This window comes from Modestobacter sp. VKM Ac-2983 (assembly GCF_026967885.1).
In the GTDB taxonomy this organism is placed as follows: Bacteria; Actinomycetota; Actinomycetes; order Mycobacteriales; family Geodermatophilaceae; genus Modestobacter.
Map to the genome: position 1 here is coordinate 893,824 of NZ_JAPVBK010000003.1, position 189,705 is coordinate 1,083,528.

Below are 189,705 nucleotides of genomic sequence, written 5' to 3' on the forward strand. Positions count from 1 at the left end.
GGGTAGAACGTGTCCCAGGCGCCGGGCAGGGTCGGCACCCGGTACTCGTGGTCGCCCCGCCGGACGCGGCCCCAGCGGGCCTCCGGCTCGGCGCCCCACTCCGGACCGCGGGTGGCCGGTGTCTCCCCGGCGATCAGCGCCTCCTCCTGGCCGTCCATCGGCCCGCCGACGACGTAGCTGCCGGCCGTGCCGGTGACCCGGAACCGGTTGCCCGGTGCGCCCTCGCTCCAGCTGCCGGCCAGGTGCGAACGCGCGCCGCCGGCGTGCGTGAGGGCGACGAAGACGTCGTCGTCCAGCCCGCTGTCGCGCACCCGCCACTCGGCGTAGACGGAGGACACCGGGCCGAGCAGCACCAGCGCCTGGTCGACCAGGTGGCTGCCGAAGTCCAGCAGCGTGCCACCCCCGGACGGCGCCGGGCCGGGCTCGGGGGTGAACCGCTCGAAGCGGGACTCGAACCGGGTGATCGCGCCCAGCGTCCCGGCCTCGGCCAGCGCCTGGACGGTGCGGAAGTCGGAGTCCCAGCGGCGGTTCTGGTACGGCGCCAGGGGCAGGCCGAGCCGGCGGGCCCGCTCGGCGGTGGCCCGTGCGGCCGGGGCGTCCAGCGCGAAGGGCTTGTCGCAGACGACGGCCAGGCCGAGGTCGAGCGCCTGGTCGGTGAGCGCGGTGTGGGTGTCGGCGGGGGTCGAGATCGCCACCGCCTCGACGCCGGCCGCGGCCAGCTCGGGCAGGGACCCGACGGCGGTCGCGCCCGGGTGCTCCTGGCGGAGCAGCTCGCGCCGCTCGGTCGAGGAGGTCGCCACTGCGACGAGGTCGCACTCCACCGCGGCGGCGAGCAGCGGGGCGTGGAAGTACCGGCCGCCGAAGCCGTACCCCACCAGTCCGAACCGAACGGGCTCCACCACGGTGCTCCCCACCTCGACGACGCGTGACCGGATCATCCCCTGTCCGCTGTCGCCGGCATCGAGGGGTCCGGCGCCGGGGACGGACCGGAACAGCGCCTCAGCGCAGCGCCCTCAGAGCAGGGGCGCCGGACGGCCGAACAGGTACCCCTGGCCCTGGCACACGCCCAGGGACCGGAGCGTGCGGACCTCGGCGGGGTCCTCGATCCCCTCAGCCACCAGTCGGGCACCCGTCGCGGCGGCGAAGCTGACCATCGCGGTGACCATCGCCTGCTTGGCCGGGTCGGCGTGCACGCCGCTGACGAGTGCGAGGTCCAGCTTGATCGCGTCGGGGTGCAGCCGCAGCACGTGCCGGAAGCTGGCGTACCCCGCACCGGCGTCGTCGACGGTCAGGCCGATGCCGGCGTCGCGGAGACGGGTCAGGGCTCGTCCCAGGGCGTCGTAGTCGTCCACCGGGCTGTGCTCGGTGATCTCGACCGCGACGTCCAGGTGCCGGTGGTCCAGCAGCAGGTCCGTGACCGACGGGCACAGCAGCGCCGGCGGGGAGAGGTTGATCCCGAGTGGGCGCCCTGCGGGGAGCCGTGGTGCCACGGCGAGCGCGGCGCGCGCGGCCAGCTCCTCCAGTTGGGTGCCGAGCCCTGCGGCCGCAGCCGCACTGAACAGCCGCTCCGGCCCGTCGGCGATGCCGGGGAACCGGGCCAGCGCCTCGTAGGCCACGACCTCCTCGGTGGCCAGGTCGACGATCGGCTGGACATGGGTGACGACCGCGCCCTCGCTCAGCACGTCGCGCACCCGGCCGGCGGGGTCGGCCGGCGGTGCGGGCAGCGGCTCGGCCAACCGGTCGGCGATGAGGTCGGCCAGGAGCTCCAGGGTGCGGGCGGCCGCGCCGTCCAGGTGCGCGCCGTCGTCCCGGCTCACGCAGCACAGCATCCCGACCGGGCGGCCGTCCGGCGCCCGGACCGGGGCGCCCACGTACGAGCCGATGCCGAGGTCGGCGGTGACGGCCAGGTCGCGGGTGCCGGGGTGCCGGCGGGCGCCGGTGACCACCGGGGGCAGTTGCCCGCTGAGCACCCGGACGCAGAAGGAGCCCTCCAGGGAGGGCTCCATCCCCGGACGCACGTGCATGGCGTCCAGTGCGCCGGTGGCGGCGCAGATCTGCTGGCTGCTCTCGGTGAACGTGGACATCCAGGCGACGTCCATGCCCAGCCGGGTGCGCGCCGCGTCCAGCACCCGGTGCAGCCAGGCGGGGGAGAGAGCCACGGACGGCGGGGGCAGCGACGTCGGGCTCCCGTTCACCCCGGCAGTGTGGCCCAGGACGTGCTCCGGTGGAACCATCTCGTCTCGATTCGCCGGCGGGTCGCCCGATCGGTCCGGCTCACGACAGTCGCGGGCCGAACCGGACGTCGACGCCGGGGGAGAAGAGCACGCTGTCCGGGGCGCCGCCGACCGCGGGCAGACCGGCGGCGGCGACCAGGTCGTCCTCCAGCTCCAGCAGCTCGGCGGCGTGCAGCGGCCACTCCGGGTGCTCGTTCGGCCAGTAGGCGAGCCGGCCCAGGGTGGTCTGGTGCAGGCCCCAGCGGCTGGTGAGGAACCGCGGCAGCGGGCCGGGGTCGGCCAGCCGGGCCCCCACCCGGACGGTGATGCGGCCGCCGGCGCCCCGGGGACCGGGCCAGCGGCGAGCCGCCTGGTAGGTGATCCGGTCGCCGTCGCGGGCGATGCGCATCCGGGACCAGAGGTAGGGCAGGTGCGCGATCCAGCGGGCGGCCAGGACCGGCAGCAGCCGGTCGGCCTCCAGCGACCGGAAGACCACGCCGCGCCGCCCCTCGTCGTCGACCGAGTAGAGCCGCACGTTGGTCTCGGCGAACGAGCCGAGGTACGGCAGCCCCGGTGCCCCCAGCAAGCCGATCCGGCGCATCCGGAAGGGGATGAGGCCGACGTACGTGACGCCGTCCAGCACGTCCGGTCGGGCGCCGGCCGGCAGCAGCGGGGCGACCAGGGCCGGGTCGACCGCCCAGTGCAGGAACGTGACGTCCCGCCAGCCCTGGGTGAAGACGGTCCGGCGCACCGGTCGCGGGGAGGTGGGGGTGACGTCCTCGACGGTGCTCACCCGGTCAGCCTGCCCCCACCTCGGCCGGCGTGCGCTCGGCCACCGCCTCGACGGGGGGCCGGCGGCGGTGGACGAGGAGGCGGACGCCCTCGCCGACTGCGGCCAGGACCAGGGCCAGGCCGAGGCCCAGCAGCAGGCCGCGCAGCGGGTCCCGCTCGAAGGCCAGCCCGCCGATGTACCCGATCCCGGCGGACCAGCCGGCCCAGGTGAGGGCGGCCAGCGCGGCGAAGGGGGTGAACCGGCGCAGTGGCCAGCCCACCGCCCCGGCGGTCAGTGTCACCGCCGTCCGCAGGCCCGGCACGTACCGGGCGGTGACCAGCAGGACGCCGCCGCGCGCGGCCAGCAACCGGGCCGCCCGGTCGAGCGCCGCCCGGCGCCGGCCGCCGGGCCGGGCCCAGGCCTGCAGCCGGGGGCCCGCCCGGTGCCCGATCAGGTAGGAGGCGTGGTCACCGGCGAAGGCCCCCACAGCGGCCACGGCGACGACCGCCACCAGGTCGGGCTGCCCGGTCGCGGCGAAGACGCCGGCGGTGATCACCACGCTCTCGCCGGGCACGACGGGCAGGAAGCCGTCGAGGGCGGCCAGCGAGAACAGGACCAGGTACACCCACGGGGAGGCCATCAGCTCCTGCACCCAGCCGAGCACGGCGTCGGTCACGGTCGGCTCCCCGGGAACGGCATGCCCCGAGCCTGCTCGGCCGGGGAGCGGGGCACATCCCCCTCAGGTCCCCCCCGGCATCCCCCGAGAGGATGACGGCACGACGACGGTCGACCGCCCGGTGATGACCTCGCTCACGCGGCGGAATGGCGGACGGCGATGGCGGCCTTGACCTGCACGTGATCGACCTCTGGTGGCTGACGCGGCGTCGCTTCATCGACCACGGGCGGATGACCACCTCGCGCTGAGCGCACCCGGTCCCGACCCGTCCGCCACCCCGCACCGCCCCAGAGAGGCACCCCTCCCGTGCTCGCACGTCTCCGCCGCGTCCCCTTCGCGGTCCAGGTCCTGCTCGGCCTCGTCGTCGGCATCGCCCTCGGCCTGGTGGCCCGCGCGATGGGCCCGGTCGACGGCTCCTTCGTCGACGGCGTCCTGGTCCCCGGCACCGACGCCAACTGGCTGACCAGCACCCTCACCACCATCGGCAACACCTTCGTGGGGCTGCTGCGGGCGATCGTCGTCCCGCTGATCGTCACCGCGATCATCGTCAGCATCGCCAACCTCAAGCAGGTGTCCAACGCCGCCCGGCTGGCCGGCCAGACGCTGCTGTGGTTCGCGATCACCTCGCTCATCGCCGTCTCCGTCGGCATCGGGCTCGGCCTGCTCACCCAGCCCGGCAACCGGAGCTCGGTCGACGCCGGACTCGCCCAGGCGCCGGCGACCACCGGTTCCTGGTGGGACTTCCTGACCGGGCTGGTCCCGGCGAACTTCCTCGGACTGGAGGGGAACGGCGACGGCGGGGTCAGCTTCAACGTCCTGCAGTTGATCGTCGTCTCGGTCGCGATCGGGGTCGCGGCGCTGAAGGTCGGCGCCGCCGCGGACCCGTTCCTGTCGGTCACCCGCTCGGTGCTGGCGATCGTGCAGAAGGTCCTCTGGTGGGTCATCCTGCTCGCGCCGCTGGGCACGGTCGGGCTGATCGGCAAGGCGGTGGCCAGCTACGGCTGGGATTCCCTCGGCTCGCTGGGGGTCTTCGTCGGCGCGGTGTACGCCGGCCTGGCGATCGTGCTGCTGGTCGTCTACCCGGTGCTGCTCAAGCTGCACGGGCTGTCGCCGGTGCGCTTCTACGCCGGTGCCTGGCCGGCGATCCAGCTGGCCTTCGTGTCCCGCAGCTCCATCGGCACCCTGCCGGTGACCCAGCGGGTCACCGAGACCGAGCTGGGGGTCCCGCGCAGCTACGCGTCCTTCGCGGTGCCGCTCGGTGCCACGACGAAGATGGACGGCTGCGCGGCGATCTACCCGGCGCTGGCCGCGATCTTCGTGGCGGAGTTCTTCGACGTGGACCTCTCGATCACCGACTACCTGCTGATCGCGCTGGTGTCCGTGGTGGGCTCCGCGGCGACCGCGGGCGTGACCGGTGCGGTCGTGATGCTGACGCTCACGCTGTCCACGCTGGGCCTGCCGCTGGCCGGCGTCGGCCTGCTGCTGGCGGTCGACCCGATCCTCGACATGGGCCGGACCGCCACCAACGTGACCGGCCAGGCGCTGGTGCCCACCATCGTCGCCAAGCGCGAGGGGTTGCTGGACCTGGAGCGGTTCCGGTCGACCCGGCCGGCGGAGCCGCTGGCCGCCGTCGCAGAGCGGGACGGCGTGGACGGCGACCTGCGCTCGCCGCAGCCGGTCTGAGCCAGGGTGCTCCCCGGGCCGCTCGGTCCGGGGAGCACGACGGTCCTCAGTCGGTCAGGTCCGCGCAGCCGGACTCGTGCGGCAGCAGTGGGCGGAAGGTGATCGACCAGCGGGCGCCGTCCGCACCGACCCAGGGGGTCAGGGCGTTGGCGTCCCGGGCCGCGGCGGCGACGGCCTGCGCCTCCTCGCCCGTCGCCGTCACGCAGCTCACGCCCGGGGCGATCGGCTCGCCCGGCAGGGCCGGCCCCGGCCAGGGCACCTCCGCGTGGGTCAGGTCGTCGTTGGGCTCGGTCCACGGCCGGGCCAGCGCCGCGACCGTCTCCGGGCTGTACTGCTCCGGCGTCTGACCCTCGCTGTAGAGCGTCTGCGAGAGGTCGGTCAGGTCGTCGAGCAGGTCCTGCAGCTGTGCCCGCCCCTCCTCCTGCTCCTCGGTGAGCCCACCGGCGCCCGGATCCCCGGGGAGCCCGCCGGTGCTCTCCCGGAGTGCGTAGACCTCTCGCTGCACGGTGCGCTCCGCGGTGTTCAGGGTGAACCGGGTGGAGGTGGCATCGGCCAGTGGCGGGGAGCCCAGGTCGGTCGTCTCGGCGATGCCGGCGTCCAGCGCCCGTTCGGCGAGCTCCTGCACGGTGGCCTGGTCGACCTGCTGCACCAGGACGTTGGGCCAGGCCGGCCCGGGGTACATCTCCGGCACCGGCCCCTGGGTGATCACCCGGCCGTCGGCGTAGACGCTCACGATCGGCAGCCGCGCGGCCAGCATCTCCGGCGTGGTGAAGCCGCCGACGTCGGCGACCTGGAGCACCAGCGCCTCCTCGCCCTCCGGCAACGAGACGGTCTCGGACTCCGTCGGCGTCTCGCTGGACGGGCCGGGTGGCGCGGCTCCGGTGCCGCCCCGTTGGGCGCAGGCGGTCAGCAGCAGGGTCGCCAGCGCGAGACCGACGGCGGGACGGAGGGCAGGTGAGTTCCGCACAGGGAGTACACGGCTCGGCGGCCCAGGGGGTTCCACGGTGTCCTGCGCGGTCCCGCCGGTGCGGAGGGCGGGTCGGACAGCCGGTAGCGTCGTCGTCCGTGCGCCTGGTCATTGCCCGCTGCTCCGTGGACTACATCGGGCGGCTCACCGCCCACCTCCCGCCCGCCACCCGGCTGCTGCTGGTCAAGGCCGACGGTTCGGTGTCCATCCACGCCGACGACCGGGCCTACAAGCCGCTGAACTGGATGAGCCCGCCGTGCTCGGTCAAGGAGGAGCTGACGGACTCTCCGGACGGCGGCACAGCGGGCACCTGGACGGTCACCAACAAGGCCGGCGAGCAGCTGATCATCACCATCGAGTCGGTCGAGCACGACTCCCGGCACGACCTCGGCGTCGACCCCGGCCTGCAGAAGGACGGCGTGGAGGCCGACCTGCAGCGACTGCTCGCGCTGCACGTGGAGACCTTCGGCGAGGGGTGGTCGCTGGTGCGCCGGGAGTACCCCACCGCGATCGGCCCGGTCGACCTGCTCTGCCGGGACGCCGGCGGCGCGACCGTGGCCGTGGAGATCAAGCGCCGCGGCGAGATCGACGGGGTCGAGCAGCTGACCCGCTACCTGGAGCTGCTCAACCGCGACTCGCGGCTGGCCCCGGTCAAGGGCGTGTTCGCCGCCCAGGAGATCAAGCCGCAGGCCCGGGTGCTCGCCGCCGACCGTGGCATCGAGTGCCTGACCGTCGACTACGCCGTCCTCAAGGGCACCGACGACCCATCCCAGCGCCTCTTCTAGAAGGAACCCGTCGCCCCCCACCACCCGCTCCGCGCGCGGCGGGCCCCCGCGACGGGGCCGAACTACCGGCCGGTAGCGCCCGGGTCGGAAAGTGGTGCGAAACTGCTCGGGATCACCGACGGTGAAGGGATGGCAGCGTGGCCAGAGAACTGACCGAGGTCGGCGTGGTGGGGCTCGGCACGATGGGTGCCGGCATCGCCGAGGTGCTCGCCCGGGCCGGGTTGTCGGTGACGGCGGTCGAGGTGACCGACGAGGCACTGGAGCGCGGCCGGGCGCACGTCGAGCAGTCGACCGGCAAGGCCGTCGCCCGCGGGAAGCTCGAGGCCGGCGACCGCGACGTCATCCTGTCCCGGATCCGGTTCACCACGGCGATGGAGGACCTCGCCGTCGCCGAGCTGGTCGTGGAGGCCATCCCGGAGCGGATGGAGCTCAAGGCCCAGCTGTTCTCCAAGCTGGACGCCATCTGCCCGCCGGACACCATCCTGGCGACCAACACCTCCAGCCTGTCGGTCACCGAGCTGTCGGTCACCACCGGCCGCCCCGGCAAGGTCATCGGGATGCACTTCTTCAACCCCGCACCGGTGATGAAGCTGGTCGAGATCGTGCGCACCGTGGTCACCGAGCCCTCGGTGGTCTCCGACGTCGAGGCGCTGGCCGCGCGGCTGGGCAAGACCGACGTGACGATCGGGGACAAGGCGGGGTTCATCGCCAACGCCCTGCTGTTCGGCTACCTCAACCACGCGGTCTCGATGTTCGAGAACCGCTACGCCAGCCGCGAGGACATCGACGCCGCGATGCGCCTGGGCTGCGGCCTGCCGATGGGCCCGCTCGCGCTGATGGACCTGATCGGGATCGACACCGCCTACGAGATCCTCGTGACGATGTACCAGCAGTCGCGCAACCGGCTGCACGCCCCCGCGCCGATCATCAAGCAGATGATGACGGCCGGGCTGCTGGGCCGGAAGAGCGGCCGCGGCTTCTACACCTACGCCGGCCGCGACTCCGCCGAGGTCGTCCCGGATGCCGCGACGCCGGCCACCGGCGGCGCCGCCGAGGGGGCCCGCCCGATCCGCAGCGTCGGCGTCGTGGGCTCCGGGACGATGGCCGTCGGCATCGTCGAGGTGGTGGCCAAGGGCGGCTACGACGTCACCTTCGTCGCCCGCACCCTGGACAAGGTCGAGGCCGTGCAGCACGCGCTGACCCGGTCGCTGGACAAGCAGGTCGCCCGCGGCCGGCTGGACGAGGCGGAGCGGGACGCCACCCTCGCCCGGGTCACCGGCTCCGCCCAGCTCGACGACCTCGCCGGGGCCGATCTGGTCATCGAGGCCGTGGTCGAGCACCTGGGCGTCAAGCAGGCGCTGTTCGCCGCGCTCGGGGAGATCGCCAAGCCCGGCGCGGTGCTGGCGACCACGACGTCCAGCCTGCCGGTCATCGAGTGCGCCAAGGCGAGCGAGCGCCCCGGTGACGTCGTCGGCCTGCACTTCTTCAACCCCGCACCGGTGATGAAGCTGGTCGAGGTCGTCTCGACGATCGCCACCGAGCCCGACGTCGCCGCCACCGCACACGCGCTGTGCGCGCAGATCGGCAAGCACGCGGTCTCCTGCACCGACCGGGCCGGGTTCGTCGTCAACGCACTGCTGTTCCCCTACCTGAACGACGCGGTCAAGATGCTGGAGGCGCACTACGCGACCGCCGACGACATCGACGCGGCGATGAAGGTCGGCTGCGGTTACCCGATGGGCCCCTTCGAGCTGCTGGACGTCGTCGGCCTGGACGTCGCCCTGGCGATCGAGCGCGAGCTGTACACCGAGTTCCGCGAGCCCGGTTTCGCCCCGGCACCGCTGCTCGAGCACCTGGTGACCGCCGGCTACCTCGGCCGCAAGGCCGGGCGCGGCTTCCGCGACCACGCGAACCGGTAGCTGGTGCCCCGCCGAGGTGGCTCGCGGCGTGGTCCGGGGCGCGCCCGGTCCGCGCAGCCGGGGCGTGGTCCGGTGGCGGCCCGGCAGCCGGTCGAGGAGGCCGCGGACGGCGACTGGGTGGTGCGGCCGCTCACCGGGGCGGGCAGCGACAAGAGCTACCGCTGCCCGGGCTGTGACCAGCTGATCCCGCCGCGGACCCCGCACGTGGTCAGCTGGCCGGCCTACGCCCGGGACTCCGACCTGGACCCGTGGGACACCGACTCCGCCGCCGACTGGCGGCGGCACTGGCACACCGCCTGCTGGCGGGCCCGCGACCGTCGCCGCTGAAGGACGCCACTGCCTCGCCGCCAGTCGCACGCTCGCAGCGGGGCCGTTCCGTCATCCTGCGGATGCGTGGACGACGACGTTGTCGGTGTAGCTGCGGCGTGAGCGGTCGAAGGTGCCGCCGCAGGTGATCAGCCGGAGCTCGGCGCCGGTGGTCGGCCCGTAGACCTCCTCGGTCGGGAAGTCGCCCTTGGGGTGGGCGGACACCCGGGTCACCGTGAACGTCACCGGCCGGCCGTCGCTGCCGGTGACGACCACCTGGTCTCCGGCGGTGAGCTCCTCCAGCCGGGAGAACACCCCGGGGCCGGTGTGGTCGTCGACGTGCCCGGCCAGCACCGCTGGCCCCACCGCACCGGGCACCGGGCCGGCGGTGAACCAGCCCGCCTGCTGGACGTCCGCCGGGGGCACGAGGGCGCCTGCGCCGTCCACTCCGATCGGCACCAGGTGGGCGTCGACGCCGATCGCGGCGATGCGCAGCCCGACCGGGGGCGCCACGGTCGGCTGCGCCGGCACCGCCGCAGCGGGGCCGAGGAGCGCCGGGGCGGGCGGAGACGCCACCGCGGTGCTGCGGACGGCGTCGGCGGGGCGGTCCACCAGCGCCATGCCACCGGCGAGGACGGCCACCGCGAGCAGCCCCGCCCGCAGCGCCGTCAGCCGGTGGCGGCCCGGTCGGGAGGGCCGACCGGGACCGGTCGAGGTCGTCATCGCCGGCGGGTCAGGACGTCGGGGACCCGGGACGGGGCCGGCGCAGAACGACGGCCAGCACCAGTGCGGTGAGGGACAGGGCGGCGAGAGCGGCGCGGTCGACCGGCGGGTCTTCGTCCGTGGCGGTACCGCCGGCACCGGCCTCCACCCCACCGACCGGCACGACGGCGGGGGCTGCGGCGTCCAGGGTGGTGGTCACGGTCAGCCCACCGTCCGCGCGGTCCAGCACCAGCACGGTGTGGACCGACCCGGCAGCGAGGTCGACCGGCAACTCGACCGGGGTGCCGCCGGAGTCGGTGACGAGGAGCGTCCCTGCGCCGCCGGGCACGTCGACGGGCTCGGTCGAGTCGGCGAACGCCAGGTCCGCGGCCAGCACGGTGCCTCCGCCCAGCGCGACGTCCAGCGGGGAGCCAGCCGCCGCGGCGTTGACCACCCGGACCCGGGCAGTCTCGGCCGGCGGGAGCGTGAGGTCGTCGGTGCGGACGGCGAGGCCCAGGTCGGCGAACCGCCCCACCGCGGCGACCGTGGTCGCTGCCCCGGGGGCCACGGTGACGCGGGTGGCGAGCACCGGGGGAGTGGTCGGGTCGGCGCCGGCCGCCCGCACGCTCACCGTGTAGCTGCCGGCGGGGACCCGCTGGTAGCGGGAGACGTCGCCGTAGCCGACCGCGGGCAGCAGGACCTGGGCGTCCGGGGCGGAGACCGAGTCGGTGGAGGCGTGGTCAACCGAGGCATGGTCGATGAACGCGTCGACCGACGGGGTGTCGGGGGAGAGGTGCATCATCCGCACCAGGCCGGTGTCCTCCGCCGGTGCGGCCGCCGCCGCGGGGGCCACCAGCAGACCGAGCGAGCACAGGACGGCGCTGAGCACGGCGATCAGCGTGGTCCGAGACGGCCCGGGCACGGAGTTCCTCTCCGGTGGTGGTCGATCACCCTCACCCGACCCGGTGCACCGGACGGGCCCGTCGAGGAGCAGGGCGGCGGTCAGCCCCGGTTCGCCGGGGGCGGACCGCCCTGTCCGGCCGGCACGGCCGGGGTCGGCTGGACCCGGGTCGCCGGACCGCGGGCAGGCACCGGCGGCGTCTGCCGCACGCCGGGCTGGGGCCGCTGCTGAGGTGCCTGCTCGGCCGCCGGCTGCTCAGCCGTCGTCCGGTCCTCGACCGGAGCCTGCTGGGCCGGCGTGTTCTGGGTCGGGTGCGCCGGCGCCGGGGTCCGGACCGGCTGCTGTGCGGCCGCGGGTGCCGACTGGGCCGGTACCGACTCGGTCCGGACCGCCTGGACCGGGACCGCCTGGGTCTGCGCGGCCGCCGGCTCCGGGGCGGGCTGCGTGGCCCCCGCCGCCGGGCGCTGCTCCGCACCCGGCTGCTCCCCAGCGGTCGCCTGCTCCTGCTCCGCGGACTCCACCGGGGTGGGCTGCTGCGGCCGGGCTGCCTCACGCTGCTCGGCCGGAGCCGCCGGGTGGGCGTCCTCGGCCGGCTGCGGCTGGTCGGACAGGTCCGGCAGCCGGCCGAGCAGGGTCCGGACGTCGGCCAGCCGACGGGTCAGGTCGTCCCGGATCTTCCCGATCGCGGCCGCGGCGGCCTCGGCCTCGGCGACCGTGCGGTGGGCCCGATCGTCGGCCTCGGCGACCCGCTGCTGGGCGGCGGCGATCGAGGCCTGCTCGCGCTCCTGCTCCAGCCGGGCGGCCTCGCTCCGGCGGGCGCGCTGGGCGATCTCGAAGTCCTGCTCGGCCTTGGCGCGGCGGGCCTGGGAGTCGTTGTCGAGCCGGGTCACCCGCTCCTGGGCCTTGGTGACCAGGTCGTCGGCGCGGGCCTGGGCGACCGCGGCGATCTGCTCGGCGTGCTGCCGCGCCTCGGCGACCAGGCGCTCGGCCTCCGCCCGGCTGGCGGCCGAGCGCTCCCCGAGCGCGCGCTCCTCACCGGCGATCCGCTCGCGGATCGCCTCCGCCTCGGCGGCCACGGCCGCCTGCAGCTGGGCGGCCTGCTCCTCGGCCGATCGCCGGATCTCCGCCGCCTCGTCCTGGGCGAGCTGCAGCATGTTGGAGATGCGCTCGCCCATGTTCTCGAACGTGGGGGCGCTCGCGCTGGCGGCCCGGCGCCGCAGCGACTCGACCTCGCCGTGCAGCGCCTGCAGCTGACGGGCGAGGTCGGCCGACCGGGACACGGCGGCGTCCCGGTCGGCCAGCGCCACGTGCAGGTCGGCGTCGAGACCGGCCAGCGTCTCGGCGACCTGGTCGCGGTCGTACCCCTTGCGGACCACGTCGAAGGTGGGGCCGCCGTCGCGGTAACCGAACTCGTCGTCGCGGGGGTCGCTCATGGCCTCATCCTCGCATTGATCGATGGCGTGGTCAGCGTGTCGAGGGCCGCACCCAGGGAACTCCCGGCAAGCCCCCCGCTAGACGTCGCGGAAGCGGTTGATCGCGGCGAGGTGCCGCTCCCGCTTGGCGTGGTCCTTGACGCCCAGCCCCTCCTCCGGGGCGAGGGTCAGCACACCGACCTTCCCCTGGTGCAGGTTGCGGTGGACGTCGTAGGCGGCCTGGCCCACGTCGTCCATGGCGTAGGTCTTGGACAGCGTCGGGTGGATCAGCCCGCGGTCGATCAGCCGGTTGGCCTCCCAGGCCTCGCGGTAGTTGGCGAAGTGCGAGCCGACGATCCGCTTGAGGTTCATCCAGAGGTAGCGGTTGTCGTACTGGTGCAGGAAGCCGCTGGTCGAGGCGCAGGTGACGATGGTGCCGCCCTTCTTGGCGACGTAGACGCTGGCCCCGAAGGTCTCCCGCCCGGGGTGCTCGAAGACGATGTCGGAGTCGTCCCCGCCGGTCAGCTCGCGGATCTTCGCGCCGAGCCGCTGCCACTCCTTCGGGTCCTGGGTCTCCTCGTCCTTCCAGAACCGGTAGCCCTCCGCGGAGCGGTCGATGACCAGCTCGGCGCCCATCCGGCGGACGATCTCGGCCTTCTCCGGGCTGCTCACCACGCACACCGGGATGGCCCCGCCGTTGAGCGCCATCTGGGTGGCGTAGGAGCCGAGGCCCCCGGAGGCGCCCCAGATGAGGACGACGTCGCCCTGCTTCATGTCCGCGCCGTTGTGGCTCACCAGCTGCCGGTAGGCGGTGGAGTTGACCAGCCCCGGGCAGGCCGCCTCCTCCCACGTGAGGTGCGCCGGCTTGGGCATGAGCTGGTTGCTCTTGACCAGGGACAGCTCGGCCAGCCCGCCGAAGTTGGTCTCGAAGCCCCAGATCCGCTGCTGCGGGTCCATCATCGTGTCGTCGTGACCGGCCGGGTCCTCGAGCTCGACGGACAGGCAGTGGGCGACGACCTCGTCGCCGGGCTTCCACCTGTTGACGCCGGGGCCGACCCGGACCACGACGCCGGAGAGGTCCGAGCCCACCACGTGGTAGGGCAGGTCGTGCTTCTTGGTCAGCTCGTTGAGCCGGCCGTACCGGGCGAGGAACCCGAAGGTTGAGACCGGCTCGAAGATCGACGTCCAGACGGTGTTGTAGTTCACCGAGGAGGCCATCACCGCGATCAGCGCCTCGCCCGGACCGATCTCCGGGGTCGGCACCTCCTCGACGTGCAGTGCCTTGCGGGGGTCCTTGTCCTTGGTGGGCAGGCCCTCGAACATGTCCTGCTCGTCCCGGCGGACCAGCACGGCGCGGTAGGACTCCGGTGTCGGGAGCCCTCCGATCGCGTCGAGCTGGTCGGCGAGGACGGCGTCCCTGATCTGGTCCATGCGTGCGCTCCCGGGTCGTCATTGGCTCGGAGGGTGCAGGTGTGGCGCGGAGGTTACTGACCAGTAGCTCCGGTTGACCAGGTCATGTGACCCAGGCAACTCATCCGTGGGCGGCGGGCTCGACCAGCTCGATGAGCACCCCGCCGGCGTCCTTCGGGTGCACGAAGTTGACCCGGCTGCCCGACGTGCCGCGCCGGGGCTCGTCGTAGAGCAGCCGCATGCCGCGCTCGCGCAGCGTCGCGCTCGCCGCCTCGACGTCGGCGACCCGGAATGCCAGCTGCTGCAGGCCCGGGCCGGAGCGGCCGATGAACTTCGCGATCGTCGACTCGGGGGTCAGCGGGGCGAGCAGCTGGACGCGGGTCTCGCCGTCGCCGACCGCGAGCATCGCCTCGCGCACGCCCTGCTCGGTGTTCGTCTCCTCGTGCACCGAGTGGATCCCGAAGGTCGCCGCGTAGAAGGCGATCGCCTCGTCCAGGTCGGGGACGGCGATGCCGACGTGGTCGATCGTGCTGAACAGGCCGGTGTGCGCGTCGTCGGGCACGGCGGAGGTCATGCGCGCATCCTGCCGCTGCCGATCGCCGACGGGGAGCCCGTTGTGACGGGCTTCACGTCCTGCCGGTGGCCTCCGTCACCGGCAGGGACCCGGCGGACGGCGCGAGTCCTATCCTGACGACAACCCGTGGTGTCCCGACGGTCTGCCCCGAGGGACCACGCGGTGTCCTGCCGAGACGGTCGCCAACGGCGGTGACCGGGAGTCACTGGAGCCTCGATGAGCCAGCCCGCATCCACCCGTTCCGTCATCGTCGGGGGTGCCCGCACCCCGATGGGCCGCCTGCTCGGCTCGCTGAAGGACTTCTCCGCCGCCGACCTGGGCGGCGTGGCGATCAAGGCGGCGCTCGAGCGCGCCGGCATCACCGGCGACCAGGTCGACTACGTGATCATGGGCCACGTCATCCAGGCCGGGGCCGGCCAGAACCCCGCCCGGCCCGCCGCCGTCGCCGGTGGCATCCCGATGTCGGTGCCCTCGTTCACGCTGAACAAGGTGTGCCTCTCCGGCCTCGACGCGATCGCCCTGGCCGACCAGCTGATCCGGGCCGGTGAGTTCGAGGTGGTGGTCGCCGGCGGCATGGAGTCGATGACCCAGGCCCCGCACCTGCTGCCCACCTCGCGCACCGGCACCAAGTACGGCGACGCCACGCTGGTCGACGCGATGGCGCACGACGGCCTGACCGACACCTTCGACCAGGTCGCCATGGGCGCGCTGACCGAGCAGGCCAACAGCCGGTACGGGCTGACCCGCGAGGAGCAGGACGCATTCGCCGCCGCCAGCCACCAGAAGGCCGCCGCCGCGCAGAAGAACGGCCTGTTCGACGACGAGATCACCCCGGTGCTCATCCCGCAGCGCAAGGGCGACCCGATCGAGTTCCGTGAGGACGAGGGCATCCGCCCGGACACCACCGCGGAGAGCCTGGGCCGGCTGAAGCCCGCGTTCTCGAAGGACGGCACGATCACCGCCGCCACCTCCTCGCAGATCTCCGACGGCGCCTGCGCGGTCGTGGTCATGTCCAGGGCCAAGGCCGAGGAGCTGGGGCTGACGGTGCTCGCCGAGATCGGTGCGCACGGCGTGGTCGCCGGGCCGGACGCGACGCTGCAGAGCCAGCCGGCGCGGGCGATCGCCAAGGCCTGCGCCCGGGAGGGGATCGACCCCGCCGACCTGGACCTGGTCGAGCTCAACGAGGCGTTCGCCGCCGTCGGCATCGTCTCCACCCGCGAGCTGGCGGTCGACGAGGAGAAGGTGAACCCCAACGGGGGCGCCATCGCGCTGGGCCACCCGGTCGGGATGAGCGGTGCACGGATCGTGCTGCACCTGGTGCTGGAGCTGGGCCGCCGCGGCGGCGGGGTCGGTGCCGCGGCGCTGTGCGGCGGCGGTGGCCAGGGCGACGCGCTCGTCCTGCACGTACCCGCCCGGGCGTGACCTCCCAGCCCGAGGGCACCGCCGTCCAGACGCCGCCCGCCGTGGTCCCGTCCGGGCGGCGGGGCCGCCGGGCGGCCGACGTCGGCACCCTGGTCTCCCGTGCCCGCGAGGGGGACGCCCGCTCGGTGGCGCGGCTGATCTCGCTCGTCGAGGACGCCAGCCCGCTGCTGCGCGAGGTCGCCGCCGCGCTGGCGCCGCACACCGGCCGGGCCCGGGTCCTGGGGCTCACCGGCCCGCCCGGGGTGGGGAAGTCGACGACGACGACCGCCCTCGTGCGGGCCTTCCGCGAGGCCGGCCAGCGGGTCGGCGTCCTGGCGGTCGACCCGTCGTCCCCGTTCTCCGGCGGCGCGCTGCTGGGCGACCGGGTGCGGATGCAGGACCACGCCGGGGACGGCGGCGTCTTCATCCGCTCGATGGCCTCCCGCGGCCACCTCGGCGGACTGGCCTGGGCGACCCCCCAGGCGCTGCGGGTGCTCGACGCGGCGGGCTGCGACGTCGTCCTGGTGGAGACCGTGGGGGTCGGGCAGTCGGAGCTGGAGGTCGCCTCGCTCGCGGACACGACGCTGGTGCTGCTGGCACCGGGGATGGGCGACGGGATCCAGGCGGCGAAGGCCGGGATCCTCGAGGTCGCCGACGTCTTCGTCGTCAACAAGGCCGACCGGGACGGCGCGGACACCACCGTGCGCGACCTGCGGGCGATGCTCTCCCTCGGTGGCCGGCACACCGAGTCCGGGGCCTGGCGCCCGCCGATCGTGAAGACGGTCGCCTCCCGCGACACCGACAACGGGGTCGCCGACGTCCTGGCCCGGCTCGAGGAGCACGGCGACTGGCTGGCCTCCTCGGGCGAGGGGCGCCGGCGCCGGGTCGAGCGCGCCGCCCGGGAGGTCGAGGCGATCGCGGTGGCCGGGCTGCGGGAGCGGATGGGCGACGTCTCGGGGTCGGCGGCGCTCGGTGCACTGGCCGAGCAGGTGGTGGCGGGGGAGACCGACCCCTACCGGGCGGCCGACGAGCTCATCGCGCACCTGTAGGAGGCGGCGGGCAGGATGGCGGCGTGAACGGGACCCCGGATGCCGTCGTCGTCGGAGCCGGACCCAACGGGCTGGCGGGTGCGCTGCGGCTGGCCGCGGCCGGGCTCTCGGTGCGGGTGGTCGAGCGCGGTGAGCGGGCCGGTGGGGGCCTGCGCACCGAGGAGGTGACGCTGCCCGGGTACCGGCACGACATCTGCGCCTCGGTGCACCCGATGGCCGCGACCGCGCCGTTCTTCCGCGAGTTCGACCTCGCCTCCCGGGGGGTCCGGCTGCTCCAGCCGGAGATCAACTTCGCCCACCCGCTGGACGGCGGCCGCGCTGCCCTCTCCCACCACTCGCTGGAGCAGACCGCGGCCGGGCTGGGCCGGGACGAGCGCGGCTACCGCCGGCTGTTCGGGCCGCTGCTGCGCCAGGCGGACGAGATCACCGACTTCTTCCTGACGTCGGCGTTCCGGCGGCTGCCGCCGGTCAAGGGCTTCGCCGGGATCGCCGGCTTCGGGCTGCAGGGGCTGCCCAGCGTCGGGTGGCTGGCCCGCCGGTACTTCGACGACGACGAGGCCCGGGCGCTGATCGCCGGCGCCGCCGCCCACGGGATGCTCGACCTCAGCCGCCCGCTCACCGCGGCGCTGGGCATGTTCCTGGGGATGATGAGCCACCACCACGGCTGGCCGCTGATCGAGGGTGGCTCGCAGCAGCTGGCCGACGCGATGGTCACCGCGCTGGAGCAGCAGGGCGGTGAGGTCGTCACCGGCCACGAGGTCACCGACCTGCGCGAGTTCGACGGTGTCCCGGCCGTGCTGCTGGACACCTCGCCGAGCGCGTTCGTCGCGATGGCCGGCAACCAGGTCACCGACGGCTACCGGCGCTGGGTGAAGCGGTACAAGCACGGGCCCGGGGTCTTCAAGGTTGACTGGGCGCTGTCCGAGCCGGTGCCGTGGGCCGATCCCGACGTCCGCCGGGCCGGCACCGTGCACGTCGCCGGGACGATGGAGGAGACGATCGCCGGGGAAGCTGCGCCGGCCGCGGGGCGGATCACCGACAAGCCCTACGTGCTCGCCGTCCAGCCCACGGTCGTCGACCCCTCCCGTACGCCCGACGGCGGGCACGTCTTCTGGGCCTACGTGCACGTGCCGCACGGCTCGACCGTCGACATGACCGAGGCGATCGAGGCGCAGGTCGAGCGGTTCGCCCCGGGCTTCCGGGACACGATCCTGGCCCGGCACACCATGCACGCCGGGGAGATGGAGCGCTGGAACCCCAACGACATCGGCGGGGACATCTCCAACGGCGAGGCGTCGCTGCGGCAGATGCTCGCCCGGCCGGTGCCGCGGTGGAACACCTACAAGACTCCGGTCCGCGGCACCTACCTGGCGTCCTCGGCGACCCCGCCCGGGCCCGCGGTGCACGGCCACTGCGGCGACAACGCCGCCCGGGTGGCGCTGCGCGAGGTCTTCGGCATCCGGGACGCCCCGACGCTCCGCCCCGCCCCGCGCCCCTGACCCCGGCGCTGCCCTCGCCGAGTGTCGAGTCGTCGACCTGTCGCCCCCGCGGGAGGGGTTGACGAGTCGACACTCAGCGGGCCAGTTCGGCCGCGATCCGGGTGATCAGCTGATCGGGTCGGTGCAGGTCGGCCGCGGTCACGAAGAGGACCCGCCAGCCGGCGGCGAGCAGTCGGTTGAGCCGGCGGCGGTCGGCGGCGAACTGGCCGGGCTCGGCGTGCCAGAGCCCGTCGTACTCCAGCGCCAGCCGCTGCTCGGGCCAGGCGAAGTCGACCCGGGCGACGAACACCCGCCCGTCGTGCACGGAGTGCTGGGCGACCGGCGTCGGCAGCCCGGCGCGGTGCAGCAGCAGCCGCAGCCGGGTCTCCTGGGGCGAGCCGGCCAGCCCGTCCGCCAGTCCGGCGGCGGCCCGGGCCCGCCGGCACCCTCGGCCGGTGGTCGCCGCGGCCATGGCCCGGACGTCGCCGAGGTCGAGCAGGCCGGCGGCGGCGAGCTGGTCGATGAGCACCACGGCCTCGTCGAGCGGGCTGTCGGCGCCGAGCGACACCGCCGTCCGCTCGGGTGTGGTGACCGGGACACCGCGCCGGGGGGTGACGTCCGCAGGGAGGAGCTCTGCGCGGCGGACCCGTACGCCGCTGACCACGCTGGTCCGCGTCGCGGGCGGCACGGTCAGCTCCACGTCGTCCTCCGGGCCGGCTGCGGCCAAGCCCCACAGGACGGCGGCGCTGGCCCCGGTGACGACCGAGCCAGGGAGCAGCACCGACGCGGCGGCCACGGCCCGCAGCTGGTGCGTGACGGTCAGGTCGGCACACGCGTAGACGTCGCGGAAGAGCCGGTGCCAGGCGCTGCTGTCCAGTTGCCGCCGGGTGAGCAGCCCCGCCCCGACGGCTGCGGTGCCGCGGAAGACGCGTCCACGTAGCGCCGGTGGACGGTGCGCGGGTACGACCACCGGGCGAGCCTGGCCGACACGGGGCGGTGACCGTGCCCGCCGTCCACAGGCCTGCCGCGGCCGAGCCGCCGAGTGTCGACTCGTCGACGTGTCCCTGCATCGACAGAGGTCGACAGCTCGACACTCGACGGCGGCGCCCGCGGAGGCGGGGGCCCGGCGGAGGCGAGGGGGCGTCGGCGGAGAACTAGCCTCCCGGTCATGGTGCGACCGCTGGGCCTGCCGTTCGACCCGATCGAGCGCGCCGCCGAGAGCTGGGCGCAGCACTTCGGCCCGGCCGCCTCGATGCGGGCGGCGACGAGCGTGTTCCGGGTGCAGCAGATCCTGCTGGCCCGCTTCGACGAGGCGCTCAAGCCGCACGGGCTCACCTTCGCCCGGTACGAGGTGCTGGTGCTGCTGACGTTCTCCCGCACCGGGCAGCTGCCGCTGAAGGTGATCGGCAGCCGGCTGATGGTGCACCCGACCAGCGTCACCAACGCGATCGAGCGGCTGGTGGCGGCCGGGTACGTCGAGCGGCGGCCCAACCCCGCCGACGGCCGCGGGGTGCTGGCCGCGATCACCGACGCCGGACGGGACGTCGTCCCGGCAGCGACCGAGGCGCTGACCAGCCAGGACTTCGGGCTGGCCGACCTGCCCGAGGCGGAGCTGGACGTGCTGTTCGACGTGCTCAAGAAGGTCCGGCTCGGCGCGGGGGACGTCGCCGTCGAATGAGCCGCGCAGGGGTGGCCACAAAGTAGTTGGACGTCCTAGCATCTGGGCATGACCCAACCCTCGGGCAACGAGGCCCGCAGCCGGTGGCAGCAGCGCTACGACGCGGCGCTGGCCGCCGGGCGGGTGCGGGACGCCGACTTCAGCACCCTTTCCGGGATGGAGGTGCAGCCCGCCTACGGGCCGGCCGACGAGTCCGCCGTCCCCGGGTTCGACCGGATCGGCTGGCCCGGTGAGTTCCCGTTCACCCGCGGGCTGCACGCCACCGGCTACCGCGGGCGGGCCTGGACGATCCGCCAGTTCGCCGGCTTCGGCAACGCCCGGCAGACCAACGAGCGGTTCCGGTCACTGCTGGCCGAGGGCGGGGGCGGGCTCTCGGTCGCCTTCGACATGCCGACCCTCATGGGCCGGGACTCCGACGACCCGCTGGCGCTGGGCGAGGTCGGGCACTGCGGGGTGGCGATCGACTCCGCGGCGGACATGGACGTGCTCTTCGAGGGCATCCCGCTGGACCGGACCACGACGTCGATGACGATCAGCGGCCCCGCCGTCCCGGTGTTCTGCATGTACCTGGTCGCGGCCGAGCGCCAGGGTGCCGACCTCGCGAAGCTCGACGGCACGCTGCAGACCGACATCTTCAAGGAGTACATCGCGCAGAAGGAGTGGCTGTTCGCCCCCGAGCCGCACCTGCGGCTGATCGGCGACCTGATGGAGTACTGCGCCGCGGAGATCCCGGCCTACAAGCCGATCTCGGTGTCCGGTTACCACATCCGGGAGGCCGGCTCGACCGCCGCGCAGGAGCTGGCCTACACGCTGGCCGACGGCTTCGCCTACGTCGAGCTGGGCCTCTCCCGCGGGCTGGACGTCGACGTCTTCGCCCCGGGGTTGTCGTTCTTCTTCGACGCGCACATCGACTTCTTCGAGGAGATCGCCAAGTTCCGGGCCGCCCGGCGGATCTGGGCCCGCTGGCTGCGCGACGTCTACGGTGCCCGCACCGACAAGGCCCAGCAGCTGCGCTTCCACACCCAGACCGCCGGCGTCTCGCTCACCGCCCAGCAGCCGGACAACAACATCGTGCGGACGGCGGTCGAGGCGCTGGCCGCGGTGCTCGGCGGCACGAACTCGCTGCACACCAACGCCCTGGACGAGGTGCTCGCGCTGCCCAGCGCCAAGGCCGCGCAGATCGCGCTGCGCACCCAGCAGGTGATCGCCGAGGAGACCGGGGTGCTCAACGTGGCCGATCCTCTCGGTGGCTCCTGGTACGTCGAGGCGCTCACCGACGAGCTGGAACGGCAGGCGGAGGAGGTGTTCACCCGGGTCCGGGAGATGGGCGGTGACGACACGATGACCGCCGGGATCCTGCGCGGCATCGAGGACGGCTGGTTCACCGGCGAGATCGCCGAGGCGGCGTTCGTCTACCAACGCGCGCTGGAGAAGGGCGAGAAGAAGGTCGTCGGCGTGAACACGCTGACCGGTGCCGGCAGCGCCGCCGACGACCTGGAGATCCTCCGGGTGAGCCACCAGGTGGAGACCGACCAGCGGGGCGAGCTGGCCGGCCGGCGGCAGAGCCGGGACGACGCCGCAGCGCGCGCCGCCGTCGCCCGGATGGTCGAGGTGGCCCGGACCGAGGAGAACATGGTCCCGGCGATGCTGGAGGCAGCCCGGGCGGAGGCGACGCTGGGCGAGATCTGCGACGCCCTGCGCGCCGAGTGGGGCACCTACACCGAGACCGCCCGGTTCTGAGCGGGAGGCGGGCAGCGGCGGGCCGGGCCGCTGCCCGGAGCCTGGCCCGCGGGGGCGACAATGAGGGCATGCAGCCGAACCGTCCCGCTCGACCCGACCCGCGCGCCGACCCGCGAGCCGCTGCCCAGCAGGCGCAGATGGCCGCCTCGCTGGCCGGTGCGGTCGACCTCGCCGCTGTCCAGGCGCGCAACGAGGCGGCAGCCCGCGCCGCGGCCGCCCCGCCGCCGAGCGCCGCCGCACCGGCCGGTGCCCCCGGCAGCGCCGTCGTCGACGTCACCGAGGCGACCTTCCAGAGCGAGGTCCTCGACCGCTCCTTCCAGGTGCCCGTCGTCCTGGACCTGTGGGCCGAGTGGTGCGGGCCGTGCAAGCAGCTGTCCCCGGTGCTCGAGCGGCTGGCCGCCGAGGGCGCCGGTTCCTGGGTGCTGGCCAAGGTCGACGTCGACGCCAACCCGGCGCTCGCCCAGGGCCTGCGGGTGCAGGGCATCCCGGCGGTCAAGGCCGTCTGGCAGGGCCAGCTGGTCGCCGAGTTCACCGGCGCCATCCCCGAGCAGGAGGCCCGGCAGTTCGTGACCGAGCTGGTGGCCGCCACCAGCGGCGGTGCGGTGCCCGGCGCCGCCGAGGACGAGGGCGAGGCGCAGGAGCCGGAGGACCCGCGGCTGGACGCGGCCGAAGCCGCCCTGGACCGGGGTGACCTGGCCGCCGCCGAGGCGGCCTACCAGTCGATCCTGGACACCGAGCCGGAGCACCCGGTGGCCGGGCTGGCGCTGCGTCAGGTCCAGCTTTTCCGCCGGGCCGAGGAGGCCGGGCCGAACGCACTGGCCGAGGCCGAGGCCGCGCCCGACGACATCGCCGCGCAGACCCGGGCGGCGGACTTCCTGCTCGGCACCGGTGACGTCGACGCCGCCTTCTCCTGGCTGCTCGACGTCGTCCGGCGGACGGCGGGCGAGGAGCGCGACGCGGCCCGGCAGCACCTGGTGGAGCTGTTCGGGATCGTGGGCGACGAGGACCCGCGCGTCGGCCCGGCCCGCCGCGCCCTCATGACCGCCCTCTTCTGAGCCCTCCTCCGGCCGGGCTCCTCGTCGAGGGGCCCGGCCGGAGCGCTTCACACGCCGATGTCGCAGGCGGCCAGGCCCTCGACGACCCCGCTGCGGAAGACGTCGACCAGCTGGAACCCGGTCAGTTCGACGCCGGGCAGCACCGCCGGGTCGGTGGCGTGCTCGAGCAGGAACGAGACGCTCTCGTCGGCGTCGCCGGGGGAGATGCTCAGCACGGTGCTCTCCTCACCGAGCACCGCCGCGGTGAACGCGCCGGACAGGCAGACGGCGGACCGCAGCGCGTCCTCGCCGTCCACGGACAGGCCCAGCTGGTCGCGGGCGGCGAGCGCGTAGGGGATCGCCACCGCGGTCAGCACGGCGTAGTCCCCGCCCTCGTCGGCGGCGTACAGCGGCAGGGTGAGGTCGACCTCGTCGTACCGCACGGTGGCGTCGGCGGGGCAGTAGAGCAGGTCGACCTCGTCGTCCTCGCCGGCGCAGTCGGGGGCCACCCCGGAGAACGGCTCGATGTCCGGCGGCGTGAAGTCCTCGCCCAGCTGGTCGAAGGCCCGCTGCCAGAACTCACCCAGCCCCTCGGGCAGGAAGGCGCCGACCGTCTGGTCGTAGGGAGCGTCCCCGCCCGTGGCGAACTCCAGGTCGCTCTGGAAGGCGCCCTGGGTGTACGGCCGGTCGGCGCCGAACGAGTCGCGGCACACCTCCGGCCCGTCGTCGAACCCCTGCTGGAAGGCCGACACCCGGTCGAAGTAGGACCCGTGCGCCTCGCCCTCGTCGAGGCCGGTGCCCACCGGGTCGCGCAGCAGCAGGTAGCCGCGCAGCACGTCGTCCAGCTCGGCCGGCCGGATGGAGTTGTGCGCGGCGTTGCCCGCGGCGACCCAGGCCGTCCAGGCGCCGGCGAAGCAGTCGGCCTGGGTCTCGATCGCGATCGACGCCGGCAGCGGGTAGCCCACCCGGCCCTGGACGGCGTGCCCGAACTCGTGGGCCATCACCAGCGCGGGGATGAACCGGCCGTACCCCTCGCTGCCGACGGTGCCGAAGGCCAGGGCGCCCAGGAACGCGCGGTCGTACTGGATCGCGTCACCGTTGGCGTACTCGGTCCCCGGCGGGCAGTAGAAGGCGTTGTCCAGGACGGAGTCCGGCGTCTCGCCGCAGCCGACCTGCCCGTTCGGGTACTGCGCGGGATCCAGATCGCCCGGGTCGACGGAGTAGTAGCCGCCGGTCAGCGGGGTGAAGGCCTGGCCGAACGTCGGGGTGAACTGCGCGGTCCAGTAGGTGGTGAGGTCGGCGAGCGCGTTCCGGGCGAGGCGGTCGACCTCGTCGTCGGTCGCGCCGATGATCGGGAACTCCTCGGGCGTCACATCGCCCAGCGGGCCGGCCTCAGGGCTGGCCCGCCCCTCGATCACGGTCACCGCGCAGCCGGAGAGCAGGGCCGACCCGAGGAGCACGCTCGCGACGGCACCGGCGAGGAGCCGGCGGGGCGAGGAGGACATGTGTTCCGATCCGGTCAGGCCGCCCGCGGCGGCAGCACCCCTCCATCCTGCCGGACCGTGCCGGGTCCGGCAGGCAGGGCAGCCCGGTGGCGACCGCCGTCGAGCCGCCGGGACGGCGACGGGGCGGGGACCCTCGCAGGTCCCCGCCCCGTCCCGTTCGGCTCGAGCCGATCAGCCCTGCCGATCAGCTCTGCCGATCAGCGCTCGATCGGCTCCAGCCCACTGCCCGGACCCTCGGCCGCGCCGGAGGCCTCGGCCGCGGCGATCTCCGCCTGGTCGGCCGGGGTGCCCTCGTCCGGGCGCTCCGGCTCCGGGCCCTCGTGCACGAACCACACGGTGCCCAGCGGCGGTGCGGTCAGCGTCGCCGACCACGGCTGCCCGTGCCAGGACTGCGCGACCGCGTCGATGCCGCCGAGGTTGCCGACCCCGGAACCGCCGTAGCCCTCGAAGTCGGTGTTGATCACCTCGCGCCAGCGCCCGCCGCGGGGCAGCCCGATCCGGTACTGCGCGTGCGGCTGGCCGGAGAAGTTCGCCACGCAGGCCAGCAGCTGCCCGCCCTTGCCCACGCGCAGGAAGGTGAGCGTGTTGCCACCGGCGTCGTTGGCGTCGATCCACTGGAAGCCGGCGGGGTCGACGTCCTGGCTCCAGAGCGCCTCGCTGTCCCGGTAGACCGTGTTGAGGTCGGTCACCAGCTCCAGCACGCCCCGGTGCGCCGGGTCGTCGAGGTGCCACCAGTCCAGCGACCGGCTCTCCGCCCACTCCGACAGCTGCCCGAACTCCGACCCCATGAACAGCAGCTGCTTGCCGGGGTGGGCCCACATGTAGCCCAGGTAGGCGCGCAGGTTGGCCAGCTGCTGCCAGCGGTCGCCGGGCATCTTCCCGAGCATGGAGCCCTTGCCGTACACGACCTCGTCGTGGCTGATCGGCAGCACGTAGTTCTCCGAGTACGCGTAGACCATGGAGAACGTCAGCTGGCCGTGGTGGTAGCTGCGGTACACCGGCTCGTTGGCCATGTAGCCCAGCGAGTCGTGCATCCAGCCCATGTTCCACTTGAAGCCGAAGCCCAGCCCGCCGAGGTACGTGGGCCGGGTGACGCCCGGCCACGCGGTCGACTCCTCGGCGATCGAGATGATGCCGGGCACCTCGCGGTAGAGGGTGGCGTTCATCTCCTGCAGGAAGGCCACGGCGTCGAGGTTCTCCCGGCCGCCGTACTGGTTGGGCGTCCACTCGCCGTCGTTGCGCGAGTAGTCCAGGTAGAGCATCGAGGCGACCGCGTCGACGCGGATGCCGTCGATGTGGAACTCCTGCGCCCAGAACAGCGCGTTGGCGACCAGGAAGTTGCGCACCTCGGGGCGACCGAAGTCGAACACGTAGGTGCCCCAGTCGGGCTGCTCGCCGCGCTTGGGGTCCGCGTGCTCGTACAGCGGCGTGCCGTCGAAGCGGGCCAGCGCCCACTCGTCCTTCGGGAAGTGCGCGGGCACCCAGTCGACGATCACGCCGATGCCGGCCTGGTGGGCGGCGTCGATGAGGTACCGCAGGTCATCGGGGGAGCCGAAGCGCGACGTGGGGGCGTAGTAGGAGGTCACCTGGTAACCCCACGAGCCGCCGAAGGGGTGCTCGGCCAGCGGCATGAACTCCAGGTGGGTGAACCCGGCGTCCTTCACGTAGGCGACCAGCTCGTCGGCCATCTCGCGGTAGGAGAGCCCCTGCCGCCAGGAGGCCGCGTGCACCTCGTAGACGCTCATCGGCTGCTCGTGCCACTTGGCCTCGGCGCGCTGGGCCAACCACTCGGCGTCGTTCCACTCGTGGGTGGAGGTCGTCACCACCGATGCGTTGGCCGGCGGCACCTCGGTGGCGAAGGCCATCGGGTCGCTCTTGACCTGCCACTGCCCGTCGGCGCCGAGGACGTGGAACCGGTACCGGGTCCCGACCTGGGCGCCGGGCACGAAGATCTCCCAGACACCGGAGGAGCCCAGCGACCGCATCGGGTAGGCCCGGGCCTGCCAGTAGTCGAAGTCGCCGGTGACCTTCACGCCCCGGGCGTTGGGCGCCCATACGGCGAAGGAGACGCCGTCCACGCGGCCGCCGGGGGTGTCGTAGCCGATCACGTGCGCACCGAGGACGGTCCACAGCTTCTCGTGCCGGCCCTCGCGGATGAGGTGCTGGTCCAGCTGGCCCAGCGTGGGCAGCCAGCGGTACGGGTCGTCGACGGTGAAGGTGTCGGTGCCGCCCTGCCCGTCGGGGTAGACGACCTCGATCCGGTAGTCGCCGGGCTGCTGGGGGAGCCGGGCCTCGTAGACGCCGCCGCGGAAGACCTGGCGGGCCTCGTGGCGGTTGCCGTCCTGGTCGATGACGGCGACGGCCTCGGCGTCCGGGCGCAGCGTGCGCACGGCCCAGCCCTCGGGCAGGCGGTGCGCGCCGAGCACGCCGTGCGGGTCGAAGGACCAGCCGTCGACGACCGCGGCCAGCTCCTCCTGGCTCACCTCACGAGCGGGCGGGGTGGCCTCGGCGGGCACCGAGGTGCTGACCGGGACCTCCCCCTGGGGGAGCGCCTCCACGAGGCCGGCGGCAGCCGGCTCGGGTGCCTCGTCCGGCGCCGGGGGCAGGTCGGCGACCTCGCTGGTGGCCAGGTCCGCGGTGGTGGTGGCCGCCTCGCCCGGCTCGGAGGCGGTCTGCGCCGGGGAGCTGCCCCCGGTGCCACCCTGCTCGCCACCCTCGGGGGCCTGCGGGGTGCTGGGCTCGGCCGGGTCGGGGCTCGGCGGCTCCGGCTGAGGAGCGGAGGGACCCGACGGGTCGCCCGGCTCGGCGATCGGCGCCGGTGCGATCACCGGCGCAGCGGTGACCTTCTTGGTCGCCTTCCGCGGTGCCCGCTTGGCAGGGGCCTCCCCGGCCTCGGCCGGCGCGGCCTTCTTCGCTGCCCGCTTGGCGGTCGTGCGAGCCGCGGGAGCGGTCTGCGCCCCGTCGTCGGTGATGCTCGTCTGGTCACCGGCGGGCGCCTCGGCGGCGACCGCGGTCGTCGCCGGCGCCTTACGGGCCGTCGTCTTCTTCGCCGGTGCGTCGGCGGCGGCCTTCTTCGCCGGCGCCTTCTTCGCAGCGGCCTTGCGGGTGGCCTTCTTGGCCGGGGCGGGCGCGTCGTCGGTCGCGCTCGCCTCGCGGACCTCCTCGGTCTTCTCCTCGACCCGGCGCATGAGCTCCGCCTTGTCGGCGGGCTCGCGGGTGGTGTCCGTGCCCTGCGGAGTGGCGTCGTCGGTGCTCATCGGTTGTCCTTCCAGGTCCGAGTCGGTGTCGTGCTGGTCGTCCGGCCGGGGGTCGTCATCGGCCGGCCGTCAGCCGGGACAGCGAGCTGAGCGGGATCATCAGCCAGTGCGGTCGGTTGCGCGCCTCGTACACACACTCGTACACCGCCTTGTCGGCCTCGAAGGCCCGCAGCAGCGCGGAGTCGCTGGAGAGGGTGAGGCCGCCGGCGGCGGAGTAGCCCTCGCAGAAGGCGCGCCGGTTGCGCTCGGCCCACTCGTGCGCCCGGTAGACCCGCTGCGGGTCGTCGGGCTGCTCGACCAGCATGTGCCGGGCGGCGTAGTCGAAGGAACGCAGCATCCCCGCGACGTCGCGCAGCGGGGTGTCCAGTTCCCGCCGCTCGGCCAGCGGGCGGGCCGGCTCACCCTCGAAGTCCAGCACGATCCAGCCCGTGGTGGTCCGCAGCACCTGGCCCAGGTGGAGATCGCCGTGCACCCGCTGGCGCACCACCTGCTCGGTCGTCCCGGCGACCGCGGCGTACAGGCTGCGCAGTGCGTCGGCGTGCTCGGCGAGGTCGGGGACGATGGCCAGGGCCGCCTCCAGCCGGGCGGACATCTGCCCGGCGACGGCGGCGTACCAGTCTCGGTCGGCCGGTTCGGTGGGGAGCACGCTGGCCAGGTCGGCGTGCACCGAGGCGGTTGCCTCGCCCAGCCGCTCGCTCTCCCCGGCGAAGTCGCCGCCGACCTCGTCGGCGTGCAGGTCGGCCTCGGCGTACAGGTCGCGGACGCTGGAGGTGGCCAGCCGCCACCCGTCGCTGGCGTTGGGCAGGAAGGTCTGGAGCATGGCGACGGTGGCCGGCTCCAGCCCGTTCGGGTCGTCGATCTCGATGTACCCGAGCAGCCCGGCGATGTGCTGGTTCTCCGCCTGCCGCAGCGCGTCGTGGATCTCCACGTCGGGGTTGAGCCCCGGCTCGAGCCGGCGGAACAGCTTGAGGATCGCGCTCTCGCCGTAGACCAGCGAGGTGTTGCTCTGCTCGGTGGAGATCACGTCCCCGGGCAGCCCCTCGGGGATGTAGGCGACGCCGGCCGGGTGGAAGCGCATGGGCCCGACGGTGGAGGCCGCGACCAGGTGGGTCAGCCACGGCACGGTCGCGTCCCGGTCCCGCATGGCGTCGTAGGCGTAGTTCTCGCCCTGGGAACCGGAGACCGCGCCGACGAAGGCGCCGGCGAGCTCCTCGGCCGGCGCGCTGCGCCAGGACAGCGGCACCAGGTAGGTGTCACTGGCCCCGTCGGTGTACTCGACCCGGACGCGGTGCACCGAGAGCGCCGGGTCGGACTGGTCCAGGAAGAAGCCCTCCTCGGTCACCCCCGCCCACTCGCGGCCCTTGCCGCCGAACCAGCGCTGACCGGGCATCCAGTCGGCCAGCATGTCGGTCAGAGCGCTCATCAGGACTCTCCGTGGGTCGGGTTCGTGGGGGCCTCGGCGCCGAGGCCGCCGCTGCCGGAGGAGCTGTCGGCGGGGCCGACCACCCCGGCCTCGAGCAGCGACTGCGCCACGCTGCTGCTGGCGGTGGTCTCCCAGTCCTCCTCCTCCTCCTCGACCGCCGGGGCGGCGGGCTTGGAGAGCTCGAACCAGTAGAAGCCGTGCCCGCCGAGCGTGAGCATGTAGGGCAGGACGCCGATCTGCGGGAACTGCACCCGCCCGGTCAGCTCGACCGGGGTGTAGCCCTCGAAACGGCGGAGGTCGAGCTCCACCGGCTGCGGGAACCGGGACAGGTTGTTGACGCAGAGCACCACGTCGTCCCCGAACTCGCGCACGAAGGACAGGACCGTCGGGTTCCGCGAGCCGATCTCGGTGTAGCCGCCGACGCCGAAGGTCGGGTGCTGCTTGCGCACCGCGATCATCGTGCGGATCCAGTTCAGCATCGAGTTCGAGTTGCGCAGCTGGGCCTCGACGTTGGTGACCTGGAAGCCGTACTCCGGGTCGGCCACCAGCGGCAGGTGCATCCGCTGCGGGTCGGCGGTGGAGAACCCGCCGTTGCGGTCCGGGGTCCACTGCATCGGGGTCCGGACGCCGTCCCGGTCACCGAGCCAGATGTTGTCGCCCATGCCGATCTCGTCGCCGTAGTACATGACCGGCGAGCCCGGCAGGGACAGCAGCAGGGCGGTGAAGAGCTCGAGGGTGTCGATGTCGTTGTCGAGCAGGGGCGCCAGCCGCCGACGGATGCCGATGTTGGCCTTCATCCGGGGGTCCTTGGCGTACTCCCCCCACATGTAGTCGCGCTCCTCGTCGGTGACCATCTCCAGGGTCAGCTCGTCGTGGTTGCGCAGGAAGACGCCCCACTGGCAGTTGTCCGGGATGTCCGGCGTCTGCGCCATGATCTCCGAGATCGGGAAGCGCTGCTCCCGGCGGACGGCCATGAACAGGCGTGGCATGACCGGGAAGTGGAAGGCCATCTGGCACTCGTCGCCGTTCTCGCCGAAGTACTCGACGACGTCGGCCGGCCACTGGTTCGCCTCGCACAGCAGCACCCGGTCGGGGTACTCGGCGTCGACGATCTTCCGCACCTTCTTGAGGAACTCGTGGGTGCGAGGGAGGTTCTCGCAGTTGGTCCCCTCCTCCTCGAACAGGTAGGGGACGGCGTCGAGCCGGAAGCCGTCGATGCCCAGGTCCAGCCAGAAGCGCAGGGCGTCGATGATCGCCTCCTGCACCTTCGGGTTCTCGAAGTTCAGGTCGGGCTGGTGGCTGAAGAACCGGTGCCAGAAGTACTGCTTGCGGACCGGGTCGAAGGTCCAGTTCGAGCTCTCGGTGTCCACGAAGATGATCCGGGCGTCGGCGTAGCCGGTGTCGTCGTCGGCCCAGACGTAGAAGTCGCCGTAGGGCCCGTCGGGGTCGCTGCGACTGGCCTGGAACCAGGGGTGCTGGTCCGAGGTGTGGTTCATGACGAAGTCGATGATCATCCGCATCCCCCTCGAGTGGGAGGCGCCGATCAGCTCCTTGAAGTCCTCGATGTCACCGAACTCGGGGAGCACCGCGGTGTAGTCGCTGACGTCGTAACCGCCGTCGCGCAGCGGAGAGGCGAAGAACGGGGGCAGCCAGAGGCAGTCGACGCCGAGCCACTGCAGGTAGTCGAGCTTGCCCAGCATGCCGCGCAGGTCGCCGATGCCGTCGGCGTTGCTGTCGGCGAAGCCGCGGACGAGCACCTCGTAGAACACGGCGCGCTTGAACCACTCGGGGTCGCTCCCCGGGGGCGGCAGCGCTGACTGGTTGGCCGACTGCTCGCCCGTTCCGGGGGTCGACTGTGCGGGGACGGGGAGGGTCATGAGGGGGAGTCCTAGAGGTTGAGCTGCGCTGGCGGGGTGCGGCCTGCCTGCAGGGGCCCGCCGCGAAGTGGCGAGCGGTGGGGGGCAGGCAGGCCCTTCTTCACTGCGGCGACGGTGCGGTGGACAGGCTGCGGTGGACGGTGAAGACGTGCGCGGGCTCCCGGTAGGGGTCCAGCTCGACGTAGTTGGCCTGGCCCCAGTCGTAGTGCGCCCCGGTGATGTCGTCGGTGACCGAGAAGCGGTCCGACCAGTCCAGGCCCAGCGCCGGCATGTCCAGCGCGGTCGTGCCGATCTGGGTGTAGGTGCTGTTGAGCGACACCACCACGAGCACGCAGTCGTCGGACCCTGGGTCGGTCTTGGAGAAGCACAGCACGTTCGGGTTGTCGATCGCGTGGAACCGCAGGGTGCGGAGCTGCTGGAGGGCCGGGTGTGCGCGCCGGATCTCGTTCAGCTGGCGCAGGTAGGGCGCCAGGGATCGTCCGGAGGAGTCCGCGGCGGCCCAGTCGCGCGGTCGCAGCTGGAACTTCTCGGTGTCCAGGTACTCCTCGCTGCCCGGACGCAGGCCGACGTGCTCGAACAGCTCGTACCCGGAGTAGACGCCCCAGGTCGGGCTCATCATCGAGGCCAGCACCGCGCGGATCTTGAACATCGGCGGGCCGCCCACCTGCAGGCTCTCGTGCAGGATGTCCGGGGTGTTCACGAAGAAGTTCGGCCGCATGTAGTGCGCGTTCTCGGCCAGCTCCCGGCCGTACTCCTCCAGCTCCCAGCGCTCGGTGCGCCAGGTGAAGTACGTGTAGCTCTGGGTGAAGCCGATCCGCGCCAGCTGGTGCATCATCGCCGGCCGGGTGAACGCCTCGGCGAGGAAGAGCACGTCCGGATCGGTCCGCTTGACCTCCCAGATCAGCCAGTGCCAGAAGTTCAGCGGCTTGGTGTGCGGGTTGTCCACCCGGAACACCCTGACCCCGGCGTCCATCCAGTGCCGCACGACCCGCAGCACCTCGGCGTAGATGCCCTCGGGGTCGTTGTCGAAGTTGATCGGGTAGATGTCCTGGTACTTCTTCGGCGGGTTCTCCGCGTAGGCGATCGTGCCGTCGGGCTTGGTGGTGAACCACTCGGGGTGCGACGTCACCCAGGGGTGGTCCGGCGCCGCCTGCAGCGCGAGGTCCAGGGCGACCTCCATGCCCAGCTCGCGGGTGCGGCCGACGAAGGCCTTGAAGTCGTCGAGGGTGCCCAGCTGCGGGTGGACGGCGTCGTGGCCGCCCTCGTCACTGCCGATGGCCCACGGTGAGCCGACGTCGTCGGGCTGCGCCACCAGGGTGTTGTTCTTGCCCTTGCGGTTGACCTTGCCGATCGGGTGGATCGGCGGCAGGTAGACCACGTCGAAGCCCATCTCGGCGATCGCCGGCAGCCGCTCGGCGGCCTGGGCGAACGTGCCGTGCGTCGGGCTGCCACCGACGACCGGGCCCTCCGAACGGGGGAAGAGCTCGTACCAGGAGCCGTAGAGGGCCCGGGAGCGGTCGACCCACAGCTCGTACCGCTGCGACCCGGTGACCAGCCGGCGCACCGGGTGGTCGTGCAGCACCTGCTGCAGGGCGGGGGAGAAGGCGGGGGCGATCCGGGCGGTCAGCTCCAGCGACTCGTCGCGCAGCGCGGCGGCGGCGCCGGTGAGCGCCTCGCGGTGCTCCTCGGGTGCGGTGCCGGCCACCTCCTCGAGCAGCCGGGCGCCGGACTCCAGGTCGTTGGCGAGCTCCTCGGGGCCCTGGCCGGCCTCGACCTTGACCTCGACGTCGTGGTGCCAGGTGCTCAGCGGGTCGTCCCAGGCCTCGACCTGGTACGTCCACAGCCCCTCGCGGTCGGGGACGACCGTGGCGGTCCAGCGGTCGGGTTCGGGGCCGAACTTCGTCATCCGGAGCAGCGACGCCGCCGACGGCTCCTCGCCCGGGGGCGTGAAGACGACGTCGGCGGCCACGGCGTCGTGGCCCTCGCGGAAGACGGTGGCAGTGATCGGCAGGTGTTCACCGACCACGGCGCGGGTCGAGAACGACCCGCAGGACACGACGGGGGCGACATCAGAGATGCCGAGGCGGAGGTCAGCGCGGCCAGTCATCGGGGCAACGCTATCCAGATCATCAGCTGCGCACACGTCGGCGGGGGACGGGCTCAACCGGGAGGGGGAGTGGAGGGTGGGGTCGGAGTGGTCCCGGGCGGGTCTGGGTCCGGCGCCGTCGCCCACTGTGCGTGAGCGTCGTCACGCTAGGGTCATGAGGGTGCGAGCCCTCCGCAGACTCACCGTCCGCGCCTCCCTCCCCGAGGCACTGATGCCGCTGTCCCAGCTGGTCACCAACCTGCGCTGGTCCTGGCACCCGGAGACCCGCGACCTCTTCGAGGCGCTGGACCCCGACCTCTGGGCCAGCTGTGGTGGCGACCCGGTCAGGGTCCTCGGGGAGGTCAGCGCCGAGCGGTTGGCCGCACTCGCCGACGACCCGGGCTTCCTGGAGCAGCTGACGACCGTCGCCGCCGACCTCCGCGAGTACCTCGACGCCCCGCACTGGTACCAGTCCCTGGGCGCCGAGGCGCCGGCGACGATCGCCTACTTCTCCGCCGAGTTCGGCATCACCGAGGTGCTGCCGCAGTACTCCGGCGGGCTGGGCATCCTGGCCGGGGACCACCTCAAGGCCGCCTCCGACCTCGGCGTCCCGCTGATCGGCGTCGGCCTGCTGTACCGGTCGGGCTACTTCTCCCAGGGCCTGTCCGCCGACGGCTGGCAGCTGGAGCACTACCCGGCGCTGGACCCGCACGGTCTGCCGCTGAAGCTCGTGCGCGACGCCGACCGCAACGCCGTGGTGATCGCCGTGCCGCTGCCCGAAGGGCGCACGCTGTACGCCCACGTCTACCGGGCCCAGGTCGGCCGGGTGTCGTTGCTGCTGCTCGACAGCGACATCGAGGAGAACAGCCCGGCCGAGCGCGGGGTCACCGACCGGCTCTACGGCGGCGGTGAGGACCACCGGCTCCGCCAGGAGATGCTGCTGGGCATCGGTGGGGTGCGTGCCCTGCGGGCCTTCTGCTCGCTGACCGGCACCCCGCCGCCGGAGGTCTTCCACGCCAACGAGGGACACGCCGGCTTCCAGGGCGTCGAGCGGATCCGCGAGCTCACCGAGTCCCACGGCCTGTCCTTCACCGAGGCGCTGCAGGCCGTCCGCGGGGGCACGGTCTTCACCACCCACACCCCGGTCCCCGCGGGCATCGACCGGTTCCCCAAGTCGCTGATCGAGCGCTACTTCGCCGGCTTCGGCGTCCCGGTCGACCAGCTGCTGACGCTGGGTCAGGAACCGGACCCAGGCACCTTCAACATGGCGCACATGGGGCTGCGGCTGGGCCAGCGGGCCAACGGGGTCAGCCAGCTGCACGGGCACGTCAGCCGGGACATGTTCGGTCCGCTGTGGCCGGGCTTCGACCCCGACGACGTCCCGATCGGGTCGATCACCAACGGGGTGCACGCCCCGACCTGGACCGCGCGCGAGCTGGTGGAGCTCGGCACCCAGACCACCAGCCAGGGCGATCCGCTCGAGGTGGACGGCGAGGTGCACTTCGACGGCGTCGACCGGATCCCCGCCGCGGAGCTGTGGCGCACCCGCCGGCTGCTGCGGGGCCGGCTGGTCGAGGAGGTGCGCCGGCGGGTGCGGGCCACGGCGCTGTCCCGCGGGGCGGCCGAGGCCGAGCTCGACTGGACCGAGACCGCGTTCGACCCCGACGTGCTGACCATCGGCTTCGCCCGGCGGGTGCCCTCCTACAAGCGGCTCACGCTGATGCTCCGCGACCCCGATCGGCTCAAGGCGCTCCTGCTGGACGAGGAGCGGCCGGTCCAGCTGGTCATCGCCGGCAAGAGCCACCCGGCCGACGACGGCGGCAAGCAGCTGATCCAGCAGATGGTGAAGTTCGCCGACGACCCGGAGATCCGGCACCGGATCGCCTTCCTGCCCAACTACGACATCGGCATGGCCCGCTACCTCTACTGGGGGTGCGACGTCTGGCTGAACAACCCGCTGCGGCCGCTGGAGGCCTGCGGTACCTCGGGGATGAAGTCGGCGCTCAACGGCGGGCTCAACCTCTCCATCCGCGACGGGTGGTGGGACGAGTGGTTCGACGGCCAGAACGGCTGGGCGATCCCGACCGCCGACGGCGTCGAGGACCCGGAGCGGCGGGACGACGTCGAGGCGCAGGCCATCTACGACCTCCTCCACCGGCAGGTGGTGCCGCGCTTCTACGAGGTCGACGGCGACGGCCTGCCCACCCGCTGGGTGGAGATGGTGCGGGACACGCTGCGGGAGACCGGACCGAAGGTGCTGGCCACCCGGATGGTGCGGGACTACGTGCAGCGGCTCTACGTGCCGGCCGCCGGCGCGGCCCGCTCGATGGCCGCCGGCGGGTACGAGGCGGCCCGTGCCGAGGCGGCCTGGCGGGCGAAGCTGCTGGAGCACTGGTCCGGTGTCCGGGTGGCCCACGTGGAGGCCACCGGGGTGGGCGAGACCCCGGAGATCGGTGGGGGCATCGACCTGCGGGCCGAGGTCGAGCTGCCCGGGCTCGCGCCGTCCGACGTCCTGGTCGAGGCGGCCTACGGCCGGGTCGACGACGCCGACGGACTGCACGAGGTGACCACGCTGGCGCTGCGGCACGAGAGCGCGGACGGCTCGCGGCACTGGTTCACCGGCACCGTGCCGCTGGAGCGCACCGGCGCCTTCGGGTACACCGTGCGGGTGCTCCCGCACTCGGCGCACCTGGTGGTGCCGGCGGAGCTCGGCGTCGTCGTCAACGCCTGAGCGCGCTGGTCATCTGCCCCCGGTCGGTGTCCATCCGGGTGGGACGGTCGGGGCCACTGGGGCGCGTCGGGCGCGATGGACCGAGCTGGCGGCGTGCCACGCGCCCGTGGGTCACGGGATCCCGGTCCGGTCATTAGGCTGGCCGTCATGCCCGACCGCTGTGAGGTCCTCCCCGGAGACTCTGTCGTAGCCCGCCGTGGCGGTGGCCTGCTGTGGGTCGACGCCCCCGGGTCGCCGGCGCTGGTGGCGGCCCTGCACGCCTGTCTGGGGGTCGCCGGCCCCGGGGTCGAACGCGTGCTCGGCGCGGTCGCCGCCCAGGTGTCCCGGCTCGCCGACGGGCCGGCGTCCTTCGCCCTCGTGCTCGCCGACACCTCCGGGGGCACCGGGGCCGGCGTCGCGCTCTGGTCGGGCAAGGGCCAGCCGGCCGTGGACGGCGTCCCGGTCTCCGGTTCCGCGGTCGACGGCTGCACGCTCGCCTCCGGGTTCGCGCTCGGGCAGACCCTCTACGTCGGCCCCGGCCAGCCCGCCGCGGCGATGCCCCCGGGGGTCGCGCTGGACCTCGTCGAGGGCACGGTGCCCGGTTCCGGCGCGCTGCTGCAGCTCGCGGCGGCCGCGTCGCCGTCCGTCGCCGTCCCGCCGGCCACCTCGCTGCCCACCGGGGAGTCCTTCACCGCGGCCTCCGACGCCGGCTTCGGCAGCTCCGGCCGGATCGCCAGTGCCCCGGTCGGCCAGGGCGGGGAGCAGACGGCCTTCTGGCGGCCCGAGCCGCCGGCCGCGCCGGTGCTGCGCTTCGACGACGGCCTGGTCGTCACCGTCGACGAGGACCTGGTGCTCGGTCGCCGTCCGGACGGCCACGACCTGGTGACCACCGGCAACGCCCGGCCGGTCCCGATCGCCGACACCCAGAACGTCCTCTCCTCGGCCCACGCCGCCATCCAGCGCGCCGGCCGGGAGGTCTCCCTGACCGACCTCGGTTCGCTCAACGGCACCCACGTCGCCGGACCTGAGGCCACCGAGTGGACGCAGCTGGAGCCCGGTGTGCCGCACCCGCTCGCCGACGGCGACCGGCTGCTGCTCGGCTGGACCGTCATCACCTTCGAGCAGGCCGCCGAGTGACCTGCGGCCCCCGCGGGGGCCGCAGGGAGGCCGGCTCGTCGCCGGTCAGCGGACGTCGGACCCCGGGTTGGCGGCGTCCCACTCCGCCCGTGAGCGGGTGATCGCCTCCCGATTGGTCGCCGACCAGTCCGCGAGCACCCGCACCAGGCCGCTGAGCTCGCGGCCGCGCCCGGTCAGCTCGTAGGTGACCGTGGCGGGCACGGTCGGGTAGACGGTGCGGGCCACCAGCCCGTCGCGCTCCAGCCGCCGCACCGTCAGCGTGAGCATCCGCTGGGAGATGCCCACGACCGCCCGCTGCAGCTCGGTGAAGCGCCGGGTGCCGGCGGAGAGCTCGGCGACGACCAGCACCGACCAGGTGTCGCCGACCCGGTCCAGGACGTCGCGGATCCCGCAGTCCGGGTGGGTGGGAGAACCACAGGGGTCGAGCAGGTCGGTTCCCCCGGTGTGCCCTGCTGACATGGGAGTGCCTCCTTGTCCGGCCCCGGTGGGCCGTCGACGATCACGTCGGTCGTGATCGTCCCCCTCGAGGAAGAAGTCCCCATGCTGCTCGTCACCGGCGCGTCCGGTCAGCTCGGCTCCCGCGTCCACGCCGGGCTGGTCGCCGCGGGGCTCCCGGCGCTCGCCGGCAGCCGCACCCCTGGCGCGTTCGGCGCCGCCGGCCGGCTCCTCGACCTGGACGACCCGGCGACGCTGGACCTCACCGGCGTCGGGGTCCTGGTGCTGGTGTCGGCCGGGTACGCCGAGGACGACGTCGTCCTCGCCCGGCACGACCGGGTGCTCACCGCCGCCGAGCGCCAGGGCGTCGGGCACGTCGTCTACACCAGCCTGACCGGGGCGGGGGACCATCTGGGGTTCGCCCTGGCCCACCGCTGGACCGAACGGCGGCTGGCACGCAGCGGGCTGCGCTGGACGGTGCTGCGCAACGGCCTCTACGCCGAGCTGTTCGGGCAGCTGGCCGCCCCGCAGGACGGCGTGGTCACCGCCCCGTTCGGCACCGGTGCACTCGCCGCGGTCGCCCGGCAGGACCTGGCCGACGTCGCCGTCCGGGTCGCGGCCGACGTCGCGACCGACCCCGACGCCCACGTCGGCCGCGTCTACGAGCTGGCCGGCACCACGGCGTTCACCGCAGCCCAGCTGGCTCGGGCCTGGGGCGCAGAGCACCGGCCGATCACGCTGGGGGCGCAGCGCTCGGCGCTGGCAGGGCTGCCCCTGCTGCCGTTCCAGCCGGCGATGCTGATGTCGATCTACTCCACGGTGGCCGCCGGTCTGCTCGCCGGTACCGGCAGCGACCTGCCCGACCTGCTGGCACACCCGCCCCGGGACGCGCTGGCCACCGCCGTGGCGGCCGGGGCGCCCGGACCGGTCTGAGCCTGGCTCAGGCGGGCGTGTGCGCCGACGGTGACGCGGTCCGGACCACCCGCATCGCCCAGACGGAGTGGCCCGGCAGCTGCGCCGGGCCCGGAGGCAGCGCGGTCGGCTGCGAGGGAGTGCCGGTCGGGTACTCGGTGGCCAGCACGAGCTCGTAGCCGTCCCCCCACGGCGGACCGGGGAGGACGACGTCGACCGGGTCGGCGCCGGCGTGGAACCAGATCAGCCACGAGTCGTCGATGACCGGGCGCCCCCGCTGGTCGCGGTGCCGCATGCCGCGGCCGTCGAGGTACATCCCGAGGGTCTGCAGACCCGTGTCGAACCAGTCGCTGCTGGTGAGCTGGTGCCCGCCCGGGGCGAACCAGGCCAGGTCCCGGGTGCCGCCGGTCCCGGCGATCTCGGTGCCCTCGAAGAACGCCTCCTGCCGGAGCACCGGGGACTGGCGGCGCAGCCCGACCAGGGTGGCCACGAAGCTCCACAGGTCCGGGTCGATCGCGCCCCAGTCGAGCCAGGACACCTCGTTGTCCTGGCAGTAGGCGTTGTTGTTCCCGCCCTGGGTGCGCCCCAGCTCGTCGCCGGCGGTCAGCATCGGCACGCCGGTGGACAGCAGCAGGGTGGCCAGGTGGTTGCGCACCTGCCGAGCCCGCAGCTCGCGCACCGCCGGGTCGTCGGTCGGGCCCTCGACGCCGCAGTTCCAGTTCCGGTTGTGGCTCTCGCCGTCCCGGTTCTCCTCGCCGTTGGCCTCGTTCTGCTTGTGCTCGTAGCTGACCAGGTCGGCCAGGGTGAAGCCGTCGTGGGCGGTCACGAAGTTGACCGAGGCGAACGGGCGGCGGCCGTCGGAGCGGTAGAGGTCGGACGACCCGGTGAGCCGGTACGCCAGGTCGCGCACCCCCACGCGCGCGCCGGACCAGACGTCCCGCACGGTGTCCCGGTACTTGCCGTTCCACTCCGTCCACGGCGGCGGGAAGTTGCCCACCTGGTAGCCGCCCTCGCCGACGTCCCACGGCTCGGCGATCAGCTTCACCGTGCTCACCACCGGGTCCTGGTGCACCACGTCGAAGAACGCCGACAGCCGGTCGACGTCGTGCATCGAGCGCGCCAGGGCGGAGGCCAGGTCGAAGCGGAAGCCGTCGACGTGCATCTCGGTGACCCAGTAGCGCAGCGAGTCCATCAGCAGGCCCAGCACGGCCGGCCGGCGCACGTCCAGGGTGTTCCCGCAGCCGGTGTAGTCGGTGTAGCGGGAGCGGTCCTCGCCGTCGAGCCGGTAGTAGCCGCCGTTGTCGATGCCCTTGAGGGACAGCGTCGGGCCGATGTGGTCGCCCTCGGCGGTGTGGTTGTAGACGACGTCGAGGATCACCTCGATGCCCGCGGCGTGCATCGCCTTGACCATCGCCTTGAACTCGGTGACCTGCTCACCGCCGGTGCCGGCCGAGCTGTACGCCGCGTGCGGGGCGAAGTAGCCCAGCGTGTTGTAGCCCCAGTGGTTGGTCAGCCCGCGGCGGAGCAGGTGCGGCTCGCTGACGAAGTGGTGCACCGGCAGCAGTTCGACCGCGGTCACACCCAGGGACACCAGGTGCTCGACGAACGCCGGGTGGGCCAGGCCGGCGTAGGTGCCACGCAGGGCCGGGGGGACGTCGGGGTGGGTCATCGTGGCGCTCTTGACGTGCACCTCGTAGATGACCGTGTCGGTCCACGGGGTGCGCAGCACCCGGTCGCCGTCCCACGGGAACGAGTCGTGGATAACCACCCCGCGGGGCACGAACGGCGCCGAGTCGGTGGGGTCGGCGGTGGAGGGGTCGTGCGCCGACCAGCCGAAGAGCGCGTCGTCGAGCACGAGCTCGCCGTCCACGGCGCGGGCGTAGGGGTCCAGCAGCAGCTTCGCCGGGTTGTACCGGGCCCCGGAGGAGGGGTCGTGCGGGCCGTGCACCCGGTACCCGTAGCGCTGCCCGGGGCCCACGCCCGGCAGCCGGCCGTGCCACACCTGGTGGGTGGTCTCCCGCAGCCGTTGCCGGTGCTCGGTGCCGTCGGGGTCGAAGAGGCACAGGTCGACCGCCGACGCGCCGGCCGACCACAGGGCGAAGTTGGTCCCCGTGCCGTCCCAGTGGGCGCCCAGCGGCGCCGGCGAGCCGGGCCACACCTCCACCGGTCGGTCACTCGTCCACGCGGTCACCCCGGCATCGTGCCCGACGACGGCCCCGAGCCCGGTGACCGCGACGCGCGGCGGGTTGGTTGGATGGCAGGTGTGTGGACTGAGCCGGTCGTCGAGATCCGCGGAGTGGACGTCGTCCGGGGCCAGGCGCACCTGCTGCGCGCGGTCGACTGGACGGTCCGACCCGACGAGCGCTGGGTGCTCCTGGGCCCCAACGGGGCGGGGAAGACGACGCTGCTGCAGCTGGCCGGCGCACAGCTGCACCCCACCCGTGGGGAGGTGGGGATCCTCGGCGAGACCCTCGGCGCGGTCGACGTCTTCGAGCTGCGCACCCGGATCGGGCTGACCAGCGCGGCGCTGGCGCAGCGGATCGAACCGGGCGAGCGGGTCGGTGACGTGGTGGTCAGCGCCGGGTACGCCGTCGTCGGCCGGTGGCGGGAGCGCTACGGCGTGCACGACCTGACCCGGGCGGCGCTGCTCATGCAGCAGTGGGGCGTGGCCCGGATGGCGCACCGGCCCTTCGGCACGCTGTCGGAGGGTGAGCGCAAGCGCACCCAGATCGCCCGTGCGCTGATGACCGACCCGGAGCTGCTGCTGCTCGACGAGCCCGGCGCCGGGCTGGACCTGGGCGGCCGGGAGGACCTGGTCACCCGGCTGTCGGACCTGGCCCGCGACGAGCACGCGCCGGCGCAGGTGCTGGTGACCCACCACGTCGAGGAGATCCCGCCGGGCTACACCCACGCGCTGCTGCTGCGCGGCGGTGAGGTCGTCGGCTCCGGCCCGGTCGAGGACGTGCTGACCGCACCGCTGCTGTCGGAGGCGTTCGGCCTGCCGCTGGACGTGCAGCGCGAGAACGGGCGGTTCAGCGCCCGCCGCGCCACCTAGGGTCTGACCCAGCACCGATCACGGACACCGACGTCCCGCCGCACACGGAGGCCCGCATGGCAGCGCCCGAGTTCGTCACCCTCCAGGTCGAGGACGGCGTCGGCACCATCCGGCTCGACCGGCCGAAGATGAACGCGATCGACGAGCAGCTGCACCGGGAGGTGCGGGCTGCGGCGCTGGAGGCCGGTGAGCGCGCCGACGTGCGGGCCGTCGTCCTCTACGGCGGCGAGCGGGTGTTCGCCGCCGGGGCCGACATCAAGGCCATGTCGCAGCTGACCGGCGCGAGCATGGTGGCGTGGGGCCGGGAGCTGACCTCCTCGTTCGCCACGGTCGCCCGCATCCCGAAGCCGGTGATCGCCGCCATCACCGGTTACGCCCTCGGCGGCGGCTACGAGCTGGCGCTGTGCGCGGACTTCCGGATCATGGGCCGGGGCGCGAAGGTGGGGCAGCCGGAGATCCAGCTGGGCGTCATCCCCGGTGCCGGTGGCACCCAGCGGCTGGCCCGGCTGGTCGGCCCGGCCAAGGCCAAGGACCTGGTGTTCACCGGCCGGCACGTGGGCGCCGAGGAGGCCCTGGAGATGGGGCTGGCCGACGCCGTCGTCCCCGACGACGAGGTCCACGCGACCGCAGTGGCGATGGCCCGCAAGTTCGCCGAGGGACCGCCGCTGGCGCTCGCCGCCGCGAAGCGGGCCATCGACGAGGGGCTGGACGGCACCCTGGCCGCCGGGCTGGAGCTGGAGAGCCGGCTGTTCGCCGAGCTGTTCGACACCGAGGACCAGGCGACCGGGATGCGCTCGTTCCTGGAGCACGGTCCCGGCAAGGCCACCTTCACCGGTCGCTGACCACCTCGGGGTGCCGGCGTCGTCGGTGCGGGAGCATGCCCGGGTGACCGCCGTGCGCCCCACCGACCTCGACCGCTCCGACCCCGGCGGGCGGGCCTGGGTCGACCGGGCCGTCGCGCTGGTCGACGCCGACGCGCACCGGTCCGCCGACACCCACCTGCTGGTCTACCCGCTGCCGCCCGAGTGGGGCGTCGACCTGTACCTGAAGGACGAGTCGACCCATCCCACCGGCAGCCTCAAGCACCGGCTGGCGCGCTCGCTGTTCCTCTACGCGCTGTGCTCGGGGCAGCTGCACGAGGGCAGCACCGTGGTGGAGGCCTCCAGCGGGTCGACGGCGGTCAGCGAGGCGTACTTCGCCCGGATGCTCGGCCTGCCCTTCGTGGCGGTGATGCCGGCGACGACGAGCGAGGAGAAGATCGCCCTGATCGAGTTCCACGGCGGCCGCTGCCACCTGGTGGCCGATGCGGGCACCGTCTACGACGAGGCGCGCCGGATCGCCGCCGAGACGGGCGGGCACTACCTCGACCAGTTCACCAACGCCGAGCGGGCCACCGACTGGCGCGGGAACAACAACATCGCCGAGTCGGTCTTCGATCAGCTGAGCCGGGAACGGCACCCGGTGCCGGAGTGGGTCGTCGTCGGCGCCGGTACCGGCGGCACCAGTGCCACGATCGGCCGGTACGTCCGGTACCGCCGGCTGCCCACCCGGCTGGCCGTCGTCGACCCGGAGGGCTCGGCGTTCTTCCCCGGCTGGCGGGACGCCGACCCGGCCACCGTCGGTCGTGGTTCGCGGATCGAGGGCATCGGCCGCCCGCGGGTCGAGCCCTCCTTCGTCCCGACCATCGTCGACCGGATGGTCTGCGTGCCCGACGCCGCCTCGCTGGCCGCCATGCGGCACCTGAGGCAGGTGACCGGGCGCCGGGCCGGTGGGTCCACCGGCACCAACCTGTGGGGGGCCTTCGGGCTCATCGCCGAGATGCTCGCCGCCGGCCGCACCGGCAGCGTCGTCACGCTGCTGTGCGACGGCGGGGAGCGCTACGCCTGCACGTACTACGACGACGCCTGGGTGGCGGCCCAGGGGCTCGACCTGGTCCCGCACACCGCCGTCCTCGAGCACTTCGCCCGCACGGGGGAGTGGACCGCCGCGGAGTGAGCCAGGTCGCCCGGCCCCTCCCTGCGCGCCGGGTGTTACCCGCAAGTAGCCTCGATGATCGGCACGAGGCGGGCTTCGCCCGCGCCCACCCGAACCACCGCGGAGGTTGGTCTGACGATGAACATCGTCGTTCTGGTCAAGCAGGTCCCCGACTCCGGCAGCGAGCGGAAGCTGGACCCGTCGGACAACACCGTCGCGCGGGCCACCGCCGACAACGTGATCAACGAGATGGACGAGTACGCCATCGAGGAGGCGCTCACCGTCAAGGAGGCGCAGGGCGGTGAGGTCACCGTCCTGACCGTCGGCCCCGACACCGCCACCGATGCCATCCGCAAGGCCCTGTCGATGGGCGCGGACAGGGCCGTGCACGTCAGCGACCCGGCGATCCACGGCTCCTGCGCCGTGCAGACCAGCGCCGTCATCGCCGCTGCGCTGTCGCAGCTGGAGTACGACCTGGTGCTGTGCGGCGCCGAGTCCACCGACGGGCAGGTCTCGGTGATGCCGGCGCTGCTGTCGGAGCGGCTGGGCATCCCGCAGCTGTCCGGCGCCCGCAAGCTGACGATCGAGGGCTCGATGGCCAAGATCGAGCGGCAGACCGACGGCGGCTACTGGGAGGTCGAGGCGCCGCTGCCGGCGATCGTCTCCACCTGGGACACGATCAACGAGCCGCGCTACCCCTCCTTCAAGGGGATCATGGCCGCCAAGAAGAAGCCGGTCGAGACGAAGACCCTCGCCGACCTGGGCATCGACGCGTCGACCGTGGGCCTGGCGACCGCCACCAGCAAGGTCGTCGACTTCGCCGGCCGCCCGCCCAAGGGCGAGGGCGTGAAGGTCGCCGACGAGGGCGACGGTGCCGACAAGCTGGTCGGCTACCTGGCCGCCCAGAAGATCGTCTGACCGGCGCGCGACTCAGAGCTGAGGAGAGAACAGACATGGCAGAGGTCCTGGTCCTTGCCGAGCTGAACCCCGCCGACGGTGGGCCCCGCAAGTCGACGCTGGAGGCGCTGACCGCCGCGCGTGTGCTCGGTGAGCCCGCCGCCGTCGTCATCGGCGCCCCCGGCACCGCCGCGGGCCTCAAGGACGTGCTGGCCGAGTACGGCGCGGCGAAGGTCTACGTCGCCGAGTCCGACGACGTCGACGCCTACCTGGTGGCCCCCAAGGCCGAGGTGCTGGCGCAGCTGGTCGCCGAGAAGTCGCCGGCCGCGGTCGTCATCCCCTCCTCCCCGGAGGGCAAGGAGATCGCCGGCCGGCTGGCCATCAAGACCGGCAGCGGCTTCCTGACCGACGTCACCGAGATCGCCGCCGACGGCACCGCCACCCAGGTGGCGTTCGCCGGGGCGACGATCGTGCACTCACAGGTCACCGTCGGCACGCCGATCTACACCCTGCGCGGCAACTCGGTCACCCCCGAGCCGGCCCCGGCCGCCGGCACCGAGGAGACCGTGCAGGTCGCGGTCTCCGAGGCTGCCAAGCAGACCCGGGTGCTCGACCGGGTCGTGGAGCAGAAGTCCAACCGGCCGGAGCTCACCGAGGCCGCGATCGTCGTCTCCGGCGGTCGCGGGGTGGCCAGTGCCGAGAACTTCTCCGTGATCGAGGGGCTCGCCGACTCCCTCGGTGGCGCCGTCGGTGCCTCCCGCGCCGCCGTCGACTCCGGCTTCTACCCGCACTCGTTCCAGGTCGGGCAGACCGGGAAGACCGTCTCGCCGCAGCTGTACATCGCGGTGGGCATCTCCGGGGCGATCCAGCACCGGGCCGGGATGCAGACCTCGAAGACGATCGTCGCGGTCAACAAGGACCCCGAGGCACCGATCTTCGAGCTGGCCGACTTCGGCGTGGTGGGCGACCTGTTCACCGTCGTCCCGGCGGCCACCGAGCAGATCAGCGCCCGCAAGTAGCACCGAGTGCCCTCCCGCGCTCCCTCGGTGGGGCTGCGGGAGGGTGGAAGACCACGTCGCGTCGGGCGCCGGCCTCCGGGTCGGCGCTCGACGCACGTCGCGGCCACAGGGACGAGGAGGCGGGCAGGCGGTGTGGACTTCCACCTGTCGGACACGATCGGGTTGCCCCCGGCGGGCAAGGCATACCCTGGCTCTGCCATGACCTACCTCGACCACGCGGCGACGACACCGATGCTGCCGGTCGCGCTCGCGGCGATGACCGAACAGCTGGCCCGGGTCGGCAACGCCTCGTCCCTGCACGCCAGTGGCCGGGAGGCCCGGCGGGTCGCCGAGGAGTCGCGAGAGCGACTGGCCGCCGCCCTGGGGGCGCGACCGTCGGAGGTGCTGTTCACCGGCGGTGGCACGGAGGGCGACAACCTCGCCGTCAAGGGGCTGTACTGGGCCCGCCGCACGGCTGACCAGGGCCGGCGGCGGATCGTGGCCAGCCCGGCGGAGCACCACGCCGTCCTGGACAGCGTCGAGTGGCTGGAGAAGCACGAGGGGGCCGAGGTCACCTGGCTGCGCGTCGAGCCGACCGGCCGGGTCACCGCCGGCGCGCTGGCCGAGGCCCTCGGCGACGGGCGGGACGTCGCCCTGGCCACGGTCATGTGGGCCAACAACGAGATCGGCGCCGTCAGTGACCTGACCGCGCTCGCCGCGCTGGCCCACGAGGTCGGGGTTCCCCTGCACACCGACGCGGTGCAGGCGATCGGCCAGCTGCCCCTGGACTTCGCCGCCAGCGGGGTCGACGCGCTGACCATGACGGGACACAAGGTGGGCGGTCCGATGGGAGCCGGCGCGCTGTTGCTGCGCCGGGACGCCGAGTGCACCCCGCTGCTGCACGGCGGCGGGCAGGAGCGCGACGTCCGGTCCGGCACCCTGGACGTCGCCGCGATCGTCGGGCTGGCCGCGGCCACGCACGCCACCGTCGCCGACCGGGCCGAGCGCACCGCCCGGGTGGCCGCCCTGCGCGACCGGTTGGTCGCCGGCGTGGTCGCCGAGGTGCCCGACGCCCAGCTCAACGGCCCGCCGCCGGGCGACGTGGTCGCCGGTGGTCCGGGGCGGCTCCCGGGGAACGCCCACCTGTCGTTCCCCGGCGCGGAGGGCGACGCGCTGCTCATGCTGCTGGACGCACGGGGGATCGAGTGCTCCACCGGGTCGGCGTGCAGTGCGGGCGTCGCCCGGCCCAGCCACGTGCTGCTGGCCGCCGGCGCCGACCCCGCCCGGGCCCGCAGCTCGTTGCGGTTCAGCCTGGGCCACACCTCGACCGACGCCGACGTCGACGCGTTGCTCGAGGTGATCGGCCCGGTCGTGGAGCGGGCCCGTCGCGCCGGGACCGGGCGGCACTGAGATGCGACTGATCGCCGCCATGAGCGGGGGAGTGGACTCCGCGGTCGCCGCTGCGCTGGCCGTCGAGGCGGGGCACGACGTCACCGGGGTGCACCTGGCGCTCTCCCCGGACCGGCAGACGCTGCGCAGCGGTGCCCGGGGCTGCTGCAGCGTCGAGGACTCACACGACGCCCGGCGGGTCGCCGACTCCCTCGGCATCCCCTTCTATGTCTGGGACCTGGCCGACCGGTTCCGCGAGGACGTGATCGACGACTTCGTCGCCGAGTACGCCGCCGGCCGGACGCCGAACCCGTGCCTGCGTTGCAACGAGAAGATCAAGTTCTCCGCGGTCCTCGACCGGGCCCGGGCACTGGGCTTCGACGCCGTCGTCACCGGTCACCACGCGCGGCTGGCCGGCGGGGAGCTGCGCCGCTCGGTCGACCCGGCGAAGGACCAGTCCTACGTGCTCGGCGTGCTCACCGCCGAGCAGCTGGCCGGCGCGGTCTTCCCGCTCGGTTCGATGACGAAGGACCGGGTGCGGGAGCTGGCCGCCGAGCGCGGCTACGCGGTGGCCACCAAGCCGGACTCGCACGACATCTGCTTCATCTCCGACGGCGACACCCGCGGCTTCCTCGCCCGCCGGCTGGGCGAGCAGCCCGGTCCGGTCGTCGACGCCGCCACCGGCCAGACCGTCGGGACGCACGCCGGTGCGCACGGCTTCACCATCGGCCAGCGTCGCGGGCTGGGGGTGACCGCCGGTGACCAGCGCCCGCGGTACGTGCTGGGGATCGAGCCGGTCAGCCGCACCGTGACCATCGGCACCGCGGAGCAGGCGGAGGTCGACGAGGTGCGCACCGGCGCCCCCACGTGGACCGGGCCGGTGCCCGACCTGCCGTTCCGGGCGCAGGTCCAGCTGCGCGCCCACGCCGTGCCGGTCGCTTGCGAGGTCTCCCTGGCCGAGGACGGCGGGCTGTGCCTGGTGCTCGGCGAACGGCAGCGTGGGGTCGCGCCTGGGCAGTCGGCGGTGCTCTACGCCCCCGACGCCGAGCGGGGTGACCTGGTGTTGGGCCAGGGCACGGTGCTGGGCGCCCGTGAACGACCGGAGCCCGTGCTGAGCTGACCGTCCCCGGCGCCGGCGGGACGGCGGGCTACGGTCGGCACGTGACCTCGGCGACGGATCTCCCGGACGACAGCACCGGGCCGGGCCGCGAGCCCGGCACCGGCCACGACGTACGACCGGCGCCGCCCGTCTGGGGGCCGGCCACCGGCATCGGGTCGCTGCCCGGCAGCGACCCGGTCGAGGCGATGCGGCTGGTCGTCGGTGAGCTGCCGGACCTCCCGCACCTCCCCGAGCTGCCCGGCCGCGGCCCCGGCTCGGACCTGATCGGGCGCGCTGCCGCCCTGCTGGTCGACCTCTACGTCGACCTCACCCCGGCGGGCTGGCGGCTGGTGGCCCGCCCCGGTGCCGACCTGCGCCGGGCCAAGGAGGCGATGGCCCGCGACCTGGACGCCCTCTACGAGGTGGCCGAGCGGTACGTGGGGCCGTTCAAGGTCCAGGTGGCCGGGCCGTGGACCCTGGCCGCCGGGCTGGAGCGCACCCGCGGCGACCGCGCCGTGGTGGACCCGGGGGCGCGCCGGGACCTGGCCCAGTCCCTCGCCGAGGGCATCGCTGCCCACGTCGCCGCCGTCTCCGCACGGGTGCCAGGTGCCTCGGTCCTCGTCCAGTTCGACGAGCCGTCGGTGCCCGCCGTGCTGCAGGGCGGACTGCCCACCGTCAGCGGGTTCGGGAAGCTGTCGGCGGTGGAGTCCCACGTCGTGGAGGAGCAGCTGACCGGGCTCGTCCAGCGGGTGCCGGCGCCGGTCGTCCTGCACTGCTGTGCCCAGCGTGCTCCGCTCGACCTGTTCCGGGCCGCCGGGGCGCAAGGGCTGTCCTTCGACCTGGGGCTGGTGCAGGACCTCGACGCCGTGGGCACCGCCATCGAGGCAGGCACCCACCTGTTCATCGGCGTCGTCCCCGGCACCGACACCGACCTGGGCCGGCCGAAGGCGACCGCCAGCCGCGTGCAGGCCTGGTGGCGGGAGCTGGGGTTCCCGGCCGAGGAGTTGGCCGGCTCGGTGACGCTCACGCCGTCCTGCGGCCTGGCCGGGGCGAGCGAGGCCTACGCCCGGACGGCGACGGCGCACGTCCGCGAGGCTGCGAAGTACCTCTTGCCCGAGTGACGGCCTGGCTCAGCGGAGGCGCCCGACCTCGCTGACCGGCACGTCGTCACGCGGGCACGTCCACCAGGCGGCGGCGACCCGCACCCGCGCCTCGAGGGGGTGGGTGTCGGGGTGCAGCGGGCAGCGCGGCCAGTTGGTCGGAGCGCACCCCCACAGCTCCTCGACGACCCAGTCCTGCACGCCGTCGGCCACCTGGGCGACCTGGTGGGGCAGCGGGAGGCGGAGCTCCACGAAGACGCCCTGACCGCCGGCGCGGCCCCACAGCATCGCTCGGGCCGTTGGCGGCCCGTCGTCCTCCTGGCTGTCACCGGGCCAGCCGGCATCGACCCGGCGGGGGAGCGGCCCCGACGTGGCGCGGAGGTCGTCGAGGACCGGCCGGAGAGCGCGCTCGAGGTCGGGGTGCACGGGGCCATGGTGTCGTCTCGGCGAGGGCTGTCAAGGAGTTTCAGACGACTGTGGACAGACGTCTGAGCTGGGGATTCGCGTTGTGAGAGTGCGCTTGCGGCGGTAGCATTAGTACAGACGTTCGAACCGGTCGGGAGGTGTTTGTGAGCGAGTTGCAGTCGGCTCTGGACGCCCTTGCGGCCGAGGACCTGCATGGGTTGACGGATGGCGCTGTGTTGGAGCGGACGACGTTGCTGGTGCAGCTGGTCAACCGTGCGTCGGCGGAGTTGACCCGCACGGTGCGGCACGCGGAGACGACTCAGGCTGCGGAGTACGACGGGCTCAAGAGCATGCGGTCGTGGCTGCTCGGGCACGCGCGGTCGTCGCAGACGGAGGCGTCGCGGGTCGTGCGGTCCGGGCGGGTGTTGGAGCACTTCCCGGCGCTGGCGGCCGGGTTCGCCGAGGGTGTGGTGACCGCCGGGCAGGTGAACGTGGTGGCGGAGAAGATCGGCCCCCGCGAGGTCGCCCAGGCGGCGGAGCAGGCATCGACCTGGCCGCGTTCGACGAGATGTGGGCGCTGGTGGCCACAGAGTCACCGCACGAGTCGTTGGTCGCCGCGGTGCAGGCCTTCGAGAACGCCCTGGACCCCGACGGGCCAGAGCCGGACCCGACCGAGGGTCGTCGGTTCACGATGGTCAAGCACGCCGATGGCAGTGTGACCGGCCGGTTGGAGCTGGATGCCGTCGGTGGGGAAAAGGTGCAGGCGGCGATCGAGTCGATCGTGCAGGCCGACCGCCCGAAGGGTGATGAGCGGACCCGCGCGCAGCAGAACGGCGATGCCTTCGTGCAGTTGTGTGACAACCAGCTGGCGGCCGGCAACCTGCCGGTCCTGCGGACGGTGAAGCCGCACGTGGTCGTGGGCATCGACCTGGAGGACTTGGTCGACCCTGCGACCGGTGCCGGTGCGGGGGAGATGGGCTTCGGGGCGACGATCTCTGCGGCGCGGGCCCGTTACCTGGCCTGCGACGGCAGCATCTCCCGGATCGTGATGGGCCCCGACGGGGTTCCCCTCGACCTCGGGAGGGACCACCGGGTGGTCACCCCGGGGTTGCGCAAGGCGGTGGAACGCCGCGACAAGTCCTGCGTGTTCGCCGGCTGCGGTGCCCCGTCCTGGTGGTGCGACGTCCACCACCTGATCCACTGGCTGCACGGCGGCGAGACCTCGCTGCAGAACTCAGCGCTTCTCTGCGAACGGCACCACACCAAGGTCCACCACGGCTTCCGGGTCCAGCGAGATCCCGGCGGCCGATGGCGCACCTACCGCCCCGACGACACCGAGATCCTCGTCGGCCCACCGCTGTAGGGCTGCCGCGGCGCGTCGGGCTGCCTGGGCCGCCGTTTCCCGTCCGACCCGCCGGATAACGTCTTCTTCGTGACCAGCGAGGCAGGGGTGGAGCAGGACACGGTGGACGCGGCTGACCAGCCCGCGGTCGAGGCACCCGTCGACCGGCAGGACGTCACCGAGGTCCCCGACGAGGCGCGCACCCGGCACCGCGACCTGTCCGAGGAGCTCGACCGGTACGCCTTCGCCTACTACGTGCAGGACGCCCCGCTGGTCAGTGACGGCCAGTACGACGAGCTGATGGGCGAGCTGAAGGCGCTGGAGGCGGCCCATCCGGCTCTGGTCACGCCGGATTCGCCCAGCCAGAAGGTCAACGGCGGCTTCGGCGCCACCTTCGCCCCGGTCACCCACCCGGAGCGCATGCAGAGCCTGGACAACGCCTTCTCCTCCGACGAGCTCTCTGCCTGGGCCGCCCGCGCGGAGCGCGACGGTGCCGCCGGCGCCGGCTACCTGTGCGAGCTGAAGGTCGACGGGCTGGCCATCGACCTGGTCTACGAGCGCGGCCGGCTGGTCCGGGCGGCCACCCGCGGCGATGGCACGACGGGGGAGGACGTCACCGCCAACGTGCGCACGCTGGCCGTCGTCCCGCAGCAGTTGACCGGGGACGACGTGCCGGAGTTCCTCGAGGTCCGCGGCGAGGTCTACTTCCCGGTCGCCGCGTTCGCCGAGGTCAACGCCGGTCTGGTGGAGGCGGGCAAGCCGCCGTTCGCCAACCCGCGCAACGCCGCGGCCGGCTCGCTGCGGCAGAAGGACGCCCGCGAGACGGCGAAGCGCCCGCTCAGCATGGTGGTGCACGGCATCGGCGCCCGCCGCGGCTTCGAGCCCGCCCGCCAGTCCGACGCCTACGAGCAGCTGCGCGCCTGGGGGCTGCCGGTCAGCGCCCGGTACGAGGTGGTCGAGGACCTCACCGGCGTCTGGGCCTACATCGAGCGCTACCGGGAGCAGCGGCACGCCGTCGAGCACGAGATCGACGGCGTCGTCGTCAAGGTCGACCAGGTCTCCCTGCAGCGCCGGCTGGGGTCGACCAGTCGGGCGCCCCGCTGGGCCATCGCCTTCAAGTACCCCCCGGAGGAGGCGACGACGAAGCTCCACGACATCCGGGTCAACGTCGGCCGCACCGGGCGGGTCACCCCGTTCGCCTACATGGAGCCGGTGAAGGTCGCCGGGTCCACCGTGCAGCTGGCCACGCTGCACAACGCCAGCGAGGTAGCGCGCAAGGGCGTGCTGATCGGCGACACCGTCGTGATCCGCAAGGCCGGCGACGTGATCCCAGAGGTGCTCGGCCCGGTCGTCGCGGCCCGTGACGGCTCCGAGCGCGAGTTCGTCATGCCCACCCACTGCCCCGAGTGCGGCACCGAGCTGCGGCCGGAGAAGGAGGGCGACGCCGACATCCGCTGCCCGAACGCCCGGTCCTGCCCGGCGCAGCTCCGGGAGCGGGTCTTCCACGTCGCCGGCCGCGGCGCCTTCGACATCGAGGTGCTCGGCTACGAGGCGGCGACCGCACTGCTGGAGAGCCGGCTGCTCACCGACGAGGGCGACGTCTTCACCCTCGACGAGGAGGCGCTGTGCCGCACCGACTTCTTCACCAGGAAGGACGGCGCCCTCTCCGCCAACGGGAAGCGGCTGCTGACCAACCTGCAGACCCGCAAGGACGTCCCGCTGTGGCGGGTGCTCGTGGCGCTGTCGATCCGGCACGTCGGCCCCACGGCAGCGCAGGCGCTCGCCCGGGAGTTCCGCTCGATCGACCGGCTGATGGCCGCGACGGAGGAGGAGCTCGCTGCCGCCGAGGGCGTCGGGCCGACCATCGCCACTGCGGTGCGCGACTGGTTCACCGTCGACTGGCACCGCGACGTGGTGGAGAAGTGGCGGGCCGCCGGTGTCCGGATGGCCGACCCCGAGTCCGACTCCGGGCCCGGCCCGCTCACCGGGATCACCGTCGTCGTCACCGGCTCGCTGCGTGACCACAGCCGGGACCAGGCGATCGCCGCCATCCAGGAGCGCGGGGGCAAGGTCACCGGCTCGGTGTCGAAGAAGACCGGCTTCGTCGTCGTCGGCGCCGACCCCGGCAGCAAGTACGACAAGGCGATCGCGGTGAAGGCGCCGGTCCTGGACGACGACGGCTTCACGGTCCTGCTCGAGCAGGGGCCGGACGCCGCCCGCGAGGTGGCCACCATCGGCGACGGCACGGCGCCCGCCGATCCCGCCGATCCCGCCGATCCCGCCGGAGCCTGACGGCCCCGCTGCAGCGGGGCAGCGGGGCACTCCGTCAGTCGGCCGGTGGGAGCCGGGCGACCGTCGCGGCGAGCCCGGTCAGGTGGGCCAGCCGCAGCAGCTCCGAGCGGCGGAACACCGGCCCGCCGGACCGGCCGAGCAGCACCGCGGTGCCGGGGTCCAGCGGTGCGGCCATCATCTCCACCGCCATCTCCTGCCAGCGGCGCGGCACCCAGTCGCCCTCGCTGGGCAGCAGCAGGGGCGTGGTCAGCGGCAGCCACGGGGGGCGGATGCCGTCCAGCGACGGTGCGGCGTCGGATGCGGCCAGCACGGTGAGCTGGTCGGCAGGACCGGCGAGCACCACCGCCCAGCCGCTGCGGAACACCCGGGGGAGCTCGGTGGCGAGCACCTTGGCGGTCCCGTCCCCGGCCGGGGCCAGCGCCTCCAGCAGCTCCAGCTCCCGATGGGTGTCCATCGGACCGGCGAACGGGCGCAGGGACTCGACCTGCACGCCGGGCACGGCGGTCGCCGCGGTGATCAGGCTGTCGGCGACCCGGTCGGCGGGGAGCTCCACCACGATGTCGTCGACGGCGACGCCGTTCCCACGTTCGAGGACGTCGACGGAGATGATGTCGATGCCGGCCCGGCCGAGCGCCGTCGCAACGGCGCCGAGCGTGCCGGGCCGGTCGGGGACGACCAGTCGCAAGAGATAGGACACGAGTTCCCCCGGACGGCGTGCTGGAGCTGGTCGATCGCCGTCGATCGCGGACAGGGGCAGCCTCCCCCATGGAGGGCCCCTGGACCAACCCCGGCTCGCGGTCGGGCGGCCACGGCGTCCCACGTACAGTGGCTGGGTCGTGGAGCGAGTCGAGGCCGGGCCCGTCCGGCCGCCGAAGTGGGGTCCCAGCGCAGCATGAGCAGCATCTCCCGTGAGGACGTCGCACACCTGGCGCGTCTGTCGCGCCTGGCCGTCACCGATGAGGAGCTGGACCGGTTCGCCGGGCAGCTCGACCAGGTGCTCGCCGCCGTCGCCCGGGTGGGCGAGGCCGCGGTGGCCGACGTGCCGCCGATGACCCACGCCGTCCCGCTGACCAACGTCCTCCGCCCCGATGAGGTGACCCCGAGCCTGTCCCGCGACGTCGTGCTGGCCGGTGCGCCCGCCGCCGAGGACGGCCGCATCCGCGTGCCGCGCATCCTGGGGGACGCCGAGTGACCGGCACCAGCAGTGACCTGACCCGCGTCGACGTCGCCGGGCTCTCCCGGCTGCTGAGCTCCGGGGAGGTGAGCGCCGTCGAGGTGACCCGCGCGCACCTGGACCGGATCGCCGCCGACGACGGCCGGCTCGGCGCCTACCTGCACGTCGAGGACGACGCCGCGCTCGCCGCGGCCGCCGCGGTCGACCAGGCCCGGGCCACCGGCGCCGAGCTCGGCCCGCTGGCCGGGGTCCCGGTGGCCCTCAAGGACCTGGTGGTCACCGAGGGCGTGCCGACCACGAGCGGCTCGAAGATCCTCGAGGGCTGGCTCCCGCCCTACAGCGCCACGGTCGCCACCCGGCTCGCCGAGGCCGGCACCGTGCTGCTGGGCAAGACCAACATGGACGAGTTCGCGATGGGCTCCTCCACCGAGAACTCCGCCTACCAGGTGACCCGCAACCCCTGGGACACCGACCGCATCCCCGGCGGCTCCTCCGGTGGCTCCAGCGCCGCGGTCGCCGGGCACCTCGCGCCCTGGTCGATCGGCACCGACACCGGCGGCTCCATCCGGCAGCCGGCCGCCGTGACCGGGATCGTCGGGCACAAGCCGACCTACGGCTCGGTCTCCCGCTACGGCCTGATCGCCTTCTCCTCCAGCCTGGACCAGGCCGGGCCGATGGCCCGCACGGTGCTGGACGCGGCGGTGATGCACGAGGTCATCGGCGGCCACGACCCGCGCGACTCCACCAGCATCGACACCCCGCTGGCCCGGCTGGCCGACGCCGCCCGGGAAGGTGCGGCCGGCGACCTGCGCGGTGTGCGGGTCGGTGTCGTGCGCGAGCTCGGCGGCGAGGGCCACACCGACGGCTACGAGCCCGGCGTGCTGGCCCGCACCCGCGAGGCGATCGAGGTCCTGGCCGGGCTGGGCGCCGAGGTCACCGAGGTCTCCTGCCCCTCCTTCGACCTGGCGCTGCCGGCCTACTACCTGATCGCACCGAGCGAGGCCTCCAGCAACCTGGCCCGCTACGAGGGCGTCCGGTTCGGCCTGCGGGCCGGTGACGACGGCAGCCGCGACCTCGACGAGGTCATGGCGCTGACCCGGGAGCAGGGCTTCGGCCCGGAGGTCAAGCGGCGGATCATCCTGGGCACGTACGCGCTCTCCAGCGGGTACTACGACGCCTACTACGGCCAGGCGCAGAAGGTGCGCACGCTGATCACCCGGGACTTCGGCGCAGCCTTCGCCGAGGTCGACGTGCTGGTCAGCCCGACCATGCCGACGGTCGCCTTCCCGATCGGCGCCCGGGTCGACGACCCGATCGCGATGTACGCCGCCGACCTGTGCACGCTGCCGGCCAGCCTGGCCGGGCTCCCGGCGATCTCGGTGCCCAGCGGGCTGTCCGACGGGCTGCCCGTGGGGCTGCAGGTCATGGCGCCGGCGCTGGCCGACGAGCGGTGCTACCGCATCGCCGCCGCCCTGGAGGCCGCGCAGGACGCCGCCCGTGGGCACCGGCTGCTCGACGAGCTGGGTGCCCCGGCGGGTGCCGCGTGAACGGGCCCATGAAGGCAGCCTGGGGGCTGACGGTCTTCGTGATCGTCGCCGGCGTGGTGCTGTGGGCCGTGACCGGCCAGGCGATCTTCGCCGTCTTCATCGTCCTCGGCGTGCTGACCGCCATCGGGGCCTGGTTCACCACCCGCAGCGCCACCACCGGCCGCAGCACGACGTCCGGCCCGATCGACCACCCGGAGGAGAAGCCATGACCAGCACCGCCGACCGGCTGGTCGAGTTCGACGAGGTCCTGACCCGCTACGAGCCGGTCATCGGGCTGGAGACCCACGTCGAGCTGGGCACCGCCTCCAAGATGTTCTGCGGCTGCGCCACCACCTTCGGTGCCGAGCCGAACACCCACACCTGCCCGGTGTGCCTGGGCATGCCCGGCTCGCTGCCGGTGGCCAACGCCGCTGCCATCGAGGCGACCATCAAGATCGGCCTGGCGCTGGGCTGTCGGATCGCGAACTGGTCGCGGTTCGCCCGGAAGAACTACTTCTACCCCGACATCCCCAAGGGGTTCCAGACCAGCCAGTACGACGAGCCGCTGTGCGTCGCCGGCCACCTGGACGTCGAGGTCGACGGGACGACGCACCGCGTGGAGATCGAGCGGGTGCACCTGGAGGAGGACACCGGCAAGAACCTGCACGTCGGTGGGGCCACCGGGCGCATCCACGGCGCCGACCACTCGCTGATCGACTTCAACCGGGCCGGCATCCCGCTGGTGGAGATCGTCACCCGCCCGGTGCCCGGCGCCGGCCGGCTGGCCCCCGAGGTCGCCCGCGCCTACGTCACCGAGCTGCGCGAGATCGTCCAGGCCCTCGGCGTCTCCGACGTCCGGATGGAGCAGGGCAGCCTGCGCTGCGACGTGAACATCTCGCTCAACCCGGTCGGCGACCTGGAGTGGGGCACCCGCACCGAGACCAAGAACGTGAACTCGCTGCGGTCGGTCGAGCGCGCCGTCCGCTTCGAGATGCGCCGGCAGGCCGCCGTCCTCGACTCCGGCGGCCGGATCGTGCAGGAGACCCGGCACTTCCACGAGGACACCGGCACCACCTCCTCCGGGCGCAGCAAGGAGGAGGCGACCGACTACCGGTACTTCCCCGAGCCCGACCTGGTGCCGCTGGCGCCCGACGCGGACTGGATCGAGAAGCTGCGCGCCGAGCTCCCCGAGCTGCCGGCCGCTCGGCGCACCCGGCTCCAGCAGGAGTGGGGCATCTCCGGCACGGAGATGACCTGGCTGGCCAATGCCGGCGCCCTGGGCCTGGTCGAGCAGACCGTCGCCGCCGGCGCCACCCCCGGTGACGCCCGGAAGTGGTGGCTGGGTGACCTGGCCCGCCGGGCCAACGAGGCCGGCACCGAGCTCGGCGAGCTGGCGGTCACCCCGGCGCAGGTCGCCGAGCTGGTCCGGCTGCTCAACGAGGGCACCATCAACGACGGGCTGGCCCGCCAGGTGCTCGACGGCGTGCTGGCCGGCCAGGGCGACCCGGCGCAGGTCGTCGAGGCGCAGGGGCTGGCCGTGATGGGGGAGTCCGACGAGCTGGTCGCCGCCGTCGAAGCCGCGATCGCCGGCGCCCCCGACGTCATCGCCAAGGTCAAGGCCGGCAAGGTGCAGGCGCTGGGTGCGCTCGTCGGGGCGGTCATGAAGACCACCCGCGGCAAGGCCGATGCCCCCACCGTGAAGCGGATGCTGGAGGAGCGGGTGCTGGGCTCCTAGCCTGGGGCGGTGGGGGTGCCCGCCGTCGAGCTGTGCCCGCTGCGGCGGGCGGACCTCCCGCTGCTCAGCCGCCCGCTGGTGGCAGGGGGACCCTCCTGCGCCGCACCGCTCGCAAGCTCGCGGCGGGCCGCTGCAGGAGGGCCACAGCGGTCTTCCTCGGCGTGCACGAGGGCGAGCCGTTCGGGCTGGTGCAGGTGTACGCGTTCGCCGACGAACCGGAGTCGCTCGCCGAGCTGTCGGCGATCTGCGAGGTGCCGGCGGGGGCGCTGAGCATCGACTACCTGGTCGGCGAGCCGGGGGCCCGCGGCCGGGGGCTGGGCGCGGCGATGATCGCCGCTGCGGTGGCCCGGGGCTTCGCCGACCACCCCGAGGCGCAGGACGTCCTGGTGCCGGTGGCCCGCGGCAACGTGGCCTCGTGGCGGGCCCTGCGCCGCACGGGCGCGACCTGGTACGCCGAGGGTGAGCTGGTGCCGGACGACCCCGTCGACCCGCCCGACCACGTCGTCCACCGCTTCACCCGGTAGCCCGGGCGGCCTCGCGTCAGAGCGGAGAGCCCGCCGAGGACGTCGGCGGGAGCACCCGCAGCACCTTGTCGTCGTCCTCGGTCGGCGTGCCCACCCCGTCGCGGTTGGAGGTGGTGATCCACAGCGCGCCCTCGGCGTCCACGGCCACCGCGCGCAGCCGCCCGTAGTCCTCGTCCAGGAACGCGGTCGGCTCCTCGACCAGGACCCGCCCGCCGTCGAGCTCGGCGACGTGCACCTGCTGCCCGTCGAGCGCCCCCAGGAAGACGTAGGGGCCGGTGACCGCGCAGCCGCCCAGCCCGCCCTCCTCCGCGGGCACCTCGAGCACCGGTGGGATGCCGCCGGGGCCGAAGTCGCCGCCGCCGACGAGGGCGTTGAACTCGTCGGTCCCCTGCAGCGCGTCGTCGGTGGCGTAGAGCTGCTCGTCCCCGCCCTGGCACAGCGCGGTGACGTCCCGGTGCCCGCGGGTGACGAGCGGGCCGGCGCCGGCCGGCTGACCGAACACGTCGATGGCCAGCACCTTGCCGGCCGGCGATGCCGGGTCGGCTGCCAGCGCCGGGTCCCCGACGTCGCCGGTGCCCACGTACAGCACGCCGTCCGGTCCGAACAGCAGCCCGCCGCCGTTGTGCACCTCGCCGCGGGGGATGCCGGTCAGCACCGGGTTGGGGGTGCCGCCGATCGGGAAGCGCACCACCCGGTTGTCGGTCGCGGTGGAGAGGTAGGCGTAGAACAGCCCGTCCTCGAGGAACGTCGGCGACAGGGCCAGCCCGAGCAGCCCGCCGTCCCCGCCGGTGTCGACGTCGGGCACGGTCATCAGCTCCCGGGGCTCGGCACCGTCGGGGAAGACCTGCAGCAGACGGCCGGTGTCCCGCTCACCGACCACCGCCGTCCCGTCGGGCAGCAGCACCAGGCCGGTGGGCACGGCCAGGTCGGTGGCGACCACGTTCGGGTCACCGGCCTGGTCGTCGTCGGCGCCGGGGGTGGACGGCTGGCCGGGAGCCGGGATCGCGGGGCTCGTCGGCGGCGGGGCGACCTGCGGTGGCTGACCCTGCGGCACCTCGCGGAACGGGCCGGCCGGCTCGTAGCCGCCGCCGCAGCCGGCCAGCAGCAGCCCGCCCAGGAGCAGTGCCGTCCGTCGCCGGGCACCGGGTGCCGTCGTCCGCCGTCCCACCCCGGCAACAGTACGGCGGCTGGCCGCCGCGCCGCCGCAGACCGACGCCCCTAGGGTCGGGACCCGTGCCCGACGTCACCGGTCCCGACACCGCTCCCACGCTGCCCCTGGGCCCGGAGGAGGCGCTGCACGTGCTCGTCCCCTCCCGGGCCCTCGCCGAGGCGGTCGCGGCCGTCTCACCCCGCATCCGTGCCCACCGGCTCCCCGACGAGGGGCTGCCCACCGGGGAGGCGACGAAGGCGCAGGTGCTCGTGCCGCGCGGTGGCGGGGAGATCCCCAGCGAGGTGCTGGACGCCCTGCCGCAGCTGCGGCTCGTCCAGCTGATGAGCGCCGGGGCGGAGAAGTTCGTCGGCCGGCTGCCCGAGCGGGTCACGCTCTGCAACGCCCGTGGCGCACACACCCCCTCGACCGCGGAGTGGACGGTCGCCGCGACGCTGGCCGCGCAGCGGGGCATCCCGCACTTCACCCGCGCGCAGGACGCCGGCCGCTGGGACTTCCGGACCGAGCACTCGCTGATCGGCGCGAAGGTGCTGATGGTGGGCGCCGGCGACATCGGCCGCACGATCGGCCGGATGATGGCCGGCTTCGACGTCGACCTCACCTACGTCGCGCGCAGCGCCCGCGACGGCGTGCGCGGCATCGAGGAGCTGCCCCAGCTGCTGCCCGAGGCCGATGTCGTGGTGCTCATCGTGCCGGTGACCCCGCAGACCACCGGCCTCGTCGACGCCGCCTTCCTCGCCGCGATGAAGGACGACGCCCTGCTGGTGAACGCCGCCCGCGGGGTGGTCGTGGACACCGACGCACTGCTGGCCGAGCTGACCTCGGGGCGGCTGCGCGCCGCGCTGGACGTGACCGACCCCGAGCCGCTGCCCGCCGGGCACCCGCTGTGGTCGGCGCCCAACCTGCTGCTCACCCCGCACGTGGCCGGGGCGGTGCCGGACACCAACGCCCGCGCCACCGCCGCCGTCACCGAGCAGCTCACCCGGGTGCTGGCCGGCGAGCCGCTGCGCAACGTCGTCGCGGACTACTGAAAGGACCCCCCCCGACCCTCGCGAGCTCGGGCCGGGCCCCTGCGCGGGGGCCGACTACAGGGCGGGGATGCGGCCGCCGGAGAGGGCGGCGAGGCGGGGCAGGTCGCGGGCGCGCAGCACCGGCAGCTGCACCTGGGTGCCGGCGGTCGTGACCAGCCACAGGTCGGCGCGCTCGCCGACCCGGACGCCGGCCAGGTCGTCCCAGGCGATGGTGCGGCGGGCGACCGGCGACCGCACGGTGATCCCGCCGTCCCCGACGTCGACGCCGACCCGGAGGACCCAGACGGCCAACGCCAGCGGCACCAGCAGCAGCAGGAACGCCCACGGGCTGGCGACGGTCACGGGCAGCACGCAGATGGTCAGGAAGAGGACGGGGACGAGGGAGATCCTGCTCATCCGCATCCGGGCGACAGCCACCCCCCGATGCTCCCAGATCGGGCACCCCGGCCGGCCGGGGACGCCTCAGCCGCGGCTCAGTCGGGCCAGCCGCGCGGCGCTGTCGGTGCCCGCGGCCGCCGTGTAGACGACCAGGTGCAGGTCGGGGGAGTCGGCCAGGGTGAGCTGGTGGTGCTCCAGCAGCAGGCTGCCCACCCGGGGGTGCTCGAAGCGGCGCTCGCTGGAGCTGAACGACTCGACGTCGTGGCTCGCCCAGCCGGCCCGGAAGTGCTCGCTCGCCTCCTGCAGCCGGGTGACCAGGTCGACGACGGCCGGGTCGTGCACCCGGCTGCCGACCTCGGCCCGGAACTGGGTGAGGAAGCGCCGGCTGTCGGTGGCCCAGTCGCCGAGCAGGCTCCGCACGGCGGGGTCGGTGAACACGACCCACAGCAGGTTCCGCTCGTCCTCCGGCGCCGTGGCCACCCCGGGGTACAGCCGCTCGTAGGCGGTGTTCCACCCGAGGATCGACCAGCTGTGGGTGAGGACGAAGGCGGGGGAGGGGCCCAGCGCGTCCAGCAGCCGCACGGCGTGCGCCGGCAGCTCCGCCGGACCGGGCTCGGCCGGCGCCGTCGCAGCGTGCCCGCTCAGCCGCAGCACGTACTGGTGCTCGGCCGGCGAGAGCTGCAGCGTCCGGGCGACGGCGTCCACCACCTGCCGGGACGGCGAGATGTCCCGGCCCTGCTCCAGCCACGTGTACCAGGTGTGGCTGACCCCGGACAGCAGGGCGACCTCCTCCCGGCGCAGCCCGGGGGCGCGCCGGGCGCCGTGCCCGGGCAGCCCGACCGAGGCCGGCGTCACCTGCCGCCGCCGGGACCGCAGGAAGGCCGCCAACTCGGTGCGCGGTGAGCCGGTCATGCGGTGCCTCCTCGGGACGGGCGTGGGTGGTGGTGCCAGTACCAGCATCGACGCTCTCCTTGTGCCCCCGTCGACCGGCCCGCACCCTGGGCCGGCGCACCGCTGCGCGCGAGGGGGGATCAGCGTGGACCGGGTCAAGGTCGTCAGTGCGTTCGTCGGGCGCTGGTTCGCCGTCATCGTCGTGCTCGCGGGTGCGCTGGCGCTGGCGGTCCCCGGGGCGTTCGCCGGCGGGACGGCGGCGGTTCCGTGGCTGCTCGCGGTGATCATGCTCGGGATGGGCATGACCCTGCGCCCGGTCGACTTCGCGATCGTGGCCCGCCGGCCCTGGGCGCTGCTGGCCGGGGTGACCACCCAGTTCGTCGTCATGCCGGGGCTGGCGTTCGGGATCGCCCAGGTGCTCGACCTGTCGCCGGCGCTGTCGGCCGGCATGGTGCTCGTCGGCTCGGCGCCGGGCGGCACCGCGTCGAACGTGATCGTCTACCTGGCCCGCGGTGACACGGCCCTGTCGGTGGCGATGACGTCGGTCTCCACCCTGCTGGCGCCGCTGCTCACGCCGCTGCTGGTGCTGTGGCTGGCCGGCCAGTACCTCCCGGTCGACGGCGCCGGGCTGTTCACCTCGATCCTGCAGATCGTGCTGGTGCCGGTCCTGCTCGGGCTGCTGCTGCGCCGGCTCGTCCCGCGGCTGATCGAGCGGCTGCTGGACCTCCTCCCGCTGATCTCGGTCGCCGGGATCGCCGCGGTGGTGGCGATCGTGGTCGCGGCGAGCGCGGACACCCTGCTGTCGGTGGGCCTGCTCGTCGTGGTGGCGGTCATCGTGCACAACCTGCTGGGCCTGGGGCTGGGGTACGCGGTGGCCCGCGCCTGCGGCTTCGACGAGCAGGGCCGGCGGGCGGTCAGCATCGAGGTCGGCATGCAGAACTCCGGCCTGGCCGCGGCGCTGGCCACCGCACACTTCTCCGCCGCGGCGGCGCTGCCCGCGGCGCTCTTCTCGGTCTGGCACAACGTCTCGGGCTCGCTGCTGGCCGGCCACTGGGCGCGCCGCAGCGCCGCAGCGGAGTCCGAACCCACCCTCCCGGCCGGTGCCCCCGGCCCCCGTCCCTGATCAGGAGCACGCCATGACGACCACCCAGCCCGCCGCCGGGTCCGCGGCCACCGGCCTACCATCGCCGGTCGTGACGACCGTCGAGGACCGCCCCACCACCAACGACCGCACCGTCGACGTCAAGCCGCGCAGCCGCGAGGTCACCGACGGGGACGCCAAGGCCCCGGCCCGGGCCATGCTCCGTGCAGTGGGCATGGGCGACGACGACTTCGCCAAGCCGCAGATCGGCGTCGCCTCGTCCTGGAACGAGATCACCCCCTGCAACCTGTCGCTGGACCGGCTGGCCAAGCGGGCCAAGGAGGGCGTGTTCGCCGCCGGCGGCTACCCGCTGGAGTTCGGCACGATCTCCGTCTCCGACGGCATCTCGATGGGCCACGAGGGGATGCGCGCCTCGCTGGTCTCCCGCGAGGTCATCGCCGACTCGGTCGAGACCGTGATGTTCGCCGAGCGCCTCGACGGGTCGGTGCTCCTGGCCGGCTGCGACAAGTCGCTGCCCGGCATGCTGATGGCCGCCGCCCGGCTCGACCTGGCCAGCGTGTTCGTCTACTCCGGCTCCACCCTGCCGGGGAAGCTCGGGGACAAGGACCTCACCCTGATCGACGTCTTCGAGGGCGTCGGCGCCTGCGCCGCCGGGAAGATCACCCGCGACGAGCTGACCGCCATCGAGAAGGCCGCCTGCCCGGGCATGGGCTCCTGCGGCGGCATGTACACCGCGAACACGATGGCCAGCGTGGCCGAGGCGCTGGGCATGGCCCTGCCCGGCAGCGCGGCGCCGCCCGCGCCCGACGCCCGCCGCGACGCCATCGCGATCGCCTCCGGCGAGGCCGTGGTGAACCTGCTCCGCAAGGGCATCACCGCCCGGCAGATCATGACCAAGGAGGCGTTCGAGAACGCCATCACCGTGGCCATGGCGCTGGGTGGCTCGACCAACGCCGTCCTGCACCTGATGGCGATCGCCCACGAGGCCGACGTCGACCTCACCCTCGACGACTTCAACCGCATCGGTGACCGCACGCCGCACCTGGCCGACGTGAAGCCCTTCGGCCGGTTCGTGATGACCGACGTCGACCGGATCGGCGGCGTCCCGGTGGTCATGCGTGCGCTGTTGGACGCCGGCCTGCTGCACGGCGACGTGCTGACCGTGACCGGCCGGACGCTGGCCGAGAACCTGGCCGAGCTCAGCCCGCCGGACCCCGACGGCGCGATCATCCGCGCGATGTCCGACCCGATCCACAAGACCGGCGGCCTCACCGTGCTGCGCGGATCGCTGGCACCGGAGGGCGCGGTGGTGAAGTCCGCCGGATTCGACGCCGACGTCTTCGAGGGCACCGCCCGGGTCTTCGACGGCGAGCAGGGTGCGATGGACGCCGTCACCGAGGGCACCCTGGCCAAGGACGACGTCGTGGTGATCCGCTACGAGGGCCCGCGCGGTGGCCCCGGCATGCGCGAGATGCTCGCCGTCACCGGTGCCATCAAGGGCGCCGGGCTGGGCAAGGACGTGCTGCTGCTCACCGACGGCCGCTTCTCCGGCGGCACCACCGGCCTGTGCGTCGGGCACATCGCGCCGGAGGCGGCCGACGGCGGCCCGATCGCCTTCGTCCGCGAGGGTGACCGGATCCGGCTGGACCTGGCCGCCCGCACGCTGGAGCTGCTGGTGGACGACGCCGAGCTGGCGCGCCGCCGGGAGGGCTGGGCGCCGCCGGCGCCGCGCTACACCCGCGGGGTGCTCGCCAAGTACGCGAAGCTGGTCGGCTCCGCGGCCCAGGGCGCGGTCTGCGGCTGACGTCCGCACCGGCCCGGCCCCGCCCGAACGGGTGAGGCCGGGCCGTCCGCACTGTTGCCGGCGCACTCCTGCGTCGACAGTCCTGAGGTGCAGCAGACGCGCCGGTGGCGGACCCGTGGGTGGCTGCTCGCCGTCCCGGTGCTCACCGGGGCCGCGGGCGGTGCCGCCCCGCTGGCTGCCGACCTCGTGCTGCTCGTCGCTGCGCTGGTCGCCGCCGGGCTGCTGTGGCGCGCGGGGGGCCGGAGGTCCGGCGGCCTGCGCGGCTGGCGCCTGCTCTCCCTGGCCGTGCTCCTCGGGCTGGGCACCAGCCTGCTCGACGGGCTGCTGACCGACCCACCGCCCGAGGGCCTGTTCGACGCCACCGGGCAGCTGGTCCAGCTTCCGGCGGCGCTGCTCGCGCTGGTCGCCGTGCTCACCCTGCTGTCCCCGGGGCGGCTGCGCCGCGGCGGTGCCCGGCTGGCCACCGAGACCGCCCTCTTCTTCTGCGCCTCCCTCGTGCTGGCCCAGGTGCTCGTGGTCGGACCGGCGATGCGGACCCAGCCCCTGGAGGGTGCGGACCGGGTCGTCCTGGAGGTCGCCTGCCTGGTGACCGCCTCGGTGCTGTCCGCCGTCCTCCTGCTCATCGCTGCGTCCCCCGGACCCCGGCGGGGCGCCGGCGCGCTGCTGCTGCTCGCCGCGGCGACCTGGGCCACCACACACGGCCTGGCGATCGCCGGGGAGGACCTGCACCTCGCCGCCCTGGGCGGCGCCGCACCCGCCGGTGAGCTCGTCAGCCTGCTGCTGCTGTGCCTGGCGGCGCTGCGCGACCCGGGCGCCCACGACGAGGCACCGCCGACCCGGGCCAGCGCCCGGCTCAACGTGGTCGGCCAGCTGCTCCCGCACCTGGTGACCGTGGCCGCCGGCGTGGCCTACCTGGGTGCGCCGCTGCTCGGTGCCGACCCGTCCCCGGCCGCCGCGGTCGCCCTGCTCAGCTGCCTGTCCCTCACCGCCGTCCACCGCGCCGCCGCCGCCCGGGACGAGCACCGGGTCGCCGCGCGGCTCCGGCGCAGCGAGGCCTACTTCCGCTCCCTGGTCCGCTCCAGCAGCGACGCGGTGCTCATCCTCGACGGTGACCTGCGGATCAGCTGGGTGGCTCCTGCGGTGGAGCCGGCCGGGGGCCCGGGCCTGCGGGGCCGGTTCCTGCCGGAGGTGGTGCACCCGGACGACGCGGTCGAGGTGGCCGCGTGGCTCGGGGAGGGGCCCGGTGGGGACGTCATCGGCCTGCGCAGCTTCCGCCTGGCCGACCGCACCGGCGCCTGGCGGGTCTTCGAGGCCGGGGTCACCGACCTGCGCGGGGACGCCGACGTCGCAGGACTCGTGCTGCACTGCCGCGACGTGACCGCCCGGCTCGACCGGGAGCTCGAGCTGCGCTCGCTGGCCTTCGTCGACCCGCTCACCGGCCTGCCGAACCGGGCGGCCCAGCGCCTGGCCCTGGCCGAGCTGCTGGCCGGCGAGGACGACGGACCGACCGACGCCGCGCTGCTGCTGGTCGAGCTGCACGGGCTGCGTGCGGCCCTGGAGAACGCCGGCAGCGAGGTCGCCGAGACGACGCTGACCGAGGTCGCCCGCCGGCTGCGCGCCACCGTGCGCGGCGAGGACCAGGTGGCCCGGATCGGCACCGAGCTGTTCAGCGTGCTGGCGCACGGGACCGGGGACGAGCTCGATCGGCTCGCCGCCCGCTGCCTGGCGGCGATCGAGGCGCCGATCGTGACCGATGCCGGGATCGTGGACCTGTCCGGTGCAGTCGGGCTGGTCCCGCTGGACCCGGGGCTGTCCGAGGGCCAGGCGGTCGACCGGGCCGAGCTCGCCGTCGTGGCCGCCCGGGCCGCCGGCAGCGGCTCGGTGCGCCGGTACCGGTCCGAGCTGTCCGCGGCCCGCGACCGCCGGGAGCAGCTGCGCGAGGACCTGGTGGGCGCCCGGGAGCGTGGCGAGCTGGCGCTCGCCTGGCAGCCGATCGTCGCCCTGGACGACCAGCGGGTCACCGGCGTCGAGGCGCTGCTGCGCTGGCAGCACCCGCTGTACGGGGAGGTGCCGCCGGAGGAGTTCCTGCCGGTCGCCGAGCGGGCCGGCCTGGTGGTCGACCTGCAGCGCTGGGTGCTCCGCGAGGCGACCGCCGCCGCGCTGACGCTGCCCCAGGGCGACGTGGCGCTGAAGCTGGCGGTCAACGTCTCGGCCGCCCACCTCGCGGCCGGCACGCTGGTCGGTGACGTGACGGCTGCCCTGCGGGACAGCGGCCTGCCGCCGGAGCGACTGGTCGTGGAGATCGCCGAGTCCAGCCTCGAGGTCGGTGCGCTCGCCGACGACGTGGCGGCGCTGCGGCTGATGGGCGTGCGCCTGGCCCTGGACGACTTCGGCAGCGGACGTTCCTCGCTCCCCGCCCTCGGCCGACTGCCGATCGACGTCATCAAGCTGGACCGCAGCCTGCTGTCCCGGGTCGACCGGGACCCGTACAGCCGGGCCGTCTGCCAGGCCGTGGTCTCGCTGGCCGAGACCCTGGGCATCGACGTCGTCGCCGAGGGCGTGGAGACGACCAGTCAGCTGGCGGCGTTGCGCACCCTCGGCTGCGGGTACGCCCAGGGCTTCCTGCTCGCCCGCCCGATCGGGCTGGCCGGGCTGGTGCAGCTGCTGGAGTCCGACACCGGGCGGCTGTGGCCCGGGGTGGCCGGCCGGGTGGGTGCACCGTGACCGCGCTGCCCGCTCCGTCGTCCGCCGTCCCGGCGCTGCCCGGCGTGCCGGTGGTGGCGCACTGGCCGCGGGCCACGGTGCTGTCCCTGCTCGGTGCGGTCGCCGGCGGCCTCGCCGTTGTGGAGACGCTCTGGCCCGCGGCCTCGGCGCACTCGGCGCCGGCGGTGCTCAGCGCAGCGTCGCTGGCCATCGGCGTGCTCGTGGTGCGGCACGCGAAGCGGCTGGACCGGGAGTCGGCGGCGCCCTGGCGGGCGTTCGCCGTGCTCGCGGCGCTGCTGACCCTGGGCGAGGCGATCGCCGCCGTCCGCGGGGCCGGGGTGAACGCGGTGACCGCCGGGCCGCAGGACGTCGCGCTGGTCGCCGCGGTCCCCTTCGCGCTGCTCGGTTGCGCCCGGCTGATCCGGTCGGCCGCCGTCGGGATCGGTGCGCGGGTGGCGCTGGACGCCGCCGTCGCCCTGATCGCCCTGTCCGCGCTGGCCGAGATGGTGATCGGCACGGCGCTGGGGCGCACGGCCGACTCCGTCGACGACCTCATGACGCGGGGCTACCCCGCCGCCGGCGTGGTGCTGTGCACCGTCGGGCTGGTCACCTTCGCCGGGGTGGGCCAGGCCCGCCGGGCCGCCGCCGGGTGGCTGCTGGCCTGCTTCGCCTCGGTGGCCGTGGTGACCGTGAGCGGGGCCATCGCCGTGGCCGGCCCCTCCATCGTCACCGACGTGGTCAGCGGCACGGCCTGGCTGGCCATGCTGGCCTTCGGCACCCTCGCCATCGCCGCCGACCCGGGGCGGTCCACCGACCCGGACGAGCTCCCCGAGGTGCCCCTGCTGGGCGTCGTCATCGGCTACTGCGCCGCCTTCGGCGTGGTCCTCCTCCTGCTGGTCGGCCGGATCGCCGGCCGGTCGATCCTGCCGGTGGAGGCAGCTGCCGCGGCCCTGCTGCTGCTGCTCACCTTCGCCCGCACCCTGGTGTGGGCGGCGGACGGTGCCCGGCTGACCAGGCAGGTGCTGCGCACCGAGGCCTACTTCCGGACGCTGGTGCACAGCGCCGCCGACATCGCCATCGTCCTGGACCACCGCGGTCGGATCACCTGGGACTCCACCGCGGGTCACCACCCGCACGGCTGGACGGCGCGGGACCTCGAGGGCCGGCAGTTGGTGGAGTTCGTCCACGCCGACGACCGGGCGGACCTGGTGGCGGCGCTCGCCGCGGGCGGCGACCCGGGGCAGGGCCGCGGGCGGGTCTTCCGGCTGCGGGGCAAGGACGGCACCTGGCGGCCGTACGAGACCGTGCGGGTGGTGCCCTCGAGGACGCTGGACGCGCTGCCGAGCGCGGCGCCGGGTGCCCTCGACGCCGCCGGCCTGGTGCTGCACCTGCGCGACGTCGACTCGCGCCGGCACAGCGAGCGCGAGCTGGAGCGGATGGCCTACACCGACTACCTCACCGGGCTGCCCAACCGCGCCCGGCTGATGGCCGCCCTGGCCGGCGCCCGGAGCCGGGCCGCAGAGGGCGAGGTCTCCTGCGTGCTGCTGCTGGACCTCGACGGCTTCAAGGCGGTCAACGACATCGCCGGGCACGAGGCCGGCGACCTGCTGCTGACCGAGGTCGCCGACCGGCTGCGCACGTCGGTCCGGGACCGCGACCTGGTCGGCCGGCTGGGCGGCGACGAGTTCGCCGTGCTCGTGCGGGCCGACCTGGACGAGGCCACGGCGCTGGCCGAGCGGATCATCGTCGAGTTGGCCGGCGTCCACCGCTCGGTGCCCACCCCGGGCGCCGACCCGGACCTGGTCTTCGACGTCTCCTGCAGCATCGGGGTGACCGAGCTGAACCCGGCCGACGAGGTCGCGGTGGCGATCCGGAACGCCGACCTGGCGCTGCGCGCGGCGAAGGCGGCCGGCAAGGGGCGCGTCCGCCGGCACGGCGAGACCGCCGACAGCGTGACCGTCCGGCGCACCCGGCTGGCCCGCGATCTGCCCGACGCGCTGTCCCGGGGGGAGCTGCGGCTGGTCTACCAACCGGTCGTCGGTGTCGCCGAGCGCCGGGTCCTGGGCCTGGAGGCGCTGGTCCGCTGGGACCACCCGGTGCTCGGCGAGGTGTCGCCGGAGGAGTTCGTGCCGCTGGCCGAGGACGACGGCCTGATCGTCCCGCTGCAGCGGTGGGTGCTGGAACAGGCCACCGCCGAGCTCGCCGGGCTGGTGCGCCAGGGGCGCGACCTGCGCATGGGGGTCAACATCAGCGTCCGGCACCTGCAGTCGGGCAGCCTCGTGCCCGACGTCGCCGCCGCCCTGGCCCGCGCCGGGCTGCCGGCGCAGCGGCTCATGCTGGAGGTGACCGAGTCGCTGTTCATCGGGCAGCCGGACCGGGCCGACGGTGACCTGCAGACGTTGCACGACATGGGCTGCGTCATCTCCCTCGACGACTTCGGCCGGGGGTACTCGACCTTCGCCTACCTGGCGCGGCTGCCGGTCGACGTGCTGAAGATGGACCGCGAGTTCCTCGCCGGCATCGCCGACGACGCACGCAGCGCCGCCCTGGTGCACAGCGTGATCGAGCTCGGGAAGCGGCTGTCCATCGACGTCGTAGCCGAGGGCGTGGAGACCCCGGGGCAGCTGGCGGCGCTGCGGGACCTCGGCTGCCAGTACCTGCAGGGCTTCCTGCTGGGCCGCCCGACCAGCCCGGCGGAGCTGCCGGCGGTCATCGACTCGTTCGACCCGGACCTGCTCGACGTCGACTCCCGGCAGGCGCCGTCGGCGGTCGGTGTCCCAGGAACCGCGTAGTCGTTTCCCACGAAGTGGGACGGTGTGGTTGACGGCGCGCTCCTGCGGGGCGCACAGTGTCCTCGTGCCACGCACTCGTCTGCTCGTAGCGATCCGCTAGCGCGCCGGTCCCTCCCGACCGACGCGCCGCCCCTCCGTGCCATCCGGCACGAGGGGTTTTTTGTTGGCCGGGCAACGCCTGGCCGACTCCCCGCCCACCGACAGGCGTCCGCCGCAGCACCCCACCCCGCGCCCAGGGAGACCGTCGAGATGAGCACCACCAGCACCGGCCGCACCGCCGCGGCCCACCCCTCGTCCGCAGCCGGTCCCGCGGCCGGCCCGGCTCCGGGCGCCGGCCCCGCCCCGGCCACGGCCGTCGTCCCCAGCGAGGCCGCCGCCCAGGCGACCCTCGGGGTGGAGACGACCGCCCGGTCGATGGCCGAGGCGGCCGCCGAGCCGGTCTCCGGCATCAGCGGGGCGCAGAGCCTGGTCCGGTCGCTGGAGGCGGTCGGTGTCGAGGTGGTCTTCGGCATCCCGGGCGGGGCGATCCTGCCGGCCTACGACCCGCTGTTCGACTCCGCGCTGCGGCACGTGCTGGTCCGGCACGAGCAGGGCGCCGGGCACGCCGCCACCGGGTACGCCCAGGCGACCGGCCGAGTGGGGGTCTGCATGGCCACCTCCGGGCCGGGTGCCACGAACCTGGTCACCCCGCTGGCGGACGCCTACATGGACTCGGTGCCGATGGTCGCGATCACCGGGCAGGTGCCGACCGCCGCCATCGGCACGGACGCCTTCCAGGAGGCCGACATCCGAGGCATCACCATGCCGGTGACCAAGCACAACTTCCTGGTCACCGACGCCGCGGAGATCCCGCAGAGGATCGCCGAGGCCTTCCACCTGGCGAGCACCGGGCGCCCCGGGCCGGTGCTGGTCGACATCCCCAAGGACGTCCTGCAGGCCACCACCGACTTCAGCTGGCCGCCGCGGATCGACCTGCCCGGCTACAAGCCGACCACCCGTCCGCACGGCAAGCAGGTGCGCGAGGCCGCGGCGCTCATCGCCGCCGCCCGCCAGCCGGTGCTCTACGTCGGGGGCGGCGTCCTGAAGGCCGGCGCCGCCGAGGAGCTGGCCGAGCTGGCCGAGCTGACCGGCGCCCCGGTGGTCACCACGCTCATGGCCCGGGGCGCCTTCCCGGACAGCCACCGGCAGAACCTGGGCATGCCGGGCATGCACGGGAACGTCACCGCGGTCACCGCGCTGCAGAAGGCCGACCTGCTGGTCGCGCTGGGCGCGCGCTTCGACGACCGGGTGACCGGCGAGCTGTCGAGCTTCGCGCCGAACGCCGCCGTCATCCACGCCGACATCGACCCGGCCGAGATCGGCAAGAACCGCAAGGCCGACGTGCCGATCGTGGGGGACGCCAAGGCCACGATCGTCGAGCTGGTCTCCGCCCTGCGCGCCGAGCACGAGGCGGGCCGGACCCCGGACCTGGACGCCTGGTGGGAGCAGTTGGAGGACTGGCGCACCCGTTACCCGCTGGGCTACGACTGGCCCGAGGACGGGATGCTCTCCCCGCAGTACGTGATCGAGCGGCTGGGTGCGATCGCCGGCCCGGACGCCATCTACGCCTCCGGGGTCGGGCAGCACCAGATGTGGGCCGCCCAGTTCATCTCCTACGAGAAGCCGGGCACCTGGCTCAACAGCGGTGGGCTGGGCACGATGGGCTACGCCGTGCCGGCCGCCATGGGCGCCAAGTACGGCATGCCCGGCACCACGGTGTGGGCGATCGACGGCGACGGCTGCTTCCAGATGACCAACCAGGAGCTGGCCACCTGCGCGATCGAGGGCATCCCGATCAAGGTCGCCGTCATCAACAACGGCAACCTGGGCATGGTCCGGCAGTGGCAGACCCTGTTCTACGAGGGCCGCTACTCCAACACCCACCTGAACACCCACGGCGGCAAGGAGGGGACGGCCCGGCAGGTCCGCATCCCCGACTTCGTGACCCTCGCCGAGGCGCTGGGCTGCGTGGGTCTGCGCTGCGAGTCCAAGGACGACGTCGACGCGGTGATCGAGAAGGCCATGGCGATCAACGATGCCCCGGTCGTCATCGACTTCATCGTCGGCTCCGACGCCCAGGTGTGGCCGATGGTCGCGGCCGGGGCCAGCAACGACGAGATCCTGGCCGCGCGCGACGTGCGCCCGGTCTTCGGAGAGGGACAGGTGTAGGGATGACGCGTCACACGCTCTCGGTCCTGGTGGAGAACAAGTCCGGCGTCCTGGCCCGGGTCTCGGCGCTCTTCAGCCGGCGCGGGTTCAACATCGAGTCCCTCGCCGTGGGGCCGACGGAGAACCCGGACCTGTCCCGGATGACGATCGTGGCCGACGCCGAGGCGCAGCCGCTGGAGCAGATCACCAAGCAGCTGAACAAGCTGATCGAGGTGATCAAGATCGTCGAGCTGGACACCGCCGCGGTGCAGCGCGAGCTGCTGCTGGTCAAGGTGCGTGCACCGCTGGCCGACCGTGCCCAGGTGCTGCAGACCGCCGAGCTCTTCCGGGCCCGGGTGATCGACGTCAACACCGACACCGTCACCCTCGAGGCGACCGGCACGCCAGACAAGCTGCAGGCGCTGCTGGCCGTCCTCGCACCGCTCGGCATCAAGGAGATGGCCCAGTCCGGCACCGTCGCCCTGGGCCGCGGACCGCGGTCGATGAGCGGCGCCGGTACCTTGCGCCCGGTCGAGCGCTCCGCTTAGCAGCCCACGCACTCCCCGCCAAAATGGCCATTTTGGCGGTCCACCACCCGAAGGGAAACCCACACCGCATGGCCGCCGAGATCTTCTACGACGACGACGCCGACCTCTCGATCATCCAGGGGCGCACCGTCGCCGTCCTGGGCTACGGCAGCCAGGGTCACGCCCACGCGCTGTCGCTGCGCGACTCCGGCGTCGACGTCCGGGTCGGCCTGCCCGAGGGCTCCAAGAGCCGGGCCAAGGCCGAGGCCGAGGGCCTGCGCGTGGTCACCCCCGCCGAGGCGTCCGCCGAGGCCGACCTGATCATGATCCTCGCCCCGGACCACGTGCAGCGGACGCTGTACGCCGAGTCGGTCGAGCCCAACCTGCAGGACGGCGACGCGCTGTTCTTCGGCCACGGCTTCAACATCCGCTTCGGCTACATCAAGCCCCCGGCCGGCGTCGACGTCGCCATGGTCGCCCCCAAGGGCCCCGGGCACCTGGTCCGCCGCGAGTTCAGCGACGGCAAGGGCGTGCCCTGCCTCATCGCCGTCGAGCAGGACGCCAGCGGCAGCGCCCAGGCCCTCGCGCTCTCCTACGCCAAGGGGATCGGCGGCACCCGCGCCGGCGTCATCAAGACGACGTTCGCCGAGGAGACCGAGACCGACCTGTTCGGCGAGCAGGCCGTGCTCTGCGGCGGCATGTCCGCGCTGGTTGCGGCCGGGTTCGAGACCCTCACCGAGGCCGGCTACCAGCCTGAGATCGCCTACTTCGAGTGCCTGCACGAGCTCAAGCTGATCGTCGACCTCATGTACGAGGGCGGCATCGCCAAGCAGCGCTGGTCGGTCAGCGACACCGCCGAGTACGGCGACTACACCTCCGGCCCGAAGGTGGTCGACGCTCGCGTCAAGGAGTCGATGAAGGAGGTCCTCGCCGCGATCAAGGACGGCTCATGGGCGGCTGCCTTCATCGCCGACCAGGACGCCGGGGCGCCGGACTTCACGGCCAAGCGCGCCGCGGCCGAGGCGCACCCGATCGAGGAGACCGGTCGCAAGCTCCGTGGCCTGATGAGCTGGGTCAGCGCCAGCGACGACTACACCGGCACCGCCGCCCGCTGAGGCAACACCCCGCTCCGGCGGGGTGAGACGACACGGCCCCCGCAGCGTCTGCTGCGGGGGCCGTGTCGCACTGCGGGGGAGGGGTCAGCGGCTGGCTGCGCGCTGGGCCCGGCGGGCGGCGAAGTAGCGGCTGGCCGGCTTGAGGCAGACCAGCAGGACCGTCGACACGGCGGCGGCGACCAGCAACAGGGAGAACAGGATGCCGCCCGGGGCGCCGTCGCCGAGGCTGCCGAGCAGCGTCAGGCCGGTGAACGCGATGGCGATCGACCCGCCGATGATCAGGAGCACCCGGCTGCGGCCGGTCAGCGCCCACACCGAGCCCCAGATCATCAGCACCGTCCACAGGACCGTGATCAGCCCGAAGGCCAGCGCGATCCCGCCCACGGCGCCGAGCCCGCCGCCGACGCCGGGGACGAGCTCCTCCTCGAAGCCCTCGAAGCCCTCGGCGCCGGCGAGGGCCGCCGCACCGAAGACGATCAGGAAGAAGCCGACCAGGACACCGAAGGCGGCCAGCACGAAGCCCAGGACGGCCGCGGTGATCACCCCGCCGGGGCGGGCGGTCGCCGGGGACTCCCCGTAGCCGTACTGCCCGTAGGACTGTCCCTGCTGGCCGTACGGGTCGGGCTGGCCGTACTGCTGCTGGCCGTAGGGGCCGTACTGGCCGTACGCCTGCTGGCCGTACTGGCCCTGCGCGTGCGTGCCCTGGTCGTAGCCCGCCTGCCCGTACTGGCCCTGCCCGTACTGGCCCTGCCCGTACTGAGGCTGGCCGTAGGGGTCCTGGCCGTACTGGGGCTGGCCGTACTGGGGCCGGCCGTACGGGCCCTGCCCGTACTGGGGCTGGCCGTAGGGGTCCTGGCCGTACTGGGGCTGGCCGTAGGGGTCCTGGCCGTACTGGGGCTGGCCGTAGTGAGGCTGGTCGTAGTGAGGCTGGCCGTGCTGTCCCTGCCCGTACTGCCCCTGCCCGTGCTGCGGTCCTCCGTACTCGGGCTGGCCGGACGGGTCCTGGCCGTGCTGGGGCTGGCCGTAGGCCTCGTGCCCGTACTGGGGCTGGCCCGGCTGCTCCCCGGTCTCGGAGCTCTGACCGAAGGCGGTGGAGCCGGTGGACCCGGGAGCCGGGGGCTGCGCTCCGTCCTCCGGCTGCTGGCCCAACGGGGCCGTCTCGTGACGGCCCTGGGCGTCGTCCCGGTCGCTGCTCATGATCTCCTCCGACGAGGCCGGTGGCACCGGCGCTTCGCCGCCAGCTTGGCGGTGCCGGCAGGGTCGGGCAAGCACGGGGGTCCACCCGCCGTGTCCACCCAGTGGGACCGGTGGACACCGGCGCGTGACGGGGTCGGCGGCGTCCCTACGCTGTGGAGCCGTGACCACGACCACGCCCGTCGTCCTGATCGCCGAAGAGCTCGCCCCCAGCGTGTTGGAGGTGCTCGGAGGTGACGTCGAGATCCGGCACGTCGACGGCGCCGACCGGGGCGCTCTGCTGCCCGCGCTGGCCGATGCGTCGGCCGTGCTGATCCGGTCGGCCACCCAGATCGACGCCGAGGCGCTCGCAGCGGCGCCGCAGCTCAAGGTCGTGGCGCGGGCCGGGATCGGCCTGGACAACGTCGACGTCGCCGCGGCCACCGAACGCGGTGTGCTGGTCGTCAACGCGCCCACCTCCAACATCGTCAGCGCCGCCGAGCACGCCGTCGCTCTGCTGCTGGCCGCTGCCCGGCACATCCCGGCCGCCGACGCCTCGTTGCGCGAGGGGAAGTGGGCCCGGTCGAAGTTCACCGGCGTGGAGGTCACCGAGAAGACCGTCGGCGTCGTCGGGCTGGGCCGGATCGGGGTGCTGGTCGCCCAGCGGCTGGCCGCCTTCGGCGTCACCTTGATCGCCTACGACCCCTACATCCAGCCCGGCCGGGCCGCCCAGCTCGGCGTCCGCCTGGTGTCCCTGGACGAGCTGCTGCGTGAGTCGGACTTCATCACCGTCCACCTGCCCAAGACCCCCGAGACCCTCGGCCTCATCGGTGCCGACCAGCTCGCCGCCACCAAGCGGGGCGTGATCATCGTCAACGCCGCCCGCGGGGGGCTGGTCGACGAGGCCGCCCTGGCCGAGGCGCTGCAGTCCGGCCAGGTGGGTGCCGCCGGCATCGACGTCTACGCCAAGGAGCCCTGCACCGACAGCCCACTGTTCGGGCTGCCGAACGTGGTCGTGACCCCGCACCTGGGCGCCTCCACCACCGAGGCGCAGGACAAGGCCGGCACCGCCGTCGCGCGCAGCGTGCGCCTGGCGCTGCAGGGCGACTTCGTGCCCGACGCGGTGAACGTCCAGGCCGGCGGCATCGTCGCCGAGGACGTCCGCCCCGGCCTGCCGCTGGCCGAGAAGCTCGGCCGGGTGTTCACCGCGGTCGCCGGTGGGCTCGCCCAGTCGGTGAACGTCGAGGTGCAGGGCAAGATCGCCGAGTTCGACGTCTCCGTGGTGCAGCTCGCGGTGCTCCGCGGGGTCTTCTCCGACGTCGTCGAGGAGCCGGTCACCTACGTCAACGCCCCGCTCCTCGCCGACCAGCGGGGCCTGGACGTCACGCTGTCCAGCAGCACGGAGAGCCCGCACTACCGCAACCTGATCACCGTGCGGGGGGCGATGGCCGACGGCGCCGAGGTGACCGTCTCCGGCACCCTCTACGGCAAGAACCAGGTGCCCAAGCTGACCGAGGTCGGTGGCTTCGAGATCGACCTCGCCGCCGACGGCTACCTGCTGTTCTTCGTCTACGCCGACCGGCCCGGGGTCGTCGGCACGGTGGGAGCCGCCCTCGGGGAGGCCGGGGTCAACATCGCCGGAGCGCAGGTCAGCCGCACCACCCAGGGCGGTGAGGCGCTGATGGCCGTGACCGTCGACAGCCCGGTCAGCGGGGAGCTGCTGGCCGACATCGGCCAGCGGATCGGCGCCCGACAGGTCCGGGCCGCCGACCTCAACCCGAGCTGACCCACCCCGCACCCAGCGCGACCACCGGCTGCGCCGTCCCACGAGGACGGCGCGGCCTCGTGGTCCCCGGTGCGATCCGGCGATCCGGCGGGTGCAGGTGGCGGGTGTGAGGCCGGGGCCGGGCGCCCACTAACCTCTGGCCTCATGCGCCTGGCAGTGGTACCCGGAGACGGCATCGGTCCCGAGGTGGTGGCCGAGGGCCTCAAGGTCCTGGGCGCGGTCGCCCCGGACATCGAGAGCACCCCCTACGACCTGGGGGCCGCCCGCTGGCACCGCACCGGTGAGCTGCTGCCGGACTCGGTGCTGGAGGAGCTGCGCCAGCACGACGCGATCCTGCTCGGTGCCGTCGGTGACCCGGGTGTGCCCAGCGGCATCCTGGAGCGCGGGCTGCTGCTCAAGCTGCGCTTCGAGCTCGACCACCACGTCAACCTCCGCCCGGCCCGGCTGTTCGACGGCGTGCGCAGCCCGCTCGCCGAGCCCGGCGAGATCGACATGCTCTGCGTGCGCGAGGGCACCGAGGGGCCCTACGTCGGCAACGGCGGCGTGCTTCGGCGGGACACCCCGCACGAGGTCGCCACCGAGGTGAGCCTGAACACCGCCTTCGGCGTGGAGCGCGTCGTCCGGTACGCCTTCGAGCGGGCGGTCGCGCGGCCGCGCAAGCACCTCACGCTGATCCACAAGACCAACGTGCTCACCCACGCCGGCTCGCTGTGGTCCCGCACCGTCGAGGAGCTCTCCGCCGAGTTCCCCGAGGTCAGCGTGGCCTACCAGCACGTCGACGCCGCGGCGATGTTCTTCATCACCGACCCCGGCCGCTACGACGTCATCGTCACCGACAACCTCTTCGGCGACATCGTCACCGACGTGGCCGCCGCCGTCACCGGGGGGATCGGGCTGGCCGCCAGTGGCAACCTGGACGTCTCGGGGACCAACCCGAGCATGTTCGAGCCGGTGCACGGCTCCGCGCCGGACATCGCCGGGCAGGGCATCGCCGACCCGACGGCGACCGTGCTGTCGGTCGGGCTGCTGCTGGAGCACCTGGGCCGGCCCGAGCTGGCGAAGAAGGTCAACGCGGCGGTCGCCTTCGACCTCTCCACCCGGGACCCCAAGGCGCCGATCCGCACCACCGAGATCGGCGACCGACTGGCCGCACTGTCCGGCTGACGACCCGGCGGGGCGCGGCCTGCTCGCTGCGCCCCGCCGGACGTCCGTCCCGCACAGTGGACGGCCCGTTCCGAGATCCGAGTTCGGCGTGCTCTACTGGTGGTGATGGACGCCACCCGCACGATCATCATCAGCTAGCGCGCAGTCACCTCCCCGGACTGCGCGCAACCTCCCGTACCCCGGGAGGTTTTTTCGTGTCTGGGCCCAGTACCGAACCGACCCGGGAGACACCGTGGCCACGCACCCCGCCACCGAGCTCGACCTCGACCCGACCGACTTCCACGTCTTCGACACGACCCTGCGCGACGGCGCCCAGCGCGAGGGCGTGAGCTGGTCCGTCGCGGACAAGCTCGCCGTCGCGCGGCTGCTCGACGAGATCGGGGTCGGCTTCATCGAGGGCGGCTGGCCGGGCGCGCTGCCCAAGGACACCGAGTTCTTCGCCCGTGCCCGCACCGAGCTGGACCTCCGGCACGCGCAGCTGGTGGCCTTCGGCGCCACCCGCAAGGTCGGCGTCCGGGTCGAGGACGACCCCCAGGTACGCGCGCTGCTGGACGCGCAGACCCCGGTGGTGTGCCTGGTGGCCAAGTCCGACGTGCGGCACGTGCGCGAGGCGCTGCGCACCACGCCCGAGGAGAACCTGGCGATGGTCGCGGACACCGTCGCCTTCCTGGTCACGCACGGACGGCGGGTGTTCGTCGACTGCGAGCACTTCTTCGACGGCTACGCCGCCGACCCGGACCACGGCGTCGCCGTGCTGCAGGCCGCCTTCGCCGCCGGCGCCGAGGTGGGCGTGCTGTGCGACACCAACGGCGGGATGCTGCCGATGGGCGTGGGCCGGGTGGTCGCCGACGTCCGTGCGCGGACCACCGGGAAGCTCGGCATCCACTGCCAGGACGACACCGGGTGCGCGGTCGCCAACAGCCTGGCCGCCGTCGAGGCCGGCGTGACCCACGTCCAGGGCACCGCCAACGGCTACGGCGAGCGGGCCGGCAACGCCGACACGTTCGCCCTCATCGGCAACCTGGTCACCAAGATGGGGCTGCCGGTGGTGCCGGCCGAGTGCCTGCCCGAGCTGAAGCGGGTCAGCCACGCCATCGCGGAGCTGGCCAACATCGCCCCGGACGACCACCAGCCGTTCGTCGGCGCCTCGGCGTTCGCGCACAAGGCCGGCCTGCACGCCAGCGCCATCAAGGTCCGCCCGGAGCTGTACAACCACCTGGACCCGGCCGTCGTCGGCAACGACATGCGCATCCTGGTCACCGAGATGGCCGGGCGGGCCTCGATCGAGCTCAAGGGGCGCGAGCTGGGGGTGGACCTGGCCGGCCAGGCCGACGCCATCGGCCGGGTGGTCGACCAGGTCAAGGTGCTGGAGGCCGACGGGTGGTCCTTCGAGGCCGCCGACGCCTCCTTCGAGCTGCTGCTGCGCGCCGAGCTGCCCGGGGCCCCGGCGCCGCTGTTCGAGCTGGAGAGCTACCGGACCTCCGTCGAGCACTGGGGGAACGGGGTGGTCGTCAGCGAGGCCACCGTCAAGGTGCACGTTCCGAAGGAGGACGGGACGACGGAGCGGGTGATCAGCACCGGCGAGGGCAACGGCCCGGTCAACGCGCTGGACAACGCGCTGCGGCAGGCCCTGGTCAGCCGGTACCCGCACCTCGCCGACGTCTCGCTGGCCGACTACAAGGTGCGCATCCTGGGCTGGAACGGCGGCACGAGCGCCACCACCCGGGTGCTCGTCGACAGCACCGACGGGGTGGGGGAGTGGACCACCGTCGGGGTGCACGACAACATCGTCGAGGCCTCCTGGCACGCCCTGGTCGACGCCTTCACCTACGCGGTGCGGCGCCGCTGAGGGAAGCGGTCAGCCGGGGCTGCGGCGCAGGTCCAGCTCGATCTCCCGGGCGGCGGCCTGCAGCGCGGGCAACAGGTCGTCGCGGACCGCGTCCGGGGTGCTGTGCCGCGCGGAGGCGGAGATGTTCATCGCCGCGAGCACGGCGCCGTCGCCGTCCCGCACCGGCACCGCGATCGAGCGCAGCCCCTCCTCGAGCTCCTGGTCCACCAGCGCCCAGCCCTGGTCACGGGCCTCGGCCAGCGCTCGGCGCAGCCGGTCGGGGTCGGTGACGGTGAACCGGGTCAGCGCGGTCAGCTGTGCGGTCTGCAGGTAGCGCTGGCGGTCGGCCTCCGGCTGGGCGGCCAGCAGAACCCGGCCCATCGACGTCGCGTGAGCCGGGAACCGGGTGCCCACGTTGATGGCGACGGTCATGATCCGCTTGGTCGGCACCCGGGCGACGTAGACGATCTCGTCGCCGTCCAGCACCGACAGCGAGCACGACTCGTGCACCTCGGCGGCCAGCTGCTCCATGTGCGGGCGGGCGACCTCGGGCAGGGACAGCCCGGACAGGTAGGCGTAGCCCAGCTCCAGCACCCGCGGACGCAGCTCGAACAGTCGGCCGGCGGAGCGGACGTACCCCAGCTCGACCAGGGTGAGCAGGAACCGGCGGGCAGCCGCCCGGGTGAGCCCGGTCTCCCGGGCGACCTCGCTGAGGGTCAGCTGGGTGTGCTCGGCGTCGAACGCCCGGATGACGGCGAGTCCGCGCGCCAGGGACTGGACGAAGGCCTCCGGTCGCTCGCTGCCGCCCTCGTCGCCGGCGGGTGCCATCGCGTCCATCGAACTCCTCCCGGGCGGCTGCCTCGGCGCCCGATCACGGTTCCAGCACGAGCGTTGACGTGACTGGCCTCACGACCTACGTTCTCGTCGTGAACGCACGTTCGGATGCCGCACACCGTAGCGGGATCCGCGTGGACTGCCACCCTTCGGCGGACAGGTTCGACCACTCGCCCTCACCGTGGAGGACAGGGACCTGATGCACCTGCTCACCCGGGCAACGCCATGAGCACGACGGAGGTGCGCCCCGCCCGCGCGGGTGCCGAGCCGGTCCGCCGGCGCCGTCCCGAGCTCCCGTCCGCGGTCCTCGGCCTGGGCGGGCTGGTCGCGTTCGCCGCGCTGCTCGAGCTGCTGCCCCGCACCGGCATCGTGTCGGCGGACTACTTCCCGCCGTTCAGCGAGATGGTGGGAGCGCTGGTGGAGGCGGCCGGCACCGACCGCTTCTGGGCCGCGACCGCGGAGACGGTCCAGGCGTGGGGGATCGGGCTGGGGATCGCACTGGTGGCCGGCATCGGGCTGGGGCTGCTGATCGGCAGCGTCGAGCTGCTGCGCCGGTTCACCGCCTCGACGATCGAGTTCCTGCGGCCGGTGCCGTCGGTGGCGCTGATCCCGCTGGCGGTGCTGCTCCTGGGCCTGGGCCTGCAGTCGACGCTGCTGCTGGTGGTGTACGCCTCGTTCTGGCAGATCCTGATCCAGGTCGTCTACGGGGTGCAGGACGTCGACCCGGTGGCCCGGGAGACGGCGCGGTCCTACCACCTGGGCCGCTGGGCCCGGGTGCGGTACCTGATCTGGCCGACCGCGCTGCCCTACGTGATGACCGGCGTGCGGCTGGGTGCGGCGGTCGCCCTGATCCTGGCCGTGACCGCCGGCCTGGTGGGCATCGGCACCGGGCTCGGCGCCGAGATCGCGCTGGCCCAGTCGTCCAACGCCGTCCCGCTGGTGTACGGCCTGGTCATCTTCACCGGTCTGCTCGGCGTGGTGGTCAACCTGGCCGCCCGCGCGCTGGAGCGCCGGACGCTGGCGTGGCACTCGTCGGTGCGCGCGGACGTGGGGGGCTGACGTGAACCCGGTACTGCGCTGGGGCAGGACGCTGGGCTTCGCGCTCACCCTGCCCGTCATCCTGATCACGCTCTGGTGGGTGTGGTCGGCGGACAGCACGAACTACTACGCGCCGCCGCTGCAGACCATCCTCACCACGTTCGGTGACGTCTGGTTCTCCGAGCGCCTGCGCGCCGACGTGCTGCCCAGCGTCACCCGGCTGGCGATCGGCTACACCGGGGCGGTCGTCGTCGGGGTCGGGCTGGGGGTGCTGCTGGGGGCCAACCGCACCTTGCGGCGGGTCACCGAGCCGGTGCTGGAGTTCTTCCGGGCCATCCCACCGCCGGCGCTGATCCCGATCCTGTTCCTGTTCGCCGGGATCGGGGACACCGCCAAGGTCATCGTGATCGTCTCCGGTGCGGTCTGGCCGGTGCTGCTCAACACCGTGGAGGGCGTGCGCGCGGTCGACGACGTCCTGTCCGACACCTCGCGGTCCTACGGCGTCACCGGCCTGGCCCGGCTCCGCCACCTGGTGCTGCCGGCGGCCAGCCCGCAGATCGTCGCCGGCATGCGCCAGGCGCTCTCGATCTCGATCATCCTCATGGTCATCAGCGAGATGTTCGCCTCCACCAACGGGCTGGGGTTCAGCGTCATCCAGTTCCAGCGCAGCTTCGCCATCCCGGAGATGTGGAGCGGCATCCTGCTGCTCGGCCTGCTCGGGTTCGTCCTGTCCCTGCTGTTCCAGTTCTTCGAACGGCGCAGCCTGCGCTGGTACCACGGCCTGCGCCGATCTCAGCGAGGAGAGAACTGATGACCCAGCCGCTGCTCGACGTCGCCGGCGTGCAGAAGACCTACACCGGCTCCGGCCGGACCGTGGAGGCCGTCCGCGACCTGACCTTCTCCGTCGGTGACGGCGAGCTGGTCTGCATCGTGGGCCCCTCCGGTGCGGGCAAGACCACGTTGCTCAAGTGCATCGCCGGGCTGCTGGAGCCCACCGCCGGCACGGTCACCCTCGCCGGCGCCCGCGTCGACGGACCGCCGGAGGCGATGGCGGTGGTCTTCCAGGAGTACGGCCGCAGCCTGTACCCGTGGATGACCGTCGAGGGCAACGTCGAGCTGCCGCTGAAGCAGAAGAAGCTGGACAAGGCCCGCCGACGGGAGCTGGTGCGCGACGCGCTGGAGGCCGTCGGCCTGGCCGACGTGCACAGCGCCTACCCGTGGCAGCTGTCCGGCGGCATGCAGCAGCGCGTGGCGATCGCCCGGGCCGTGGCCTACGAGCCCAAGGTCCTGCTGATGGACGAGCCGTTCGCCGCCGTCGACGCCCAGACCCGGGCCGACCTCGAGGACCTGATCCGCTCGCTCTGGCACAAGCTCGGGGTGACCATCCTCTTCGTCACCCACGACATCGACGAGTCGGTCTACCTGGGGCAGCGGGTGCTCGTGCTGTCCTCCTCCCCGACGGTGATCATGGAGGACCTCACCATCGACCTGCCCGACGAGCGCACCCAGCTGGAGACCCGGTCCTCGCCGCGGTTCGCCGAGCTGCGCGGGCACGTCTACGAGCAGATCCAGCTGGCCAAGCACCGCAAGGGCGACCAGCACCAGCGCGACGAGGTCGCCACCGGCAGCCACCGGGCCGGGCAGCCCACCGTAGCCGCGGACCCCGGTCACTAGTCCAGGCTCCACCCCCTCTCCACCTCGCACGTCCGGCAAAGGAGCCCCCATGCGTCGCCTGCTCGCCCCGATCACCGCCCTCGCGCTGCTGACCACCGCCACCGCCTGCGGCGGTTCTGCCGACGAGCCGACCACCGAGACCGAGGGCGGCCTGGCTCAGGTGACCGTCGGCATCATCCCGATCATCGACGTCGCGCCCATCTACCTCGGGCAGGAGCAGGGCTTCTTCGAGGAGCGGGGGATCGAGCTGGAGCTGGTGCCCGGGTCCGGTGGCGCCGCGGCCGTGCCCGGCGTGGTCGCCGGGGACTTCGACTTCGCGTTCGGCAACGTGACCTCCCTGCTGCTGGCCCAGACCCAGGGGCTGCCGCTGCAGATCGTCTCCAACGGGACCGCCTCGACCGGTGACCCGGCGACCGACTTCTCCGCCGTCGTCGTGCCCGCCGACAGCCCGGTGCAGACCGCCGCCGACCTGGCCGGCAAGACCGTGGCGGTGAACAACTTCAAGAACATCGGCGAGGTCACGATCCGCAAGGCGGTCGAGGACGCCGGCGGTGACTCCTCGACGGTCAACTTCGTCGAGCTGCCCTTCCCGGACATGCCGGCCGCGATCGCCAACGGCAACGTGGACGCCGCCTGGGTGGTCGAGCCGTTCGTCACCGTCGCCACCGGCCAGGGCGCCCGGGCGGTGGTGCGCAACTTCGCCGAGCCGGTGGAGGACCTCACCGTGGCGACCTACTTCACCACCGAGCAGATGCTGGCGGAGAACCCTGACCTGGTCGACGACTTCCAGGCCGCGATGACCGAGTCGCTGCAGTACGCCCAGGAGAACCCGGACGAGCTGCGCCGGATCATCACCACCTACACCAGCATCACACCGGAGACCGCCGAGCAGATCGCCCTCCCGTCCTTCCCCGAGGAGATCAACGTGGAGTCGATGGAGACGGTCGCCGAGCTGATGGCGGAGTACGGGATCACCGAGGAGACCGCCGACGTCGACGCGCTGCTCGCGACCGACTGACCGTGCCCGACCCCACGACCCCTCCTGCGGCGCCCACCGTCCGGGACGTCACCTTCGACGTGCTGCGCCGGCTCGGCCTGACCACGATGTTCGCCAATCCGGGCTCGACCGAGGTGCCCTTCCTCGCCGGGCTGCCCGACGACATCGAGTTCGTGCTCGCGCTTCACGAGGGGTCGGTGGTGGGGATCGCCACCGGGTGGGCCATCGCCCACGACCGACCGGCCCTGGTCAACCTGCACACGACGGCGGGGCTGGGCAACGCCGTCGGCGCGCTGGCCACCGCCCGGGTCAACCGGGCGCCGCTGGTGGTCGTGGTCGGCCAGCAGGACCGGCGGCACCTGGCCCTGGAGCCCTTCCTCGCCGGGAGGCTCGCCGGCCTGGCCGGTGACTACCCGGTCTGGGTCGACCAGCCGGTGCGCGCCCAGGACGTGCCCGGGTCGATCGCCCGGGCCCACCACGAGGCGGTCACCGGGCGCGGCCCGGCGATCGTGGTCGTCCCGATGGACGACTGGGCGCAGCCGATGTCCGACGCCGAGCCGCTGGCCGCTGCGACCGTGGTGCGGCGCCCGGTGGGGGTCGACGAGGCGACGGTCACCGAGGTCGCCGAACTGCTCGACGGCGCGACGTCGCCGGTGCTGGTGGTCGGTGCCGGGGCGGACACCGCCGTCACCCGGGCCGCGCTGGTGCAGCTGGCCGAGCGGCTGGCCGCCCCGGTGCGGCAGGAGGCCTTCGGCGCCCGGGCCGGCTTCCCCCAGGACCACCCGCAGTACCAGGGGCTGCTCCCCGCCGGCCGGGAGCGGCTGCGCGGGGTGCTGGCCGGCCACGACCTCGTGCTGGTCGTCGGCGGCCCGGCCTTCCGGCAGTACCCCTACCAGCCCGGGCCGTTCGTCGACCCCGGCGCCCGGATCGTGCAGGTCAGCCAGGACCCGGCCGAGGTCCACCGGAGCCCCGCCGACCTGGCCGTGCTCACCGACCCGGGCGTGTTCTGCGCCGCACTCGCCGAGCGGGTGACCGACCGCGGGCTGCCGCCCGGCCCGCCGCGGACGCCGGTCACCGTGCCGCCGCCGGCGCCGGGGGAGCCGCTGCGGGCCCCGCACGTCTACGCCCAGCTCGCTCAGCGCCTCGACCCGGACACGGTGGTGGTGGAGGAGTCGCCGTCCACCCGCCAGGTGCTGGAGGAGATGGTCCCGTCCCGGCAGCCGCTGGGGTACCTGGGCGTGGCGATGGGCGGCCTGGGGTTCGGCATGCCGGCGGCCATCGGTGTCCGGATGGCCCGCCCCGACCGGCCGGTGGTCGCGGTCCTCGGCGACGGCTCGTCGATGTACGCCGTCCAGTCGCTGTGGACGGCGGCCCGCTACGGCGTCGGCGTCCTCTTCGTCGTCTTCGCCAACGGCGGCTACGCGATCATGGACAAGCTGGTCGAGCGGCAGGGGGCCGGGAAGGCGCCGTGGCCGAGCTTCCCGGAGGTCCGGCTCTCCGCCCTGGCCAGCGCGCTGGGCTGCCCGGCCCGCCGGATCAGCAGCCACGAGGAGCTGCTCGAGGTGTTGGACGACGTGCTGCCCCGGCTGCGGGAGCTCGACGCCCCGCTGCTGCTGGACGTCGACGTCGCACCGGAGGCCGAGTTCAACCCCTGAGCGTTCAACCCCTGAGCGTTCGACCGCCGAGCGGCGTGACCGTGCTGGCCAGCAGGCAGAACTCGTTGCCCTCCGGGTCGGCCAGCACGTGCCAGGTCATGTCGTCGGTGAGCGGGCCCTGGCCCACGTCGACCGGGGTGGCGCCCAGGGTGAGCAGCCGGTCCAGCTCCTCGGCCTGCGACCGGTCTGTGGCGTTGAGGTCCAGGTGCAGCCGGCGCTTGCCCGGCGTCGGGTCGGGCACCGGGACGAAGTCCAGCACGGGCTGTGGGCCCTTGGGCTCCTGCCCCGGTGGGCCGATCGTCACCACGCCGTCATCGTCGGTGTCCTGCACCTCGTAGCCGAGCACCTCGGCCCACCACTGGGCGAGCGCGGCAGGGTCGGTGGAGTTGACGGCGACTGCGGTGATCCGGGCGGCCATGACGCACGGTAGCGACCTGGGGATGCCGCACGGTGGCCGGACAGGGAGCCCCGACTAGCCTGAGGACGTGCGCATCGTCCGCTTCGCCCACCCAGCCGGCATGTCCTTCGGGGTCCTCGACGGGGACGGCCAGGTCGCCCAGATCGAAGGCCACCCGTTCGGTCAGATCTCCTTCACCGGTCAGCGGTACGCCGCGGCCGACGTCCGGCTGCTCTCGCCGATCCTCCCCAGCAAGGTGGTCGGCATCGGCAAGAACTACGCCGACCACGTGCAGGAGATGGCGACCGGGGACGCGCCGAAGGAGCCGCTGGTCTTCCTCAAGCCCTCCACCACGGTGATCGGCCCGGGTGACGCCATCCGCATCCCGGCCGGCAGCACGAACGTGCACCACGAGGTCGAGCTCGCCGTCGTCATCGGCGCGCGCGGCGCCCGCCAGGTCAGCCCGGAGCAGGCGCTGTCCAGCGTCTTCGGCTACACGATCGGCAACGACGTGACCGAGCGGGACATGCAGCGCAACGACGGGCAGTGGACCCGGGCGAAGGGCTTCGACTCCTTCTGCCCGCTCGGCCCGTGGATCGAGACCGACCTGGCCGGCCTCGGCAAGGACCCGGCGGACCTGGAGATCACCTGCAGCGTGGACGGCGAGCTGCGCCAGTCCGGCCGGACCAGCCAGCTGCTGTTCGGCGTGCCGACGCTGATCTCGCACATCTCGCAGGTGATGACCCTGCTCCCCGGGGACGTGGTGCTGACCGGCACCCCGGCCGGCGTCGGCCCGATCGCGCCGGGGCAGCGCGTCGAGTGCACGATCGAGGGCCTGGGCACGCTGACCAGCACGGTCGCCGGCGCGGACCCGACCTCCACGGCCGGCCTCCGATGACCGCCCCGGCCGGTCCCGTCCGCACCCGGTTCTGCCCGTCCCCGACCGGCACGGTCCACGTGGGCGTGATGCGGGCGGCGCTCTACAACTGGGCCTACGCCCGGCACACCGGTGGCCAGTTCGTCGTCCGGATCGAGGACACCGACCCGGCCCGCAACACCCTGGAGTCCGAGCGGCACCTGCTGGACTGCCTGCGGTGGCTCGGACTGGACTGGGACGAGGGCCCGGGGGTGGGCGGTCCGCACGGCCCCTACCGGCAGTCCGAGCGGTCGGAGCTGTACCAGGACGTGGCAGCGAAGCTGCTCGCCGCCGGGCACGCGTACGAGTCGTTCTCCACCAACGAGGAGGTCGACGCCCGTCGCCGGGCTGCCGGTCAGGACCCCAAGCTCGGCTACGACAACGCCGACCGGTTCCTGACCGATGCGCAGAAGTCCGCGTTCCGGGCCGAGGGCCGCGAGCCGGTGCTCCGGCTGCGGATGCCGGACGAGGACCTCGCCTGGACCGACCACGTGCGCGGAGAGGTCCGGTTCGCCGCCGGTGCCGTCCCCGACTTCGTGCTCGTCCGCGGCAACGGCACCCCGCTGTACACGCTGGTGAACCCGGTCGACGACGCCCTGATGGGCATCACCGACGTGCTGCGGGGAGAGGACCTGCTGCCCTCGACCCCGCGGCAGATCGCGCTGTACCGGGCGCTCACCGACATCGGTGTGGCCACCGGCACCCCGCGCTTCGGGCACCTGCCCCTGGTGATGGGGGAGGGCAACAAGAAGCTGTCCAAGCGGGACCCGCAGTCGAACTTCGACGTCTACCGGGACCGCGGCTTCCTGCCCGCCGGACTGGTCAACTACCTGGCCCTGCTCGGCTGGTCGATCGCCGAGGACCGGGACATCTTCTCGCCGGCAGAGCTGGCAGAGGCCTTCGACGTCGACAGCGTCAGCGCCAACCCCGCCCGCTTCGACCTGAAGAAGGCCGAGGCGATCAACGCCACCCACCTGCGGGCGCTGCCGGTGGAGGAGTTCCTCGCCGCGGTGACGCCGTACCTGGCGGGCGCCGGGCTGGTGGCCGACCCGCCCACCGCCGAGCAGGCCGCCACGCTCGAGGCGATCGCCCCGCTGGCCCAGGAGCGGATGATCGTGCTCTCTGACGCCGTCGGGCTGCTCGGCTTCCTGTTCACCGAAGACGTCGAGATCGAGCCCGCGGCCGCGGAGAAGCAGCTGGCCGCCGGTGCCGGTGAGGTGCTGGACGCCGCGACCGCGGCGCTGCAGGCGCTCCCGGAGTGGACGACCGCCGCGATCGAGACGGCGCTCAAGGAGGCCCTCGTCGAGGGCCTCGGCCGCAAACCGCGGCAGGCGTTCGGTCCGGTACGGGTGGCCGTCAGCGGCCGCACGGTCTCCCCGCCGCTGTACGAGTCGATGGAGCTGCTGGGCCGCGAGCGCACCCTCGCCCGGCTCGCCGCAGCCCGCGGGACAGCGACCGGATGACCGGCGGGGGCTGGGGCGCCGAGGGCCAGGCCGAGCCGCCCTACACCGGCCCGCCGCCGACCGGCCGGTACGGCGCCCCGCCCCGGGTGCCCCTCGGCCCTCCGCCGGGCGGCCCCGCCGGCTGGCCGGCCGCCCCCGGGTGGACCCCACCCGGGGTGCCGCCCTACCCGCCCCCGGCGCAGCACCCCCACCCGCCTCCGGCGCAGCGTTCCTACCCGCCTCCTGCGCAGCCGCCGTCGGGACCGCCCCGGCCGACCGCCCCGCCCGGGGCGCCCCCGCACGACGTCCCCCAGCCCTACTTCCTGCTGATGCGGACGCGGGACTGGGCGTGGTGGCGGCCGGTGCTGGGCCTGCTGCTGTTCACCGTGCTCTACGGGGTGGCGGCCGTGGTGCTGGTGCTGGTCGTCCTGCTGACCGGGGTGGTGCCGGACCTCGCCATGCAGGACCTCACGGACATCAGGGTGCTGCTGGTCACCAACGCCTCGCTGATCGTGGCCATCCCGATCGTGTGGGTGTGCTGGCTGGTGCCGCACGGGCTGCGGATCGGCTGGTCGTCCTCGGTGCTGGGCCGGCTGCGCTGGCAGATGCTGCTGCCCTGGACCTGGCGTGCCCTGGCGACCCTCGGGCTCGCGGTCGCCGTCGGCCTGCTGCTCACCATCGCGGCCACCGACCTGTCGATCACGGGGCCGACCTCCTCCTTCGGCTGGCTCCTCCTGGTCGTCCTGCTGACGACGCCGCTGCAGTGCGCGGCCGAGGAGTACTTCTTCCGCGGGTACCTGAGCCAGGCGATCGCCGGCTGGGTCGGCCGTCCGCAGGCCGGTGCGGTGGTCGCGGGGGTGCTGACGGCGGCGCTGTTCTCCGCAGCGCACGCGCCACCGGACGTCGAGTCCTTCCTCTACCGGTTCGTCATCGGCCTGGTGCTGTCGGCAGCGGTCTGGCTGACCGGCGGGCTGGAGGCAGCCATCGCACTGCACGCGGTCAACAACGTGGTGATCTTCATCATGGCCGGGGCCCTGGGGGAGGAGCTCGCCACGGCCGACCCCGGCGGCGCGCTGAGCCTGGCGACGACCCTGCTCGGGATGACGGGCATGGTCGCCTTCGTCGTCTGGGTGGCCGTCGCCAGCCGGCGGCTGCGCCCGGAGCTGCTCAGCCCCGCGCTGCAGCTGACGGCGTCGGCCACGGCAGGACCAGCTCAGCCGCGGTGGGGCGGGCCGCCCGCTCCGCCGCCGTGGGCTGCGTCGTCGGCTCCGCCGCCGTGGGCTGGGTCGGCTCCGTCGCCGTGGGGCGACCCGCCGGCACCGAGGCCCTGGGCGGCGGGCCCGCCGACGGGCGGGTGGGGTCGGCCGAAGGGGGGCTGACCCGCCGAGGGAGGGGGTGCCTGCGCCCCCTCCGTCCGGATCGGGTATCGTCTCTTCCCGGCGCCGCAAGGTGCTGAACGGCCATTGGGGTATGGGGTAATTGGCAGCCCGACGGTTTCTGGTTCCGTTAGTCTAGGTTCGAGTCCTGGTACCCCAGCGAGGAGCACAGCTCTTCAGTACGACCGCACCACATCAGCACCTGGCCCCGTCGTCTAGCGGCCCAGGACGCCGCCCTCTCACGGCGGTAGCGAGGGTTCGAATCCCTTCGGGGCTACACCTGGCAGAGCCCCCGACCCACCCGGGTCGGGGGCTCTCGTCGTCTGTGTGGACCCTCCGGGCGAGGGTCCCGCGCCCGGCCGCGCCGTCCGGAGGGGTCACGCGAAGGCGGCTGGACCGTCTGGCAGAATCGCTGCCGAAGCACCTGGCCCCGTCGTCTAGCGGCCCAGGACGCCGCCCTCTCACGGCGGTAGCGAGGGTTCGAATCCCTTCGGGGCTACACCTGGCAGAGCCCCCGACCCACCTGGGTCGGGGGCTCTCGTCGTCTCCGGGTGTCCTGTCCCCTCAGGCGGACAGCAGCTCCCCGTCGGCCGGCACGCCGTCACGCCCGTCGGCGATCCCGGCCCGGAAGGCCATCGGCAGGCCGGCGGCCCCGGCCAGCCCCGCGGAGTCGCAGAGCTGGACGTGCAGGTGCGGTTCGCTGCTGTTCCCCGAGTTGCCGCACTCGGCGAGTTGTTGGCCGGCGGTGACCCGGTCGCCGGGGCGCACCCGGACCGAGCCGCGCCGCAGGTGGACCAGCGCCGCGTGCGCGCCGTCGTCGGCGCGGACGACGACGTGGTTGCCGGCCAGCCATCGGGTGCCGCCGACCTGCCGGACGAAGCCCTCGACGACCAGCAGGTACAGGAGCGACAGCCAGCCGCTGCGGGCGCGGTGGTCGCGCCGCCCCTGGTGCACGCGCACCACCACGCCCGCGACCGGGCTCGACACCGGCTGCCCGAACGCCGGGTACTCCTCGGGTCGGCGCCACTGCCCACCGGACCCGAGCTCCGGGCGGCCGCCGCCGGGCGGGTCCAGCACCAGGTCGACGGCGTAGGTCTGGCCGAGGCTGTTGACCCCGTGCGAGGGGACCTTCGTGGCAGGGGAGTTCAGCGCCCGCCAGGGGCCGCGCACCGGCGGCTCGACCACCCGGACCGGGGCCGCGGGCGGCGCCACCCGGTCGAGCAGGCCGGACCCGACCAGGACGACGACGCCGGCCAGTGCACTCCAGGCCAGGAGGCCGGCGAGGTCGGCCAGGATCAGCAGCACGCCGAGCGCGGGCAGCGGCGGGCGGGACCGGGCCGCCAGCCGTCGGGCGGTCGCGCCGGTCACGGGGTCACCGCCGCCAGGACGACGTGCAGCGGGACGACCCGATCCGCAGGCACGCCGTAGCTGCCCCGGCCGCCCGTGCGCAGCCAGCCGGCGGCGGTCAGCTGGCGCAGGTGGTGGTGCAGCTGACCGGTGGTGCCCAGCCCAGGGAGCGCCGCCAGCGCGGCGGTGGTGGTGTGCCCACCGAGCACCTCCCGGAGCAGCCGGAGCCGGACCGGGTGGGCGAGCGCCGACAGGGCGGCGGCGAGGGCGTCGTCGTCCGCCCCGGCGGTGCGCAGCTCCTCGGCCCCGTGCGTCCGCTGCCAGGCGTACTCCTCGCCGCCGGGCAGCCGCACCTGGCCGCCGTAGGCGACCGCGCCACCGGGCAGCTCGGCCGCCTCGGCGGCCAGCGCCTGCAGCAGCCAGAACCGCTCCGGCGTCGGCAGGCCGGCCGGCGCGTCGGTCGGTGCGGTGCACGGCCGCGCCTCCAGCGCCGCCAGCCGCTCCTCGATCCGGGTCAGTCGCGCGTCGTCCACGCGTCGAAGCCTACGTAACTACGTAGGAACGAGCAAGCGTCTCAGCGAGCGGCGCGGGAGACCGCCACGGCGGCGTCCAGGACGGCGCTGACCACCTCGGGGCTGGGGCGGCGGCCCAGTCGTTCGATCGGCCCGGAGATCGACACGGCACCCAGCACCCCGCCGGCGCCGTCCCGCACCGGCGCGGACAGCGAGGCGACCCCGGCCTCGCGCTCGGCGACGCTGTGCGCCCACCCGCGCCGGCGGACGTCGAGCAGGGTGCGGGCGGTGAAGCTGGCCGCCGGCAGCAGGGCGGTGACCTCCTCGGCGGGGGAGAAGGCCAGCAGCACGTGCGCGGCCGACCCGGCGGTCAGGGGGAGCCGCGCCCCCAGCGGCACCGTGTCGCGGAGCCCGCTGGCGCGCTCGGCGACGGCGATGCACACCCGGCTGCCGCCGTCGCGCACGTAGAACTGGGCGCTCTCGCCGGTGGCATCCCGCAGCACCGCCAGGTGGCGGCCGGCCAGGTCGCCGAGGTCGACGCCACCCCGCCCGAGCTCGGCCAGCGCCGGGCCGGGGGCCCAGGTACCCGTGTCGGTGCGCCGCAGCAGCCGGTGCGCCTCCAGGGCCGTGGCCAGTCGGTGTGCGGTCGCCCGTGGCAGGTCGGTGCGCGCGACCAGCTCGGCGAGGCTGGCCGGCTCGGCCGAGACGGCGCGGAGGATGGCCACGGCTTTGTCCAGGACCGCGACGGGGTTAGGCTGTCCCACGCAGCAATACTCGCATCCCAACATGTGAGATGGCAACGAGGAGGACCCCGTGGGCAGGACCCTGGCGCAGAAGGTGTACGAGCAGCACGTCGTCCGGCGGACGGCGGGAGAGCCCGACCTGCTCTACATCGACCTCCACCTCGTGCACGAGGTGACCAGCCCGCAGGCCTTCGACGGGCTGCGGGCCGCCGGGCGCACCGTGCGCCGGCCGGACCTCACCATGGCCACCGAGGACCACAACGTCCCGACCCTGGACATCCTGTCGCCGATCGCGGACCCGATCAGCCGGGCCCAGGTGGACGCGCTGCGGCGCAACGCCGCCGAGTTCGGCATCCGGCTGGCCCCGATGGGCGACCGCGACCAGGGCATCGTGCACGTCATCGGCCCGCAGCTGGGGCTCACCCAGCCGGGCATGACCATCGTCTGCGGCGACAGTCACACCTCCACCCACGGCGCCTTCGGCGCGCTGGCCTTCGGCATCGGCACCAGCGAGGTCGAGCACGTGCTGGCCACCCAGACGCTGCCGCAGCTGCCGGCCAAGCAGATGGCGGTCACCGTCGACGGGGAGCTGCCCCCGGGCGTCTCGGCCAAGGACGTCATCCTCGCCGTCATCGCCCAGATCGGCACCGGCGGCGGCCAGGGGCACGTCATCGAGTACCGGGGCAGCGCGATCCGGGGGCTGTCCATGGAGGCCCGGATGACGATCTGCAACATGTCGATCGAGGCCGGCGCCCGCGCCGGGCTCATCGCCCCCGACCAGACGACGTTCGACTTCCTGGCCGGCCGCCCGCACGCCCCGCAGGGCGCCGACTGGGACGCCGCGGTCGCGCACTGGTCGACGCTCACCACCGACGACGACGCCGTCTTCGACCACGAGGTGCACATCGACGCCGCCTCGCTGACCCCCTACGTCACCTGGGGCACGAACCCGGGCCAGGGGCTGCCGATCGACGCCACGGTGCCCGACCCGGCCACGATCGCCGACGAGAACGAGCGCCGGGCCGCCGAGTCGGCGCTGGCCTACATGGGGCTGACCGCCGGCACCCCGCTGCGCGAGATCGACGTCGACACCGTCTTCCTCGGGTCGTGCACCAACGGCCGGATCGAGGACCTCCGGGTCGCCGCCGCCCTGCTCAAGGGCAAGCACGTGGACGCCAGCACCCGGATGCTCGTCGTCCCCGGCTCGGTGCAGGTCAAGCTGCAGGCCGAGGCCGAGGGGCTGGACCAGGTCTTCCTCGATGCCGGCGCGGAGTGGCGGGGGGCTGGCTGCTCGATGTGCCTGGGCATGAACCCCGACCAGCTGAAGCCGGGCGAGCGCTCGGCGTCCACCAGCAACCGCAACTTCCAGGGCCGGCAGGGCAAGGGCGGGCGCACCCACCTGGTCTCCCCGGCCGTCGCCGCGGCGACCGCGCTCACCGGCCGGCTCACCGCCCCCGCCGACCTGCCCGACGCCTCGATCCCCGCTGGAGTCTGACCGACATGGACGCCTTCACCACGCACACCGGCACCGCCGCCCCGCTGCGCCGCAGCAACGTCGACACCGACCAGATCATCCCGGCCGAGTACCTCAAGCGGATCACCCGCACGGGTTTCGAGGACGGGCTGTTCGTCGCCTGGCGCACCAACGAGCCGGACTTCGTGCTCAACCAGCCGCAGTACGCCGACGCCTCGATCCTGGTCGCCGGGCCGGACTTCGGCACCGGCTCCTCGCGGGAGCACGCGGTCTGGGCGCTGCTGGACGGTGGCTTCCGGGTGGTGATCAGCTCCCGTTTCGCCGACATCTTCAAGAACAACTCGACCAAGTCGGGGCTGCTCACCGTGCTGATGGGCGAGCCGGACGTCGAGGCGCTGTGGGCTGCGATCGAGGCGGACCCGGCCACCCCGGTGACCGTGGACCTGCGCGCGAAGCAGGTCACCTACGGCTCGGTCACGGTGCCGTTCGAGACCGACGACTACACCCGGTGGCGGCTGCTGGAGGGGCTCGACGACGTCGGCCTCACCGAGCGGCACCTCGACGACATCACCGCGTTCGAGGCCCAGCGCCCGTCCTGGCTGCCCCGCTCCCTGCCGGCGCTCCCCGCCTGAGGAAGGCGCCCTCGCCTGCTCGGGGAGGGGCCGGCCTCAGCTCCGGCCGGCGGTGCTCGGCGTCAGCGTGCCGGCCGGGGCCGCAGGGTCGGTGCTGAAGTCGCGGTAGTAGTCGGCGAAGAGAGCACCGGGCCGGCCGCCCAGCGCCCACACGCTGCCCTTGGCCGACGGCGGCCACAGCGCCCCGGCGGTGCCGTGCCACCGCACCCCCAGGGCGAGCAGCACCGCGGGGATGGCGCCGCCCTGGCTGCAGAGGACCACCGGGCCGACGGCGTCGGCGTCGGCCAGCAGCCCCGTGACCAGCTCGACGCCGGCCTGCGGATCGGCGTCGAACCCCTCCTCGCCCAGCTCGGGCACCGCGCCGACGGTCATCCCCAGCTCGCGGGCCAGCGGGTCGAGGGTCTGCTCGCAGCGCACCGGCGGGGCGGACAGCAGCCGGGCCGGCCCGAAGACCGGCAGGACGGCGGCCAGCGTCGCGGCCTGCGCGCGGCCCCGCCGGTCCAGCGGGCGCTGGTCGTCCGGGCCGTCCCAGTCCGACCGGTCGCCGGCCGAGGCGTGCCGCACCAGCAGCACTCGGGGTGTCCGGGGCACGTCGGTGCGGGCGAGGTCCTCGAGCACCGCCCGGTCGTGGCTGTGGGTGACCAGCTCGACGGCCTCGGGCACCGGCAGCCAGCGCAGCTCGTCGACCTCGTCGTTGGGGGCGAACGCCCCGCCGACGGCCTCCATGACCCAGTAGTCGACCCGTTTGGGGCCCAGCCGGTGGGCGTAGCGGGTCTGCACGCTCCGCCGGCCGACCGCCACCTCCAGGGCCGTCTCCTCGCCGACCTCCCGGACGGCGGCGACCAGCGGGTGCTCACCGGCGTCCAGCTTGCCCTTGGGCAGGGACCAGTCGTCGTACTTGGGCCGGTGCACCACTGCGGTCTCGACCGCGCCACCGTCCCCGGTGCGCCACACCACGCCGCCGGCGGCAGGGATCAACCGGTCGTCGTCAGCCAGCGTTCTCACCCCGCATCGCCAGCAGCTCCTTCTGGTTGTCCCGCTCGCCGGTGCGGGTCCAGCTCGCGTCGCCGGCCAGCTGCCAGCTGCGGACGTCGGGGGCCATCGCCTCGTCGAACACCCGCTTCAGCTGGCGGGCAGCCACCGGGTCGTTGACCCGGAGCAGCACCTCGACCCGCCGGTCCAGGTTGCGGTGCATGAGGTCCGAGCTGCCCAGCCACCACTCCGGGGAACCGTCGTTGAGGAAGTTGACGACCCGGGAGTGCTCCAGGAACCGGCCGACGATCGAGCGGACCCGGATGTTCTCGCTCAGCCCGGGGACGCCCGGCCGGAGCGCGCAGATGCCGCGGATGACCAGCTCCACCGGGACGCCGGCCAGCGACGCCTCGTACAGGGCGTCGATGATCTGCTCGTCGACCAGCGAGTTCACCTTGATCCGGATGCCTGCGGCCTTGCCCTCGGCGGCGTGCCGGGCCTCGCGGCGGATCTTCTCGACCAGGCCGGTGCGGATCCCGTGCGGGGCCACCATCAGTGAGCGGTAGGTGGTCTGCCGGGAGTAGCCGGTGAGGGTGTTGAACAGGTCGGTGAGGTCCGCGCCCACCCGGGGGTCCGCGGTGAGGACGCCGAGGTCCTCGTAGATGCGGGCGGTCTTGGGGTTGTAGTTGCCGGTGCCGATGTGGCAGTACCGGCGGATCACCCCGTGCTCCATCCGGACGACCAGCGCGGTCTTGCAGTGGGTCTTCAGGCCGACGAGCCCGTAGACGACGTGGCAGCCGGCGCGCTCCAGCGAGCGGGCCCAGCTGATGTTGGCCTCCTCGTCGAAGCGGGCCTTGATCTCCACCAGGACGACGACCTGCTTGCCGGCCTGGGCCGCCTCGATCAGCGCCTGGACGATCGGGGAGTCACCGGACGTGCGGTAGAGGGTCTGCTTGATCGCCAGCACGTCCGGGTCGGCGGCGGCCTGCTCGATGAAGCGCTGCACGCTGGTGGCGAAGGAGTCGTAGGGGTGGTGCAGCAGCACGTCGCCCTCCCGCAGCGTGGCGAACACGCTCTTGGGGGTCTCGCCCTCGCTGAGCCGGGGGTGGGTGGCCGGCACGAACGGCTCGTCCTTCAGCTCCGGCCGGTCCAGGTCGTAGAGCGCCATCAGCGACCCGAGGTCGAGCAGCCCGGGCACCGAGACGACGTCGGCCGGGCTGATCTCCAGCTCGTGCACCAGGACGTCGAGGATCTGCGGGTCCATCGTCTCGGTGACCTCCAGCCGCACGGCCGGGCCGAACCGGCGCCGGGCCAGCTCCCGCTCGAGGGCCTGCAGCAGGTCCTCGTCGCGGTCCTCCTCGACCTCCAGGTCGGCGTTGCGGGTGACCCGGAACAGGTGGTGGTCGATGACGTCCAGGCCGGGGAACAGCGCGGTGAGGTGGGCCGCGATCAGGTCCTCCAGCGGGAGGAACACCGCCTCGGCGTCCGTGCTGTGCGTGCTCGCCCCGATCGGGATGAAGCGCGGCACGTTGTTGGGCACCTTGATCCGGGCGAAGCGGGGGGCGCCGGTGTCCGGGTCGCGCACCGAGACGGCGAGGTTCAGCGAGAGCCCGCTGATGTAGGGGAAGGGGTGCGCCGGGTCGACCGCCAGGGGTGTGAGCACGGGGAAGACCTGGTCCCGGAAGTACTCCCGCAGCCGCATCGCGTCGGCCTCGGCCAGGTCCGACCAGTGGATGATCCGGATGCCCTGCTCGGCCAGCCGCGGGGCGACGTCCTTGTCGAAGACGCTGGCGTGCCGGTGCACCAGGTCCTGGGTGCGCTCGGTGACCCGGGCCAGCTGCTCCCGGACGGTCAGGCCGTCGGGGGAGCGCACGGTCAGCCCGGTGCTCTGCCGCCGCTTCATCCCGGCGATGCGGACCATGTAGAACTCGTCCAGGTTGCTGGCGAAGATCGACAGGAACTTGACCCGCTCCAGCAGCGGCAGCGCGTCGTCCTCGGCCAGCTCGAGGACCCGGGAGTTGAAGTCCAGCCACGAGAGCTCGCGATTGAGGAAGCGGTCGGCGGGCAGCGGTGGAGAGGCAGCGGGCACGGGTCGATCCTGCCTCACCTGGCGGTGGAGGAGAGGAACCCCGTCGTCCGGGGCCCGACCCCGAGGTGGCGGGCGGCCGCCAGGTCGGCGGGGGTGTCGACGTCCTGGCGGAGCCCGGGCCAGTCCCCGGTCAGGGCGACCGCCCCGCTCCCGGTGTGGGCGGCGGCGGACCCGGGGCCGAAGCGCGGGTCGAGCTCCCCGGTGGACACGGCCAGCAGCGTCGTCCCGGTGCCCGCGGTGTCGGCGACGAAGCTGCGCGGCCGGCCGGCTGCCGCGGTGAGCGCGCCGGACAGCTCGTCGGTCCGCAGGGCGGGCAGGTCGGAGTGCAGGGCGGCCAGCGGGCCGGCGCCGGCGGCCCGGGCGACGCGGGCGCCGTGCTCCAGGGCGGCGTTGAGGCCGCGGCCGGGTCGGTCCGCGACCGCACGGGCGCCCAGGTCGGTGACCACGGCGGCGGCCTGCCGGTCGTCGGTGACCACGAGCACCAGGCCGACGGCGGGGCTGGCCAACGCCGCCGCCACGGTGTCGCCCAGCAGGGCCAGCACCAGCTCCGCGTGCACGGCCGGGGTGCCGGCGGTCATCGGCGCCAGCCGGGTCTTGGCCGCGGCGAGCCGCTTGGCCGGGACGACGACCGACCACCGCTGCACCGGCCAAGCTCAGCACACCGGGTCCTGGGTGGGTGCACGGCCCGGGCGGGGGGCCGCTGCGCCGGTCGCCGGAGGAGGTGATCTGCTGCCCCCACCACAGTCCTCCGGCCCCGAGGAGCCAGCCCGCGATGAGCACCACCCCCGACCGCACCGCCGAGGTCGCCGCCGCCGCGGCGGGCCACCTGGAGTCGTGGCTGGAGCACCAGCGTCGCCGGCTGCGGGTGCCGGGCGTGCAGGCCGCCGTCCGGGTCGGTGGCGAGCTGGTGCTGGACACCGCGCTCGGGGCGGCCGACCTGGACAGCGGCGCGCCGCTGACCCCCGGCCACCTGTTCCGGATCGCCTCGCACTCCAAGACCTTCACCGCGACCGCGGTGCTGCAGCTGGTCGAGGCCGGGCGGATGCGGCTCGACGACCCGATCGGGCAGTGGGTGCCGGCGCTCGAGGGGTCGGCGCTGGCCGCGGTCACCGTGCGGGAGCTGCTCGGTCACCAGGGCGGCGTCGTCCGGGACGGCCGGGACAACGACCACTGGCAGCTGGGCCGGCCCTTCCCGGACGCGGACCTGCTGCTGCGCATCGCGGTCGAGGAGGGCGCGGTGTTCGGGCGCAACGAGCACTTCAAGTACTCCAACATCGGCTACTCGCTGCTCGGGTCGGCGATCGAGGCGGTGACCGGCACCTCCTACGCCGAGCACGTGCAGCGCGCGGTGATCGACCCCCTGGGCCTGGCCGACACCGGCCCGGAGTGGGACCCGGCCCGGGCCGGCGAGCACGCCACCGGGCACACCGGCCTGCTGGACGGCGAGGACAGCCGGCTGACCATCCCGGCCGTGGACACCCGGGCGATGGCCGCCGCGACCGGCTTCTGGTCGACCGCCCGCGACCTCACCGCCTTCGGCGCCGCCCTGACCACCGGCGACACCCGGCTGCTGCGGGAGGACACCAAGCGGCTCATGCGCCGGCCGGAGTCCGAGATCCGCGCGCACGGCGCCCCGCCCCGGCACTACGGGCTGGGGCTGGACCTGCGGACCGTCGGCGAGCGCCGGCTGGTCGGGCACAGCGGCGGCTTCCCGGGCCACATCACCCGCACCTGGATCGACCCGGAGGCCCAGGTCGTCGTCACCGTGCTGACCAACGCCGTGGACGGGCCGGCCGACGTGCTGGCCCGGGGCCTGTTCGGCCTCCTCGACCTGGCGCTGGCCGCCCCCGCCGGGGAGCCGCAGCCACCGGCGGCGGAGCTGGACCGCTACACCGGCCGCTTCGTGAACCTGTGGGGAGCCACGGACGTCGCGCTGCTGGGCGGCCGGCTGGTGCTGCTGCACCCCAGCGCCCCCGAGCCGGCCGAGGAGCACCTGGAGCTCACGGTCGAGGGCCCGGACACCCTGCGCCAGGAGGCGGTCGCCGGGTTCGGGGCGGCTGGGGAGACGGTCGAGTACACCTGGGCCGAGGACGGCACCGCCGCCGCGGTGCGGCTCGGTGGCATCTCGGCCTGGCCGGCCGAGGTCTTCCGGGCGCAGCGGGCCGCCCAGGTCCGCGCCGGGCACGCCGGCGGGGCCGGCCGATGACCGCGCTGCTGCTGCGGTCGGCCCGGCTGGGCGGTCGGACCCGCGACGTCCTGGTCGACGGCGGGCGGGTGGTGGCGATCGCCGACGACCTGTCCTCCGGGGGCCCGGGCCTCGACCGGCTCCCCGTCCCGCTGGAGGTCGTGGACCTGGCCGGCGCCGTGCTGTTGCCCGGTCTGCAGGACGCGCACACCCACCTGGAGCAGTGGGCCGCGACCCAGCGGCGGGTCGACGTCTCCGCGGCGCAGTCGGCGCAGGAGGCCGCGGCCCTGATGGCCGCCGCGATGCAGGCCACGCCGCCCGCGCCGGCAGCGGTGGTGCTGGGCCACGGCTTCCGGGACGCGCTCTGGACCGAGCCGGCCACCGCCGCCGTCCTGGACGACGCCCTGGCCGGGGTGGTCCCGCCGGACACCAGCGTCGTCCTGGTCAGCGGCGACCTGCACACCACCTGGGCGAACACCGCCGCCACCCGGCGCTTCGGCCTGAGCACCCCGACCGGGGTGGTGCTGGAGCAGGAGGCGATGGACGTCGTGGCCCGGGCCGCCCGGGTCGACCCGGCCGTCCTGGACGACTGGGTGCTGGACGCCATGGTCGCGGCGGCGGCGCGCGGCCTCACCTCCGTCGTCGACCTGGAGTACGGGGACCTGGTCACGTCCTGGGCCCGGCGGGCCGGGCTGCGGGAGGGCGGTCCCGCAGTGCGCGTGCGGGCCGGGGTCTGGGTCGACCGGCTGGAGGAGGCGATCGCCGCCGGGCTGCGCAGCGGCGACCCGCTGCCCGGGGTGGGCGACCCGGTCGCCGCCGACCGGGTGCGGATGGGCCCGCTGAAGGTGTTCGTCGACGGCTCGCTCGGCACCCGCACCGCCTTCTGCCACGACCCCTACCCGGGGGCGGCGGGGGAGGACGCGCACGGGGTGCTGCGGACCCCGCCGGCCGAGCTGGAGCGGCTGCTGCGCCGGGGGAGCGCGGCCGGGCTGGACCTCGCCGTGCACGCCATCGGCGACCGGGCGGCCGCGGTCGCGCTGGACGGGTTCGCCGCCGCCGGCTGCACCGGCCGGATCGAGCACGCCCAGCAGGTGCACGAGGCGGACCTGCCCCGCTTCGCCGAGCTCGGCGTGGTCGCCAGCGTGCAGCCCCGGCACGCCCTCGACGACCGGGACGCCGCCGACCAGCACTGGGCCGAGGGGACGGCGCGGGCCTTCCCGTACCGGGCGCTGGTCGACGCCGGCGCCGAGATCGTGCTGGGCTCCGACGCGCCGGTGGCCCCGCTGGACCCCTGGGACGGCATCGCCAGCGCCGTCCACCGGTCCCTGGACGACCGCCCGGCCTGGCACCCCGAGCAGCACCTGGACCTGGACACCGCACTGGCCGCGGCCAGTGGTGGACGCCGCGTCGTCCGGGTCGGTGACGTGGCCGACCTGGTGGTCGTGGCGGAGCCGCCCGCGACGGTCCTCGCCCGGGACGGAGCCGACGGGCTGCGGGCGACGCAGGTGCTGGCCACCCTGGTCGGCGGCCGGTTCACCCACCGCGCACCCGGGCTCGGCTGACCGACGCGGACCAGGTCGCTGCCCGACACCCGGGGGCGCGTGCCGGCCGATCCGGGCCGGGGGGCACGATCATGGGCTGGGTCGTCGGTGCAGCGCCGGCGGGCCACGAGACGGAAGGGGGCCCGGTGTCCGAGCACCTGTCACCGAGCGTGCCCGCCGCAGGCACCGGGGCCGCCGCATGACCCGCGCCGCCGTGCTGGGCGCCGGCTCGTGGGGCACCACCTTCGCCAAGGTGCTCGCCGACGCCGGGTGCTCGGTGACCCTGCACGCCCGCCGTCCCGAGCTGGTCGCGGCGATCACCGCGACCCGGGAGAACGCCGACTACCTGCCGGGCGTGCGGCTGCCCGACGCGGTGCGAGCCACCGGCGACGCGGCCGAGGCGCTCGACGGTGCCGACGTCGTCGTGCTGGCCGTCCCCAGCCAGACGCTGCGGGCCAACCTCACCGGCTGGGCGCCGCTGCTGCCCGCCGACTCCTCGCTGCTGTCGCTGATGAAGGGCGTGGAGCTCGGCACGACCAAGCGGATGAGCGAGGTCATCTGCGAGGTCACCGGCGCCGGCGCCGACCGGGTGGCGGCGCTGTCCGGGCCCAACCTGGCCAGGGAGATCGCCGAGGAGCAGCCCTCGGCCACGGTGATCGCCTGTGCGGACGCCGACCGGGCCGCAGCGCTGCAGGTGGCCTGCCACACCCGCTACTTCCGGCCGTACACCAACCCGGACCTGGTCGGCTGCGAGCTGGGCGGTGCGGTCAAGAACGTGATCGCGCTGGCCTGCGGGGTCGCCGCCGGCCTCGGCTTCGGTGACAACACGCGGGCCTCGCTGATCACCCGTGGTCTGGCCGAGACGGCCCGGCTGGGCATCGCCCTGGGCGCCGACGTCACCACCTTCGCCGGGCTCGCCGGGCTGGGCGACCTGGTGGCCACCTGCTCCTCGCCGCTGTCGCGCAACCGCACCTTCGGTGAGCACCTCGGCCAGGGGATGTCGGTCGCCGAGGTCGAGCAGATCACCCGGCAGACCGCCGAGGGCGTGAAGAGCTGCCGCTCGGTGCTGGACCTGGCCCGCGCGCACGGGGTCGACGTGCCGATCACCGAGGCGGTGGTCCGGGTCTGCCACGAGGGCGAGTCCGCCGCGCAGATGGTGCGGGAGATGATGTCCCGCGAAGCCAAGCCGGAGTAGACCCCCGGGTCGCCGTCGCACACCCGTGGAGGACCGTCCGTGACCGCTCCTGACCTGCCCCCTGAGCTCGGCGACGGCACCCGGCTGGTGCACGCCGGGGACGACCCGGCGGTGCCGGGCACCCCGCTCCGTCCCTCGCCGGTCTTCGCCGCGCCGTACCACCTCGGGGACGAGGCGCCCGGCTGGCAGGGCGCCGACGGCTACGCCCGCCCGGACAACCCGACGCTGCGGGTGTTCGAGCGCGCGGTCGGCGAGCTGGACGGTGGTGACTGCCTGTCCTTCGCGACCGGGATGGCGGCGATCAGCTCGGCCGTCCTGGCGGTCGTCGCCCCCGGCGACCGGGTCGTCCTGCCCGCCGACGGCTACTACGCGACCCGGGTGCTCGCCCGCGACGAGCTGGCCCGCTTCGGCGTGCAGGTGCAGCTCGTGCCCACCCTGGAGATCGAGGACGTCGCCGCCCGCGGGGACCTCGACGGGGCCCGGCTGGTGCTCCTGGAGACCCCCAGCAACCCGCAGCTGGACGTCTGCGACATCGCCGCCGTCGCCCGGGCCACGCAGGCCTCCGGCGCGCTGCTGGTGGTGGACAACACCACGGCGAGCCCGATCGGGCAGCGCCCACTCGCCCTGGGTGCCGACGTCACCGTGGGCTCGGACACCAAGGCCCTGACCGGGCACAGCGACGTGCTGCTCGGGCACGTCAGCACGGCCCGCACCGAGCGCGGCCGCGAGCTGCACACCCGGATCGCCGCCTGGCGCAAGACCACCGGCAACACCCCCGGGGCGTTCGAGGCGTGGCTGGCCCACCGGTCGATGGGCACCCTGGACCTGCGGCTGGCCCGGCAGGCCACCAACGCGGCCGCGCTGTCGGAGCTGCTGGCCGGGCACCCGGCGGTCAGTGGCGTCCGGTGGCCCTGGCGGCCGCAGGACCCGTCGTACGCGCTGGCGACCCGGCAGATGCTGCGCCCCAACGGCGTGGTCTCCGCCGAGCTCGCCGACTCCGACGCCGTGGCCCGCCTGGTGCGCGGCAGCCGACTGATCGCGGCGGCGACCAGCTTCGGCGGCATCCACACCACCGTCGACCGGCGGGCCCAGTGGGGCGGGGACGCCGTCCCGGCCGGGTTCGTGCGGTTCTCCTGCGGCATCGAGGACACCGCCGACCTGGTGGCCGACCTGACTTCCGCGCTCGGGACCCTCGGCTAGGGTCGGCGGCGATGACCGGGAAGGCGCGCAAGACCAGGGTCGCTGTCGTCTTCGGCGGGCGGAGCGCGGAGCACGCGATCTCCTGCGTGTCGGCCGGGAGCGTGCTGGCCGCGCTGGACCCGGCGCGGTACGAGGTGGTGCCCGTCGGCATCACCCGGGACGGCCGCTGGCTGCTGCACGACGGCAAGGCCCTGGCCATCGACGACGGGCAGCTGCCCGAGGTCGTCGACGGCATGGCGGTGTCGCTCGTCGGCGACCCGGCCGGCCGGGGGCTGGCGGTGCTGGAGGCCGGGCAGGCGATCGGCCGGCTCACCGAGGTCGACGTCGTCTTCCCGGTGCTGCACGGCGCCTACGGCGAGGACGGCACCATCCAGGGCCTGCTGGAGATGTCCGGGCTGCCCTATGTCGGCTCCGGTGTCTTCGCCAGCGCCGCGTCGATGGACAAGGAGTTCACCAAGAAGCTGCTCACCGCGGCGGGCATCCCGCAGGGTGACCACGTGGTGCTGCGCGACGCCTCCGGTGCGCTCTGCGCCGACCCGACGCTGCTGGACGAGGCGGCCCGGGCCCGGCTCGGGCTGCCGGTCTTCGTCAAGCCCTCCCGCGCCGGCTCCAGCATCGGCATCACCAAGGTCACCGACTGGGCGCAGTTCCCGGCCGCCGTCGCGACGGCGGCCGCGGTGGACCCGAAGGTCGTGGTCGAGGCCGCGGTGCCCGGCCGGGAGATCGAGTGCGGGGTGCTCGCCGCGCCCGGCGGAGGGCTGCCCGACGTCAGCCTGCCGGCGGAGATCCGGCTGCGGCCGGGCACCGACTGGTACGACTTCGACGCCAAGTACCTCGAGGACGCCGTCGAGTTCGACGTGCCCGCCGACCTCACCCCCGAGCAGGTCCGGGCGGTGCAGGAGACGTCCCGCCGGGCCTACCTGGCCCTGGACTGTGCCGGTCTGGCCCGGGTGGACTTCTTCCTGACCACCGACCCGGTGACCGGTGCCGACCGGTGGGTCGTCAACGAGGTCAACACGATGCCCGGCTTCACCCCGATCTCGATGTTCCCGCGGATGTGGGCCGCCTCCGGGGTCGGCTACCCGGAGCTGGTCGACCGGCTGGTGGCCAGCGCCCTGGCCGGCCGGGTCCCGGACGACAGCCCGCGGGACGGCGCCGTGCTGGGCGCCGGATGACCTCGCGGCTGCTGCGGGGTGCCGCGGCCGCAGTGCTGCTCGTCGCCCCGGTGTGCACCGGCTGCACCTCCTCCGACGCCGACCCGGTACCGGAGGCGGCGGCGTCGGTGGCGACCCCGACCAGCCCGGCCGAGCTGGAGGCCCTGCTGGTCGAGGAGGTGCCCTCCGGGCTCCCGCGGGTGCCCGACGACGAGCTGGCCCCGCCGGCGGGGGAGAAGACGATCGACGACGTGGCCCGCTACGGGGAGGACGCGCAGCGCCAGCAGGAGGTGCTCGCCGACTACGGGTACACCCGCGGCTGGGAACGCTTCTGGCGCTCGGGTGCGGAGCTGACCAGCGTCTTCATCGACCAGTTCGCCGACCCGGCCGGCGCGGTCACCTACGCCGACGACCTGGCCCGCAACGACGCCGAGCACTACGGCGGTGACCTGGACCGCTCACCCGGGGGGCTGCCGGACGACTGCGTGCTGCTCGCCCAGGACGACCCGGCGCCCGAGACCCGGATGTCCGGGCCGGCGGTCTTCGCCTGGTGCTCGGTCGGGGTCTTCACCGTCGCCGTCGCGGCCGTTGCCGACACCCCCGAGGCGGCGCGCCGCGAGCTGGAGGCGGTCACCACCGCTCAGCTCGACCGGCTCCCGGCCGGCTGACGGAGGACCCCCGTGCCCCCCACCACTCGCGAGCTCGCGGCGGGACCCTGCACGGGGGCCGTTCAGTCGGGCAGCGGGGCCGGGGTCGGCTCGACGTAGGGGATCGCGCCGGCGATGAGCGGGCTCAGCGCGGTCGGAGCGGCGCTGTCGGAGCTGGCCGGCACCCGCACCTGCACCGGGACGTTGCGGTCGACCGTCGTCCACACGTAGACGTCGGGGTCGGTGGTGTCGACGAACCACTCCACGCCGGAGACCAGCAGTGTCGGCGGGCCGCCGACGGCGTAGCCGGCCGGCGGTTCCGCGCCGCAGATGAGCACGGTCGCGGGGTCGCCCCAGGCGTAGGCGAACGGGCTGTCGGAGTCGACCCGGCGCGAGGTCTCCTCGGCCAGTTCCAGCGGCAGCTGGCTCATCAACGCGGGGCAGGCCAGATCGGCCTCCGGGGTGATGTCCGGGGTGTCGACGGGCAGTGCCGGCAGCTCGGCGCGGGGCGCGGAGCTGGTGCCGGAGATCTCCGCGACCGCGTCGGGCTCCTCCTCGGCCTCGGTGCCGCGGCCGACCACGTTGACCAGCACGAGCAGGACGACGACCAGCGGCACCAGGACGGCGGTGGCGATCAGCGCCGCCCGCCGCAACGGGTCCGGGGGCGGCGGGGCGGCCTGGTCGGGGGCGGGGGTGCTCAAGCGGCTCAGAGGTTGACGACGGGGCAGGTCAGCGTGCGGGTGATCCCGTCGACGGACTGCACCCGGGCCACCACCAGCCGGCCGAGCTCGTCGACGGTGTTCGCCTCGGCGCGCACGATGACGTCGTAGGGGCCGGTGACGTCCTCGGCCTTGGTCACGCCGGCGATCTCGCTGATGCTCGCGGCGACCGCGGCTGCCTTGCCGACTTCGGTCTGGATCAGGATGTAGGCGTGGACCACGGGTTGACCTTCCTCGGGCAGTGCCTCGACGCCGGCTGCCACGTCGGCAGCGGCGGGGGGTGCGACCGGCCTGCCGAGCAGCGGGCCGATCGGCAACGTACCCCAGTCGGGGGGAGTGACCGATGACTCGGCCCCGCCCCCTGGGCCTCCAGCCGGACCCGGACGACAGCGTCGGCGCGGTCGGGGAGTTCGCCGTCATCGACCGGGTCGTGGCCCGCTCCGGTGCCGCCGCGGTGGCCGACGTGGGCCCCGGCGACGACGCCGCGGTGCTCCGCACCCCCGACGGCCGGGTGGTGGCCTGCACCGACGTCCTGGTGGAGGGGCGGCACTTCCGCCGCGACTGGTCCTCCGCCGAGGACGTCGGCCACAAGGCGGCGGCCGCGAACCTGGCCGACATCGCGGCCATGGGCGCCGTGCCGACCGCGCTGCTGGTGGGGCTGGCCTGCCCGGCGGGCACCCCGACCGCCTGGCTGGAGGACGTCGCCGTCGGGATGGCCGCCGAGTGCGCCCCCTTCGGCGCGGCCGTGGTCGGCGGGGACACCTCGGCCAGCGCCCCCGACTCGCAGGCGGTCGTGCTGTCGGTGACGGCGCTGGGGGACCTGGGTGGTCGCGCGCCGGTGCTGCGCAGCGGCGCCCGTCCGGGGGACGTCGTCGCCGTCGCCGGGCGGCTGGGCTGGTCGGCCTGCGGGCTGGCCGTGCTGCGCCGGGGCTTCTCCTCGCCGATCGCCGCCGTGCGCGCGCACCGCCGGCCCACCCCGCCCTACGCGGCCGGCCCCGCCGCCGCGGACGCCGGGGCGACGGCGATGTGCGACACCAGCGACGGGCTGCTCGCCGACGCCGGTCACCTGGCCGCCGACAGCGGGGTGCTGATCGACCTGGACCGGGCCGCGCTCCAGGCGGCGTTCGTCGACCCCGCCGGGCCGCTGCCGCAGGTCGCGGCGGCGCTGGGCGGGGACCCGATGGCCTGGGTGCTGACCGGCGGTGAGGACCATGCGCTGGTGGCGACCTTCCCGGCCGGCGCCGACCTGCCGGCCGGCTGGACGGTCGTCGGCGCGGTGCACGCGAGCGGCGCTGACGGGCCCGGCGTGCAGGTGGACGGGGTGCCCGCGGGTCGGGTGGCCGAGGAGCTGGGGGAGGGGGCAGGGCATGTCCACTTCGGCTGAGGCCCCGGGGGCCGGGTCCGGGCGGGCGCAGCTGCGCGTCGTCGGGTACGCCGACCCGGTGGCGCAGCACCTGGTCGAGCGGGTGCAGCAGGAGTACGTCGTCCGGTACGGCGGCCGGGACGACGCGGTGGTCGACCCAGCGGAGTTCTCCCCGCCGCTGGGGCTGTTCCTGGTCGCCGAGGTCGACGGGGTGCCGGCCGGCTGCGGTGGCTGGCGGGCGCACGGGCAGGGGGTGGCCGAGCTGAAGCGGATGTACGTGGAGCCCGGCTTCCGGCGCCGGGGGCTGGCCGCGCAGGTGCTGGCCGAGCTGGAGCGCACCGCGGCCGCGGCCGGGGCCGTGCGGCTGTTGCTGAACTCCGGTGACCGGCAGCCCGAGGCCCTGGCGCTCTACGCGCGGGCGGGCTACACCCCGGTGGCCGGCTACGGCATCTACGCGGACTCGCCGGAGGCGGTCTTCCTCGGCAAGGAGCTCGTCGCCGGTCGGCCCGTGGCGGAGGAGGACGCATGGGCGTCGTGACCTTCTCGGCGTCCTTCGGCGCCGGTGGCGCGGAGATCGCCCCCGCCGTCGCCGAACGGCTCGGCCTGCCCTTCCACGACCGGGTCATCCCGGCGCAGGTGGCCGGTCGGCTCGGGGTCCCGGTGGCCGAGGCCGAGGCCAACGACGAGACCATCGCCCGCGGGCTGTGGCGGCTGGTCAGCTCGCTCGGCACGATGCCCGACCCGGTGGGCGGGGTGCTGCCCACCGGGTCGCTGCCCGACGAGCGGGCCTACCGGCAGCAGACCGAGTGGGTGGTGACCGAGATCGCGGCCGGGCCCGGGGGCGTCGTGCTCGGGCGCGCGGGAGCGATGGTGCTGCGCGACCGGCCCGACGTCCTGCACGTGCGGCTGGACGGCCCGCCGGAGCGCCGGCTGGCGGCCGCGGTGGAGCACCTGGACCGACCCGTCGAGGAGGTGCGCCGGGAGCAGGAGGCCGCCGACGCCGCGCGGACGGCCTACGTGCGGCACTTCTACCGGTGCGATCCGGCCGAGGCCCGGCACTACCACCTCGTCGTGGACAGCACTGCCCTGCCGCACGCCACCGTGGTCGACGTGGTGGTCGCCGCGGCCCGCGCGCGGGGGATCGGCCACTGAGCCGGCCGGGAACGCCGAAGACCCCGGGGGTCCACAGGACCTCCGGGGTCTTCTCAGCTCGAGGGCCCCCTGTCGGGGGCCTGCATCACGCCCGAGCGACCTTGCCCGCGCGGATGCACGAGGTGCAGACGTTCATGCGCTGGCGGCCGCCGCCGGTCAGCGCGGCGCGGACGGACTGGATGTTCGGGTTCCAACGGCGCGGCGTGCGGCGGTGCGAGTGCGACACCGACATGCCGAAACCGGGGCCCTTGCCACACACATCGCACACGGCAGCCACGGTCGATCACTCCCAGAGAATTGGTCCAGCTGAAGTCAGGTCCTGAAGTCAGTCGCAGTGCTCGGCGGAGACCCGGGCAGAAGCCCAGGGCATGGTCCTGCCACGCACAACTGGAGACCACTGTAGCCGGTGCTCACCAGCCGTGTCGGACCGCCCCGTCCCCCGGGGCCGCGCGGCGGCGGGAGGGTCGTGGGCACCCGGTCGTGTCGGTGCACCCCGGTACCCTGCCGCACGTGCTGGAGGCGCTGGACGAGGCCGCGGTCGGCCGATGGAGCTCCGCCGTCGTCGACACGCTGACGCAGGCGCGTGGCCGGCTCGACGAGCTGAACGTCTTCCCGGTCCCCGACGGGGACACCGGCACCAACCTGCTCATGACCGCCCAGGCCGCGCACGCGGCGCTGACCAGCGCCGACGGCACCGAGTCCGTCTGGGACGTGCTGGCCCGCGGCGCCGTGCTGGGCGCGCGGGGCAACTCCGGGGCGATCCTGGCCCAGCTGCTGCGCGGGCTCGCGGACGGGCTGGCCGACGTGGAGCACGTCCACGGGCCGGTGCTCGCCGATGCACTGGCCTCGGCCGCCGGCACCGCCTACGCCGCGGTCGCCGATCCGGCGGAGGGCACGTTCCTCACCGTGGCCCGGGCCGGCGCCGATGCGGCGACGACCGCCGTCGCCGCCGGGCAGGCCGGGCTGGCCGACGTCGTCCGGGCCGCCGCCGAGGGTGCGCTCACCGCCCTGCGGGCGACCACCGGCCAGCTGGCCGCGCTGCGCGACGCCGGTGTGGTCGACGCCGGGGGCGCCGGCTGGTGCCTGGTGCTCGATGCGCTGGTCGGCACGGTCACCGGCACGACGCCGGCTCGGGCGCCGCTGGACGGGCGGCCCGCCCGGCCCCGCCGGTCACCGTGGCCGGTGCCGGCCGCGCCCGCGCCCGGGCCGGGCAGCGAGGTGCAGTTCCTGCTCGCCGACTCCGACGAGGCCGCCGTCTCCCGGCTGCAGGCGCGGCTGGCCGAGCTGGGCGACTGCCTGGTCGTCGTCGGCGTCGACACCCCGGGCGGCCGGGAGTGGAACGTCCACGTCCACGTCAGCGACGTCGGCGCCGCGGTGGAGGCGGGGATCGAGGCGGGGCGGCCGCACCGGATCTCGGTCACCCCGCTGGCCCCGGTGCGGGCGCCGGCCGCCGCGGCGGGGCTGCGCGCCGTCCTCGCGCTGGCCTGCTCCGCCGGGCTCGCCGAGCTCTTCGGAGCCGAAGGGGTCACCGTGCTGACCGCGCCGGTCGATGCGGTGGACGAGGACGCCGTCCTGCAGGCGGTGCTGGACACCGGGGCCGAGCAGGTCGTCGTGCTGCCCAACCACTGGGAGGTCACCGCGGTCACCGCCCGCGCCGCAGACCGGGCCCGCGAGGAGGGTCGCGACGTCGTGGTGGTCCCGACCCGGTCGGCCGTGCAGGGCCTGGCAGCGCTCGCCGTCGCCGACCCGGCCCGCCGCTTCGGGGACGACGTCATCGCCATGGCCGAGGCCGCGGCCGCGACCCGGTGGGCGGAGGTGACCGTCGCCGAGCAGGAGGCGCTCACCTCGGCCGGCCGCTGCGCCCCCGGAGACGTGCTGGGCAGCGCGGAGGGCGACGTCGTGGTCATCGGCGCCGACCAGGTCGCCGTCGCCCGCGACCTGCTGGACCGGCTGCTGTCGGCGGGCGGGGAGATGGCCACCGTCGTCGTGGGGGAGGAGCCCGCCCTCGGCGACGCGGTCTGTGCCCACCTCTCCGCGGTGCACCCGACGGTCGAGGTGGTCCGCTACGCCGGCGGCGCCGGGGCCGTGCCCCTGCTGATCGGGGTCGAGTAGTGGCGATCTCCATGGACACGCCGCTGACCCGCGTGCTCGGACCGAAGACGGCGAAGGTGATGGCCGAGCAGCTGGCGCTGCACACCGTGCGCGACCTGCTGCGGCACTACCCCCGCCGCTACGCCCGGCGGGGGGAGATGACCCGGCTCGACGGCCTGGAGGTCGGTGACCGGGTGACCGTGCTGGCCCAGGTGAAGAGCGTCAGCACCCGGCGGATGCAGCAGCGCCGCGGGACGCTCACCGAGGTGACCGTCGGCGACGGCGCGGGGAGCATGCGGCTGGTCTTCTTCAACAACCGGCACGCGCACCTCGACGTGGGCGAGTGGGGGCTGTTCGCCGGCACCGTGGGTCTGTGGCGGGGGGACAAGCAGTTCAGCCACCCCGACTGCCACATCATCACCGGGGACGACGACGACTGGGCGCGGGCGATGGTGCCCCTCTACCCGGCGAGCAAGGACGTCTCCAGCTGGGTGGTCCAGAAGTCGGTCAAGCTGCTGATGGACGACGCCCACTCCCTGGAGCAGCTCCTCGACGACCCGATCCCGGCATCCGTCCGCGAGCGTCACGGTCTGGTCGACCTGGCCACGGCGTTGCGGCAGAAGCACCGGCCGGAGAGCCAGGAGCAGGTGGACGAGGCCGACGAGCGGCTCAAGTGGGACGAGGCGCTCGTCCTGCAGGCGACCCTGGCCGCCCGCCGCCGGGCCGCCGCGCTGGAGCCCGGCATCGCCCGGCCGCGGCGCAGCGGCGGGCTGCTCGACGCGGTCGACGCGGCCCTGCCGTTCTCCCTGACCGACGGCCAGCGCGAGGTCGGCGAGGAGCTGGCCGCCGAGCTGGCCCGCGAACAGCCGATGAACCGGCTGCTGCAGGGCGAGGTCGGGTCGGGCAAGACGGTCGTCGCCCTGCGGGCGATGGCCCAGGTCGTCGACGCCGGCGGGCAGGCCGCGCTGCTCGCGCCCACCGAGGTCCTCGCCGCCCAGCACGCCCGCAGCCTGGCCGCGATCCTGGGTCCGCTGGGGCGCGCGGGTGAGCTCGACGGCGACCCGGAGGGCACCCGGGTGACACTGCTCACCGGCTCGCAGAAGGCCGCCGTCCGGCGTGAGGCACGGGCTGCGGTCGCCGACGGCAGCGCGGGCATCGTGGTGGGCACCCATGCGCTGCTGCAGGAGGGCGTGGAGTTCGCCGACCTGGGGCTGGTCGTCGTCGACGAGCAGCACCGGTTCGGGGTGGAGCAGCGGGACGCGCTGCGCGCCAAGGGCACCCGGCCGCCGCACGTGCTGGTCATGACGGCCACCCCGATCCCGCGGACCGTGGCGATGACCGTCTACGGCGACCTGGAGATCTCCACGCTGCGCCAGCTGCCGGCCGGCCGCGGCGGGGTGTCCAGCTCGGTCGTGCCGGTGGGGGAGAAGCCGGCCTGGCTGGACCGCGCGTGGGTGCGGGTGCGTGAGGAGGTGGCGGCCGGCCGGCAGGTCTACGTCGTCTGCCCCCGGATCGGCGACCTCGAGGACGGCGGCAAGGGCGACGACGGGCCGGACGACGCGGACGGCGCACCGCCGCCGGAGGAGAAGGGCGGCACCAGCGACAAGCGCCCGCCGCTCGCGGTGCTCGACGTCGCCGAGGGGCTGCGTGCCGGTCCGCTGTCGGCGCTGCGGGTGGAGGTGCTGCACGGCCGGATGCCGCCGGAGGAGAAGGAGGCCCGGATGCGGGCCTTCGCCGCTGCGGAGGTCGACGTCCTGGTCGCCACCACCGTCGTCGAGGTCGGGGTCGACGTGCCCAACGCCACGGTCATGGTGGTGATGGACGCCGACCGGTTCGGCGTCAGCCAGCTGCACCAGCTGCGCGGCCGGGTGGCCCGCGGGAAGCACGCGGGTCTGTGCCTGCTGGTCACCGAGGCGCCCAGCACCTCCCCGACCGGGCAGCGACTGGCCGCGGTCGCCGCGACCACCGACGGCTTCGCCCTCGCCCGGCTCGACCTGGAGACCCGCCGGGAGGGCGACGTGCTGGGCGCGGCGCAGTCCGGCCGCCGGTCGAACGTGAAGCTGCTGTCCCTGCTGGACGACGAGGCGCTGATCGCCGAGGCCCGGGTCGAGGCCACGACGCTGGTCGAGCAGGGCCGCGGGCTCGCCGACCACCCCGAGCTGGCCGCCGCCGTCGCCGCCCTGGCGCTGGACGAGCGCGCCACCTACCTGGAGAAGGCATGAAGCAGCAGTCCTGGCCCAGCCAGTCCGGGGCCGGCCCCGGGACGGAGCCGACCGGCGTGACCCCCCGATGACCCGGCTGATCGCCGGGGTGGCCGGCGGCCGTCGGCTCAAGGTGCCCCGGGCCGGGGTGCGCCCCACGGGTGACCGGGCCAGGGAGGGGTTGTTCAACTCCCTCGGCTCGCTGCTGGACCTCGACGGCGCCCGCGTGCTGGACCTCTACGCCGGTTCCGGGGCGCTCGGGCTGGAGGCGCTGTCCCGCGGCGCGGCCGAGGCGGTCTTCGTGGAGTCCGGTGCCGGCGTGCTGCCGGTGCTGCGCGGCAACATCGAGACCGTGGGCCTGCGCGGAGCGCGCGTCGTGCAGGGCAGCGTGCAAGCCGTGGTGGCCGCGCCGGCGCCGGCGGCGTTCGACCTGGTGTTCGCCGACCCGCCCTATGCCGCCCCGGTCGAGGAGGTGCTCGGCGTGCTCGAGGCGCTGGCCGGGAACGGCTGGCTGGCGCCGGACGCGGTCGTGGTGGTGGAGCGGTCCAGCCGCGAGAAGAGCTTCCCGTGGCCGACACCCTTCGACGGACTGCGTGATCGGCGGTACGGAGAGGCAGTGCTCCGGTACGGTCGCTTGTCGTGAGGCGAGCGGTCTGTCCCGGTTCGTTCGACCCGGTCACCAACGGCCATGTCGATGTGATCGCGCGCGCCGCCGGCCTGTACGACGAGCTGGTCGTCGCGGTGCTGGTCAACCCCGGCAAGGCCGGGCTGTTCGACGTCCACGAGCGGATGGCGCTGCTGCGTGAGGCGGTCGTCGACCTGCCCAACGTCACGGTCGACAGCTTCGAGGGGCTGCTCGTCGACTACTGCCTGGCCCAGCAGATCCCGGTCATCGTCAAGGGCCTGCGGGCGGTCGGCGACTTCGAGTACGAGCTGCAGATGGCCCAGATGAACCGGGAGCTCGCCGCCGTCGAGACCCTGTTCGTGCCCACCGCACCCCAGGTGGGGCACCTCTCCTCCAGCCTGGTCAAGCAGATCGCCCGCTTCGGCGGCGACGTGTCGTCCCTGGTGCCCAAGGCGGTCAACGACCGGCTGGTGGCCCAGTCGAAGGGCAGGCAGTCGTGACCGAGGTCGTGTACCGGCTCTACGAGACCGTCGACGAGCTGACGACGGTGATCGAGAACGCCCGCAGCGTGCCGATGTCCAGCTCCTGCATGGTGCCGCGTGACCACCTGCTCGACCTGCTCGACGACCTCCGGGAGAACCTCCCCGAGGAGGTCCAGCAGGCCGGGGCGATCGTCGAGCAGCGCGCCGAGATCCTGCAGCAGGCCCAGGCCGAGGCCGAACGGCTCACCGGCCGCACCCGCAGCGAGAGCGAGCAGGTGGTCGTCGCCGCCCGCCGGCAGCGGGAGGAGCTGGTCGGCACGGCCCGCCGCCAGCGGGACGAGATCCTCACCGAGGCGCAGGCCCAGGCCGACGAGCTGATCGCCGGTGCGGAGGAGGAGGCCGAGGAGCTGCTCGCCGAGGCCCGCCGGCTGCGCGACCAGCTCGTGCGGGACGGGCAGGAGCAGCGCGCCGAGCTGATCGCCGTAGGCCAGGCCGAGCACGAGCGGCTGCTCACCGAGACCGAGGTGTACCGGACCGCCGTCGACCGGGCCGACGAGCTCGGTGCCCAGACGGCGGCCGAGGTGGCTCGGATGCGGGCCGAGGTCGACGACTACGTCGACAGCCGGCTGGCCGACTTCGGGAACACCCTGGCGCACATGGCGCGTTCGGTGGAGAAGGCCCGGGGCAACCTCCGCAGCCCGTGACCGGTCCGCTCCACCCCTGACCGGGAGGTGCGGACGGAGGGATCGGGTAGGCTGGACGTCTGTCCGGCTGCTGCCGTCCCGCGTGCCCGTCCGGCGCGGGCCTCGCGCCGGGCACCCCCCTTCTCCGACGACGACGAGTACCGACATGTCTGCTTCCTCCGCGCGCTCCACGGGGCCGTCCTCCGGCGCTGCGTCCACCGACGCCCGGCGCCCGGCCGGCGACCCCGTCGACAAGCCGCTCCCCACGCCGGCCGAGAAGGCCGCCGAGAAGGCCTGGAAGATCGACCTCCGGGAACTCGGCCGCCGCGCCGGCTCGATGCGTGAGTGGGAGAAGACGCTCCCGGCCCTGCCCGGCTGGGGCGTGGAGATGATCGGCGTCCCCGAGGGTGCTCCGGTCCAGCTCCACCTCCGCCTGGAGTCGGTGATGGAGGGCGTCCTGGTCACCGGCCAGGTCGAGCTCCCGGTCACCGGCCAGTGCGCCCGCTGCCTCGAGCCGGTCGAGGACACCGTGGAGCTCGACGTCCAGGAGCTCTACGCCTACGCGGGCAGCACCACCGAGGCCACCAGCGGCGAGGACGAGGTGCGCCGCATCGACGGCGACCGGCTCGACCTCGCGCCGCTGGTCCGTGACACCGTCGTCCTGACCTTCCCGCTGTCGCCCACCTGCCAGCCGGACTGCGCCGGCCTGTGCGTCGACTGCGGCGAGCGGCTCGACGACCTCCCTGCCGACCACTCCCACGAGGTGCTCGACCCTCGGTGGGCCGGGCTCGCCGCCCGGTTCACCGAGACGGCCGACAGTGCCGATCCGACCGACAGCGCGGCCGGACCCCAGCCGGGGTCCACCAACCGCACCAACCCAGAGGAGAACTGACCGTGGCCGTTCCGAAGCGGAAGATGTCCCGGAGCAACACCCGCGCCCGCCGGTCGCAGTGGAAGGCCACGGCCCCCACCCTGGCGCCCTGCCCCAACGCGGCCTGCCGTGAGCTCAAGCCCCCGCACCAGGCGTGCCCCACCTGTGGCCAGCACGACGGCCGCCAGGTCCTCGCGGTCTGACCTGCGCAGCTCGAGCGTGGCGAAGCCGCCCAGCACACCGGCGTCCTCGGTGCTGAGCTCCCTCCCCGGGGAGCCCAGGGCCGAGGGCGCCGGTCGTCGTGTGCCCGCCGGCGGTGCCGCACACGCCGAGCGGGCGGCCCGCTGGCTGCTCGCGGCGCTGGACCTCGAGCTGCCCGGCGACCTGCTCGGGCTGGCGCTGACCCACCGGTCATACGCCTACGAGAACGGTGGGCTGCCCACCAACGAGCGCCTGGAGTTCCTCGGCGACTCGGTGCTCGGGCTGGTGGTCACCGACGAGCTCTACCGCAGCCACCCGGACCTGCCCGAGGGCCAGCTGGCGAAGCTGCGCGCCTCGGTGGTCAACATGACCTCGCTGGCCCGCGTCTCCCGGTCCCTGGGCGAGGGGGGCATCGGCCCGCACCTGCTGCTGGGCCGGGGGGAGCAGTCCACCGGCGGCCGGGAGAAGGACTCGATCCTCGCCGACGCGCTCGAGGCGCTGATCGGGGCGGTCCACCTCGGGCTGGGGCTGGACACCGCCTCGGCGGTCGTGCACCGGCTGTTCGACCCGTTGCTGGCCGAGTCGGCCACCCGCGGCGCCGGCCTGGACTGGAAGACCAGCCTCCAGGAGCTCGGGGCCTCCCTGGGCCTGGGGGCACCGGTCTACGAGGTCGAGGACGAGGGTCCCGACCACGCCAAGAGCTTCACCGCCGCCGTGCTGCTGGCCGGCGAGGTGCGCGGTTCGGGCGCCGGTCGGACGAAGAAGGCCGCCGAGCAGGAGGCCGCCGAGACGGCCTGGCACGCCCTGTCGGCCGACAGCGGACCGACACAGGACTGAGTCGTGCCGGAGCTGCCTGAGGTCGAGGTCGTCCGCCGTGGGCTGGAGCGCTGGGTCGCCGGCCGGACGATCCAGCAGGTCGAGGTGCACCACCCCCGCGCGGTGCGCCGGCACCTGGAGGGGGCCGACCACTTCGGCGCCGCGCTCACCGGACGGACGCTCACCGCCGCCCACCGCCGCGGCAAGTACCTCTGGCTGCCGCTGGCCGAGCCCGACGGTGCGCCGTGCGGGCAGGCCCTCGTCGCCCACCTGGGCATGAGCGGGCAGCTACTGGTGGAGAAGCCCGACGAGCCCGACGAGGTGCACCTGCGGGCCCGGTTCCGGTTCACCGACGGCGGTCGCGAGCTGCGCTTCGTCGACCAGCGGACCTTCGGCGGGCTCGCGGTCGAGGAGGCCCCGGGCGACGGTCTCCCGGCGCGGCTGGCGCACATCGCCACCGATCCGCTGGACCCCGGGTTCGACGTCGACACCTTCAGCGCGGCCCTCCGCCGCCGGCACACCGAGGTCAAGCGGGCGCTGCTGGACCAGACGCTGATCGGCGGGGTCGGCAACATTTACGCCGACGAGTCGCTGTGGCGGGCCCGCCTGCACGGGGCCCGGCCGACGGACAAGCTCACCCGCGCCCAGGTCAGCGACCTGCTGGAGGGGATCCGGGACGTGCTCGGCGAGAGCCTGGCGCAGGGCGGCACCTCCTTCGACTCCCTCTACGTCGACGTCAACGGGCAGAGCGGGTACTTCTCCCGGCACCTGGCCGTGTACGGGCAGGCCGACCGCCCGTGCCCCCGTTGTGGCACCTCGATCCGCCGGGAGTCGTTCATGAACCGCTCCAGCTACAGCTGCCCGCAGTGCCAGCCCCGTCCGCGTCCCCGCCCGGCCCGATGAGCGCACCCCGGCGGGTGGTCGCCCTGGTCGACGGGCAGGTGCAGGGCGTCGGCTACCGCTGGTTCGTGCGGCAGGCGGCGACCGGGCGTGGCCTGACCGGGTCGGCGACGAACCTGACCGACGGCCGGGTCGAGGTGGTCCTCGAGGGCCCGGACGACGACGTGGCGGCCGTGCTCGCCGAGCTCTCCGGGCCGCGGGCCCCGGGTTCGGTCACCTCCGTGGACCACCGGGACGGCGAGGTGCAGGCGGTGTCGGACTTCACCGTGGGGTGACGAAGACGACATCACCCCGACACGGTGGCGTCGCCGCACTGCCGTTGACCCACGTCGAGGCTGGTGTCACCCTGGGGACACCAGCCCGCGCAGACCGCCCTCCGGCGGTGCGACGGGACCTCCTCCTGCAGTGAAAGGCCGCTGAGCCATGGCCAAGGCCCTGTTCGGTTCCGTCGTCGCTCCCCACGAGCTGCGAGCAGCCGAGGAGAACGCCGCCCTGCGGGCGAAGGTGCGCCGGCTCGAGGCGCAGCTCGCCGTCCTCCGCGAGGAGCGCGACGCGGCGATCGCCCGCGAGCTGCTCACCATGGCCCACGAGTCGGCCGACCCCGTCCTCGCTTAGACCACCTCCGTCCCACCCACCTCTCCCGTGCACAGCGGGAGGGGCGATCGGCGTGTCGTGGGTGAGGATGGGGCCGCCCTGCGCTGAGCAGGACTGTCGTACCTCCCCGGGAGTCTCTCCACCGTGCACCTGTCCAGCCTGACGCTCAAGGGCTTCAAGTCCTTCGCGTCGCCGACGACGCTGCGCCTGGAACCGGGGATCACCGCCGTCGTCGGCCCCAACGGCTCGGGGAAGTCGAACGTCGTCGACGCCATCGCCTGGGTGCTCGGCGAGCAGGGCGCCAAGAGCCTGCGCGGCGGCAAGATGGAGGACGTCATCTTCGCCGGCACCGCCGGCCGCCCGGCGCTGGGCCGGGCCGAGGTCACCCTCACGATCGACAACGCCGACGGCGCTCTGCCGATCGACTACACCGAGGTCTCGATCACCCGCCGCATGTACCGCTCCGGCGAGAGCGAGTACGAGATCAACGGCGACAAGGTGCGGCTGCTCGACGTCCAGGAGCTGCTCAGCGACTCCGGCATCGGCCGGGAGATGCACGTGATCGTCGGCCAGGGGCAGCTGGACGCCGTGCTGTCCGGCCGCCCGGAGGACCGGCGGGCCTTCGTCGAGGAGGCCGCGGGCGTCCTGAAGCACCGCAAGCGCAAGGAGAAGGCGCTCCGCAAGCTCGACGCGATGCAGGCCAACCTCGACCGGCTCGGCGACCTGACCGCCGAGCTTCGCCGCCAGCTGAAGCCGCTGGGCCGCCAGGCCGAGGTCGCCCGCCGCGCCGCCGGGGTCCAGGCCGACCTGCGCGACGCCCGGCTCCGGCTGCTCGCCGACGACCTGGTCGACCTGCGGGACGCACTGGACGCCGACATCGCCGACGAGACCGCGGCCCGCGCCCGGCGAGCCACCGTCGAGGCGGCGCTGGGCGGGGCCGCCGGCAACGAGTCGGTCCTGGAGCGGCAGCTCGCCGCCGACGCCCCGGTGCTGGCCGCCGCCCAGGACAGCTGGTTCCGGCTGTCCACCCTCGCCGAGCGGTTCCGCAGCGTCGCCCAGCTCGCCGCCGAGCGGCACCGCCACCTCGCTGCCGTCCCCGCCGCCGCGCCCGGTGGCCGGGACCCCGACCAGCTGGACGCCGAGGCCGACCGGGTCGACGCCACCGAGCGCGAGCTGGCCTCCTCCCTGGAGGCCGAACGGGCCCGGCTGGACACCGCCGTCGCCGTCCGCGGGGAGGTCGAGACGGCGCTGGCCGAGGCGGAGCGTGCGCTGGTCGCCGCCGCCCGGGCGCTGGCCGACCGGCGTGAGCAGCTGGCCCGGCTCTCCGGGCAGGTGGCCGCGGGCCGGTCGCGGGCAGCGGCCGGCGAGGCCGAGATCGAGCGGCTGGCCGCGGCCGCCACCGAGGCCGCCGACCGTGCCCAGGTGGCCGCCGACCGGCTGGCCGCCCGGCGCGACGAGCTGAGCGCGGACGCCGGCGGCGACGAGGGGCTGGCCGCCGAGCACGGCGCCGCCGTCACCGCACACGCCGCGGCGGCCCGGGCGGTCACCGAGCTCACCGCGGCCGAACGCGCCGCGGAACGGGACCGGGCCGGCTGGCGGGCCCGCCGTGACGCCCTGGCCCTGGGCCTGGCCCCGGCCGACGGTGCCGCCGCGGTGCTCGCCGCGGGGCTGCCCGGGGTGCTCGGCCCGGTGCCCGACCGGCTGGCCGTGCAGCCCGGGGCCGAGGTCGCGCTGGCCGCTGCCCTCGGTGGGCTGGCCGACGCCGTCGTGGTCGACGGGGTCGAGCAGGCGGCCGCCGTGCTCACCCACCTGGCGAGCACCGACGGTGGCCGGGCCGGCCTGCTGGTGACCGGTGGGCTCCCGGCCGTCTCGCGGGACGGCTGGCCCGAGCTGCCCGACGGCGCCCGCTGGGCCCTCGACCTGGTGGCGGCCCCCGCCGAGCTCGCCCCCGCGCTGGCCCGGGCGCTGGAGCGGGTCGCGGTCGTCCCCGACCTGCCGGCCGCCGTCGCGCTCGTGCGCACCCACCCCCGCGTCCGGGCGGTCACCGACACCGGTGACCTGCTCGGCGCCGACTGGTCGGTGGGGGGCCAGGCGAACGCACCGTCGGGGCTGGAGGTGCGGGCACGGGTCGACGAGGCCGCCGCCGAGCTCGACCGGGCGACCGCGCACGCCGCCGGCCTGGCCGAGGAGCTGGCCCGGGCCCGCGAGGACGCCGCAGCACGCTCGGCCGACGTCGACGCTGCGCTCACCGCGCGGCAGGCCGGCGACCGGGCGCGCTCCGCGGCCGCCGCGGAGCTGGCCGAGCTCGGTGCGGCGGCGCGCTCTGCCGTCGCCGAGGCCGAGCGGCTGGACGCCGCGCGGGTGCGGGCCGAGCAGGCGCGCGAGCAGGCCGAGGCCGGGCTGGTCGAGCTGGAGGAGCGGCTGGCGGCAGCCGAGGCCGCGCCGATGGAGGAGGAGCCCTCGACCGACGAGCGCGACCGGCTGCGCGCCGAGGCGAGCGCCGCCCGGCAGGCCGAGACCGAGGCCCGGCTGGCGGTGCGCACCGCCGAGGAGCGGGCCCGGTCGCTGGCCGGCCGCGCCGAGTCGCTGCGTCGGCAGGCCCGGCAGGAGCGGGCGGCGCGCGAGCGGGCCGCCGCCGCCCGGATCGCGCGGGAGCGTGGCGCGCGGGTGGCTGCGGAGGTGCGGGGCGGTGCGGAGGAGGCGCTGACCCACCTGTCGACCTCCCTCGCCCGTGCGGCCGCCGAACGGGAGGCCCTGGCCGAGGCGCGCACCGGTCGGGAGGCCGAGCTGCTGGTGGTCCGGGCCCGCGTGCGGGAGCACACCGCGGAGCTCGACCGGCTCACCGACGAGGTGCACCGGGACGAGGTGGCCCGTGCCGAGCAGCGGCTGCGGATCGAGGCGCTGGAGTCCCGGGCGGCCGAGGAGTACGGCGTCGACCTGCCGACCCTGCTCGCCGAGTACGGGCCGGCCGCGCCGGTCGCCCCCACCCAGGCGCAGCTGGCCGCGGCGGAGGCGGCGGGGGAGCCGGAGCCGCAGCCGGTGCCCTACGACCGCGGCACCCAGGAGCGCCGGGCCGCCCGGGCCGAGCGGGACCTGGCCGCGCTGGGCAAGGTCAACCCGCTGGCGCTGGAGGAGTTCGCGGCCCTGGAGGAGCGGCACACCTTCCTGGCCACCCAGCTCGAGGACCTCAAGGCCACCCGCCGCGACCTGCTCACCGTGGTCCGCGAGGTCGACGCGCGCATCCACCAGGTCTTCGCCGAGGCCTTCGCCGACACGCAGCGGGAGTTCGAGCAGGTCTTCGCCACCCTCTTCCCCGGCGGGGAGGGGCGGATCTTCCTCACCGACCCGGAGAACCTGCTGACCACCGGCGTGGAGGTGGAGGCCCGGCCTCCCGGCAAGAAGGTCAAGCGGCTGTCCCTGCTGTCCGGTGGCGAGCGGTCGCTGACCGCCGTGGCGCTGCTGGTCGCCATCTTCCGCGCCCGGCCCTCGCCGTTCTACGTCCTCGACGAGGTCGAGGCGGCGCTGGACGACGTCAACCTGGGCCGGCTGCTCACCCTGATCGAGCAGCTCCGCGACACCTCGCAGCTGATCGTGATCACCCACCAGAAGCGGACGATGGAGATCGCCGACGCCCTCTACGGAGTGAGCATGCGCGGCGACGGCATCACCGGCGTGATCAGCCAGCGGCTGCGCGAGCTCGAGCCGGCGTAGCCGGCGAGCTGGGCTGGTCGGCGAGCCGGCCTGGTCAGCCGGTCGCCGGCACGTCGAGGTCGACCAGCAGGGGGTGGTGGTCCGAGGCTCCCGCGCTGTCCAGCACCCGGGAGCCGCGCACCGTCACGCCGGGGGACACCCACACCTGGTCGATCCGCACCCGCGGGTGGCGGGCCGGGTGGGTCATCCCCTGGTGGGCGTGCACGGAGAAGCGTCCGGCCTGGTCGCTGCGGTCGGCCGCCAGCTCCCAGGCGTCGCTGAGGTGCTCGCGCAGCGCCGCCAGCTCCGGGGCGGTGGCGTCGGCGTTCAGGTCGCCCACCAGCACGGCCGCCGTCCTCGGGTCGGTGTGCAGCGCGGCGACCGCGGCGGCCTGTGCGGCCCGGTCGTCGGCCGACCGGCTGGACAGGTGCGTCGTCGTCACCGCCAGCACCCCGCCGGCCAGCTGCACCTGCGCGCGCAGCGCAGTTCGTGGCTCCCCCTGTCCGGGCAGCCGGTGCAGTTCCGAGCCCAGCACCGGCAGCCGGGACAGCACCGCGTTGCCGTACTGGCGGCGTCCGCTGCTGGTGCCCGGTTCGTCGATCGAGGGCCCCCACGCCAGCTCCATGCCCAGCCCACGGGACAGCAGCAGCGCCTGGTCGACGTGCTCGCTGCGGTCGCCGAAGTGCCGGTCGAGCTCCTGCAGGCAGATGACGTCCGCGTCCGCGTCCGCGAGCACCCGGGCGAGCCGGGGCAGGTCGTGCCGGCCGTCGGCGCCCACGCCGTGGTGGACGTTGAAGCTCACCAGCCGCACTCGTGCGGAGGGGGCCACGGCGGGCGTCGTCATGACAACCGGGTGTCCAGCACCTGGGTGAAGTGCTCCGTGCCGTCCTCGTCCCGGCTGGTCGCCCAGAGCAGGAACCGGGCGTCCCGGCCCTGCAGCACCAGCTCGCCCAGCTCGTTGCCGAAGAAGGGCCCGGCCTGCTTCCGCCACTGCAGCGGGCTGGACTCCACCCGGGCCAGCGCGCGCAGCCCACCGGTCAGCACCCGGGCCCATCGGCTCCAGCCCACCTTGAAGCCGATCTCGATGGCGTGCGGCGCCTGGTTGTGCAGCGGCGACACGGTCAGCTGGTGCACCCGGGTGTCCAGGTCGCCGGGGTTGACCAGCTCGGCCGCGTAGGCGTGGTGGACGTCGCCGGACAGCACCAGTGCGGTGGCCGGCGGGGGCCCCAGCTCGCCGCGCGCCGTGGCCACCAGGGTCCGGCCCAGCCGCTCGAAGGACTGCCCGAACGCCGCCCAGTGCTCCAGGTCCGCGGCCTGCCGCAGCTTCTCCATCAACCGGCCCAGCGGGTTGCCGTGGTGACGGACCGACAGCGTCTCGTTCCACCGCTCGATGTCGTGCACCGAGTGCGGCAGCAGCCAGGGCAGCGAGGTGCCGATGAGCAGGTGCTCGACGCCGTCCTCGACCGACCGGCGCACCGCGGCATCGACCCAGTCGAACTCGAAGTCGTCGACGATCTTGCGGTCGTGCTCCTCCAGCCCGCGGCCCGCGCGGGTGTCGACCATGATCAGCCGGGTCGACCCCCAGTGCCGCACGTAGCTCCAGCGGACCGTCTCCGGCTCCGTGTCGGCGGCCCGGGCCATCTCGTCCAGCATCGGCCCGGCGTCGTCGGACTCGTCGGCGTTCTTCTGGATCGCCTGCCAGGTCTCGTTCTCCGCCAGCTCCTGCGGCGAGAGGTTGCCCAGGTGCTGGTAGACCCAGTAGCTGACCAGCCCGCCGCAGATCCGCTTCCGCCACCAGTCGGTCGGGGTGACCTCTGCACGCCAGGCCGCCGAGGTGTTCCAGTCGTCGATCATCTCGTGGTCGTCGAAGACCATCGAGGACGGGATCGTCGACAGCAGCCACCGGACCTGCGGGTCGCCCCAGGACTCGGCGTAGAGCCGGCTGTACTCCTCGAAGTCCGCGGCCTGCGCACCCGGCGGCTGGGACAGGTCCCGGCGGGAGGCCATCCACTCCTTCGTCGCCGGGGTCACCTCGTCGGCGTAGACCTGGTCGCCCAGCAGGACCAGGGCGTCGGGCCACTGGTCCTCGGGCAGGTCCAGCAGCCGGCGGGCGTAGCTGTCCAGCGCGTCCGGCGGGATGGCGTCACGGACGTCGACGGAGGTGGGCGTGGCGTAGCGGCACGAGCCGAAGGCCAGCCGGAAGGGACCCGGGCGCCCGGCCGTCCGGATCCGGCTCGGCGGGGCGCTGGAGTGCGGTGCGGGCCAGACCTGCTGCCCGTCCAGGTGCACCTCGTAGGGGATCGTGCTCCCCGGCTCCAGACCCTCGACGACGACGAGGGCGTAGTGGTGGCCGTTGACGCAGAAGGTGCGGGCCCGCTGGCCCAGCACCGTCACGTCGCACGGGCGGTCGGTCTCCACCCAGATGGTGGCCGACACCGGGTCGACGTGGCGCAGGAGCGGCCCGAGCAGCAGGAGCGGTCGGGTGCCGGCGGTCTCGGGCATGCGGCACAGCCTGCCCCATGATCCTGGGAGACTGTCGGCATGGAGTTCGTGCTGATCGCGATCGCGATCCTCGTCGTCGCCCTGATCGCCGGGATCGGTCTGCTCGTCGGCCGCGGCCGGCGCACCACCCGGCTGGACTCCGACGCCGCGCGGGGCACCACGCTCACCCGCCCGCCGATCGCCCCGGACCCGACGTCGGGCGCCACCGCAGCCGACCAGTACACCGGGCCACCGGCCGCCCCTGCGCCGATCGAGGCCGAGCCGTCGCTCGTCGACCTGCCGCCGGCGGAGCCGGAGCCCGGCCTGGTCTTCGAGACCCCACCGCCCTCGGCCGGTCGGCTGGTCCGGCTCCGCTCACGGCTGGCCCGCTCGCAGTCCTCGCTGGGCCGGGGACTGCTCACCGTGCTGGCCCGGGAGAAGCTCACCGAGGACGACTGGGAGGAGGTCGAGGAGACGCTCCTGGCCGCCGACGTCGGCGTCGCCGCCACCACCGAGATCGTGTCCCGGCTGCGCACCCAGAGCCTCGTGCTGGCCACCGCCTCCGGCACCCAGCTGCGCGACCTGGTCGTGCAGGAGCTCACCACCGTCCTGCGCCCGGACATGGACCGCACCCTGCGGACCTCCCGGCACGAGGGGCGCCCCGCCGTGGTCCTGGTCGTCGGCGTGAACGGCGCCGGGAAGACGACGACGGTCGGCAAGATCGCCCGGGTGCTGGTGGGCGACGGCAAGAGCGTCGTCCTCGGTGCCGCTGACACCTTCCGCGCCGCCGCGGCCGACCAGCTGGAGACCTGGGGCGAGCGGGTCGGGGTGCTCACCGTCCGCGGTCGCGAGGGCGGTGACCCGGCGTCGGTGGCCTTCGAGGCGGTCCGCACCGGCACCGAGGCGGAGGTGGACGCCGTCCTGGTCGACACCGCCGGGCGGCTGCACACCAAGTCCGGCCTGATGGACGAGCTCGGCAAGGTCAAGCGGGTGGTGGAGAAGCACGGGCCGGTCGACGAGGTGCTGCTGGTGCTCGACGCCACCACCGGTCAGAACGGGGTGGTGCAGGCCCGGGTGTTCACCGAGGCGGTCGAGGTCACCGGCGTCGTCCTCACCAAGCTCGACGGCACCGCCAAGGGCGGCATCGTCGTCGCCGTCCAGCGCGAGCTGGGCATCCCGGTCAAGTTGATCGGACTGGGGGAGGGGCCCGACGACCTGGCGCCGTTCGAGCCGGAGGCCTTCGCCGAGGCGCTCGTCGGGAACGCCTGACGCCGGGGGAGCATCGCAGGGAGCGCCAGCGACCGAGGAGCGGACCGCGGCGGCAGGCCCGACCCATGTGGTCGTCGGGAACGCCTGACGCCGGTCAGCCCACCGCGCGGGGGTCGAAGCCGAAGGGCAGCTCGAGCCGGTGGCTGGCCAGCAGCTCCGGGTCGGCCAGCAGCTCCCGGGTCGGGCCGTCGGCGACCACCACGCCGCCGTCCAGCACGACCGACCGTGGGCAGAGCTGCAGGGCGTAGGGCAGGTCGTGGGTGACCATCAGCAGCGTGATCGACAGCGCCTGGAGCACCTCGGCCAGTTCACGCCGGCCGGCCGGGTCGAGGTTGCTGCTGGGCTCGTCGAGCACCAGGACCTCCGGCTGCATCGACAGCACCGTGGCGACGGCGACCCGCCGGCGCTGGCCGAAGGAGAGGTGGTGCGGCGGGCGGTCGACGGCATCGGCCATGTCGACCGCGGCCAGCGCGTCGGCCACCCGTCGGGCGACCTCGGCCTCGGGCAGGCCGAGGTTGCGGGGGCCGAAGGCGACGTCCTCGCCGACCGTGGGCATGAACAGCTGGTCGTCGGGGTCCTGGAAGACGATCCCCACCCGGCGGCGGATCTCCGGCAGGTTCCGGTCCTCGACCGGCAGCCCGGCGACCTCCACCCGGCCGCGGCCGCCGCGCAGGATGCCGTTGAGGTGCAGCACCAGCGTGGTCTTGCCCGCCCCGTTGGGCCCGAGCAGCGCGACCCGCTCGCCGGGCTCCAGTCGCAGGTCGACGCCGTAGAGCGCCTGGTGCCCGTCGGGGTAGGCGAACGCCAGGTCGTCGACGAGCAGCGAGGGGAGGGGGGTGCTCACCCGAGCAGTGAACCCCCGGCCAGCACGGCGACCGCGGCCAGGGGGAGGCTGAGCGCGGTCGCCCACGCGCGCCCGCCGGCCACCGCGACCGGTCCGCTGGGCAGTCGCCCGGTGTACCCCCGGGACAGCATCGCCAGGTGCACCCGCTCACCGCGCTCGTAGGAGCGGATGAACAGCGAGCCGGCCGCCGGGCCGAGCACCTTGAGCGCACCGAGGTGGCGGCCGCGGAACCCCCGGGACTCCCGGGCCACCTGCATCCGGCGCAGTTCGCCGCCGACGACGTCGGTGTACCGGATCATGAAGCTGAGGATCTGCACCAGCACGGTGGGCAGCCGCAGCCGCTCCAACCCGCGCAGCAGGGCCCGGGCCTCGGTCGTCGCGGCCAGCAGCGTCGCGGCCAGCACCGACAGGGTCGCCTTGGCCAGGATGCTGCCGCCGGCGGCCAGCCCGCTCTCCGACAAGGACAGGCCCAGCACATCGGTGCGCGGGCCACGGGAGACGAACGGCAGCAGCACGGCGAACAGGACGAACGGCACCTCCACCACCAGGCCACGCAGCAGCCGCCCCGGCCCCACCCCGGCCACCGCCGCCACGGTCAGCAGCAGGAGCAGGAAACCGGCGTAGGCCAGCGGCGCCCAGCCGGCGTGCACCGGGGTCGCCACGACCACCAGGGCGAAGGTGAGGACGGCGACCAGCTTGGTGTGCGGCTCCAGCCGGTGCACCGGGCTGTCACCGGGCACGTAGGCCGCGGCCAGGCCACCGCCGTGTCCTGCGCCCACCTCAGTGCTGGCGGGCGTCGGCCCGAGGGGCCGAGTCGTCGGGGACCGAGTCGTCCGCGGCCGGGTCGTCCGCGGCTGGGCGCCGGCGCACCAGCAGGACCAGGACGCTGGTCAGCGCCAGCACCAGCAGCACCCCGATCACCCCGGCCAGGCCGCCGGAGAGCCGGTCGTCCCCGACCCAGGAAGCGGTGTAGTCGGCCAGCGGCGAGTCGGCGGCCGCGCTGTCCCGGGCGGTGGAACCGAAGCCCTGCTCCTCGGCGGTGGCCTCGAGCCCGTCGGGTGCGGAGCTGGCGTACCAGCTGCCCACTCCGGCGATGAGCAGCGCGAGGACCGTCCCGATCAGCACGAACGTGCGGGTGCGGGTCATCGGGCGTCCACCGCGGTCGCGCCGGCCAGGCCCGGGCGGGGGGCCAGTTCCCTGGCCCGCAGGAGGTGACGGCCGCCGCGGACCAGGTCCGGGCGGACGGTGAGCACAGCGCCGAGGACGGCGACGGTGATGACCGCCTCGCCCAGACCGATCAGCAGGTGCACACCGACCATGGCCGCGGTGACCGGCCCGAGCGCGACGTCAGCGACGCCGCCGAGGCCGAACAGGCCGACGAACACCAGGGCGGCCGCCGGCACGGACAGGAAGGCGCCCACTCCGGCGGAGGCCAGCAGCCCGGTGCGGGTGGCCGGCAGCACGGCCCGCAGCCCGCGGAAGACGCCGTAACCCACGCCGATCGCCACCAGGCCGAGCAGGGTGACGTTCGTGCCGAGCGCGGTGAGGCCGCCATCGGCGAAGACCAGGGCCTGCACCAGCAGGACGACGGTCAGGCACAGCACCGCCGTCCACGGGCCGACCAGGACCGCGGCCAGCGCACCGCCCATCAGGTGGCCGCTGGTGCCGAAGGCGACCGGGAAGTTCATCATCTGGACCGCGAAGACGAAGACCGCGGTGAGCCCGGCCATCGGGGCGGTGCGCTCGTCGAGCTCGTGGCGCGAGCCACGGAGCGCCAGGGCGACGCCGGCGGCGGCGACCGCGGCGGTACCGGCGCTGGTCGTGGCGTCGAGAAAGCCATCGGGGACGTGCACACGGACCTCCGGGACCTCGGGTTGCTGAGCTGTGCGGCCGGTGACGGGTGCCGCGGTCGGGCGCCCGGCGAGCTTATTGCACCTCGTTGGCACCTGCACACTCCTCGCAAGAAGCCCACGTGAACGGCCGGTGACGTGACCCAGCGCACTCCCGCCGACACATCTCCGGGGCGGGCGGTGCGTCGGCAACACGTCCGGAACACAACGGGGAGACACGCGCTGGGGAGTTCACCGCGGCGAAACACGTCCACGCCGTCGGCGGAAACACGGTGTCGGCACCGTCTTCTCCGCACCGCCTCCTCCGGCGGTGGCTCGCCCGAGGCCCCTCGGGGCCCCCGCTTGCGGCCGATGGCCGACGACACCCTCAGGAGGTTGCCGTGGTCAACACCGGCGACACCGCCTGGATCCTCACCAGCGCCGCACTCGTGCTGCTGATGACGCCAGGTCTCGCGCTCTTCTACGGCGGCATGGTCCGCGCCAAGAGCGTGCTGAACATGATGATGATGAGCTTCGGCGCGCTCGCCCTGATCAGCGTGCTGTGGGTCCTCTACGGCTACTCGTTCGCCTTCGGCGACGACGTCGGGTTCGGCCTGCTCGGCGACCCGGCCGAGTTCTTCGGCCTCGCCGGCCTGATGGAGGACCTCACCACCGAGGAGGGTGGCCTGCCCACCATGGCGTTCGTCGGCTTCCAGGCCGTCTTCGCCATCATCACCGTCGCACTGATCTCCGGTGCCATCGCCGACCGGGCCAAGTTCGGCTCCTGGATGGTCTTCGCCGGTATCTGGGCCACCGTCGTCTACTTCCCGGTCGCGCACTGGGTCTTCGACTTCACCCTGACCGACGACGACGGCGTGGTCACCCACACCGGTGGCTGGATCGCGAACAACCTGGCCGCGATCGACTTCGCCGGCGGCACCGCGGTGCACATCAACGCCGGCGCGGCCGGCCTGGCGCTGGCCCTGGTCCTCGGCAAGCGTCGCGGCTTCGGCCGGGACGCGATGCGGCCGCACAACCTGCCGCTGGTGATGATCGGCGCCGGGCTGCTGTGGTTCGGCTGGTTCGGCTTCAACGCCGGCTCCGCCCTCGCCGCCAACAACACCGCCGCCGTCGCCTGGGTGAACACCCTGGTCGCCACCGGCGCCGCGACGCTGGCCTGGCTGCTGGTGGAGAAGGCCCGTGACGGGCACTCGACCTCGCTGGGCGGCGCCTCCGGTGTCGTGGCCGGCCTGGTCGCGATCACCCCGGCCTGCTCGGCGGTCTCGCCGCTCGGCGCGATCGCCGTCGGCGCCGTCGCCGGTGCGTTGTGCGCCCTGGCCGTCGGGCTGAAGTTCCGGTTCGGCTACGACGACTCGCTCGACGTCGTCGGCGTCCACCTCGTGGGTGGTCTGGTCGGCACCATCCTGGTCGGCTTCGTCGGCACGGCGGCCGCTCCGGCCGGCGTGGACGGCCTCTTCTACGGTGGCGGCGTCGACCAGCTCTGGCGCCAGGTCGTCGGTGCCCTGGCGGTGCTCGCGTACTCCTTCGTCCTCACCCTGGTCATCGGCTTCCTCATCCAGAAGACGATCGGCTTCCGGCTCACCGAGGAGGACGAGGTCACCGGCATCGACACGGTGGTGCACGCTGAGTCCGGGTACGACTTCGCCTCCCTGGGCGGCGGTGGCAGCACTGCGCCCCTGGGTGGCCAGGCACGCGCCGAGGCGCGCAACACGGAAGGGAGCCAGGCATGAAGCTCGTCACGGCCATCGTCAAGCCGTTCAAGCTCGACGACGTCAAGAACGCCCTGGAGCTGATCGGCATCGCCGGTCTGACCGTCAGCGAGGTGCAGGGCTTCGGCCGCCAGCGCGGCCACACCGAGGTCTACCGCGGCGCGGAGTACCAGGTGGACTTCGTGCCGAAGGTGCGGATCGAGGTCGTCGTCAGCGAGCACGACGCGGCCCGGGTCGTCGACGCGGTCGTCGAGTCGGCCTCCACCGGCCAGATCGGTGACGGCAAGGTGTGGGTGACCACGATCGACGAGATCGTCCGGGTCCGTACGGGTGAGCGCGGGGCCGACGCGCTCTGAGGCCGGCTTGGTGACCTGACGTCGGCCGGGGTGGTGGGGTGACCTGCCGCCCCGGCCGACGCCGTCCCTCCCGCAGGACGACCGAGAGGTGCCCGTGCTCGACCTCGCCACCCTGACCGCACTGCCCCGCGCAGAGCGGGTGCAGGCGTTCGACGACTGGCTGGCCGGCCTGCTGGCCGAGGCGCTCGCCGGAACGCCACGAACCACCCGGCGCCGGGGCGGCCCGCCGGCCGACCCGGCGGAGGCCGGCGTCGCGCTGGTGGCCGTGGGCAGCCTCGGCCGCCGGGAGCTGCCGCCGCACGGCGACCTGGACCTGGTGCTCGTGCACGACGGCCGGGCGGAGGTCGCGGCGCTCGCCGACGCCCTCTGGTACCCGATCTGGGACGCCGGGGTGCGGCTCGACCACTCCGTGCGGACGGTCTCCGAGGCCGTCTCCGTCGCCGCCGAGGACGTCAAGGCGGGCCTCGGCCTGCTCGACGCCCGGCACGTCGCCGGCGACCCGGAGGTCACCGCGGGCCTGCGGACGGCGACGCTCGGTTCCTGGCGTCAGCACGCCGGCCGGCTGCTGCCCCAGCTGCGCGACCTGCGCCGGGAGCGGGCCCGGCTGGTCGGCGAGCTGGGATTCCTCCTGGAGCCCGACCTGAAGGAGGCCTACGGCGGGCTGCGCGAGGGTCAGGTGCTGCGGGCCCTGGCCGCAGCCCAGCTGGCCGACGAGCCCCCGGCCGACGCCGGAGAGGCCTACGACTTCCTGCTCGACGTGCGGGACGCCCTGCGCCGCAGCACCGGGCGGGCCGGCGACGCCCTGGTCCGCCAGGAGCAGGCCGCGGTGGCCGAGGCGCTCGGGCTGCCCGACGACGACGTGCTGCTGCGCCGGGTCAGCCTGGCCGGGCGCCGGCTCGCCTTCGTCGCGGACGAAACCTGGCGACGGGTGGACGCCTCCCTGGTGCGGCGTCCGCGGGCCCGGTACCGACGGGTCCGGCGCGAACCGCTGGCCGAGGGGCTGGTCCGGCAGGGTGACGAGGTGGTGCTGGCCCGGGACGCCCGGCCGGCCGTGGACCCGGGGCTGGTGCTGCGCGGTGCCGCCGCGGCCGCCCGTGCGGACCTGCTGCTGTCGCCCTACACGCTCAAGGTGCTGGCGGTGCACGCGCCGGCGCTGCCGGAGCCCTGGCCCGCGGAGGTCCGCTGGTCCTTCCTCCGGCTGCTGGCCAGCGGTCGCAGCGCCGTCCCGGTCCTCGAACAGCTGGACCAGGAGGGCCTGCTGGCCCGGATGCTGCCGGAGTGGGACCGGGTGCGGTCGCTGCCGCAGCGCCATCCGTGGCACCGGTTCACCGTCGACCGGCACCTGGTGGAGGCAGCCGCTGCGGCGTCCGAGCTGACCCGGGACGTCGACCGGCCGGACCTGCTGCTGGTCGGCGCCCTGCTGCACGACATCGGCAAGGGGTGGCCCGGTGACCACAGCGTCGTCGGGGAGCCGATCGCCGCGGCGGTGGCGACCCGGATGGGCTTCTCGCCGCCGGACGTCGCCACGCTGGCCGCGATGGTGCGCCACCACCTGCTGCTGCCGGCGACCGCCACCCGGCGGGACATCGACGATCACGCCACCATCGACCGGGTCGCCGAGACGATCGGTCGGGACACCGCGCTCCTGGAGCTGCTGCACGCGCTGGCGCAGGCCGACGGCGCGGCGACCAGCAGCTCGGCCTGGTCGCCGTGGAAGGCGCACCTGGTCGCCGCGCTGGTGGCCCGGGTCCGGGCGCACCTGGTGGCCGCCCCGGCCCCCGGGCCGGTGCTGGTGCCGACCGTCCCGCAGGTGAGCTCCGCGGGCACGGGGGCGGCGGGGGAGGGCGAGCGCATCTCGGTCGGCGTGCAGGACGTGGCCGACGGCCAGCAGGTGACGTTCCTGGGGCCGGACCGGCCCGGCGTGTTCAGCCGGTGCGCCGGTGTGCTGGCGCTGAACCAGCTCGACGTCCGGGCGGCCAGCATCTCGGTCGAGGGCGGCCGGGCGACCTCGGTGTTCGCCGTGCGGCCGCGGTTCGGCCGGGCACCGGTGCCGGAGATCCTGGCCGACGGCGTCCGCGCCGCCCTGGAGGGGACGCTCCCGCTGGACGACCGGCTGCGGCAGCGGGAGATCGACTACCGCCAGCACGGCGACCGCGCCGCGGGGCCGCGGATCTCCTGGTACGACAACGAGGTGGACGGCGCTGCCTCGAGCATCGTGGAGGTCCGCGCCGGTGACCGGGCCGGCCTGCTCTACCGGCTGACCTCCGCGCTGGCCGAGCAGGGGCTGGACGTGACCTCGGCGCGGATCGAGACCCTGGGGGCCGACGCCCTCGACTCGTTCTACGTCTGCGACCCCGGCGGCGCGACGATGGACGCCGACCGGCGCCGGCAGGTCGAGGAGGCGCTGGTGTCCGCCGCCCGCGGCCTCGCGCCGGAGGAGACGGCCGCCGCCCCGACGGTCGGTGGGCCGGGCGTCAAGCGGGACACGCCGTCGGGCTGAGGTCCGCAGATCTGTCGTACCCCCGTGAGACGTTCGACGTGCCGGACGGGAGCCCCCTCCCGACGACCGGCGCCGAGACGAGAGGGGACGCGACCGTGACCGATCTCCAGCAGTGGCCCTGCCCCACGTGCGAGCACGTCACCGACTTCGAACAGCCCGAGTGCATCGACGGGCACACCGCGGACGGCGGTGCGTGCCCGGAGTGGGCCTGCACCGACTGTGGCACCGCCCTGGTCAGCGGGGACGTGCACCGTCCGGCGGCCGCGACCTGGCGCCACGCCGCCTGAAGCAGGAGCCCACTGCCCACCGCCGACGAGTTCCTGGCGGGCAGCTGCCGATGGGCCATTACGCTGGGAACGGTGGCGTGACGGCCCCGGGGTGGCCCCGGGAGCCCGAGCCGTGCCGGTCGGCCCGCTGAACTCCCTGGTGGGCCGTCCGGTGGCTGCACGCCAGACTGCCTGAGGACGTGTTGTGTTCGAGACCCTCTCCGACCGCCTGGACAAGGTCTTCACCGGTCTGCGCGGCAAGGGCCGGCTCTCCGACGAGGACATCGACGCGACCGCGCGGGAGATCCGCATCGCGTTGCTCGAGGCCGACGTCGCGCTGCCCGTCGTCCGTTCGTTCATCGCCGCGGTCAAGGAACGGGCCCGCGGCTCGGAGGTCTCCTCCGCGCTGAACCCGGCGCAGCAGATCATCAAGATCGTCAACGAGGAGCTGGTCGGCATCCTCGGCGGGGAGACCCGCCGGATCCGCTACGCCAAGCAGTCGCCCACGGTGATCATGCTGGCGGGCCTGCAGGGCGCCGGTAAGACCACCCTGGCCGGCAAGCTCGGCCGCTGGCTCAAGGCGCAGGGGCACACCCCGCTGCTCGTGGCGTGTGACCTGCAGCGGCCCAACGCGGTGCAGCAGCTGTCGGTGGTGGCCGGGCAGGCCGGCGTCGACGTCTACGCCCCCGAGCCCGGCAACGGCGTGGGCGACCCGATCGCCGTCGCGCGGGACTCCATCGACCACGCCCGCCGCACCCAGCACGACGTCGTCGTCGTCGACACCGCCGGCCGGCTGGGCATCGACGCGGAGCTGATGGCCCAGGCCGCCGGCATCCGGGACGCCGTGCAGCCCGACGAGACGCTGTTCGTCGTCGACGCGATGATCGGGCAGGACGCCGTCACCACGGCGACGGCGTTCCAGGAGGGTGTCGGCTTCTCCGGCGTCGTCCTCACCAAGCTCGACGGTGACGCCCGCGGTGGTGCCGCGCTGTCGGTCCGGCACGTGACCGGGCAGCCGATCATGTTCGCCTCGACCGGCGAGAAGCTGGCCGACTTCGACGTCTTCCACCCCGAACGGATGGCCTCGCGCATCCTCGGCATGGGCGACGTGCTGACCCTGATCGAGCAGGCCGAGCAGGCCTTCGACGCCGACCAGGCCGAGAAGATGGCCGGCAAGCTCGCCAGCCGGGAGGGCTTCACCCTCGAGGACTTCCTCGAGCAGATGATGGCCATCCGCAAGATGGGCCCGATCGCGAACCTGCTCGGCATGCTGCCCGGCGCCGGGCAGATGAAGGAGCAGCTCGCGCAGGTCGACGAGCGGGACCTGGACCGCACCGCGGCGATCATCCGGTCGATGACCCCGGCCGAGCGGGCCACCCCGAAGATCATCAACGCCTCGCGCCGGGTGCGCATCGCCAACGGCTCGGGGATGAGCGTCACCGACGTCAACCACCTGCTCGAGCGCTTCGCCCAGGCCCAGAAGATGATGGGCCAGATGGCCGGCAGCATGGGCCTGCCCGGCATGGGCCCGATGTCGAAGAAGCAGCGCGGCCGGCAGAACCAGGTGCAGGCGCGCGGTAAGGGCAAGAAGGGCAAGGGCGGCAAGAAGGGCGGCCCGGCGCGCCGTCCGATCGGCGCCCCCGGCGGGATGGGCGGCGCCGGCGGGATGGGCGGGGCCCCCGGCCAGCTGCCCGGTGGAATGCCGGGCGGGGTGCCGGGTCTGCCGCCCGGTCAGGCGCTGCCCGACCTGAGCAAGCTGGACTTCAGTCAGTTCAAGGACGGGCAGGGCCGCTGAGCCGGTGACCACCGCAGCTGCCCCGGCCCTGCACCTGTCCGGGGTCGTCCTCCCCGCCGGCGAGCACCGGGAGCTCTGGGTCCGCGAGGGGCGGATCACCTTCGACCCGGTCCCCGGCGCGGAGACGGTCAGCCGCGGTGGCTTCCTGCTGCCCGGCCTCGTCGACGCGCACTGCCACGTCGGCATCGGCGGAGGTGGGGTGCACGCGACCGGGGTCGAGGACCTGCGCGAGCAGGCGCTCCAGGAGCGGGCCGCCGGGGTCCTGGCGCTGCGCGACTGTGGGTCCCCGGTCGACACCCGGGTGCTCGACGAGCACCCGGACCTGCCCCGCGTCATCCGCGCCGGCCGGCACATCGCCGCCCCCCGCCGCTACATCCCCGGGCTGGCGATCGAGCTGGAGCCGCCCGACCTGGTGGCCGAGGTGCGGGTGCAGGCCCGGCGCGGTGACGGCTGGGTGAAGCTGGTGGGTGACTGGATCGACCGCGGCGTCGGCGACCTGGCGCCGGAGTGGCCGGACGACGTCCTGGCCGCGGCGATCGCCGCCGCGCACGAGGAGGGCGCCCGGGTCACCGCGCACACCTTCGGCACCGACGCCCTGCCCGGGCTGATCGGGGCGGGGATCGACTGCATCGAGCACGGCACCGGGCTGACCGAGGAGCTGGTGGGGGAGATGGCCCGCCGGGGCACGGCCGTCGTCCCCACGCTGGTCAACGTGGAGAACTTCCCGGGCTTCGCGGCGGCGGGAGAGGCCAAGTTCCCCTCCTATTCCTCCACCATGCGGCGGCTGTACGCGAACTCCGGAGCCGTGGTGCGCGCGGCGTTCGAGGCCGGCGTCCCCGTGTTCGCCGGCACCGACGCCGGTGGGGGGATCGACCACGGCGTCATCGCCGACGAGATCCGGGCGCTGCACGCAGCCGGGCTGCCCGCCGAGGCCGCGCTGGCCGCCGGTTCCTGGGGTGCGCGCGAGTGGCTGGGCCTGCCGGGCATCACCGAGGGCGCCCCGGCCGACCTGGTGGTCTACGAGACCGACCCCCGGGCCGACCTCGACACGTTGCAGCGACCGCAGCGGATGGTCCTCCGCGGCGTCGTCGTCGCCTGAGCCAAACCGATGGACGGCGTCCCGCGGACGCCTGGGACACTCCTCCCGTGCTCCTTCGGATGTCCTCCCTGTTCCTGCGCACCCTGCGTGACGACCCCGCCGACGCCGAGGTCCCCAGCCACCGGCTGCTCGCCCGGGGCGGCTACATCCGGCGGGCCGCGCCGGGTGGGTTCACCTGGCTGCCGCTGGGCTGGCGGGTGTTCCGGAACGTCGAGCGCGTCGTCCGCGAGGAGATGGACGCGATGGGCGCGCAGGAGGTGCACTTCCCGGCCCTGCTGCCGCGTGAGCCCTATGAGGCGACCGGCCGCTGGACCGAGTACGGGCCCAACCTCTTCCGGCTGAAGGACCGGCGGGGCAACGACTTCCTCCTCGGCCCCACCCACGAGGAGATGTTCACGCTCCTGGTGAAGGACCTCTACGGGTCCTACAAGGACCTGCCGGTCTCCCTCTACCAGATCCAGACCAAGTACCGGGACGAGGCGCGGCCCCGGGCCGGGTTGTTCCGTGGCCGCGAGTTCACCATGAAGGACAGCTACTCCTTCGACGTGGACGACGCCGGGCTGGACGCCTCCTACGCCGCGCACCGCGCCGCCTACATCAGGATCTTCGACCGGCTGGGCCTGGACTACGTGATCGTCTCGGCGATGTCCGGTGCGATGGGCGGGTCCAAGAGCGAGGAGTTCCTGCACCCGACGTCGATCGGCGAGGACACCTTCGTCCGCTCACCCGGCGGGTACACGGCGAACGTCGAGGCCGTCTCGACCGTCGTCCCCGAGTCGATCCCGTTCGACGGGCTGCCCGAGGCGCACGTCGAGGACACCCCCGACACCCCGACCATCGAGACGCTGGTCGCGGCGGCGAACGAGCTGTTCCCCGCGGCCGGGTACACCGGCGCCTCGACGCTGAAGAACGTCGTCGTCACCCTGGTGCACCCCGACGGCACCCGCGAGCCGCTGGTGATCGGCCTGCCCGGCGACCGGGACGTCGACACCAAGCGGCTGGAGGCGCAGCTCGCTCCGGCCGAGGTCGAGCCGTTCACCGACTTCGCCGCCCACCCCGACCTGGTCAAGGGCTACATCGGGCCGCAGGTGCTCGGTGCCGAGGGGAAGTCGGGCATCCGGTACCTCGTCGACCCCCGCGTCGTCCCCGGCTCCCGGTGGATCACCGGGGCCAACGAGCCCGGCAAGCACGTGTTCGACCTCGTCGCCGGCCGGGACTTCAGCTGGGACGGCGTGATCGAGGCCGCCGAGGTGCTCCCCGGCGACCCCGCCCCCGACGGCTCCGGCCCGCTGGAACTGGCCAGGGGCGTGGAGATGGGCCACATCTTCCAGCTCGGCCGCAAGTACGCCGAGGCGCTCGACCTCAAGGTGCTCGACGAGAACGGCAAGCTGGTCACCGTCACCATGGGCTCCTACGGCGTCGGGGTCTCCCGCGCCGTGGCTGCGATCGCCGAGTCCACGCACGACGAGCTCGGCCTCGTGTGGCCCCGGGAGATCGCCCCGGCCGACGTGCACCTGGTCGCCACCGGCAAGGACGCCGCGGTGTTCGAGGCGGCGCAGTCGCTGGCCGAGGAGCTGGTCGCCGCCGGGCTGACCGTGCTCTACGACGACCGGCCCAAGGTCTCGCCCGGCGTGAAGTTCAAGGACGCCGAGCTGCTGGGGATGCCGACGATCGTGACGGTCGGGCGCGGCCTGGCCGAGGGCGTCATCGAGGTGCGGGACCGGGCCACCGGTGAGCGCACCGAGGTGCCGGTCGCCGAGGCCGCCGGCGCCGTGCTCGCTGCCGTCCGCGGCTGAGCCCGGTCGTGCGCAGCGACCTGGGCTCCCAGCTCCGGCGCACGACCGAGACGGTCGAGGCCAACCTCGGCCACGGCGACCAGGTCCACGCCCCCCGACCGATCGACCACCTGGCCGCCTTCCGTTGCCGGTCGGCGGCCACGGCGGCCGGGCAGGAGCTCACCGCCGCCGGCTACCGGGTCGACGGGCTGTACCGCCGGCTCCTCACCGTCTGGCTCGAGTTCAGCGCGATGACCGCGGTCGACCACGGGACGGCGGCCGCCTTCACCCGGGAGATCGTGGGCATCGTCGAGCGGCACGGGGGTCGCTACGACGGCTGGGGCGGGTTCCTGGTGGCCGCGCAGTCCGGCGACGAGGGCACCAGCTCGACCTCGTAGCCGTCGGCGTCCTCCAGGTAGGCGGCGCGGTGGTCCGGGCCGCCGGCGAACGGGTGCCGGTCGCGGAACAGCAGTCGCCAGCCGTGCGCGGGTGCCTCGGCGACCAGGGCGTCGAGGTCGCCGTCCACCCAGAACGCCAGGTGGTTGAGCCCGGGCGCCCGTCGCTCGTGCCGGTCGCCGGTGAGCGCCGGTGACTGCTCCACCACCACGTAGGTGCCGTCCCCGCCCCAGCGCCAGGACCGCCCCCGCTCCCACTCCTGGAACGGCACGGCGCCCAGTGCGGTGAGCAGCCACCCCCAGGAGGCCTCTGCGCGGCCCAGGTCGGGCACCCACAGCTCCACGTGGTGCAGCGGTCCGGTGCTGGGCATCGCGTTCCTCCTGGCGTCTGGCATCATGGTCTGTCGAACACGGCGGTGGGCGGCCCTCTCACCATCCCCGCCCGTGTCCATCGCTCCGCCGCGGCGTACCCCCACGCGTCTTCTCCGGCGAGCAACCACACACGTTCGAGGAGCACACCACACTCGTGGCCACCAAGATCAAGCTCATGCGCCTGGGCAAGATGCGCGCGCCGTACTACCGCATCGTCGTCGCCGACGCCCGCACCAAGCGGGACGGCCGCTCGATCGAGACGATCGGCAAGTACCACCCGAAGGAGGACCCGTCCTTCATCGAGGTCGACGGCGAGCGCGCCGCCTACTGGCTCGGCGTCGGCGCCCAGCCGACCGAGGCCGTGCGGGCCATCCTCCGGGTGACCGGCGACTGGCAGAAGTTCAAGGGCGAGCCGGCTCCGGCCCCGATGAAGGTCGCGGCCCCCAAGGCCGACAAGAAGGCCATCTACGAGGAGGCCGCGCGGGCCGCCATGAACGAGCCGTCCGCCGAGGCCACCACGCCGAAGAAGAAGGCCGCCCCCAAGGCCGCTGACGCCCCCCAGTCAGCTGCCGCTGACGCTCCCCAGGCTGCTGCCGCTGACGCAGCGCCCGCCGCCGAGCCGGCTGCCACGGCCGAGGCACCGGCCGCCGAGCCGGCTGCGGCTGAGCCCGCCGCGGCCGAGAAGACCGCCGAGTAAGACGTGCTCGAAGAGGCGCTCGAGCACCTGGTCAAGGGCATCGTCGACAACCCCGACGACGTCGTGGTCGACCTCGTCAACGGCCGGCGCGGCAAGACCCTCGAGGTCCGGGTGCACCCCGACGACCTCGGCAAGGTCATCGGCCGCGGCGGGCGCACCGCCAAGGCGCTGCGCCAGGTGATGACCGGTGTCGGAGGGCGCGGCCTGCGGGTCGACGTCGTCGACACCGACGGGCGCTGAGCACTCCCGGCGCCTCCGGCGCCACCCCGCAGAACACCGACACCGTGGTGGTCGGCCGCATCGGCCGACCCCACGGTGTCCGTGGTCAGGTGACCGTCGAGGTGCGCACCGACGACCCCGACCTGCGGTTCACCCCGGGTGCCACGTTGCTCACCGAGCCCGGCGCACGGGGGCCGCTGACCATCGAGGCAGCCCGCTGGCACAGTGGCACGCTGCTGCTGACCCTGGTGCAGCCCGACGGCACCGTGGTCGCCGACCGCGAGGCGGCCGACGCGCTGCGGAACACGATGCTCCTGGTGCCCGTCACGGCCCTGCCGGAGCTGGAGGACCCCGACTCCTTCTACGACCACCAGCTGGTCGGGTTGGCCGCCGAGCTGCCCGACGGCTCCCCGGTCGGTGAGGTGACCGGCGTGCGGCACGAGGGCACCGAGCTGCTGGTGCTGCGCCGTCCCGAGGGCGGGGAGCTGCTGGTGCCGTTCGTGACCGCGATGGTCCCCACCGTCGACCTCGCGGCCGGCCGGCTGGTCATCGACCCGCCCGAGGGGCTGCTCGACCTGTGACGTTCCGGATCGACGTCCTGACGATCTTCCCGGAGTACCTCGCCCCGCTGGGCCAGTCGCTGCTGGGCAAGGCAGCGGACAAGGGACTGGTCTCCGTCGGCGTCCACGACCTGCGGCAGTGGACCGACGACGTCCACCGCACGGTCGACGACTCGCCCTACGGCGGGGGGCCGGGCATGGTCATGCGCCCGGAGCCCTGGGGGAGGGCGCTGGAGGCCGTGCGCCCTCCCGGCACCCGGCTCGTCGTCCCCACGCCGGCCGGCCGGCCGTTCACCCAGGCGGTCGCCGCCCAGTGGGCCACCGAGCCCGGGCTGGTCTTCGCCTGCGGCCGCTACGAGGGGATCGACCAGCGGGTCGCCGGCTGGGCCGCCGAGGGTGGCCCGGTCTCCGAGGTCTCGATCGGCGACTACGTGCTCGCCGGCGGGGAGTCTGCGGTGCTGGTGATGGTGGAGGCGGTCACCCGGCTGCTCCCGGGGGTCGTGGGCAACGCCGAGTCGGTCGAGTTCGACTCGCACGCCGACGGGCTGCTGGAGGGCCCCTCCTACACCCGCCCGGCGAGCTGGCGCGGGCATGAGGTGCCGCCGGTGCTGCTCTCCGGTGACCACGCGGCGATCGCTCGCTGGCGGCGCGCCGAGTCGCTGCGCCGCACCGCCGACCGCCGTCCTGACCTGCTCGCCGGGTTGCCGGACGGGGCGCTGACCGCCGCGGACCGGGCGGCGCTGGACGCGGACCCCCAGACGTGACCCCCGGCGTCTGGGTCCGCCCGTCGGCCCGCGTCCTGGTGCTCGACCGCCGGCAGCGGGTGCTGCTCTTCGGTGGGCGCGGGCTGCAGCCGCGCACCGAACCCGGCGACGTGGAGTACTGGTTCACCCCCGGCGGTGGCGTCGAGGACGGCGAGGACCTGCGGGCGGCGGCCGTGCGGGAGCTGGCCGAGGAGACCGCCCTGCTGGTCGAGCCGGCCGTGCTGGAGGGCCCGGTGTGGCTCCGCCGCTGGCAGGGCCGGTGGGGCGACACCCTGCTGGACTCCCGGGAGACCTTCTTCGTGCTGCGCGACGTGGTCCACGACGTCGACGTGAGCGGGCGCACCGAGCTCGAGCGGCAGCTGGACGAGCCGCACCGGTGGTGGTCGCTGGACGAGATCGCCGACAGTCCGGAGACGTTCGCCCCACGGGACCTCGCGGCGGCTCTGCCGGGAGTGCTCAGCGGCCCGTGGACAGGGCCGCCACGCATCATCGACTGAAGGTGTGGCACAGTAGTGAGCTGCTGCAAGCTGTCGGCTCATCCCGACGGTGGCTCTGCACCCGGACCGGGTCGTGGAGCGCAGCCACCCGGTACGGATGCACCGGGACACCGCTGCCCGTACCACGACGACTTTCCCGCTAGGACTGAGGACTGCTGCGATGAACACCCTGGACGCCCTCGACGCCGCGTCGCTGCGCGACGACATCCCCACCTTCCGGCCCGGGGACACCGTGAAGGTGCACGTGCGTGTCATCGAGGGCACCCGTGCCCGTGTCCAGGTCTTCCAGGGCGTCATCATCCGTCGCCAGGGTGGCGGGATCCGCGAGACCTTCACCGTCCGCAAGGTCAGCTTCGGCGTCGGCGTGGAGCGCACCTTCCCGGTGCACACCCCGGTGGTGGAGAAGATCGAGGTGCTCACCCGCGGTGACGTCCGCCGGGCGAAGCTGTACTACCTCCGCGAGCTGCGCGGCAAGGCCGCCAAGATCAAGGAGAAGCGCGAGGTCGTCAGCCGCTGACCTCCAGCGATTCCACGACCGGGCCGGCTGCACTCGCAGCCGGCCCGGTCGCGTTCGTGGGGCAGTGCGCCCCGCCCCGGCTGCTGGGCGGTTCCCCGGACGTGCCGGACGGCGGACCGTACGCTGGTGCCGATGAGCACGCACGGGCCCGCTGAAGCCGCCGACGCCGGGGCTGCCGGGCGTCCCCCCGCCGACCAGAACACCGCCGCCGACGCGACGGCCCCGACCGGGTCCGCGGCTGCCGGCCGGCGCCGTGGGCGCGAGCAGGCCAAGAAGGGGTCCCTGCTGCGTGAGCTTCCGGTGCTGCTGGTCATCGCCTTCGTGCTCGCCCTGCTGGTGAAGACCTTCCTGGTGCAGGCGTTCTTCATCCCGTCGGGCTCGATGGAGCAGACGCTGCACGGCTGCACCGGCTGCACCGGCGATCGGGTGCTGGTCAACAAGGTCCCCTACTGGTTCGGCGAGCCCGAGCCCGGCGACATCGTGGTGTTCAAGGGTCCGGACAGCTGGTCCCCGGAGATCGCCGTGGAGGAGCCCACCAACTGGTTCACCGGCGCTGCCCTGACCCTGGGCCGGGCGATCGGGGTGGCCCCGCCCAGCGAGGACGACTACGTCAAGCGGGTCATCGCCACCGAGGGCCAGACCGTCGAGTGCTGCGACCCGCAGGGGCGGGTCGTGGTCGACGGCGAGCCGCTCGACGAGCCCTACATCCACCAGGACTCCCCGCTGAACACCGGTGGATCAGGTGGGCGGGAGTTCCGGCCGGTGACCGTGCCCGAGGGGCGGCTCTGGGTGATGGGCGACCACCGCTCGGCCTCTGCCGACTCCAAGCAGCACATGGACGACCAGTACTCCGGCACCATCGCCGTCGACGACGTCATCGGCAAGGCGGCCCTGATCGTCTGGCCGCTCGACCGCTTCACCCTGCTGGACAGCCCTGACATCCAGCCGAGCCAGGTCGAGGCAGCGGGCGCCGTCGGGCCGGAGCCGGCACCGGTCCAGGACACCGCGGCCCTGGCGGCCCCCTACCTGCTGGGCTTGGGGGGCGCGCTGCCGCTCACCGCCTGGCGCCGGCGGCGCCGTTCCCGCGGCGCCCGGCTGACCGGGCCGTCCCGTCGTCCGCCACGCACCGGCTGGCGTCGGGTACGGCGGCCGGCCCAGACGCGGCCCGGCCGGGAGTCGCACACCGACTGAACCGAGGCGGCCGGGGGTGGCCGTCGAGTCGCCGCGCCGTGGGCCCACCGCCGGCTGTCCTGCTGGTTTCGGCATGATCTGTGCGCGTTTCGGCACTCTTCCCGAGAAGTTGTTCAAGCTCTCCGTTCACTCGTCCGATGGACAAGCAGAGAGTCACCGAACTTCGGACGGAGAGTCACCCGTGTCTACCCCCATGGCCAGCACGCCCCGCGGCGTCACCCGCGTCCTGATCCTCGCCGACGCCCCGGTCCTGCGCCGTGGGCTGGTCGGCATGATCAACGAGACCGCCGGCATGCAGGCGGTGGGCAGCCCGGGGGAGCCGCGCCGTGCGCTGACCCTGGCCGAGGCCGCCCGCCCTGACGCCGTGGTGGTGGAGCTGGGCACCGGGCGGGCGGCGACGCTGAACGCGGTGCGGGACCTGCGTCGCCGGTTCCCGCAGCTGGCGGTGGTGGCCCTGGCCACCTCGGAGGACCCGGGTGTGGTGAACGAGGCGCTGGCGGCCGGGGTGCGCAGCTATCTGCTGATGAACACCTCTCCGACGCTGCTGGGTTGGGCGGTGCTGGCCGCGCGGGCGGGGCGGACGGTGGTGGACCCGCAGATCCGTCGTGGGGAGGGGGCGGAGGTGCCGGTGTCGCGGGAGCTGACCCCGGAGGTGCCGTTGACCCGCCGGGAGTCCGATGTGCTGGATGAGTTGATCCAGGGGCAGTCGAACCGGGCGATCGGGAAGAACCTGTTCATCTCCGAGGACACGGTGAAGTCCCATGTGAAGGCGATCTTGCGGAAGCTGGGTGCCCGGGACCGGGCGCACGCGGTGTCCCTGGTGCTGTCGGCGCGCAACCCGGGCTGCTCCTGCGGGGCGCACCGGCTCACCGAGGCCACCGCCGAGGTCTGACCCGCAGGTACTGCCACGGTCCGCGCCTCAGGGGCGCGGTCCGCGATGGACCGCCGGAGCGGGCTCCGCTCCGGCCGGCCGGTCGGACCGGCGTCCGCGCCGCTGACCAGCCGCCCCGAGCCGGTCCCTGTTCCCCCAGGGATCGGCTCGTGGTGCGTTGTCAGGGTCCGACCAGCCCGGACTCGCCCGGGTGGTCTCCGGGGGCCAGGGGAGCGACGTAGGGTCGGCAGGCGATGGCCGTTCGACCTGGTGCTGCAGACCCCGCCGACGACCTCTGGGCGATGGAGCGATCCCTCCGCCGCCGGGGGTTCGCCGCCATCGCTGGGGCGGACGAGGCCGGGCGCGGTGCCTGCGCCGGTCCGCTGGTGGCCGCCGCGTGCGTGCTCCCCGCCGGACGCCGCGGGCGGGTGCCCGGGCTGGCCGACTCCAAGCTGCTCAACGCGGCCACCCGGGACGAGGTCTACGCCGAGGTCGTGGAGCGGGCCGTCTGCTGGTCGGTGGTCGCCATCCCGGTCGGTGAGCTGGACGCGCGCGGCATGCACGTGACCAACATCGAGGCGTTGCGTCGCGCCGTCCGGGTGCTGGAGCCGTGCCCCGACTACGTGCTCACCGACGGCTTCCCGGTCAGCGGCCTGTCCCAGCCGTCGCTCGCAGTGTGGAAGGGGGACCGGGTGGCGGCCTGCGTGGCAGCCGCCTCCGTGCTGGCCAAGGTGACCCGGGACCGGATGATGCTGGAGCTGGACGGGCGCTTCCCGCAGTACGGCTTCGCCGAGCACAAGGGCTACATCACCGAGGCGCACAGCGCCGCCCTCGACGCCCACGGGCCCTGCCCGGAACACCGGATGCGCTTCGTCAACGTCGCACGGGCCCGGGCTGCACACGCCGCGCGGACGCCACCCCTGCCGGTGGTGGGGGCCATGCACGATGATGGACCGGTGCCGCCCGGAGCCCCGGCCGTGGCACTGACGTCCCCGGCACCTATGGAGCACGCGCGATGAGCACCGAGGACCTCGAGAAGTACGAGACCGAGATGGAGCTGCAGCTCTATCGCGAGTACAAGGACATCGTCCGCCAGTTCTCCTACGTCGTGGAGACCGAGCGGCGCTTCTACCTGGCCAACAGCGTCGACCTCCAGGTGCGTGACGCCGGGGGAGAGGTGTTCTTCGAGCTCACCCTCTCCGACGCCTGGGTGTGGGACATGTACCGCCCGGCCCGGTTCGTGAAGAACGTCCGGGTGGTGACGTTCAAGGACGTCAACGTCGAGGAGCTGGACAAGCCGGACCTGGAGCTCCCGGACAACCCGCGCCTGCCCTGATCCACCTGCCCGTCCCCGGGCGCGCCGGCCGTCCTGGGGGAGGTGCGCCGGCCGCCGTCCACAGCGGTGTCCTCCGTCCACAGACCGGTGCACGGTCTGGTCCGGCCGGGCCGCGACGGCGACGGTCGACGGGTGCCGAATCCGCAGAAGTCCCCGCCCGGCCATCGCGCCGCCCTCGGCGCCTACGGCGAACGGGTCGCCGTGCGTGCGCTCACCGACGCCGGTCTCCAGGTCCTCGACCGCAACTGGCGCTGCCGCGACGGTGAGCTCGACGTCGTCGCCCGGGACGGTCAGGCGCTGGTCTTCTGCGAGGTGAAGACCCGCACCGGCACCGGCTTCGGGCACCCGGCCGAGGCGGTGACCGCAGGCAAGCGCCGCCGGCTGCGGGTGCTGGCCCGCGCCTGGCTGGCGGCCCACGACCAGCACGCCCCGGACCTGCGCTTCGACGTCGTCGGGGTGCACGTCCCGTCGTCCGGGCCGGCCCGGGTGACACACCTGCGGAACGCGTTCTGATGGCGCTCGCGCAGACCTGGTCGGTGGGGTTGGCCGGTGTCCAGGGGGCGATGGTCGAGGTGGAGGTCGACCTGGCGCCGGGGGTGCCGACCGTGGCGCTGGTCGGGCTGCCGGACGCCGTCGTGCGCCAGTCGGTGGACCGGGTGCGGGCCGCGCTGCTCAACAGCGGGCACGAGTTCCCGCTGCGCCGGGTGACCATCGGGCTGTCGCCGGCGGCGATGCCCAAGCAGGGCAGCGGGTTCGACCTCGCCCTGGCCGTCGCCGTCCTGGCCGGTGCGCGGGTGGTCCCCGCGGCCGCCGTCCGGCAGCTGGTGCTGCTGGGCGAGCTCGGGCTCGACGGGTCGTTGCGCGCGGTCCGCGGGGTGCTGCCGGCCGTGCTGGCTGCCGCGCGCGCCGGCCACCGGGAGGTGGTGGTCCCGCAGGAGAACGCCGACGAGGCAGGCCTGGTCGAGGGCATCGCCGTGCTGGCGGCCGGGAGCCTGCGCCAGGTGGTCGCCCACCTCGCCGGGAAGGCGCCCCTCCTCCCGCACGTCCGGGCAGCGGCCTCCCCGGCGCCGCCGGGGCCCGATCTGGCCGACGTCGTGGGACAGGCTGCGGGACGACGGGCGGTCGAGGTGGCCGCCGCCGGTGGCCACCACCTGTTCCTCAGCGGTCCGCCGGGCGCCGGCAAGACCATGCTCGCCGAACGGCTGCCCGGGCTGCTGCCCCCGCTGGACGAGCAGGCCGCTCTCGAGGTGACCGCGATCGCCTCCATCGCCGGCACCCTCCCGCCCGGCGCCCCGCTGGTGACCCGGCCGACGTTCGAGGCGCCACACCACTCGGCGACGATGGCCGCGCTGGTCGGCGGCGGCTCGGGCCAGATCCGCCCGGGGGCCCTGTGCCGTGCCCATCGGGGCGTGCTCTTCCTGGACGAGGCGCCGGAGTTCCCCCGGTCGGTGCTGGACACGCTGCGCCAGCCGCTGGAAGGCGGGGCGGTGACCATCCACCGGGCCAACGGCTCGGCCACGTTCCCCTGCCGGGCACAACTGGTCCTGGCCGCCAACCCCTGCCCCTGTGCGAGCGCGGCCGGCGACACGGCCTGCACCTGCAGTGCCCTGGAACGGCGGCGCTACCAGTCGCGGCTGTCCGGGCCGCTGCTGGACCGGATCGACCTGCGCGTCACCCTGCCGCCGGTGACCCGGGCCGCCTGGCTGGACGGCCTGGGCACCCCGGAGTCGACCGCCGCCGTCGCCGCGCGGGTGCAGGGCGCACGGGCGGTGGCGGCCGAGCGGCTGGCCGGCAGTGGCCTGGCGCTCAACAGCCAGGTCCCGGGGCGACTGCTCCGGGAGCGCTGGCCGGTGCCGCGCGCGGCGCTCGCGCTGGCGGAGCGGGCGCTGGAGCGCGGGTCCATCTCGGTGCGCGGCTTCGACCGGGTCGTGCGCGTCGCGTGGACGCTGGCCGACCTCGCCGGTCTGGCCGTGCCCGGCGCCGACCAGGTGGCCGAGGCGCTGGGCATGCGGCTGCAGCGAGCAGCGGCATGAGCGGCACCGTCGAGCCTGAGGTCCGCAGGGCGCGTGCGTGGCTGTCCCGGGCGGTGGAGCCGGGCTCGGTGGCGGCCTGGCGGTTCGTCGAGCAGTCGGGCCCGGTCGCGGCCGCTGCCGCGCTACGGGCCGGTGCGGCCCCGGCCGAGGTCCAGGCGGTGGCCGGTGCCCGGGCGGGAGAGGACACCAGCCTCGACGACCTGCGCCGGGCGGACCGGTGCGGGGGCCGGCTGGTCGTGCCCGAGGACCCGGAGTGGCCGGCGCTGCCGCTGCACTGCCTGACGCTGGCCACCGAGGACGGGCGTGGGCTGGTGGACGGCCGACAGCCCAACCGCACGCTGACGCTGGTGCCGCCGCTGGCGTTGTGGGTGCGCGGCGTGGCGTCGCTGACCGGGCTGGTCGACCGGTCGGTCGCGCTGGTGGGATCGCGCGCCTCGACGGCCTACGGGGAGCACGTGGCCGGTGAGCTGGCGCACGGGCTGGGGGAGCGGGGCTGGACGACCGTCTCCGGTGGCGCGTTCGGCATCGACGCCGCCGCCCACCGGGGAGCGCTGGCCGCCGATGCGCCGACCATCGCCGTCCTGGCCTGTGGGGTCGACCGGGTGTACCCCGGTGCGCACTCGGCGCTGTTCGCCCGCGTCCTCGACGAGGGGCTGCTGGTCAGCGAGTGGCCGCCGGGCTGCGCCCCGCTTCGGCACCGGTTCCTGGTGCGCAACCGGCTGATCGCCGCCCTCACCCGGGGCACCGTGGTGGTCGAGGCGGCCGCCCGCTCCGGCGCCCAGGCCACCGCCAACCGGGCGAGGGAGCTCGGCAAGGCGGTGATGGCCGTCCCCGGCCCGGTGACCAGCGCGATGTCGGTCGGGTGTCACCAGCTCCTGCGGGAGACCGAGCGGCCCGTGGCGCTGGTGACCTCGGCGGCCGAGGTGCTGGAGGCGGTGGGCCGGGTGGGCGAGGACCTGGCGCCGCCGGTAGAGCGGGTGGACGCACCGGGTGACTCGCTGTCCGACGTCGCGCGGCGGGTGCTGGACGCCTGCCCGGTCCGGCTGGGCGTCCCGCCCGAACGGCTGGCCGCGGTGGCCGGGTGCTCGGTGGTCGACGTGCTGCGGGTGCTGCCGGCCCTGGAGCTGGCCGACCTCGTCGAGTGGACCGGCACCGGCTGGCGGGTGCGCCGGCAGCCGAGGAGGGGGTGAGCCGGCCGGGTGACGTCGTCCGCCGGGAGATCACGGTCCCCGGTCTGCGGCGCGCCCGGTTGACCGGCCCGCTCCGCCGACGGACCCTGCGCCCATGGCCACCGGGACTGCGCAGCTGCGCGCAGCGCTGCCACCGGCGCTCGAGGAGTCCCTGGCGGGCTGGGAGGAACACCTGCGCCTCGAGCGGGACCTGTCCGAGCACACCGTCCGCGCCTACGTCGGCGACGTCGTCTCGCTGCTGGACCACCTGGTCCGGCGCAGCGGCAGGACGGTCGCCGACCTGGACCTGGCGACCCTGCGCAGCTGGCTGGCCCACGGGCGGACCCGGGGGGACAGCCGGTCCACCACGGCCCGCCGAGCCGCGTCGTCGCGGTCGTTCACCGCCCATCTGCGCCGCAGCGGTCAGGTCGCCGAGGACGTCGGGCTACGACTGGCCAGCCCGCGCGCCCACCGCACGTTGCCCGGGGTGCTCGGCGCGGGCCAGGCACGTGCAGTGCTCGAGGAGGTGGCGCGCCCGTCGGCCGAGGAGGAGACCCCGGCCGAGGCGGCGCTGCGGTTGCGCAACGTCCTCGTCGTCGAGCTGCTCTACGCCACCGGGGTGCGGGTCGGCGAGCTCGTCGGGCTGGACGTCGACGACGTCGACCGCGGCCGCCGCCTGCTGCGGGTGCTGGGGAAGGGCCGCAAGGAGCGGAGCGTGCCCTTCGGCGCTCCCGCGTCCGACGCCTTGGAGACGTGGCTGACCCGCGGTCGCCCGGTGCTGGCGACGAGCAGCAGTGGCCCGGCGCTCCTGCTCGGCGTGCGCGGCGGCCGGCTGGACCCGCGGGAGGCGCGCCGGGTGGTGCACGCGGCCGTCGCGGCCACGCCGGGGACCCCGGACATCGGCCCGCACGGGCTTCGCCACTCGGCGGCCACGCACGTGCTGGAGGGCGGCGCCGACCTGCGGAGCGTCCAGGAGCTGCTGGGCCACGCTAGCCTCGCGACGACGCAGGTCTACACGCACGTGACCGTCGAGCGGCTCCGGGCGGTCCACGCCCGCGCCCATCCCCGGGCATGAGGACGGCGTCGGTGCATGGACAACAGAGTTCGAGCGGGGGAGTGCAGGTGTCTGAGGCGACGGTCCGGCAGGTCGGTGCGAGTGAGGACCCTGACGCCCACGTGATCGAGCTGTGGTCGCGGTACGTGCAGGGCCGGGACACCGGGCTGCGCGACCGGCTGATCCTGCACTACGCACCGCTGGTCAAGTACGTGGCCGGCCGCGTGGGCAGCGGGCTGCCGGCGCACGTCGAGCAGGCGGACCTGGTCTCCTACGGGACGTTCGGGCTGATCGACGCGATCACCCGGTTCGAGCCCGAACGGGAGATCAAGTTCGAGAGCTATGCGATGGCCCGGATCCGTGGCGCGATCATCGACGAGCTCCGGTCCACCGACTGGATCCCCCGCTCGGTCCGGATGAAGGCCCGGCAGTACGAGCGCACGGTCGCGGCCCTGGAGGCCAAGCTCCAGCGGAGCCCGACCGACGAAGAGGTCGCCGACGAGATGGACATGGACGTCGAGGAGATCCGCAAGTTCCTCGGCCAGCTGTCGCTGGTCAACGTCGTCGCCCTCGACGAGCTGCTCGTGGACGACGACGGCTCCGCCCCGCGCCTGGGTGACACGCTCAAGGACACCAGTGCGTTGGACCCGCAGGCGATGGCCGAGCACGGCGAGGCCCGGCAGCTGCTGGCCCGCGCCGTCGAGCAGCTCCCCGAGCGGGAGAAGGTCGTCGTCAGCCTGTACTACTTCGAGGGCCTGACCCTCGCTGACATCGGCCGGGTCCTTGGGGTGACCGAGAGCCGGATCTGCCAGCTGCACACCAAGGCCGTGCTCCACCTGCGCACCAAGCTCGCCGACATCGCCTGACGGCGGACATCGCCTGACCTGGTTCGGGTCCCGCGCGCGGGACCCTCCTGCCGGTCCCCGGACCGTGCGCTCGTCCAGGGCGCGGTCCGGGGACGGCGGGGGAGAGCCGGCTCAGTCGCCGGTCGGCTCCTCACCCGGCAGCGGCCCCAGCAGCGGCTGGGCCTCCGGCGGGTTCCGGTGGCCCTCCTGCCAGGGCAGTCGGCCGGTGGAGTCCGGCCAGACCAGCTGGAGCACCGCGATGGAGCCGTAGAACTGCTCGGCGACCGCGAGCCGTGCGGTGTCCTCGACCGCCAGGAAGACCACCGGGGAGTCCGCGTCGGTCAGCCCGGTCGTGGCCGCGCCCGGGCCGAAGCGGGCGCCGGCGCGCACTGCCTCGCCCACCAGGTTCAGGTACTTCTCCGCGGCCGGGAACGGCAGGCCCACGACGATCACCTCCGGGTGACCCAGCGCGGTCAGCCCCACGGTGTGCGACCACCGCGGGTCACCGGGGCTGCCCCCACCGCCGTGCAGCACCGCCCAGCCGAACCGGTCGACCACCCGCTGCAGGTCCTCCAGCACCTGGCCGGCGTCCTGGTCCGGGGCCTCCTGGTCCGGGGCCGGCTGCTCGATGGGCTGTTCGGGGGCCTTCTTCCGTCGCCAACGCACGCCCGGACGGTAGCGCCGTCCCGGCGGTCGTGGGGTCACTGCCACGGGAGCAGCCGCACCCGTGGCGGGCGGAGGAGCAGGAGCGGGTCCAGGTAGGTCTCCCCGCGACGCAGGCCCCAGTGCAGGCAGGCGTCCACCGGGCAGCCGGCGTGCCCGGCCACCAGCACGCCCAGCGGTGAGCCGCGGGCCACCGGCTGACCGGCGGCCACCCCCGGGGTCACCGGCTCGTACGTCGTCCGCAGCCCGTCGGTGTGGTCGACGCTGACCACCGGCCGGCCGGCGACCATCCCGGCGAAGGCCACCACCCCGTCGCCGGCAGCGAGCACCTGCCCGTCCACCCTGCCCGCCAGGTCCACGCCCCGGTGCCCGGCCGCGTACGGCGTCGCCGGGGCGTCGAAGGGCCGGCTGACCGTGGGCGCACCGGGCAACGGCCAGGTCCAGAGTGCGGCCGGTGGCCCCGACCCGGTGGGGGAGGGGACCGGAGCAGCTGCCGCTGTGGGGAGGCCGGTCAGCAGGCCGGCGACGACCAGTACGGCGAGGAGGGCGCGGGGGGCGGGCACCCCCAGGAGGGTGGCGCCAGACGGCGCCCTGGACCGGTGGGAGCCGGCGCCTGTGGAAGCCGAGGGCCGCTGGGGACGACCCGGTCGGACGACGGTTGCCCAGGGCGTATGCTGATCGATGCGGTCCGCCTCCGGCGGATCGACTTCGCGTGTCCTCTTCCCGCTGCTCGTGCACCTGGCGAGCTCAGCGGGGCAGTCGTCACCTCGGTCCCGCCTCTCCGGCGGGTTCGGTGGCGCGGCTGGACACCAGGGCGGCGCACCTCCCGGTGCGTCCGCGACAACCGAGCAGCGCGGCGTGGCCCCTGGCCGCCCGCGCACGAGAAGGAAGGCGGCGCCACGTGGCAGTCGTCAGCATGAAGAACCTGCTCGACAGCGGCGTCCACTTCGGGCACCAGACCCGTCGCTGGAACCCGAAGATGAAGCGCTTCATCTTCACCGAGCGCAACGGCATCTACATCATCGACATCCAGCAGACGCTGGGTTACATCGACCAGGCCTACGAGTTCGTGAAGCAGACCGTCGCCCACGGCGGTTCGATCATGTTCATCGGGACCAAGCGCCAGGCGCAGGAGGTCATCGCCGAGCAGGCGACCCGCGTCGGCATGCCCTACGTGAACCAGCGCTGGCTGGGCGGCATGCTCACCAACTTCCAGACCGTCTACAAGCGGCTGGAGCGCCTCAAGGAGCTCGAGGACCTCGAGCAGACCGGCGCGCTGGTCAGCCTCTCCAAGAAGGAGCAGCTGGTCCTCTCCCGTGAGAAGGCCAAGCTCGAGCGCTCCCTCGGCGGCATCCGCGACATGAAGAAGGTGCCCAGCGCCGTCTGGATCGTGGACACCAAGAAGGAGCACATCGCCGTCGGCGAGGCTCGCAAGCTGAAGATCCCGGTCGTCGCGATCCTCGACACCAACTGTGACCCCGACGAGGTCGACTACAAGATCCCGGGCAACGACGACGCCATCCGCAGCACCGCGCTGCTGACCCGCGTGATCGCCGACGCGGTCGCCGAGGGCCTGATGGCCCGCTCGGCGGCGCAGGCCAACGCCGGTCGTGGCGAGGACGGCGCCGAGGCACCGGCCGGCGCCGAGCCGCTGGCCGACTGGGAGCGCGAGCTGCTGACCGGTGGCGCCGCTGACGCCGCCGCCCCGGCTGCCGAGGCCGTCCCGGCCGTCGCCACCGAGGCCGAGGCCGCCCCGGCTGCCGCCACCGAGGCCGAGGCCGCCCCGGCTGCCGCCACCGAGCTGCCCGAGGCCCCGGCCGATCCCCCGACCGTCACGGCCAACGAGGTCGCCCCGGTCGAGGGCGTCCCCGCCACCGGTGACCAGTCCACCGGTACCCAGGGCGCCGAGAACGGCTGACCGGTCGGCGCCGCTGCTCCCCGCCTGAGTGCGGGGAGCGGCGGCGCCGCCGTCTGTCCGGCCTCCGGCCGGCACCTCCACTCGCGGGGTCCGCGCCCCGCACCACCACCGATCAGAGGAAGTGACATGCCTGCTTTCACCGCAGCCGACGTGAAGCGTCTCCGTGACGCCACCGGCGCCGGCATGATGGACTCCAAGAAGGCCCTGACCGAGGCCGATGGCGACTACGACAAGGCCATCGAGGTCCTGCGCGTCAAGGGCGCCAAGGACGTCGGCAAGCGCCTGGAGCGCTCGACCACCAACGGCGTGGTCGTCAGCCGGGACGGCGCCCTGCTCGAGCTCGACTGCGAGACCGACTTCGTCGCCAAGAACGCCGACTTCGTCAAGCTCGCCGAGCGCCTGCTCGACCTGGTCGTGGCCGAGAAGCCGGCCGACGTCGACGCGCTGATGGCCACCCAGGTCGACGGCCAGTCGGTCGCCCAGCTCATCGAGTCCGAGTCGGCCCGCATCGGCGAGAAGCTGGTGCTGTCCCGGTTCGCCGTCTTCGAGGGCACCACGGCGGTCTACCTGCACAAGCGGGCCACCGACCTGCCCCCGGCCATCGGCGTCGCCGTGCAGTACTCCGGTGGCGACGCGGACGCGGCGCGTTCGCTGGCGATGCACATCGCCGCCGCGCGTCCGCGCTACCTGACCCGCGAGGAGGTCCCCGCGGAGGCCGTGGAGACCGAGCGTCGGGTCGCCGAGCAGACCGCGAAGGAGGAGGGCAAGCCCGAGCAGGCGATCACCAAGATCGTCGAGGGGCGGGTCAACGCCTACTTCAAGGACTTCGTCCTGCTCGAGCAGCCCTCGATCACCGAGCCGAAGCGCACCGTCAAGCAGGTCATCGCCGACGCCGGCCTGACCGTCGACCGGTTCGCCCGGTTCGAGGTCGGCCAGGCCTGAGCTCGACCTCCGAGGCCTGAGAGCTCTCAGCCACGGAACACCCACCGGCCCCGTTCTCTCCAGGACGGGGCCGGTGGCCTGTCCGGACCCGCCGCCGGGACACCTGTGCGCACCGGATGCGGCAGGATCGACACACCCGACACCGAACCGAGGAACGCCCGTGACCGTGCTGAAGTCCGCGCCCACCGCCTTCGCCCCGCTGGACGGCTCCGGCTACGACCGGGTGCTCCTGAAGCTCTCCGGTGAGGCATTCGGGGGCGGCAAGGTCGGGGTCGACCCGGTGATCATCCGGGCGATCGCCGAGCAGCTGGCCGCCGTCGTCGGCTCGGGGACCCAGGTCGCCGTCGTCGTCGGTGGTGGCAACTTCTTCCGCGGTGCCGAGCTCTCGCAGGCCGGCATGGACCGCGGCCACGCCGACTACATGGGCATGCTCGGCACGGTGATGAACTGCCTGGCCCTGCAGGACTTCTGCGAGAAGGCCGGGCTCGAGACCCGGGTGCAGACCGCGATCACCATGGGCCAGGTCGCCGAGCCCTACATCCCGCGCAAGGCGATCCGGCACATGGAGAAGGGCCGCCTGGTCATCTTCGGAGCCGGCGCCGGGATGCCGTACTTCTCGACCGACACGGTCGCCGCGCAGCGCGCCCTGGAGATCGAGTGCCAGGTGCTGTTGATGGCCAAGAACGGCGTCGACGGTGTCTACGACGACGACCCGCGCACCAACTCCGCGGCCACGATGTACACCGATCTGGACTACGGCACGGTGCTGGCCAAACAGCTCAAGGTCGCCGACGCCACGGCCATCAGCCTCTGCATGGACAACCAGATGCCGATCGTCGTGTTCAACCTGTTGCGCGACGGCAACATCGCCCGCGCGGTGGCAGGTGAGAGGATCGGCACGCTGATCAGCGCCCAGGCCTGACCGGCCGGACGTCGACCGGGGCGGCGCACGCCGGGTGCCGCCCCACCCGCTCACCGCACAGACCCGACAGCTGCCGCAGGAGGAGAAGACCCGTGATCGACGACACCCTGCTCGATGCCGAGGAGCGGATGGACAAGGCCCTGTCGGTCGCTCGCGAGGACCTCGGTTCCGTTCGCACCGGCCGCGCCGCGCCGTCCATGTTCAACAAGATCTTCGTCGACTACTACGGCGCGATGACCCCGGTCCCGCAGATGGCCTCGATCACCGTGCCCGAGGCGCGGATGGCGGTCATCAAGCCCTACGACGCCACCCAGCTGCAGGCCATCGAGAAGGCGATCCGCAACTCCGACCTCGGTGTGAACCCCACCAACGACGGGTCGCTGATCCGGGTGGTCTTCCCCCAGCTGACCGAGGAGCGCCGCCGTGACCTGGTGAAGATGGCCCGGTCCAAGGGCGAGGACGCCAAGGTCTCGATCCGCAACGTGCGCCGTCGGGCCAAGGAGGAGCTGGACCGGATCAACAAGGACGGCGAGGCCGGCGAGGACGACGTGCGCCGCGCGGAGAAGGAGCTCGACGACCTCACCGCCGCGCACGTCGCCAGCATCGACGAGGCGATGAAGAACAAGGAGACCGAGCTCCTGGACGTCTGAGTCCACCGCCTCACGCCGCCGTGACCCGCGACCCGCACCGCCCCGAGCCCCTCGGCTCGGGGCGCCAGCCTGCCCGCGCCCGGACCGGGAGCGCCGACGGGTCGGGCGGCGGCACAGGGGGCGGCCCGGCCGGTCGGCACGACCCTGAGACCGGGCCGCTGGTCAGGATCGGCCAGCCACCGGTGCCGTCGCGGCCTGCGGCCCGACCGCCCGGGCCCCGGCCCGGACCGGTCTCGGGGCCGCCGACCGAGGGCCTGCGCTGGGACGACGAGCGCCCCGACCCCGTTGCCCCGGTGCCGGTCGACCCGGCGGCCGAGGAGGCGGGGCGGGAGCCCGCGGACGCCCCGCTCACCGCGGTGCCCGATGCCCTGGGGACCGAGGTCACCGGAGAGGCGCCGCAGGACACCCCGAGTGGCGCACCGCGGGCCGTCGGCCGGGCCGGCCGGGACATGGCCGCCGCGGTCGGTGTCGGGTTGGCGATGGGTGCGGTCGTCTTCGCGACGCTGCTGCTCTGGCGGCCCTCGTTCCTCGTCATCGTCACCGCCGCCGTCCTGATCAGCGTCGTCGAGCTGAGCGGGGCGCTGGAGAAGGGCGGTCATCGGCCGCCGCGGACCCCCGTGCTGGTGGGGGCGGTGGTGATGGCAGCCCTGGCCTGGACCCGCGGTCCCACGGGCCTGGTCATCGCCTTCCTGCTGACCGTCTTCGCCGTGCTGCTCTGGCGGCTGGGCGACGGGCCGGTCGGGTACCTGCGCGATGCGTCGGCCGCGGTCTTCGTCGCCCTCTACGTGCCGCTGCTGGCCGGGTTCGCCGTCCTGCTGCTCGTGCCCGACGACGGCGCGGCCCGGGTGCTGACGTTCATCGGCACGGTGGTCTGCAGCGACGTGGGCGGCTTCGCTGCAGGCGTGCTCTTCGGGAAGCACCCGCTGGCCCGCACGGTCAGTCCGAAGAAGTCCTGGGAGGGGCTGGCCGGGTCGGTCGCGGCCTGCGTGCTCATCGGCACGCTGCTGATCACGCTGGTGTTCGACGGGCCGTGGTGGGGGGGCGTGCTCTTCGGCGTCGCCATCGCCGTGACCGCCACCCTGGGCGACCTGGGGGAGTCCCTGATCAAGCGGGACCTGGGCATCAAGGACATGGGCGACTTGCTGCCCGGCCACGGCGGTCTGATGGACCGGATGGACTCCCTGCTGCCGTCGGCTGCGGTGGCCTGGCTGATCCTGTCGGTGGTCGCGCCGGTCTGACCCGGCGGTGGTCCGGGCCGGCCGATCGGTACGGCCGGTCGGGACGGCGTGGCAGCATCCCGGCGGTGATCGAGGCGACGGACGGGCAGGGGGCGGACGGGGAGGTGCCCGGTCCGACCGAATGGGGTGGGTCGGTCGGCGTCGGCCCCTGGGCCGGTCCCTGGCCGACCGATCCGCGGTACGACCGCGAACTCCTGGCCGAAGGTGATCGACGGAACGTGGTGGACCGCTACCGGTACTGGCGCCTGGAGGCGGTGGTCGCCGACCTGGACGCACGGCGGCACCCGTTCCACGTCGCCATCGAGAACTTCGAGCACGACCTGAACATCGGCACGGTGGTGCGTACGGCCAACGCCTTCCTGGCGGCGGAGGTGCACGTGGTCGGCCGCCGGCGGTGGAACCGGCGGGGGGCCATGGTCACCGACCGCTACCAGCACCTGCGCCACCACTCGGACGTCGGCGGGCTGCTCGAGCACGCGGCGGCCGAGGAGCTGACCGTGGTGGCGGTGGACAACGGCCCCGGGGCTGTCCCGCTGGAGACGGTCTCGTTGCCACGACAGTGCGTCCTGTTGTTCGGCCAGGAGGGCCCCGGTCTCACGCCGGCGGCCCGGGACGGCGCAGCGCTCACCGTGTCGATCGCCCAGTTCGGCTCGACGCGGTCGCTGAACGCCGGTGTGGCGGCGGGGATCACGATGCACGCCTGGATCCGGCAGCACGCCGACCTCGGTGCGGTGGCTCAGCCCGACTGATCGCCCGGCCCAGCCGCGCGGGTCGACCGCCGGGCCCGCTTCCCCGGCGAGGCAGAGCGTAATGTGACCGGTCGATCACGTCGCGCCTACCGGATGGGCAGACTCCGCTCCGGCAGCATGGCCGGTCGGGTCTGGTGTCCGGGCTCGGCCACGACCGGTGGCCGAGACGGTGACCGGCCGGGGAGGGGTGGCCGTGGCGTCGGGCCGACTGCGGGGTGACGAGTCGCCTCAGGACCAGACGCCGTCCCCGGTGGACGGCCAGGAACAGCCCGTTTCGGCGAGCCCGGGACCCGGTGCGTCCACGACCGGTGATGACGCGACCGATGCCCCGGAGCCGGTGGTACCGGCGCCCATCGCTCCCGAGGCCGCGGTGCCCGAGGCCGAGGCGGCGGACGTCGCGAGTCCGGTGGCCGAGGTGCCGGACCTGGCCCGCCCGGCCGCCGACGAGCCCGTGGGCCATCCAGCCACCGGCCATGCGGCGACCGGGCAGGGGACGGCCGACGACGCCCCGTGGGATGAGGCATGGCTGCCGCAGTGGGTCCACGCCGGGCCGGTGACGAACGGCGTGGTGCCGACCGAGGACTCCGACGTGCCCTCTGGGCCGACCCCCGAGCCCCTGCTGCCCCTCGACCGGGAGGACCTGACCCCGTGGGCGCCCGCCGAACCGGGCACGGACCTGCACGAGGCCGCCTCCACCGCCGACGACGACCATGCGCAGGTCGCTGCCTGGGCCGCTGACATCGCGGCCGCGGAGGCACTGGCCGCCGCCGCCGCTCCCGGCACCCGCGTCGCTGCGGCCGAGGCACCTCCGGCGGTCCGGACCCCACCGAGCCCCTCTCGTCGGCGGCGGTACCGCGTGCTGCTCCCGGCGGCGGTGCTCGTCCTGGCGGGGGTCGTGGCCGGCTTCACCCTGCCCGGCGGGTCGGACGGTGCGGGGCCCTCGGTCGCGGCCGTGCAGCGGGACACCGACCAGCGGGCTGCGCCGACGACGTCGAGCCGACCGCCGACGGTGCGGCCGGGCGGGGTCCCTGCACCGGACGTCGGCGCCGGCGTCGTGGAGCCGCCCGTCGCCACGGCCCCGACCGGGTCGCCGAGCGCCGCGGCGGCACCCCGCCCGCGGACCGCCTCGACCCTGTCGACCTCGGCGGTCCGGGACCGGGTGCGGCAGGTGGTGGCGGCGCCGCGGTCCCGCGTGCAGCCACGCGTTCCTGCGGGCTCCGCCGTGCAGCCGCGGCCGGCACCCTCGATGCAGCCTGCCCCGAACGCGACGGCGCCGGACGGCCCCGCTCCGATCGTCACCGGCCCCGCCCCGACCGCGACCGACCCGGTCGGCGAACCGACGCTGCCGGACGGCGACTGCCCGGTGACTGCACCAGAGGACAGCGAGACCCCGGACGAGACCCCGGACGAGGGCACCGACGACCCGGCCGCCGACGTGCCTGTCGACGTCCTGACCGCGGCGTGTGCGCCGGTGGGCCCCGACCCGCAGGCGCCCGATCCGGACGCGACCGACCCGCAGGCCCCAGGTCCTGGGGGCACCGACCCGCAGGTCCCGGATCCGGAGGGCACCGACCCTGGTGATCCCCAGGTGCCCGGTGGACCCGGGGACGGGGCGTCCGGCGGGGGCGGGGTCGTGCCGCCGACGGCCGCCCCCGACCCGACCTCCACCCCGACGGCGACCCCGACCCCGACCCCGACCCCGACCGTGAGCTCGGCGCCGCCGCCGACGGTGACGACATCCCCGACGTCCGGAGCACCTGACCCGACGGCGGCGCTGGCCGAGGCCCTCGGCCGGAGCTGACGGGCGCGGCGTCCCACGGTTGCTCCCGGGGAGCGATGTCACCCTCCACCGAGCCACCTCCAACGGCCCGGTGGTGGGAGCATGGGTCTCGTTATGACTGCCCTGCCCCTGGTCTTCGATGCCCCCCGCCGCACCAAGCCGCCTCGGCACCTCGCCGACCTGACCCGTGCGGAGGCCCGCGCGGCGATCGTCGAGCTGGGTCAGCCGGCGTTCCGTGCCGACCAGCTGGCCCGGCACTTCTACGCCGGGGTCACCGACCCGGAGCAGATGACCGACCTGCCGGCCGCCTCCCGTGCGGAGCTGACCGCTGCGCTGCTGCCGGGGCTGTTGACCCCGGTGCGCCACCAGTCCGCCGACGGCGGCCGCACCCGCAAGACGCTGTGGCGTCTGCACGACGGGGCCCTGGTCGAGAGCGTCCTCATGCGCTACCCCGACCGCGCCACCGTCTGCATCTCCAGCCAGGCCGGCTGCGGGATGGCCTGCCCGTTCTGCGCGACCGGCCAGAGCGGCCTGACCCGCAACCTCTCCGCGGCCGAGATCATCGGCCAGGCGGTGGCCGCGGCCGCGGCCATGGCCAACGGTGAGATCCCCGGTGGCCCCGGCCGGCTGTCCAACGTCGTCTTCATGGGCATGGGCGAGCCGCTGGCCAACTACGCCCGGGTGCGCAAGACGCTCGACGCGCTGCTGACCCCGGCACCGCACGGGCTGGGGCTGTCCCAGCGCGCGGTGACCGTCTCGACGGTCGGTGTCGTCCCGGCCATCCGGAAGCTGACCGAGGAGGGGCTCAACGTGACCCTCGCGGTCAGCCTGCACGCCCCCGACGACGAACTGCGTGACGAACTGGTGCCGATCAACACCCGCTGGAAGGTCGACGAGGTGCTGGGCGCCGCCGACGACTTCGCCCGCCGCACCGGTCGCCGGTACTCGATCGAGTACGCGCTGATCCGGGACATCAACGACCAGCCGTTCCGGGCCGACCTGCTCGGGAAGCTGCTGGGGAAGCGGCTGGCGCACGTGAACCTGATCCCGCTCAACCCGACACCGGGCAGCAAGTGGGACGCCAGTCCGCTGCCCGCCCAGCGGGAGTTCGTCGCCCGGCTGCGCGCCGCGGGGGTGCCGACCACGGTCCGCGACACCCGCGGCTCGGACATCGACGGGGCGTGCGGGCAGCTGGCCGCCGCCGACCAGGTCGACGGCGTGCCGAGCATCGCCGTCCCGGTGCCGGGCATCGAGGAGGGCGTGCCCCTCGGGGCCGAGTCGGACCAGGGCTGACCGTGCTCCCGGAGGCGGAGGCGCACGAGCACAGCCACGCCGACGTCTCCGGTGGCTGGTTGCGGGCCGCCGTCTTCGGGGCGATGGACGGCTTGGTGACCAACACCGCCCTCGTGGCCGGGGTCGGTGCCGGGGGGGCCGCGGCGCAGACGGTGCTGCTCTCCGGGGTCGCCAGCCTCGTCGCCGGGGCGATCTCGATGGCGCTGGGCGAGTACACGTCGGTGACCACCCAGAACGAGCAGCTCGAGCTGGAGGTCGCCAAGGAGCGCGGGGAGCTCGAACGCAACCCCGAGGGGGAGCGGCACGAGCTGGTCGCCCTGCTGCTCGCCGGTGGCGTCGACGACGACCTCGCCGAGCGGGTGTCGGTGCAGCTGTCCCGCGACCCGGAGACGGCGCTGCGGCTGCACGTCGTCGCGGAGATGGGGCTGAGCCCGGAGGACACGCCGTCGCCGAAGGTGGCTGCGCTCTCCTCGTTCGTGACCTTCTCGGTCGGCGCCGCGGTGCCGCTGCTGCCCTACCTGTTCGGGCTGGACCTGCTGTGGGTGGCGCTGGTGTGCGGCGGGGTCGGTCTGGCGGTGGCCGGTGCGCTGTCCTCGCGCTTCACCCCCCGGCCCTGGTGGTGGTCGGCGCTGCGCCAACTCCTGTTCGGGGCGTTGGCCGCCGGCACCACCTACCTGATCGGCAGTGCGATCGGCGTCGCCGTCAGCTGAGGCTCGACGAGGGGCCGCTCAGCCGGTGACCGGACCTCGCGATCGGCCCAGCGAACCACCTATCGGGAGCGCCAGGCGTTCTTCCGCCGGCGGACGTCCCACAGCAGCATGCCCACGAGTGTGAAGGCGAAGCCGAGGATCCAGAGGTTCTCGACACTGCCGTCGTGGTTGCCGAACAGCAGGGCCAGCAGGGCCAGCACCATCAGCCAGCCGGTGATCCGCCCGACCCGGCCGGTCTCGGCGTGCCAGCCCCAGTCCGCGGGGTGCTCGTCGTGGATGGGCGACTCGCCCGGACGGACGATGCCCTCCTCCCGTCGGGACTGCTCGACCACCCCGGCGTTCGTCTGGTGACCTTGTCCCCGGCCGCTGTGCTCACTCACTTGGCATCCTCGCTGGCGCTCGTCGCCGCGGTCGCGGCACTGCTCTGTTCGGTGTGAGGGCACTCGCCGCTCATTCCCCATGATGCCAGGCGCGCCGGCCGGGCACCTGGCGGGCGCGCGGGTCGGACCCGGCGCCGGTCTGCCGCACGCTCCGGCCGGTCCCGACCGGCCGAGCGCGGCGGGCTTGGCAGGATCACGGGCATGAGCGAGCCACGCAGCACCGAACCCCGCACGGTCACCGTGCTGGGGTCCACCGGGTCGATCGGGCGCCAGGCGATCGCGGTCGCCCGGCAGAACCCGGGCCGGTTGCGGGTCACCGGGCTCGCCGCCGGTGGGGGTGACGTCGCACTGCTGGCCGAGCAGGCCCTCTCGCTGGGCGTGCGCACCGTGGCCATCGCCCGCGCCACCGCCGCCCAGGACCTGCAGCTCGCCTTCTACGCCGCGGCGCAGCAGCGCGGCTGGGCCCAGGGCCAGTACGCGCTCCCGGAGATCCTGGCCGGCCCGCGCGCCGCCGAGGAGCTGGCCACGCGTCCGGCCGACGTCGTCCTCAACGGGATCACCGGGTCGATCGGGTTGCGTCCGACGCTCTCGGCGCTCGCCGCCGGTCGCACGGTGGCCCTGGCCAACAAGGAGTCGCTGGTCGCCGGTGGTGCACTGGTGACGGCGGCGGCGGCCCCGGGTCAGCTGGTGCCGGTCGACTCCGAGCACTCCGCGCTGGCCCAGTGCCTGCGCGGGGGCGCGCGGGGCGAGGTGGCCCGGCTGGTGCTCACGGCCAGCGGGGGGCCGTTCCGCGGCCGCAGCGCCGCGGAGCTGGCCGACGTCACCCGGGAGCAGGCGCTGGCCCACCCCACCTGGGACATGGGCCCGGTGGTGACCATCAACTCCGCGACCCTGGTCAACAAGGGGCTGGAGCTGATCGAGGCGCACCTGCTCTTCGGCGTCCCGTACGCCGACATCGACGTCGTGGTGCACCCGCAGTCGATCGTCCACTCGATGGTGACGTTCACCGACGGCGCGACGATCGCCCAGGCCAGCCCACCGGACATGCGGCTGCCGATCGCGCTGGCACTGGCCTGGCCGGACCGGTTGCCGGACGTGCAGCCGGCCCTGGACTGGTCGGCCGCCAGCACCTGGGAGTTCCTCCCCCTGGACGGCGAGGTCTTCCCGGCGGTCCGGCTCGCCCGGCAGGCGGGGGAGGCCGGCGGCGTCGTCCCGGCGCTCTACAACGCGGCCAACGAGGAGGCGGTCGCCGCATTCACAGCCGGACACCTCTCGTTCCCAGGGATCGTGCAGGTCATCGCGCGTACCCTCGACGCCGCGCCGGACCTCGGCGCACCCACCTGCGTCGAGGACGTGCTGGCCGCTGAGAAGTGGGCCCGGGAGCACGCCCGCGGCGCCATCGCCGGAGGCTGAGCTGAGCGGGTTCCTGCTGACGGTCCTCGGGATCGTCGCCTTCGCCGTCGGGCTGTTGTTCAGCATCGGCTTCCACGAGTTCGGGCACTTCTACTGGGCCCGGAAGTTCGGCATGCGGGTGCCGCAGTTCTTCGTCGGCTTCGGGCCGACGGTCTGGTCCCGCCGCCGCGGGGAGACCGAGTTCGGCATCAAGGCGATCCCGCTCGGCGGCTACATCCGCATCGTCGGCATGATCCCGCCGGCCGAGGAGGGCGAGAGCAAGCGCGCCACCCGGATGCGGAGCTTCATCGCCGAGGTGCGCGGGGCGGCCCTCAACGACGTCCGGCCCACCGACCGCGGGCGGGTGTTCTACGCCAAGCCGTGGTGGCAGCGGGTGATCGTGATGTTCGCCGGCCCCTTCCACAACCTGGTGCTGGCGGTGCTGCTCTTCCTGGTCCTGCTGGTGGGCATCGGCCTGCCGACGACCACCACCACGATCGCGGACGTGCCCGACTGCGTGCTGCCGGCCGGCGCGGCCAGCGCCACCGCGGGCGACCCCTGCGACGTGCCGATCACCCCGGCCGGCGAGCTGTGCGCCGCCGGCTCGGTGGACTGCGCCCTGCCGCCGGCCGGCCCGGCCGCGCAGGCCGGGCTGCAGGCCGGCGACACCATCCTGGCCATCGACGGTGAGCCGGTCACCCAGGAACCGGGCGACGGCTGGGAGGCGCTGGTCGAGACGGTGCAGGCCAGCGCCAGCACCCCACTGACCCTGACCGTCGCCCGCGAGGGCACCGAGGGCGCCACCGAGCGGTTCGACCTCACGGTCACCCCGATCGAGAACACCGTCTACACCGACCGCGACGAGGACGGGGAGCCCGACGGCACGCAGGAGGTCGGGTACCTCGGTGTCCAGTCCGCGACGGAGTACGTCGGCCAGCCACTGAGCTCGCTGCCGGGCTACTTCGGCACCGTGGTCGTCGAGTCGGTCCAGCGGCTGGTGCAGATCCCCGAGCGGATCCCACAGCTGTTCCGGGCCACCTTCATGGGCGAGGAGCGCGACCGCGAGGGGCCGATCGGCCTGGTCGGGGTCAGCCGGCTCTCCGGGGAGGCGTTCGCCCTGGAGCAGTTCAGCAACGTGGACAAGCTCAGCTTCTTCGTGTCCCTGCTGGCCAGCGTCAACCTGGTGCTCTTCCTGTTCAACCTGGTGCCGCTGTACCCGCTGGACGGCGGCCACGTCGCCGGCGCGCTGTACGAGAAGGCCCGCTCGACCGTGGCCCGGCTGCGCGGGCGGCCCGACCCCGGCCCGTTCGACATCGCCCGGCTGATGCCGGTCGCCTACGTCGTGGCGGGGCTGTTCATCCTGCTGTCCGGGCTCCTGGTCATCGCCGACGTGGTCAACCCGATCACGCTGAGCTGAGTGGTCGCACCGACGTCACAGCAGGGTCACCGGCGGCGCCGTCGCCGGCGGTAGATACTGAGCTCATGGCGATCCCCGTCAGTCTCGGCATGCCGGCTGCGCCCCCTCCCGTCCTCGCCCCCCGACGCAAGACCCGACAGCTGGACGTCGGCGGCGTCGGGGTCGGCAGCGACTCCCCGGTCAGCGTCCAGTCGATGTGCACCACCAAGACGGCCGACATCAACGCGACGCTGCAGCAGATCGCCGAGCTGACGGCGTCCGGCTGCCAGATCGTGCGGGTCGCGGTGCCCGACACCGACGACGCCGAGGCGTTGTCGATCATCGCGAGGAAGTCCCAGATCCCGGTGATCGCCGACATCCACTTCCAGCCGCGGTACGTGTTCGCGGCGATCGACGCCGGGTGTGCCGCCGTGCGGGTGAACCCGGGCAACATCAAGAAGTTCGACGACAAGGTCGGTGAGATCGCCCGGGCGGCCAAGGACGCCGGCACCCCGATCCGGATCGGGGTCAACGCCGGCTCGCTGGACAAGCGACTGCTGGCCAAGTACGGCAAGGCGACGCCGGAGGCGCTGGTCGAGTCGGCGCTGTGGGAGTGCTCGCTGTTCGAGGAGCACGACTTCCGGGACATCAAGATCTCGGTCAAGCACAACGACCCGGTGATCATGGTCCGCGCCTACGAGCTGCTGGCCGCCCAGTGCGACTACCCGCTGCACCTCGGCGTGACCGAGGCCGGCCCCGCCTTCCAGGGGACCATCAAGTCCGCGGTCGCCTTCGGTGCGCTGCTGTCCCAGGGGATCGGCGACACGATCCGGGTCTCCCTCTCCGCCCCGCCGGCGGAGGAGGTCAAGGTCGGCAACCAGATCTTGGAGTCGCTGAACCTGCGCCAGCGCGGCCTGGAGATCGTGAGCTGCCCCTCGTGCGGCCGGGCCCAGGTCGACGTCTACAAGCTCGCCGACGAGGTCACCGCAGGGCTGGAGGGCATGGAGGTGCCGCTGCGGGTCGCCGTCATGGGCTGCGTGGTGAACGGCCCGGGGGAGGCCCGTGAGGCCGACCTGGGCGTCGCCTCCGGCAACGGCAAGGGGCAGATCTTCGTCAAGGGCGAGGTCGTCAAGACCGTCCCCGAGTCGATGATCGTGGAGACCCTGATCGAGGAGGCCATGCGGATCGCCGAGGCGCAGATGGCCGACGGCACCCCGTCCGGTCCGCCGGTCGTCTCCGTCTCCTGACCCGGCCCGCACCGGTCGACCGAGGACAGTGGTCCGCGTGCTGCGCTCGTCGTCCCCCGTCCGGGTCCTGGACGCCGGCGACGAGGGCGCCGTCCGGGAGCTGCTGGCCACCGACCCGGTCGGCGCCTGCATGCTCGCCGGGCGGATCGAGACCCACGGCACCGCGACGGCGTCCCTGGGTGCGCCGCTGTGGGGCCTGTACGCCGGTCGCCGGCTGGACGCGGTCTGCCTGGCCGGCGCCAACCTGATCCCCCTGGCCAGGCCCGGTGCCGAGCAGGCGGCGGCGGACGCGTTCGCCGACCGGGCCCGGCGGGCCGGGCGACGGTGCTCGACCGTCGTCGGCCCGGCGGCGGCCGTGCTGCCGCTGTGGGAGGTGCTGGCGCCCTACTGGGGCCCGGCGCGCGAGGTGCGCGCTCGTCAGCCGCTGCTGGCCATCTCGGGCCCCTCGCAGGTCCCGGTGGAGCCGCGGGTGCGCCCGGTGCGGCCCGAGGAGCTCGACACCCTGCTGCCGGCCGCGGTCGCCATGTTCACCGAGGAGGTGGGGGTCAGCCCCACGCGGGTCGACGGCGGTGCCGGCTACCGCGCCCGGGTGGCGGAGATGGTCCGTGCGGGCCACTCGCTCGCCTGGATCGAGCACGGTGAGGTGCTCTTCAAGGCAGACGTCGGCGCCGTCTCCCGGGACGCGTGCCAGGTGCAGGGCGTGTGGGTCTCCCCGGAGCACCGGGGGCAGGGGATCGGGCAGCGGGGCACCGCAGCGGTGGTCGAGTACGCCCGCGCGGCGATCGCCCCGGTGGTGAGCCTCTACGTCAACGACTACAACCACGCCGCGCGCGCCGCCTACGAGCGGGTCGGCTTCCAGCAGGTCGGCACGTTCGCCTCCGTCCTGTTCTAGACGTCCTGTTCCCGCCGTCCTGTGGGCCGTGGGGCTGGTGCGGCGAGGAGTTCCGGATCGGCCGCGGTCTTCTGCCAGGGTGGGGCCGTGCGCAGCCGAGACGGGTCCAGCAGCAGGCGCGGGGCGACCCGCCGGGGGGCGATGGCCGGAGGCGCCGCGGTGCTGGTGCTCGCCCCGTTGCTGGCCGGGTGCTCCAGCGACCCCTCCGACGACGTCCGGGACGCCGCCCAGGCGTTCCTCGACGACTGGGCCGCGGGCCGGGCGGACGCAGCCGCCGACCGCACCACCGACCCCGCGGCGACCGGTGCCCTGCTCGAGCAGACCGCCGAGGACCTGCCCGACGCGACCCTGACCACCGAGCTGGGCGACGTGCAGGTCGAGGACGGCGCGGCGACCGTCACCTGGCAGGCCACCTGGGACCTCGCCGCGGCACCGGACTGGACCTACGACGCCACCCTGGAGCTCCGGGAGGGCGAGCAGGACGGCGAGGACCGCTGGGAGGTCGTCGCCTCCCCGGCCGTCGTCCACCCGGAGCTGGCCGACGGCCAGCAGCTCGAGCTCGCCCGGTCGCTGCCGGAGCGCGCACCGATCACCGACGGCACCGGCGCGCCGCTGTTCGCCGAGACGGAGGTGGTCGACGTCGGGGTGGACACCGGCCAGGTCACCGACCTGCCGGCGCTGGCCGCCGGGCTGGCCGCGGCGACCGGGATCCCGGCGGAGGAGATCACCGCCGACGTGCAGGCGGCGCCGGCCGGGCAGTTCGTCCCGGTGATCACCCTCCGCCGCCCGGACTTCGAGGCGATCCGCGCCCAGGTCTACGACCTGCCCGGCGCGGTCTTCCCGACCAGTACCCGGTTGCTGGCGCCCTCGTCCCGGTTCGGGCTCGCGTTGCTGGGCCGGGTCGGGGAGGCCACCGCCGAGGTGCTGGAGGGCTCCGCCGACGCCGACGGCGAGCAGCGCTACGCCGCCGGGGACCGGCTGGGCCTGTCCGGCCTGCAGCGGGCCCGCCAGGAGCAGCTGGCCGGCACTCCCGGGTTCACCGTCCGGGTGGTCAGCACCGACGAGGCCCTCGAGGACCCCGGGCGGGTGGTGGGGACCGTCGAGCCCGTGCCGGGCACCCCCGTCCAGACCCCGCTGCTGCCGGCGGTCCAGAACGCCGCCGACGCCGCCGTGGCCACCCAGCCGCTCGCCACCCACCTGGTGGCGGTCCGGCCGGGCACCGGGGAGCTCCTGGCGGTCAGCTCGAACGAGGCGGCGAACCCGGTGAACGCCCTGGCCGGGCAGTTCCCACCCGGCTCGGCCATGAAGACGATCACGGCGACGGCGCTGCTGTCGGCCGGCACGGTCGCCCCGGACACGCTCGTGCCCTGCCCGGCCACGACGACGGTGGAGGGCCGGGAGTTCGAGAACGAGGACCAGTTCGACCTCGGGACGGTGGCGATGACCGAGGCGTTCGCCCGGTCCTGCAACACCACCTTCATCCAGCAGGCACTGACCCTCCCCGATGGGGCGCTCGCCGGAGCGGCCGCCTCCTACGGGGTGGGCACCGACTGGCAGTTGCCGGTCGACGTCTTCAGCGGGGACGTGCCCACGGCCAGCACCGGCACCACCGAGGCCGCCGACGCGATCGGTCAGGGCCAGGTGCTGATGAGCCCGGCGCAGCTGGCGCTCGTCGCCGCCGGCATCGCCAGCGGCACCCCTGCCGTGCCCGTGGAGGTCGTCGGCGACGACCCGGCCGGTGCGGCCCCCGCCGGGCCCGCCCCGGCCGTCCTCGACGCGTTGCGGCCGATGATGCGTCAGGTGGTGGTCGGTGGGACGGCCGCCGAGCTGGCGGACCGCGGTGAGGTGTACGGGAAGACCGGCACCGCGGAGTACGGCACGAACACCCCGCTGGACGCACACGGGTGGTTCATGGGCTACCAGCTCGGCGGTCCCCAGGGCGACATCGCCTTCGCCGTCCTGGTCGAGGCCGGGCAGTCCAGCAGTGTCGCCGTCCCGGTCGCCGACGCCTTCCTCGCCGCCCTCGGCGGCTAGGCCTCCGGCAGGCCCGGGAACGCAGTGGTGGGTGGGGTGAGGCCGGCCCGGACACGCCAGCCGACCGCCCGCAGCTCGGCGGCGCCCAGCGCCGCGACGCCGAGCTCGCGCGTGCTGCGCTCGGTCGCCTGGTCCAGCACCCAGGTCCAGGCTGCGGACGACCCCTCCTCCAGCGTGACCGCCAGCGACGCGGCGTCGACCGGGGACAGCACCGGGAAGGGCAGCGTGTACCCCGGTTCGTCGTCGACCGGCTCGACCTGCCGGGCGCTGAGCAGGGCGATCAGCTGGTCGCGGAGGTCCAGGTACGCCAGCTCGCACGCGACGACGAGGTCCCGGGACTCCGGCGGGAGCGCCGCACCGACGACCCCGTAGCCCCAGATCGCCACGCGGGCCGCGGCCAGCGCCTCCTGCAGTGCGGCGTCCTCCGGTGCGGTCGGCGACGCGGAGGGTGAGCGGGTCCCGTCAGCCATCGTCGTCCCGTCTCCCGGCCGTGTGCTCCGGAGCAGCGGTCATGCCAGCACCGTCTCCTGCCCCCGGAGGCCCGCCGCGATGCTGCCGAGCAGCGCCGCGCGGCCTCCGGTGAACTCCGGGCAGGCCGCGGCGTGTGCGGCGGCCGCAGTGCCGACGAGGCCCCGCAGCCAGGCGCGCGCCTCCGTCGGGTCGGTGGGTGCGGCGCTGCCGCTGGTCGCCGCGGCGGTCGTGCCGAGGTCCCCGGGGGCGGCTGCCCGGAGCCGGTCCAGCTGCGCCAGTGCCTGCGCGGCGAGCGGGGTCAGCGACGCGGCGAGCTCCGGGGCGGTGCTCAACGCCTGGTCGTAGGCGGTCACCACGGCCTCCTGCACCCGGACCTGGGCGGCCAGTTGGTCGACCTGCGCCGGCGTGACCGCGTCGGTCACGTCGCCGGGGGTGCCGGTGCAGCCGGTGGCGACCAGCGCGGTGCCGACGAGGGTGGCGACCAGCAGGCTGCGTCGGGTGAAGGTGCCGGCGGCCGGGGGAGCGGGGAGGAGTCCGGACATCGCCGTCCATCCTGACAGTCCCGGGGGGCTCTCCTCTCCGAACGCACCGGCGCGGCGGTCGCCACCTGTGGGACCGGTGGTGCCGGCGGTGCGAGCGGTAGCCTGACGGTTCACGCGCAGCACGCCGGTGGCCCGTCGGGTCCGACCGGACGGGCCACCGGGTCCACCTCCGGTGGACACGTCGTTGTTCCAGACGTCGCGGTTCCCAGACAACAGGAGGCAGTCGGTGTCCACCCGAGGTGCCGGCACCGCGGACGTGGTGACCGCCAAGCTGACCGGCTGGGTCGAGCCGGTGGTCACCGCCGCCGGCTACGACCTGGAGGAACTCGTCGTCCGACCCGCCGGCCAGCGTTCGGTGGTCCGGGTCGTGATCGACCGGGACGCCGGGGTGAGCCTGGACGACGTCGCCGAGCTCAGTCGCGCGCTGTCGGAGGTGCTCGACGCGCAGGACGAGGCGCTGGGGCGCTCGCCGTACGTCCTCGAGGTCACCAGCCCCGGCGTCGACCGTCCGCTCACCCTGCCGCGGCACTGGCGTCGCAACGTCGGCCGGCTGGTCAGCGTCGCCGTCGGCCCCGACTCCGGCCGGGACCAGCTGACCGGGCGGGTGCTCCGGGTCGACGACGACGGGGTCGTGCTGGCCGTGGAGAAGGGCGGCACCAAGAAGGGCCAGGTGCGCAAGGCGGTCGGCGAGCGCACCGTGCGCTGGGCCGAGCTGGGCGAGGCCCGGGTGCAGGTCGAGTTCACCCGTCCGGCCGGGCACCGCGACGCCGCGCTGGTCCACCTCGGGGACGGCGACGGCGACGAACACGACGTCGACGAGCACGACGATGACGAGCACGACGACGAGCACCAGGACGACGAGGCGCACCAGGACGACGACGAGACCGACGACGAGGTGCCCGCGGGCGCCGAGCACCACCACGAGCAGGACCCGGCCGGGGTCGACGCGACCGACGCGAGCGGGAGGCCCGGGCGACCGGCCCCGCGCCACGCGCCGCGGGACCCCCGGCCGCGACGAGGAGGCAACAAGTGAACATCGACGTGACGGCCCTCAAGGCGGTCGAGCGGGAGAAGGGCATCCCCGCGGACACGGTGCTGCAGGCGATCGAGACCGCCCTGGTCACCGCCTACCGGCACGCGGACGGGGCGGCCAAGCACGTGCGCGTGCAGATCGACCGCAAGAGCGGCGAGGTCGCCGTCCTGGCGCAGGAGCTGGGCCCGGACGGTGAGGTCGTGCACGAGTGGGACGACACCCCCTCCGACTTCGGCCGGATCGCGGCCAGCACCGCCAAGCAGGTGATCATCCAGCGGCTCCGGGACGCCGAGCACGAGCAGACGTTCGGTGAGTACGCCGGCAAGGAGGGCGACATCGTCAGCGGCATCGTGCAGGCGCACGACCGCCGCAACACCCAGGGCATGGTGCTGGTCGACATCGGCAAGGTGGAGGCCACCCTGCCGGCGCCCGAGCAGGTGCCCGGCGAGGACTACCGCCACGGCAGCCGCCTGAAGGCCTACGTCGTCTCCGTCGCCCGCACCTTCCGCGGTCCGCAGGTGACGCTGTCGCGCACCCACCCCAACCTGGTGCGCAAGCTCTTCGCGCTGGAGGTGCCCGAGGTCGCCGACGGCAGCGTGGAGATCGTCGCGGTGGCCCGGGAGGCCGGGCACCGGTCGAAGATCGCCGTCCGCACCAGCGTCCCCGGGCTCAACGCCAAGGGCGCCTGCATCGGCCCGATGGGCCAGCGGGTCCGCAACGTGATGAGCGACCTGCACGGCGAGAAGATCGACATCGTCGACTGGTCCGACGACGAGGCGAGCTTCGTCGCCTCTGCGCTGTCCCCAGCGCGGGTCACCAGCGCACGGGTGGTCGACGCGGCCGCCCGGGCCGTCCAGGTGGTCGTGCCCGACTACCAGCTGTCGCTCGCGATCGGCAAGGAGGGGCAGAACGCCCGGCTGGCCGCCCGGCTCACCGGGTGCCGCATCGACATCCGCAGTGACGCCGAGTCCATCGACGGCGGTGCGCCGGTCTCCCCGGGCGTCGGGCGGGCTCCGCTGCGTCCGGGAGTGCAGGCCGGCCGGCCCGGTGCCCGTGGTCCGCAGGGCGGTCAGCGGCCGCCCGTGCGGCGCGCGGAACATCCCGGGCCCACGGCGCGCTAGACTCCGTGATGGCCGATTCGTCGACGCCGGTCCGCACCTGTGTGGGGTGCCGGCGACGCGCACCGGTCACCGAGCTGTTGCGTGTCGTCGTCCGCGGCGGGGGGCTCACCCCTGACCCGCGGCGACGGCTCCCCGGCCGGGGTGCGTCACTGCACCCCACCGCGGAGTGCCTGCAGGCAGCAGTCCGGCGCCGGGCCTTCCCGCGCGCGCTGCGCAGCAGCACGCCGCTGGAGACCGGCTCGCTCGAGGCCCACGTCCTCCGGCAGGTCAGCTGACCTGCCACGGCGCCGGTCCCGGGCGGACAGCACCGAGCACCAGGCAGTGAGCACCCAGCACTGAGCGCGATCCAGTCGGACCGGCACCCGGCCGGTCCACAGTCGAGAGCAGGACGACCTCGGATGAGCAACCCGTGAAGTCGCCACGATGACCATGCACCACTGAATCAGAGGTCGAGCGGGCCAGCCGCCGGCCTCACCAGAGGAGACCCGTGCCAGGCAAGGCCCGCGTACACGAGCTCGCGAAAGAGCTCGGTATCGACAGCAAGACAGTGCTCGCCAAGCTCAAGGAGCAGGGCGAGTTCGTGAAGTCCGCCTCGTCCACCGTCGAGGCCCCGGTGGCCCGACGGCTGCGTGAGGCCTTCCCCGGCGACGGCGCCCCGAGCTCCGGCGGGGGCGGCAACGCCTCTGGCGCGCGCCCCGGTCCCCGTCCCGGCGCACCCGGCCCTCGACCGGCCCCGCCCGTGGCGGCTGCTCCGGCCGCCCCGGCGGCTCCGGCCCCCGCAGCACCGACCCCGGCTCCGGCCGCACCTCAGGCACCTGCCCCGCAGGCTCCTGCGGCACGGGCTGACGTGCCGGCTCCGGCGCCGGCCCGTCCGGCTGCCCCCGGCCCGCGTCCCGGCCCCCGGCCGGCGCCGCAGCAGCCGGCGGCCGAGGCACCGGATGCGCAGCAGCCCGCTGCCAGCGCCCCGGACCAGCAGGCTCCGGCCGCCCCGGCCCAGCCGGGCACCCGTCCGGCTGCCCCGGGTCCGCGTCCCGCCGGTGGTGCACCGACCGGCGGCCCGGCCGCCGGTGGAGCCACTCCGGGTGCCCCGCGTCCGGCCGCTCCCGGGCCGCGGCCCGGCCCCCGTCCGGCCCCCCGGCCGGGCAACAACCCCTTCAGCAGCGCCCCGCGTCCGGCCGCCGGTCCGCGTCCGGGTGGCGGTGCGCCCGGCCAGGCCGGTCCCGGTGGGCCGCGTCCGGCTCCGGGTGGGCCCCGTCCGGGTGCCGGTGCCGGTGGCCCGCGCCCCGCGTCCGGTCCCGGCGGGCCCCGTCCCGCCGCCGGTCCGGGTGGACCCCGTCCCAACCCCGGCATGATGCCGCAGCGTCCGAGCCCCGGCATGATGCCGCCGCGGCCGGCCGGTGGCGGTCGCGCCGGTGGCCCTGGTGGCCCTGGTGGCCCCGGCGGTGCCGGTGGTCGTGGCCGTCCTGGTGGTCCCGGCGGTGGCGGTGGCTTCCGTCCCGGTGGCGGCGGCCCCGGCGGTCCCGGTGGCGGCGCGCCGGCCGGTGGCGGTTTCCGTCCCGGTGGTGGCGGCGGTGGCCGTGGTCGTGGCCGCGGTGGCTCGGGTGCCGGCACCGCGGGTGCCTTCGGGCGTCCGGGTGGTCGCGGTCCGGTCCGTGGGCGCAAGAGCAAGAAGCAGCGGCGTCAGGAGTTCGACTCCATGGCGGCGCCCAGCATGGGCGGCGTCTCGCTGCCCCGTGGCAACGGACAGACCGTCCGCCTGCCGCGTGGCGCCTCGCTGACCGACCTTGCCGAGCGGATCAACGCCGAGCCGGCCGCGCTGGTCACCGCCCTGTTCCACCTGGGCGAGATGATCACCGCGACGCAGTCGGTCAACGACGACACCCTGCAGCTCCTGGGTGCCGAGATCGGCTGGGTCATCCAGGTCGTCAGCCCGGAGGACGAGGACCGCGAGCTCCTCGACACCTTCGACCTCACCTTCGGTGACGAGGAGAGCGACGACGAGGACGACTGGGGCATCCGTCCGCCGGTGGTGACCGTCATGGGTCACGTCGACCACGGGAAGACCAAGCTCCTGGACGCGCTCCGGCACGCCAACGTGGCGGGCAAGGAGGCCGGTGGCATCACCCAGCACATCGGCGCCTACCAGATCGTCACCGAGCTCGAGGGCAACGAGCGCCCGGTCACCTTCATCGACACCCCGGGTCACGAGTCGTTCACCGCGATGCGTGCCCGTGGCGCGAAGGTCACCGACATCGTCGTCCTGGTCGTGGCCGCCGACGACGGCGTCATGCCGCAGACGGTGGAGGCGCTCAACCACGCCCAGGCCGCCGAGGTGCCGATCGTGGTCGCGGTCAACAAGATCGACAAGGAGGGGGCCAACCCCGCCAAGATCCGTCAGCAGCTCACCGAGTACGGGCTGGTGGCCGAGGAGTACGGCGGCGACACGATGTTCGTCGACGTCTCCGCGACCACCCGTCAGGGCCTCGACGACCTGCTGACCTCGATCCTGCTGACCGCCGACGCCTCGCTGGACCTGCGCGCCAACGTGGGCCAGGACCCTCAGGGTGTGGTCATCGAGGGCAAGCTGGACAAGGGTCGTGGCCCCGTCGCCACGGTGCTGGTCCAGCGCGGCACCCTGCGCCAGGGCGATTCGATCGTGGCCGGCGACGCCTACGGTCGCGTCCGGTCGCTGCTCGACGAGCACGGCAACAAGCTCAAGGAGGCCCTGCCGGCCCGCCCGGTCCAGGTCGTCGGCCTGACCTCCGTGCCGCGCGCCGGGGACACCTTCCTCGTCGTCGAGGAGGACCGGATCGCCCGGCAGATCGCCGATCGCCGTCAGGCCCGCATCCGCAATGCGCAGAACGCGTCCATGCGGAAGCGGATCAGCCTGGAGGACCTCGACGCGGCGCTCAGGGAGACCCGTCAGCTCAACCTGATCATCAAGGGCGACAACTCGGGCACCGTCGAGGCGCTCGAAGAGGCCCTGATGAAGATCGAGGTGAGCGACGACCTCACGCTGCGGGTCATCCACCGCGGCGTCGGTGGGATCACCAAGAGCGACATCGACCTGGCGCTGGCCGACGACGTCATCGTCCTGGGCTTCAACGTCCGGGCCGAGGGCCAGGCCACCGAGCTCGCCGCCCGCGAAGGCGTGGACGTCCGGTACTACACGGTCATCTACCAGGCCATCGAGGAGATCGAGTCCGCGCTCAAGGGCATGCTCAAGCCCGAGTACGAAGAGGTCCAGCTGGGCACCGCGGAGGTCCGCGAGGTCTTCCGGGTCCCGAAGATCGGCAACGTCGCCGGCTCGCTGGTGCGCAGCGGCACGATCGTCCGCAACTCCAAGGCCCGTCTCATCCGGGACGGCGCCGTGGTCGCGGACAACCTGACCGTCGAGTCGCTGCGTCGCTTCAAGGACGACGCGACCGAGGTCCGGGAGGGCTACGAGTGCGGTGTCGGGCTGGGGTCGTTCAACGACATCAAGCCCGAGGACGTCATCCAGACGTTCGAGCTGCGCGAGAAGCCGCGCGCCTGACGAAGGCCCACGGGGGCCGCGCGACGCACTGAGCAGCAGAGGAGGCGGTGAGCGTGTTCACGGGCACGCTCACCGCCGACCTGTTGCTGGGCGACGTGCACTCCCTCAAGGAGAAGCGCGCCGTGGTCCGGCCGATCGTGGCCGAGCTACGGCGCCGTTTCGCCGTGGCCGCCGCCGAGGTGGGCGACCCCGACCTGCACCGTCGTACGCGGATCGGGGTCGCCACGGTGGCGGGCCAGCCCGCTCAGGTGACCGACGTCCTCGACGCCTGCGAGCGGTTGCTGGCAGACCGGCCGGAGGTGACGCTGCTGTCCACGCACCGGCAGTTGTTCAGCGAGACCGACTGACGGACGAACCCCTCGCCCCGCCGCTGGAACGTTCTCGGCGGGCCCCGGCGAGGGGTCGCTCCATCCCACGAACCAGGAGATCCGAGATGGCCGACCCGGCCCGGGCGCGACGGCTGGCGGTGCGCATCCGCCAGATCGTCTCCGCCACGATCGAGATGCAGATCAAGGACCCCCGCCTCGGGATGGTCACCATCACCGACGCGCGGGTCACCAGTGACCTGCGCGAGGCGACGGTGTTCTACACCGTCTACGGCGACGCGCAGCAGATCGAGGACTCCGCGCGGGCCCTCGCCAGCGCCACCGGTGTGCTCCGCTCCACCGTGGGCAAGCAGACCGGGATCAAGTTCGTGCCCACGCTCACCTTCGTCGCCGACATCGTCCCGGACACCGCCCGGGAGCTGGAGGAGGCGCTGGCCCGTGTCCGGGAGGCCGACGCTGAGCTGGCGCGCGCCCGGGAGGGCGCCGAGTACGCCGGCGAGCCCGACCCGTACCGCAAGCCCGCGGACGACGCCGAGGACGAGGACGCGGACGAGGGTGACGACGTCGCCGTCGCGACCGACGAGCCGGCGGACGCTGCTGCCGGGCGCACCGACGGCTACGCCGACGGCCGCCCGTCCGCCGCTGCCGAGCGGAACGCATCGTGACCGGGGCCGTCGACCCGGACCCGGACGACCTGGCCGGGCAGCAGCCGGCGGCCGGGTTCGGCGGTCGGGAGGAGCCGGCCACCGGTGACCCCACCGCCGGCGGCAAGCAGGGCGACGTCGGGACGACCGACAGCATCGCGGCGGACGAGCCGGACGACGGCACGCACTACGCGGTGGGCGGTGGCAACACCGACCCCGAGCCGCAGCAGCCACCGCACGCCGGCCCGGACGGCACCTGAACCGATGACCACCGTCTCCGCGCCCGCGGACGCGGCCGTGGAGCTGCTCGCCGCTGCGGCGGCCGCCGGACAGACCATCGTGCTGTCCGGGCACGTGCAGCCTGACGCGGACGCCCTGGGCAGCACCCTGGCGCTGGCCGAGGGGCTGCGCCGCTGTGGCGCCCGGGTGGTCACGACCTTCCCCGAGCCGTTCACGTTGCCGGCCTCGCTGGGCTGGCTCCCCGGTGCCGGGCAGCTTGTCCCACCGCGGAGCGTGCCGGCGGACGTCGACGTCTTCGTCAGCCTGGACGCCGCCGCCCCGGGTCGCCTGGGTGACCTGGCGGCCCTGCTGACCACGGCACGGCGGTCGGTCGTCGTCGACCACCACGCCAGCAACCCGGGGTTCGGCGAGATCCGGGTGGTCGAGCCGCACGCCGCCGCCACCGTCGTGCTCGTCGCGGACCTGCTGGACGGGCTGGGCGTCGAGCTCGACGAGTCGCTGGCCACCTGCCTCTACGCGGGGCTGACGGCCGACACCGGCTCCTTCCGCTTCGGCAACACCGCACCGGGGACACACGAACTGGCCGCCCGGCTGCTGCGCACGGGCATCGACCACGCGGCGATCAGCCAGCAGCTGTTCGACACCGCTCCGTTCGGCTGGCTGGGGTTGCTCTCGGCCGTCACCGGCCGGGCGGTGCTGGAACGGGACGTCGGCGCCGGCTTGGTCTGGACCTGGTCGACGGCAGCCGAGGCGGAGGCGCACGGCCTGGCCGCCGACCAGCTCGAGGCCCTGGTCGACGTCGTCCGGGCGACCGCGGAGGCCGACGTGGCCTGCGTCCTCAAGGGTCAGGACGACGGCTCCTGGTCGGTCTCCCTCCGTTCGCGCGGGGCCACCGACCTGGCTCGGGTGGCGATGGCCCTCGGGGGCGGTGGTCACCGCGCAGCCGCCGGCTACACCTCGACCGGTGACCGGGAGGGCACGATCGCCGCGCTCCGGCAGGAGCTGGCCCGCTGAGCAGGTCGATCCCGTCCCTGGCGGCACCGGCCCTGGTGGTGCTCGCCGCTGAGCCGCTGTACCTGCTGGTCGACACCGCGGTGGTCGGCAACCTCGGGACCGTGAGCCTCGGCGGGCTGGCGGTCGGGGGCGGCCTGCTCGCCTACGTGGCCGCGCTGCTGAACTTCCTCGCGTACGGCACCACCGCCCGCGCGGCTCGTCGCGCCGGGGCCGGTGACCGGGCCGGCGCGGTCGCCGAGGGCGTCCAGGCGACCTGGCTGGCTCTCGGACTCGGCGTCGGGCTGGCCGCCGTCTTCCAGGTCGCGGCCGGGCCGCTGACCCGGCTGCTCGCCGGTGGCGCCGGCCCGGTAGCCGACGCCGCCGAGGAGTGGCTGCGGGTCGCCAGCCTGGGCCTCCCGCTGCTGCTGATCGCGCTGGCGGGCAACGGCTGGCTGCGTGGCGTGCAGGAGCTGCGCCGGCCGATGGGCTACGTGCTGGCCGGCAGCCTGGTCAGCCTGGTGCTGTGCCCCCTGCTGGTGCACACGGTCGGGATGGGCCTGGTCGGTTCGGCGGTGGCGAACGTGTTCGGCCAGGCCGTCTCCGCGGCGCTCTTCGTGCGTGCGCTGACCCGGGAGCTGGCCGGCTCGGCCATCTCGCTGCGGCCCCGGCCGACCGCGCTGCGGGCCCAGCTCGTGCTCGGGCGGGACCTGCTGCTGCGCGCAGCGGTGCTCCAGCTGGCCTTCGCCGCAGCCGCTGCGGTCGTGGCCCGGTCGAGCACCGCGGAGCTCGGTGCGCACCAGATCGCCTTGCAGCTGTGGCTGTTCCTGGCCCTGGTGCTCGACGCCTACGCCATCGCCGCGCAGACCCTCGTCGGCACGGCACTGGGCGCTGCCCGCCCGGCCGAGGCCCGGGCCACCGCCGGTCGGGTGGTCGGCTGGGGGCTGGGCACCGGCGTCCTGGTCGCCGTCCTGCTGCTCGCCCTGCGACCGGTGCTGCCGCCGTTGTTCACCGACGACCCGGCCGTGCTCGCCGAGGCGGGCGTCGTGTGGTGGTTCCTGGCGCTGATGCAGCCGCTGGCCGGGGTCGTCTTCGCCCTGGACGGGGTGCTCATGGGGGCCGGCGACGTCGCCTACCTGCGCACGGTCACCGTCGGCGCAGCCCTGCTCGGGTTCGTCCCGCTGTCGTTGCTCTCCGGCTGGCTGGACTGGGGGTTGCCGGGGGTCTGGACCGGCCTGACCCTGTTCATCGTGCTCCGGCTGGTCGCGGTCGGCTGGCGGATGCGCGGCACCGCCTGGCTGGGTGAGAGCGTGGCAGCGTGAGTCCCAGGAAGCCTGATGCCGACGTCCCGCCGTCCCTGCTGCTGGTCGACAAGGCCGGTGGCATGACCTCTCACGACGTCGTTGCGCGCGCCCGGCGGGTGCTGTCGGTGCGCAAGGTGGGGCACGCCGGCACGCTGGACCCGATGGCCACCGGGCTGCTGGTGCTCGGCGTCGGCTCGGCCACCCGGCTGCTCGGCCACCTCGCCGGCTCCGACAAGACCTACGAGGCCACCGTCCGGCTGGGCCAGACGACGGTCACCGACGACCGCGAGGGCGAGGTGACCGCCACCGCGTCGGCCGCCGCGGTCACCGAGGACGCCGTCCGCGCCGCCCTGGCCGCCCAGGTCGGCCCGCTGCAGCAGGTGCCGTCGTCGGTCAGCGCGGTGAAGGTCGACGGCCGGCGCTCCTACGACCGGGTGCGGGCCGGCGAGGAGTTCGAGCTGGCGGCCCGGTCGGTCACCGTGCACCGGGTCGACGTCCACGCGGTGCGCCGTCCGACCCCCGACCTGGTCGACGTCGACGTGACCGTCTCCTGCAGCACCGGGACCTACATCCGGGCGATCGCCCGGGACGTGGGCGCGACCCTCGGGGTGGGCGGCCATCTCACCGCGCTGCGCCGCACGGCCTCCGGACCGTTCGCCACGGCCGCGGCCCGCCCGGTCGAGGAGGCCGCCGGGGCGTTGGCCGGCCCGGGCGGCGGCCCGGGAGTCCTGGGCCTGACCGACGCCGCCCGGGCGGTCTTCCCGGCCCGCGAGCTCACCGCGGAGGAGGCCGTCGCCCTGGGGTACGGGCAGCGGGTCCCGGCCACCGGTGCCCCGGGTCTGCACGCGGCGATCGCCCCCGATGGGCGGCTGGTCGCGCTGGTGGAGGACGCCGGGTCGGTCGCCCGGGTCACGGTCGGCTTCCCGCCCGGCTGACCCGGATGACACCCTGGCCACGATGAGTGGACTGGAGCACCGGCTGGCCCTGCTGGACGCCGAGCTGTCCGCGGTGCCCGGGGTGCTGGTCGCCTTCTCCGGTGGCGTGGACTCCGGGGTGGTGCTGGCCGCGGCGGTGCGGGCCCTGGGCGTCGACCGGGTGGTCGCGGCGACGGCGGTCTCGGCGAGCCTGCCGGCCGCGGAGCGGGTGGCGGCGCACGAGTTCGCGGTGGGCCTGGGGGTGCGGCACGAGCAGCCGCGCACCGATGAGCTGTCGCGGCCGGGGTACGTGGCCAACGCCGGGAACCGGTGCGCGTTCTGCAAGTCCGAGCTGGTCGACGTGCTGACGCCGCTGGCCGCGGAGCTGGGGATCGCGGACGTGGTGACCGGCACGAACGCCGATGACCTGCGGGCGGGGTTCCGCCCGGGGATCGCCGCGGCGGCGGCGCGGGGGGCGTGGGCGCCGCTGGCCCGGGCCGGGATGACGAAGGACGACGTCCGGGCGGCGGCCCGGCGGTGGGGTCTGCCGTTGGCGGACAAGCCGGCGGCGGCGTGCCTGGCCAGTCGGATCGCCTACGGGGTGCCGGTGTCGGCGGCCGGGCTGGCCCGGGTGGAGGCCGCCGAGGCGGCGCTGCGGGCGGCGCTGACCGGGGCCGGGCACCCGGTGCGCGACCTGCGGGTGCGGGACATGGGGGACGACGTGGCCCGGGTCGAGGTCGATGCAGCCCTGGTGCCGCTGGTCGGGCGGGAGCTGCTGGCCGTGGTCACCGGCTTCGACCGGGTGGAGCTGGACCCGCGGGGCTTCCGGTCGGGGGCGATGAACGAGCTGCTGCCCGACCCGGTGCGCTACCGGTGAGCTGACCGGACGATCCGCGCGGCCGCGACCCCGGCGCCGAAGCCGTTGTCGATGTTCACCACCAGCACCCCGGGGGCGCAGGCGGTGAGCATCGTGAGCAGCGCGGCCAGGCCCTCGAAGGCGGCGCCGTAGCCCACCGAGGTGGGGACGGCGACCACCAGCCGGTCGGTGAGCCCTGCGACCACGCTGGGCAGCGCGCCGTCCATCCCGGCGACCACGACGACCGCATCGGCTGCGGCCAGGTCCGGGGTGACGGCCAGCACCCGGTGCACGCCGGCCACCCCGACGTCGTCCACCCGACGGCAGCCCACCCCGCTGGCGGCCAGGGTGGCGGCGACCTCGGCGGCGACCGCGCCGTCCGACGTGCCGGCGGTCAGCACGAGCACCTGGCCGACCGAGGCCGGGGGAGTGCCCACCCAGGCGACCCGGGCGACCGGGTCGACGTGGGCCTCCGGCCAGCGGTCACGCACCGCCGCAGCCGTGGGCTCGTCGACCCGGGTGGCCCAGGCCAGCGGGACGCCGGCGTCGAGCAGGCCGGCCAGGCAGGCGACCGTCTCGGCCGGGGTCTTGCCGCCGGCGAAGACCACCTCCGGGGTGCCCGTCCGGGCCGCCCGATCGGGGTCGAGCCGGGCGAGGCCGATGTCGGCGGTACGCGGCTGCTCGGTCACGGCGACCAGTCTCGCGTACCCGCCGTGTCGAGCAGGTCGTCGCTGGGCAGGATGCCGTGCATGAGCGTCGTCAAGATCAACGTCGTGACCATGCCCGAGGACAAGCGAGCCCGCTTCGAGGAGCGGTTCAAGGGCCGGGCCGGTGCGGTGGAGACCACCCCAGGCTTCGAGTGGTTCGAGCTGCTCCGCCCGGTCGCGGGCACCGAGGCATACCTCGTCTACACGCGGTGGACGAGCGAGGAGGCCTACGAGGCCTGGCAGAGCAGCCAGGACTTCGACCGCGCGCACGACGGCGGGGGCGACACCCTGGCCCCGGCCGCCGAGCGCTCGCAGCAGCACGTGTGGAGCTACGAGGTCGTCGAGTCCGCGGCACCGAAGAGCAGTTGAGCCGCCGGCCCGTGCCGTCGTCGCCGCCGCGGTGACGACGGCCGGGCTCGCCGGTCCGTCCGGCCGCACCAGTTCCCGGGCGGCGTTCGTCCCGCTGCACGTGCTGCGGGCCCGTACAGCCGGGCTAGGGTGACCGTGCGGGCCGGGCAACCGCCGGGCCTCGCTCCAGCACGAGCACCAGCAGGTGGGAGCCATGACCGACACGCTCGCCGACAGCCGTACCTCCCCCCGGGACTTCGCCGCGGGTGTGCCGCTGGTCGTGGAGGACGTGCCCCGCCGTTCGGTCGCCGAGCGCAGTCGTCAGCTGGAGGACCCGGGCTTCGGCCGGTACTTCACCGACTCGATGGTGGTGGCCCGGTACCGCGTCGGCCAGGGCTGGGTCGATGCCCGGCTGACCGCCTACGCCCCGCTGCAGCTGGACCCGAGCGCCGCCGCCCTGCACTACGCCCAGTCGATCTTCGAGGGCCTCAAGGCCTACGCCCAGCCCGACGGCAGCGTCGCCACCTTCCGGCCGGAGTCCAACGCCGCCCGGTTCGCCCGCAGCGCCGCCCGGCTGGCGATGCCCGAGGTGCCCGCGGAGTCCTTCCTCGCCGCTGTCGACGCCCTGGTCGACGCCGACCGCGACTGGGTGCCGACCGGCCCCGACCAGACCCTCTACATCCGGCCGTACATGCTGGCCGTGGAGCCCTTCCTCGGCGTCCGCCCGGCGCACGAGTACCTGTTCATCGTCATCGCCAGCCCGGCCGGCGCCTACTTCCCACGCGGCGTGCACCCGGTCTCGGTCTACCTCTCCGAGGACTACATCCGGGCCGCCCCCGGCGGCACCGGCGACGTCAAGTGCGCCGGCAACTACGCCGCCAGCCTGCTGGCCCAGGAACAGGCGATCGCCGCGGGCTGCGACCAGGTGGTCTGGCTGGACGCGGTGGAGAAGCGCTACGTCGAGGAGATGGGCGGGATGAACCTGTTCTTCGTCCTCGGCTCCGGCGCCGACGCCGAGCTCGTCACCCCCGAGCTCACCGGCACGCTGCTGCCCGGCATCACGCGCGAGTCGCTGATCACCGTCGCCCGGGAGCTCGGGCATCCGGTCACCGAGCGGAAGTTCAGCGTGGACGAGTGGCGGGCCGGCGTGGCCGACGGCTCGATCACCGAGACGTTCGCCTGCGGCACCGCCGCCGTCATCACCCCCGTCGGTGAGGTGAAGGCGCGCACCGGCGACTTCACCGTGGGCACCGGGGAGCCCGGCCCGCTCACCATGCAGCTGCGCGCGCACCTGCTCGACGTGCAGCACGGCCGGGTGCCCGACTCGCACGGCTGGCTGCACCGCGTCGCGCCCGCGGCCTCCTGAGCGCGTCGACCACTCGACACCGGCGGAGAGGAACGGCGTGCTGCGCTGGCGTGGGCTGGACTCGACCCCGCAGGACCTGGGGCGCACGGTGGTCACCGTCGGGATGTACGACGGCGTGCACCGTGGCCACCAGCACCTGATCGGTGCCGCGGTCGCCCGCGCGCAGGCGCTCGGGCGCCCTGCGCTGCTGCTCACCTTCGACCCGCACCCCTCCGAGGTGGTGCGGCCCGGCTCCCACCCGGCGATCCTGACCTCCGCCGACCGAAAGGCGGAACTGGTGGCCGAGCTGGGCGTGGACGCGATGTGCGTGCTGCCCTTCACCGCCGAGTTCAGCCGGCTGTCCCCGGGGGAGTTCACCCACACCGTGCTGGTCGAGCACCTGCACGCCGCCCAGGTGGTGGTGGGCCGGAACTTCACCTACGGGCACAAGGCGGCCGGCACGGTCGAGACGCTGGCCGCCGAGGGCCGGCGGTTCGGGTTCAGCGTCGAGGGCATCGACCTGACCAGCGTGGGCTCGGCTCCCGCCCTGGCCGGCGACGGCGAGGTGACCATCTCCTCCACCTACATCCGGGCCTGCGTAGCTGCCGGGGACATGCGGTCGGCCGCCCTGGCGCTGGGCCGCCCGCACCGGGTGGACGGCATCGTCGTCCGGGGCGACCGTCGGGGACGAGAGCTCGGCTACCCGACCGCCAACGTGGAGAGCCCCGCGCACACCGCGATCCCCGCCGACGGGGTGTACGCCGGGCGCCTGGTGCTGCGTGACCACCGCGGGGGCAGCCGCAGCACCCACCCGGCCGCGATCTCGGTGGGCAGCAACCCCACCTTCGCCGGCGCCCGGCGCACCGTCGAGGCCCACCTGCTCGATTTCGAGGGCGACCTCTACGGCGAGCACGTGGGCGTGGAGTTCGTCGAGCGGCTGCGCCCGATGCTCAGCTTTCCCGGCGTCCCGGAACTGCTGGTGGCCATGGGCGAGGACGTCGCCCGGACCCGCGCCGTCCTGGAGGTCTGAGACCGCGGCCCACCGGGTCGCGAGCCGACTGCGCGCCCGCAGGCCGGTCTCCCGCTCCCACTCGGCGAGGTCTGGTCCTGGTGCGGCCGTGTAACCTCGATCCCGACGTCGGGTGACCGACGTGTGTGCATGCTGCCCCCGTGACACAGACCGGGGGCCACACGTGACCTGCCCTGGAGGCACCATGGCGCTCGAGAGCGCGACGAAGAAGCAGATCATGACCGAGTACGCGACGGTCGAGAACGACACCGGTTCCCCCGAGGTGCAGGTCGCGATGCTGACCCGACGGATCAGCGACCTGACCGAGCACCTCAAGCTGCACAAGCACGACCACCACAGCCGGCGGGGCCTGCTCCTGCTGGTCGGTCGTCGTCGGCGGCTGCTGAACTACCTGGCCAAGACCGACATCAACCGGTACCGCTCGCTCATCGAGCGGCTCGGCCTGCGCCGCTAGCACCACCGAGGGGACCGCTCCGGCAACGCCGGGACGGTCCCCTCACTCGTGCGGCACCCGCCGCACGGGAACACCGGCCCCACGCCGGCCGCCCCGCGAGGGCCGGTCCTCGGTAGTGGCCCCCGGGACGCAGCGAGCCTGAGCGCAGGGAACGCGAGCGAGACCCCGAGGGCTTCGATCGAAGACCGGTCGCCCCGGACGCCGCCGGCGCGACGCCGCGAAGAGGACGTCGCCGTATGCGACGTAGGAAGAGGACACGATGTCCGCACCCACCACAGATCCCACCGACTTCGACGCCGAGGACGGCGTGTTCACCGCCACCGCGGTGATCGACAACGGGGCCCTCGGTTCCCGCACCGTCACCTTCGAGACCGGCCGCCTCGCCAAGCAGGCCGCCGGCTCCGTCGTCGCCACCATGGGCGACACCACGCTGCTGTCGGCCACCACGGCCGGCCGTCAGCCCAAGGAGCAGTTCGACTTCTTCCCGCTGACGGTGGACGTCGAGGAGCGGATGTACTCGATCGGGAAGATCCCCGGCTCGTTCTTCCGCCGCGAGGGCCGCCCCTCCGAGGACGCCATCCTCACCTGCCGGCTGATCGACCGCCCGCTGCGGCCGACCTTCGCCAAGGGCCTGCGCAACGAGGTCCAGGTCGTCATCACCGTCCTGTCCCTGGACCCCGACCACCTGTACGACGTGCTCGCCATCAACGGCGCGTCGGCGTCCACGCAGCTCTCCGGCCTGCCGTTCTCCGGCCCGATCGGCGCGACCCGGGTGGCGCTGATCAACGGCCAGTGGGTGGGCTTCCCGACCCACGCCGAGCTCGAGGACGCCGTCTTCGACATGGTCGTGGCCGGCCGGCTCCTGCCCGACGGCGACGTCGCGATCATGATGGTCGAGGCCGAGGCCACCGAGAAGACCATCGAGCTGGTCGCCGGTGGCGCCACCGCCCCGACCGAGGAGGTCGTGGCCCAGGGCCTCGAGGCCGCGAAGCCGTTCATCAAGGCGCTGTGCCAGGCGCAGTCCGCGCTGGCGGGCAAGGCCGCCAAGCCGGAGGCGCACTTCCCCCGCTTCCTGGACTACCAGGACGACGTGTACGCCGCCGTCGAGGCCCAGGCCGCCGAGAAGCTCGCCGTGGCCCAGGCCATCGCCGGCAAGCAGGAGCGCGAGGAGGCCACCGACGCGCTCAAGGACGAGGTCAAGGCCGCGCTGGCCGGCCAGTTCGAGGGCCGGGAGAAGGAGATCTCCGGGGCCTTCCGCGCCGTGACCAAGAAGGTCGTCCGGCAGCGCATCCTGCGCGACAAGATCCGCATCGACGGCCGTGGGCTCACCGACATCCGGCCGCTGTCGGCCGAGGTCGAGGTGCTCCCGCGGGTGCACGGCTCGGCGCTGTTCGAGCGTGGCGAGACCCAGATCATGGGCGTCACCACGCTGAACATGCTCCGCATGGAGCAGCAGCTGGACACGCTGAACCCGGTCACCCGCAAGCGCTACATGCACAACTACAACTTCCCGCCGTACTCCACCGGTGAGACCGGCCGGGTGGGCTCGCCCAAGCGCCGCGAGATCGGCCACGGCGCGCTGGCCGAGCGGGCACTGCTGCCGGTGCTGCCGGACCGCGAGGAGTTCCCCTACGCGATCCGTCAGGTCTCCGAGGCCCTCGGCTCCAACGGCTCCACCTCGATGGGCTCGGTCTGCGCCTCGACGCTGTCCATGCTCAACGCCGGTGTGCCGCTGAAGGCCGCCGTCGCCGGCATCGCCATGGGCCTGGTCTCCGACGAGGTCGACGGCAAGACCGAGTACGTCGCGCTGACCGACATCCTCGGCGCCGAAGATGCCTTCGGTGACATGGACTTCAAGGTCGCCGGCACCAAGGACTTCGTGACGGCCCTCCAGCTGGACACGAAGCTCGACGGCATCCCCTCCGACGTCCTCGCCGGTGCGCTGACCCAGGCCCGCGCGGCCCGGCTGCACATCCTCGACGTCATGCTCGAGGCGATCGACGGCCCCGACGAGATGAGCGCCTACGCCCCGCGGGTGACCACGGTGCGCATCCCGGTCGACAAGATCGGCGCGGTCATCGGCCCGAAGGGGCAGATGATCAACGCGATCCAGGACGAGACCGGCGCCGACATCACCATCGAGGACGACGGCACGATCTACGTCGGCGCCTCCGACGGCCCCTCGGCCCAGGCCGCGGTCGACCGGATCAACGCCATCGCGAACCCGACGCTGCCCAAGGTCGGCGAGCGGTTCCTCGGCACCGTGGTGAAGGCGACGGCCTTCGGCGCCTTCGTCTCGCTGCTGCCCGGCCGCGACGGCCTGGTCCACATCAGCAAGCTGGGCAACGGCAAGCGGATCGCCAAGGTCGAGGACGTCGCGAACGTCGGCGACAAGCTGCAGGTCGAGATCACCGACATCGACGCCCGCGGCAAGATCAGCCTGGTGCCGGTCGTCGAGGGTGAGGCCGGCGACGCCGGTGACGCAGCCTCGGCCGACGAGACCGCCGCCCCCACGGAGGCGTGAACACGAGTACCGACCTGACCGGGGCCGGGGCGGGCGCTGCGGCGTCCGTCCCGGCCCCGGTCGGTGTCACCACCCCCGGGGTGACGCAGCTGCTGGACGTCGACGAATTCGGTGGTCGGGTGGAGCGGACCGAGCTCCCCGGCGGTCTGCGGGTGATCACCGAGACGATGCCCGGGGTGCTGTCGGCGACGCTCGGCATCTGGGTCGGCGTCGGGTCCCGGGACGAGAGCCCGGAGCTGGGCGGCTCCTCGCACTTCCTCGAGCACCTGCTGTTCAAGGGCACCCAGAGCCGCACGGCGCTGGAGATCGCCACCGCGATGGACGCCGTCGGCGGTGAGATGAACGCCTTCACCGCCAAGGAGCACACCTGCTACTACGCGAACGTGCTCGCCAGCGACCTCCCGCTGGCGGTGACGCTCCTCGGGGACCTCGTGACCGAGGCCCTCAACACCGCGCCGGACCTGGAGTCCGAGCGCACCGTGGTGCTCGAGGAGATCGCGATGCGCGACGACGAGCCGGCCGATGCGGTGCACGACCTGTACGCCGAGACCCTGTTCGGCGACACACCGTTGGGCCGCTCGGTGCTCGGCACCGTGGCCTCGATCGAAGCGCTGACCCGGGACGACGTCGACGGCTGGTACCGCGACCGTTACGCCGTCCCCTCGATCGTCGTGTCGGCGGCCGGACGGGTCGACCACCAGCAGGTGCTCGACCTGGTCACCGCTGCCTTCGGCGACCGGCTGACCGGGGGAGCGCGGCCGGACCCGCTGCGGCTGGGGTCCGACGTCGTTCTCGCCGCGGCCGCGCGGCCCACCGGGCTGATCCACCGGCGCACCGAGCAGACGCACCTGCTGCTGGGCAGCATCGGGATGGGCCGGCTGGACGATCGCCGTTACGCCGGAGCCGTGCTGGACGCGGCGGTGGGCGGCGGCATGAGCTCGCGGTTGTTCCAGGAGATCCGGGAGAAGCGGGGTCTGGTGTACAGCGTGGGCTCCTCGCTCACCCACTACGCCGGGACCGGGAGCTTCTCCGTGTACGCCGGGTGCTCGCCGAAGCGGGTGCCCGAGGTGCTCCGGCTGATCCGGGCCGGGCTCGCGGAGGTCGCGGCCACCGGCCTGACCGCCGAGGAGGTCGCCCGGGCGCGCGGCCAGCTCAAGGGCGGTCTCGTACTGGGGCTGGAGGACACCGGCTCGCGGATGAGCCGGCTGGGCAAGAGCGAGCTCTCCTACGGTGAGTACCTGCCGGTGCGGACGGTGCTCGACCGGATCGAGGCCGTGCAGGAAGGCCAGGTGCGCGCGGTAGCCGCCGACCTGTTCACCCGGCCGACCTGCCTGGCCGTCGTCGGCCCGTACCGCGAACGCGACCTCGACCGGCTGCTCGCCGCCTGAGCCGCCGATGACCTCCCGCCCGACCACGGTGTCCGCCGTCCACGGCGCGCTCGCACGCGGCGTGTTCGCGGTCGTCGTGCTGGTCTCCCTGGCCGTGCTGTTCACGCCGGCCTCGGGTGTCCCGTCCGCTCCGGCGGGCGTGGACAAGGTGGTGCACGTGCTGCTGTTCGCGGTGCTGGCCGTCAGTGGCCGATGGGCGGGTGTGGGGCGGGGGGTGCTCGCCGTCGTCCTGGTCGTCTACGCATCGGTCAGCGAACTCCTCCAGTCCCTGCCCGTGCTCAACCGGTCGACCTCGGTCGCGGACCTGCTCGCCGACGTCGCCGGGGTCGCCGTCGGGCTCCTGATCTGGGACGCCGTGGCCCGGAGCCGGGCGACCCGGCCCAGCTGACCGTGCCGGTGGGTGGGGTGCCGCCTTGCGTGCGGGGCCCGCGTTGGTGAGCATCGCGGGATGAGCACCCCACCGGCCCCCGACGTCCAGCCCCCGTCCGCCACCTCCGGAGAGACCCCGCTGGTCTCGGTGGGGGTGCTCGGCGCCCGGGGCCGGATGGGCGCCGAGGTCTGCCGGGCGGTCGACGCCGCCGAGGACCTCGAACTCGTCGCCATGGTCGACGAGCGGGACTGGCTGTTCAACGTCGCCGACGCCGGTGCCCAGGTGGTCGTCGACTTCACCCGTCCCGACTCCGTCATGGACAACATCCGCTTCTGCATCGACCAGAACATCCACTGCGTCGTCGGGACGACAGGGTTCGACGAGCAGCGGCTGGCCACGATCGCCGAGTGGCTGGAGCCCAAGCCCGACCTCGGGGTGCTCATCGCACCCAACTTCGGGATCGGGGCGGTCCTCCTCATGCGCTTCGCCCAGGAGGCGGCCCGCTTCTTCCCGTCCGTGGAGATCGTGGAGCTGCACCACCCGAACAAGGTCGACGCCCCGTCGGGCACCGCAGCCCGGACGGCCCGGTTGGTGGCGGCCGCTCGACGAGCCGCGGGCGTCCCGGCTGCCCCGGATGCGACCCGGGCGTCCGACTCCCTGCCGGGGGCTCGCGGTGCCGACGTCGAGGGCGTGCCCGTGCACGCGGTCCGGCTCGCCGGCCTCGTCGCCCACCAGGAGGTGTTGATGGGCGCAGCGGGGGAGACGCTGACCCTGCGGCACGACTCCTACGACCGGGCGTCGTTCATGCCCGGTGTGCTCCTCGCAGTCCGGGAGATCGGTCGCCGCCCCGGCCTGACCGTCGGGATCGAGTCGCTGCTCGGCCTCTGAGGACCTCTGGTGCCGTCTCCGGCTCGGTCCGGGGACTCCGGAAGGTGACCTGCCTCGCAATCTGCGATCGCGTGGTCGGCCCTGACCTGCAGGTTCTCCCTCGGGGCGGGCTCTGGGAGCCGTTCGGGGCGCTCGAGAGCCCCCCGGCGGTTTGACGGAGCCCGGGACGGCACGTAAGTTCTTCTTTGCGCCGAGCGAGACCGGGTCGAAAGAGCCGGGAGCCGCGAGGTCAGACCCCCGGGTGTGACAGCGAGCCGTGCACGGCGTACAGTCGGACAAGCCGCCTCGAACGAAGGCCAAGAAATTGGTCGGGTTTCTAGCGCGTCCGCTCCTTGAGAACTCAACAGCGTGCCGAAAGTCAGTGCCAAGTAACAAATCCCCCTTCGGCGTCTTCGG

The 189,705-nt window shown here is 74.2% G+C and carries 174 protein-coding genes, 3 tRNA genes and 2 pseudogenes (1 of these 179 only partly in view); 131 read left to right on the forward strand and 48 right to left on the reverse strand.

Going from position 1 to position 189,705, the window contains the following annotated elements; translation table 11 throughout:
• The 4 genes from O2W18_RS16295 to O2W18_RS16310 form a co-directional block, all read right to left on the reverse strand.
• On the reverse strand, positions 1–938 hold the 5' portion of the coding sequence (locus tag O2W18_RS16295; RefSeq protein WP_269188498.1) for a Gfo/Idh/MocA family protein. It extends 130 nt beyond the left edge of the window; 938 of the gene's 1,068 nt are visible here — the first part of the coding sequence; its start codon is at positions 936–938; its stop codon lies off the left edge, out of view.
• 75 nt (positions 939–1,013) lie between these two features.
• Positions 1,014–2,195 (reverse strand): sensor domain-containing phosphodiesterase, encoded by a 1,182-nt coding sequence (locus O2W18_RS16300; protein ID WP_269188499.1) that lies wholly within the window; start codon positions 2,193–2,195, stop codon positions 1,014–1,016.
• 79 nt (positions 2,196–2,274) lie between these two features.
• Entirely contained in the window at positions 2,275–3,006 is a 732-nt protein-coding gene (locus O2W18_RS16305) for a YqjF family protein (protein WP_269188500.1), read from the reverse strand.
• Positions 3,007–3,010: 4 nt separating this feature from the next.
• Positions 3,011–3,661: a DedA family protein gene (locus O2W18_RS16310; protein WP_269188501.1), complete on the reverse strand. Its 651-nt coding sequence runs from the start codon at positions 3,659–3,661 to the stop codon at positions 3,011–3,013.
• 306 nt (positions 3,662–3,967) lie between these two features.
• Between O2W18_RS16310 and O2W18_RS16315 the strand changes: the two genes are divergently transcribed.
• Positions 3,968–5,344, forward strand: coding sequence for a dicarboxylate/amino acid:cation symporter (locus O2W18_RS16315; RefSeq protein WP_269188502.1), 1,377 nt, complete (start codon positions 3,968–3,970; stop codon positions 5,342–5,344).
• A gap of 46 nt (positions 5,345–5,390) precedes the next feature.
• Here O2W18_RS16315 and O2W18_RS16320 read toward each other — a convergent pair whose 3' ends face one another.
• Positions 5,391–6,311: a hypothetical protein gene (locus O2W18_RS16320; protein ID WP_269188503.1), complete on the reverse strand. Its 921-nt coding sequence runs from the start codon at positions 6,309–6,311 to the stop codon at positions 5,391–5,393.
• 98 nt (positions 6,312–6,409) lie between these two features.
• On the opposite strand from O2W18_RS16320, the gene nucS reads away from it, so the two are divergent.
• The 3 genes from nucS to O2W18_RS16335 all read left to right on the forward strand — a co-directional run bounded on the left by nucS (position 6,410) and on the right by O2W18_RS16335 (position 9,342).
• On the forward strand, positions 6,410–7,096 hold the full coding sequence (nucS, locus tag O2W18_RS16325) for an endonuclease NucS (RefSeq protein WP_269188504.1): 687 nt from the start codon (positions 6,410–6,412) through the stop codon (positions 7,094–7,096).
• Positions 7,097–7,233: 137 nt separating this feature from the next.
• On the forward strand, positions 7,234–9,015 hold the full coding sequence (locus O2W18_RS16330) for a 3-hydroxyacyl-CoA dehydrogenase family protein (RefSeq protein ID WP_269188505.1): 1,782 nt from the start codon (positions 7,234–7,236) through the stop codon (positions 9,013–9,015).
• A 72-nt stretch (positions 9,016–9,087) separates the two neighbouring features.
• Positions 9,088–9,342, forward strand: coding sequence for a hypothetical protein (locus O2W18_RS16335; RefSeq protein WP_269188506.1), 255 nt, complete (start codon positions 9,088–9,090; stop codon positions 9,340–9,342).
• Between the two features lie 51 nt (positions 9,343–9,393).
• Here the strand turns inward: O2W18_RS16335 and O2W18_RS16340 are convergent, their stop codons facing one another.
• The 5 genes from O2W18_RS16340 to mce all read right to left on the reverse strand — a co-directional run bounded on the left by O2W18_RS16340 (position 9,394) and on the right by mce (position 14,320).
• Positions 9,394–10,044: a class F sortase gene (locus O2W18_RS16340; protein ID WP_269188507.1), complete on the reverse strand. Its 651-nt coding sequence runs from the start codon at positions 10,042–10,044 to the stop codon at positions 9,394–9,396.
• A 10-nt stretch (positions 10,045–10,054) separates the two neighbouring features.
• Positions 10,055–10,945: a DUF4397 domain-containing protein gene (locus O2W18_RS16345; RefSeq protein ID WP_269188508.1), complete on the reverse strand. Its 891-nt coding sequence runs from the start codon at positions 10,943–10,945 to the stop codon at positions 10,055–10,057.
• Positions 10,946–11,025: 80 nt separating this feature from the next.
• Positions 11,026–12,357 carry a hypothetical protein gene (locus tag O2W18_RS16350; protein ID WP_269188509.1) on the reverse strand — a complete coding sequence of 444 codons (1,332 nt, stop codon included), beginning with the start codon at positions 12,355–12,357 and terminating at the stop codon, positions 11,026–11,028.
• Between the two features lie 78 nt (positions 12,358–12,435).
• Positions 12,436–13,767, reverse strand: a complete 1,332-nt coding sequence (gene ccrA, locus O2W18_RS16355) for a crotonyl-CoA carboxylase/reductase (RefSeq protein ID WP_269188510.1) — start codon at positions 13,765–13,767, stop codon at positions 12,436–12,438.
• A 100-nt stretch (positions 13,768–13,867) separates the two neighbouring features.
• Positions 13,868–14,320, reverse strand: coding sequence for a methylmalonyl-CoA epimerase (gene mce / locus O2W18_RS16360; protein WP_269170844.1), 453 nt, complete (start codon positions 14,318–14,320; stop codon positions 13,868–13,870).
• 216 nt (positions 14,321–14,536) lie between these two features.
• Here mce and O2W18_RS16365 point away from each other — a divergent pair, with 216 nt between their 5' ends.
• From O2W18_RS16365 to O2W18_RS16375, 3 genes are read left to right on the forward strand one after another with little or no spacing between them, the layout of a single operon-like run.
• Positions 14,537–15,742 carry an acetyl-CoA C-acetyltransferase gene (locus O2W18_RS16365; RefSeq protein ID WP_269188511.1) on the forward strand — a complete coding sequence of 402 codons (1,206 nt, stop codon included), beginning with the start codon at positions 14,537–14,539 and terminating at the stop codon, positions 15,740–15,742.
• Positions 15,739–16,770: a methylmalonyl Co-A mutase-associated GTPase MeaB gene (gene meaB, locus O2W18_RS16370; protein ID WP_269188512.1), complete on the forward strand. Its 1,032-nt coding sequence runs from the start codon at positions 15,739–15,741 to the stop codon at positions 16,768–16,770. Before O2W18_RS16365 ends, meaB begins: the two co-directional genes overlap by 4 nt.
• 23 nt (positions 16,771–16,793) lie before the next feature.
• Positions 16,794–18,269, forward strand: coding sequence for a phytoene desaturase family protein (locus O2W18_RS16375; protein ID WP_269188513.1), 1,476 nt, complete (start codon positions 16,794–16,796; stop codon positions 18,267–18,269).
• A gap of 73 nt (positions 18,270–18,342) precedes the next feature.
• On the opposite strand, the gene O2W18_RS16380 is transcribed toward O2W18_RS16375, so the two are convergent.
• Entirely contained in the window at positions 18,343–19,218 is an 876-nt protein-coding gene (locus O2W18_RS16380) for a type IV toxin-antitoxin system AbiEi family antitoxin (protein ID WP_269188514.1), read from the reverse strand.
• Between the two features lie 198 nt (positions 19,219–19,416).
• Between O2W18_RS16380 and O2W18_RS16385 the strand changes: the two genes are divergently transcribed.
• From O2W18_RS16385 to O2W18_RS16395, 3 genes are all read left to right on the forward strand, one after another.
• On the forward strand, positions 19,417–19,926 hold the full coding sequence (locus tag O2W18_RS16385; RefSeq protein WP_269188515.1) for a MarR family winged helix-turn-helix transcriptional regulator: 510 nt from the start codon (positions 19,417–19,419) through the stop codon (positions 19,924–19,926).
• 48 nt (positions 19,927–19,974) lie between these two features.
• Positions 19,975–21,666: an acyl-CoA mutase large subunit family protein gene (locus O2W18_RS16390; RefSeq protein WP_269188516.1), complete on the forward strand. Its 1,692-nt coding sequence runs from the start codon at positions 19,975–19,977 to the stop codon at positions 21,664–21,666.
• 68 nt (positions 21,667–21,734) lie between these two features.
• On the forward strand, positions 21,735–22,721 hold the full coding sequence (locus tag O2W18_RS16395; RefSeq protein WP_269188517.1) for a tetratricopeptide repeat protein: 987 nt from the start codon (positions 21,735–21,737) through the stop codon (positions 22,719–22,721).
• Positions 22,722–22,768: 47 nt separating this feature from the next.
• On the opposite strand, the gene O2W18_RS16400 is transcribed toward O2W18_RS16395, so the two are convergent.
• From O2W18_RS16400 to O2W18_RS16420, 5 genes are all read right to left on the reverse strand, one after another.
• On the reverse strand, positions 22,769–24,205 hold the full coding sequence (locus O2W18_RS16400; protein WP_269188518.1) for a neutral zinc metallopeptidase: 1,437 nt from the start codon (positions 24,203–24,205) through the stop codon (positions 22,769–22,771).
• Between the two features lie 197 nt (positions 24,206–24,402).
• Entirely contained in the window at positions 24,403–27,462 is a 3,060-nt protein-coding gene (gene glgB / locus O2W18_RS16405; protein WP_269188519.1) for a 1,4-alpha-glucan branching protein GlgB, read from the reverse strand.
• A 55-nt stretch (positions 27,463–27,517) separates the two neighbouring features.
• On the reverse strand, positions 27,518–28,885 hold the full coding sequence (locus O2W18_RS16410; protein ID WP_269188520.1) for a maltokinase N-terminal cap-like domain-containing protein: 1,368 nt from the start codon (positions 28,883–28,885) through the stop codon (positions 27,518–27,520).
• Positions 28,885–30,762: a maltose alpha-D-glucosyltransferase gene (gene treS, locus O2W18_RS16415; protein ID WP_269188521.1), complete on the reverse strand. Its 1,878-nt coding sequence runs from the start codon at positions 30,760–30,762 to the stop codon at positions 28,885–28,887. The genes O2W18_RS16410 and treS overlap by 1 nt, the downstream gene beginning before the upstream one ends.
• A 100-nt stretch (positions 30,763–30,862) precedes the next feature.
• Entirely contained in the window at positions 30,863–32,869 is a 2,007-nt protein-coding gene (locus O2W18_RS16420; protein WP_269188522.1) for an alpha-1,4-glucan--maltose-1-phosphate maltosyltransferase, read from the reverse strand.
• Positions 32,870–33,023: 154 nt separating this feature from the next.
• Between O2W18_RS16420 and glgP the strand changes: the two genes are divergently transcribed.
• Positions 33,024–35,579: an alpha-glucan family phosphorylase gene (gene glgP / locus O2W18_RS16425; RefSeq protein WP_269188523.1), complete on the forward strand. Its 2,556-nt coding sequence runs from the start codon at positions 33,024–33,026 to the stop codon at positions 35,577–35,579.
• A gap of 147 nt (positions 35,580–35,726) precedes the next feature.
• Positions 35,727–36,695 carry an FHA domain-containing protein gene (locus tag O2W18_RS16430; protein WP_269188524.1) on the forward strand — a complete coding sequence of 323 codons (969 nt, stop codon included), beginning with the start codon at positions 35,727–35,729 and terminating at the stop codon, positions 36,693–36,695.
• Positions 36,696–36,740: 45 nt separating this feature from the next.
• Here O2W18_RS16430 and O2W18_RS16435 read toward each other — a convergent pair whose 3' ends face one another.
• Positions 36,741–37,154 (reverse strand): winged helix-turn-helix transcriptional regulator, encoded by a 414-nt coding sequence (locus O2W18_RS16435; protein ID WP_269188525.1) that lies wholly within the window; start codon positions 37,152–37,154, stop codon positions 36,741–36,743.
• Positions 37,155–37,235: 81 nt separating this feature from the next.
• Here O2W18_RS16435 and O2W18_RS16440 point away from each other — a divergent pair, with 81 nt between their 5' ends.
• The gene (locus O2W18_RS16440; RefSeq protein ID WP_269188526.1) at positions 37,236–38,063 is read left to right on the forward strand and encodes an NAD(P)H-binding protein; all 828 of its coding nucleotides are present in this window, start codon (positions 37,236–37,238) and stop codon (positions 38,061–38,063) included.
• Between the two features lie 7 nt (positions 38,064–38,070).
• Here the strand turns inward: O2W18_RS16440 and glgX are convergent, their stop codons facing one another.
• A complete protein-coding gene (glgX, locus tag O2W18_RS16445) occupies positions 38,071–40,233 on the reverse strand; it encodes a glycogen debranching protein GlgX (protein ID WP_269188527.1) in 2,163 nt (720 codons plus the stop codon).
• A 63-nt stretch (positions 40,234–40,296) separates the two neighbouring features.
• Between glgX and O2W18_RS16450 the strand changes: the two genes are divergently transcribed.
• The 8 genes from O2W18_RS16450 (at position 40,297) to O2W18_RS16485 (ending at position 48,575) form a co-directional block, all read left to right on the forward strand.
• Complete coding sequence (locus O2W18_RS16450; protein ID WP_269170863.1) at positions 40,297–41,097, forward strand: ABC transporter ATP-binding protein; 801 nt, start codon at positions 40,297–40,299, stop codon at positions 41,095–41,097.
• Between the two features lie 56 nt (positions 41,098–41,153).
• Positions 41,154–41,939 carry an enoyl-CoA hydratase/isomerase family protein gene (locus O2W18_RS16455; protein WP_269188528.1) on the forward strand — a complete coding sequence of 262 codons (786 nt, stop codon included), beginning with the start codon at positions 41,154–41,156 and terminating at the stop codon, positions 41,937–41,939.
• Between the two features lie 43 nt (positions 41,940–41,982).
• Positions 41,983–43,092: a PLP-dependent cysteine synthase family protein gene (locus tag O2W18_RS16460; protein ID WP_269188529.1), complete on the forward strand. Its 1,110-nt coding sequence runs from the start codon at positions 41,983–41,985 to the stop codon at positions 43,090–43,092.
• A gap of 117 nt (positions 43,093–43,209) precedes the next feature.
• Positions 43,210–43,989 carry an electron transfer flavoprotein subunit beta/FixA family protein gene (locus tag O2W18_RS16465; RefSeq protein WP_269188530.1) on the forward strand — a complete coding sequence of 260 codons (780 nt, stop codon included), beginning with the start codon at positions 43,210–43,212 and terminating at the stop codon, positions 43,987–43,989.
• A gap of 35 nt (positions 43,990–44,024) precedes the next feature.
• Positions 44,025–44,987, forward strand: coding sequence for an electron transfer flavoprotein subunit alpha/FixB family protein (locus O2W18_RS16470; RefSeq protein WP_269188531.1), 963 nt, complete (start codon positions 44,025–44,027; stop codon positions 44,985–44,987).
• Between the two features lie 198 nt (positions 44,988–45,185).
• A complete protein-coding gene (locus O2W18_RS16475) occupies positions 45,186–46,376 on the forward strand; it encodes a cysteine desulfurase family protein (RefSeq protein WP_269188532.1) in 1,191 nt (396 codons plus the stop codon).
• A 1-nt stretch (position 46,377) separates the two neighbouring features.
• Positions 46,378–47,475, forward strand: coding sequence for a tRNA 2-thiouridine(34) synthase MnmA (mnmA, locus tag O2W18_RS16480; RefSeq protein ID WP_269188533.1), 1,098 nt, complete (start codon positions 46,378–46,380; stop codon positions 47,473–47,475).
• Between the two features lie 41 nt (positions 47,476–47,516).
• Positions 47,517–48,575 carry a methionine synthase gene (locus O2W18_RS16485; protein ID WP_269188534.1) on the forward strand — a complete coding sequence of 353 codons (1,059 nt, stop codon included), beginning with the start codon at positions 47,517–47,519 and terminating at the stop codon, positions 48,573–48,575.
• Positions 48,576–48,584: 9 nt separating this feature from the next.
• Here the strand turns inward: O2W18_RS16485 and O2W18_RS16490 are convergent, their stop codons facing one another.
• Positions 48,585–48,980: a hypothetical protein gene (locus O2W18_RS16490; RefSeq protein WP_269188535.1), complete on the reverse strand. Its 396-nt coding sequence runs from the start codon at positions 48,978–48,980 to the stop codon at positions 48,585–48,587.
• A gap of 143 nt (positions 48,981–49,123) precedes the next feature.
• Here O2W18_RS16490 and O2W18_RS16495 point away from each other — a divergent pair.
• Together O2W18_RS16495 and ligA are read left to right on the forward strand one after the other, a co-directional pair.
• Positions 49,124–50,322, forward strand: a pseudogene (locus O2W18_RS16495) (DUF222 domain-containing protein).
• Between the two features lie 69 nt (positions 50,323–50,391).
• Positions 50,392–52,593, forward strand: a complete 2,202-nt coding sequence (gene ligA, locus O2W18_RS16500) for an NAD-dependent DNA ligase LigA (RefSeq protein WP_269188536.1) — start codon at positions 50,392–50,394, stop codon at positions 52,591–52,593.
• A 34-nt stretch (positions 52,594–52,627) separates the two neighbouring features.
• Here the strand turns inward: ligA and O2W18_RS16505 are convergent, their stop codons facing one another.
• Positions 52,628–53,290: an ACT domain-containing protein gene (locus O2W18_RS16505; protein WP_269188537.1), complete on the reverse strand. Its 663-nt coding sequence runs from the start codon at positions 53,288–53,290 to the stop codon at positions 52,628–52,630.
• 195 nt (positions 53,291–53,485) lie between these two features.
• Here O2W18_RS16505 and gatC point away from each other — a divergent pair, with 195 nt between their 5' ends.
• The 5 genes from gatC to O2W18_RS16530 are packed head-to-tail and all read left to right on the forward strand — an operon-like array spanning position 53,486 to position 57,552.
• A complete protein-coding gene (gene gatC, locus O2W18_RS16510; RefSeq protein ID WP_269158853.1) occupies positions 53,486–53,785 on the forward strand; it encodes an Asp-tRNA(Asn)/Glu-tRNA(Gln) amidotransferase subunit GatC in 300 nt (99 codons plus the stop codon).
• A complete protein-coding gene (gene gatA / locus O2W18_RS16515) occupies positions 53,782–55,314 on the forward strand; it encodes an Asp-tRNA(Asn)/Glu-tRNA(Gln) amidotransferase subunit GatA (RefSeq protein ID WP_269188538.1) in 1,533 nt (510 codons plus the stop codon). Before gatC ends, gatA begins: the two co-directional genes overlap by 4 nt.
• Positions 55,311–55,523, forward strand: coding sequence for a hypothetical protein (locus tag O2W18_RS16520; RefSeq protein WP_269188539.1), 213 nt, complete (start codon positions 55,311–55,313; stop codon positions 55,521–55,523). The genes gatA and O2W18_RS16520 overlap by 4 nt, the downstream gene beginning before the upstream one ends.
• Positions 55,520–57,028 carry an Asp-tRNA(Asn)/Glu-tRNA(Gln) amidotransferase subunit GatB gene (gatB, locus tag O2W18_RS16525; RefSeq protein WP_269188540.1) on the forward strand — a complete coding sequence of 503 codons (1,509 nt, stop codon included), beginning with the start codon at positions 55,520–55,522 and terminating at the stop codon, positions 57,026–57,028. The genes O2W18_RS16520 and gatB overlap by 4 nt, the downstream gene beginning before the upstream one ends.
• Positions 57,029–57,060: 32 nt before the next feature.
• Complete coding sequence (locus O2W18_RS16530; RefSeq protein WP_269188541.1) at positions 57,061–57,552, forward strand: GNAT family N-acetyltransferase; 492 nt, start codon at positions 57,061–57,063, stop codon at positions 57,550–57,552.
• A 16-nt stretch (positions 57,553–57,568) separates the two neighbouring features.
• On the opposite strand, the gene O2W18_RS16535 is transcribed toward O2W18_RS16530, so the two are convergent.
• The gene (locus tag O2W18_RS16535) at positions 57,569–58,720 is read right to left on the reverse strand and encodes a PQQ-dependent sugar dehydrogenase (RefSeq protein WP_269188542.1); all 1,152 of its coding nucleotides are present in this window, start codon (positions 58,718–58,720) and stop codon (positions 57,569–57,571) included.
• Positions 58,721–58,785: 65 nt separating this feature from the next.
• On the opposite strand from O2W18_RS16535, the gene O2W18_RS16540 reads away from it, so the two are divergent.
• Complete coding sequence (locus O2W18_RS16540) at positions 58,786–59,751, forward strand: 2-hydroxyacid dehydrogenase (protein WP_269188543.1); 966 nt, start codon at positions 58,786–58,788, stop codon at positions 59,749–59,751.
• Between the two features lie 54 nt (positions 59,752–59,805).
• On the opposite strand, the gene O2W18_RS16545 is transcribed toward O2W18_RS16540, so the two are convergent.
• Both O2W18_RS16545 and O2W18_RS16550 read right to left on the reverse strand, forming a co-directional pair.
• Entirely contained in the window at positions 59,806–60,168 is a 363-nt protein-coding gene (locus tag O2W18_RS16545) for a PH domain-containing protein (protein ID WP_269188544.1), read from the reverse strand.
• A gap of 45 nt (positions 60,169–60,213) precedes the next feature.
• Positions 60,214–61,041, reverse strand: coding sequence for a helix-turn-helix transcriptional regulator (locus tag O2W18_RS16550; protein WP_269188545.1), 828 nt, complete (start codon positions 61,039–61,041; stop codon positions 60,214–60,216).
• A 124-nt stretch (positions 61,042–61,165) separates the two neighbouring features.
• Between O2W18_RS16550 and O2W18_RS16555 the strand changes: the two genes are divergently transcribed.
• The 7 genes from O2W18_RS16555 to ilvC all read left to right on the forward strand — a co-directional run bounded on the left by O2W18_RS16555 (position 61,166) and on the right by ilvC (position 73,250).
• On the forward strand, positions 61,166–62,143 hold the full coding sequence (locus O2W18_RS16555; RefSeq protein ID WP_269188546.1) for a bile acid:sodium symporter family protein: 978 nt from the start codon (positions 61,166–61,168) through the stop codon (positions 62,141–62,143).
• 13 nt (positions 62,144–62,156) lie between these two features.
• Entirely contained in the window at positions 62,157–63,926 is a 1,770-nt protein-coding gene (gene ilvD / locus O2W18_RS16560; RefSeq protein ID WP_269188547.1) for a dihydroxy-acid dehydratase, read from the forward strand.
• Between the two features lie 87 nt (positions 63,927–64,013).
• On the forward strand, positions 64,014–66,650 hold the full coding sequence (locus tag O2W18_RS16565; RefSeq protein WP_269188548.1) for a putative bifunctional diguanylate cyclase/phosphodiesterase: 2,637 nt from the start codon (positions 64,014–64,016) through the stop codon (positions 66,648–66,650).
• Positions 66,647–69,421 (forward strand): EAL domain-containing protein, encoded by a 2,775-nt coding sequence (locus O2W18_RS16570; RefSeq protein ID WP_269188549.1) that lies wholly within the window; start codon positions 66,647–66,649, stop codon positions 69,419–69,421. Before O2W18_RS16565 ends, O2W18_RS16570 begins: the two co-directional genes overlap by 4 nt.
• A gap of 249 nt (positions 69,422–69,670) precedes the next feature.
• Positions 69,671–71,629: an acetolactate synthase large subunit gene (locus O2W18_RS16575; RefSeq protein WP_269188550.1), complete on the forward strand. Its 1,959-nt coding sequence runs from the start codon at positions 69,671–69,673 to the stop codon at positions 71,627–71,629.
• Positions 71,630–71,631: 2 nt separating this feature from the next.
• Positions 71,632–72,156: an acetolactate synthase small subunit gene (ilvN, locus tag O2W18_RS16580; protein WP_036340025.1), complete on the forward strand. Its 525-nt coding sequence runs from the start codon at positions 71,632–71,634 to the stop codon at positions 72,154–72,156.
• Positions 72,157–72,224: 68 nt separating this feature from the next.
• Positions 72,225–73,250 (forward strand): ketol-acid reductoisomerase, encoded by a 1,026-nt coding sequence (ilvC, locus tag O2W18_RS16585; protein WP_269165330.1) that lies wholly within the window; start codon positions 72,225–72,227, stop codon positions 73,248–73,250.
• An 84-nt stretch (positions 73,251–73,334) separates the two neighbouring features.
• On the opposite strand, the gene O2W18_RS16590 is transcribed toward ilvC, so the two are convergent.
• On the reverse strand, positions 73,335–74,447 hold the full coding sequence (locus tag O2W18_RS16590) for a hypothetical protein (protein ID WP_269188551.1): 1,113 nt from the start codon (positions 74,445–74,447) through the stop codon (positions 73,335–73,337).
• Between the two features lie 160 nt (positions 74,448–74,607).
• Here O2W18_RS16590 and serA point away from each other — a divergent pair, with 160 nt between their 5' ends.
• From serA to cimA, 3 genes are all read left to right on the forward strand, one after another.
• Positions 74,608–76,209, forward strand: coding sequence for a phosphoglycerate dehydrogenase (serA, locus tag O2W18_RS16595; protein ID WP_269188552.1), 1,602 nt, complete (start codon positions 74,608–74,610; stop codon positions 76,207–76,209).
• 144 nt (positions 76,210–76,353) lie between these two features.
• Positions 76,354–77,373 (forward strand): 3-isopropylmalate dehydrogenase, encoded by a 1,020-nt coding sequence (locus O2W18_RS16600; protein ID WP_269170889.1) that lies wholly within the window; start codon positions 76,354–76,356, stop codon positions 77,371–77,373.
• 232 nt (positions 77,374–77,605) lie between these two features.
• Complete coding sequence (gene cimA / locus O2W18_RS16605; RefSeq protein ID WP_269188553.1) at positions 77,606–79,222, forward strand: citramalate synthase; 1,617 nt, start codon at positions 77,606–77,608, stop codon at positions 79,220–79,222.
• A gap of 9 nt (positions 79,223–79,231) precedes the next feature.
• Here cimA and O2W18_RS16610 read toward each other — a convergent pair whose 3' ends face one another.
• Entirely contained in the window at positions 79,232–80,038 is an 807-nt protein-coding gene (locus O2W18_RS16610; RefSeq protein WP_269188554.1) for an IclR family transcriptional regulator domain-containing protein, read from the reverse strand.
• Positions 80,039–80,260: 222 nt separating this feature from the next.
• On the opposite strand from O2W18_RS16610, the gene O2W18_RS16615 reads away from it, so the two are divergent.
• From O2W18_RS16615 to mdlC, 5 genes are read left to right on the forward strand one after another with little or no spacing between them, the layout of a single operon-like run.
• Positions 80,261–81,094 carry an ABC transporter permease gene (locus O2W18_RS16615; protein ID WP_269188555.1) on the forward strand — a complete coding sequence of 278 codons (834 nt, stop codon included), beginning with the start codon at positions 80,261–80,263 and terminating at the stop codon, positions 81,092–81,094.
• 1 nt (position 81,095) lies between these two features.
• Positions 81,096–81,884, forward strand: a complete 789-nt coding sequence (locus O2W18_RS16620) for an ABC transporter permease (RefSeq protein ID WP_269188556.1) — start codon at positions 81,096–81,098, stop codon at positions 81,882–81,884.
• Positions 81,884–82,747 carry an ABC transporter ATP-binding protein gene (locus tag O2W18_RS16625; protein WP_269188557.1) on the forward strand — a complete coding sequence of 288 codons (864 nt, stop codon included), beginning with the start codon at positions 81,884–81,886 and terminating at the stop codon, positions 82,745–82,747. Before O2W18_RS16620 ends, O2W18_RS16625 begins: the two co-directional genes overlap by 1 nt.
• 49 nt (positions 82,748–82,796) lie before the next feature.
• Complete coding sequence (locus O2W18_RS16630; protein ID WP_269188558.1) at positions 82,797–83,765, forward strand: ABC transporter substrate-binding protein; 969 nt, start codon at positions 82,797–82,799, stop codon at positions 83,763–83,765.
• 2 nt (positions 83,766–83,767) lie between these two features.
• Positions 83,768–85,399: a benzoylformate decarboxylase gene (mdlC, locus tag O2W18_RS16635; RefSeq protein ID WP_269188559.1), complete on the forward strand. Its 1,632-nt coding sequence runs from the start codon at positions 83,768–83,770 to the stop codon at positions 85,397–85,399.
• 4 nt (positions 85,400–85,403) lie between these two features.
• Here the strand turns inward: mdlC and O2W18_RS16640 are convergent, their stop codons facing one another.
• Positions 85,404–85,817: a VOC family protein gene (locus O2W18_RS16640; RefSeq protein ID WP_269188560.1), complete on the reverse strand. Its 414-nt coding sequence runs from the start codon at positions 85,815–85,817 to the stop codon at positions 85,404–85,406.
• A gap of 67 nt (positions 85,818–85,884) precedes the next feature.
• On the opposite strand from O2W18_RS16640, the gene O2W18_RS16645 reads away from it, so the two are divergent.
• From O2W18_RS16645 to O2W18_RS16670, 6 genes are all read left to right on the forward strand, one after another.
• Positions 85,885–86,694 (forward strand): fumarylacetoacetate hydrolase family protein, encoded by an 810-nt coding sequence (locus O2W18_RS16645; RefSeq protein ID WP_269188561.1) that lies wholly within the window; start codon positions 85,885–85,887, stop codon positions 86,692–86,694.
• Positions 86,691–88,175 (forward strand): glutamate--tRNA ligase, encoded by a 1,485-nt coding sequence (gltX, locus tag O2W18_RS16650; RefSeq protein WP_269188562.1) that lies wholly within the window; start codon positions 86,691–86,693, stop codon positions 88,173–88,175. The genes O2W18_RS16645 and gltX overlap by 4 nt, the downstream gene beginning before the upstream one ends.
• Entirely contained in the window at positions 88,172–89,533 is a 1,362-nt protein-coding gene (locus O2W18_RS16655) for a CPBP family intramembrane glutamic endopeptidase (protein ID WP_269188563.1), read from the forward strand. Before gltX ends, O2W18_RS16655 begins: the two co-directional genes overlap by 4 nt.
• Before the next feature lie 85 nt (positions 89,534–89,618).
• Positions 89,619–89,690: transfer RNA gene (locus O2W18_RS16660), tRNA-Gln, on the forward strand.
• 44 nt (positions 89,691–89,734) lie between these two features.
• Positions 89,735–89,807: transfer RNA gene (locus tag O2W18_RS16665), tRNA-Glu, on the forward strand.
• Positions 89,808–89,956: 149 nt separating this feature from the next.
• Positions 89,957–90,029 (forward strand) — tRNA-Glu (locus tag O2W18_RS16670).
• 65 nt (positions 90,030–90,094) lie between these two features.
• On the opposite strand, the gene O2W18_RS16675 is transcribed toward O2W18_RS16670, so the two are convergent.
• The 3 genes from O2W18_RS16675 to O2W18_RS16685 are packed head-to-tail and all read right to left on the reverse strand — an operon-like array spanning position 90,095 to position 92,114.
• Positions 90,095–90,898, reverse strand: coding sequence for a M23 family metallopeptidase (locus tag O2W18_RS16675; RefSeq protein WP_269188564.1), 804 nt, complete (start codon positions 90,896–90,898; stop codon positions 90,095–90,097).
• A complete protein-coding gene (locus O2W18_RS16680; protein WP_269188565.1) occupies positions 90,895–91,410 on the reverse strand; it encodes a helix-turn-helix domain-containing protein in 516 nt (171 codons plus the stop codon). The genes O2W18_RS16675 and O2W18_RS16680 overlap by 4 nt, the downstream gene beginning before the upstream one ends.
• 41 nt (positions 91,411–91,451) lie before the next feature.
• Positions 91,452–92,114 (reverse strand): IclR family transcriptional regulator, encoded by a 663-nt coding sequence (locus O2W18_RS16685; protein ID WP_269188566.1) that lies wholly within the window; start codon positions 92,112–92,114, stop codon positions 91,452–91,454.
• Between the two features lie 88 nt (positions 92,115–92,202).
• Between O2W18_RS16685 and leuC the strand changes: the two genes are divergently transcribed.
• Together leuC and leuD are read left to right on the forward strand one after the other, a co-directional pair.
• Positions 92,203–93,627 carry a 3-isopropylmalate dehydratase large subunit gene (gene leuC, locus O2W18_RS16690; RefSeq protein ID WP_269188567.1) on the forward strand — a complete coding sequence of 475 codons (1,425 nt, stop codon included), beginning with the start codon at positions 92,203–92,205 and terminating at the stop codon, positions 93,625–93,627.
• 5 nt (positions 93,628–93,632) lie between these two features.
• Positions 93,633–94,238, forward strand: a complete 606-nt coding sequence (gene leuD, locus O2W18_RS16695; RefSeq protein ID WP_269188568.1) for a 3-isopropylmalate dehydratase small subunit — start codon at positions 93,633–93,635, stop codon at positions 94,236–94,238.
• Between the two features lie 36 nt (positions 94,239–94,274).
• Here the strand turns inward: leuD and O2W18_RS16700 are convergent, their stop codons facing one another.
• From O2W18_RS16700 to cofC, 3 genes are read right to left on the reverse strand one after another with little or no spacing between them, the layout of a single operon-like run.
• Positions 94,275–95,243 carry an NUDIX hydrolase gene (locus tag O2W18_RS16700; RefSeq protein ID WP_269188569.1) on the reverse strand — a complete coding sequence of 323 codons (969 nt, stop codon included), beginning with the start codon at positions 95,241–95,243 and terminating at the stop codon, positions 94,275–94,277.
• Entirely contained in the window at positions 95,227–97,299 is a 2,073-nt protein-coding gene (locus tag O2W18_RS16705; RefSeq protein WP_269188570.1) for an RNA degradosome polyphosphate kinase, read from the reverse strand. The genes O2W18_RS16700 and O2W18_RS16705 overlap by 17 nt, the downstream gene beginning before the upstream one ends.
• Positions 97,300–97,313: 14 nt before the next feature.
• The gene (gene cofC, locus O2W18_RS16710; protein ID WP_269188571.1) at positions 97,314–97,943 is read right to left on the reverse strand and encodes a 2-phospho-L-lactate guanylyltransferase; all 630 of its coding nucleotides are present in this window, start codon (positions 97,941–97,943) and stop codon (positions 97,314–97,316) included.
• Between the two features lie 128 nt (positions 97,944–98,071).
• Here cofC and O2W18_RS16715 point away from each other — a divergent pair, with 128 nt between their 5' ends.
• The 6 genes from O2W18_RS16715 (at position 98,072) to O2W18_RS16740 (ending at position 105,242) form a co-directional block, all read left to right on the forward strand.
• Positions 98,072–99,505, forward strand: coding sequence for a serine hydrolase (locus O2W18_RS16715; protein WP_269188572.1), 1,434 nt, complete (start codon positions 98,072–98,074; stop codon positions 99,503–99,505).
• Entirely contained in the window at positions 99,502–101,046 is a 1,545-nt protein-coding gene (locus tag O2W18_RS16720) for an amidohydrolase (protein ID WP_269188573.1), read from the forward strand. Before O2W18_RS16715 ends, O2W18_RS16720 begins: the two co-directional genes overlap by 4 nt.
• 178 nt (positions 101,047–101,224) lie before the next feature.
• Positions 101,225–102,220 (forward strand): NAD(P)H-dependent glycerol-3-phosphate dehydrogenase, encoded by a 996-nt coding sequence (locus tag O2W18_RS16725; protein ID WP_269188574.1) that lies wholly within the window; start codon positions 101,225–101,227, stop codon positions 102,218–102,220.
• A gap of 39 nt (positions 102,221–102,259) precedes the next feature.
• Positions 102,260–103,420, forward strand: a complete 1,161-nt coding sequence (locus tag O2W18_RS16730; RefSeq protein ID WP_269188575.1) for a cystathionine gamma-lyase — start codon at positions 102,260–102,262, stop codon at positions 103,418–103,420.
• An 11-nt stretch (positions 103,421–103,431) separates the two neighbouring features.
• Positions 103,432–104,595 carry a D-alanine--D-alanine ligase family protein gene (locus tag O2W18_RS16735; RefSeq protein WP_269188576.1) on the forward strand — a complete coding sequence of 388 codons (1,164 nt, stop codon included), beginning with the start codon at positions 103,432–103,434 and terminating at the stop codon, positions 104,593–104,595.
• Positions 104,592–105,242: a hypothetical protein gene (locus O2W18_RS16740; RefSeq protein WP_269188577.1), complete on the forward strand. Its 651-nt coding sequence runs from the start codon at positions 104,592–104,594 to the stop codon at positions 105,240–105,242. The genes O2W18_RS16735 and O2W18_RS16740 overlap by 4 nt, the downstream gene beginning before the upstream one ends.
• Positions 105,243–105,304: 62 nt before the next feature.
• Here O2W18_RS16740 and O2W18_RS16745 read toward each other — a convergent pair whose 3' ends face one another.
• Positions 105,305–105,922: a DUF3515 family protein gene (locus tag O2W18_RS16745; RefSeq protein ID WP_269188578.1), complete on the reverse strand. Its 618-nt coding sequence runs from the start codon at positions 105,920–105,922 to the stop codon at positions 105,305–105,307.
• Between the two features lie 5 nt (positions 105,923–105,927).
• On the reverse strand, positions 105,928–106,161 hold the full coding sequence (locus tag O2W18_RS16750; RefSeq protein ID WP_014742398.1) for an Lrp/AsnC ligand binding domain-containing protein: 234 nt from the start codon (positions 106,159–106,161) through the stop codon (positions 105,928–105,930).
• A 122-nt stretch (positions 106,162–106,283) separates the two neighbouring features.
• On the opposite strand from O2W18_RS16750, the gene O2W18_RS16755 reads away from it, so the two are divergent.
• The 3 genes from O2W18_RS16755 to O2W18_RS16765 are packed head-to-tail and all read left to right on the forward strand — an operon-like array spanning position 106,284 to position 108,455.
• A complete protein-coding gene (locus O2W18_RS16755) occupies positions 106,284–107,324 on the forward strand; it encodes a thiamine-phosphate kinase (protein ID WP_269188579.1) in 1,041 nt (346 codons plus the stop codon).
• Complete coding sequence (locus O2W18_RS16760) at positions 107,308–107,841, forward strand: GNAT family N-acetyltransferase (RefSeq protein ID WP_269188580.1); 534 nt, start codon at positions 107,308–107,310, stop codon at positions 107,839–107,841. Before O2W18_RS16755 ends, O2W18_RS16760 begins: the two co-directional genes overlap by 17 nt.
• Complete coding sequence (locus tag O2W18_RS16765; RefSeq protein WP_269188581.1) at positions 107,829–108,455, forward strand: cytidylate kinase-like family protein; 627 nt, start codon at positions 107,829–107,831, stop codon at positions 108,453–108,455. Before O2W18_RS16760 ends, O2W18_RS16765 begins: the two co-directional genes overlap by 13 nt.
• Positions 108,456–108,540: 85 nt before the next feature.
• Here O2W18_RS16765 and rpmB read toward each other — a convergent pair whose 3' ends face one another.
• The gene (gene rpmB, locus O2W18_RS16770) at positions 108,541–108,732 is read right to left on the reverse strand and encodes a 50S ribosomal protein L28 (RefSeq protein ID WP_036339964.1); all 192 of its coding nucleotides are present in this window, start codon (positions 108,730–108,732) and stop codon (positions 108,541–108,543) included.
• A gap of 233 nt (positions 108,733–108,965) precedes the next feature.
• Between rpmB and O2W18_RS16775 the strand changes: the two genes are divergently transcribed.
• The 12 genes from O2W18_RS16775 to smc all read left to right on the forward strand — a co-directional run bounded on the left by O2W18_RS16775 (position 108,966) and on the right by smc (position 121,630).
• The gene (locus O2W18_RS16775; protein ID WP_269188582.1) at positions 108,966–110,567 is read left to right on the forward strand and encodes a DAK2 domain-containing protein; all 1,602 of its coding nucleotides are present in this window, start codon (positions 108,966–108,968) and stop codon (positions 110,565–110,567) included.
• Between the two features lie 11 nt (positions 110,568–110,578).
• Positions 110,579–112,768: an ATP-dependent DNA helicase RecG gene (recG, locus tag O2W18_RS16780; protein WP_269188583.1), complete on the forward strand. Its 2,190-nt coding sequence runs from the start codon at positions 110,579–110,581 to the stop codon at positions 112,766–112,768.
• Positions 112,769–112,835: 67 nt separating this feature from the next.
• On the forward strand, positions 112,836–113,390 hold the full coding sequence (gene rsmD / locus O2W18_RS16785; RefSeq protein WP_269188584.1) for a 16S rRNA (guanine(966)-N(2))-methyltransferase RsmD: 555 nt from the start codon (positions 112,836–112,838) through the stop codon (positions 113,388–113,390).
• Complete coding sequence (gene coaD / locus O2W18_RS16790; protein WP_269188585.1) at positions 113,387–113,872, forward strand: pantetheine-phosphate adenylyltransferase; 486 nt, start codon at positions 113,387–113,389, stop codon at positions 113,870–113,872. The genes rsmD and coaD overlap by 4 nt, the downstream gene beginning before the upstream one ends.
• Positions 113,869–114,558, forward strand: a complete 690-nt coding sequence (locus O2W18_RS16795; RefSeq protein ID WP_269188586.1) for a hypothetical protein — start codon at positions 113,869–113,871, stop codon at positions 114,556–114,558. Before coaD ends, O2W18_RS16795 begins: the two co-directional genes overlap by 4 nt.
• Before the next feature lie 145 nt (positions 114,559–114,703).
• Positions 114,704–115,429 (forward strand): YceD family protein, encoded by a 726-nt coding sequence (locus O2W18_RS16800; protein ID WP_269188587.1) that lies wholly within the window; start codon positions 114,704–114,706, stop codon positions 115,427–115,429.
• A gap of 2 nt (positions 115,430–115,431) precedes the next feature.
• A complete protein-coding gene (gene rpmF, locus O2W18_RS16805) occupies positions 115,432–115,611 on the forward strand; it encodes a 50S ribosomal protein L32 (protein WP_269170926.1) in 180 nt (59 codons plus the stop codon).
• Positions 115,612–115,627: 16 nt separating this feature from the next.
• Positions 115,628–116,446, forward strand: a complete 819-nt coding sequence (gene rnc, locus O2W18_RS16810; RefSeq protein ID WP_269188588.1) for a ribonuclease III — start codon at positions 115,628–115,630, stop codon at positions 116,444–116,446.
• Positions 116,447–116,449: 3 nt separating this feature from the next.
• Complete coding sequence (gene mutM / locus O2W18_RS16815; RefSeq protein WP_269188589.1) at positions 116,450–117,328, forward strand: bifunctional DNA-formamidopyrimidine glycosylase/DNA-(apurinic or apyrimidinic site) lyase; 879 nt, start codon at positions 116,450–116,452, stop codon at positions 117,326–117,328.
• Positions 117,325–117,600 (forward strand): acylphosphatase, encoded by a 276-nt coding sequence (locus O2W18_RS16820; protein ID WP_269188590.1) that lies wholly within the window; start codon positions 117,325–117,327, stop codon positions 117,598–117,600. The genes mutM and O2W18_RS16820 overlap by 4 nt, the downstream gene beginning before the upstream one ends.
• Before the next feature lie 148 nt (positions 117,601–117,748).
• Positions 117,749–117,940 (forward strand): hypothetical protein, encoded by a 192-nt coding sequence (locus O2W18_RS16825; protein WP_269170930.1) that lies wholly within the window; start codon positions 117,749–117,751, stop codon positions 117,938–117,940.
• 123 nt (positions 117,941–118,063) lie between these two features.
• Entirely contained in the window at positions 118,064–121,630 is a 3,567-nt protein-coding gene (smc, locus tag O2W18_RS16830; RefSeq protein ID WP_269188591.1) for a chromosome segregation protein SMC, read from the forward strand.
• A 34-nt stretch (positions 121,631–121,664) separates the two neighbouring features.
• On the opposite strand, the gene O2W18_RS16835 is transcribed toward smc, so the two are convergent.
• Both O2W18_RS16835 and O2W18_RS16840 read right to left on the reverse strand, forming a co-directional pair.
• Positions 121,665–122,453 carry an endonuclease/exonuclease/phosphatase family protein gene (locus tag O2W18_RS16835; protein ID WP_269188592.1) on the reverse strand — a complete coding sequence of 263 codons (789 nt, stop codon included), beginning with the start codon at positions 122,451–122,453 and terminating at the stop codon, positions 121,665–121,667.
• A complete protein-coding gene (locus O2W18_RS16840) occupies positions 122,450–124,111 on the reverse strand; it encodes an alkaline phosphatase D family protein (protein ID WP_269188593.1) in 1,662 nt (553 codons plus the stop codon). Before O2W18_RS16840 ends, O2W18_RS16835 begins: the two co-directional genes overlap by 4 nt.
• Positions 124,112–124,150: 39 nt before the next feature.
• Between O2W18_RS16840 and ftsY the strand changes: the two genes are divergently transcribed.
• Positions 124,151–125,359, forward strand: a complete 1,209-nt coding sequence (gene ftsY / locus O2W18_RS16845) for a signal recognition particle-docking protein FtsY (protein ID WP_269188594.1) — start codon at positions 124,151–124,153, stop codon at positions 125,357–125,359.
• Positions 125,360–125,453: 94 nt separating this feature from the next.
• On the opposite strand, the gene O2W18_RS16850 is transcribed toward ftsY, so the two are convergent.
• The 4 genes from O2W18_RS16850 to O2W18_RS16865 are packed head-to-tail and all read right to left on the reverse strand — an operon-like array spanning position 125,454 to position 128,056.
• Positions 125,454–126,203, reverse strand: a complete 750-nt coding sequence (locus O2W18_RS16850) for an energy-coupling factor ABC transporter ATP-binding protein (protein ID WP_269188595.1) — start codon at positions 126,201–126,203, stop codon at positions 125,454–125,456.
• Positions 126,200–126,982, reverse strand: coding sequence for a cobalt ECF transporter T component CbiQ (gene cbiQ, locus O2W18_RS16855; protein ID WP_269188596.1), 783 nt, complete (start codon positions 126,980–126,982; stop codon positions 126,200–126,202). The genes O2W18_RS16850 and cbiQ overlap by 4 nt, the downstream gene beginning before the upstream one ends.
• A 1-nt stretch (position 126,983) precedes the next feature.
• Complete coding sequence (locus O2W18_RS16860; RefSeq protein WP_269188597.1) at positions 126,984–127,349, reverse strand: PDGLE domain-containing protein; 366 nt, start codon at positions 127,347–127,349, stop codon at positions 126,984–126,986.
• Positions 127,346–128,056, reverse strand: a complete 711-nt coding sequence (locus O2W18_RS16865) for an energy-coupling factor ABC transporter permease (protein WP_269188598.1) — start codon at positions 128,054–128,056, stop codon at positions 127,346–127,348. The genes O2W18_RS16860 and O2W18_RS16865 overlap by 4 nt, the downstream gene beginning before the upstream one ends.
• A gap of 377 nt (positions 128,057–128,433) precedes the next feature.
• Between O2W18_RS16865 and O2W18_RS16870 the strand changes: the two genes are divergently transcribed.
• The 8 genes from O2W18_RS16870 (at position 128,434) to O2W18_RS16905 (ending at position 137,951) form a co-directional block, all read left to right on the forward strand.
• Complete coding sequence (locus O2W18_RS16870) at positions 128,434–129,783, forward strand: ammonium transporter (protein ID WP_269188599.1); 1,350 nt, start codon at positions 128,434–128,436, stop codon at positions 129,781–129,783.
• A complete protein-coding gene (locus O2W18_RS16875; protein ID WP_091066026.1) occupies positions 129,780–130,118 on the forward strand; it encodes a P-II family nitrogen regulator in 339 nt (112 codons plus the stop codon). The genes O2W18_RS16870 and O2W18_RS16875 overlap by 4 nt, the downstream gene beginning before the upstream one ends.
• 88 nt (positions 130,119–130,206) lie before the next feature.
• Positions 130,207–132,618: a [protein-PII] uridylyltransferase gene (locus O2W18_RS16880; RefSeq protein WP_269188600.1), complete on the forward strand. Its 2,412-nt coding sequence runs from the start codon at positions 130,207–130,209 to the stop codon at positions 132,616–132,618.
• Between the two features lie 95 nt (positions 132,619–132,713).
• The gene (locus O2W18_RS16885; RefSeq protein WP_269188601.1) at positions 132,714–132,905 is read left to right on the forward strand and encodes a hypothetical protein; all 192 of its coding nucleotides are present in this window, start codon (positions 132,714–132,716) and stop codon (positions 132,903–132,905) included.
• Positions 132,906–133,089: 184 nt separating this feature from the next.
• Positions 133,090–134,679 (forward strand): signal recognition particle protein, encoded by a 1,590-nt coding sequence (gene ffh, locus O2W18_RS16890; RefSeq protein WP_269188602.1) that lies wholly within the window; start codon positions 133,090–133,092, stop codon positions 134,677–134,679.
• A 4-nt stretch (positions 134,680–134,683) separates the two neighbouring features.
• A complete protein-coding gene (locus tag O2W18_RS16895) occupies positions 134,684–135,778 on the forward strand; it encodes an amidohydrolase family protein (protein ID WP_269188603.1) in 1,095 nt (364 codons plus the stop codon).
• A 47-nt stretch (positions 135,779–135,825) separates the two neighbouring features.
• On the forward strand, positions 135,826–137,574 hold the full coding sequence (locus O2W18_RS16900; protein ID WP_269188604.1) for a proline--tRNA ligase: 1,749 nt from the start codon (positions 135,826–135,828) through the stop codon (positions 137,572–137,574).
• 8 nt (positions 137,575–137,582) lie between these two features.
• Complete coding sequence (locus O2W18_RS16905; protein ID WP_269188605.1) at positions 137,583–137,951, forward strand: ribonuclease E inhibitor RraB; 369 nt, start codon at positions 137,583–137,585, stop codon at positions 137,949–137,951.
• Here the strand turns inward: O2W18_RS16905 and O2W18_RS16910 are convergent.
• Positions 137,882–138,319 carry a VOC family protein gene (locus tag O2W18_RS16910; RefSeq protein ID WP_269188606.1) on the reverse strand — a complete coding sequence of 146 codons (438 nt, stop codon included), beginning with the start codon at positions 138,317–138,319 and terminating at the stop codon, positions 137,882–137,884. The genes O2W18_RS16905 and O2W18_RS16910 overlap by 70 nt on opposite strands.
• A 155-nt stretch (positions 138,320–138,474) precedes the next feature.
• Here O2W18_RS16910 and rpsP point away from each other — a divergent pair, with 155 nt between their 5' ends.
• The 15 genes from rpsP (at position 138,475) to whiG (ending at position 150,094) form a co-directional block, all read left to right on the forward strand.
• On the forward strand, positions 138,475–139,017 hold the full coding sequence (gene rpsP / locus O2W18_RS16915) for a 30S ribosomal protein S16 (protein ID WP_269188607.1): 543 nt from the start codon (positions 138,475–138,477) through the stop codon (positions 139,015–139,017).
• Positions 139,018–139,020: 3 nt separating this feature from the next.
• On the forward strand, positions 139,021–139,257 hold the full coding sequence (locus O2W18_RS16920) for an RNA-binding protein (protein WP_014742367.1): 237 nt from the start codon (positions 139,021–139,023) through the stop codon (positions 139,255–139,257).
• A 47-nt stretch (positions 139,258–139,304) separates the two neighbouring features.
• Complete coding sequence (gene rimM, locus O2W18_RS16925; RefSeq protein WP_269188608.1) at positions 139,305–139,817, forward strand: ribosome maturation factor RimM; 513 nt, start codon at positions 139,305–139,307, stop codon at positions 139,815–139,817.
• Positions 139,814–140,560, forward strand: a complete 747-nt coding sequence (trmD, locus tag O2W18_RS16930) for a tRNA (guanosine(37)-N1)-methyltransferase TrmD (RefSeq protein WP_269188609.1) — start codon at positions 139,814–139,816, stop codon at positions 140,558–140,560. Before rimM ends, trmD begins: the two co-directional genes overlap by 4 nt.
• On the forward strand, positions 140,557–141,057 hold the full coding sequence (locus tag O2W18_RS16935) for an NUDIX hydrolase (protein WP_269188610.1): 501 nt from the start codon (positions 140,557–140,559) through the stop codon (positions 141,055–141,057). Before trmD ends, O2W18_RS16935 begins: the two co-directional genes overlap by 4 nt.
• Positions 141,058–141,217: 160 nt before the next feature.
• On the forward strand, positions 141,218–141,574 hold the full coding sequence (gene rplS / locus O2W18_RS16940; protein WP_036339817.1) for a 50S ribosomal protein L19: 357 nt from the start codon (positions 141,218–141,220) through the stop codon (positions 141,572–141,574).
• 132 nt (positions 141,575–141,706) lie between these two features.
• Positions 141,707–142,765, forward strand: coding sequence for a signal peptidase I (lepB, locus tag O2W18_RS16945; RefSeq protein ID WP_269188611.1), 1,059 nt, complete (start codon positions 141,707–141,709; stop codon positions 142,763–142,765).
• Between the two features lie 181 nt (positions 142,766–142,946).
• Positions 142,947–143,657 carry a response regulator transcription factor gene (locus O2W18_RS16950; protein ID WP_269188612.1) on the forward strand — a complete coding sequence of 237 codons (711 nt, stop codon included), beginning with the start codon at positions 142,947–142,949 and terminating at the stop codon, positions 143,655–143,657.
• Positions 143,658–143,938: 281 nt separating this feature from the next.
• Positions 143,939–144,655 (forward strand): ribonuclease HII, encoded by a 717-nt coding sequence (locus O2W18_RS16955; RefSeq protein ID WP_269188613.1) that lies wholly within the window; start codon positions 143,939–143,941, stop codon positions 144,653–144,655.
• Positions 144,652–144,972, forward strand: coding sequence for a DUF2469 domain-containing protein (locus tag O2W18_RS16960; protein ID WP_036339823.1), 321 nt, complete (start codon positions 144,652–144,654; stop codon positions 144,970–144,972). Before O2W18_RS16955 ends, O2W18_RS16960 begins: the two co-directional genes overlap by 4 nt.
• Positions 144,973–145,104: 132 nt before the next feature.
• Entirely contained in the window at positions 145,105–145,485 is a 381-nt protein-coding gene (locus tag O2W18_RS16965) for a YraN family protein (protein ID WP_269184226.1), read from the forward strand.
• Positions 145,485–147,005, forward strand: a complete 1,521-nt coding sequence (locus O2W18_RS16970) for a YifB family Mg chelatase-like AAA ATPase (RefSeq protein WP_269188614.1) — start codon at positions 145,485–145,487, stop codon at positions 147,003–147,005. Before O2W18_RS16965 ends, O2W18_RS16970 begins: the two co-directional genes overlap by 1 nt.
• On the forward strand, positions 147,002–148,195 hold the full coding sequence (gene dprA / locus O2W18_RS16975; RefSeq protein ID WP_269188615.1) for a DNA-processing protein DprA: 1,194 nt from the start codon (positions 147,002–147,004) through the stop codon (positions 148,193–148,195). Before O2W18_RS16970 ends, dprA begins: the two co-directional genes overlap by 4 nt.
• Before the next feature lie 94 nt (positions 148,196–148,289).
• The gene (locus O2W18_RS16980) at positions 148,290–149,249 is read left to right on the forward strand and encodes a tyrosine recombinase XerC (protein WP_269188616.1); all 960 of its coding nucleotides are present in this window, start codon (positions 148,290–148,292) and stop codon (positions 149,247–149,249) included.
• Between the two features lie 47 nt (positions 149,250–149,296).
• Complete coding sequence (whiG, locus tag O2W18_RS16985) at positions 149,297–150,094, forward strand: RNA polymerase sigma factor WhiG (RefSeq protein WP_269188617.1); 798 nt, start codon at positions 149,297–149,299, stop codon at positions 150,092–150,094.
• Between the two features lie 111 nt (positions 150,095–150,205).
• Here the strand turns inward: whiG and O2W18_RS16990 are convergent, their stop codons facing one another.
• Both O2W18_RS16990 and O2W18_RS16995 read right to left on the reverse strand, forming a co-directional pair.
• Complete coding sequence (locus O2W18_RS16990) at positions 150,206–150,739, reverse strand: DUF4262 domain-containing protein (protein ID WP_269188618.1); 534 nt, start codon at positions 150,737–150,739, stop codon at positions 150,206–150,208.
• Between the two features lie 35 nt (positions 150,740–150,774).
• Complete coding sequence (locus O2W18_RS16995) at positions 150,775–151,299, reverse strand: murein hydrolase activator EnvC family protein (protein WP_269188619.1); 525 nt, start codon at positions 151,297–151,299, stop codon at positions 150,775–150,777.
• 338 nt (positions 151,300–151,637) lie between these two features.
• Between O2W18_RS16995 and rpsB the strand changes: the two genes are divergently transcribed.
• The 9 genes from rpsB to O2W18_RS17040 all read left to right on the forward strand — a co-directional run bounded on the left by rpsB (position 151,638) and on the right by O2W18_RS17040 (position 160,938).
• Positions 151,638–152,654 (forward strand): 30S ribosomal protein S2, encoded by a 1,017-nt coding sequence (rpsB, locus tag O2W18_RS17000; RefSeq protein ID WP_269188620.1) that lies wholly within the window; start codon positions 151,638–151,640, stop codon positions 152,652–152,654.
• A 126-nt stretch (positions 152,655–152,780) separates the two neighbouring features.
• Positions 152,781–153,596 (forward strand): translation elongation factor Ts, encoded by an 816-nt coding sequence (gene tsf / locus O2W18_RS17005; protein WP_269188621.1) that lies wholly within the window; start codon positions 152,781–152,783, stop codon positions 153,594–153,596.
• 160 nt (positions 153,597–153,756) lie between these two features.
• Positions 153,757–154,518 carry a UMP kinase gene (gene pyrH, locus O2W18_RS17010; protein WP_269188622.1) on the forward strand — a complete coding sequence of 254 codons (762 nt, stop codon included), beginning with the start codon at positions 153,757–153,759 and terminating at the stop codon, positions 154,516–154,518.
• A 92-nt stretch (positions 154,519–154,610) separates the two neighbouring features.
• Positions 154,611–155,168 carry a ribosome recycling factor gene (gene frr / locus O2W18_RS17015; RefSeq protein ID WP_269158941.1) on the forward strand — a complete coding sequence of 186 codons (558 nt, stop codon included), beginning with the start codon at positions 154,611–154,613 and terminating at the stop codon, positions 155,166–155,168.
• Between the two features lie 293 nt (positions 155,169–155,461).
• The gene (locus O2W18_RS17020; protein WP_269188623.1) at positions 155,462–156,406 is read left to right on the forward strand and encodes a phosphatidate cytidylyltransferase; all 945 of its coding nucleotides are present in this window, start codon (positions 155,462–155,464) and stop codon (positions 156,404–156,406) included.
• A 65-nt stretch (positions 156,407–156,471) separates the two neighbouring features.
• Positions 156,472–157,155: a TrmH family RNA methyltransferase gene (locus O2W18_RS17025; protein WP_269188624.1), complete on the forward strand. Its 684-nt coding sequence runs from the start codon at positions 156,472–156,474 to the stop codon at positions 157,153–157,155.
• 370 nt (positions 157,156–157,525) lie between these two features.
• Positions 157,526–158,956, forward strand: coding sequence for a hypothetical protein (locus O2W18_RS17030; protein WP_269188625.1), 1,431 nt, complete (start codon positions 157,526–157,528; stop codon positions 158,954–158,956).
• A 93-nt stretch (positions 158,957–159,049) separates the two neighbouring features.
• Complete coding sequence (gene rlmN, locus O2W18_RS17035) at positions 159,050–160,228, forward strand: 23S rRNA (adenine(2503)-C(2))-methyltransferase RlmN (protein ID WP_269188626.1); 1,179 nt, start codon at positions 159,050–159,052, stop codon at positions 160,226–160,228.
• 2 nt (positions 160,229–160,230) lie between these two features.
• Positions 160,231–160,938, forward strand: a complete 708-nt coding sequence (locus O2W18_RS17040) for a VIT1/CCC1 transporter family protein (protein WP_269188627.1) — start codon at positions 160,231–160,233, stop codon at positions 160,936–160,938.
• Between the two features lie 59 nt (positions 160,939–160,997).
• Here the strand turns inward: O2W18_RS17040 and O2W18_RS17045 are convergent, their stop codons facing one another.
• On the reverse strand, positions 160,998–161,318 hold the full coding sequence (locus tag O2W18_RS17045; protein ID WP_269188628.1) for a DUF2631 domain-containing protein: 321 nt from the start codon (positions 161,316–161,318) through the stop codon (positions 160,998–161,000).
• Between the two features lie 201 nt (positions 161,319–161,519).
• Here O2W18_RS17045 and dxr point away from each other — a divergent pair, with 201 nt between their 5' ends.
• The 5 genes from dxr (at position 161,520) to O2W18_RS17070 (ending at position 168,279) form a co-directional block, all read left to right on the forward strand.
• Positions 161,520–162,731 carry a 1-deoxy-D-xylulose-5-phosphate reductoisomerase gene (dxr, locus tag O2W18_RS17050; protein ID WP_269188629.1) on the forward strand — a complete coding sequence of 404 codons (1,212 nt, stop codon included), beginning with the start codon at positions 161,520–161,522 and terminating at the stop codon, positions 162,729–162,731.
• A gap of 31 nt (positions 162,732–162,762) precedes the next feature.
• Complete coding sequence (locus tag O2W18_RS17055) at positions 162,763–164,127, forward strand: M50 family metallopeptidase (protein WP_269188660.1); 1,365 nt, start codon at positions 162,763–162,765, stop codon at positions 164,125–164,127.
• A 65-nt stretch (positions 164,128–164,192) separates the two neighbouring features.
• Positions 164,193–165,353, forward strand: coding sequence for a flavodoxin-dependent (E)-4-hydroxy-3-methylbut-2-enyl-diphosphate synthase (gene ispG / locus O2W18_RS17060; RefSeq protein ID WP_442929144.1), 1,161 nt, complete (start codon positions 164,193–164,195; stop codon positions 165,351–165,353).
• 37 nt (positions 165,354–165,390) lie between these two features.
• Positions 165,391–166,245: a GNAT family N-acetyltransferase gene (locus O2W18_RS17065; RefSeq protein WP_269188630.1), complete on the forward strand. Its 855-nt coding sequence runs from the start codon at positions 165,391–165,393 to the stop codon at positions 166,243–166,245.
• 87 nt (positions 166,246–166,332) lie between these two features.
• The gene (locus O2W18_RS17070; RefSeq protein ID WP_269188631.1) at positions 166,333–168,279 is read left to right on the forward strand and encodes a penicillin-binding transpeptidase domain-containing protein; all 1,947 of its coding nucleotides are present in this window, start codon (positions 166,333–166,335) and stop codon (positions 168,277–168,279) included.
• On the opposite strand, the gene O2W18_RS17075 is transcribed toward O2W18_RS17070, so the two are convergent.
• Together O2W18_RS17075 and O2W18_RS17080 are read right to left on the reverse strand one after the other, a co-directional pair.
• Entirely contained in the window at positions 168,276–168,749 is a 474-nt protein-coding gene (locus tag O2W18_RS17075) for a ferritin-like domain-containing protein (protein WP_269188632.1), read from the reverse strand. The genes O2W18_RS17070 and O2W18_RS17075 overlap by 4 nt on opposite strands.
• Before the next feature lie 39 nt (positions 168,750–168,788).
• Positions 168,789–169,292 carry a hypothetical protein gene (locus O2W18_RS17080; protein WP_269188633.1) on the reverse strand — a complete coding sequence of 168 codons (504 nt, stop codon included), beginning with the start codon at positions 169,290–169,292 and terminating at the stop codon, positions 168,789–168,791.
• A gap of 226 nt (positions 169,293–169,518) precedes the next feature.
• Between O2W18_RS17080 and rimP the strand changes: the two genes are divergently transcribed.
• The 12 genes and pseudogenes from rimP to O2W18_RS17140 all read left to right on the forward strand — a co-directional run bounded on the left by rimP (position 169,519) and on the right by O2W18_RS17140 (position 180,276).
• Entirely contained in the window at positions 169,519–170,325 is an 807-nt protein-coding gene (gene rimP, locus O2W18_RS17085) for a ribosome maturation factor RimP (protein WP_269188634.1), read from the forward strand.
• Positions 170,322–171,446: a transcription termination factor NusA gene (nusA, locus tag O2W18_RS17090; protein WP_269188635.1), complete on the forward strand. Its 1,125-nt coding sequence runs from the start codon at positions 170,322–170,324 to the stop codon at positions 171,444–171,446. Before rimP ends, nusA begins: the two co-directional genes overlap by 4 nt.
• Positions 171,447–171,454: 8 nt before the next feature.
• On the forward strand, positions 171,455–171,721 hold the full coding sequence (locus O2W18_RS17095; protein WP_269170978.1) for a YlxR family protein: 267 nt from the start codon (positions 171,455–171,457) through the stop codon (positions 171,719–171,721).
• A gap of 212 nt (positions 171,722–171,933) precedes the next feature.
• Positions 171,934–172,074, forward strand: a pseudogene (locus O2W18_RS17100) (translation initiation factor IF-2 N-terminal domain-containing protein); the annotation flags it as partial.
• A 1,068-nt stretch (positions 172,075–173,142) separates the two neighbouring features.
• Positions 173,143–174,981: a translation initiation factor IF-2 gene (gene infB / locus O2W18_RS17105; protein WP_269171013.1), complete on the forward strand. Its 1,839-nt coding sequence runs from the start codon at positions 173,143–173,145 to the stop codon at positions 174,979–174,981.
• Positions 174,982–175,028: 47 nt separating this feature from the next.
• Positions 175,029–175,328, forward strand: coding sequence for a DUF503 domain-containing protein (locus tag O2W18_RS17110; RefSeq protein ID WP_269184254.1), 300 nt, complete (start codon positions 175,029–175,031; stop codon positions 175,326–175,328).
• A gap of 86 nt (positions 175,329–175,414) precedes the next feature.
• Positions 175,415–175,972 carry a 30S ribosome-binding factor RbfA gene (rbfA, locus tag O2W18_RS17115; RefSeq protein WP_269188636.1) on the forward strand — a complete coding sequence of 186 codons (558 nt, stop codon included), beginning with the start codon at positions 175,415–175,417 and terminating at the stop codon, positions 175,970–175,972.
• On the forward strand, positions 175,969–176,211 hold the full coding sequence (locus O2W18_RS17120) for a hypothetical protein (RefSeq protein ID WP_269188637.1): 243 nt from the start codon (positions 175,969–175,971) through the stop codon (positions 176,209–176,211). Before rbfA ends, O2W18_RS17120 begins: the two co-directional genes overlap by 4 nt.
• A gap of 4 nt (positions 176,212–176,215) precedes the next feature.
• The gene (locus O2W18_RS17125) at positions 176,216–177,205 is read left to right on the forward strand and encodes a DHH family phosphoesterase (RefSeq protein ID WP_269188638.1); all 990 of its coding nucleotides are present in this window, start codon (positions 176,216–176,218) and stop codon (positions 177,203–177,205) included.
• Positions 177,206–177,240: 35 nt separating this feature from the next.
• Complete coding sequence (locus O2W18_RS17130; protein ID WP_269188639.1) at positions 177,241–178,503, forward strand: MATE family efflux transporter; 1,263 nt, start codon at positions 177,241–177,243, stop codon at positions 178,501–178,503.
• Positions 178,500–179,420 carry a tRNA pseudouridine(55) synthase TruB gene (gene truB / locus O2W18_RS17135; protein ID WP_269188640.1) on the forward strand — a complete coding sequence of 307 codons (921 nt, stop codon included), beginning with the start codon at positions 178,500–178,502 and terminating at the stop codon, positions 179,418–179,420. Before O2W18_RS17130 ends, truB begins: the two co-directional genes overlap by 4 nt.
• A gap of 22 nt (positions 179,421–179,442) precedes the next feature.
• On the forward strand, positions 179,443–180,276 hold the full coding sequence (locus O2W18_RS17140) for an ExsB family transcriptional regulator (RefSeq protein ID WP_269188641.1): 834 nt from the start codon (positions 179,443–179,445) through the stop codon (positions 180,274–180,276).
• Here O2W18_RS17140 and larB read toward each other — a convergent pair.
• A complete protein-coding gene (gene larB, locus O2W18_RS17145) occupies positions 180,267–180,944 on the reverse strand; it encodes a nickel pincer cofactor biosynthesis protein LarB (RefSeq protein WP_269188642.1) in 678 nt (225 codons plus the stop codon). The two genes, O2W18_RS17140 and larB, sit on opposite strands and share 10 nt — an antisense overlap.
• Positions 180,945–181,004: 60 nt before the next feature.
• On the opposite strand from larB, the gene O2W18_RS17150 reads away from it, so the two are divergent.
• From O2W18_RS17150 to dapB, 8 genes are all read left to right on the forward strand, one after another.
• On the forward strand, positions 181,005–181,331 hold the full coding sequence (locus O2W18_RS17150; protein WP_269188643.1) for an antibiotic biosynthesis monooxygenase family protein: 327 nt from the start codon (positions 181,005–181,007) through the stop codon (positions 181,329–181,331).
• Between the two features lie 193 nt (positions 181,332–181,524).
• A complete protein-coding gene (locus O2W18_RS17155; protein ID WP_269188644.1) occupies positions 181,525–182,676 on the forward strand; it encodes a branched-chain amino acid aminotransferase in 1,152 nt (383 codons plus the stop codon).
• A gap of 37 nt (positions 182,677–182,713) precedes the next feature.
• Complete coding sequence (locus tag O2W18_RS17160) at positions 182,714–183,685, forward strand: bifunctional riboflavin kinase/FAD synthetase (RefSeq protein WP_269188645.1); 972 nt, start codon at positions 182,714–182,716, stop codon at positions 183,683–183,685.
• Positions 183,686–183,869: 184 nt separating this feature from the next.
• A complete protein-coding gene (rpsO, locus tag O2W18_RS17165; RefSeq protein WP_091942961.1) occupies positions 183,870–184,139 on the forward strand; it encodes a 30S ribosomal protein S15 in 270 nt (89 codons plus the stop codon).
• 259 nt (positions 184,140–184,398) lie between these two features.
• Complete coding sequence (locus O2W18_RS17170; RefSeq protein ID WP_269188646.1) at positions 184,399–186,663, forward strand: polyribonucleotide nucleotidyltransferase; 2,265 nt, start codon at positions 184,399–184,401, stop codon at positions 186,661–186,663.
• Positions 186,660–188,051 (forward strand): M16 family metallopeptidase, encoded by a 1,392-nt coding sequence (locus tag O2W18_RS17175; protein WP_269188647.1) that lies wholly within the window; start codon positions 186,660–186,662, stop codon positions 188,049–188,051. The genes O2W18_RS17170 and O2W18_RS17175 overlap by 4 nt, the downstream gene beginning before the upstream one ends.
• Positions 188,052–188,058: 7 nt before the next feature.
• Positions 188,059–188,439, forward strand: a complete 381-nt coding sequence (locus tag O2W18_RS17180) for a VanZ family protein (RefSeq protein WP_269188648.1) — start codon at positions 188,059–188,061, stop codon at positions 188,437–188,439.
• 60 nt (positions 188,440–188,499) lie between these two features.
• Positions 188,500–189,309 carry a 4-hydroxy-tetrahydrodipicolinate reductase gene (gene dapB / locus O2W18_RS17185; protein ID WP_269188649.1) on the forward strand — a complete coding sequence of 270 codons (810 nt, stop codon included), beginning with the start codon at positions 188,500–188,502 and terminating at the stop codon, positions 189,307–189,309.
• Positions 189,310–189,705 lie beyond the last annotated feature (396 nt).

What these genes read in the sequence shown, in the direction of transcription:
- O2W18_RS17075 (WP_269188632.1), bottom strand. Translation starts at nt 168,749, where the DNA reads ATGGCTGACGGGACCCGCTCACCCTCCGCGTCGCCGACCGCACCGGAG.
- O2W18_RS16575 (WP_269188550.1), top strand. Translation starts at nt 69,671, where the DNA reads ATGAGCACCACCAGCACCGGCCGCACCGCCGCGGCCCACCCCTCGTCC.
- rpsO (WP_091942961.1), top strand. Translation starts at nt 183,870, where the DNA reads ATGGCGCTCGAGAGCGCGACGAAGAAGCAGATCATGACCGAGTACGCG.
- mnmA (WP_269188533.1), top strand. Translation starts at nt 46,378, where the DNA reads ATGCGACTGATCGCCGCCATGAGCGGGGGAGTGGACTCCGCGGTCGCC.
- ilvD (WP_269188547.1), top strand. Translation starts at nt 62,157, where the DNA reads ATGACGACCACCCAGCCCGCCGCCGGGTCCGCGGCCACCGGCCTACCA.
- ilvN (WP_036340025.1), top strand. Translation starts at nt 71,632, where the DNA reads ATGACGCGTCACACGCTCTCGGTCCTGGTGGAGAACAAGTCCGGCGTC.
- O2W18_RS16450 (WP_269170863.1), top strand. Translation starts at nt 40,297, where the DNA reads ATGGCAGGTGTGTGGACTGAGCCGGTCGTCGAGATCCGCGGAGTGGAC.
- lepB (WP_269188611.1), top strand. Translation starts at nt 141,707, where the DNA reads ATGAGCACGCACGGGCCCGCTGAAGCCGCCGACGCCGGGGCTGCCGGG.
- O2W18_RS16820 (WP_269188590.1), top strand. Translation starts at nt 117,325, where the DNA reads ATGAGCGCACCCCGGCGGGTGGTCGCCCTGGTCGACGGGCAGGTGCAG.
- O2W18_RS16455 (WP_269188528.1), top strand. Translation starts at nt 41,154, where the DNA reads ATGGCAGCGCCCGAGTTCGTCACCCTCCAGGTCGAGGACGGCGTCGGC.
- O2W18_RS16440 (WP_269188526.1), top strand. Translation starts at nt 37,236, where the DNA reads ATGCTGCTCGTCACCGGCGCGTCCGGTCAGCTCGGCTCCCGCGTCCAC.
- O2W18_RS16970 (WP_269188614.1), top strand. Translation starts at nt 145,485, where the DNA reads ATGGCGCTCGCGCAGACCTGGTCGGTGGGGTTGGCCGGTGTCCAGGGG.
- O2W18_RS16600 (WP_269170889.1), top strand. Translation starts at nt 76,354, where the DNA reads ATGCGCCTGGCAGTGGTACCCGGAGACGGCATCGGTCCCGAGGTGGTG.
- O2W18_RS16910 (WP_269188606.1), bottom strand. Translation starts at nt 138,319, where the DNA reads ATGCCCAGCACCGGACCGCTGCACCACGTGGAGCTGTGGGTGCCCGAC.
- O2W18_RS16640 (WP_269188560.1), bottom strand. Translation starts at nt 85,817, where the DNA reads ATGGCCGCCCGGATCACCGCAGTCGCCGTCAACTCCACCGACCCTGCC.
- O2W18_RS16840 (WP_269188593.1), bottom strand. Translation starts at nt 124,111, where the DNA reads ATGCCCGAGACCGCCGGCACCCGACCGCTCCTGCTGCTCGGGCCGCTC.
- O2W18_RS16590 (WP_269188551.1), bottom strand. Translation starts at nt 74,447, where the DNA reads ATGAGCAGCGACCGGGACGACGCCCAGGGCCGTCACGAGACGGCCCCG.
- O2W18_RS16860 (WP_269188597.1), bottom strand. Translation starts at nt 127,349, where the DNA reads ATGACCCGCACCCGCACGTTCGTGCTGATCGGGACGGTCCTCGCGCTG.
- rlmN (WP_269188626.1), top strand. Translation starts at nt 159,050, where the DNA reads ATGACTGCCCTGCCCCTGGTCTTCGATGCCCCCCGCCGCACCAAGCCG.
- O2W18_RS16400 (WP_269188518.1), bottom strand. Translation starts at nt 24,205, where the DNA reads ATGTCCTCCTCGCCCCGCCGGCTCCTCGCCGGTGCCGTCGCGAGCGTG.
- ftsY (WP_269188594.1), top strand. Translation starts at nt 124,151, where the DNA reads ATGGAGTTCGTGCTGATCGCGATCGCGATCCTCGTCGTCGCCCTGATC.
- O2W18_RS17080 (WP_269188633.1), bottom strand. Translation starts at nt 169,292, where the DNA reads ATGTCCGGACTCCTCCCCGCTCCCCCGGCCGCCGGCACCTTCACCCGA.
- O2W18_RS16430 (WP_269188524.1), top strand. Translation starts at nt 35,727, where the DNA reads ATGCCCGACCGCTGTGAGGTCCTCCCCGGAGACTCTGTCGTAGCCCGC.
- O2W18_RS16350 (WP_269188509.1), bottom strand. Translation starts at nt 12,357, where the DNA reads ATGAGCGACCCCCGCGACGACGAGTTCGGTTACCGCGACGGCGGCCCC.
- glgP (WP_269188523.1), top strand. Translation starts at nt 33,024, where the DNA reads ATGAGGGTGCGAGCCCTCCGCAGACTCACCGTCCGCGCCTCCCTCCCC.
- O2W18_RS16735 (WP_269188576.1), top strand. Translation starts at nt 103,432, where the DNA reads ATGACCGGGAAGGCGCGCAAGACCAGGGTCGCTGTCGTCTTCGGCGGG.
- O2W18_RS16760 (WP_269188580.1), top strand. Translation starts at nt 107,308, where the DNA reads ATGTCCACTTCGGCTGAGGCCCCGGGGGCCGGGTCCGGGCGGGCGCAG.
- O2W18_RS16960 (WP_036339823.1), top strand. Translation starts at nt 144,652, where the DNA reads ATGAGCACCGAGGACCTCGAGAAGTACGAGACCGAGATGGAGCTGCAG.
- O2W18_RS16725 (WP_269188574.1), top strand. Translation starts at nt 101,225, where the DNA reads ATGACCCGCGCCGCCGTGCTGGGCGCCGGCTCGTGGGGCACCACCTTC.
- O2W18_RS16655 (WP_269188563.1), top strand. Translation starts at nt 88,172, where the DNA reads ATGACCGGCGGGGGCTGGGGCGCCGAGGGCCAGGCCGAGCCGCCCTAC.
- O2W18_RS16435 (WP_269188525.1), bottom strand. Translation starts at nt 37,154, where the DNA reads ATGTCAGCAGGGCACACCGGGGGAACCGACCTGCTCGACCCCTGTGGT.
- rbfA (WP_269188636.1), top strand. Translation starts at nt 175,415, where the DNA reads ATGGCCGACCCGGCCCGGGCGCGACGGCTGGCGGTGCGCATCCGCCAG.
- tsf (WP_269188621.1), top strand. Translation starts at nt 152,781, where the DNA reads ATGCCTGCTTTCACCGCAGCCGACGTGAAGCGTCTCCGTGACGCCACC.
- O2W18_RS16475 (WP_269188532.1), top strand. Translation starts at nt 45,186, where the DNA reads ATGACCTACCTCGACCACGCGGCGACGACACCGATGCTGCCGGTCGCG.
- O2W18_RS16980 (WP_269188616.1), top strand. Translation starts at nt 148,290, where the DNA reads ATGGCCACCGGGACTGCGCAGCTGCGCGCAGCGCTGCCACCGGCGCTC.
- O2W18_RS16825 (WP_269170930.1), top strand. Translation starts at nt 117,749, where the DNA reads ATGGCCAAGGCCCTGTTCGGTTCCGTCGTCGCTCCCCACGAGCTGCGA.
- gatB (WP_269188540.1), top strand. Translation starts at nt 55,520, where the DNA reads ATGACCAGCACCGCCGACCGGCTGGTCGAGTTCGACGAGGTCCTGACC.
- O2W18_RS16755 (WP_269188579.1), top strand. Translation starts at nt 106,284, where the DNA reads ATGACTCGGCCCCGCCCCCTGGGCCTCCAGCCGGACCCGGACGACAGC.
- O2W18_RS16365 (WP_269188511.1), top strand. Translation starts at nt 14,537, where the DNA reads ATGAGCCAGCCCGCATCCACCCGTTCCGTCATCGTCGGGGGTGCCCGC.
- O2W18_RS16800 (WP_269188587.1), top strand. Translation starts at nt 114,704, where the DNA reads ATGTCTGCTTCCTCCGCGCGCTCCACGGGGCCGTCCTCCGGCGCTGCG.
- rsmD (WP_269188584.1), top strand. Translation starts at nt 112,836, where the DNA reads ATGACCCGGCTGATCGCCGGGGTGGCCGGCGGCCGTCGGCTCAAGGTG.
- O2W18_RS17125 (WP_269188638.1), top strand. Translation starts at nt 176,216, where the DNA reads ATGACCACCGTCTCCGCGCCCGCGGACGCGGCCGTGGAGCTGCTCGCC.
- rplS (WP_036339817.1), top strand. Translation starts at nt 141,218, where the DNA reads ATGAACACCCTGGACGCCCTCGACGCCGCGTCGCTGCGCGACGACATC.
- O2W18_RS16765 (WP_269188581.1), top strand. Translation starts at nt 107,829, where the DNA reads ATGGGCGTCGTGACCTTCTCGGCGTCCTTCGGCGCCGGTGGCGCGGAG.
- O2W18_RS16835 (WP_269188592.1), bottom strand. Translation starts at nt 122,453, where the DNA reads ATGACGACGCCCGCCGTGGCCCCCTCCGCACGAGTGCGGCTGGTGAGC.
- mce (WP_269170844.1), bottom strand. Translation starts at nt 14,320, where the DNA reads ATGACCTCCGCCGTGCCCGACGACGCGCACACCGGCCTGTTCAGCACG.
- O2W18_RS17155 (WP_269188644.1), top strand. Translation starts at nt 181,525, where the DNA reads ATGACCGACACGCTCGCCGACAGCCGTACCTCCCCCCGGGACTTCGCC.
- O2W18_RS16465 (WP_269188530.1), top strand. Translation starts at nt 43,210, where the DNA reads ATGAACATCGTCGTTCTGGTCAAGCAGGTCCCCGACTCCGGCAGCGAG.
- O2W18_RS16550 (WP_269188545.1), bottom strand. Translation starts at nt 61,041, where the DNA reads ATGACCGGCTCACCGCGCACCGAGTTGGCGGCCTTCCTGCGGTCCCGG.
- O2W18_RS16625 (WP_269188557.1), top strand. Translation starts at nt 81,884, where the DNA reads ATGACCCAGCCGCTGCTCGACGTCGCCGGCGTGCAGAAGACCTACACC.
- treS (WP_269188521.1), bottom strand. Translation starts at nt 30,762, where the DNA reads ATGACCCTCCCCGTCCCCGCACAGTCGACCCCCGGAACGGGCGAGCAG.
- O2W18_RS16610 (WP_269188554.1), bottom strand. Translation starts at nt 80,038, where the DNA reads ATGGACGCGATGGCACCCGCCGGCGACGAGGGCGGCAGCGAGCGACCG.
- ispG (WP_442929144.1), top strand. Translation starts at nt 164,193, where the DNA reads ATGGCGATCCCCGTCAGTCTCGGCATGCCGGCTGCGCCCCCTCCCGTC.
- O2W18_RS16955 (WP_269188613.1), top strand. Translation starts at nt 143,939, where the DNA reads ATGGAGCGATCCCTCCGCCGCCGGGGGTTCGCCGCCATCGCTGGGGCG.
- leuD (WP_269188568.1), top strand. Translation starts at nt 93,633, where the DNA reads ATGGACGCCTTCACCACGCACACCGGCACCGCCGCCCCGCTGCGCCGC.
- O2W18_RS17150 (WP_269188643.1), top strand. Translation starts at nt 181,005, where the DNA reads ATGAGCGTCGTCAAGATCAACGTCGTGACCATGCCCGAGGACAAGCGA.
- glgB (WP_269188519.1), bottom strand. Translation starts at nt 27,462, where the DNA reads ATGAGCACCGACGACGCCACTCCGCAGGGCACGGACACCACCCGCGAG.
- O2W18_RS16340 (WP_269188507.1), bottom strand. Translation starts at nt 10,044, where the DNA reads ATGACGACCTCGACCGGTCCCGGTCGGCCCTCCCGACCGGGCCGCCAC.
- gltX (WP_269188562.1), top strand. Translation starts at nt 86,691, where the DNA reads ATGACCGCCCCGGCCGGTCCCGTCCGCACCCGGTTCTGCCCGTCCCCG.
- O2W18_RS17170 (WP_269188646.1), top strand. Translation starts at nt 184,399, where the DNA reads ATGTCCGCACCCACCACAGATCCCACCGACTTCGACGCCGAGGACGGC.
- O2W18_RS17095 (WP_269170978.1), top strand. Translation starts at nt 171,455, where the DNA reads ATGGCCGATTCGTCGACGCCGGTCCGCACCTGTGTGGGGTGCCGGCGA.
- O2W18_RS16470 (WP_269188531.1), top strand. Translation starts at nt 44,025, where the DNA reads ATGGCAGAGGTCCTGGTCCTTGCCGAGCTGAACCCCGCCGACGGTGGG.
- O2W18_RS16720 (WP_269188573.1), top strand. Translation starts at nt 99,502, where the DNA reads ATGACCGCGCTGCTGCTGCGGTCGGCCCGGCTGGGCGGTCGGACCCGC.
- O2W18_RS16615 (WP_269188555.1), top strand. Translation starts at nt 80,261, where the DNA reads ATGAGCACGACGGAGGTGCGCCCCGCCCGCGCGGGTGCCGAGCCGGTC.
- O2W18_RS16630 (WP_269188558.1), top strand. Translation starts at nt 82,797, where the DNA reads ATGCGTCGCCTGCTCGCCCCGATCACCGCCCTCGCGCTGCTGACCACC.
- O2W18_RS16740 (WP_269188577.1), top strand. Translation starts at nt 104,592, where the DNA reads ATGACCTCGCGGCTGCTGCGGGGTGCCGCGGCCGCAGTGCTGCTCGTC.
- O2W18_RS16395 (WP_269188517.1), top strand. Translation starts at nt 21,735, where the DNA reads ATGCAGCCGAACCGTCCCGCTCGACCCGACCCGCGCGCCGACCCGCGA.
- dapB (WP_269188649.1), top strand. Translation starts at nt 188,500, where the DNA reads ATGAGCACCCCACCGGCCCCCGACGTCCAGCCCCCGTCCGCCACCTCC.
- O2W18_RS16715 (WP_269188572.1), top strand. Translation starts at nt 98,072, where the DNA reads ATGAGCACCACCCCCGACCGCACCGCCGAGGTCGCCGCCGCCGCGGCG.
- O2W18_RS16410 (WP_269188520.1), bottom strand. Translation starts at nt 28,885, where the DNA reads ATGAGCGCTCTGACCGACATGCTGGCCGACTGGATGCCCGGTCAGCGC.
- O2W18_RS16875 (WP_091066026.1), top strand. Translation starts at nt 129,780, where the DNA reads ATGAAGCTCGTCACGGCCATCGTCAAGCCGTTCAAGCTCGACGACGTC.
- recG (WP_269188583.1), top strand. Translation starts at nt 110,579, where the DNA reads ATGGACACGCCGCTGACCCGCGTGCTCGGACCGAAGACGGCGAAGGTG.
- O2W18_RS16420 (WP_269188522.1), bottom strand. Translation starts at nt 32,869, where the DNA reads ATGACTGGCCGCGCTGACCTCCGCCTCGGCATCTCTGATGTCGCCCCC.
- ccrA (WP_269188510.1), bottom strand. Translation starts at nt 13,767, where the DNA reads ATGGACCAGATCAGGGACGCCGTCCTCGCCGACCAGCTCGACGCGATC.
- dprA (WP_269188615.1), top strand. Translation starts at nt 147,002, where the DNA reads ATGAGCGGCACCGTCGAGCCTGAGGTCCGCAGGGCGCGTGCGTGGCTG.
- O2W18_RS16385 (WP_269188515.1), top strand. Translation starts at nt 19,417, where the DNA reads ATGGTGCGACCGCTGGGCCTGCCGTTCGACCCGATCGAGCGCGCCGCC.
- O2W18_RS17140 (WP_269188641.1), top strand. Translation starts at nt 179,443, where the DNA reads ATGAGTGGACTGGAGCACCGGCTGGCCCTGCTGGACGCCGAGCTGTCC.
- infB (WP_269171013.1), top strand. Translation starts at nt 173,143, where the DNA reads ATGGCGGCGCCCAGCATGGGCGGCGTCTCGCTGCCCCGTGGCAACGGA.
- ilvC (WP_269165330.1), top strand. Translation starts at nt 72,225, where the DNA reads ATGGCCGCCGAGATCTTCTACGACGACGACGCCGACCTCTCGATCATC.
- gatC (WP_269158853.1), top strand. Translation starts at nt 53,486, where the DNA reads ATGAGCAGCATCTCCCGTGAGGACGTCGCACACCTGGCGCGTCTGTCG.
- O2W18_RS16390 (WP_269188516.1), top strand. Translation starts at nt 19,975, where the DNA reads ATGACCCAACCCTCGGGCAACGAGGCCCGCAGCCGGTGGCAGCAGCGC.
- dxr (WP_269188629.1), top strand. Translation starts at nt 161,520, where the DNA reads ATGAGCGAGCCACGCAGCACCGAACCCCGCACGGTCACCGTGCTGGGG.
- O2W18_RS17180 (WP_269188648.1), top strand. Translation starts at nt 188,059, where the DNA reads ATGACCTCCCGCCCGACCACGGTGTCCGCCGTCCACGGCGCGCTCGCA.